This window comes from Beijerinckiaceae bacterium (genome assembly GCA_004564215.1).
GTDB lineage: Bacteria > Pseudomonadota > Alphaproteobacteria > Rhizobiales > Beijerinckiaceae > Methylocapsa.
On the sequence record CP024846.1, the window covers coordinates 2291744 to 2518113 of the forward strand.

A 226370-nucleotide genomic window follows, 5' to 3' on the forward strand; every position below is an offset into this window, starting at 1 on the left:
CGGTTCTGTCATGTACATCGCGCGAAATCCTGTCGATGATCGACGATTTCCAGATCGATGCCGGGCTGACCTATCTCGACAATGAGCCGCTTGGCGAACTCCACACGGTGCCGCTCTATCGCGAGCAGTACCGGCTGCTCACCTCGGTTGAGAGCCCTCTCGGGGACCGCGCGAGCGTGACTTGGGCGGAAGTCGGCCAGATTCCGCTCTGTCTATTGACCCCGGACATGCAGAACCGCCGCATCATCGACCGCCTGCTGGCCAAATCCGGCGGGCCACCCCCGCCGCTCGAATCCAACTCGATGCTGGTGTTGTTTTCCCATGTCCGGACCGGCCGATGGGCGTGTATCGTGCCGGAAAAGCTCGCCAATCTGCTTGGCATTGACGAACCTTTGCGGTCGATCCCGATCCTTGAGCCACGGGAATTTCACACGATGGGCCTCGTCACGCCGCACCGGGAGCCGGTTCCGCCGCTCACGCGCGCTCTCGTCGCTGAAGCCAGCAGACTTGCGATGCCTATTTTTGATATGGAATTATAACGCTCAATTGCCCGCTGCGGCGCTTTGATAGATAGTTTCTATGAGTTTACGAGACTGGTTTATTGATCTTCGGGCGGCGAAGCCTCATAATTAAGAAGAAATATAAATAACAAATGGGGAACGCATGCCTGAGGCCTCCGCCTGGAATGCCGCGCGCGCCAGGGAGATAATTGCCGAACATGCCTTGCTCGAAGGCCCCATGCTCCCGATCCTTCATGCTTTGCAGGAGGAATTTGGGCATGTTAGCGCTGACGCTGTGCCGCTCGTGGCCGACGCGCTGAATCTTTCGCGGGCCGAAGTTCATGGCGTCGTCTCTTTTTATCATGATTTTCGCGCCCATCCCTGTGGTTCCCATGTCTTGAAGCTCTGCCGCGGCGAGGCCTGCCAGAGCATGGGCAGCGAGGCTTTGGCGGAATCAGCGCTCGCAAAGCTGGGGGTCGGTTGGCATGGAACGACGCGGGACGGCGAATTGACGGTCGAGCCCGTCTACTGCCTTGGCCTGTGCGCGACGTCCCCATCCGCACTTTTGGATGGCGAGCCGATCGGGCGCCTGGATGAGGCAAAGCTGGCCGAGGCCATCGAAGAGGTACGCGGCCGATGACCCGGATTTTCGTTCCCAAAGACGTTACGGCCCTGGCGCTTGGCGCCAACAAGCTTGTGGCAAAATTCGAGGCCGAGGCGCGCGCGCGCGGTCTTTCGATCGAAATCATCCGCACCGGCTCGCGCGGCATGTTCTTTTTGGAACCCTTGATCGAGGTCGAGACGGGCGAGGGCCGCATCGGCTATGGCCCGGTATCCTCCTCCGACGTGGTTTCTCTCTTCGACGCCGGCTTCTTGGCGGGAGGACCCCATGCCCTGCGGATCGGACGGCCGGAAGAGCATCCTTTTCTGGCCCGCCAGACACGGCTTACCTTCGCCCGCTGCGGCATTATCGATCCGCTTTCCCTCACCGATTATGCGGAGCATGACGGCTGGCGCGGCCTCGCCCGGGCCATCGAGATCGGTCCGGCGACAATTGTCGCCGAGGTCACGAAGTCCGGGTTGCGCGGCCGTGGCGGCGCGGGGTTTCCGACCGGCATCAAATGGAAGACCGTTGCCGATACGGTGGCCGACCGCCGCTATGTCGTCTGCAACGCCGATGAGGGCGACAGCGGCACATTCGCCGATCGCATGATCATGGAAGGCGATCCCTTCGCGCTGATCGAAGGGATGACCATCTGCGCCATCGGGGTCGGCGCGACCAAGGGCTATATCTACTGCCGTTCGGAATATCCGCATGCAGGAAAGACCTTTGCCGAGGCGATTCGGATTGCGCGCGAGGCTGGCTATCTCGGCCCTAACATAAAGGGCTCTCCCTATAGCTTCGAACTCGAAGTGCGGATGGGCGCCGGCGCCTATGTTTGCGGTGAAGAGACCGCCTTGCTTGAAAGCCTGGAAGGCAAGCGCGGAATCGTGCGGGCCAAGCCGCCGCTACCGGCGCATAAGGGTCTGTTTGCCCGGCCGACCGTCGTCAACAATGTGTTGTCGCTCGTGGCGGTGCCGACCGTGCTCGACAAGGGCGCGGATTTCTATGCCGGCTTCGGTTTCGGACGTTCGCGCGGCACGATGCCCCTCCAGATCGCGGGCAATGTCCGCTATGGCGGACTTTTCGAGACCGCGTTTGGGCTGTCGCTCGGCGAGATCGTGGATTCAATCGGCGGCGGCACGCTCAGCGGGCGCCCGGTGCGGGCCGTGCAATGCGGCGGACCGCTCGGGGCTTATTTTCCCCGCACACTGTTCGACACGCCCTATGATTACGAAGCGTTTGCGGCACGCGACGGCTTGATCGGCCACGGCGGTATCGTGATTTTCGACGATACGGTCGACATGGCGAAAATGGCCCGTTTCGCAATGGAGTTCTGCGCCATCGAGAGTTGCGGCAAGTGCACCCCCTGCCGGATCGGCTCGACCCGGGGTGTCGAGGTCGTCGATCATGTGCTCAACGGTGTCAAGCCGGCGGAGAACATCGCGCTCCTCGAAGACCTTTGCAACACGATGAAATTCGGTTCACTCTGCGCGCTCGGAGGGTTCGCTCCCTATCCTGTGACGAGCGCTATTCGGCATTTCAGGGAAGATTTCGCGCCGCGCGTCCTCGCCGCCGCTGAATAAGGAAGACTGCCATGGCACTTGTCACCGAGATCGATTACGGAACTCCCGCGGCGCGGTCGGAAAAAACCGTCACGCTGAGCATCGACGGCATCGAGGTGAGTGTGCCCGAAGGCACTTCCATCATGCGCGCGGCGATGGAAGTAGGCACGAAGATCCCGAAGCTCTGTGCGACCGACATGCTTGAGGCATTCGGCTCCTGCCGCCTCTGTCTGGTCGAAATCCAAGGCCGCGCCGGGACGCCCGCCTCCTGCACGACGCCGGTTGCGCCTGGCATGGTCGTGCGCACCCAGACCGAGCGCCTGAAGTCTCTGCGCAAAGGCGTGATGGAACTTTACATTTCCGATCATCCGCTCGACTGCCTCACCTGCGCCGCCAACGGCAATTGCGAATTGCAAACCGAGGCGGGGGCGGTTGGGCTTCGCGACGTCCGTTATGGATATGAAGGCGCCAATCATCTCGCCGACAAAAAGGACGAATCCAACCCTTACTTCACCTATGATGCGTCAAAGTGCATTGTCTGTAATCGCTGCGTCCGTGCCTGCGAGGAAGTGCAGGGGACTTTTGCGCTGACAATCGATGGCCGCGGCTTCGAGAGCCGGGTCTCGCCGGGTCAGGCGGAGCCTTTCTTGGAATCGGAATGCGTCTCGTGCGGCGCCTGCGTTCAGGCCTGCCCGACCGCGACACTGATCGAAAAATCGGTGATCGATATCGGCCAAGCCGAACATTCGCGCGTGACCACATGCGCTTATTGCGGCGTTGGCTGCACCTTCAAGGCGGAAATGCGCGGCGAGGAACTTGTCCGCATGGTTCCCTATAAGGACGGCAAGGCCAACCACGGCCATTCCTGCGTCAAGGGCCGTTTTGCCTGGGGCTATGCCACCCATCGGGACCGGATTCTAAAGCCCATGATCCGCGCCAAGGTCAGCGATCCTTGGAAGGAAGTGTCCTGGGATGAGGCCTTTGCCCATGCGGCTTCCGAATTCAAGCGCATCCAGGCGACCTACGGCAAGCAGTCCGTCGGCGGAATTACCTCCTCACGCTGCACCAATGAAGAGACTTATCTGATCCAGAAGCTGATCCGTGCCGGCTTCGGCAACAACAATGTCGATACTTGCGCGCGGGTCTGCCATTCCCCCACCGGCTATGGGCTGAAGACCGCCTTCGGGACCTCCGCCGGAACCCAGGATTTCGATTCGGTCGATGACTCCGATGTGATCCTGATCATCGGCGCCAATCCGACCGATGGCCATCCGGTCTTTGCGTCCCGGATGAAAAAGCGACTGCGCGAAGGGGCAAAGCTGATCATTGTCGATCCCCGCCGCATCGATCTTGTCCGCACCCCGCATATTCAGGCCGATTATCATCTGCCTCTGCAACCTGGCACCAATGTCGCGGTCTTGACCGCGCTGGCCCATGTCATTGTGACCGAGGGGCTGGTCAATGAGGCGTTCGTGCGCGAGCGCTGCGATTGGTCGGAATTCCAGGATTGGGCGGAATTCGTTTCGGAACCGCGCCACAGCCCCGAGGCGGTCGAGAAATTCACCGGCGTTTCGGCGGATCTCATCCGCAAGGCCGCGCGGCTCTATGCGACCGGCGGCAATGCGGCGATCTATTACGGGCTCGGCGTCACCGAGCACAGCCAGGGTTCGACGACGGTGCTTGCCATCGCCAATCTCGCGCTCGCGACCGGAAATCTCGGCCGGCGCGGCGTCGGCGTCAATCCGCTGCGCGGCCAGAACAATGTGCAGGGCGCCTGCGACATGGGTTCGTTCCCGCATGAATTCGCCGGATATCGGCATGTGTCCGACGATGTGGCGCGTTCGATCTATGAAAAACTTTGGGGCGTCCCGCTCGACAAGGAGCCGGGCCTGCGCATTCCCAACATGCTCGACGCCGCGGTCGAGGGCACATTCAAGGGCATTTATATTCAGGGCGAGGATATCCTCCAATCCGACCCCGACACCCATCATGTCGCCGCCGGTCTTGCCGCGATGGAATGCGTCATCGTCCAGGATCTCTTCCTCAACGAGACCGCGAACTACGCCCATATCTTCCTGCCCGGATCGACCTTCCTCGAAAAGGATGGAACGTTCACCAACGCCGAACGGCGCATCCAGCTTGTTCGCAAGGTGATGAGCCCGAAGAACGGCTATGCCGATTGGGAAATCACGGTGAAGCTCGCCCAAGCCATGGGCGTGCCGATGAATTACAGCCATCCGAGCGAGATCATGGCCGAAATCGCGGCCACCACACCGAGCTTCGCGGGGGTCTCTTTTGCAAAGCTCGAAGAAGTCGGTTCCGTGCAATGGCCCTGCAATGAGGCGGCCCCTTCGGGAACACCGATCATGCATATCGGCGGGTTTGCGTCCGGCAAGGGCAAGTTCGTCGTGACCGAATATGTGCCGACCGACGAGCGGACCGGCCCACGCTATCCGCTGTTGCTCACGACGGGCCGCATCCTCAGTCATTATAATGTCGGAGCGCAGACACGCCGCACCGCGAATGTGGCTTGGCATGCCGAGGATCGCCTGGAGATTCATCCGCATGATGCCGAGCAACGCGGCGTGAAAGACGGCGATTGGGTCAAACTGTCGAGCCGCGCCGGGGAGACCACGCTGCGCGCATTGGTGACCGATCGGGTTGCGCCGGGCGTCGTCTACACGACCTTTCACCATCCCGATACGCAGGCCAATGTTGTAACGACGGAGTTCTCCGATTGGGCGACCAATTGCCCGGAATTCAAGGTTACGGCCGTGCAAATTTCGCCGTCCAATGGACCGACCGACTGGCAGGAACGCTACCGCGAACAGGCCGAGCAGAGCCGGCGGATTGCTGAGACCATCGAAGCCGCTGAATGACAGAAGACCTCGTCGGCGAAAATCAGCCGCCGCCATCCGTCGATGTCTCCTGCCTCGCTTGGTGCGGCGGCGGGATGACAGCCTCGGTTCGCGCGGTGCCGGAAGAGTGGGCGATCGCCTTTACCGTTAACGGCACGACGCATGCTGTCATGATGGCAACGCCTGCCGATCTCGATGATTTCGCCGTAGGCTTCGCCATGACCGAGGGTTTGATCGACGCGCCCGATGAGATTGCGAGCGTCGAAATTGTCCCGACGCCCATCGGGATCGAGGTTAGACTCTGGCTGCCGGAGAATCGCGCAAAATCCTATGCCGCGCGCCGCCGCAGCATGGCGGGGCCGACCGGTTGTGGATTATGTGGCATCGAAAGTCTTGAAGAAGCCACCCGCCCGGCGCCGATGGTGACAAATGCGAGCCGCTTTAGCTCCGAGGCCATTGTGGAGGCGATGGGTTCGCTTTCTTCGGCGCAAGAGCTCAATAAGCGGACCCATGCCGTTCACGCGGCGGGCTTTTGGACCCAAGCGCGGGGCCTGCTCGCGCTACGAGAGGATGTCGGACGGCATAATGCGCTCGATAAGCTCATCGGTGCGCTCGCCCGCGCCGGTCTTCCAGCAGCGCATGGTCTCGTGCTTTTGACCAGCCGGGTCTCGATCGAACTCATTCAAAAGGCGGCACGGCTCGGAGCGCCGGTCGTCGCCGCCGTTTCGGCTCCAACCGCCGCCGGCGTCCGCTTGGCGGAAGCGTGTGGCATTACCCTTGTCGCCGTGGCCCGTGGCCAGGATTTCGAAGTTTTCACCCATCATGAACGCATTATTGATCGAGCCCAGCATCATGTCGCATGAAACATCGCCCAAGAAGCTTGTCTATATGGCCAATCAGATTGGGAAATTCTTCGCGCCCCAGGAACATGGCAAGGCGGTGGCCGGGATCGCAAATCATATTTCCCATTTCTGGGCGCCCGCCATGCGCAAGAAGATCTACGATCACCTGACTCACGGCGGCGAGGGGCTCGATCCCCTGGCCAAGGAAGCCCTCGAAAAATTGCGCCGCGAAGAGGCCAATCCAGCCGAATATTCCGCTTAAGCCGGACTCATCCGCATAGAATCAGCGGAAACGGGCCGTGATTCATCAATCCGGCTCGTCCTGACCGTTCGGATCATCGGATTCATCTCCCGGAGGATTATTATAGGGAGCGGTGTCCCGGTTTTCCGACGCCGGCCCGACGGCCTTGTCCGAGCCGCGACCCGATTCGCCCGGATCTTGGGCGAAAGCGGCGGGCGCGATCAGGAGCATGGCCGCGGCAAGAGCGATGACGAGTTTCATGAAAAGCTCCTCTTTCGGGTTGGTTTTGAGCGGCGTACTGAATCATGAGATGGGAAGCCTCGGACTTTGTCGCGAGGTCCCTTCCTAACGGGCGACCCGGGAAAAGGTTCGTGCTTCTCTGAGGAGCAAGTCAAATCTCAATTCCGTGCATAGCTGGCCGCAGAACAGAAACGGAACTTGATTTGGCCTTAGGGCTTCGCTACGCGTCCAGTCATGGGAAAACACATCACGCCGCCGCCTCCGACCGGGGGCACTGAACAGGTCAACCTCCGCGACGCACTCGAGGAGCGCTATCTCGCCTACGCGCTCTCGACCATCATGGGCCGGGCCTTGCCCGACGCCCGCGACGGCCTGAAGCCGGTGCACCGGCGCATCCTTTACGGGATGCATATTTTAAGGCTCGACCCCGGCTCCGCGTTTAAGAAATGCGCGAAAATCGTCGGCGATGTGATGGGCTCGTTCCATCCGCATGGCGATCAAGCGATCTATGACGCCTTGGTGCGTCTCGCCCAGGATTTTTCGTCGCGCTATCCGCTGATCGACGGGCAGGGCAATTTCGGCAACATCGATGGCGATAGTGCCGCCGCCTATCGCTACACCGAAGCCCGCATGACCGATGTCGCGCGGCTGCTGCTTGAGGGGATCGACGAGGACGCGATCGATTTTCGCGATAATTATTCGGGCGACCAAAAAGAGCCGATCGTTCTTCCGGCCGCTTTGCCGAACCTGCTCGCCAATGGCGCGCAAGGCATTGCCGTCGGTATGGCGACTTCGATCCCCCCGCATAATCTTGCCGAACTCTGCGATGCGGCGCTGCATCTCATCGCCCATAAGAACGCGACGATCGATCAATTGCTGGCCTTCGTACCGGGGCCGGATTTCCCCACCGGCGGGATTCTGGTCGAGCCGAAGGCGGCGATTGCGGAAGCCTATCGGACCGGGCGCGGTTCGTTCCGCTTGCGGGCCCGCTGGTCGAAGGAGGAGGGCAGCCGTGGCGTCTGGGCCGTGGTTGTCACCGAAATCCCGTACATGGTGCAGAAGTCGAAGCTCATCGAAAAGATCGCCGAGCTTTTGAACGACAAGAAGCTGCCGCTCGTCGGCGACGTACGCGATGAATCCGCCGAGGATGTAAGGGTCGTCATTGAGCCACGTGCCCGCGCTGTCGATCCTGAAATGATGATGGAGCAGCTCTTCAAGCTCACCGAGCTGGAGAGCCGGTTCCCCATGAATATGAATCTGCTGGTCGATGGCGTGGTGCCGCGGGTTGTCTCTCTTAAGGAGGCCTTGCAGCAATGGCTCGACCATCGGCGCCAGGTTCTTCTGCGCCGCTCGCGCCACCGGCAAGCCGAGATCGAGTATCGCCTCGAAGTCGTCGCCGGCATGCTGATCGTTTTCCTCAATCTGGATGCGGTGATCCAGATCGTTCGCGAAGCGGAAGATCCGAAGCTGGAATTGAAGGCGGCCTTCGAGCTTTCTGATGTGCAGGCAAACTATATCCTCGATACGCGGCTGCGCAGCCTGCGCAGGCTCGAGGAGCTGCAGTTGCGCCGCGAGCACGACGAACTCGGCAAGGAAAAACGCGAGATCGAACGATTGCTTGGGGATGAGGCCAAGCAATGGAAGACCATCGCCGCGCAAATTCGCGAGCTCAAGAAAAAATATGGTTTGGACACAAAGCTCGGGGCAAGGCGTACAAGCTTCGGGCAGGCGCCGGAGATCGCAATTGCCGATTTCGCCGGAGCGATGATCGAGCGCGAGCCAGTCACTATCGTGGTGTCCGAAAAGGGCTGGATCCGTGCTCTTAAGGGCAATGTTGAAGATCTCTCAAGCTTGCAATTCAAAGGCGACGACCGGCTGGCCGTGTCTTTCTTCGCCGAGACCATCTCAAAAATTCTGGTCCTCGCCAGCGATGGAAAAATATTCACCCTCGAGGCGAGCAAGCTCCCCGGCGGGCGCAGCCAGGGGGAGCCGATCCGGCTGATGGCCGACATCGCCGAAGGCGAGACGATTGCCGCGGTCCTTCCCTATGCGGAAGGGATGAAAATGCTGGTTGCGTCGAGCGACGGGCGTGGCTTCCTTGTGAGCCAGGATGAAATGGTGGGCGGCACGCGCAAAGGCAAACAGCTGCTCAATGTGGATAAGCCCGCGACGGCCGCGGTCATCGTTCCCGCCGTCGGAGATCATGTCGCGGTGATCGGAGATAATCGCAAGCTGCTCGTCTTTCCGCTGGTGCAGCTGCCGGAAATGGCGCGCGGCAAAGGCGTGCGGCTTCAAAAATACAGGGATGGCGGCATTGTTGATGCCAAGGTCTTTCGTATGGCCGAAGGCTTGAGCTGGAAGGATTCGGCGGGCCGGACATTTACTGTCGCGCGTGGCGATTTACGCGATTGGATTGGCAACCGCGCCGACGCCGGGCGCCTGCCGCCGAAAGGCTTTCCCAAAAACAATCGGTTTGGGTGAGCCTTGGCGGCGAGGCGAACAGCCCATCAGCAACCTCTCCGCTGCTCCCACATTTTAAGTTCGCCCACACGATCTTTTTCCCAGCCGTGCAATGCGCCATAGGGAGGGAAACACCCCTTGCCGAACGTTGCTTGCGCGCGGGCTGTTTGGAAGCAATAGCCATTTCGAGCGTAGATTTCGTTGCGTGCGTACCAGAGTTGCCCACAGGACATGGATGAGGCGTCCTGCGCTCTTGCGGACGATAAAGACCACGTCATGAGGAGTCCGCTCGCAACCGCTGCCGCCGCTAAGAATCTTGCAATCGTCTCACGCGTTTTCATTTCTTCAGCCTCCGAGCTTGAGCTGACAATTTAGATTACCCTAATTTTAGCGAAATGACTCGTGTCAATATTGATCAAATTTAATCCCGGAGAAGTTCCGGCCTGTATTCGAAATGCATCGTATCGAAATGGCCCCATTTTCCGCCCCAGATGAACCCATGCCTTTCAAATATCGCGACGATTTCGAAGGGAATGCGGTTGCGATACGCATCTTTGCTCCACAGCCAGTAATCGGCGAATTTTGTATTCAGGTCGATCGCCGCCCCATAGGCGTGCATGCTGCGCTTGCCGGTGTCTTTCACCGTCCGGCAATTAAAGGTTCCGGCGCTGGGATATGCAAAACGCTTAATCTCAGGGGGCAGCCGCTCGATCTCTTCCGCGACAGCCCTCAGTTTATCAGCAACGCCGTTTACGGTTGTGACTTGAACGAGCTTACCGCCGGTGGCCGGCAGCCATTTGACGCCTGTCAAATGGCTGCGCGTTTCACCCTTCTCGCAATTCCCATACATCTTGTCGAAGAACGCGGAATTGCGGAACCGGCCGGGATCATCCTGGGGGCCGGGGGGCGCTTTCAAGGGCCCTTTCGGATAGGGCAGGCTCAGCTGATCGAGGAGCGAAGCATTGCGCAGCTTCTCGTCAAAGCTCTTTTCGCCTTTGCCGTCGGAAATCTTCTGGCGCGTTCCATCGCGCCAGATCAGATCGGTTTGGTCGTGGCCCGCCAGCTGATCCGGATAGGCTTCCACGAGCGCGTCGATCGATGCCGCGCGGATTGGCGCCGCAGTTGCTGCCAATAAGACGGCCAAGGACGCAATTGCGATGATCCGTGCCATCATCCCGCTTTCCCTCAGGCGCATGGCGGTCCAACAACGCCGCTCCGTGCTTTATAATCTATTATCAGCGAGCTCGCCATCGCCTCGAGCACCGGCCTACCAACTTTGGCTGCGGCAGCGCATGAGGCCTCAAGTTCAGCCATCGGTGCTGTCCCGTCGGCTCGCGTCGTGCAAGCGGTAACGATATTCGGCATGGGAGGAGGGGAGGGCTGTGCCGATTAAGAAGCAGAGTCGCCTAAAGTGTCCTTGGGCCAGGCCGGGAGGATGAGGAAAAAGGTTGTCCCCTCGCCCGGCGCGGACTTCACCGAAATCTGCCATTCGTGCCGGTCGGCGATCGCCTTGCAGATCGCCAGTCCGATTCCGCAGCCGGGATATTCCGCCTTTGAATGGAGCCGCTTGAACGGCTCGAAAATGGCTTGCGCGTATTTCCCCTCGAAACCTATGCCGTCATCGGCAATCGCCAGGCATATCGACATGCCGTCGACCGCCGCCGCGGTGATGTCTATCGTCGCCCCTCGACCCGGTGTGTGATATTTGACTGCATTCGAGAGGATGTTCAGCATCAAACGCACGAATTGCGATTGGTCAGCGTGGATCGCAAGCTTCGGCAGATTGATATTGATCTTGGCATTTGTCTCGATGATCGATTCCGACAGGGTCGACAGCGAGAATTCGATGGCCTCGCGCAAGTCGAGCAGTCTTAATTGCTGTTCGCTATTGATCGTGCGGGCCAGGGTCAAGAGATCATCGACGAGTTCACGCGCATATAAAGCCGCAGTTCGTATCACCGTGTTGGCACGGACGAGTTCTTCCTGATTTGAATTTGCGATCGCGTCATCGATAATGTTCGAAAAGGCCGCGATTTTGCGCAGTGGCTCCTGCAGATCGTGCGAAGCCACATAGGCAAATTGCTCCAGGCGTTCATTGGCGCGTTCCAACTCGGCGGCCCGTCGCGCCAGAGCATTTTCAGTTTGCCTTCGCGCGGTGATATCGACGACAATGGCGAAGACGATGAGTTCAGTGCCGGAGTGGATCGGCGTCAGCCCGATTTCGAGCGGGAATTCGCTGCCGTCGCGGCGCACCCCCTTGAGGTCGCGACCCGCGCCCATCGACCTGTTACTTGGATTGGCCAAGAAGCCGCGGCGTAAAGAGGCGTGCGCCTGACGCAAATTGGCGGGAACCAGGAGATCGATCGATTTGCCGGTGAGTTCATCTCGGGTGTAGCCGAACATACGTTCGGACTCGGCGTTGGCAAACCTAATGATGCCTTCACGGTCCGTCATGATCATGGCTGCGGGAGAAGACTCTACCGCCAAGCGAAAACGATCGTCTTCTATCCCGGCAGATTTCATCGCGCTCTCCATGTCACGCTGCGCATGCGGTCAACCGTCCAGGGCGTGCCGGCTTTGATCGGGACCGCTGCCGCAATGTAACCATTCCAAAGGAAGACAAAATCCTCTATACTTTAAAATCTTGGCCGCCAAGCGAAAGCAGCACGTCAAGTGGCGTGAGAATGGGAAAAAGATGTTGACTGCAGAGACCAAGCAAACAGCGTGCAGGCTCTTGGTCGTCGAGGATGATCCAGACGATTTCTTCCTTTTCAAGAGAGCGGCGCAACACGCGCAGCTGTCCTTGAACCGCGAGATCAAATGCGAGTATGTGAGCAATGGGCTCGATGCGGTCCTTTTGGTTTCACAAAAGGACATCATCGACAAACTTCCGGACGCGTTGGTTCTGGACCTCAATATGCCGCGCCTGAATGGGATCAAATTCCTGCGATCTCTCCGAAACTCTCTGGCCTTGAAGGCTCTGCCCGTTTTCGTGCTGACCACCTCGACCGAAGCTGCCGTCCACGCAGAAGCCATTCAGGCGGGTGCCAACAAAGTATTCGTCAAGCCGAATAATTCGGAGTCCTTGGTGAAGATCGCTACCGAAATCGTCACCGCCGCGGAGTAAGAGGCGCTTAGGCTCGGCACCAGAGGTCATTGGCGGCTTCACGGGGTGATGGACTCGATCCGTTCCCAACCGTTCATTCCAAGCCGCTCCTGCGGCAGGAAGCGCGCCTTATAGGCCATTTTCCGCGAGCCCGCGACCCAGTAGCCGAGATAGACATGGGGCACGCCGAGGCGCTTCGCGCGCTCGATATGGTCAAGGATCATATAGGTGCCAAAAGAACGGCGCTGCTCGTCCGGCACGTAGAAGGAGTAGACCATGGATAGCCCGTCCGCCAGAAGGTCGGTCAGGCAGGCGGCCACCAGCGGCCCTTCGCTTTGGCCTTCCTTGTCGGGCGCCAGACGATATTCGACCAGCCTTGATTCGACATGGCTGTCCTCGATCATGGTCGTATAGTCCACGACGGTCATGTCGGCCATGCCTCCGTCGCCGTGCCGCGCATCGAGATAACGGCGGAACAGCGCATATTGCTCGGAGGTCGGTTCTGCGCGCGCCACCGTCCCCACAAGATCGTGATTGATTTCGACAATACGTCGGAAATTGCGGGAGGGCTTGAATTCCTCGACCTTGATCCGGACCGACACGCAGGCGCGGCAATGTTCGCAAGCCGGACGATAGGCAATTGTCTGCGACCGCCGGAACCCCGATTGGGTCAGTTGGTCGTTGAGCGCAACGGCACGCCGGCCAATCAAATGGGTGAACACCTTGCGCTCTTGCCGATCCGGCAAATAGGGGCAAGCCGAAGGTGCCGTCAGATAAAACTGGGGTGCGTCACGCGGCTCTCGCGTCAATCTGGGCTGCCCCCTTGTTTCCCTGTTTGCGGCGGGCCTTCAAAGCGAAAGCTTTCCCGAGCTCTCCGAAACCTCGGCGGATGATCTCGTCATCCGATCCGCCGGATGACGATTACGTCTGCAAGCATATCATGCAAACATCTTTTGTTCGCGCTTAAAAGCGAGACCAGAAAAATCGGCGGGAACATCGTGCTCACATAAAAGAGCACGGCATGCACCGCGGCATTGAGAAAGGGCACGGGCGCGCCATCGGTCAGGCGCATTTCCAGATCCATGGCGCGCATGCCCGGCGTCGCCATTCTCCAACCCGACACGGTGAGCCCATTGTAGAAAAACGCGACCAGTGGAAACAGGGGCGGCAGGATCAGGAGGGAAAGCCCGAGCGTCAGGACGGTGAGCCCAATCCACAGGATGCAGGACAGGATCGAGACGAGGATCAGGTCCAGAAGGAGCGCCACGATCCGACGCGTGCGCACGCCTGCAAAAGCTTCCGCCGGAAGCTGGACGAACACCGGAACCGGGAAGCCCGACCGCTCATAACCGCTTCTGTCGCTCATGTTCACACTCCACCTACGCCCGGCGGACCCACATGTTCCAACTGAAACACTGCCTACACATCCGTCGCTTAGCCGAGCAACATGTGGTCCCGGCAGGACAGCAAGACAAGAGCCACAGCCATAGCGGCGCCCCTTCACGGGGGAGCAGCTTTGGTAAACACCATGTTACGCGCAAATTCGCGAAAGGGAACAAGTGCTATTGAACGAAAATCAATTTTTTCTGATGCTCATGCAAATTTGCTGCAAAGCTTATGCGAATGGGCAATAGTTAGGATCGGACTGCGAGTATCCAAGCCGTTTCAAAGGAGTGTTGCGTGCGCGAAGGCCGGTTTGCCGCGATCTCGCTGGTGACAATGTGGTCCATGTGCGGGACCGAAATCGCCACCGCCAAGGAGCCGCCAAGGAATTTCGTCCAGCTTTCGGATGTCGCACCCACGATCCGGCAGGATATCCGCTATGCGGGCAGCCAGAATTTTACCGGGCGGCCGGTGCCGGGCTATTCGGCGCCGCAGTGTTGGCTGCGCCAGGAAACAGCGGAAGCGCTTGCGGCCGCGCAACGAGAAGCCGCCGCCTCTGGCCTAAGCCTCGTCGTTTATGATTGTTATCGGCCGTTGCGGGCGACCGAGGCTTTCGTGGCCTGGGCGGGTGACGCCTCCGATCAGGCCATGAAGGCCGCCTATTATCCAAGGGTCGACAAGAGCCTGCTTTTCGAACGCGGCTATATTTCCAAGGTCTCGATGCATTCGACGGGGGTCGCGGTTGATCTTGCCCTGATTGGCCTCGATTTTGGGACGACTTTCGATTTTTTCGACGAGGTTTCGGCGACCGATTATCCGAGCCTCGGTGCCGAGCCGACGCGGAACCGTGCCATGCTGGTCGTATTGATGCAACGGCACGGCTTTGAGAATTACCCCGGCGAATGGTGGCATTTTTCACTCAAAAGCGTCACAGACGCCGCGCCTTGCGATTTCGATCTCAAATAAGTGGATCAAGCGCGTACGCCCGCGCGATGTCCTGACGCCACCTATGATCGAGCCGACGAGAGATGCGCCAAGCGCTTCATAGCCTCCATATCCAGACCCGTCGCAAGGGCCTTGTCGAGATCACCGGAGACGTGGCCGGCTGGCTCAGCGCGCAAAAAATCGCGACCGGCCTGCTGACGATCTTTTGCCGTCACACCTCGGCATCCCTGCTCATTCAAGAAAATGCCGACCCGGATGTGCGTGCCGATCTTGAGAGTTTTTTCGAAGCGATCGCACCGGAGGATCGCAACCGCTACATCCATCAAACGGAAGGCCTCGACGATATGCCGGCCCACATCAGAACCGCTTTATCGCAAACGCAGCTTTCGATTCCGGTGGCGTCGGGCAGGATGGTGCTGGGGACTTGGCAGGGCATCTATTTGTTTGAGCACCGCCGGGCGCCCCACCGCCGTGAGATCGTGCTACACCTCTTGGGAGAATAGCTGAGGTTCTTAACGAAAAGCCATTTCAATTTGTCCGTCGATTGAGCCGAAACTTAAAGTTTGTTTATTCATCCTCAAGGAATGGAAATGCCAGAATCATTGTCCCCGGTGGTTGTCGCGTCGATCATCTTCGCCTGTACCTTCGCCGCGGCCCTTTTCGGCATGGTCCTGCACCGGAAATTGCCGGATCATCATTTGAACGACGAATCAAAGGAGGTCGAGAAGCTCGTCATGGGGCTGATCGCAACCCTGGCGGCCTTGGTGCTTGGTTTGCTGGTCGCCTCGGCGAAGAGTTCCTTCGATAGGCAAAGTGCTGAATTGCGGCAGGTGTCAGCCACGGTTCTCGAGCTTGACGGCCTTCTGGCGCATTTTGGACCGGGCGCTAGCGAGGCGCGCCAGAGGTTCCATTCGGCGGTTTCAGTGGCCACTGCAAAAATCTGGTCGAACGATAACGTCCGGCTCGGTCTAGCCAACCATGTCGAGGCCAACGCTTTCTATGACAGCATCCAAAATCTTTCGCCCAACACGGAAGCGCAACGCTTCATTCAGAAGAGGGCGCTTGAAATAAGCGCGGCCCTCCGCCAGACAAGCGCGCTCATGATCGAACGGGTCGGCAGTTCGATCCCCTGGCCGTTCCTGACTATCCTCGTATTTTGGCTTTCGGTTTTGTTCTTGGGATTTGGCCTTTTCGCAAGCGTCAACGCGACCGTCTTGGTTGCCCTCTTGATAGGAGCGCTCTCGGTCTCAAGTGGGATTTTCCTGATCTTGGAATTGGACCAGCCCTACCAGGGATTGATACGGGTCTCCGACGCGCCCCTGCGCAACGCCCTGGCTCAAATCAACCAATGAACATGCGCAGAGGAACTGCGTCGGTCAGAAACCGTGCGATAAACCGATCCGGCTCAAGCGGCTGGGGGGGTGGCCTGGCTTACGCCGGCCAGCGCGGCGCGCAGCGCGTCTTCCTTGGTGTGGTCGAAGGAGGTCCGTAAAACCGTCCCGCCGACGCCCTTGAGATCCTCCAGCACCTTGTCGGTGGTCAATTTGCGGATCAACAAAAACAAAGCCGCATTGCCTGATTGCAAGGTTTGCCCGATCTCTTTCATGAATGCGTCGTTGACGCCAACATCGGAGAGCGCGCCGCCGATTGCGCCGGAGGCAGCCCCAAGCGCGGCGCCGGCGAGCGGCATGAGGAAGATCAAACCGATCAACGTCCCCCAGAAGGTGCCGGAAACCGCTCCAAGCGCGGTCGTATTCACCAGCTGGTTGAGCTTGACGCTGCCGTTGGGCTCCTTGACGGCGATGGCCGCGTCGCCAAGTTCGATCAGATATTCCTTCTGCAAGTCCAATATCTTTTGCCGGACTTCCTCGGCCTTGGCTTCGGAAGGAAATGCGATAACGACAAGGTCGCTCATAGTCTGCCTTTCTTTCTTTGCGGCGTCTCTATCATACTGATCGCGCCCCCGGCCCATCCTTGCGCCACGGCCCCGAGGCGGGCGAACAAATGCGACAATCGCAAGCAGTTGCGCAACTAATGTGAAGCAATATCATAAATTTGAACGTCGTTAGGTCAAAACTTTCGACCCGCGCCGGGGACTTGGCTAAAGCCCCTCGAAAAGCACGCCCGCGAGCAATACCCCATAGGCTGCCCCCAACACCCAAAAGCGATGCACCGCTACATAATGCCCGACGACGGGAATATGCGTGTAGAGCGAAGCGACCGCGAGAACCGCAAGCACGAGGGAGACGAGGAAAACAAGCAGTGTAGGCGGGGTCAGGTTGAAGCGCATGGCAAAGTCCCGAATCAGTGGTTCCTAAGCCCAAGCTTTTACAGCGAACCCCAGGTCGGCTGGCAAATTTAATCGACTCTCCCGCGAACTCCTTCGCGCCCTTGCCGTTCGAGGGGTGCATGCCCTCACTCGCGCGTGCGGCGCCCTCGCCGTGAAGGTCGAGGCGATCCCTTCAAACCCTTCGCTCCTCACGAAAACGATCCTCTCTCAGAAGGATTCTTGCGATGTTCTCACACGTCAAGGAAACCATTCAGCCGGTTACGGTCAACACGCCGGATCCGCGATTTGGACAGTATCTTCTCGAACAATTCGGCGGCGCCACCGGGGAATTGACAGCCGCGCTGCAATATTGGGTGCAATCGTTCCATGTCGAGGATGCCAGCATCCGGGATATGTTGCAGGATATTGCCCTGGAAGAATTCAGCCATCTGGAGATGGTCGGCAAGCTGATTGCGCAGCACACGCGAAATATCGATCAGAGCGATGTCTATGCAGCGCCGCTGTTTGCCGTAAAAGGCATGGGACCCCATTTCCTCGACAGTCAGGGAGCGGCCTGGACGGCCTCCTACATCAACGAGGGCGGCAATGTGGTGCGCGACCTCCGCGCCGATATCGCCGCCGAAGCTGGGGCTCGGCAGACCTACGAAGCGCTGATCAAGCATTGCACCGACGAAGGCACGAAAAAGGTGCTCGTCCATTTGCTGACCCGCGAGATTACCCACGCGCAAATGTTCATGAAGGCATTGGATGCGATGGGCAAATTGACCGATCCCTTCTTCGGCAATGTGCAGCCGGACGACACCGTGGATGTGGTTTTCAATCTATCTCACGGCGAAGACTATCGGGGACCCTGGAACGAAGGTCAGTTCCGCTATGTGGCGGATCCGAAACCGCAAGGCGGATTTCCGCCCGCTCCCGTCAATCCCGACGACGAGAAGCTCGACCGTCGCGCCGCCGAATAAGGCGCGGCTGATGCCCGAAGCATCGTCAAAAAAAAATTGGGGCCGCGTGGTTGGCGCGGCCCCTTTTTTACGGACTCCCCCGAGGGCCCAAGGGAGGGCGTAAATCGATTTGCGAGGTCAGCCCCTGATCCCGAATATGGTTTTCGGGAAGCCGAGCTGTCCGGTTTTAATGTTCGTCGATTTTTCGACGGTGGTCGGTCGGTCGAATTGCACCAACACACCGAGGGCGCCGGCCGCCAAGGCCAGAACGACGATCAGAATAAGGGAAACTCTAAACTGTCTGCGGGCCGAGCGCGCGTCATAGGCGCGGACAAAACCGGCATCGGCCTTATGGTCAGAATGGTCCGTAATCGACATGCCGCCACTCCGAGACAGTGGATTCAAGCTATGTATTTCCATTAACGCGCGGATCCCGCCGCGCCTGTGCGGCGACGCACGACTCCGCGAGCGCCCTCGATACCGATCGTGCGGTCTCGTTAAGGCGACCCTGCGACCAAAGCCTGGCTCGGCAGAGTTCTCGCCTGATTAAGGTCTTTCGCGCCCCCGCGCATGTTTAAAATGATTTTAGTGTTAATGCGCCGTCAACATGGTTTTCGGCCGCGAGCCCGCTCCTGCGGCCGCCCCTGGTGGTTTCTTGTTGCGTTGCGGGAGCTTGATACCTAAGGTCCCCGCCGCACGAGGGGTACGCCCTCATTTCCGCAGCGGAGCCTGTCTAATGTCCTTTATCGCCGATGCCCTTTTGCGTGTAAAACCATCCGCGACGATTGCGGTCACACAAAAGGCACGCGATCTCAAAGCCGCCGGGCGCGACATCATTTCGCTGTCAACCGGTGAGCCGGATTTCGACACGCCGGACAACATCAAAAAAGCGGCGATTGCCGCAATCGAGCGCGGCGAGACCAAATATACGCCGGTCTCTGGCATCCCGCCTTTGCGTGAGGCGATTGCGCAAAAATTCAAACGCGAAAACGGCCTCGACTATAAAGCTTCGCAGACCATCGTCGGCACCGGCGGAAAGCATATTTTGTTCAATGCGCTTCTCGCCACCATCAATCGCGGCGATGAAGTCATCATTCCGGCGCCCTATTGGGTGAGCTATCCCGATATGGTTTTGATCGCGGGCGGTACCCCGGTCGCGGTCGAAACCCGCATGGAGCATGGCTTCAAGCTGCAGGCCGAGGCGCTCGACAAGGCGATCACGCCGAAAACCAAATGGCTGATCCTGAACTCGCCGTCGAACCCGTCGGGCGCCGCCTATACGCGCGCGGAATTGAAAGCGCTTACCGATGTCCTGCTGCGCCATCCGCACGTGTGGACCCTGACCGACGACATTTATGAGCATCTGACCTATGGCGACTTCACCTTCACGACGCTGGCGCAGGTCGAGCCGAATCTCCTTGACCGCACGCTGACCATGAACGGCGTGTCGAAATCCTACGCCATGACCGGCTGGCGGATCGGCTATGCCGCCGGCCCGGACTTTTTGATCAAGGCGATGGACATGCTGCAGGGCCAGCAGACCTCGGGCGCCTGCTCAATCGCGCAATGGGCGTCGGTCGAGGCGCTCACCGGTCCGCAGGATTTCATTCCCGAGCGGCGAAAGATTTTCGAGGGACGGCGCGACCTCGTCGTCTCGATGCTCAACCAGGCGAAATATTTGAACTGCCCGACCCCGGAAGGCGCGTTCTATGTCTATCCGTCTTGTGCGGAGGCGATCGGAAAAAAGACGCCTGAGGGCAAAGCGATCGGCAATGACGAGGATTTCGTCGCGGCTCTGCTTGAGGCCGAAGGTGTCGCGGTGGTTCAGGGCTCGGCCTTTGGCCTTGGCCCGAATTTCCGGATTTCCTATGCGACCTCGACGTCGGTGCTGGAAGATGCCTGCGCGAAAATCCAGCGGTTTTGCGCGTCGCTCGTGTAATCGCACCAAAATGTTTCACGTGAAACATTTTGGTGCGATCGGCGCGGCATCAGGCAGCAAACTCATCTAAATCAATATTGCAGAAAATAGGGTTTCTGGCCACGCTTTGTTCAACAAAGCATGGGCGGGTCTGTTTGAACCTTAAATTGTCCACGCCCTTCGCCCGAAGTGCGATGAACTAGAGCGCATATCGGCCTCTTACGAGATGCGCGCGAGCTGGCGTCAACTGTTAGTCGCGCCAAAGCCTGGATCAAAATGATACAGTCTTGCGCAAGGCTACCGGCTTTAAAATCATCTAAGCCAGTTGAGGCAAGCAATGCGGGGCGGAAACGAAAGGGCTAAAGGTGCGGGTTGCAAAGTAGCCGATGAAAGTAAGTTTGAGCAATTTATTCAACTATTTATCGCACATGTTTATGCCATGGTTATGTTGCATCAATAGCGCGATCAAAGAATTTTTTAACAATTAGCCTATCTGCAGGATGGACAAAAGATTTGGCGAATCTATATACTCTCCTCTGGCAGGTCGCGTTCAGAAGTTTTTTGATTTGTCAAGCCGCAAGCTAAAAGGCCCTGGAGATTTCAATGCAAACATTGCAAAGCGTCCGTGTTGTCATCCTTAATGATGGCGGCCAATGGATTGCGCAGTGCCTTGAACATGACATTTGCGCAATGGCTAACAATTTAGATACTTTGCAGTCCCGTCTCGAAGTTGCAATCGAGGCGGAGCTAGAGCTTTGTAAGTCGGAAGGTCGTGACCTGAGTTCTTTACCTCAAGCACCGGCACATTTTTTTACCCTATGGGATAAGCGTTCTAACTTTGATAAGAGCGAGATGATAGACGGCGTTGGATACCAAATGGCTCTTTGCGCATAGGGAAAATTCGTGGCCTCGCCCTTTGGCGGACACCCGACATTAGCTCAATATATGCAATGGATCAGAGAATGTGGCGGTCATTGTCAATGCGGATACCGCAATGACAAACAGGGCCAACCAGTTTCGCTGGTGAAGATTGTTGCCGATAATGGAAAGTCAGTAATCATCTCTGGCCTAGATCAGGCTGAACATATGGTGCCAACATATGTGGCTTATCTTGATCGAAGACTTGGGGTAAATTCTCCCTGGTTTAAGTTGCCGGAATAACCAAATATTTTTTGGCCCATATCCTTTCCAATGGTGCGAAACTTGATGCTGTGCTGGAGGGAGCCAGGATTCAATTGTTTTCGCCGATTCAAGCGCCGCCATCGAGATTTCCTTTACGAAATCGACAGATCAGCATACATAAAATAGGTGGAGGCGGGGGGTGTCGAACCCCAAGGGGAGACGCTGCAAATCGTTCCTTGGCACCGGCCTATAACCGCCCCCACACAGGAAACCCGGTCGGGTATGCGTCCGGGTTTTCTGGTTTAGGCGGTTGTATAGATACCCTTTTTGCCCTCAATTGATCTGATAAGCCCTTGCTTGTTCAGCCGATAGAGCCTGTTTGAAATGATATTGCGAGCCCCGATTTCTTTGTATTTCCGAAAGAGATCAATCAGAATTTCGTCGAGGGTGGCCGTTCCACCACGGTCATTAATAATCAGGACGAGCTGATCGGTTTGTCCTTTTTTTGCACGGTCGCTCAACTGCGCCAGCAATTCGTCGGGAAGGTCTGAAAGGTCATCTTCTTCGACGGAAGGCGGTTCGACTAGTTTTTGCTGGGGCGTCCCCTTCTCCGGGCGATTTTCTTGATTTTCAAGATATTTGAGAAGATCTTCGTGCTGATCGAGCAATCGTCTATACATTTCGACCTGACCAGGCCGATAGTTTGGGTGATTCGGAGGGAACCGATCTAGTAGGCTCTCGTAATGAGCAACTTGGCCCTTGACTAATGCTATGTGTTTATCTAACATAATAAAGCCCTTACACGGCAAACGGGCGGCGTTCGCGCTCATTGGCCCGTTTCGATTTGGATGACGGAGTCGGTTTTCCTTCCACGGGGACCGGCTCCGTTTTCATATCTGGCATAGTCTTAATCATATCACAAGCAATTTTTCGCGATTTCGTCGATTCCGCGCCATTTTTTTGAGTCGCAGTCCCTGTTTCCACCATCGCATCACGCCATTTTGCCTTGAATGCGCGATTTTTAGCTTATAAAAGCAATATAAAAGCAACAGCACATCATAATCTCTGCCAATTTCTGTTCTCGAAAACAAAATGCACAAGAATGCATATTTTTGTGCGCAAGAATGCATATTTTTGATATGTCTATCGCCAGATATTAATATATAGATATCTTTATGTGAATGTGGCGACCGAGCCCCCTCTCGGCGATCACCCTCGCGTCCAATCTTTTAGCACCGAGACGACGGCACTTGTGAGACGCGCGAGATCGTCTTCCCCAATCGTGAAGGCCGGGGTGAGATAGACGATCCTGCCGAAGGGGCGCACGAACACACCGGCCTCGATGAACCGTCGTTTCAATTCGCCCATATTGTCGATGCGATCGAGTTCGACCACGCCGATCGCGCCCTTGACCCGCACATCGCGGACATGTGGAAGACTTCGCGCGGGTTCAAAACCCCGCGCGAGTGCCGCTTCTATGGCCGCCACTTGCGCCAGACGCGGCTCGCTCGCGAAGAGATCGAGCGAGGCATTGGCCGCGGCGCAGGCGAGCGGATTGGCCATGAAGGTCGGTCCATGCATCAGCGCGTGGCGCGGCTCCTCGGACAGAAACGCATCGAATATTTTTGCCGTGGCGATGGTCGCGGCGAGCGCCATCGTGCCGCCGGTCAACGCCTTCGAGAGCGTTATAATGTCCGGCGTGACGCCCGCCGCCTCGCAGGCAAACATGGTTCCGGTCCGGCCGAGGCCGGTAAAGATTTCGTCAAAAATCAGCAGAAGACCATGCCGATCTGCTGTGCGTCTTACGTGCTGCAAAGTGGCCGCATCGTGAAACAACATGCCGCCGGCGCCCTGCACCAAGGGCTCGACCAGAATGCCGGCAATCTCATCTGCGTGGGCCTCAAGCAATGTGTCGAAAGCTTTGGCCCGAATGCCATCAGTAGGAAGCTCGGCGATGATCTGCTGCGGCAGGACCTTGGCGAAGAGGGTATGCATCCCTTCCTCGGGATCGCAGACCGACATGGTTGCGAATGTGTCGCCATGATAGCCGCCCTTGAACGCGACAAAGCGGCTGCGCTGGTTTTGTCCCTGGTTCAGCCAGAATTGCACCGCCATCTTCATGGCGACCTCGACGGCGACCGAGCCGCTGTCGGAGAAAAACACCCGATCGAGTTCGCCGGGAAGCAGCGCCGTCAATCGCCGCGCCAAATTGAGCGCGGGCTCGTGCACGAGACCTCCGAACATGATGTGAGGCATAAGGCCCAGCTGATCCAGGACGGCCGCGCTGATCTTTGGGTGGTTATAGCCGTGGCAGCCGGTCCACCAGCTCGCGATCCCGTCGATGAGTTCGCGGCCATCGGCGAGAAAAATGCGGCTTCCCTCGGTGCGAACCACGGGAAGCGGCGGCGCCGTCGTCTTCATCTGGGTGTAAGGCAGCCAGATATGCTCCATCCCGCGCGTAAACCACTCCGGCGGTGCAGTTTTCATTCGTTTTTGCCTCCGGCCTCGCCGATTTGTCCCTTCCAGCCGCGCTTCCACCGGTCGGGGCTACCCAAACGGTTCGGGCTCGCCTATGTTGCCCGCGTTTTCCACCCACCTGGGACATTATCATGGCCGCGCATAGCATTCCGCATTTCCACAATCAGCCGGGCGTCCCGGTGGTGCGCGTCGGCGCCAGGGAATTCATGTGTGTTGGCGCTCTGCCGCCCTTGGATCATCCGCATATCTTTATCGACATGGGCGAGAGCCTCGACGCCATCTGCCCCTATTGCTCGACGCATTATGTCTATGACGACCGGCTGCATGGCACCTGCGAACCGCCCGAATGCATGTTCAAGCCTGAGGCCGAGTCCCTGACGGAATCGTCGATTGAGCACGCCTGATCTCCGATGAAAGGGCCTCATGCACTAATAGCTGGCGCCGGGATCGGCGGTCTTTGCGCGGCCTTGTGCCTGGCGCGCGCGGGCTGGCGGGTCACCGTCTACGACAAAGCCAAGGTTCTCGAAGAAGTCGGCGCGGGCCTTCAGCTCTCGCCCAATGCCAGTGTCGTTTTGGGCCGGCTCGATGTCATTCAGCGCCTAAAACCCTTCAGCCTTTCCCCGCGCGCCATCAAGATTCGCCGCAGCCGGGATGGCGCCGTACTCGCGGAGATGTCGCTCGAAAACGCCGAACAACGCTGGGGGGCGCCTTACCTTGTCGCGCACCGCGGCGATCTCCAGCGTGTTCTGCTTGAGGCGATCGCAGGCGAGGGCCGCATAAGTCTCCATACCGGGGCGGCCGTCGTCGGATTTACCTCTTGCGTCAACCGGGTTGAAGTTGTTGTCGAGCACGGCGACTACCGGGTGACAACGACGGGGGATTGTCTGATCGGAGCGGATGGATCGCGCTCGCTCATTCGCGAGCGGATGGTCCGCGAACGAGAGGGGCCGCCCGGAACAGCTCATGCGCAGATTGTGCATCCGACCGATCGGCCAATATATTCCGGTCGTACCGCCTGGCGCACCCTTGTCGATGCAGGCAAGGTCCCTGACGACCTGCGCAAGGAAGAGACCACGCTCTGGCTCGGGCGCAGAGCCCATCTCGTTCATTATCCCTTGCGCAAGGGGACGATCGTCAACGTCGTGGCGATCGTGGATGAGGATTTCCGCGTCGCGGATGAAGCGGAATTCTGGTCCAGCATAGGTGCGCCGAAGGATCTCGAAGCGCGGTTTGCGGACTGGCACGCAAGCGCTAAAGATTTGCTGCGCGCGGCTCCGCAGTGGCGCAAATGGCCGCTCTTCGATCGCGAACCGATCGCCAGCTGGACAGCCGGCCGGGTGGCGCTATTGGGCGATGCGGCGCATCCCATGCTGCCGTTCCTCGCGCAAGGCGCGGCGCAGGCGATCGAGGATGCAAGCGCGCTTGGCGAAGCCTTGGCGGGTCATCGCAATGTCGAAGAAGGCCTCCTTGCTTACCAGGTGGCGCGGCATGCCCGCGCGACGCGGGTGCAGTGGGAATCGCGACGGCAGGCCCAGATCTATCATTTCGGCGGTCCCGCGGCCTTGGTTCGCGACTTTGCGCTTCGCGGCCTTGGCGGCGAGAAGATGCTCTCCCGCTACGATTGGCTTTACGACGCGCATACGCCGCGAGCCTGATCGAAGTTCAGCCCGTAACGGTTTCCGGTTGAACCTTGGTGTCCGAAAGGGCGATCATGCGGCGCAGTTCAGGCAGGCAGGATCCGCAATTCGTGCCGGCGTTGAGCCGCGCGCCGATCGCTTCGGTAGAACACGCGCCCGCGGCGATGGCCCGTTCGATCGCGCCCGCCTTGACGCCGAAACAGGCGCAGATCGTTGGGCTGGCATCGAAGTCGGCGGCGGCGCTTCGGCCAGCCAGCAGGAAGCGGCGTGCGGGTCCCTCAAGGCGCTCCAGCCGCCAGATTTCGGAAAGGGCGCTCCAAGCGGGGATTTCGCCATCGCGCCCCATGAAGATCACGGCATCGAGCCTTCCAGCCGTGATCAGCGCGGCCCGGAAAATGCCCCTTGCCCGATCGTGAAACTTGGCCTGCTCGGCCTTGCCGGCGGCGTTGCAGACCGCCTCGAATAGGGGTTGAAAAGCCTCGTTCGTCGCAAATCGCGCCGCATAGCCGTCCTCGATGGCGGTCCATGCCCAGACGCTGTCTCCCGGGAGCCTGAAACGACGGCGCGACAGCACAAACCCCTGCGCCGAGAATTCGACGGGGGCGAGCGCCGCTGGAATGGCCTTGGCATCCGGCTGCCCGGAATAGGGGTCGACGATGCTATGGACCAGCGCGCCCGTGCGGGCACCTCCGGCGGTCTCGTCGCTCCAATGGATCGGGACGAAGATCCGGCCGGCAATTTGGGCATCTGTCACGACAACGCGCAGCACGGCGCTGCCATGTGCCGTGTTCACGCGCGCAAATCCGCCCTCGGCTACGCGCAATCTTCGGGCATCCTGCGGGTTCACCTCGACGAAGGGCTCGGGAATATGGCTGGCGAGTCTTGGCGAGAGGCCGGTTCGCGTCATCGTGTGCCATTGGTCGCGCACGCGTCCGGTGTTGAGAAGAAATGGATATTGCCCATCCGGCGCCTCCGCGAGCGCGGGTTCGGCAATGGCACTAAAGCGCGCGCGGCCCGAGGGCGTGAAAAAACGCCCGTCCGCAAACATTCGTTGGGTCCCGCGCGGCGCATTTTCGGAAGCCGGCCATTGCACCGGTGAAAGCGCGGCATAGGCGGCGTCGCTGATCCCGGCTAGCGCACCGAGATCGAAATCGCGCGCGCCATGGTTTTCGAAGGCCGACAGGGCCGCGTGTTCCCGGAAAATAGCGGCTGGATGCTGATAGTCGAAGGCGGCGCTGAAGCCCATGCGCTTGGCGACCTGCGAGACGCTCCACCAATCGGGTTTCGCTTCGCCAGCGCAGGGCATGAATGCACGCTGCCGCGAAATCCGCCGCTCCGAATTGGTCACGGTCCCGTCTTTTTCGCCCCAGGCGGCGGCGGGCAGCAGCACATGCGCGCCGGCACCGATCGTGTCTGTCGAGCACACATTGTCCGAGATGACCAGAAGGTCGAGTTCAGCCATCGCCGCGCGGAAATGATCGGCGCGCGGCAGGCTGACGGCCGGGTTGGTGCCCATGATCCAGAGGGCCTTGATTTGGCCTCGCGCGATGGCGTCGAACATCGCGACCGCCTTGAGGCCCTCGCCCGAGGCCATGTGCGGCGCGTCCCAGAAGCGGGCGACCCGGTCCATGTCGGGCGGCGAAAAGTCCATATGCGCGGCAAGCTGATTGGCGAGACCGCCGACTTCCCGCCCGCCCATGGCATTCGGCTGCCCGGTCAAGGAGAATGGTCCCGTCCCCGGCTTTCCAATACGCCCGGTGGCGAGATGGCAATTGATGATCGCAGCGACCTTGTCGGTTCCCTGCCAGGACTGGTTGACCCCTTGGCTGTAGAGTGTGACGACGCGGCTTGTCGCCGACCAGAGATCGAAGAACGCCATGATTTCTTGCGTCGAAATCCCGCATTTGGCGGCAATCGTTGCCAGATCCGGTGCGATCTGGCGCGCTTGCGCGAGTGCGGTCTCGAAATCTTCCGTGTGCACGGCGATGTAGGCGTGATCGATATGCTCGTGCTCGGCGAGGTGAACGAGAAGGCCGCAGAATAACACCCCGTCCATGCCGGGCTTGATCGTCAAGGCGAGATCGGCACTTTCCGTCGTGGCGGTGCCCCGGACGTCGATGCTGACGATGCGCGCGCCGCGCTGTTCGCGTGCCCGCACCATCCGCTGGTAGAGGATCGGATGGCACCAGGCGGCATTCGATCCCACCAGCACAAGAAGGTCGGCCTCATCGAGGTCTTCATAGCAGCACGGCACCGTATCCGAGCCGAAGGCCCGGCGATGGCCGGACACGGAGGAGGACATGCAGAGGCGCGAATTGGTATCGACATTGGCGGAGCCAATGAAGCCCTTCATCAATTTATTGGCAACGTAATAGTCTTCCGTGAGCAATTGCCCGGAAAGATAAAATGCCACCGCCTCAGGGCCATAAGTCTCGATTGTGCGCGAAAACCCGTCGGCGATGCGATCGAGGGCCGCATCCCATGTCGCGCGCTCGCCATCGACCATCGGATGCAAGAGCCGCGTCTCGGATGCCAAGGTCTCGCCGAGCGCCGAGCCTTTGGAACAAAGCCGGCCCAAATTGGCGGGGTGGCTCGCATCACCGGCGATCGCTGCGCCTCCTGCGCCGTCCGGCGTTGCGACAACTCCGCAGCCAACGCCGCAATAGGGACAGGTCGTACGAACGCTTAAGGCTGCCGCATGGGCATTCATCAGTAAACGTCCGTCTGATACCGGTGTTGTCCGCGAAGGTCTTTCAGGAACACCTTCGCGGCGGCGACGTCCATCTTCCCATGCTCCCTGCAGACATCGACGAGCGCCGCCTCGACATCGACGGCCATGCTTTTGGCATCGCCGCAGACGTAAAAATGGGCGCCCTTGCTAAGCCATGACCAAAGTTCGGCAGCTTCCTCTCGCAATTTGTCTTGGACATAGACCTTGCGTTCGCTTTCGCGTGACCATGCAAGCGACAGCTTGGTGAGCGTCCCAGCGGCGGCAAATCCCGACAGCTCCTCCTCGTAGAAAAAATCCGTCTCACGCCGCTGATGGCCGAAAAAGAGCCAGGCCGGTCCTTGGGCCTTGGCCGCCATGCGTTCCTGCAGAAACGCCCGGAAGGGTGCGATGCCGGTTCCGGGGCCGACCATGATGATCGGCGTGTCGCCATCGGCCGGCAACGCGAAGTCATGGGCGCGCTGAATATAGACTTTTACCTTGTCGCCGGGCTGCAAGCCCGTGCCTGCGAATGTCGAGGCGACGCCGAAGCGCTCGCGCCCGCCTATTGCATAGCGGACATGATCGATGGTGAGAGACACCCGTCCTTTGCCTGCGCGGTGCGAGGAGGCGATCGAATAGAGTCGGGGCTGCAAGGGTTCGAGGGCCTCGACGAAAGCTTCCGGATCGGGCCGCAACCGGGGGAATTTTTCAAGCGCCGCCAGAACATCGAGTGTCGCGGCATCGCCGTCGGGGTCACCCCCCTTGGCCAAGGCTTTTGCCTTCGCGCGGGATGTGCCGCCCGTGATGTAAGAAATCAGCTCGAACAGAACGTCGGGCGCCAATCCCAATGAGACGTCTTCCCGAAGGATCTGACGCAGGGTCTTGTCGGCAATCGGGAAATCGTGGGGCGCATCGATCGCCGCGATGACCGCATCGACCAGCCGCTCGTCATTGACCGGAAAAATGCCAAAGCTGTCGCCGGGCTCATAGTCGAGGCCGGCTTCCGAAATATCGAAGTCGACATGATAAGTCGCCTTTGCGCTGCCCTCGCGATTCAGTCTTTTGCGCCCCAGAAAGGTCGCTTCGGCGGGCGTGTTTCTTGAACGGCCGGGACGGGTGTCGGCGTCCCTAGCCTTGCCAATCGCGGCGGCTTCGGCTTTGGCCTTGGCTTCGTCCGGATCGCTCGCGCCGCCTCCCATTTCCTCGATCAGAATTTTCAGCGTGCGCGCGGTTTCCTTGGCGCCCGGCACGCAGAGGTTCAAGCGCTCCTCGGCCTGGGTCGCGATGGCCGTTGCATAGTCCTCGCAATTGTAGCCGCATTGCCCGCAGTCTTGTTGGGCCATTGCCGCCATCATGCGGCGGGCGAGCGGACGGCCTTCGGCGAGCTTCATCCGCTCGCCGAGCGGCAAGGTCTGATCATGCCAAGGCGCGCCATCATCTGCGATATCGAGCGTAACGGCTTGTGGGCCGGACAGGGCGGCATAGACCGCGAGGTCCTGCGGGGGGAGGGCGACGCCGGATTGCGGCTCCGGCGCGAGAAGCCCTGCGAAAAAGCCGTTGAGCCATGCACGCTGCTCGGGGGAGAAGGGCGCGGTCTCCGGAATGATCGGTGCCGGCGCCGGTGGGCGGTGAAAAGCGTTCATCCGTCTTGTCCTTCGGCGAAATTCTTAAGCGCGGCATTCTCATGCCGCGTCGTAAAGGCCTGAAAGCTTTCCGAAGGCGCGGCGCGATGTGCGAGATAGGCCTTGAGCAGGTTCTCCACCCGCAAGGGCGCATCCTCGGCTTTCACATCGCGCAAAATCTCCCGCCCGATCGCGCCTGTGGGTCCAAAGCCGCCACCGGCAACGATGTGGTAGCCATCGGTTGTATCGCCCTCGGCATTGAGCGCGACTCGGGCGGCGATGAGACCGATGTCGCCAATGTAATGCTGCGCGCAGGAATGATGACAGCCGGTGAGATGGATGTTGACCGGCTGATCGAGATTGACGCGCGGTTCGCACCAGTTGGCGATCTGCTCGGCGTGGGCTTTGGTATCGGCGGCGGAAAACCGGCACCCGCGCGAGCCCGTGCAGGCGACGAGGCCGGCGCGGATGGAGGAGGCCCGCCAATCGAGTCCGGCCGTTTCCACCGCCGCCTTGGCATCTGCGAGACGGGCTTCGGGGATCCCCGAAATCAAAAGATTCTGCCAGACCGTGAGGCGCAAGTCTCCGTCGCCGAAGTCCCGCGCGATCGCGGCAAGCGCGCGCATTTGCGCACAATCCATTTTCCCGACCGGCAGAACAACACCAAGATAGAAGAGACCTTCCTGCTTTTGCGGATGCGCGCCGATATGCGCTTGGCGATCCTGCATTGGCCGGGAGAGAATATGCCTCTCGTCGACGCGGGAAATTTTTCGCCCGAGCTGCTCTTCGACCTTGGCAAGAAAACCGTCGAGACCCCGGCCCTCGGCGACGTAACGGTCGAGCACATATTTCAGCCGTGCCTTCGCCCGGTTGGTGCGGTCGCCTTCGGCAATGAAAACCCGCACGATGGCATCCGCGACGTCCGTTGCCTCAGTGGGCCGGACAATGGCGCCCGTCTCCCGCGCAAGGTCCCGATGCCCGGTAATGCCGCCGACGATCAGTTTGAACCACACGCCGGGATCAACGCCCGCACCTTCAGCGATTTCGACGGCTTGAAAGCCGATGTCATTGGTATCCTCAAGCGTCGGAACCGAACCGCCTCCATCGAAGGCAACATTGAATTTGCGGGGCAGCCCGGAAAGCGTGCGCTGGTTGAGAATGTGAAAGTGCCACGCGCGGGCAAACGGCCGCGTGTCGATAAGTTCATTCACGCCGATCCCGGCGGTGGCGTCGCCCGTTACGTTTCGGATGTTATCGGCGCCGGCACCGCGCGAGGTCAGGCCCAAATCCTGCAGCCCTTCCACGACATTCAGGGAGTCGTGCGCGGCGATTTCGCGGATTTGCAGATTGGCGCGGGTCGTCACATGGGCATAGCCGCCAGCGAATTTTTCGGCGAGATCGGCGACGCCGGCAAATTGCCAATGCGAGAGAATGCCGTTGGGGATGCGCAGCCGGCACATATAGCTGTCCTGGGCCGGCGCGACATAAAAGAGACCATAATAACGCCAGCGGAAATTATCGGCGGCTTTCGGATATTCCTTGCGGTCGGCCTGGTCGCGCAGCCGATGATAGGCATCGAAGGGGTGTTCTTCGCGTTTCCATTTCTCCTGGTCGGCAAGTTTTTTGCCGCCTCTGATGAACTCGTCCTGGGCCAGCAGATGCGGGGCGTCGGGACCCGATGGCTTCGGCTCCAAAGCCGTCGGGGCGGGGCTGGCTGGAGGCAATAAACCTTTGCCCCCGCGCGCCTGGATGCCGGAGACAAATCCTTCGAGATAGCGTTTTTGTTCGGGAGTAAAATCGCCTGACATCGACAGCCTCACGCGGCTTGAGGCAGCGCGAGCGCCGGCCCGAAGGCAAGCAGATCGCGCATTTGGGAGACGTCGGCATGCGAGCGGATCAGATCGAGGTACCAGAGCCCGTCGGCGCTATCGCCAAACAGTACAACGCCCTTCAGCCGGTGGTCTTCGATGACGAACTTTTTATAAAAGCCTGCGCCATCATCCTCGATCATGACGACTTCGCTCGTCGGGCCTTCCATGAAGTCCCCGGCGGAAAACAGATTGACACCCGATACTTTTAGATTGGTTGCGAGTGTCGAGCCGGCATAGGTGGCGGTGGTCTCCCCGGCGAGGCGGCGGGCCAGGATTTTTGCCTGTTCATAGGCCGGCTCAACGAGGCCATAGACGTTGCTGCGATGCTCCGCGCATTCGCCAAGCGCGAAGATGTTGGCATCGCTAGTGGCGAGACCATCGTCAACGACGATGCCGCGACCAACCGCGAGCCCGGCCCGGCGCGCGAGCTCCACATGAGGCTTTATGCCGACCGCGCAGACCACGAAATCAGCGGGGAGAATACGCCCATCGGACAATTCGAGCGCCTTCGCACGGGCCTCTCCGACAACCCTCGCCGTGTCGGCCCCGAGCAGAACCTCGACCCCCTTGGCCTCGATCGCGCTTTTCAAAAGGGCGGCCGCATGGGGATCAAGCTGACGCTCCATCAGGCGGTCCATCAAATGCACGAGTGTCACCTCGACCCCGGCCTTGGCGAGGCCATAGGCCGCCTCTATGCCGAGCAAGCCGCCGCCGATCACAGCCGCGCGGGCGCCCGGCCGCATCAGGGCGCGCATCGCGCCAACGTCGGCGAGATCGCGGAACGTCAAGACATTTTCCAGATCCATGCCGGGCTTCGGCAGCTTGATCGGTTGCGAGCCGGTCGCCAGCACGAGCTTGGAATAGGAAAAGCATTGGCCGCTCGCCAGATTGACCGTTCGGCGATCCCGGTCGATTGAGGCAACTGCCTGTCCATCGAGGGTCGTCACGCCGCGCCCGCTCCACCAGTGCCGCGGCTTGAGTTCGAGCGAACCTTCGTCGACCTCTCCGGCGAGCAACGACGACAACAAAACGCGATTGTAGGAGAGCCGGGGTTCGGCGCCGATCACGATCACGCTGTAGCGGCCGAGAGCACGCCGAGTCAGCTCGTCGACGAAGCGGGTGGCAGCCATGCCGTTGCCGACAACAACCAATGGTTCGCTCATGGCTATCTCACGCCGCCTCGACATAGCTGTGTCGTTCATAGAGGAATTTCAGCACCCTTTCGCGCAGGTGGATGTAGGTCTCGTCGACGGCGAGTTCGAGCCGCTGGCGCGGTCGCGCGAGCGGCACGTCGAGCACTTCGCCGATGCGCGCGGAGGGGCCATTCGTCATCATCACGATGCGGTCCGAGAGAAGCACCGCCTCGTCGACATCATGGGTGATCATGATGACCGTGTTGTTGAGCGTCGAATGGATGCGCATGACGCTGTCTTGCAAATGGGCACGGGTCAGCGCATCGAGCGCGCCGAAGGGCTCGTCGAGAAGGAGCACTTTTGGCTCCATGGCGAGGGCGCGGGCGATTCCGACGCGCTGTTTCATCCCGCCGGAGATTTCCGAGACATGCTTGTCCTTGGCATGCGTCATCTGCACGAGATCGAGGTTATGCAGGCACCATTGATGCCGCTCGGCCCGCGATTTGACGCCCCCGAAAACCTTGTCGACGGCGAGCTTCACATTTCCATAGACCGTGAGCCAGGGCAGAAGACTGTGGTTTTGGAAGACGATCGCCCGATCGGGGCCGGGACTGTCGACTTGGCGGTCCTCCAGAAGGATCGCTCCGGTCGTCACGTCGGTCAGGCCCGCCAGAAGATTGAGGACAGTCGACTTGCCGCATCCGGAATGGCCAATGATGGAGACAAATTGGCCTCTTTCGATCGAGAGGTCGATGTCCTTCAACACTTCTGTCGTCGAGTTGCCGCGTGAAAAACTTTTCGTGACATGATCAATTCTGAGATAGGGACGAGCCATGGGGGCACCCTTAATTTGCAACTGTGCCACGGGTGACGAACGCGCCGATCGCGCCGACTAGGCGGTCAAGCACGAAGCCGGTGAGGCCAATGTAGCCGAGAGCAACGATGATGTCGGGCAGGCGCGAGGAATTCCAGGCATCCCAGATGAAGAACCCGATGCCGACGCCGCCGGTCAGCATTTCCGCCGCGACAATGGCGAGCCACGCAAGGCCGATGCCGATCCGCAAGCCGGTGAAGATGTAGGGCGCCGCGGATGGGACCATGATCTTGGTAAAAAATTCAAAGGGATTGAGCCGGAGGACCCGCGCGACGTTACGATAATCATTCGGGATATTGCGAATGCCGACGGCGGTGTTGATGATGATCGGCCAAATGCTCGTGATGAAAATCACAAAGATTGCCGAGGGATTGCTGTCGCGGAAAGCCGCGAGCGCAAGCGGCAGCCAGGCAAGCGGTGGCACGGTGCGCAGCACCTGGAAGATCGGGTCGAGCCCGCGCATCGCCCAAACCGATTGGCCGACCAGCGTTCCCAAAAGAATTCCGACGATGGACGCGAGACCGAAACCGACCATGACGCGCTCGACGGAAACCAGGACACGAAAGCCAAGGCCGATGTCCTGCGGTCCATTGTTGAAGAAAGGATGCCGGATGAGATCGCCCGCTTCCGCCCAAACGACGGAAGGGGATGGCAGAGTGGCGCCCGACCGTGAACAAAGAATCTGCCAGATGAACAGGATGACGGCGAGCATCACCAGCGGCGGCAGAAGGTTCCCCATCACGCCCCGCGCCAGCGCCCGAGCGCCAAGGCCGGCGCTCTTCAGCAGCGAAACTTTGCGGGGCATCGAGGATAGCGGTTTTCGCTTTGGCGCAAGTCCATCCTGCGCGGCCGCAGTTTCTTGCTGCAAGGCGGAAAGGGACATCAAAATCTCCGTCTGTGGGGGACGCTCGCTTGAAGCGTGTCGGGTCATGCGATGCGCTTGATCGCTAGGCTTTTGAGATAGGCGGATGTGTTCGCGGGATCGAAGACCTTGCCGTCGAAGAAGGTTTCCTTGCCGCGTGAAGAGGATTTCGGCACGTCGGCCGCGGCAACGCCAAGCGTTTTGGCGGCCTCGCGCCACAGATCCTCGCGGTTGACCTTGTCAACCAGCGCGGTGATGTCGGTTGAAGGATCGAACTTGCCCCAGCGAATATCTTCGGCCACGAACCAAGCATCATGGCTCTTGAACGGATAGGATACGCCGCCGGCCCAGAATTTCATCGCGAGATCGGTGCCGTTGGCGACGCGTCCATTGCCGTAGTTGATGTCCCCCTTCAGCCGGCCGAGCACGTCGGCAACGGGCACGTTGAACCACTGCCGCTTGCCGAGAATGGCCGCCATCTCTTCTTTATTCTCGGGCTTGTCGCACCATTGCTGGGCCTCCATCACAGCCATCAGCAGCGCCTTCGCGGCCTTTGGATTTTTGTCGACCCATGCCGCGCGCAGACCCAGCGCTTTTTCGGGATGCCGCTTCCAGATTTCGCCGGTCGTGCAGGCCGTAAATCCGATCCCCTGGTTGACGAGTTGCTCGTTCCAGGGCTCGCCGACGCAGAAGGCGTCCATATTGCCGACCTTCATATTGGCGACCATTTGGGGCGGCGGCACAACGATGGTCGAAACATCCTTGTCCGGGTCGATTCCGCCGGCGGCCAGCCAGTAGCGGATCCACAGATCATGGGTGCCGCCCGGAAAGGTCATCGCAATCTTGACGTCCTTGCCGTCGGCTTTCTTCTTGGCGAAGATTTCCTTCAGCGGCGTGGAATCGAGCCCGACTTTCGACTCCTTATATTCGTTCGAGACCGAGATCCCCTGGCTGTCGTAATTGAGCCGCGCGAGGAGATAGATCGGCACCGGGACATTGTTTTGGGTGACCTTGCCGGTCGAGATCAGATAGGGCATTGGCGAAAGCATATGCGCGCCGTCTATGCCGTTCGATTCGGAACCGAGCACGAGATTGTCGCGCGTCGCGCCCCAGGACGCCTGCTTGGCGACCGACACGTCGGTCAGCCCGTATTTATCGAAGAGGCTTTTTTCCTTGGCGATGATGAGTGGCGCCGCATCGGTCAGTGCGATGAAGCCGAGCACCAGTTTTGTCACCTCCGGTCCCGCGGTCTCCGCGAATACGCCGGCCGGAAAGGCGCTCTGCGCGGCGGCCATCAGCGCGGTGGTCCCGGCAAGGCTCGCGCTCGACGCGAGGAGCGACCGGCGTGTCAATCCGCCTGAGCCGCGCGAAGTTTTGGATTGCATGTAGAGCTCCATCACGAACAAAAAAAAGCCGCTGGCAGACCGCAGCACGAATGCGATGGTCAGTCAGCGGCGTTGCTGGTTGTCGGGCCCGCCATTGGACCCGGCAGGGATCGTAGGGAGCCGATCCGCAATGCACGTCGCAAGTCTTATGCCAGCCCGAACGATGCGGGGTTTCTCCTCTGCACGACCGCAGGCGAGTCTCAGCTCTTTGATGGGACCGATGGGCGTTGGTGCGGCATTCCGCACTTATGCTGCACATGCTGCGTACTTACTGTGCAACGCACCTTTGTTTGATCAGTCGTTGGTCAGGATCCGCCCTCGGCCTTCAGGGCAGCAAGGTAGGCAGGAATGTCGTCCGGCGAAAATGCCGGGCCGTCAAACGCAACCGGCATTTCCGTGGCGCCGGTCATCGAAGGCCCCAAACCCGGCGCATAGACGGCCGCGGCGGTCTTGGCGTTCGTCTCCGAATAGGCGGTTTGCCCGGCCGCCACCATCTGGGCGTAAAGCCAAAGCGCGCGCGCCGGATCCGCTTTGATCGCCCCCTCGTCGAGCCGCAGCCCGGTGGCGACCCGCGCGGGGCCGGAGGCAGGCGCATCGGCGCCGAGCACTTGATCAATGGTCTCGGCGCTCACGCCGGGCTCGGTCATGTTTGTCAGCAGGGTCACCAGGGCGCTCCGGTTGCTGGCGCTTCCCGCCCAGCGCGAGGCCTCGGCGATGGACTGCGCCAGCGAACGGACCTCTTCGGGGTGCGTCTGTGCCCAGTCCGCCCGGAGCGCCAGCACTTTTTCCGGACAGTCGCGGACAATGTCCGTCCCGGAATGGAGGATGATCCCGACGCCCGCCGAGACCGCCAGCGCGTTCCATGGCGCGCCGACACAAAAGCCGTCCAACTGCCCCTTGCGCAGCGTTTCGACCATGAACGGCGGCGGCACGACGACGAGCCTTACATCCTGGTCGGGGTCGAGATTGCCCGCCCGCAACCACAGCCGCAATTGATAATGATGGCTGGAGAAAGGGAAGACATGGCCGAACGTGAGCGGCGGCTCCCCTTTCGCGAGGCGCGCCGCGGCGATCCGGGCGAGCGCCTTGGCGGTGACTCGCGGGTCCCTCATGTCGCCCTGCGCTTCCTGGCGCAAAGCCTCGAACAAAACCTTCGAAACCGTAAACGCATTGCCGTTGAGCCCGAGTGCGACCGGCGCGACAAGCGGCATTTGCAGCTGGCCGATGCCGAGCGTGACGGCGATGGCGGCTGGCGCCAGCATATGGGCGGCCTCAAAATGACCGGCGACCAGTCGGTCGCGAATATTTGCCCATGAGGTTTCGCGCACGAGCTCGATGTCGAGGCCCCCGGCGCGCGCGAAGTCCCGCGCTTTCGCGACGTGGAGCAAGGCCGCATCGGTCAGCGGCACATATCCGATACGGAGCCGTGTCGTCATCGCAAAAGCTCCGCAGCGGTGATGATGGATCGGGCAATGTCGGCGATTTTCTTGTTTTCGTTCATCGCCGTCTGACGCATGAGGGCATAGGCTTGCTCTTCGGGTATGGACTTGGCCCGCATGATCAAGGCTTTCGCCCGGTCGATCGCCTTGCGGTCCTCGATCTGCGACTTCGCCTGTTCGAGTTCGCCCTTGAGCTTGGCGAAAACATTGAAGCGGCTGATTGTCGTGTCGAGAATGGGCTTCACGCGGTCCTTGCGAAGACCATCGACGATATAGGCCGAAACGCCGGCGTCCATCGCCGCATTGATCATCGCGGTATCGGAATGATCGACGAACATCGCCACGGGCCGCGCCACGGAGCGGCTCACGACGAACATTTGTTCGAGAACGTCGCGGCTCGGGCTTTCGAGATCGATCAGAATGACGTCCGGGTCGATTACCCGCAGGCGATCGAGCAACTCGGCGGTGTCGTCGATGCGCACCACGCTCATGTGTCCAGCCTCGCGCAAGCCTTCTTCGAGAACGGCCGCCCGCAACGGGTTTTTGTCGATGACGGCGATGCGCAGGTCCCGTTTCAAAGAAACTCCATGAGCTTGCAAAAGCGCTCTATAGCATGCGGCACGCCATGCCGGGTTTTCCGCCGAAGCCGGGTGGGGGCCGGCGTTTTGGCCGGATTCCTCCGAATTGACTTGCTTCGCGGGTTGCCTCTATAAGAAGCCCGATTTTCGGTCCTGATGAAAACGTGCCTTTCCCCGTGAAGGGAGGGCGGTTTTTTGATGGGCTGCGTCGCCGCTAGGTGATAACACGCGCGTGCCGGCTGGACCTGAGGAATTCGGGTTTTGCCGCAGGGGCGGGTATTGCTTTTTTGTGACGGAATTTGGAGCGGAACGGTGAAGCGGACGTATCAACCAAGTAAGCTTGTGCGCAAGCGGCGGCACGGGTTTAGGGCAAGGATGGCAACAGTCGGTGGCCGCAAGGTCATCGCGGCGCGGCGCGCGCGCGGTCGGAAGCGGCTGTCGGCGTGATTTCTTTGCGCAGTTTTTTCTCTCGCGGGGCGGGGATTTTATCGTCTCGCTTCGGCTGGATTCAACTCGATGCGAAAGCCTCGCGCCAAGCGCGGCGTGCAAGACCTGAGTGCCCAATCAACTGAGCGCTCCGAAGAAGCGAGGAACGCCCAGCATGGATGTGCTTTGGGGGCGCCCGAACGTCTAAGGCGGAGAGCGGATTTTTTGAATGCCGCGAAGGGGAAGCGTTTTCATGCGCGCGGCTTGACTTTACAGGTAGCGCCGCGCCGGACCAGCCCGGTGCCCACCGCTTTGCAAGCGGGTTTGCCGGCTAACTCTGCCGCGTCCGACATTTCCATGATGGCGCCGAGCGGGCAAGGCGAAAGGCTGGGCGATGTCCCGGCCACGCCGCCGCGTTTCGGCTTCACTGTAACCAAAAAATGCGGGGGCGCGGTTCAGCGCAACCGGATCCGCCGCCGCTTAAAGGAAGCGGTGCGGCTCCTACAACCTCTTCCGGGCCGGCCGGCCAATGATTATGTAATCCTCGCTCGACCCGAAGCGCTCGGCATGTCTTTCCTGGCTTTGCAGGCGGAAATTTCTCGCGCCCTCGGTAAAATCGATACCCGAAAAAACCTCCCGCCAACCCGCCACGACCGTGATCCCTAAGGATCTCGCCGGCGGTTCCCAACGATGCGTGGCAAAGAGACAAATAGGCAGGACACCCAAGGGATGACCAAGGAAACCAAGAACCTCTTTTTGGCGATCGGCCTGTCGATGCTCGTCGTCTTGGGCTGGGAGGCATATTACGAAAAAGACCGCCAGATCCAAGCCCAGAAGCAAGCCCAGCTCGCGCAAACCCCTGGGGCGCAGACCCCTGGGTCTCCGGCATCCACCTCGCAAGCCAACCCGCCGGTTGCAGGCAGCTCCCTGACGAAGCCGGCGGAAACGCAAAAGACCCGTGCCGAGGTTTTGGCGGAGACTCCGAGAGTGAAGCTCGACACCCCGGCGCTCTATGGATCCATCTCGCTGAAGGGCGCCCGCCTCGACGATGTATCGTTCAAGGCCTATCGGGAAACCACCGATCCCAACAGCCCGCACATCATTTTGCTATCGCCGGCCGGCGCGCCGGGGGCCTATTACGCCGAGGCCGGTTTCCTCGCCGACCCGGGCGAAACAGTGGTGCTCCCCGGAGCCGATACCGTCTGGCAGGCCGATCGTGACACATTGACCGAAACGTCGCCGGTGACGCTCAGCTATGACAATGGGCAGGGTATTGTCTTTCACCGCCAGATAGCGGTCGACGATCACTACATGTTCACCCTGACCGACAGCGTCGAGAATAAATCCGCCCACGCCGTGTCGCTGCATCCCTATGCCCGCGTCGCGCGGCACGGGAAGCCGGTCTCCGCGAACTACTCGATTTTGCATGAAGGCTTCGTCGGCGTCATCGGCGACTCCGGCGTTCAGCAGATCAAATATGACAAAATCGAAAAGGAAGATCGGGCCACCAAGGTCTTCAAGGGCACCGGCGGCTGGCTGGGCCTGACCGACAAATATTGGGGCACCACGGTCATTCCGGACCAGTCAGTCCCTGTCGTGGCGAGTTTTAACCAGCCCCCCGGTCCGACCAGCGTTTATCAATCTGGTTTTGTCGACGAAAATCCGAAAACTCTCGCGCCGGGCGCTTCGAGCGTCGTCACCACGCGGGTTTTCGCCGGTGCCAAGGAGACGGACACCCTCGAAAAATACCAGGCCAATTTGGGGATCGAGAAATTCGATCTGTTGATCGACTGGGGCTGGTTCTATTTCATCACCAAGCCGATGTTCTGGCTGATCGATCTGATTTACAAATTTGTCGGCAATTTCGGCGTCGCGATCTTGTTCATCACCGTTCTGGTCAAGGCAGTCTTCTTTCCGCTCGCCAATAAAAGCTATGTCGCGATGGCAAAGATGAAGGCGGTGCAGCCGCAGATCACCTCAATCCGCGATCGCTTCCCCGATGACAAGCATAAGCAGCAAATGGAAATCATGGCGCTTTACAAGCGCGAGAAGGTCAACCCCGTGTCGGGCTGCCTTCCGGTGTTGATCCAGCTTCCGGTCTTCTTTGCCCTCTACAAGGTGCTGGTCATCACCATCGAAATGCGGCAGGCGCCGTTTTTCGGGTGGATCAAGGACCTGTCGGCGCCCGATCCGACCAATCTCTTCAATTTGTTCGGCCTGCTGCCCTTCGATCCGACCCAGATCCCCGTGTTTGGTCCCTATCTCGCGATTGGCGTCTGGCCTTTGATCATGGGCATCACCATGTTCATTCAGATGAAGGTGAACCCTGAGCCGGCCGATCCGATGCAAAAGCAGGTGTTTACCTGGATGCCGGTCCTTTTCACGTTCACCCTCGGGAGCTTTGCTTCGGGTCTGGTGATCTACTGGAGTTGGAACAATACTTTGTCGGTCATCCAGCAGACGATGATCATGAAGCGCGCCGGCGTCAAGGTTGAGCTTTGGGACAATCTCGTGGGCATGTTCCGCAAAAAGGCGACAACTTAAGTTGGCCGCTCGGCGAGGCAGGCCGTGACCGAATCGTTGCAGGCCAAGCCCGATTTTGTCGAATTGGGCCGGAAGCTTTTTGCGGGAGAGTGCACGTTCATCTGGGGGGCGGTCGACGCCGCCCAACTGCCGCCGCCGGGGCCGTCCGAAATCGCTTTCGCGGGGCGTTCCAACGTGGGGAAATCCTCGCTTCTGAACGCGCTGACCCATCGCAAAACATTGGCCCGGACCTCGCACACGCCGGGCCGGACGCGGGAGCTCAATTTTTTCGCGCTGGGCGGCGAGGCGGACAATGCCAAGCTTCGCTTGGTCGATATGCCCGGCTATGGCTATGCGGCAGCCTCAAAGGAAAAGATCGCATCCTGGACGCGCCTGATGCAGGATTTCTTGCGAGGTCGCGCGCCCCTGCTGCGGGTGTTTGTCCTGGTTGACGGCCGCCACGGTGTTAAGCCGATCGACATCGAAATGATGGATCTGCTCGATAAATCCGCGATGTCCTATCAAATCGTTTTGACAAAGCAGGACGAGGTGGCGCCAGCCGAGCGGGACGCCCGCGTTTCCGCGACGCTGGCCTTGATCGACAAACGTCCGGCCGCCTTTCCGGACGTGATTTTCACCTCGTCGGAGACCGGCGACGGAATTGCCGATCTTCGCGCGGCCGTCGCCAAATTATTGGCCGAGCGCGGGTTTTGACGAGGCGTCTTGCATTTACTGAAAGTTCCGGCCGCGTTGAGCTTGTCACAACAAGCGGTTAAGAACAGATTCGGTGTACGGAACGAGGCCTTATGAACGACGCGACCAAAGCCAACCAGCAAGATCAGGGGCAGGCCGAGGCTCAAAAACAGGCCTCCATCTTAATGCAGGCCCTGCCGCACATGTTGCGCTACGACGACGCGATCGTCGTGGTCAAATATGGCGGTCATGCCATGGGTGACGATAAGGTGGCGCGGGATTTCGCGCGCGACATGGTGTTGCTGGAGCAGTCCGGGGTCAATCCGGTCGTCGTTCACGGCGGCGGACCGCAAATCGGCGCGATGCTGGCCAAGCTTGGCCTTAAATCGGCATTCTCCGACGGTCTGAGGGTGACCGACCGGGCGACCGTGGAAATCGTCGAGATGGTGCTGGCCGGCTCGATCAATAAGCAGATCGTCGGTTTCATCAATGCCGAGGGAGGCCGAGCGATCGGCCTTTGCGGCAAGGACGGCAATATGGTGATCGCCAACAAGGCCCCCAATACCAGCGAGGAAGTCGACCTCGGTTTTGTCGGGGAACCGGCGAAGGTGGATAAAACCGTGCTCGACCAGGTGCTCGGGCGCGAACTCATTCCGGTCCTGGCCCCGATCGCGCAAGGCACCGACGGCGAGACCTATAATGTGAACGCCGACACGTTTGCCGGGGCCATCGCCGGCGCTCTCAAGGCGAAGCGGCTGCTCTTATTGACCGACGTACCGGGGGTGCTCGACCGCAACAAGCAACTGATCAAGCAATTGCGCGTTGACGACATCCATGCCCTCATAGCCGACGGCACGATCACCGGCGGCATGATCCCGAAGGTGGAAACCTGCATCTATGCGCTTGAGCAAGGTGTCGAAGGTGTCGTGATACTTGATGGAAAAATGCCTCATGCCGTCCTGATCGAATTATTGACCGATCACGGCGCTGGAACTTTGATTAAACGGTGAATGATACGAAACATGTTCTGAACGATTCCTCCGAGATCCTGCAGGCCGCAGCCGATGGCGTGGTCGCGCCCGATGCGGAGAAAATCGATGGTGCGGGCTTCGGCGCCTTAACCAGAATCGATACCTGGGTCTTCGATCTCGACAATACGCTCTATCCGGCCGATTGCGATCTATGGCCCAAGATCGACGCGCGGATCACCCTGTTCATGGCGGATCTTTTCGGACTCGACGGCATGTCGTCGCGGGCTTTGCAAAAATATTACTATCAGCGCTATGGCACGACCTTGCGCGGGCTGATGGAAGAGCACGACATCGGCCCCGAGGATTTTCTCAAATTCACGCATGACATCGACCGATCTTCGCTGCTTCCCAATCTTTCTCTCGCGACGGCCATCACGGCCTTGCCCGGGCGCAAGCTGATTTTGACGAACGGCTCGCGCGATCATGCGCAGCGCACCGCCGCGGCGCTTGGTCTCGACGCGATGTTTGAAGATATTTTCGATATTGTGGCCGCCGATTTTGTGCCGAAGCCCGCAGCGGCAGCCTATGAGCGTTTCTTCGACCGGCACGCTGTCGATCCGACGCGGGCGGTCATGTTCGAGGATCTCGCGCGAAATCTCATCGTTCCGCACGAGCGCGGCATGGCGACCGTGCTTGTCGTGCCCAAGCCGGGACAAATGGACCATCGCGATGCTTTCGAGATCACCAGCGAAGAAGCGCCGCCCCATATCGATTTCGTGACCAGCGATCTCGAGCGATTTCTGATCGATCTGGTCCTCGACGCGCCATCGTCAAGTTAATCGGGGCGCGGCCGTAAAGACGCGGTTTTTCCCGATTTCGGCGCTGTCCGGCCGGCTCCCACCCAAAAATCAGTCCTTTCCAGTCGGCGGCCCTGCGCAAACGGCCGGGTATGCGTCTTGCAAAGAGTTTCACTCTCACTCGCATTTAGAGAGAGGATGTATGATAGACGACACTCTCCGCCCGGTCATCGTGGCTAAGAAGACCGATGAGGCCCATAATATGGTCTCGTTTGAATTGGTCGATCCGAACGGTGCGGACCTTCCCGCATTCTCCGCGGGGTCTCATATCGATGTGACGATTCCCGGCGGGTTGGTGCGCCAATACTCTTTGTGCAACAGCTCCTTCGAACGCAATCGCTATGTGATTGGCGTGTGGAACGATCCCAATAGCCGGGGTGGGTCCAAGGCGCTGTATGGACAGGTGCAGGTGGGCGACACCTTGCAAGTCGGCTTGCCGCGCAACCGCTTCCGGGTTCCCCGGAGTACAAAGCGGGCCATTTTGTTGGCGCGGGGCATCGGTGTGACGCCGATTTTGAGCATCGCCGACTATTTGAAATCCCAAAATATTCCCTTCGATCTCCATTATGTTTACGCCATGATGTCCCCCGGATCGTTTCAAGGGATGATCAAGGACTCGAACTTCGCCGAAAACACAAAGTTCTATTATGAGGCGAGCGAACTGAATCAATTGCTGGACCCAAAGAGTATTCTCACGGATCAGCCGGAAGACATGCAGCTTTTCATCTGCGGTGTCGATTGGTGGCAAGATCCGATCATCAATACGGCCAAGCAAAAGGGCTGGGCCGAAGAACGCATCCATGTCGAACGTTTCACGGCCAAGGTGCCTGCGGCCATCCTCGACAAAGTCTTCGACGTGAAGATCGCAAGCACCGGGATTGTTTATAAAATCCCTGGCGATAAGACCGTGACGGCATTCCTGGAAGAAAAGGGTGTGAAAATTCCGACATCTTGCGAACAAGGCATGTGTGGGACGTGTCAGATCAAGGTTCTTGAAGGTGAAGTGGATCACCGCGACAAACGTCTAAGTCCGCAACAGAAGGAAGAGGGATTCTTTATCGCATGCGTCTCTCGCGCCAAAAGTGACCTTCTGGTGCTGGATTTGTAGGACGCCGCAAATCCTGCGCCATTTGCGTCAGCGGAAAATCCTAATAGAGCGCTGCATTTTGCTTGAGGGGTATCAATTATTCCGCTGGCGGGCAGGTGATTTCCTTCACGACTGCGGCGGCGAAGGCTTTGACGCCCGTATTGATGCGCAATGAAAGCTTTTTGGCATCCGTGGTCCAGCTTTTATAAGTCACGATGCCGCGATTTATATCGACGACCGTATATTTTTCCTTGCTGCGCGTCACATAGCATTTTCCTGCGTGGATCTCGCTTACGTCCATAGGCATGTAACGCTCCTTCTCCATTCGACCCCGTCCGCCCTAACTGTTCCTCGATGCTCGCTCGAAGGGGTCGGTCGCACGGTGGTGATTGAACACGTCAGCAAAACCCATGCCGTCTTTGCCTCTTGCGGGCGCCGTTAAGCTGATATGATTGCGGACTTGAAGTGCGATTTTCCGGGCATCGGCGCCGTTGCGCGAGCCGGTCTTCGGCGGCACGGCATTGACATCGGCGCGCGGTCCATCAAAACCTCTGGCGCACTGCCAATTTTTCTGACCTGCCGGAGATTCTGTACAAATGCGTGAGCCCGACCTGGAAAAGATCGTCGTGGCGGCCTTCGAGAACCGCGCCAATATCGATGCGAAGACACAAGGCGAGGTGAGGGAAGCCGTCGAAGCGGTCCTGGCCCTGCTTGATACGGGAAAACTCCGCGTTGCGGAAAAGATCGAAGGTGCCACAGGACCTGCCTCCTGGAAGGTCAATCAATGGCTGAAGAAAGCGGTGCTTTTGTCGTTTCGCCTGAACGACATGACGGCGATCGCGGGCGGCCCCGGCGGTTCGAGCTGGTGGGATAAGGTTCCTTCCAAATTCGCCGGCTGGGGCCCGGAACACCATGCGGCAGCCGGGTTTCGCTCGGTCCCCAATTGCGTGGTGCGGCGCTCCGCCTATATTGCGCCGGGCGTCGTCCTCATGCCCTCGTTTGTCAATCTCGGTGCCTATGTCGATAGCGGCACCATGGTCGACACGTGGTCGACTGTCGGTTCCTGCGCGCAAATCGGCAAGAATGTGCATCTTTCGGGCGGGGTCGGCATCGGCGGTGTGCTCGAACCATTGCAGGCCAATCCGACGATCATCGAGGACGATTGCTTTATCGGCGCCCGCTCGGAAATCGTGGAAGGGGTGATCGTCGGCGAGGGGTCGGTCATCTCGATGGGGACGTTCATTTCTGCTTCGACGAAGATTGTCGACCGCACGACCGGCGAGGTCCATCTCGGCTTTGTACCTCCCTATTCGGTCGTGGTCTCCGGCAATTTGCCCGGAAAGCCTTTGCCCGACGGCTCGCCTGGTCCTTCCCTCTATTGCGCCGTGATCGTGAAAACCGTCGATGCTCGGACCCGCTCCAAGACCTCCATCAATGAATTATTGAGGGATTGATGGCGACGGCGTCACTCTCGGAGCTTGTCGCGGGGTTCGGGTTTCGCACCGATCAAGGCCGGATCGACGCGAAAACCTGGTGGCAGGGCACCGCGCTTCTGGGCGCGCTGCTGGTCATCCTCACCGGAGGCTGGTTCCTGCTCGCGCCCTTTGCGCACCGTGACCTTGCCAACACACCCTTTCTGGCCTGGGCCACGCTCGCCGCTTTCGTCTATCTGCTTTTCTATGCGTTTGCGGTCCTGCTCATCGCGATCAGCCATTACAATCTCAGCGCCAAGCGGTGGCGCGACCGGGGCTGGCCGGGTTCGCTTGCCGGTCTTTTGCCCCTGACCGCGCTGATCAGCGGCGCGGCTCACTGGCTGCAGCCGCGCGTCGCCGAGGTCTTGCCCTTCGCCTATGTGGCCATGGCGGACGCCGTTTTGCTGGCGGTCATCGCCTGGAACATTGTCGAATTGGGCTTTTTGAAAGGCCGAAGCCGTTGAGCCTGGGCTGATTTAGCCGCGGGAGTGATCGACAGGGTGAAGATCCGAGCCCAGACTTGACCTTGAGTGGATGAGTGGTCAACAAGGTCGCATTGGGAAGGCGAGGGGCATGGCGGAAAAAACTTCGGGCCAGTTTGTCGGTACCGCGCTTTTGCTGACAATTGGGGTCGCCGCGGGCTATATTTATTTCGTCCATGATTGGTATTGGAATCACGCCGCCCTTATTTGCACGCCCGACCTAAAGCTTACAGCACAGCCATCGGACTATTGTTACGTTGCTGATCCCCCGCCGGAGCATTATGAAACCTATGCTGGGGCCCATAGCTTCTGGGGCGATGACATAATCAGCAATTTCTTTGCAAATATATTCCAACTCATCCTACGATGGACCAATGAAACAATAGTCCCAAGCTTTTACGATTACATCGCGCCCCTTTGGAACACCTATGCCGCGGACGAGAACCACCGCAAAGCCCTTGCGGCAATCATTGGAATTCTTTACGCAGCGGGCGCAACCAAGGTTGTTTCGCTCGCGGTCGAGTGGGCGCATGAGAAAGCCGTCGGCGGCGGTTCGAAAACCTGATCATTGTGGCGGACTTTTATTCGCGCGCCTGTGTGCGAATTCAATCGGTGAATGCCAAACCGGGAAACACCACGAACCGATGCGAAAATGATGGATCCATCTTGCCTTGAGACTCTCGCCGATCTCAGAATCGAAATCGATCGCATCGACGCGTCGCTGCATCGGCTGTTGATCGAGCGCGGCGAGATCATTCACAGGCTGATCGAAGCCAAGGCGCAGCAAGGCGGGGGCTCGGCGTTCCGGCCGGGACGCGAGGCCGATATGATGCGCCGCCTCGTGTCCCGCCATCAGGGGCTGTTGCCGCTCGACACGGTCGAAAGTATCTGGCGGATCATCATCTCGACCTTCACCTTCGTCCAGGCCAACTACAGCGTGCATGCGGATATTTCCGGGGGCGATGCCCCGATGCGCGATTGCTGTCGGTTCCATTTCGGTTTCACGGTTCCCTATGTGGTGCATAAAGACGCGGCGGGGGTGATCGAGGCGGTCGCGAAGTCGAGCGGCGATCTCGGGATGGTGCCGGTCGAGGCCCCTCCCACGGCCGGTCCCTGGTGGCGCGCTCTCGTTGAGCCGCAGTCCCCCAAGATCATCGCGCGGCTGCCGTTCGTGGAACGTCCGGATCATCCGGCCGGAATGCCGCTGTTCGTCATCGCCCAGCCGCTTGTCGAGGCGGCGGTGCGCGATGTCGTCCTCTATGCGGTCGCGCTCGAGCAGGCCCATGATCATCCAGCCGTTGGCTTGCCGGGTGTCGAGGTTCTCGGCCGTTTTTCCGATCGATCCGAGGTCTCGCTGATGATTGCGGCAACCGGGGCCTGCAGCGGGGAAGACGTGCGTGAAAGCCTTCTGCGGGCCGGCGCGAAAAAGCTGCGGATCGCGGAAATCGGCAGCCACGCGGCACGGTTCGATCTGGCCGGGATCCAAAACGAGGCGGCGCAATGATTTCGGAGTGCCTTGGATGATTAAAATAGCCACGGCCGATGTCGAGGCTGGTCCTCGCCCGCGCCCTTCGGTGCTCGCGATCGACCCTTATGTTCCGGGCAAGAGCTCGGCGCCCGGGGCGGCCAAAATTTTCAAGCTCTCCGCCAACGAGACTCCGCTGGGACCGTCCCCCCGTGCCAAGGAAGCCATTCGCGCCTTCGCGGATCGTCTCGAAGACTATCCCGACGGAAACGCCACGCTCCTGCGCGAGGCGATCGGAGCCCGCCATGGGATCGATCCGGCCACGATCGTTTGCGGCACCGGCTCGGATGAAATCATCCACCTCCTCGCGTCCGCCTATATGGGACCGGGCGACGAAGGAATTTTCACCGAGCATGGCTTTCTCGTCTATCGCATTGCGATTCTCGCGGCAGGTGGGGTCCCTATTGTCGCGCCCGAAACAAGGCTTACCGCGGACGTCGATGCCATTTTGGCCAGGGTCGGCCCTAAAACCAAAATGGTTTTTCTCGCCAATCCGAACAATCCGACTGGAACCTATCTGCCCATCGCCGAGGTCGAGCGGCTGGCCGCGGCCTTGCCGTCCAGCGTCCTCCTTGTGCTCGATGCCGCCTATGCGGAATATGTGACGCGCGCCGATTATTCGGCCGGACTTGAACTTGTTTCAGTGGCCCGGAACGTGGTGATGACGCGCACCTTCTCCAAAATTTACGGTCTTGCCGGGATCAGGCTTGGATGGTGTCACGCGCCGGCCGAGGTATGCGATGCGATCAATCGCATTCGCGGTCCTTTCAATACCAATGGCGCGGCCATTGCGGCAGGGGTCGCGGCGATCGCCGATCGCGACCATGTCGGCAAAGCCGTTGCGCATAATGCGACATGGCTGCCTTGGCTCGCGCAGGAGATTGGCGAACTTGGGATCGAGGTGACGCCGAGCGTCGGCAATTTCCTGCTTTTGCATTTCATCGATGAGCTGCAGGCACGTTCGGCGGATCGCTTCTTGTCGAGCCGAGGCTTGATCCTGCGCGCGGTCGGCGCCTATGGCTTGCCGCGCTGCCTGCGCCTCACGGTCGGAACCGACGAAGCAAACCGCCTTGTCGTTGCAAACCTCAAGGAATTTCTGACGTTTGAGAGACGCGCGCGTGCCTGATGGTCTCGGGGCTCCGTTGCGCGAGCCTTTGTTTCAGCGCCTCGCCTTGATTGGAATGGGTCTGATTGGCTCTTCACTGGCACGAGTTGCGAGGCGGAAGGGCCTCGTTCAGAGCATCGCGGCCGCGGACAGTTCCGCGGAAGTCCGCGAAACGCTCGGCGAACTGGGGATCGTCGATGACATCTTCGAGACAGCCAAGGCTGCCGTCGAGGGCGCCGACCTGGTCATTCTTTGCGTGCCGGTCGGTGCGATGGGCAACGTCGCGCAGGCGATTGCGCCCAATCTCGCACCGGGCACGATTTTGTCCGATGTCGGTTCGGTCAAATCCTCGATTATCGCCGCCGTCGTGCCGCATCTGCCGGCGGGCGTGCATTTCATTCCGGGGCACCCCGTCGCGGGCACCGAGCAATCGGGTCCGACGGCGGGATTTGCGACGCTTTTCCTCAACCGCTGGAACATTCTGACGCCGCCGGAGGACGCCGATCCGAAGGCCATCGCACAACTGACGGCGTTTTGGACAGCGGCCGGCGCCAATGTCGAAACCATGGCTCCCGCCCATCATGATCTGGTACTCGCGATCACCAGCCATGTTCCGCATCTGATCGCCTACAATATCGTCGGCACCGCCGCCGATCTGGAAGAAGTGACCCAATCCGAGGTCATCAAATTTTCGGCCGGAGGGTTCCGCGATTTTACCCGCATTGCCGCCTCGGATCCGACCATGTGGCGGGATGTTTTTCTCAACAACAAGGAAGCGGTTTTGGAGATGCTTGGCCGTTTCAACGAGGATTTGACCGCGCTTCAGCGCATGATCCGCCGCGACGACGGCCAGGGCCTATTCGAGCTTTTTACCCGCACCAGGGCGATCCGGCGCGGCATCATCGATCAAGGCCAGGAAACGGCCGCGCCTGACTTCGGCCGTCGGGCACTCGAAGGTTGAGATCACGCTCGAAATCGAATGCCGGACCGAGACGATTCGCTGCAGCGGTTGTCCAATGGACCCAAATCTGCTTTGATAATAAGCGCAAATTTCGACGGACGCAGAATGAACCTGCGGCCAAGATTCCAACAATGGGAAGCTCATGGCTGCGCCTCTTTTTGCGGATTACCTTGCCGAGCGCCGACTTCTGAGGCGCAAACTGTCGTTTTGGCGGATTGCGGCTTTCGCTGTGTTTGTTCTCGCTGTCACCGCCGCGGGTTTGCGCATGCTCGGCTCCGATACGCCGTCGGAATTCACGCCGCATATTGCTCGGCTCGCCATCGAGGGTGTGATTACCGGCGATCGGGAAACCTTGAAGCTCATAAAAAAGATCGAGGATTCCAAAACCGCCCAGGCGGTTCTGATTTCCATCGAAAGTCCCGGCGGCACAACCTCCGGGGCGGAGCGGCTTTACGATGCGATCCGTCGCTTGTCGGCCAAGAAACCGACGGTCGCCGTGGTCGGCTCGATGGCGGCCTCGGGCGGCTATGTAGCCGCCCTTGGGGCCGATAAGATCGTCGCGCTTGGCAATGCTCTGGTCGGCTCGATCGGTGTCCTGGTGCAATATCCGAATTTCGGCAAATTGCTCGAGACGGTCGGCGTGAAGATCGAGGACGTCAAATCCTCGCCGCTCAAGGCCGTCCCCAACGGATATGAACCGACGACTCCGGAAGCGCGTGCCGCACTGGCTTCGCTGGTCGGCGATAGCTTCACCTGGTTCAAATCGCTGGTGAAGGAACGTCGCGGGATGTCCGACGATCAGCTTCAGCTTGTCGCTGACGGCCGGGTCTTCACGGGCCGGCAGGGAATGGAGCTGCGTCTCGTCGACCGCCTGGGTGGCGAGCGCGAGGCGGTCGATTGGCTTGAGCAGGAAAAGAATATTTCTAAAGATTTACCTGTCCGGGATTGGAAACGGTCACGTACCCTTGAGCGTTTAGGTATTTTAAGCATGTCCGCGCGGGCCGCGGAGTTTTTGGGGCTTGGTGGATTGAGTGTCTTGCTCGATCGTGCCGCAAACGTCGCCGAGGAGCGAATGCTTGACGGTCTAGTGTCGATTTGGCAGGTTGACGGCTAGCTGAAGCGCGGCGGGGCGCCAAGTCATTGTTTGGAAAGAAGAAATTTTGGGGGGTCAATGATTAAATCTGAGCTCGTCCAGCGGATCGCGAACCGCAACCCACACCTCTACGTTCGCGATGTAGAAAAGATCGTCAATGCCATCCTAGATGAAATCACCGCAGCGTTGTCTCGAGGCGATCGGGTCGAATTGCGTGGCTTCGGGGCTTTTTCCGTCAAGCATCGCGATGCGCGGGTTGGCCGCAACCCTCGGACGGGAGCGCATGTTCCGGTGAGCGAAAAGACGGTTCCTTTTTTCAAGACCGGCAAGGAAATGCGCGAACGCTTGAACGAAGAAAATAGCGTCTGACGCCATTCGATTGCCATCACCTAGATATGATCTAAGGCGGTTGCCGGGCGTCTAAATCGGCCGCACATGGCGCCGCGCGTCCCCATAAACTTGAATCGGGCCTCAAACCTTTCAATTTGCTGGGATCCGGCCACGAAACCCTGTTCCCCTTTTGCGGTTCATGTTCTAGAAGCGCGGTGTCGGGCGCAAATCATCGGCGGGCGCAATGAAACGATTTCTGGGACTGCTTTTCTTAATTCCGCTCGCGCTTGTCGCCGTCGCGTTGGCGGTCGCCAATCGGCATGAGGTGACCATCTTCCTCGACCCCTTTGCCGGCCCGGCGCCGGAGGGCACGCAAATCGACGTTCCGCTGTTTGTCGTCATGTTTGTCGCGGTCATGGTGGGCGTTGTGGCCGGCAGCGTTGCAACTTGGTTCGAACTCGGCAAACACCGTCGTGCGGCTCGAAGGGCCAGGGCCGAAGCCGCCTCGTTGCGGGCCGAAAATGCGCGCCTCGCCGTGTCGAGGCCTGCCGAAACCAGGAAACCCACCTGACCCTTTCGGCTCCTTCGGCGTCGCCGCAGGGCCGAGGTTGGCCGAAGAGCTCCTGAATGCCCGGAAGGGCATGGTATAAGCAAAACCATGAGCGTCATTGTCAAAATCTGCGGCCTTGCCACCCAAGCCGCGCTCGATGCCGCGCTGGCCGGCGGCGCGGACATGGTCGGCTTCGTGTTCTTCGATAAGAGTCCACGGCACGTGTCCTTGGCGATGGCCGCGAATCTGGGCGCCCGCGTCGAAGGACGTGCGCAAAAGGTCCTGTTGACGGTCGATGCCGATGACGCCTCGCTGGCAGCCGCCATTGCCGCGCTCGACCCCGCCTTGCTTCAACTGCATGGAAGCGAAACCCCCGAACGTGTCGCCTCTGTGCGCGCCCGGTTTGGGCTTCCGGTCATGAAGGCGATTGCGGTGGAGACGGCCTCTGACCTAGTGGCCGTGCCAGGCTTCGACGCAGCGGCAGATTTTCTCCTGTTCGATGCAAAGCCGCGCCCGACCGATGCGCGCCCCGGCGGCAATGGATTGGCCTTTGACTGGAGCCTGCTCAGCACGCTCGAAACCAAGAAGCCCTGGCTGCTAGCGGGGGGCCTTCATGCTGGCAATGTCGCGGATGCGCTGGCTCGTACCGGCGCACGCGGGGTCGATGTATCGTCCGGGGTGGAAAGCGCGACCGGCGTCAAGGACAACGCAAAGATCGCGGCTTTCATTGCAGAGGTTCGTGCATTGCATGAAAATCCCGGCGGGACATCCACTGTCGCGGCGAAGCCCGGAAAATTTCGCCCCGCGCGCAGAAGCTGATAACGATGAGCCAGAAAGGTAGATGCGGTGCCACTAGCCCTCAATTCGTTTCGCACCGGCCCTGACGAACGCGGCCACTTCGGCCTGTTCGGCGGGAGGTTTGTCGCCGAAACCTTGATGCCGCTGATCCTCGATCTCGAAAAACATTATATGGCGGCCAAAGAGGATCCGGCCTTCAAGGCCGAACTCGACGGACTGCTGACCCATTATGTGGGGCGGCCAAGTCCGCTTTATTACGCCGAGCGTCTCACCGAATATTGCCGTCAAATGGCGGGTTCCGCCAACGGTGCTAAAATCTATTTCAAACGCGAAGAGCTGAACCATACCGGCGCGCATAAGATCAACAATGTGCTGGGCCAAATCCTGCTGGCTCGCCGCATGGGCAAGACTAGGATCATCGCCGAGACTGGAGCCGGGCAGCATGGCGTCGCGACCGCGACGGCCTGCGCGAGGTTTGGGCTCGAATGCATCGTCTATATGGGCTCGGTCGATGTCGAACGGCAAAAGCCAAATGTCTTTCGCATGAATTTGCTGGGTGCCAAGGTGGTGCCGGTCGAGTCGGGCGCGAAGACCCTGAAGGATGCAATGAACGAGGCCTTGCGCGATTGGGTCACCAATGTCGCCGACACGTTTTATTGCATCGGCACTGCGGCCGGCCCGCATCCCTATCCGGCGATGGTGCGGGATTTCCAATGCGTGATCGGCGAGGAAACCAGGGTGCAGATGCAGGCCGCCGAGGGGCGACTTCCCGACTCGCTGTTTGCCTGTATCGGCGGCGGCTCCAACGCCATCGGATTGTTTCATCCGTTTCTCGACGAGCCTTCGGTGGAAATCTATGGCGTCGAGGCGGCGGGCTTCGGCCTCGACAAAAAACACGCGGCTTCGCTCGCAGGTGGCCGCCCCGGCGTGCTGCATGGCAACCGCACCTATCTTTTGATGGATGCCGACGGGCAGATCGAGGAGGGTCACTCGATCTCGGCCGGCCTCGACTATCCCGGCATCGGCCCGGAACATGCGTGGCTCAAGGAGAATGGGCGCGTGACCTATCTCTCCGCGACTGACGACGAGGCGCTCAACGCATTCCAGCTCTGTGCGCAACTGGAGGGCATCATACCGGCGCTCGAGCCGGCGCATGCGCTTGCGAAGGTCTTGGACATCGCGCCGACGAAGCCCAAGGATCATTTATTGGTGGTGAATATTTCCGGGCGCGGCGACAAGGATATTTTTACGGTCGCCGATCATTTGGGCGGCATGGCTGCGCCGCGCCAGCAATGAACCGGACGAGACGAGGCCCGGATTGAAAATCGCGCATGTGTATGCTATTGTCATACACATGACAAACCCATCACCCACGACCTCGGTTCTGAGTGTTCGAGTCAGCCCCGACGAGCGGGCCATCCTCGAAGCGGCGGCGGAACAGGCCCACACCAGTCTCAGCGACTTCGTGCGCCGCAAGGCCCTGGAATCCGCCGAGGCCGAAGTGCTCAACCGAACCATCGTCCCCATTCCGGCCAAGGACTGGGAAGCCTTCGAAGCTTGGATCAATCGCCCTCCCGAAGCGATCCTCGCGCTCGCCGAACTCGCACGCCGAATCCCGTCTTGGGAAAAGTGACATGGCGGCGGTGACGCCGCCGCGTCCGCTCGCCGAGGAGGACGACCGGACTCTTTTTGATTGCGGGCGCGAGTCGCTCAACATCTGGTTCCGACGGCACGCTTGGGCCAACCAGACAAGCGGGGCCTCGCGCGTCAACGTCATCACCGACGCCGAGTCGGGACGGATTGTCGGATACGTCACTTTGAGCGCCGCGCAAATCGAGCGCGCGTTTCTCCCCAAGCCGCAGCAACGCAATCGTCCTGATTTCGTGCCCGTCACGCTCCTCGGTCAACTCGCGGTGGACAAGGCCTATCAGGGTCAAGGGCACGCCGTGTCGCTCCTGCTGTTCGCGCTCAAAACGGCGTTACGCGCAGCCGAAAGCATCGGCAGCATGGGCGTCGTCACGCATCCGCTCGACGACAACATCCGCCGCTTCTACGCGAGATGGGGATTCCAAGATCTACCGTTCGACCCGCGCCGCGCCATGATCGTGCGCATGATCGATGTGCAGCAAAGTTTCGGAAGGGGGATCGAACCAAATCGCGTCCGGTCGCGCGACGTTGAACGCTGATTGGCCGCGTCCTTGTGGGATGCTTTTGCATTCGGCAAAGGCAAGCGGCCTGGTTGCATAAAATACTCAGAGCCCAGAATCGTACCAAAACGTTTCACGTGAAACATTTCTATCCGATTGGCCGCGGTAATAGGACACTTCGCCTGGATCATTTGGCTGATGCGGCATGCCGGCGAGTTGAGCGGCGCGCTCATCTGCCCTCGAAAGTGATCCGATAGAGCGCGCCGGCAAAATCATCCGAGACCAGCACCGATCCATCTTGAAGTTCGGCCACATCGACAGGCCGGCCGTCATAGGTGCCCTTGGCGTTGAGCCAGCCTTCGGCGAAGACTTGGGTCTTGTCGGCCGTGCCATCCGGTTTTAGCGATGTGAACATGACCCGCGCGCCAATCGGCACGCTGCGGTTCCATGATCCGTGTTGCGCCGAAAAAATCCCGCCTCGGTAGTCCGCTGGAAATTGGGTGCCCGTATAAAAAGTCATGCCGAGATCGGCGGCATGGGCGACCATTTCAATCTCTGGAAACACGAGGCCCTCGGGCGGCGTCTCGTATTTATATTCAACGGTACGGGTATGGCCGCCGCCATACCATGGGAAACCGAAATTAAGGCCGGCTTTGGTGGCGCGGTTCAATTCGCCGGGCGGGATATCGTCGCCCATCCCATCGACCTGATTATCGGTGAACCACAGCGTCCCGTCGCGCGGATTGAAATCCATCCCGACGGAATTGCGCAGTCCGCGCGCAAAGACCTCTCGGCCGGAACCATCGGGATTCAGTCTGATCAGGCCGCCGATCCCCCATTTATCGAATTCGGCCATCTTGCTTTTGGGCGGCACATTGTAGGGCTGGCCGAGCGCGACATAGAGCTTCTCATCCGGTCCAATGCGGCAGACCCTCGCATTATGAGCTGTGCCCTCGTCCCGCGGCGGGATTAGCTCGCCTTGCCCCACAATAATCTTCGGCTTGATTGCAGGATGTTTATAATCGGCCTCGGCCTTCGCGAACGACAAAATGCGATTGTTTTCGGCGACGTAGAGCGTGCCGTGCTTGTCGAAGCAAACCCCATTCGGAACTTGCATTCCGGTTGCAGCGGCAAATTCCGAGACTTCGCTGGCCGTTCCCGTGTGCGGATCGTAAGCGACCGCGTAAACCCTCGTTTCCTGCGTGCCAACAAAAACCACCCCGCCTTGCGCACCGACCGCCATGTGCCGCGCGCCAGGAACGAGCGCAAATAGGGAGATTTTAAATCCCGGAGGCAGCTTGATCCGCGCGAGCGTTCGCATGATCGCTTCGGCCTTGGGCCCCGCTTGCGCCGCTTGCGCGACGCCGCGTTCCGTCTGGCGGGGCCAAGCGTTCGCGCCACTCAGGGCCGAACTGGCCAAAACCAAAATTGCTATTTTGGCTAGCCGCATGTCCTCTCCCCGAAATTGTTCCTATGACGATTCGGAATGAACCGACGTTGCCCCGCGTTGCGGCGCGGCGAGCGCGGCAAACAACGCATCGTCCTCGTTCTCGGAGGCATTCGGCGTTGTCAGCAGCGCTTCTCCATAGAAGATCGAATTCGCGCCGGCCACCATGCACAAGATCTGCGCCTCGCGGCTCAGCACCGAGCGCCCGGCTGAGAGGCGGACCCTGGATGCCGGCAGAACGATCCGCGTGGTCGCGATCATCCGCACGAAATCGAGCGGATCGATTCTGGCGCTGTTCTCCAGCGGCGTTCCGGCCACCGGCACAAGCGCATTGATCGGCACGCTTTCGGGATGCGGATCGAACTGCGTCAAAACCTGCAGCATGGAGGCGCGGTCTCTGACCGTTTCACCCATGCCGATGATGCCGCCGCAGCACATTTCGATGCCGGCGGCGCGGACCGCCCGTAAGGTCGCCAGCCGGTCGTCATAGCTCCGTGTCGTAATGATGTTCGGATAGAAATCGCGGCTGGTGTCGAGATTGTGATTATAGGCGGTCAGTCCCGCCTCTTTGAGTCGCTGCGCTTGAACTTCGTTCAGCATGCCGAGCGTGACGCAGGCCTCCATCCCGAGCGCGCGGACTCCGCGGACCATCTCGATGACCGCGTCGAACTGGGCACCGTCGCGTACATTGCGCCAGGCCGCGCCCATGCAGAAACGGTCTGCCCCCGCGGATTTGGCGCGCGCGGCGAGCGTGAGCACGGCCTCGCTGCCCATCATGTCGATCTTGTCGAGATGAACCTCGCGATGATGCGCGGATTGCGGACAATAGGCGCAATCTTCGGGGCAGGCGCCGGTCTTGATGCTGAGCAGGCTTGCCTTTTGAACATCGTCCACATCGTGAAATTGGCGATGGACGCGATTTGCCCACGCAATCAGATCCAGCAAAGGCAGATCGTGGATGGCGACGATCTCGTCTGTGGTCCAATCATGCCGGAGAAGCCGGTCGCCGTCTGAATCTTTCATTTGTCCGCTCTCGAGGGTTCGGATGCGCTTATATTATTGTTTTGCCGTTCGTTTTGTAAAATCTCAGTTCATTTTGACCGATCCTGCCCTTATGTCCAATTCATGAACCCTGGCTTGGCTTTTTGCAATCGCCCCTGGTCTCGTTAGAGGCCGCGTTTCGGGGGAGGTTGTTGTCTCGGCAAAATTAACCTGTCAAAATGGCGGGATAATATGGCTGCAGGAAGTGATGACATGCGTCTCTTGATCGCGATTTTCTTGCCTTGGCTGCTGTTCTTTACGATCGGGAGGCCGATTGCGGGGATCATATGTTTGATCCTGCAGATCACGCTGATCGGTTGGATTCCAGCCGCGCTCTGGTCGGTCTATGCCTTGAGCCAATACACGACCGACCAAAAGATCAGGGAAGAGTATCGGCGGTAGCGGCGCCTCAGCCAAGCTACTCCGACCTTACGACCCCCATCGGAAAAGGATTCTGGCATGTTCGATGCCGCGCTCGCTGCTGCGAGCCAAATATTTTCGCCGCCGTTTCGGAAGGTTCTTTGGAAGACACTCGCGCTGACGCTGGCCTTGCTGGCCCTAACGTGGATCGGCCTCCACCAGCTGATCGTGGCGGCGCTCGTGCTTCCCTATCCTTGGCTGACGACGGTTTTATCCTATGTGAGCGGGGCAGGGCTCGTCGTCGGCCTTGCGTTTCTGGTGACGCCCGTCTCATTTCTCGTCGCGGGCTTTTTCTTCGACGAACTCGCCGACGTGGTCGAGCGGGACGTCGCGCCGGGCGAACCTCCGGGGCGCGCCCTTTCGCTGAACGATGCGATATGGGTCGGGCTGAAATTTTCCGCGGTCGCGCTTATCGTGAATTTGATCGCGCTGTTGCTGTTGCTTGTGCCTGGGGTGAATGCCGTCGCGTTTTTCGGCGCCAACGCCTATCTGTTCGGGCGCGGCTATTTCGAACTTGCGGCGCTGCGATATCTTCCGCTGGCCGAAGTCGATAAATTGCGCAGCATGAATGAGCTGCGGATTTTCCTCGCCGGCCTCGTCGTCGCGGGGATGCTGGCGGTTCCGTTTCTCAATCTGCTAACGCCGCTGTTTGCGACCGCCTTTCTGGTGCGTGTCGCGCGCCCCATCCTGCGCACGTTCCAGGCGCCGGGACCGTATCCGAGAAAGCCGATCTCTCGCTAAGGATCGCGCCTCAGTCCAAATGATGCTCGTCCGCAAATTGCCCGGTCTTTCGGTAGCGATAGAGGTAGGTCGGCGCGATGGTCTCGAAGGGTTCGGGCGCGATGCCGAGACCCTGCAAAGTCCGCCCTTCGTCGATCGCCGCCTTCGAGACGACGTTGTCGTGGCGTAACAGTTCGACCTGGTCGGAGGTGATGGCAAGGATCTCCGGGAAAAGACCGAGCGACAATTTGCGCGCCGTTTCGATCACAAGGGCGAGGCTTTTGGCGCGGCTGAAGGAGACCGGCACGAGCCAGCGCTTGCGTTCGGTGACCTTCAGCACGAACTCGATGATCTGCCGGAGGGTTGCGATCTCGGGACCGCCCAATTCATAGGTGGTGCCGGGCTTGGCCTGACCCGCGGCGGCCAACGCGATGGCCGTTCCGACATCCCCGACGAACACAGGTTGCAGCTTGGTTTCGCCGCCGCCAATCAAGGGAAGTGCCGGCATGAAGCGGGCCATGGTGGCAAAGCGATTGAAGAATTGATCCTCCGGGCCGAATACGACGGACGGCCGCATGATCACCGATTCGGGTTGAAAGATTCGGACCGCCTGCTCACCGAAAGCCTTGGTGTTCGCATAAAGGGATGCGCTCGCCGCGTCAGCTCCGATCGCGGACATTTGCACCAAAGTTCGGATGCCTGCTTCCGCGGCCGCCTTGGCGACATTCTGGGCCCCCAAATTATGCACGACTTCGAATTTCTGGGCGCCGGATTCTTCCAGAATGCCGACAAGATTGATGACGGCCTCCGCATCTCGCAAGGCGCGGGCGATCGAGTCCGGATAGCGCACATTCGCCTGCACAGCATGGATTTGGCCAACCTTGCCGAGCGGCTGCAGATGAAAGGCAAGGTCGGGACGGCGGACGGCGACGCGAATTCGCCAGCCGCGCTGCGCCAAAGCGCGCACCACATGCCGGCCGACAAAGCCCGAACCGCCGAACACTGTTACGATTCGGCCCGTCTTTACCAATTCGTCCGCCATAGTGCTGATCCCGGTTGCAAAGCTGCGTCGTTTTAGAGGGGTTTGGCCCGAATTGGAATCTCGAAAGCAGGGGCCGGATTGATTTTGTGCCTGGGGGCCGGGGAGGGGGGCCGAACGAGCGGCAAAAACTCATTCTTTGCTTTGACGTTGACAAAGGCGAGAACCGGCCTCTATCAGAGCATCGTTGCCCAGGTGGCGGAATTGGTAGACGCGCTGGTTTCAGGTACCAGTGGTGAAAGCCGTGGAGGTTCGAGTCCTCTCCTGGGCACCAAAAGTTTTCGGGCGGATCATCCAATCAAAACAGTCATTTAGGGCCGGTCTCGCTTTGATCGGGTCAAGCCGTTCGTTGGGGCTGGCATCAAAACAAGATATATCCATTGGGCGACCACGCGGCTGGCCTATGGTTTGACGGTAAACGAAACACGCCTTTCGGCGTTTATTCTCCGGTCAGGACGAGCCGCGAGATTTTTCGGGGCCTTGGAGTTTGGAAATCGCGCTGCCCGCGCGAGCGAGACGGCAGCATAAGGAAGGAAGCAGCATGTTCCGTATCAAGATGGCGTCCGCGGCGTCCCTTGGGGGCCTTCTCGCAATGCTGACAATGGCCGGATCGGTCGTGCAAGCCGCGGATTATGGGCCGGTGGTCAGGCCGTCCAGGGCCTATTTCATCGCCTCTCCGATGATCGGCCCGCCGGAATATTATCCCTATCCTTGGCGCGCCCCAATGTATGGCGAGGTCGAGCCTTATGCCTATGGTTCTTACGATCCCTACGGCCCTTATGTGCCGCCAGAGACACCCTATGGCTACGTCCCTGCGTTCCCGCGTTAGGCCGCATTGCAGGGCGATGCCACAAGTTTAGGCGGCATTGCCCCAGAGGTCTTCAATAAGGATCGGGCGATGTTTCGCCGAATTTCTAATTGCCGACCGGCGCACCGCGCTATTGACTGGTGAAATCCAACAACGCCTATGCAATGCATCCGACACCGCAATTTTCTGGGTCGGCCATAAAGTTGTGAGGTTGCCCAAAGGGAGAGTTGAATGAAGATACTTCCGCTTATTTTCGTCACCTGCGTCCTATGGACGGCGCCAGCGGTGTCGGGCGAAATTCTGGATTTGAACACAGTGAAATGCAAGGAGTGGATCGATAGCGGCTCTGAAAACATCAAATACACGATGGCTTGGCTGGACGGATATTATATGGACGAAGATGCGTCCCCGATCATCAACTTCGACACAATGAAGGAAAAAGCCGAAAAGCTCGGGGGCTATTGCGCCGCCAATCCGAACGTTGGGCTGGGGACCGCGGCCGAAGAATTGTTTGGCAAATAAATAATCAAAAAGGAATGCAAACGCCGGAAACTGTCGCCGCGTCGCGGGGCGGTTGTTGGCCGGCGCGGCAGGACTCGAACCTGCAACCTGCCGAGTCGAAGTCGGCTGATCTATCCATTGATCTACGCGCCGGAACAAAGTCCGCGAATTTTTCCCTATAAATCAAAAATGGAATTCATGCCCACATCTTTTTGGTGCGGCCCTCACCGTCGGCGTTTGTAAAGATGGGTTTGAAGTTCGTCCCGGATCCGCCGGTTGTAGGAAAACAACCAGCTCGGATCGAGAGGCATGCGGTCGACGATGTGATTGCGTCCAAATTCGACGAGTTCCGGCCGCCAGCCATAGCGCGCCGCCGTGACCATCAGCGATCGTCCGGCATCGAGGTAGCGATGCCTGTCCAGAAGCATTTGCGTGATCAGGCTGAAATAATGCTCGAAGCGCACCGGAATGCGTGAGTCATAGGCGTCGATGGCGGCCGAGATCCCATCGGTGCACGCGGCCGCGATGCAGGCGGCGATTCGGCCCGGATCCTCAACGGTCAATTCCAGAATCTGGCGATCCTTGATTTTGAAATAGTCGAAGTCATGCGCGAAGGAGGCGAAGACCGAAGTTGAGGCCGACAAAAGCTGGACCATCGGCAAGGGCTTCGCGGCGGTAGAAGAGGCCACGACGCTTCCGCCGCTTCCCGCGCCCACGAAGAGGTGGCAATAATGGGTGAGGTGCGCCACCTCACGCAAGGAGACCGGCCCTGCGAAAACGGAATGCTTGTCCTCGATCTCCATCGGCAGATGGGTCGAAAAGAGGACCCGCGCTTGGGGAAGTATCTCGTAAAGATGGCGGGCGACTTCGACGGCGAGATCCGGCGTCACGAAGGATTGGCCACTCTTCGAAGAACATTCGAACAGAATATTGGGGCCGGACTCCTTCAAACGGTGCTTTCGGACAAAGGTTTCGACCCGCCCGATTTCTTCCTGCGTCAGATCGATGACGTTCTCGATCGGGACGGTGATCGGCCGGCCATAGCTGCGCAAAATGCTTGGCCTTACCGTGCCATCGAAATTGCGGAAGTTGTTCGGCCAAATCTGTGACAAGAGCATGTGATCGAATTCGCGCCTGACGTAGCGAGCCAAGGCTTCCCGCTCGAACACGCGCCACATCGTCTCGTGGTGATCCCAGCCCAGGATGGGGATCGTCCAAACCTCGTCGACATAGGGATTATTAGCAAGCAGCCCGGCACATTGGCTGGAGATCGCCCAGACGATGCAGGCGCCCGGGTGGTCCTTCCGCAATTGCCGCGCAAGAATGGTCGCATAGAGGCAGTCGCCGTTGGCTCCCAATTGGCCGAGCAGGATCCGCTCCACGATCGCTCCCTAATGCCGGCCGGCGGCCAGCGTGTGGCCGGCGATCGCCTCAATCATTTGATCGACCATTTCGCCCAGCTGCTGTTTGGGCCGCCGCCCCGTAGCCTTGATAAGACATCCGATATCGACGTGGAACTCGGGCCCAGGATCCGACCGCGGGAGCATTTCAACGATATGCGCGCGAAAATCGAGATCGTGTCGGGCGAACAATTCCTCGATGGCGCTTCTGCCGTACCAGGTCTTGCCGGAGGCAAGGATGACCTCCGCGAGATTGCAGCGCTCGGCGACGTCGACCACGATATCCATAACTTCCTCGGCGGCACTCCAGTCAATCCAAAAATCAAGTGTCTTCAAGCTTGAGCGAAAGGATGGATCGGATTTTGCCGAATGAATTGTTTTCGCCACCGTCGGCAAAAAAAAGGCCGGCGAGCGGCGTATCGACTCGTGATTGAACAGCACCAGATTGGTTGCCGCAACAGAATGCTTCGCGCGATACTGGAAGATAAGATCGCGGCTTGCCATCTTGCCGATGCCGTAGAGGCAGGTCGCCCGCGCCGGTGTCGTTTCATCGATCCTGCCGATCAGAGGCGGCGGATAGATTTTCATGGATCCGGCATAAAGGACGCGCATCACCGGAGCTTTGAGTCGTGCATGCTCAAGAAGAACATGGAGCGACAAGACGTTTACGGTCATCATATCGCGCCAGAGGGCTTCATATTCGAAGCCGGCGGCGCCATGGACGGCGGCAAAGTGAAAAGCCGTATCCGGCTCCCAGCGGTTCAGCAATGCAGACAGGGACTCGAGATCGCGAAGGTCGAGCTTTTCATAGGTAAAGGCCGCCGTTGGCTTGACATAGCGGCTGGCGTCTCCGCGTCCGCAGCCAATCACCTCATGGCCGCGTTTCAGAAGCGCTTCCGCAAGGTAGCTTCCATCCTGCCCGTTGACGCCAATCACCAGCGATCGCGGCATCGGCCGAACCTAAGCGAACAGCTGATCGGCTATATTTTGATGGGTCGCCGCCAGACTGGAATCGTAATTGTCCTTCGAGACCACTTTGATTTCGGGGAGTGGAAAGATCATCTTGGTCCCCGCGAAAATCGTCTCGCGTTCACGCTCAAGGAACTCCCTTTTGAAGTGCCAGGGGAGAACGAGATAATAATCCGGCTTGGCCTTGCGGGAGTCTTCCTCGGAAATGATCGGAATGTCGGTGCCAAGCGTTTTCGATCCGACTTTTTGCGGGTTCCGGTCTGCGGCGCAATCGACCAAAACGCGGTTGATGGCATACCATTGCAGCAACACATTGCCCTTGGTCGATGCGCCATAGATGTGAATCCGTTCGCCGCGCGCGCGTATCTTGAAAAGCAGGCTATTCAATTCTTCCTTCAGGCGATCGATGCGGGTCTGAAACTCCTTATAGGGCCGGTCGGTGTCCAGCTCCATTTCAAACTCGCGAATGCGCAGGCGATGCATCAAGGCGCGGTCGGCCGGGCTGCCATATTCATTGTTTGAGGCGTGACAGGCGTAGCAGCGTATGCTGCCGCCGTTGATGTCATTGATTTCGACCTTGAAGATACGCATATCGGCGCGCATTGCGATCGATTCCAGCACCGCGAGGCTATAATATTCGAGGTGCTCGTGACAAATCGTGTCGAATGAATTCTGCAACAGCATCAGCGGCAGATAGGAAATTTCAAAGATCCAGATGCCGTTCTTGTTCAGCAGCCGGGCGACATTGGCCGCGAAATCGACGGGCGACTCCAAATCATAGAACATGGCGATCGAGGTCACGACATCGAGCTTTCCCGCCGGGAGAACCGCCAAGGCGCGCTCGGAGGGGAAAACCGTATTGATCACCGTCGCCTTGTTGCCGATCTCCAACGCAATGTCAGAGGGATCCACGCCATAGAGCGTCGACCCCGGCGGATAAAACGACAGCAGAGTGCCGTCATTGCATCCGATATCCAAAGCCGTTGGCGAGGTGGTCGGCAGAAGTTTCATGGTATTCTCGACGATGCCGCGGAGATGGTCGCGCATGGTCGCATTGGTGCCGGACCTATACCAATAGTTCGCATAAAGGATTTCCGGCGGAAAAGTATGGGCAAGCTGAAGCAAGCCGCAGCCATTCTCGTCGCGGGCAACATCGCATCTGACCAATTCGGTCGGCAATTTGCGCATCGGCGGCATGATGACGTCCGGCTTTACAAACGAGCCCTGCAAATATTGCGCGCCAAGATCAATCACGGGGGTCAAGGCGGAAGACCCGCAAATGCGGCAAGTCTGACGGTAGCGTGGATGCATTGAGACTTACCTCGATAAGGAATTATACTGCCATAAACTGCTTTTCGGCATCGCCGAGGGGATACGGCAAACTTTTGCTCAATTGACTAGACATTTTCGTCAAGCGTGACGATAAAATGCCGAACGCCAGTCAAATATCTTGTTTACACACCTAGCACAAGCTGAGCAAGGAGCGTAAACCAACCCTAAATTTCGGTTTGTCGGTCCTTACTAAATGTGCCGATGTGTGGAAGCGTGATTTACAGCAACCAGGCGAATGTGACAGTTCGCCGCGGACATTCCATAGCTTACAAAGGCTTTGATTTTGCACCGCAATGAAGCATTTCTTCAACAATTTAAAATTCGATCGATCGAGAACTGCGACGCCGCGGAGGTTCGCATTCCGCTCGATTTTTTGCGGCGGGCCAAGACGATCTGTGCCGAGGAAATCGGGCTGATCGACGTCGAAATTGCAGCGCGTAATATCCCTTTCCCGAAAGCTATTCCAAAGACACGCCAAGCCGTTTGTTTCACCGCGGAGCTGTTGCAGTGTGCCGACGCTGTCCCCGCACCGGGCGCCCAGAAAAACTGTTCGTTGACGGGGCGGATTGCTGGGAAAGACAAAGACAGCGCGCGTGGCTGGCAACGCCTCTTTCCCCGAAAATTATTGATATTTCTTGCCCGGATACGCCTCTCCAAGCTCGCTCAAAAGGTTTTGGAGCAAGCTCGTTTCGGGTCGATCATGATTGTCGGTCAAGGACTCTATCCCTGCGCCCTGGCCGAAAATCTCCGCCGGCTCGGAAGAGACGCGGTGGTTCTATCGGGAGGGAGCGGCGCGGGGGCGATGATTTCGCCTGGCTATCTGATGCGCCCTGAAAAAGGTTCGCTGATCGATTGGATTTTGGCGGATCCGGCGAGTCTTGAGACGGCGGGCGCAATCGTTTTCCTTGGCGAGGAAGATTTCACCTTGGAGATTGATGCCTTGCGCGCTGCCGCCAACAAGCCGCCGGTTGTTTTCGCAAGCGGCCAGCGGCTGTGGTGGCACGAGCTTGTGTCGGTCCATCCGGGAGGCTTGCCGGGAGAGGATGCTGTTGCAGACGGCAAGAAGTGGCCTTGCATCTCGATCGTGATCGTCAGCTTCAACCAAGCGGCTTTTCTTGAAGCCACCATCCGTTCGGTGATCGATCAGGCCTACCCTAATCTTGATTTGATTATCGTCGATGGCGGGTCCACCGATGGTTCAGTGGCAATTATTGAGCGGTATCGAGCTCATTTTGCCCATGTGGTCATCGGGCCCGACAAAGGACAATCCGATGCCCTCAACAAGGGCTTTGCGCTGGCCAAGGGCGAGGTGTTGAACTGGCTGTGCAGCGATGACTTGCTCGAACCGGATGCCCTGCGCCATATTGCGGACGCCTATGCTTCCACGGGGGCGGATTTGATTGTTGGTGGCTGTGTCCGTTTCGGAGAGACCCGATCAGATGAACTTTATCGGCATCACACGGCTCTCGTCATTGGCCGCAAAATGCCATTCGATGCCGAGGACGTTTTAAATTACACGCGCTCATGGCTCAAGGCGAATTACTTCTTTCAGCCGGAAGTCTTCTTTTCACGGAGGATCTGGAATGCCTCCGGCGGGCATATCAAGCGGCATCTCTACTATCTTATGGATTATGACTTGTGGCTGCGCATGGCTTTGGCTGGAGCCAGCATTTACCATGTGCCCGTGTTTCTCGGATGCAGTCGCGTCCATGCCGAACAGAAAACCATGAATCTCATCGAGGTGCATCAAGCGCGACAGATCATGGCGGAATATCAAGACTTCTTTTGCGCTCTTGAAACGGCCTCCGCGCTCGCGAAAGAGACAACATGAAGCGGAATGCCCAAGGATAGAGAGTCGATGCAAAAGCAAGAAGAAGCAGAGGTTCGGAATGGGAGTGTCGAAAAGACTCCCTCCGAACACCGCGCCGCAAACGATGGACGCAAGATTGGCTGGACTCGCATTTTGCGGCATCTTTTCCCTCACAAAGTTCGGCGGCTTTTAGCGGAGCATGATGCGTTGGAAGAAATTTGGTCCGCCCTCCGGGGGGCCATGGTCGACCCTTCAGCGATGGAAGAAATACGCTCCGGGCTCCAAGGGCTTCTGACCAGGCAGGAGGCAATAGAAGAAATTCGGTCCGGGCCTCAACGGCCCCTGGTCGAGCCTCAGGCGTTGGAAGAACTGCTCACCTGGCTTCGGCTGCATCAGGCGGACCGTGATGTGCTGAATGAAATGCGCGCTGGCATTCAGCGGATTTGCGCTCAGGGCGACATAGTGGCCAAGGCCGCTTGGCTCCAATCGGGTTTCATGGAACGCGCGCTTCTCTTGCAGGGACAGCTCGCTACCCACACGATTTCGAAAACCGCGACGCTCGGCAATCTGGCCGACACCGAATTTCGGGTGTTCTCGCAATGGGGCGAGGATGGCATCGTCGAATGGCTGGTCTCGCACGTCGCCGTTCCAAACCATCGTTTCGTCGAATTCGGCGTCGGAAATTTTATCGAGTCGAACTGCCGATTCCTGATGCAAAACCGCAATTGGAAGGGCCTCGTTTTCGATGGCAACGAAGAATATATGAGCGGGTTGCGCGACGATCGCATGTTTTGGATGTATGATCTGACGGCCAAAGCAGCTTTCATCACGGTTGAAAATATTAACGAACTGATCGAGGAGGCAGGCTTCGGCGGCCCGCTCGGTATCCTCTCGATCGATATTGACGGCAATGATTATTGGGTCTGGGAGGCGATCCATGTGGTCGATCCCGCGATCGTCATTTGCGAGTACAATCCCATTCTCGGCGACCAGCATGCCGTGACGGTGCCCTACGATCCGCAGTTTCACAGATTTAAAGGTCACCACAGCGGCCTCTATTTCGGAGCCTCCATCGCCGCGCTGAAACATCTTGCCGAACAAAAGGGCTATGTCTTCGTTGGAACGAATTCGAACGGCATCAACGCGTTCTTTGTCCGGAGAGACCTCGCGGGTCCTGTTCTGTCGCAACTCAAGGACCTGCGCGCATTTTGTTCACGCCATCGCGATAGCCGGGACGAGAACCAGGCGCTGTCCTTTGTCGGAGGCCGGGCGCGGTTCGAGCTCATCCAGAATTGTCCGGTCGTCGATGTTAAAACCGGGGTGACGCTTCCCCTCGGTGAAATGGGCGAGCCTTACTCACCGGCTTGGGCCAGCGAAATAGATTGATGATTCAGATACTCGGCGCCCGCTCATGACATCGCATCGTCAGCCTCTCAGTTTCTTCGACAAACTCAAGGCGCTTTTTCAGAAGGACAACAGCGACGAGCCCTCGGCCGTCGATGTCGCGCTGGCGGCTTGTAACGTCGAAACGGAAAAGCTTTCGGGGTTGTATGCGTCTCTCGCCCTGCGAGTGGCCAATCTGGAGGCCGAGCTCCGGACGCAAGCGCAGCAAGCTGCAAATCCTCCCGGGGAGCGAGGCGAATCCATGGCTGGGATCGAGAGTGAGCTGCCAAATCCGCTGACTTCGCGTCCCGGCAGCGATTGGTTCCGGATTCTGCGCCATATGCTGCCATATAAGGTCAGGCGGCTCCTGTTCGAGCACGATCGTAGGGAGCAGATTCAGTCGGAGGTCCGTGGCCTGCGGGATCAACTGGTTCGCGAACGGCTGCGGGAGAATGGCCTAGTTGCTGCGGGACAAGCCGTGCTTGCTCAGGATACGCCAGCGTTTCCGAAGGCGGTTTTCGAGCCAACAGAGACTTCGAAAATCGCAATCGTCGACGTGGGGGCGCAGGACCTCGTCTCGGAAGAACACATGTACACGCCGCTGCAGCGCGCGGGGGCAACATCCGTCGTCGGTTTTGAACCTCTGCCGGATACGGGCTCCGTTCCTCGTCGCCGGGATCCGAACGTTGCCATGCTGAACCATTTTGTGGGAGCGGGTGGCCCGGCCGTCTTTCACGTCACCCGGTTCGACCCCGCATCGTCTCTTTTCAAGCCGAACATGGAGCTTGTCTCGCAATTCATGAGCTTGCCAGACATGTACGAGACCGTTTCAACGCAGGAAGTCCAGACCATCCGTCTTGATGATGTGCGGGAAATCGGCGATTGCGATTATCTGAAAATCGACGTTCAAGGTGGCGAACTGGATGTGCTGAAAGGAGCCACGCGCCTGCTGGATAAAATTATTGCCATCCACTGCGAAGTCGAGTTCGCTCCGGTTTACCGGAATCAGCCGCTCTTTGCCGAAATCGATACGTTTCTGCGATCGGCCGGCTTCGATCTGATCGATCTCGTGAACGCTGGCTATAATCGCTACTGGGCGCTCCCCGGCTTTGCCACAAGCGGTTCGCGGTTGTTATGGGCGGAAGCGATCTATTTCAAATCGCCGCCCGCGTTGGCGAAGCAGGGCGCGGAAAAACTGTTGAAAGCGGCTTACATCGCTCACGTCAACCACGCCATGTACGATGTTGCCGCCCATTATCTGGCCGAACACGACAAATTGACGGGGGCCTCCACGCTGCCCCAATATTCGGCCGAATATACGGGATGGATCGAGCGCACCTTTAATTGAGCCAAATTGTTTTTTCGGAGATTACGAAAATTCCCATCATGATCGAGATCGGGCCGGGTGAATTGATCGATCGGATCACCATCCTGGAGATTAAGCTCGAGAATATTCGAGACCAAGCAAAGCTGGTCAATATTCGCCACGAGTATGAACTTTCACTTGCCACTTTTCGCAAAGAAATTGCGGAAACCGCGGAGCTGATGAGACTTACTGCCGAGCTTAAGGCCGTCAACGCCGAGCTTTGGCGGATCGAGGATGAGATTCGCGCGCAAGAGCGGGCCGGTGCGTTCGGGGAAACATTCGTGGCGATTGCTCGATCCGTCTATCGCACCAACGATCGGCGGGCTAAGATCAAAAGGAAGATCAATGATCTTTTCGAAGCCAAGATAGTCGAAGAAAAGAGCTACGAAGCCTATTGAAGGGTATGATCACATCGTGAACGTGCGCGCCTTAACCGCGCTCCGCGAAACTGGCGACCCCGGGTCCCGCCGCGTTTCGGTTCGCTGATGGGCGCCCCGACATCGCCTTCGCGCACCCCTCGGGCCATGGGAGAGGCAGGGGGCGAGGGGAGCAAGGCCGTCACTACGGCAATTCCGAATTTCTTCTGCATCGTCCAGACTCCAACCATCCTGCGCGCCTAATCCCCGGCGCTTCAGGATGTTCCCAAGCGGGACGGTGAGAGCCCCCCGGCCCGGTCTGCACTGTTGACGACCTGTCCAGCGCGGAGGGGAATGCTTGCTTAGTTTCCCAGGGAATGATAGGCGCGCCGCATGGCTTGGCTCGACTTTCGTTCTCCCGACTGCCCGAACGCTGTGGCGACCCGCATGGGTTCGGCGCGATGACCATCCGCGTTCATAAGGGCGATCTGCCTGACAATGCCGATTTCGGCAATTGCGTCGCGATCGACACGGAAACCCTGGGTCTTGTCCCACAACGCGACCGGCTCTGTGTCGTGCAATTGTCGCGCGGCGACGGGTCAGCGGATATCGTCCAGATTGCGGCCGGGCAGACACGGGCGAAAAACATCGAACGGCTTTTGGCCGACCCCGGCATTACCAAGCTGTTTCATTTTGCCAGGTTCGATGTCGCGATTTTGTTTAAGACCTTCGGCGTCATGGCAGAACCGATTTATTGCACCAAGATTGCCTCGAAGCTTGCCCGGACCTACACCGATCGGCATGGGCTAAAGGATTTGGCCCGCGAACTGCTCGGGATTGAACTGTCGAAGCAACAGCAATCCTCGGATTGGGGTGTTGAGACGCTTTCCGAAGCACAGCTTGCGTATGCGGCGTCCGACGTCCTCTATCTGCATGCCTTGCGCGATCGGCTGAACATCATGCTCAAGCGCGAGAATCGTTTCGAAATTGCTGAAAACTGCTTCGGTTTCGTGCCGGCTCGGGCGCGCCTTGATCTTATGGGCTGGGCCGACACGGATATTTTCTCTCACCAATAGGCTGGCGCCCCAGGACCCCCGCCATGACTTCGCCTTGCTTCCTTGCTGTTTGAAAGGGGAGGGCGGAGGCGCGCCTCCGCCGCGGTAGGTTTGCCGGAGCCTAGCCTAATCCAGATTGTGGCCAGTCCGTCAGATTATTAAGAAATTTGCAGGATTTTAGCTCGTCCGACCACGGATGAGGGGTGAAAACCCCGCAAAGCCCGGAGCTCAGTCGACTTGTCCCAATATGAAGCTTTCGAAACCGAAGCCGTCCCAACGCTAAAAAGCCGCGTGCGCCTGCCCCTAAGCAGCCAAAGCGCTGCCGGCACAGGCGACTTCGAGACGCGTTCCGGACCGCAGGCGCGGCGGAATTCCGACGCGACCAGTTTCAACATGTCACCAGCTCCCTGGCGCGGGGGCTTTAAGGCGGCGAATCGGCATACCGCTCGGGTCCGGTGGCTTCGACGGGGCGCGATCGCCTTTTCGATTCTCGCCACCGCCTTGATCTCCGGGGTGGCCCTCTATCATCCTTTCAAGCACTTGCCAGGGGACATCTCGATCGGCCGGGTCGGCATTGAGGGGACGAAGATCACACTGGGCTCCCCCAAGATTTCAGGGCTCCAAAAAGATGGCCGGCCCTATGAGGTCAAAGCGCAAACCGGCATCCAGGATATTGCGACACCGAATGTGATCGAGCTCCTTGGGATCGATTCGACCATCGGGACAGCGAATGACGCGACAACTTGGGTGAGTGCCGCGCACGGCGTCTACGATAGTTTGCATGATCAAATGACGCTGGAAGGCAATGTTCAAATCAAGAACAGCGGCGGCTACGACGTCCGGATGAAAACCGCCCAAATCGATTTCAAAACCGGCGGTTTGAATTCGGATGAGCCGGTGAAGGTCATCATCAACGGCGGGACGATCTCGGCAAACCAAATGAATGTCAGCGACAATGGCCACAAGGTCTCGTTCGATGGCCAGGTCGCATCAACGTTACAGCCCGACGCGAATGAACCCGTTGTGGGTGCCGCGCTCCTGGAGAACGGGAAATGATCGCCGGACACTGGCGTCCGATCGTTCTTGCCCTTCTTGTTTCGGGTTTCGCGGTTTTTCCGGTACTGGCAGAAAAATCGAGTTCCGGAGCCATCCTGCCCGGCGGCAATTCGAAAGAGCCGATCAATATCGATGCCGCAAAACTGGATTATTTCGACAAGGAACAAAAACTTGTCTACACCGGCGGCGTCATTGCGACACAGGGCGAGAGCAAGCTCAAGTCAACTACGCTGGTTATTTTTCTGACCCCGAAAGATTCGGCGGCAACGGGAGTTCCCTCTTCATCGAGCCAAGTCCGGCGGATGGAAGCGGCGGGCCCTGTCACGCTGACTTCAAAGGATCAAATCGGCACGGGGGACAACGGAATCTATGAAAAATCGGAAAATAAGGTCTATTTAATCGGCAATGTCACGTTAACCCAAGGTCCAAATGTGACAAAAGGCGACAAGTTGATCTATGATTTGACCACAAAACAGGCTGTGGTGACCGGCCGGGTCAGGAGCATGTTCCTGCCGAGCAGCTCCAACGAGGATTCCAAGAAGCCGTCGCAAGCTGAGAGCGCCACGAAGGCAGATTCAGCCAAATGATCATCGGATTTCGCCACCCGGGGGCGGTGTGGTATGACGCGGACGGGCAACAGGCTTGACCAAGGATTGTTTCGCTTTGCGCCTGCATTCTGCCCTTTCTCCTTCTGCGGCCATTTCCTGGCTGCGCGGCTTGATCCGGTCGAATCCTGAATCAGGACCGGCGGTCCCGGCCGTCGACGGTGATTGGACGGTGGCCGCGAGCCAGGAGGTTGTGGAGCGCACAGTCGTTGCCTCTGCGTTTGCCTACCGGCGCATCGAGACCTCCCAAGAAACCCGCGGCGGGGTCCACCCCGATGGCGCGTCACCGGTGGGCGGAGAAGGCGTTCTCGCCATTCATCATTTGCGCAAATACTACAAGGCCCGCAAGGTCGTCGAAGATGTGAGCATGATGGTGCGGCGGGGCGAGATCGTCGGACTGCTCGGTCCGAACGGCGCCGGCAAAACCACGCTGTTCTACATGATCAGCGGCCTGATCCGGCCAGATCGCGGGCTGATCGAACTCGACGGGCATGACGTAACCCGTTTGCCGATGTACCGGCGCGCGCGGCTCGGGATCGGCTATCTTCCCCAGGAGGCCTCCATTTTTCGCGGTCTCAGCGTCGAGGATAATATTCGCGCCGTCCTGGAAATCGTTGAGCCCAACAAGAAGACCCGCGCCGCCGAACTTGAAGCCTTGCTCGAAGAGTTTGACATCAAGCGGCTCCGCAAAACACCCTCCGTCGCGCTGTCCGGCGGGGAACGCCGCCGCTGCGAAATCGCGCGCGCCTTGGCGGGGCGCCCTTCCTTCATGCTCCTCGATGAACCCTTCGCCGGAATCGATCCCATCGCGGTCGGCGATATCCAATATCTCGTTCATCATCTCAAACGCCGGGGGATCGGCGTTCTCATCACCGATCACAACGTCCGCGAAACGCTCGGGCTGATCGACCGCGCCTATATCGTTCATGCCGGCCGGGTCCTGGTCGAGGGGACTCCCGCCGAGATCGTCGAAGACCCGAATGTGCGCCAATTCTACCTTGGCGAAGGGTTTCGGCTCTAAAAGGCACAACTCGGAGTGCCGCCAGTTTTTCCAGCGATTTCAAAGATAACCGCGAAAAAAAAACCACTGGTTATGTGCACAGCGGGTTTTTTGTGCTATACGCATAGCTTCGGATGCAAGAAACGGGCCGATTAAAATGTCGGTCTTGTTACAGCAATCCCCGATCTGCGTGGAGTGTTCTCGGAGATATGGCGCTTTCTACCAAGCTTGTTATGCGGCAGGGCCAGTCGCTGGTGATGACGCCGCAGTTGCTGCAAGCGATCAAGCTTCTGCAATTTTCCAACCAGGAATTGGTCGCGTTTGTCGAGGAGGAGCTGGAGCGCAATCCTTTGCTCGAGCGGGCCGAAGATGCCACGGACCCGACCCCGACCCCCAGTGCCGAAGGTCACGGCGAGGCCGAGCTTTCGGAAACGCGGGATTTCAATGAAGCCAGCGAGGCGGAGTGGAGCACCGAGTCTTTCGAGACCGATCGAGGGGCCTTGGAGGCGAGCCTCGGAACCGAATTGTCGAACAGCTTTGATGACGACCGGCCGCAGACCCCAGGGCAAACAAGCTTGGAGCCGGAAGGTCTGGGTCTTTCTGCAACGTCCTGGTCCGGTTCATCGGGTGGGGGCGGCGACGGAGAGGCAGCAAATCTCGAGGCGTATGTCGCTGCGCCGACCAATCTCAAGGATCATTTGGAAGCGCAATTGGCGCTGACGACAGCCGATGCGGCGGATCGGCTGATCGGCCAAGTCTTGATCGACTCGATTGATGATGCCGGTTACTTCACGGGGTCGCTCGACGAGATCGCTCTTCGTTTGGAGATCCCGGTGCAGCGGCTGGAAAGTGTTTTGACGCTGATCCAGGGCTTCGACCCCTCGGGAGTCGGCGCCCGTAATCTCGCTGAATGTCTTGCCATACAGCTGCGGGAGCGCGATCGCTTCGACCCGGCGATGCAAGCGCTTGTGGCCCATCTCAACCTCTTGGCCAAACGCGATTTTGCCGCGTTGCGTAAAATTTGCGGCGTCGATGAAGAAGACATTCTGGATATGCTGGGCGAGATTCGGCGTCTCGATCCCAAGCCCGGACGTTCGTTCGGCGGCGGTCTTATCGAGCCTGCCTTGCCAGATGTCATTGTCCGGCCCTTGCCTGACGGTTCGTGGCAGGTCGAACTGAATACCGAAGTGCTCCCGCGTATTCTCGTCAATCAGTCCTATGTGGCGCGGGTCGGCAAAGGGAAGGGCAAGGAGGCCGACCGGAATTTCATCTCCGCGTGCCGGCAAACCGCCAATTGGCTAACCAAAAGTCTCGAACAGCGGGCGCGCACAATTTTGAAGGTGTCGAGCGAAATCGTGCGGCAGCAAGATGCATTTCTCGTACATGGTGTCGAATATTTGCGTCCGCTCGATCTCAAAACAATCGCGGAAGCGATCGGCGTCCATGAATCAACCGTGTCGCGGGTCACTTCCAATAAATATATGGCGACGCCGCGCGGCCTATTCGAACTCAAGTATTTTTTCACCGCCTCGATTGCCGCGCATGACGGCGGAGACGCGCATTCGGCCGAATCTGTGCGGTTCAGGATCCGGCAGATGATCGATCAGGAAAATCCGGGCCAAATACTTTCCGACGATGCGATCGTCGCCAAATTGAAGGACGTCAATATCGATATCGCCCGGCGGACCGTGGCTAAATATCGCGAAAGCCTGAAGATTCCATGTTCGGTGGAACGCCGCCGCGAGAAGGCGATGAGCTGAACCTCTGGAAACTCCAAGGGGCCAAAAATTTATCCGTGGCCACCCCTAAAAGGGCTTGCGAAGCGCCAATTTTTCAGGATCCCTTAGAGGTTGCAAGGAACTGCGGCCAACCTAAGCAAATCGGGCGGTTGGCGCGCAGGATCAGCGAAGCGTTGACACACGATCGAGCCCTTAACCCCTTGTATCATCGCACGGAAAAATGCGCCGGCCGGAATGCGACCCGGCTGGAAGCGGAGGATGGGCAATGACTTTGCGCGTCTCGGGCAAGAATTTGGACATCGGCGAAGCGTTTCGAGATCACATCGAGGCACGAATCAAGTCGACCGTAGAGAAATATCATGCCGGGCTCACGGCCGGTCACGTCACGATCGAGCCGGAGGGCTCGCAGTTTCGCGCCGATTGTGCCTTGCACCTCAAATCGGGCGTCACCCTGCAAGCCGATGCCAAGGCCCGCGAGCCCTATGCAAGTTTTAATCGTGCTGCCGACCTTATCGAGAAGCAGCTGAAGCGCCATAGAAAGCGGCTGTTGGATCATCACGCGGATCCCAAGACCCGTCCCGATCAACGGCCCGGCGAGCCGGGAACTGCCCAGCAGCAAGCGACGATAAACCCGGGAAAAGCTGAGGATCTGCATCCTGCCGTCATCGCAGAGCCATCTCCCAAGTTCAAAGAGATGACCGTTTCCGGAGCGGCCATGGAGCTGGATTTGACAAATGCGCAGGTTGTTGTCTTTCGTCACGCCTCCGACGGACGAACCAATGTCGTTTACCGTCGTTCTGATGGCAATATCGGCTGGATAGATCCGGGCCGTGTATGAAAAAACTGAACTGGGCGAGGAAAAGGCGGCGCTCTGCCGTGCCTTGAATGTTCCAAACATTGTCCGTGAGCGGACCGGATTGCTTCAAGCTATGCATTTGAACCAGTTGATCACCCCCGAAGCGATTATCCCCTCGCTCAAGGTGAATACAAAGAAGCACGTTCTCCAGGAAATGAGCGACCGTGCCGGCCTGATCTCCGGACTGGCGCCGCGCGAGGTTTTCGATGCATTGCTGCAGCGCGAACGTCTCGGGTCGACGGGCGTGGGAGAAGGGATCGCAATCCCGCACGGAAAACTCGCCAAGGCGAAATCGATTTTTGGTGTTTTCGCCCGGCTGGTTCGTCCCATCGATTTTGATTCTCTCGACGGTGCGCCGGTTGATCTCATTTGTCTCTTGATCGCTCCTGAAACCGCCGGGGCCGATCATCTGAAGGCCCTGGCCCGCATGGCAAGGCTGCTCCGCGATCCAACGGTTACGTCAAAGCTTCGTGCGGCCCGCGACATTTCGGCAATCTATTCGGTATTGACCGGGGAAGCCGCGTCTCACGCCGCCTAGAGCGCTTCCCAATCGGATGGAATCATCTGATCGAAAAGGAATCGCTCAAGTTCAACGAGTTGGAGCAAGTTCTGATCGAAAAAGTCGGTCAACTTTTTCGGAACATGCTCTAGGCGATGGATCGGCAAGCTTTGCACGGGTTCTTGACTTCGTCGGCCAAAATGGCGAGTTTCCGCGCTCTCAATGGACCGGCAAGAAATGCCGAAGCATTTCGACGTCTGTTCAATTCGGTAAATTACCGTTCCCCCGCGCAGCGATTATTCGCGTGACGCAAAGGTTGAGTCGGTCAACCTTGGCATAACCTTCTTGGCGGCAATGCGAAGCTATCTCGATTTTGAAAAACCGGTGGCTGAACTCGAAGCCAAGGTTGAAGAACTGCGTGAGCTGGCCGCCAAGGGCGACGCCGTCGCCATCGGCGAGGAACTGACCCGGCTTGAGGGCAAGGCGGAAAAGGCGCTTGCCGATCTCTACGCCAGTCTCACACCCTGGCAAAAGACCCAGGTTGCGCGGCATCCGCAGCGCCCGCATTTCAGCGATTACGTCAAAGCGCTGGTCACCGATTTCACCCCGCTTTCGGGGGACCGGCAATTCGGCGAGGATGCAGCGATCGTCGGCGGGTTCGGCTGGTTTCGGGGCCGCTCAATCTGCGTGCTTGGCCAGGAAAAGGGCTCTGGCACGGAAGAGCGAATCCGCCACAACTTTGGAATGGCGCGTCCCGAGGGCTACCGGAAGGCCGTGCGTTTGATGCAGCTCGCCGATCGGTTCGGTCTTCCCGTCGTGTCCCTTGTCGATACCGCCGGCGCCTTCCCCGGCGTTGACGCCGAAGAGCGCGGCCAGGCCGAAGCCATCGCCCGGGCAACCGACATGTCGCTGTCGCTGGGAGTGCCGAGCATCGCCGTCATCCTCGGTGAAGGCGGCTCCGGCGGCGCCATAGCGATCGCCGCTTGCAACCGCGTGGTGATGCTCGAACACGCGATCTACACCGTCGCGTCCCCGGAGGCTTCGGCCTCGATTCTTTGGCGTGACTCCGCTAGAGCCGAAGACGCCGCGACCAATATGAAGATCACCGCGCAGGATTTGCTCAAATTCGGGATCATCGATTCCATCATCACCGAGCCGGTGGGCGGGGCACATCGAGACCCGGCGGCCGCGGTGGCTGCGACCGGGAAGGCCATTGCGGAAGCCTTGGGCGAGTTCTCGAGCATGTCGCCAAACGAGCTGAGAGCGGCACGAACCGCAAAATACCTGAATATCGGGCGCAAGCTTTAAGCCGGACTGAAAAGACACACCCCGCTCTAAACCTTCTGTTTGCCAAGTTTGCTTCTTTTTTTAGCCACGAACGACGCTTTAGAATGAACCGGAACGGGTCAAGGTTTCGGTAACCTTCGCATAAGGATACCGGCTGTAAGCTGGTCAGTGGTGACGCGAAGTCCATTCAGCTCAGCGGGCGAAATCGATGCAATGTAAATCTTTTCTGAGCCGGCTCCCTGCCTTCGCCTTGGTCGCATCCGTGGCCGGGTTTTTGGCCGGCTGCGAGGAAAGCGGCCTTTCGCCGTTGAGCCGTTCTTACTCTCCGATTCCGCCGCAGACGCTCGCCTTGATGGAGGCCAACGGGACTTCTAAAAATTCTCCCGTGCTGATCCGCGCCTATAAAAAGGAAGCCGAGCTCGAAATCTGGAAGATGGGAGCAGACGGGCGGTATACCTATCTGAAGACATTCCCCATGTGCCGCTGGTCGGGCCAGCTCGGGCCCAAGGTCCGAGAGGGTGACCGCCAAGTGCCGGAAGGCTTTTATTCGATCACGCCGGCGCGCATGAACCCGAATTCCGCCTATTACCTCTCGTTCGACGTTGGCTATCCCAATACCTATGATCGGGCTCTCGGCCGCACGGGCGGGTCGATCATGGTCCACGGCATCTGTTCCTCGGCCGGCTGTTTTTCGATGACCAACGAACAGATCGCCGAAATCTATGCCATCGCGCGGGAAGGATTTGCCGGGGGCCAGCGGGCCATCCAGATGCAATCCTATCCGTTCCGCATGACCGCAGAGAACCTCGCCAAATACCGGCTCGATCCGAATATTTCCTTCTGGAACCAACTGAAGGAAGGAGCCGATAATTTCGAGGTCACCAAGAAGGACGTTGAAGTCGGGGTCTGCGAGAAGCGGTACATCTTCAATGCCGTTCCAGCCGATGGGTCGCGTTTTGACTCCACCGGCCGGTGCCCGTCCTTGCAACGCAATGAGGAAACCCAGGGCGAAGTCACGGCCCGGCAGAAGCGCGATGAGGCGAAAATCGCCGAATATGTCGCCCAAGGCATTCGCCCGGTGCACACCGTCTATGTCGATGGCGGCCAGCATCCCAATTTCGCGTCGTTGGCGAGTACGGCGAGCCGGCCTGAAGCTTTGGCCCAGGCGCCGGTCGATCTCGCGCTCGATGAAGCAAAGACAAAGAACAGCCGCGTGGCATCAGCCGCGAAGACAGGTGCGAAGACAGGTGCGAAGACTGCCGCTGGGCCGATGTCCGGCACGCCCGGAAAGTCACGCGAGGCGTCTTTGCTCACCCGCTTCATGAATGGGGGCGTGGCCGAAGCGAAGGCAGCGACACCGCCATCCGGTCAAGCCGCCAAGGCGACAAAGCATGAAGCGTCGGCGATCAATGGCAAGCCGCGCGACCCGAACACCAAGCCGCGGGATGTTAAGGCGCAGGACGCTGTCGCGGCCCCGGCCCCGATCAAGCCGCAAGCGGCGGCGTCGCCGGGCACCGAACCCGTCGCCCAAGCGGTTGCTTTCCTGAAAGCCGGGTTCTCCGCAGTCGCGCCGACCGGTCAGTAGAAGCTGATCCTGTCGGAGGGATCCCGCCCCTTTGGGCGATGCTTTCGACTGAAAGTCAGCAAGGGTCTGCGCGGTGGGCGAAACCGTTCCAGGTTGATCGAGAGCGCCCGATCTCCAATGGCTCTGTGAGGTCGCCATTGCGCAATTTCTGAACCCGCCAAGGAACAGGGCGCTCCCTATTGCGTTGAAGATGCCCGAGTCGAAAAGGCTTTTGTGCCTTGACGACTCATTTGATGAGCCAAATTGCGATTGCGGCCATGAGCAAAGCCTTCACCAGGGAACTTGAGCCGGAAGACGATTTCGAAGATGAAATCGCGCCTCTCCCCCCGGGAACAAAGAACTACATCACGCCAGAAGGCCTTCACCGGCTTCAGGATGAGTTCGCGCATCTGCAACAGGTCGAGCGTCCGAAAACCGTCGACGTCGTCTCTTGGGCCGCGGGCAATGGCGACCGGTCCGAGAACGGCGACTACATCTACGGAAAGCGCCGTTTACGCGAAATCGACCGGCGGATGCGCTATCTTCGCCAACGCATGGAAATTGCCGAAGTGGTCGATCCCGCGTTGCAAAAAAACAGGGATCGAGTTTATTTCGGCGCGCGCGTCGCCTATCGCAACGAACGCAACGAAGAAAAGACCATCCGCATCGTCGGGACCGACGAAGCGCGCTCGGAGCGCGATGAGGTGAGCTGGATTTCGCCGATCGCCCGAGCGCTCTTGAAAGCCGAGGAAGGCGACGTCGTCGAGGTCCGGGCGCCTAAGGGAATCGAACGTATCGAGGTTTTGAAGATCGCCTATTGATCTGCAAAGCTGGCGGCGGGCGCCCGGCTCATCACCCCAAATTCAGCTCCTTGAAGAAATCATTGCCCTTGTCGTCAATGACGATAAAGGCGGGAATATTCTCGACCTCGATCCGCCAGATCGCCTCCATGCCATATTCCGAATAGGCCACGACCTCGACCTTCTTGATGCAGTCCTGCGCCAGCCGCGCCGCCGCGCCGCCGATCGAGCCGAGATAAAATCCCCCATGTCGTTTGCAGGCTTCGCGAACCTCGGGCGAGCGATTGCCCTTGGCGAGCATGATCATGGATCCACCCGCGGCCTGGAATTGGTCGACATAGGAATCCATGCGGCCCGCCGTCGTCGGGCCGAAGGAGCCGGAGGGTAGTCCTGCTGGCGTCTTGGCCGGGCCGGCATAATAGATCGGGTGGTGTTTGAAATAATCGGGCATGGGCTCGCCATGTTCGAGCCGCTCGCGAATCTTGGCATGCGAAAGATCGCGCGCGACGATCAACGGGCCGGTGAGCGACAGCCTGGTCTTGATCGGATATTTCGACAGCTGCGCGAGAATTTCCGGCATCGGCCGGTTCAAATCAATGTCGATTGCGTCGCCGATCAGCGCGGCTTCGTCGATGTCGGGAAGATATTTCGCCGGATCATGTTCCAGCTCTTCGAGAAATACGCCCTCGCGCGTGATCTTACCAAGAGCCTGACGGTCGGCGGAACAGGAAACCCCGATCCCGATCGGCAGCGAGGCGCCGTGACGCGGCAAACGCACCACCCGCACGTCGTGGCAGAAATATTTGCCGCCGAATTGCGCGCCGACACCCAAGTCCTGAGTCATTTTAAAAATTTCCGCTTCAAGGACAAGATCCCGAAACGCATGGCCGTCCTCGCCGCCGGCGAAAGGCAGATCGTCGAGATAATGGGTCGAAGCGAGCTTGACCGTCTTTAAATTCAATTCCGCGGATGTCCCGCCGATGACGATGGCCAGATGGTAGGGGGGGCAGGCCGACGTCCCGAGGGTCAGGATTTTCTCTTTCAAAAATCCCAACAGACGGTCATGGGTCAAAAGCGAAGGTGTCCCCTGGAAAAGATAGGTCTTGTTGGCGGAGCCTCCGCCCTTGGCGATGAACAAGAACTTGTACGCGTCCTCGCCCTCGGCATAAATTTCGATCTGCGCGGGCAGATTGGTCTTGGTGTTCATTTCCTCGAACATGGTCAGGGGCGCAAGCTGCGAATAGCGCAGATTTTTCTTTTCGTAGGCGTCTTTTATGCCCTGCGCGAGCGCGCTTTCGTCGTCGCCGTCGGTGAAAACCAGCCGCCCTTTTTTGCCCATGACGATCGCCGTGCCGGTATCCTGGCACATCGGCAAAAGGCCGCCGGCCGCTATATTGGCGTTCTTCAAGAGATCGAAAGCCACGAATTTGTCGTTTCCCGTTGCCTCCGGATCGGCGAGAATTTTGGCAAGTTGGCTAAGATGCGCCGGGCGCAGCAGATGGTTAATGTCGCCCAAAGCCTGTTCCGCGAGGAGCCGCAGCGCCTTTGGCTCGACGCGGAGGAACTCATGGGGCCCGAATTTTTCGACGCTTACGCCCTCGGCGGTCAGCTTTCGATAGGGCGTCTTGTCCTTGCCGAGAGAAAAAAGCGGGTGGTAATGAAAGGCCATCTTTAAGTCCTGAGGTCTCGATATTCTGGCGTTTCCTGCATGGGCGGCAAAAACGGTGCTTCGGCGATGCTCATGCGCATGGAGCCTTGGTCCTATATGGGAAAATCCGAGGTTGGGCGAGGCCGGTGTAGACTGTCTCGCCGCTCCGTCCAACTTTGCAGACAATGAGGGATAAACGGCGTGAAATTCCCCTTTCCGCTCCTTCTTTGCGATATTGGCGGCACCAATGCTCGATTCGCCTCCGTGTCCGCCCCAGGGGCGCCGTTGAAGATCGGGCTGCATCTCAAGACCAAGGATTACCGGGATTTTGAAACGGCGCTCGCCTCGGCCTTGGCTGGGGTCCAGGCGAAGCCGCGTTCGCTGATCGTTTGCGCGGCCGGCCCGGTGAGCGGACGCAGCATCAAGCTGACCAATGCGGCGTGGACGATCGATGGTCCCAAGGTCGCGGCGAGCGCTGGTCTTGAGCAAGGTCTGCTTCTCAATGATTTCGAGGCGCAGGCCTTCAGCCTGCCAGTTCTCCAACCGGCTTGGATTTTGCCGATCGGCACGGGCTACGAAAAAAGACCTGGGGTCGAACTGATCATGGGGTTAGGCACGGGCCTCGGCGCGGCGGCTCTGGTGGAATTGGAGAACCGCCATTTTGTCTTGTCCAGCGAGGCGGGACATATGAATTTCGGTCCGCTCGGTGCTCAGGATGCCCCGCTGTGGCGGCACCTTGAGACGATCGCCGAGGGCGCGGTCGTGGCGGAGACCATATTGTCGGGGGCCGGCCTCATGCGTTTGCACAAGGCGCGCTGTGCGGCAGCCGGCAAGGTGCCGGCCGAGTCCGATGAGATCGCATTGGTCGAAACCGCGCATCTTCACAAAGACAGCGAAGAAGCGCAGACGCTGCGGCTTTGCTGGACCCTCGCCGCGCGCTTTGCGGGCGATCTCGCTTTGGCCTTTCTCGCCAAGGGGGGCGTGACGTTTTCAGGCGGCATTTTGCCGAAGATCGTCGATTTTCTGGAGCCCGAAACCTTTCGTTCGGTGTTCGAAAACAAGCCGCCCTATGCCGAATTGATGCGAGGCATTGGAACGCGCTTGGTCACGACGGACGATGCGGTTCTTGCCGGCATGGCGGCGATCGCGGCGGCGCCGCAAAATTACGCTATCGATTATTCTGAGCGCGCCTGGCGTTAATTGGCTACGCCGAGGCTTCCGGAGCGGCGCCGGCAAGGCGCGGGAAGAAGCGGCGCCATTGCCGGTTCGCCCACAGCCGGGCGCTATCTAGATAAAGATAGACCAGGGGGGTCGTGTAGAGCGTCAAAATCTGACTGACGATCAAACCGCCGACGATGGCAATTCCGAGAGGGCGCCGAATCTCGCCGCCGTCGCCAAAGCTCAGCGCCAAAGGAATCGCGCCGAAGATCGCGGCCAAAGTCGTCATCAGGATCGGGCGAAACCGCAGCACGCAGGCGCGAAAAATCGCATCCCGTGGCGACAGCCCTTCCGAGCGTTCGATCTCAAGGGCGAAGTCGATCATCATGATCGCGTTCTTTTTCACGATCCCAATGAGCAGAATCACGCCGATCAGGGAAATAATGCTGAACTCGGTATTGAACAATAAAAGTGCGAGGACCGCGCCGACGCCAGCCGACGGCAGGGTGGAGAGGATGGTGATCGGATGAATGAAGCTTTCGTAGAGAATTCCAAGGACAATATAGACCGTCGCCAGCGCCGCCATGATCAGGATCTTTTCGTTCGCCAGCGATTCCTGGAACGCGCGAGCGGTCCCCTGCATGCTGCCCTGAATCCTGGCGGGCGTGCCGATGGCTTTCATCGTTTTCGTGATTTCTTCCGCGGCGTCGCTCAGCGAGGCGCCGGGCCGCAAATTATATGAAATGGTGCTCGCGACAAACAGGCCCTGATGGTTGACGTTCAGTGCCGTGTGCCCCGGCCCAAAATGGCTGAAGGCGGCGAGCGGTATGTTGATTTCTTTGCTGGTGCTCACCGCAGACCCCGCGGAGGTGCTGCCCCTGCCGGTGTTGGCGAGCGCATTGGTGGCCGCGTTCCTCGCCGAGTTCGAGCCGGCATTGATGGGTTTTTCCTGAGCGGTGTTCGAGGGCTCCGGCGCGAGCGTGGCCGCCCCGCGCGTGACCGTCCCCGCCAGGGCATTGCTGGTGGCGGTACCGCTCGGACTCGCGCCCGATGTGCTTACATAGAGATCTTTGAGAATGGATGGATCTTGCCAATAGCGCGGATCGACTTCCATCACGACGTGATACTGATTGACCGCGCTGTAAATGACCGAGACTTGGCGCTGCCCAAAGGCATCGTAAAGCGTGTTGTCGATCTGACTCATGACGAGGCCAAGGCGCGATGCCGTATCGCGATCGATCACAATATTCGTCTCGAGGCCGGTCTGCTGCTGATCGGAATTGACGTCCGTCAGCACGGAGCTGCGCTGCAAGGCCTCGACGAGACGCGGCACATAGGCATAGAGTTCGTTGACGTCGTCGCCCTGCAAGGTGAATTGATATTGAGCGTTGCTCGCCCGGCCGCCCATGCGGATGTCTTGCACCGATTGCAGAAACAGACGTGCGCCTGGCACCTGGACGAGCTGGCGACGGAGGCGAGCGATGACTTCGTCTGCGGTCTCGCTCCGCTCGGATTTTGGCTTCAGATCGATGAAGACGAGCCCCGAATTGGTTTGACCCGCGCCAGTGCCGGTATAGCCCTTCACGCTTGCGATTGCGGGGTCGTTCTGCACGATCGCCTGAAGCAATCCGAGTTTGTCCCGCATCGCCTGGAAGGAGATGCTTTGATCGGCTTGAATCGTCCCGATCAAACGGCCGGTGTCCTGCTGCGGGAAGAAGCCCTTCGGTATGATCGCAAACAGATAGACGTTGAGGCAGATGGTTGCGAGAAGCGCGATCATCACCAAGATGCCGTGGCGCAAGGCCCAGCCAAGGCTTCTCTCATAACCTCTGCGGACCGTGGCCACCGGATCGAAGCGGCGCGCCCCGTCGGGCGCGGTCGGGCGCGGCCGGAGAAATATCGCGCACATCATCGGCGTCGTGGTCAAGGATAAGACCAGCGACACCAGGATCGCGAGCGAGAGCGTGAGAGCAAATTCCCGAAACAGGCGGCCGACGATTCCTCCCATCAGAAGAATCGGAATGAACACGGCGATCAGCGAGAGACTCATTGAGACGACGGTAAATCCCACTTCTCGCGCGCCGGAAAGCGCCGCTTCGATCCTGCCCTGGCCGGCTTCAATGTGACGCGCGATGTTTTCCTGAACCACGATCGCATCGTCGACCACGAAACCCGTGGCGATGGTCAAGGCCATGAGCGACAAATTGTTCAGGCTGAAGTTCATGAGATACATCGCGCCGAAGGTCCCGACGATCGAGACGGTAACCGCAACGCTTGGAATGATCGTCGCGCGCGCATCGCGCAGGAACAGAAATACGATGAGGGTGACCAAACCGACCGCGATCACCAAGGTCCATTCGGTGTCGTGCAACGAGGCGCGGATCGTGTTGCTGCGGTCGGAGGCGCGGGTGATGTCGATGTCGCTCGGCATCGCCGCCTGAAGATGCGGCAGTTCAGCCTTCACGCGCTCGACCGCGTCGATGATGTTGGCCCCAGGCTGCCGAAAAATAATCACGAAAACGGCGGGCTGGCCGTTGTCCAGGCCCTCGTTGCGGAGGTCCTCGACGGAATCCACCACCTCCGCAACATCGGACAAAAGAACCGGAGCACCGTTGCGGTAAGCAACCACGAGCGGGGCATAGTCCGCAGCATGGGTCGCTTGATCGTTGGTGTAGATCTGAAAATGCTTTTCGCCGTCTTCGATCGCGCCCTTAGGGCTGTTGGCGTTGGCGGAGGCGAGCGCGGCACGCACGTCCTCCAGGCCGATGCCATATTTGAACAAAGCATAAGGATTGAGCTCGACGCGCACCCCTGGAAGGGCGGCGCCGCCAATCACGACTTGGCCTATCCCTTCGAGCTGCGAGAGCCTCTGTTGGAGAATATTGCTGGCCAGATCATACATCTGACCGCGCGTCCGCGTCTTCGACACCAGCGTGAGGATAAGGATCGGCGCGTCGGCGGGATTGATCTTGCGATAGGTCGGATTGGTCGGCATGTTTGTCGGCAGGTCGGCGCGGGCCGCATTGATGGCCGCCTGCACGTCGCGCCCCGCTCCGTCGATATCGCGATCGATATCGAATTGCAGCACGATCCGGGTGGTGCCGAGACTGCTGGCCGAGGTCATTTCTGTGACGTGGGCGATCTGGCCGAGGTGGCGTTCAAGCGGGCTCGCTAAGCTTGACGCAACGGTTTCCGGGCTGGCGCCGGGCAGCGACGCTTGCACAAGAATCGTCGGGAAATCGACTTGCGGCAAGGGCGAGACTGGCAGCTTCAGGAAAGCCAGGCATCCAGCCAAGGCGATCCCAATGGTGATAAGCGTGGTTCCCACCGGACGGGCGATGAAGAGGGCGGAAATATTCATCCTTAGACCTCGTCGGCCGCGAGCGAATCTCCGGAGCGCCGCCCCGACAGCCGTGTCGCAAGGCGATCGAAATAAAGATAGATGACCGGGGTCGTGAAGAGGGTCAGAACCTGGCTGACGATAAGGCCGCCGACGATGGCGATGCCCAGCGGATTGCGGAGCTCCGAGCCGGTCCCGCTCCCCAGCATCAAGGGCAGGGCGCCGAGAAGCGCGGCGAAAGTCGTCATGAGAATGGGACGAAACCGCAGGAGGCAGGCCTGGAAGATGGCATCGTGCGGCGACAGTCCTTCGGAACGCTCGGCCTCGAGAGCGAAGTCGATCATCATGATCGCATTCTTTTTTACGATGCCGATCAAAAGGATGATGCCGATGATCGCGATGACATCGAGTTCGTGTCCAGATACCATCAGCGCGAGCAGCGCGCCGACGCCGGCCGACGGCAGAGTCGACAAAATGGTAATCGGGTGGATGAAACTCTCATAGAGCACGCCCAGCACGATATACATTGTGATCACCGCCGCGATGATCAGAAACAGTTCATTGGTCGTCGATGCGCGGAAGGCCGCGGCGGCGCCCTGGAAGGAGGTGACAAAACTTTCCGGAAGAGCGATGTCTTTTTCGGCCTTGTCGATCGCCGCCACGGCAGCGCCGAGCGAGGCGCCCGGCGCGACATTGAACGAAATATTGGTCGCGGCGAACTGGCCGAGATGGGTAATCAACAAGGGGCCTAGGCGCTCCTCGACCCGGATGATCGCGGAGAGGGGAACTTGCCCATTGGTCGCCGAAGACGATGACGGAAGATAGAATGAGGACAGGCTGGCCAGCTTGCGCTGCAGCGCGGGATCGGCTTCCAGGATGACGCGGTACTGGTTGGATTGCGTGTAGATTGTCGAGATGATCCGCTGGCCGAACGCGTCATAGAGCGCATTGTCCACGCTCGCCGGGGTAATTCCGAATCGCGCCGCTGTCGCGCGGTCAATGACAAGATTCACCGCCAGTCCCTGGCTCTGCGTGTCGCTCGCCACATCGGTGAGTTCCGGCAGCTTAGTCAGCCGGTCCATCAGCTTCGGCACCCAGATCTTGAACGCGTCGGGGTCCGCGTTTTGCAAGATAAAGTGATATTGGGCGCGGCTGACGCTGGAGTCGATCGTCAGATCCTGAACGGGTTGCATATAAAGCGAGACGCCGACCACGCCGGAAGCCTCTTTCTGCAATCGGCGAACGACTTCATCCGCAGAAACCTTTCGCTCGTGCTGCGGCTTGAGATTGATCAAAAATCGGCCGCTATTCAAAGTCGGATTGTCGCCGTCGATGCCAATGAACGAACTCACACTAGCGACGGCGGGATCGCGCAGAATCGCTTCCGAGAGTTGCCGCTGCAGGCGTGCCATGGCTTCGAAAGAGGCGCTTTGCGAGGCTTCGGATATGGCCTGGATCATCCCGGTATCCTGAACCGGGAAAAAACCCTTCGGGATGACGATATAGAGTCCGATGGTGAGAACCAGCGTGGCGATCGCAACGAAAAGAGTCAGCGGCTGGTGCCGGAGAACGACTTCCAGGGCCCGCCCATATTGCGCGACCAAAGCGTTAAAGCTGCGTTCCGCGACAAGATCGAAGCGGGATCTTTGGGACGGCGGATGATGCCGGATCAGCCGCGCGCAGAGCATCGGCACAAGGGTGAGCGAGACAATTGCCGAAAGAATGATCGTGACCGCGAGGGTGATCGCGAATTCATGGAACAGCCGGCCGACCACATCCCCCATGAAGAGCAGGGGAATCAGAACCGCCAGCAGGGAGACGGTGAGCGAAATAATGGTGAAGCCGATCTGCTCGGAGCCTTTCAGCGCCGCTTGCAAGGGCGGATCGCCGGCCTCGACGTAGCGGGTAATGTTTTCGATCATCACGATCGCATCGTCGACGACAAAGCCCGTCGAAATCGTCAGCGCCATCAGCGAAAGATTGTCGAGGCTGAAACCCAAAAGATACATGGCGACAAAGGTGCCGACCAAGGACAAAGGCACGGAAAGGCTGGGGATGATGGTCGCGGGCAGATTCCGCAGGAACAAGAAGATGACCACCACGACGAGCCCCACCGCGAGGGCCAGCTCAAATTCCACATCGGCGACGGAGGCGCGAATGGTTGTCGTGCGGTCGCTCAGCACATCGACATTCACGGCGGGCGGCAAATTCGTCAGGATCGTTGGCAGCAACGTCTTGATCGTATCTACGACCTGAATGACATTGGCTCCGGGCTGACGGCGGACGTTGAGAATGATCGCAGGTGCAAGGTCGGCCAAAGCCCCAAGTTTCTCATTTTCAGGGCCGGAGACGGTGGTCGCGACGTCCGAGAGCCGAACCGGGCTGCCGTTTCGATAAGCGATGATAAGCTGGCTGTAGTCGCTGGGCTTGGCGATCTGATCATTGGCGTTGATCGTCGAAGCCTGCGTGGGCCCGTCAAAACTCCCCTTCGGCGCATTGACATTGGCATTGCCGATCGTGGTGCGAAGATCGTCGATGTTGAGACCATAGGCGGCGAGCGCGGCCGGGTTGAATTTGATGCGCACCGCCGGCCTTTGACCGCCGCTGATGCTGACCAATCCGACACCAGGCTGCTGCGAAATTTTTTGGGCAAGCCGCGTCTCGCTGATGTCCTCGAGATCGATCAATGGCAAGGTCTTGGACGTCACCGCCAGCGTCATGATCGGCGCATCCGCGGGGTTGACCTTGGCATAGATGGGGGGCGTCGGCAGGCCGCTTGGTAGCAAATTATTGGCCGCATTGATCGCCGCTTGAACTTCCTGCTCGGCGACATCGAGGCTAAGGTTCAAGCTGAATTGCAGCGTGATGACCGATGCTCCCGCCGAACTCGACGATGTCATCTGGTTCAGGCCGGGCATCTGCCCGAGTTGTCGCTCGAGAGGCGCCGTCACCGAGGAGGTCATGACCTCCGGACTGGCGCCTGGCAGAAAGGTCCGGACCTGAATGGTTGGGTAATCGACTTCGGGAAGCGCCGAAAGCGGGAGAAAACTATAGGCGACGCCGCCCGCGAGCATAATCGCGGCCATCAGCAGCGAAGTCGCAACCGGCCGAAGTATGAAAAGCCGCGATGGGTTCATCTGCCTATTGCGGCGCTTGCCGCCGCCTCATTTCGGGTTGGTCTGCTGGCCAGAGCGGCCCTTGTTCGGAAGCTTGGTCGGCGCCTCGATTTTCGCCGGCGGCTCGGCCTTGGTCGGGGCGGGCGGCGGGGCTGCACCATGATCGGTCGAATTGCCAGAGGCGATCAACACCTTGGCCCCATCCCGCAAGCGATCGGCACCGTCGACAACGACCCGGTCCCCGGGCGACAGTCCTGCATTGACAGCATACATTGCGCCGTCCAAGGCTCCGAGTTCAACGGTCCTTACCGACACTTTGTTGTCGCTTCCAACCAGGTAAACGTAAGCGCCGGGCGCGCCGCGCTGAATTGCGGTGGCAGGCACTGTCACGACGCCGCGCAGGGATTTAAGCAACAGCCTCGCATTGACGAACTGATTGGGAAAAAGCTTGTCGTCGAGATTGTCGAAATCGGCCCGCAACTTTACTGTTCCCGTTGTGGTGTCGATCTGATTGTCGAGCGTGGCGACTTTACCGACCGCGAGCAGATTGACATTGGCGCGGTCATAAGCGGCCACTTGCAATGTCTTGCCGGCGTGGACAGCCTCGAGGATCGGTGGAATGTCGTCCTCTGGCACAATGAAAATCACCGAGATCGGACTCAATTGGGTGAGCACCGCCAGTCCGGTGTCGGTCGTCTGTATATAATTGCCGGCATCGACGAGGCGTAGCCCCACACGCCCATCGATCGGCGAAACGATGTGTGCATAGATGAGGTTCAGCTTTTGCGTATCGATCTGAGCCTGATCGGTTTTCACCGAACCTTCATATTGCGTGACGAGAAAAACTTGGTCCTCGGCCTGCTGCCGGGCAATCGATTCCTGTTTCAGGAGCGTCTGAAAGCGCACCAAATTCTTGCGGGCCTGGTCAAGTAGTCCTTGATCGTGGATGAGTTGTCCTTCGGCTTGGGATTGCGCCAACTGAAATGGGCGAGGGTCGATCTGCGCCAGGAAATCGCCCTTCTTGACGATTTGGCCTTCCTTGTAAGCGACCTCGAGCAGCTGACCGCTGACTTGGGCCTTCACTGTTACGGTTGCGATTGGCGTCACGGTGCCGAGCGCATTCACGATGACGTTGATGTCGCCCGTACCGATGGTGGCAACGGCAACCGGCGCCGTTTCCTCGGCCCGAACGGACTCCGTGGGCGCCCGACCGGAGGTAGCAAACCGGTAGAGTCCAAAGCCCAACAGAATCGCGACGCCGAGGACCAAGAAAGGCCGCAACCGCGATCTTAGCTTTACCTTCGTGTCGGGCAGTTTGACGGTCGTGTCGCGAAAAGCGGCATCGCCGTCGCGCAGAAACACGTCGTTCGGGGCCCCTGTCTGAGACTCATGGGCTCGATCATCCATGGCTTAGCGTCCAGTGCCTTCGCGAATCATGCTGCTGCATCATGTGAACCCGCCGGGACATTCTTGCAATGCGCCTTACGGGGCTTGTTCCGCTGAATGAACATTTAGTAATGTCGGCGTGCCGCCAGTCGATTGATTTATAGCGTCCCCGTCGGCACGGCTCCAATCACCATTAATCTATAAGAACGCATGACGTGCCGTTCGAACGATGACTTTGCTTTCGACATGGCCTGGCCACGTTTTTAAAGACGCGGGATGATTGGATTGACATGCTTCAAGGCATCGGCTGTCGGCAATAGGCCGGTATCCCAGCCCCCGCCCAGTGCTTCGATCAAGGCAACAGCGGCAAGGAACCGGTTTTGCCGCACCGCCAGCGCGGACTGCTCATTGTTGAGCAAAGTTGCCTGCGCAACGACGACCGCGGTGAATGCTACGGTGCCGGCCCGATATTGATTAAGAAGAATGTCGAGTTCCTCTTGCGCGGCCCGGACCGCGGCGTCGGCGACCTTCTGCTGGCGCGCAAATATACGCACGGCGGCAAGTTGGTCTTCCACCTGCTGGAAGGCGGTCAGCACAGTCTGCCGGTATATTGCGACGCTTTGATCATAGACCGCGATGGCCGCTTCGACTTGAGCGTCACGCAAGCCGGCGTCGAAGACGACCTGCGCCGCCGCAGCACCGACCGTCCAGACTTCGTTGGCCAGCGAGAGTGCCAAAGCTCCGGTTCCGGTGAAACCGAACAGGGCGCTCAGGCTCACGTCGGGATAGTAAAGCGCTATGGCGGCGCCAATCAGGGCGTTCTGTTGCTGCATCTGCCGTTCGGCCGTGGCGATATCGGGCCGTCGTTCCAGCAGGGCTGACGGTACGCTCACCGGAATATTCGGCAGATTGTAACCGAGTGGCGAAAATGGGACTGACAAATCCGAAGGGGGCCGACCCATCAGGGCCGCAATCGCGTGTTCGAACTGCGCTCGGGAAACGCCGACCCCGATCGCCTGAGCCTCCGTATTGAGAACCTGAGCGAGAGCCGTAGCGACGTCGGCCTTCGAAACAGTGCCTGCATCATATTGATGTTGCGTAATCTCAAGCGTCCGCCGGAAGGCTTTGACGGTGCGATTCAGCAAATCCTCCAGCGCGTCCGCCGCGCGGAGATTGAAATAGGCAATCGCCAATAAGGCTTGGGTCGAGAGCTTGGCATTGGCGAGGTCGGCGGCCGTCACCTGCGCGCCCGCGACGTTGCTCTCCACGCTGCGGCGGATTTTCCCCCATAGATCGAGGTCCCAACTCGCATTGGTGGCTAAGGTCGAAGATACGGATGTGCTCGAAACCCCGCCCGTGCCTCCGAGAACAGCCGCGCCGGCATGTGAGCCTGTCACATTGTAATTGGCGGAAATGGTCGGAAACAGCCCGGCCTGCACTTCCTTGATGACCGCAAGGGATTGCCGATAGGCGGCCTCGGCGCCGGCGACGGTTTGGTTGAAAATCTCGACCTGCGGCTCGTACGCATTGAGTCGGGCATCGCGGAAGATCGTCCACCAGGGACCGCGGTCCACGTCATCGCGCGGCGTCGCGCGTTTCCACCCCTTCAACTCCTTATAGGCCGCAGCTTCCGGCGCAGGGGCGCGCTGATAATCGGGTCCGACGGTGCAGGCAGCCAGGGTCAAACCAAGGATCGCAGCCCCAAAGCCAAGCCCTATTTTCGGGGGGCAATTGCTCATGGGACCCATTGGGTGCGTTCGCTCCGGGCACGCCCGCTTGGAGGTCAAGCGGACGCGAAACGCGACGGTTGGCCACTTTCTCATCGCAAACGGGTTCCGGGGAACGCTAAAAAGGCAATGCGGCCAGAGCAAGCCAAACCGAAACCTCCAGGGAAAGGCAATGCAATGCCGCGTTCCAGCAACACTTACGATCGCTTCCGACAAAGCCTAGATCACGATGATTTTGGATTGACTCAATCTAAAATCATGAACGTGATCGATTCCAAAAGCTTGGAGCGGGATGCGGGCGGAAAACCGGCTTCCACTTTTCCTCATCCCGCTCTAGTCAGGCAAACAATGGCATAAAGACAATCAAGCTCGAGCTAATCTTTTGAGGGAGTTGGCGTCAACCGTGACCGATACGCTGCAGGCTTTGCCTTAGCTTGCCTCCCAAGCCAATCGAAAAATGCGCCGAGAATGCGTCTGCCTTCGTCCCGGGGGTCTCACGAATTCTTGAACCCAAGTTTCCGGTCGGTTGGGAAAACCCGCCCTTGCGTAGCCGTATGATAGGCACTGTTTAAGGGGTTTGGGTGTCGCCGCGCCAAATGTTCTAAACGCTGGTTACGCAATGGGTGTCATCGAGTGGGTTTTCGGAGTTCCTCTATGAGGCCATGGACCGACCGGACGGGGCGCTTTTCCGCTTTAAGATCCGTAGTGTTCATCGGCGTGCTGACTCCGGCCCTGTGGATTGCGGCCGAAGCGATGTTGGGTGGGCTCGGGGAGCGGCCGGTGACCGAGGCTATTCACCAGACCGGATTGTGGGCCATTCGGCTTCTGGCGATATCGCTGGCGGTGACGCCGCTTCGGGAGGCACTGCGGTGGCCGAAACTTGCCTCCGTCCGGCGAATGCTCGGCCTCGCGGTTCTGGCCTATGCACTCCTCCATTTCGGCCTTTACATTCTTAACCAGCATTTCGACGTCGCCCACATCGCGTCCGAAATCGCGCTGCGGTTCTACCTTGCGCTTGGCTTTATCGCCCTTTGTGGATTTTGCGTTCTTGGCGTCACCTCGACGGATACCATGATTGCCCGGCTCGGTTCCGCGAGATGGAACCGTTTGCATCGCTTCATTTATGTTGGGGCGGTCTTGGCGACGGTGCATTTTTTCCTGCAATCGAAGCTCGACGTCAGCCAAGCAATCCTTATGGCGGGGATTTTTTCGCTTTTGGCGGCTTACCGAATCGCAAAGGGTCGGTTGGGCGATCTTACGGCGTCGCAACTTGCGGGGCTGGCCATTTTCTTGACCTTCTCGACCGCATTTGGCGAAGCGCTCTGGTACGCTTGGTCGGTTGGCGCGCCCTTGATCCTGGTTCTTGGGGCCAATTTCGATTTTTCCTACAGGGTGCGGCCATGCTGGTACGCGCTGGGGGCAGGGCTTATCCTCTGGGCCGCACGCCTGCTGCGGCCATGGATTGAGAGAACGAAGTTCCCTCCCGATGCGCGAATAACCGCGCCTCAGGTGCAGGCAAGGTCGGTTTAAGGACGTCTCGAATTGCGCTAGCCGAATCTGCCCTTGTGAACGCGGGGGTGATCGGCGAGCTGATGCCGGCGCGGCATGCTCCCGTGTTTCATCAGCATCCGGGCCATGCGCTCGGCCGCGAGCGGATCGGGAAAGCGCTGGCCTTCCATGGCATTGAACGTCCGGGCCGCGGAAAAAAAGTTGAAGCTATGATTGCGCGAATCTCGGGCGACAATTCCAGCCGTAAGGCCGGAAACTTCGATGATATAGGCGTCGGGCATAAAGTCCCCCTGAACGAGTGCCGCCGGATAGTACACTAAAAAGATATACTAACTCAAATTAACTCAAAAGCAACTCTGCGACCTTGCTTGTTTAAACGCCTAAATGATGACTGATACGACAGCCTCGTCATTTTTCAGCCGGCGGTGCGCATTAGCCACACTCTTCTGGGCGTGATCCAGTGTGTGTTAGCATTTCCTATGCCGGCTTAGTCGAAGAGGCTGGAGACGCTTTCTTCCTTGGCCGTCCGAGCGATCGCTTCGCCAATCAGCGGGGCGATCGAGACAATCCGGATATTGTTGGAGACCCGGATCGCTTCGGTGGCCTGAATCGTGTCGGTGAGGACCAGTTCCTTGAGGCGAGAGGCGGCGATGCGCGCGACGGCTCCGCCCGAAAGAACGCCATGGGTGATGTAGGCATAGACGTCCTGGGCCCCCTCGCTCAGCAACGCATCGGCCGCGTTGCACAGGGTTCCCCCGGAATCGACGATGTCATCGACCAGAATGCAGGTCTTACCGGCAACGTCCCCGATGATATTCATGACTTCCGAATCGCCGGCCCGTTCCCGGCGTTTGTCGACGATCGCGAGCGGCGCGTCGATGCGCTTCGCCAGGGCCCGGGCGCGGATGACGCCGCCCACGTCCGGTGAAACGACCATAACGTTGTCCAGCGGCAACCGCTCCTTGATGTCGCGGACCAGAGTCGGCGCGGAATACAGATTGTCGGTCGGTATATCGAAGAAGCCCTGGATTTGGCCGGCGTGAAGATCGACCGTAAGAACTCGGTCGGCGCCCGCCCTTGTGATGAGATTGGCCACGAGCTTGGCCGAGATCGGCGTGCGGGGGCCGGGCTTTCGATCCTGCCGGGCATAGCCGAAATAGGGGATCACGGCGGTAATCCGGCGGGCCGAGGCGCGCCGCAGCGCGTCGGTCATGATCAGGACTTCCATCAGATGATCGTTCGCGGGATAGGAGGTCGATTGGACAACGAAGGCATCCTGCCCGCGGACGTTCTCCTGAATCTCGACGAATACTTCCATGTCGGCGAACCGGCGCACCTGGCATTTGGTCAATGGCACCCCGAGATAGGCCGCTATCGCCTCGGTGAGCGCTCGGTTGGAATTGCCCGCAAGGATCTTCATCGCGCTCGCCACTCATTCGCCAGTAAAATCGCCCGGACGCCTCTTAACAGCGCTGCGGCGGCGAAACAATGTTTTGTCATAATTGTTACCGCAAAACGCGGACCGCCTTTTCGGACCCGCATATTCCGGGGCTATCGGCGGCCCCACCCGCCGACGCAATCGGCTTGCCGAAGCCATGCCCGCGGGCATCAGCGCGAACAAGGACGGGATGAACAGGCGCTGCATAGGGTCTCCAGGCACGGAGCCGATCAACAGGCTCGCGAACTTGCGGGCACCATAATGGCGCGGGACTGGATGTCGAGCCGCCGAACGGATTAAAGTTTGGGTGTGGCGCCGGGAGCGCGGGTCAGCGCAGCGCTGCTTGGGTCGTTCGATCCCGGGCGGCGGAGCTGGTGGTCAAATCGGGGCCGCGGCCGCGATCCCCCGCTGCCTCTGGCGCCGTGGCAAGGAAGTTTGCGATGGCGGCGGCGCTTTTCGCCGCGACTTGCCGAATGGCGTTCTCATCGAGAAGGGACGGGGAGCCGGTTGCACCTTGGACGACAATGGCTTCATCGAGCCGTTGCGCCCTTCTCTTTTTCGAGTCGAAAATATCGAACACGAGCTCAATGGCGGTTCCGGTTGGGGTCGGATGGGGATTAAGATAGCCGCGGACGAGATAATTGGCCGACGCACTTTCGGTGATGGCGATTTGGTGCTGAACGGCATTTTGCACGAAGGCGCTCTTGAATTGGTCGCCGACCGTTTCCGAAACTCCGGTGACGCTCACCAATGCCACGCTGGCCCGACTCGGGCTCGCACTCGGCTGGCCGGGGGAGGCTTGGCGGGCCTCGGCTTGCGGCGGGCTCGCCGCGGTGTTTTCGACGCAGCCGGTCAGCAGGCCCGCCCAAAGGCAGGACAGTGCTGCGTAACCCACACGTCGGGAAAACAATCGGGGTATCCGGTGTTGAAGAGGCGAGCTGTCGAAGTTTCCGTCCCCTGACAAGCCGTCGTTTTGTCCTCTGCATGCCGGCGCATGAACGCGCTCCGGCCAAAACCTCACAGCGGTTCGCACGAGCCTTTGACCTTCCCTAGGGCGAGCAATGGGCGAGACCGTTTTGCCTCAACACGATTGAATTGGCCAAGAGTATTTCGCTCGAACGCAGAGCTAAACCGAATCTTAATCGCGGTCTAGAGCGTTCAGCGATCACCTCGGCTGCGCGGTTCGTGATGGCGCTGGATGAGGCAGAGTTGTCCAGGTTTTGCGCAGGCCTTGCGCCAAGGCAGGCAGATTGGTCGAAACGAGTCCGGTGACATAGCCGACTTCAAGACTCGTGATCAACAAAATCGTTTGCAACAAACCTTCCAGCAATGTGTGCCCGACTAAAGTGCAATTTATCGCAATCAAAATAATTGCGAGCAAGCCAGCAGGAAGAAGAATTAGAACTTTGAACACGCGACCTAAAACAGTCCCAAAAAGGACTCCCCCGATAACAAGGATTTCCATTTTCGATGCCTCCCGACAATCGCCAAATTACGGCTTCTTTTTCTTACTTGGCGCTTTTAATTTTGTTCACATGTTCTCCCAAAAGCCTGTTTTCGTAAAGTCTCATTTTTGCACACATTCGCTGCTAAGAGTTTGGAGTGCCTTCGGAAGCCCCGACAATAGGATCGCTCCATCGAATGTTGCATCGCCGTCGTTAACCCTAATCTCCAATTCACTCTCGGTATGCCATCTTCCTGCCAGCAGTCTAGTTGCATCATCGGGCAATCGAATTCCTGCTCCCGTCGGTATGATAGTGCCGACAAAGTTGGCTTCTTTTTGTCCCTCGGTGCGCAGGACGATTTGCGGATGGGCACGCGGCGGAAAAGGTTCGACCACCACGATGATCGATTCGATATCTCGTCCGACGCAGCGAAACATGAGGCCGGCCAAACGGGAATTGGAACGTTCGAATTCTGCGGTATGCAGAATGGCTGCGGATTCGACTCCATCGGGCGCGGAGCTCCGAACCAGCCGCCAAGCGCCAAGCGACTCCGGATCTTCAGATTTTGTTTGGGGACTTAGGGTTAACTCGCCGGCAATAGGCTGAAGGCCGAAAGGACTGAACGAGATTGCAACGATAAAGGGCAAGATGAGCAATTTGCTACGCATGAGTTCAATTCACTCGCATAAGTTTTGATTCTAACTCAGCTGTGCCATTTCGTACTGAAGGGAGCCTTGCCGAATGTCGTAGTTGGTAAAGATAGTGCATAGTTTTCTGTCGGAATGCGCTGCAACAGACAAGCTGAGCTTGAGATTCTTGACGTTTGATGCTACGAAAAAGTTGGAATTTATCACCGTGAGTTTCCTAAAGATGTTCCTAAGCCGCCGCATGAGCGATAATACGGAACGGAGCGCCGGGCCGAGGGCGTGGATCTCGCCTCTCTTTAAAATTTCATATCAAAACATAGAAATTTCTGCGGTTCTGATAGATATTTTGCTGATTGTTTTTGCCAGTGTGGCCGGCGCAGCAATTTATCAATACACTTGGCTTGATGAGATCGTCGGTGCCAATGTCTTCCTGGGGATTGGTGTTACCAGCAGCTTCATCTGCATCTATGTGATGCATGCCCGCGGTCTCTATCGCTTTCCGGTCCTTCTCAATCCGGTTCCCTATTTAGCCGCGATATTCACGGTTCTCACCCTGGTCGGGTTGTCTGTGACCGCTGCCCTTCTCTTTATGGGCGGCGATGACGACTATCTGTTAAAGCCCATGGTGGCGATCGTCCTGTTGCAGATCGCCCTTTTATTCTCGGCGCGCTGGCTCATGGGCAATGTGATGCACGCCTTGGTGTCGACGGATAGTCTGGTCGGGCGGCGTGTCGTGACGATCGGTGAGCCGTCGGAACTGCTCAGACTGAGCGCAACCTTTTTGCTCCGATATTTCGGGCTGACGGAAGTCTCCCGCGTCGCCGTCGCGGCAAATCGCGGATGCCGCTCCGCCGACGTCCTGGTCAGCCTGGACCACGCGCTGGCGGCCGCCCGTGAACAAGGGGCGGAAGAATTCCTGGTGGCTTTCCGCTGGTCCAGTCAGGAACTGCTTGAAACCGTCCGCGAGCGGCTTCGTGCGTCTCCGCTTCCGGTCCGGCTCTTGCCGGATCACACCGTCAGAACGGTATTGGGGCAGCATGCCTCGTCGATCGGCACTGACGAGATGCAGCCCGTGCAGGTGCAGCGGGCGCCGCTTTCTCCCTATGAAAGGGCGATCAAGCGGACGTTGGACATTGCGTTCGCGCTGGTTGCAATCGGAATGCTCTCACCGCTATTGGCGATCGTCGCGATCGCAATCAAGCTTGATAGCGAAGGACCGACCATCTTCCGCCAGCGGCGCAATGGATTTGGCGGGAATGAATTCACCATCTTCAAGTTTCGCACGATGCGCGTTCTCGAAGACGGACCGACGGTGACTCAGGCGTGCCGCGGCGACTTGCGTGTGACTCGGGTCGGGCAGTTCCTGCGCCGGTCGAGCATCGACGAATTACCGCAGCTCTTTAATGTTCTGAACGGCGATATGTCTTTGGTTGGGCCGCGCCCGCATGCCCTGGCGCATGACAATGAATATAAATATCACATCGCCAATTATGCATTTCGCCATCACGTCAAGCCAGGAATAACCGGATGGGCGCAGGTCAATGGTTTGCGCGGCGAAACCGGCCGTATTGAGCAAATGGCCGAACGCGTGAAACACGACCTTTGGTACATCAACAATTGGTCGCTCAGATTTGACATAAATATTCTGTTGCGGACCTGTTTCGAGGTTTTGCGCAGCCGCGCCTATTGAACGCTCGTTCTAACCTCGCCCACAAGCCTGGATCGATACGCTTTTCGTTTAAACAGCTATAACCGTGGCGCCCTTCGCGAAAATTGCCCATGAGGCTTCCCTCTGGCGAGACAGCGCGGCCTCCGATCCCAATATCTCTCCCTTTGCTGCAAGTCCGAACGGCTCGGCGGTGACCTCCCGGCAGCCTAGGTCACGATGATTTTGGATTGATTCAATCCAAAATCATGAACGTGATCGATTCCAAAAGTTCAGAGCGGGATGCGGGCGGAAAACCGGTTTCCACTTTTCCTCATCCCGCTCTAAATATCCGACGAGCCTTGCGCCTGCCTGACTTGATTGGCTTCCCCTACTTGCCGACTTGCCAAAAACGGCGCCGACGATAGGATCGCGAGCGAGATCGTCACGCTGGCGGTCAGGTTCAATAAGGGAGACGAGAGCAATGTCGGAGCCGATTGCGCAACCAGTCGGTACCGAGGGCCGCGGAGCTTTGCTGCCGGAGCGTCTGGTCAGCGGATACGAAGCCTTTCTCAGCGGCCGGTTCAAACGCGAGCAAGACCGTTTTCATGCATTGGCCGAAGCCGGGCAAAAGCCGCGCATCATGCTGATCGGCTGCTGCGACTCGCGCGTGTCGCCCGAAGTTATCTTCGATGCGGCCCCGGGCGAATTGTTCGTTGTACGAAATATTGCCAATCTTGTGCCGCCTTATGCGCCAAATGACGATTTGCACGGCACATCGGCGGCGCTCGAATTCGGCGTCATGGGATTGGGCGTCGAACATATCGTCCTGATGGGCCATGCAAGCTGTGGCGGTGTCGGCGCGTTTGCACGCGGCACAACTCATCAACCTCATGTACCGCTCTCGCCCGGCGATTTCATCGGCAAATGGATCAGCTTGATGGGGGCTGCGGCTGAGCGAGTTGGACCGGCCACCCAACCTCTCGAGGATTACATCGAACGTCTGGCGCTCGCCTCGATCATCCAGGGCCTGGCCAATCTTCGCAGTTTCCCGTGGATTGCCGCGCGCGAACGCAGTGGCGAACTTGGCCTGCACGGCGCCTATTTCGGCATCCAGCACGGCACTTTGCTTGCGCTCAACGAAGGCACCGGGCAATTCGAGCCCGTTGCAATCGATAAGCATCGCGCAGCCTTTGCCGCGCATCGGGAGACTGTGGGTTCCTAAGAGGTTGGTCTCGTGGAAGACCGCTTGGCGGAATTATTATTGCTCTACCCGGTCCGGGCGCCGGTTGCTGTGGGAAGAATGGCCACCCTTGCGTCCCGCTTCGGACGCCAGCTGGTGATTCTGCGAAAAGCTGCGTTTTTCGTTCGGCACGCTTCGGCCGCCCTTTCGAGCGATCTCTCTTTGCTTTTCGGCGTCCATGGAAGCAAAGCCCCGGTTGGAGGTCGAGGGCTTAACATCTTTCGTCATTGTCAATCCTCCTCCGTCGGGGTTCGTCGCGCTAACCGTTTCGTTCGCCAACGGTTCCAGCCACGCCAGAGGGCCGAGTTAAAATATTTGCAAGAATTTCGACAATGATCGGGAACGCGGATGAGTATGATCGACGAGCTTTTCTCTGAGGCGGCTGCTGCGCGCGCCCGCGCCTATGCCCCATACTCCGGCTTTGCGGTCGGGGCTGCGCTGCGCTCCGAGTCGGGCAAGGTTTTTTCGGGCGCCAATGTCGAGAATGCGGCTTACCCGGTCGGAACCTGCGCGGAGGCCGGGGCGATTGCCGCAATGGTCGCAGCCGGGGAAAGGCGCATTCGCGAATTCCTCGTTTTGGGAGAGGGCGAGGCTTTGGTGACCCCTTGCGGCGCGTGCCGCCAGAGAATCCGGGAATTTGCTAGCGAAGATGTGCTAGTTCATGTCGCCGGACCGGATGGCGTGCGGGCAAGCTTCACCCTGGGGGCCCTGCTTCCCGAGGCATTCGGTCCGGGCCTGAAAGCGTTGCCGGGTGATTGCTAAAGCCTAGGTTTGTTCGCCAGCTGGGAGGCGTGGCCCGCGCTTCCTGAATATTTTGCAGCGCCGGCAAGAATAATAGTTCAGCTCATTTCGGACTGGCGCCGCTCAGCCATGCACACATTGCTTCCGCAAGAAATCATCGCCAAAAAGCGCGCCGGTGAAAGGCTGCGCCACGAAGAGATCGAGGCTTTCATCCTCGGCTATACGCGGGGACACATCAGCGACGCTCAGGCGGCCGCGCTTGCGATGGCAATTTGTTTTCAGGGTCTCGACGTTAGCGAATGCGCCACGCTGACGCGCGCCATGGCGGATTCAGGCACAAGGCTCGCTTGGCGCCACGCCGATCTTCCCGGGCCGATCGTCGACAAGCATTCGACCGGCGGGGTCGGCGATGTGGTGAGCCTCATTCTGGCTCCGGCGGCGGCGGCTTGCGGCGTTTATGTTCCGATGATCGCGGGACGCGGCCTCGGACACACCGGCGGCACGATCGACAAGCTGGAGGCTATTCCCGGCTATCAGACCACGCCGGGCAAGGATCGCTTCATGGAGGTGGTGCGGCGCTGCGGTTGTGCCATCATCGGGCAGACCGAGGACCTCGCGCCCGCCGACAAGAAGCTTTACGCGGTCCGCGACGTGACCGGAACCGTCGAGTCGATTCCTTTGATCACAGCCTCGATCCTGGCCAAGAAACTCGCGGCCGGGCTCGAAGCGCTGGTCATGGATATCAAAGTAGGGTCCGGCGCGTTTCTACCGTCCCTGGCGGAAGCGCATGCGTTGGCGCGTTCTATTGCGACGGTCGGGGCCGAAGCGGGCTTGCCGGTCCATGCGTTGATCACCGATATGGACGAGCCCTTGGCCTCGGCGGCAGGGAACGCCCTGGAAGTAAGAATTGCCATCGATTTTTTGACGGGGACGAAAGTCGATCCGCGCCTCAGGGAAGTCGTCCTGCGCCTCGGTGGGGAAATGCTGATCATGGGCGGCCTCGCCCAAACCTTAGGCGAGGCCTCGCGGCGGTTCGACGAAGCGCTGGCGAGCGGGGCGGCCGCCGAACATTTTGCCCGGATGGTTGCAGCGCTCGGCGGCCCTGCGGATCTCCTGGAGAAACCGCATCACCATCTCGCTTCCGCCGATTTCGTCCGGCCGGTCCATCCGTCTCGGAGCGGCTATGTTGGAAAAATCGACACGCGCGCCCTTGGGCTGTGTGTCGTGCGGCTGGGCGGTGGGCGGCACCGGCCCGGTTCACCGATTGATCCGAGGGTTGGCTTGAGCTCGATTGCCGGGGTCGGCGCCTATACTGATGACGAGGCCCCGCTTTGCATGGTTCACGCCCGCGATACGGATGCCGCCGAGATGGCGGCGAAGACTGTGATTGCTGCCTATCATATCATGGACGAAGCCCCGCTCGTGCCGCGTCCTTGTATCGTCGGTCACGTCGGCCCGACAGAAAAATGAGCGAAAAAAAGCCCCGGCGGTGATGCCAGGGCTCTTGTACCGCAATAGGTTTGCCGTCAGGCGGCGCGCAGATTACCTGCTGCCGACTTGCCGGTTCGCTTATCGGCGATAACCTCGTAATTTATTTTCTGGCCTTCCTGAAGATTGCGCAGGCCGGATTGCTCCACGGCGCTGATGTGAACGAACACGTCTTTGCCGCCGTCGTCTGGCTGTATGAAGCCGTATCCTTTGTCCGGATTAAACCACTTCACAGTTCCCGTAGTCATGTAGGCTATCCTTAGAGTCGTAGAAAGAACTAGGCGCCGCTCCATGAGGCGCCGACGTAGCGTATCGATGTTTTGAGGAGGAGGTCGTCAGCAGACGCAAAAATGCGAGGCCAAGCCGTCGGCAAAAACACGACACCTGAGGATATATGGGCAGGTTGATAGTAAAACAAGAGGGGCAATTCAAGATTTGAGGCCAGGCTTCAATAAACACTTTTTCGCAGTGCAAAATAAGTCTGGCGGTTCGTCTACAACTTCTTGATCCGGGCGAATGTAAACAGCCCGAGAGGCGGCAAGACCCTTCGTTCCAACAGACAAACGCCTGGGTTGGAGTCGATCCAATCGCCTAAAACGGACCAAGCAAATTTAGGACGCCAGCCAAGTTCCGCGCTGCATTTGGAAAGGGCGGACTCGATCCAGGCCATGGGGCCTTTGCTCGCGCCCACATGATTGACCAGAATGATTTCGCCGCCGGATCTGACGACGCGGATCAATTCGTCGAGGCTGGCGTGCGGATTGGGAACGACGGTCAGGAAATAAGGGGCCACGACCGCATCGAAATAGGAGTCAGGGAAGGCGAGGCGGGTCGCGTCCATGGCGATCAGCCCATCGACATTCTTCAAGGCCTCGGCACGGACGCGCCGCTGGGCGCGCCGGAGCATGGGCTCGGAGAGATCGACCCCGATGAGCCGGGTCTTTCGGTCGAACATCGGCAATTCGAGGCCAGTGCCGACACCGACATCGAGCACACGGCCTCCCAGACGGTCAGCGGCGGCCGCGGCGGCTTTCCGTCCCGGCCGCAGCAGCAACTCGAAGACAAGATCATAGACCGGCGCCCAGCGCGCATAGGACTTCTTGACATGCTTATTGTCGAGGATCGCGGGATCGGCGTAAGATATTGATGTTGCGTCCAAAGTCGGAGCATCGCCGGGGAAGGTTTCCTCTTGCACGAGCGCTTTCCCTCTAAGTGTCGGCTAGAATGAAGCCTGTTTTTTAGGAATTCTGGAATTTTTCTGAGGTTTTTGTTTTGATCTGGCTCAAAATTGAGCCGAGATCAAGGGTGGCATTAAAAGGGCAGATGCGCGACCTGCGCGTGCTGGGAAATCTCAGCAACGGCCGGACATGAAGATTCCGTGGACCCGATCACGCCCCCGCCGAGAACCCGCGCGCGCGGCTTATCCGAGTCGTAAAACACACAGGCCTGTCCCGGCGAGACGGCATCTTCGCCGGCAGCAAATTCGACAATCGGCTCTCGATCATTGACAGTCAGGACGCCAAGGACCGGCGGCCGGGACGAACGAACCTGCACGAAAACCTCCCGTCGCTCGCCGGCATGTTCATCGACCGTGCCGGGCCCAATCCAGTTCAACGAGCGCAACCGCGCAAGCCGGGTCGTCAGCGCCTCGCGCGGACCAACAACAACACGTGCCCGCGCCGCGTCCAGCCGGACGACAAACAAGGGTTCACCCGTAGCAAATCCGCCAAGCCCCAAACCGCGCCGCTGTCCAATGGTGTAATGGATGACGCCGGGGTGGGTTCCTAACACGCGACCATCGACGTGAACGATGTCGCCAGGGATCGCCGCACCCGGCATCAAGCGTTCGATAACATCACTGTATTTGCCGGCCGGCACGAAACAAATATCCTGGCTGTCCGCCTTGTCGGCGACCAGGAGACCGTAACGATGCGCGAGGGCACGAACGTCGGCCTTTTCCATTTCTCCAAGGGGGAAGCGGAGGAATTCCAGCTGGGCTTTGGTTGTTGCAAAGAGGAAATAGCTTTGATCGCGGGCGCCGTCATGAGCGCGGTGAAGAGCCCGCTTGCCGAACGCGTCCAATCGCGAAGATACGTAATGGCCAGTCGCCAAGACATCGGCGCCGAGGTCTCGCGCCGTTTCAAGCAAGTCGGCGAATTTGATTTCACTGTTGCAAGCAACGCAAGGTATCGGGGTTTCTCCGGTCGCATAACTTTGCGCGAAGGGAGAAATCACCTTGTCCGCAAACCGCTCTTCGTAATCCAGCACATAATGCGGAATGCCGAGCCGGGCGGCGGTGAGCCGAGCGTCATGAATGTCCTGGCCCGCGCAGCATGACCCTTTGCGGTGAACCGCTGCCCCATGGTCGTAAAGCTGCAACGTCACGCCGATAACGTCGTACCCCTGTTCCTTCAGCAGCGCTGCCACCACCGAGGAATCGACGCCGCCGGACATCGCGACCACAACGCGGGTTTGCGCCGGAGGCTTGTTCAGACCGAGACTATTGGGACCTTCTGTCCCTCCCGGCGCGGGATTTTCGTTCATGGACGTCGCCGATCGCTCGATCATTTGGTCAGCCGGAGGCAGGCTCCATGCCATACCTATGAACAGCAGGGCCCGCGCGGGACACCGCTTTCCGCCGCTGCCATCGGTTACTGGAACTCCCTCATTTAATACCTCCCCCGGCCCGAATGCAAATCCGGGCGGAGTAAGCGCCGACCACGCTTTATTGCTAAATTGCTAAGAGCGAAGGCGGGAATGCAATTTTGGAAAGGCCTCGGCTCCTTTTCTTAACGTTATACAAATGGAGCGTCCCAATTAGAAACATAAAGTATCCGGCGCCACTCCCGTGGCAAATAATGAATGGCTTTACGAGTTCTTTGCAATGAAAATTGATAGCAAAAGCGTCGCCTGAGTTTAGTCAAATCTTAAAACAACGCTCCTATTTTTGGGACAACAAGGTCAGTCTTGTGCGTGAGTTTTGAACATGGCCGAACCGAGCCGTCTTAGGACAAAATATGTTATCGGGCCCGATGGGAGCCCGTTGACTGTTGCCGATTTGCCGGCGCCCACCACTAAGCGCTGGGTGATCCGGCGCAAGGCGGAAGTGGTGGCCGCGGTGCGTGGCGGTTTATTGTCGCTGGACGAAGCGTGCAGCCGCTATACCTTGACCGTCGACGAATTTTTGTCCTGGCAAATGTCCATCGATCAGTACGGTCTAGCCGGACTGCGCACAACCCGTATTCAACAATATCGGGTCTGAGTGCGGTCCAGCGGGGCCGGGCGAGCGCGGCAAATTTGTTCTCAATAATGATCCGGTGCACTTTCCGCCTCGTCTTCGGGGAGCTGATGCCGGACCACCAGCGGGACTTGAGCCAGCGAGAACAAGAAAATCAAAATGAAAATTCCGGGGAATTTAAAGGCCACCCAAACATCGTTCGATTGAGTCCGCCAGACGATTTCATTTAAGATCGCAAGGACGAAAAAGAAAAAGCCCCACCGCCAGGTCAATAATTGCCAGCCGCGCTCCGTCAGAGCCAAGGCATTGTCGAACACGATCGGCAAGATCGACTTCTTGAACAGCAAGCCACCGATAAGGGCGACCCCGAAGCAGGCGTAAAGCACCGTCGGCTTCATTTTGATGAAGGTCGCATTCTGCAAATACAGTGTCAGGGCGCCGAAGACGAGCACCAGAGCCGCTGTCAGGAGGGGGATCATCGGAAGCCGCCTCAACTGCCAGAACGAAACTGCAAGCGCGGCGATCACGGCTGCCATCAAGACCAGAGTGGCGGTGAAAAGCCCCGCGTTGGGGCCGTTCAAGATCGCCGGCGGCAGGAAAGGCTCGACGGCTGGCTCGAACAGCTTAGGACGCGCATTGGCGAAAAAAAACAGGATGAGCGGTCCCGTTTCCACCCAGAATTTGAACCAGGGCGATGGCCGTGGCTTTGCCACTGCGGTTCGGGACACCTCGTTCATACAAACTCGCCTTTCTTTTTGGGCTGCAATGTCGACCGCAATTCAGCGGCCTATTTCAAAACGCCTCACCGACCAACGGTCTACAATCGTTGCCGCGTTATTTCTATTCGCGCGAAGGGTGCCGGAGGGGGCTTACGAGTCCATGCCGGCGATCGCGCGTGCAAAATCGCGCGCCTCGAAAGCTTCGAGGTCGGCTGCGGTTTCGCCAACTCCAATGAAGTGAATCGGAAGCTGAAATTTTTCCGCGATCGCAACCAGAATGCCTCCACGCGCGGTTCCATCGAGTTTGGTCATGACGAGGCCGGTCACGCCGGCAACTCGTCCGAAAATCTCGACCTGGCTCATCGCGTTCTGTCCGACCGTTGCATCGAGCACGAGGAGCACCGCGTGCGGCGCCTCGGGATCGACCTTCTTCATGACTCGAATGATTTTCTCGAGTTCGCCCATCAGCTCGGCCCGGTTTTGCAGGCGCCCCGCGGTATCCATCAGCACCAGGCTGTCGCCGCGTTCCCGCGCCACCTTGATCGCGTCGAACGCGAGCGCCGAGGCATCGGCTCCCTGTTCCCGGGAGATGACCGGACAACCCAGACGCTCTCCCCATATCTTCAACTGCTCGATCGCGGCGGCGCGAAACGTATCGCCGGCGGCGAGCAGGATGGAGTGGCCGTTGGCTGAGAATTGCGCGGCAAGCTTGCCGATGGTGGTCGTTTTACCCGATCCGTTGACGCCGACCACGAGAATCACGAAGGGCTTCTTCGAGGGGTCGATTTCCAGCGGCTTCGCATAAGGGGCAAGCACACGTTCGACCTCGGCGGCGAGCACCGCCTTGACCTCCTCGACATCAACATCCTTGTCGTAGCGATCCCGCCCGATCGCCTTGGTGATTCTTGCTGCCGTGGTGATCCCGAGATCGGCGCGGATCAGGACTTCTTCCAAATCCTCCAGCATTTCCGCGTCGAGTTTGCGCTTGGTGAAGATCGCGGCGAGGCCGGCGCCGATCGAACCCGACGAGCGGGCAAGCCCATCGCGCAGCCGGACCCACCAGCTTCGCTTGGGGGCGCCGCCATCTGACAGGGCAACTTCTTCCGCCTTGGATTTGGAGTCGACGGCGATGTCTGGGGCTTCGGTGGGCTGATCCGCGGCCGTGGAAATACCCTGACTGCCAAATACCCGTTTGAACAGGCCGAGTTTGGGCTTTGGTTCGGCGCCCTTGGCTTCGTTGTCCTTGCTCACCATCAAATCCTAGCTATGTCCGGTCGGCGGGCGATTGCGAAATCCACCGCTCCAGGCCCGCGCCCGCTCCTATATACCAAACGACGGCCCCGCGAAGGATTTCCCCGTTCGGGCTGCTACCCCAGCCCCTGCGTGACCATTCCCGGCGTCACCTTCAACATCAGCGCGCGTTTTTCGAGCGCCGAGAAGGTCGCGGGGTCTGCCCCCGTCATCCAAATCTGCCCGCCGAGCGTCTCGAGAACGTCAAATAAAGCGTTGCGCCGGAGCGGATCGAAATGAGCCGCGATCTCGTCGAGGAGCACGAGCGGGGCTATTTTGCACATGGCCGCGACAAGTCGGGCGTGGGCGAGAACCATCCCGGTCAGCAGAGCTTTTTGTTCGCCGGTCGAGGCTTGCGCCGCCGCAATTTGCTTGGGACCGTGCCGCACCCCGAGATCGCTGGCCTGCGGGCCGATCAAGGTCCGCCCCGCCGCCGCATCGCGGGCGCGATTGTTGCGCAACATGGTGCGATAAATATCCTCCGCCTCCAGCGCCGGATGCTGGCCGACCAGGCTTTCGACATCGCCCTGCAAGTCAAGTTCGGCCCATGGGAAAGGCGAAGCAGCATTCTGCGTCGCCTGGATGAGGGCGGACAGCCGCGACACGGTTTCGAGCCGGGCGGCGGCAATGGCAACGGCAAGTTCGGTGGCTTCCCGCTCGATCGCGTCGAGCCAGCCAGGGTCCGGCCTCGATCCTTGTTCCAGCAAGCGATTGCGGCCACGCAGCGCGCGCTCGAAACCGTTCACCCGCGTGCCATGCTCGGAATCGATGGACAGCACCAAGCGATCGAGGAATCGTCGCCGGTCGCCCGCGGGACCCGCGAAGAGACCGTCCATGGAGGGCGTAAGCCATACCACCCGGACGTGATCGCAGAAGCCGCGGATCGAAGCGGCGGGTTCCCGGTCGATCCTGTATTTGCGTTGCGGGGATGAAAGGCCTGGTGGCTCGATCCCGGTCCCGAGCTGAACATTGCCGGCCTTTGTTGCCAGTTCAACCGAGACCGCGAAGCCGCCGCCACCGCCCGTGCGGGCGCATTCGACCAACTCGGCGCGGCGTAGTCCGCGCCCGGGCGCAAGCAGCGACAAGGCTTCGAGAAGATTGGTCTTGCCCGCGCCATTCTCTCCCGTCAGCACGATGAGGGACGCGTTTGCTGCAAGATCGAGCGCAGCATAGGAGCGGAAATCGGTGAGTTTGAGACGTTGCACGCCCGCTTTGGTCGAAGCTTTTGGGGCTTCGTCCTGCACGGGCGTCTGCAAGGACAATTCATTCATGATCGAAACGACTCTTCCGGACGATCGAGATCGTCCATTGACCCATTGAAGCATCGAATTTGGATTTTGCCAGCCAATTGGCGAGGGCCTAAAATTTTGTGCGCCGGCAAATCCTCCGGCCGGCGCGCGTTTCAGCATTACACATCGCGCGCCTTATCAGCGTATGTTGGCCTCAAGTGTCAATCGTACCAAGATGTTTCCCATGAAACATCCAAGCAATGGACAAGCTCAGCTTGGCTCTCAGCCCTTCCCCCCTCCCGCACCCGCAACTGAGCCTGCGGCTTAGAACCGACGCCGATTTGGCTGCGATTGCCGATCTCTGGGTCGCGACTTGGCAGGAAGTCATGCCGGAGATTGATTTTTCGGCGCGGCTTCCCTGGTTTCGGGATCATCTTTTGGCACTCGAAACGGCGGGAGCCGTCACCGTCTGCGCTTTTGACCCGCTTGGCCGGTTACTGGGCTTTTTCACGCTGGCTGTCGCCACCGGCTATCTCGATCAGCTTGCGGTCGCGTCCGAGGCGAAGGGCACGGGCGCCGCCCATCTGCTGTTGGACGAGGCGCGCCGGCGCTCACCCAATGGTCTCGTTCTCGATGTCAATCAGGACAATCCCCGCGCCGTCGCTTTTTATGAACGCGAGGGCTTTGCGAGGGTAGCAGAGGGCGTCAATGGGCGCTCAGGGCGGAAAACATGGCGGCTGCAATGGCCGCACCCAGCCTGATTTCGCGCATTCTTATTCTGCGGCCGCGGTCTCGCCGTTTCTGAGCGCCGCCGCGCCGGTTTCGAACTGAAGCTTGGCGAGGCGCGCGTAAAGCCCATCCTTGGCGACAAGGGTCTGATGGGTGCCTTCCTCGATCAGCCGGCCATTGTCGAGGACCAGAATACGGTCGGCTTCGAGGACCGTGGCGAGGCGATGCGCGATGACCAGCGTCGTTCGCTCCGACATCACTTTTTCCAGCGCGGCCTGGACCATAACTTCATTTTCCGAATCGAGCGCCGAGGTCGCTTCGTCGAGAAGCAGCACCGGCGCCTCCTGCAAAATCGCCCGTGCGATGGCAATCCGCTGGCGCTGCCCGCCCGACAAGGTCACGCCGCGCTCGCCGGCGCGGGTCTCATATCCCTCCGGCAAGGCTTGGATGAATTCGTCGGCGGCGGCACGCTTGGCGGCGTGGCGCACCGCTTCGTCGCTCGCCTCGGGCGCGCCATAGCGGATATTGTCGGCGATCGAGGCCGCGAAAATCACCGCATCCTGCGGCACGCTCTTGATCCGCCGCCGCAATTCCACCGGGTCCACGGTTTTGATGTCCACGCCGTCGAGCAGAATGCGGCCGGCCGTGGGATCGTAGAACCGCGACAGAAGCTGGAACAAAGTGGTCTTTCCGGCGCCCGAAGGCCCGACGATGGCGACGGTTTCGCCGGCGGCAATCTTGAATGAAAGATTGTGGAGGGCGGGATCTCCCGGCCTGCTCTCATACGCGAAATCGACGTTCTCGAACGCGATCTCGCCCCGCGCGGGCACGGGAAGGGCTGCGGCCGGGACCGGCGCCACGATTTTCGGCTGCAGCGCGAGAATTTCAGCAAGCCGGCCGGCCGCGCCGCCCGCCGCGGAAACTTCACCCCATACTTGGCTCAATTCGCTCAAGGCGCTCGCGGCCAAAATTGCGTAAAGCACGAATTGCGACAAGAGACCGCCCGTCATGCGGCCGGCGAGAACGTCTTGGGCGCCAAACCAAAGCACGCCGACAATGCTCGCGACCACAAGAAAGATGACCACGATCGTGAGCCGTGCGCGCGCGGCCGACGCATTCCGGGCGGCGCGATAGGCTTCTTCCACGGCGGCACCGAACCGACGGCCGGTCGCGGGCTCGGCGCCAAACGCCTGCATGACGCGGACCGCGCCGAGGCTTTCGGCGGCATAGGAGCTGGCCTCTGCGAGCGTATCCTGCGCGGTGCGGGACCTTTTGCGAACCAGCCGGCCGGAGGCGACCAGCGGCAGGACGATAATCGGAATGGCGATGAGCACCGCAGCGGACAGTTTTGGGCTCGTGTACACCATCAGACCGATCGCGCCGGCAAACAGGAAGAAATTGCGCAGCGCGAGGGCGGCCGTAGCGCCGAAGGCGGATTTCATCTGGGTTGTGTCGGCGGTGAGACGGGACAAAAGCTCACCGGTTTGCGCGGTATCGTAAAACTCCGCGTCGAGCCGGCAAAGATGCCGGAAGACATCCGTCCGGAGGTCGGCCACGACTCGCTCGCCGAGCGTCGTCACGAAATAAAACCGCGACCCCGAAGCCAAAGCGAGAACGGCGGCAACCGCGATGAGACCGAGAAAGTAGGTGTTGATTAATCCTGCGCTCCCGGCATCGAAGCCGAAGTCGATCATGCGTCTTATGGCCAGCGGGACCGCCAAGGTCGCCGCCGCCGCCAGAGTCACGGCGAGCAGGGCTCCCGCGATCCGCGGCTTATAACGCAACACATAAGGGATGAGCTGCAACAGGGCGCGCGGCGAAGGCTTTTGCTTTGCTTCGAGAGTTTGGGTCGCGGGGGCAGGTTCTGTCATTACATACGATACGAAAATCTCGCGCTATAAGCGGATCGGGTTACGGAAGCTGCGGTCGAGTTGGACTTCACATGTCGAGATTGTAGAAAATGCGCATGGAAACCCGAATTCTGCCCTCTCGGCTCGCCGATGATGGCTCCACATGCACCGAGACCTCCTCCAGGCGCAATTAAAAAATGTCCGAGTCGGCGGATTGCTGAAAAACAACAATAAGTGATATTCCCCGCCTGTCGCGGCAATGTGGGTCGCACCGAGCAAGCAAGGGCGCAATAGAGTGGCGGAAGACAAGGTTTTGGTCACGGGCGCTTCGGGATTCGTTGGGTCCGCCGTGGCCCATGCGCTGGTCAAATCCGGCTATTCGGTCCGGGCGCTCCTGCGGCCAACCAGCAATCGTACCAATCTCGCCGATCTCGATATCGCCATCGCCGAAGGCGATATGTGCGAGCCGGCCTCTGTGGCGCGGGCGATGAAGGGCGTGCGTTTTTTGTTCCATGTCGCCGCCGATTATCGCCTCTGGGCGCGCAATCCGCACGAAATCTTGCGGAACAATCAAGAAGGGACGCGGCTTTTGATGCAGGCGGCGCTGGCGGCCGGCGTCGAACGGATCGTCTACACCAGCAGCGTGGCGACCATCGCCTGCGCAAAAGATGGCGGGATTGCCGATGAAACCACGCCGCTTGGCGAATCGAAGGCGATCGGGGCCTATAAGCGCAGCAAGGTCGTCGCCGAGCAGATCGTCGAGTCGATGATCGCCAAGGATCGCTTGCCGGCGGTGATCGTCCATCCCGCGGCGCCGATCGGTCCGCGCGACATCAAGCCGACGCCGACCGGCCGGATTATCGTCGAGGCCGCGTCAGGCCGGATCCCGGCCTATGTCGATACCGGTCTCAATCTTGTCCATGTCGACGATGTCGCGAGCGGCCATCTGGCCGCCTTGCAGCGAGGTAAAACCGGCGAACATTATATTTTGGGGGGCCAAAACGTCGCACTTGCCGAATTTTTGAGCCAGATCGCATTGATGTGCGGGCGTAATCCGCCCAAACTTCGTCTCTCGCGCGCCGTGGTGTATCCAATTGCTTTCGCGGCGGAAGCCATGGCACATGTGACCCGGCGCGAGCCTTTCGTGACCATTGATGGATTACGGATGTCGAAGCAGCGCATGTTTTTCAGTTCGGCGAAAGCCGAACGCGATCTGGGTTACAAGGCGAGACCCTATCCCGAAGCGCTCAGCGAGGCTTTGGAGTGGTTCCGTCATCATGGCCATTTGCGATGACAATGGGCTTGCCGGACCAACCATCCAAGACCCACCGGGGCGAGAACTTTCCGGTCGCCTCGATGCTGATTGCGCAAAAGCATCGGGCCATCATCCTTGCCTATTATCAATTCGCGCGGGGCGCCGATGATGTTGCGGACAATGTTTCGCTCGCGCCTGACGCCAAACTTGCCGGGCTCGACCTTTTCGAGGCCACGCTGACCGGCCGCAGCGACGCCGTGAGCGCCGCCCTGCCGCTCCGCGCGGCGCTCGCCGAGCGAGGGCTTTCACCGCGTCATGCGCTCGATCTTCTGCGAGCCTTTCGGATGGACGCAATCAAGCACCGCTATGCGAGTTGGGCCGAACTGATGGATTATTGCGCCTATTCGGCGGCTCCCGTCGGCCGGTTCGTCCTCGACGTCCATGGCGAAAGCGAAGCGACCTGGCCGGCCTCCGACGCGCTTTGCGCGGCCCTTCAGGTCATTAACCATTTGCAAGATTGCGCCGCCGACTATCGCAGGCTCGATCGGGTTTATATCCCGCAGGATGTGCTTGCCGCTCAAGGCATTGGCGTCGCGGAGCTCGACGCGGCAAAGGCCTCGCCGGCCTTGCGCGCGGCCCTGCATGCCGTCGCCGTGCGCAATGCGTCGCTGATCGAACTGGGTCAATGCCTGCCGAGCCAGGTTCGCGATTTCCGCCTTTGTCTGGAGACTGCCGTCATCGCGCGACTGGCGCGCAGACTCAATTCTTTGTTGCTGGAGCGCGATCCCCTCAGTGAGCGGGTCCATTTGAACAAGGCCGGCTTTCTCGGCTGGTCCGGTCTCGGCGTTCTCGAGGGATTGCTGGCCTTCATGGGCTCCGCACGAGCCCCGGTGACAAACAGCGGTGGCGCATGAACGGCGCGGCCGACGCGTCGGTAAGCGCGCGGGGCAGCTCGTTCAATGCCGCCATGCGCATTCTTCCCCGTCCGCGCCGGGAAGCGATGTTCGAGATCTATTCCTTTTGCCGTGCCGTCGACGATATCGCCGACGAGGCCGGCCCGCGCCAGGCCCGCAAGGCGGCGCTGGCCAAATGGCGCAGCGATATCGACGCGCTCTATGCCGGCCAACCCGCGCCCGAACAAGCACCAGCAAGCCTGCGCGGTCTCGCCCGCGCGATCCACGCCTTCGGCCTGCGCCGCGAGGATTTTCACGCCATCATCGATGGGATGGAGATGGATGTCGAGGAGGACATACAGGCGCCTGACTTGGCGACCCTCGACCTTTATTGCGACCGCGTGGCGAGCGCGGTCGGGCGTCTTTCGGTGAAAGTTTTCGGTCTGCCGCAGCCGGAAGGACACCTCCTCGCGCATCATCTTGGCCGCGCGCTCCAGCTGACCAACATCTTGCGCGATCTCGACGAAGACGCGGTCATCGGTCGGCTCTATCTGCCGCGTGAGGATTTGTCGGCGGCCGGCATCGGCGTGAGGGAGCCGCGCGCGGTCATGGCTCATCCGGCGTTGGGCCAAGCCTGCGCGCCGACCATTGCGCGGGCGCAGGGCCATTTCGGTGCGGCGCGCAGCATTATGGCGCGATGTTCGCGCCAGAGCGTTCGCGCACCCCGAATCATGGGCGAAGTCTATCAGGCCATTCTCATTCGCCTGATCGAACGCGGCTTCGAGCCGCCACGCCAACGGATCCGGACGCCGCGCCATCGCGTTTTCCTGGCGTTGGTGCGCTATGGCCTGTTCTGATGCGTAACCCGGTGGTGCACGTCATCGGTGCCGGGCTTGCCGGGCTTGCCGCGGCCGTTCGCCTTGCGGGGGGAACGCACGAAATCGTGCTGCACGAGGCCGCGCGGCAGGCGGGTGGGCGCTGCCGTTCCTATTTCGATCCGGCCCTTGGGATGATGATCGACAATGGCAATCATTTGCTGTTGTCCGGCAATCATGATGCGCGGAGCTTTCTGGCCGCCATCGGCAGCGAAGACCAGTTGGTTGGGCCGCCCGAAGCTGATTTCGAGTTTATCGATCTCAAATCCAAATTGCGCTGGCGGGTGCGGCCGAACGCCGGCCCGCTTGCCTGGTGGATTTTTTCCAACCGGCGACGGGTACCGGACACCGGCTGGCTTGATTATCTGGCTCTCCTGCGCCTCTTGGTCCCCGGCAAGGACAGCCCGATCAGCGCGGTCATGCGCTGCGATGGACCGCTCTATGAACGGTTGTGGCGGCCGTTTCTTCTTGCCGCCTTGAACACTGAGCCTTCCGAAGGATCTTCGCATCTTGCCGCCGCGGTGGTGCGCGAAACTCTCGCCAAGGGAGGAAATGCCTGCCGTCCGCTCGTCGCCGCGCAAGGGCTCGGTGCAGCCTTTATCGAGCCGGCGCTGAATTTTCTTGTCGAGCGCGGCGCCAAGATTTGCCTTGACCATCGGCTGCGGCGGATCGATTTCGCCGCCGGCCGCGCCACTAGCCTCGATTTCGGCGAAAGCTCGTTGCGGCTCGACCCCGGAGATCAGGTGATTCTCGCGGTTCCCCCTTATGTTGCACGGGAGCTCGTGCCGGGTTTGAACGCGCCTGATGCTTATCGGGCCATCGTCAATGCTCATTTCAAAATCAGCCCGCCGGATGGTTTTCCCGCAATTCTCGGAGTTGTGAACGGGAGCATCGAATGGGTTTTCGCCTTCCCGGATCGCCTCTCGGTCACAATTAGCGGCGCCGACCGGCTTCTCGACGTCGCGCGCGAAAAACTCGCCGAGGACATATGGGCGGAAGTGGCAGAAGTGACACAGATTGAAAAGCCGCTGCCGCCATGGCAGATCATCAAGGAAAAGCGGGCGACCTTTGCGGCAACCGTTCACGAAAACGCGAAGCGCCCCGAAGCGGAAACGGCCTATACTAATCTGGTGCTTGCCGGCGATTGGACCGCGACGGGACTGCCGGCGACGATCGAAGGTGCGATCCGTTCCGGCCATCGCGCGGCCAAGCATATCAGGGATCGCAGGAAGTAAAGGAACGGATTAGGTGGAAGATGGGGTTGCCTTGAAGGGTGTGACGGACGGTGGTGCCACGGCAGACCTCGATCTCGCGGACGTCGAACGGGGAATCGCCCGGGCGAAACAAGCGCTGTTGGCCGTGCAGCGACCGGATGGGCATTTCGTCTTCGAGCTGGAAGCGGATGTTTCCATTCCCGCCGAATATATTCTTTTCAAGCATTTGTTGGGCGAGCCGGTCGACGCTCTACTCGAAGCCAAGTTCGCGGTCTATCTGCGTCGCCACCAAGCCGCTCATGACGGCTGGCCGCTGTTCACCGATGGGGCCTATAATCTCAGCAGCAGCGTAAAGGCCTATTTTGCGCTGAAGACCATCGGCGATTCACCCGACGCCGACCACATGCGGCGGGCGCGAGCTGCCATCCTGGCCCATGGCGGGGCCGCCAACACCAATGTCTTCACGCGGTCCTTGCTGGCCATATTCGGCGCGGTGCCCTGGCGCAGCGTGCCGGTGATGCCCGTCGAAATCATGCTGTTGCCGCGCTGGTTCCCGTTTCACGTGACCAAAATCTCCTATTGGGGCCGCACGGTTCTGATCCCTCTGATGGTCGTGAATGCCCTGAAACCGCGGGCGGTCAATCCGCGGAACCTCTCGATTGACGAGCTCTTCGTCGAACCGCCGGACCAGGTTCGCCACTGGCCGGGCGCGCCCCACCAGAAATTTCCCTGGACGTCCCTGTTTGCTGGCATCGACAAAGTTTTGCGGGTGGCCGAGCCTTACTTCCCAAAAAAATTACGCGGGCGGGCCATTGATAAGGCGGTTGCCTTTGTCGAGGAACGGTTGAACGGAGAAAACGGGCTTGGCGCGATCTATCCCGCCATGGCTTACTCCGTCCTGATGTATTGGGTGCTAGGGATCCCCAAAACCGACCCGAGGATCGTCCAGGTTCTGAACGCAATCGACAAACTCCGCGTCGTCGGCGACGAAGAGGCTTATTGCCAGCCTTGCGTTTCGCCAGTCTGGGATACGGGGCTTGCCTGCCATGCGTTGATGGAAGCGGGCGGGGAGGAAACGGCCCCGCGCGTTCGCGCCGCGCTCGACTGGCTCAAGCCTCTGCAAGTGACGGACATTGCCGGCGATTGGTCGGTGCAACGGCCTCATGTCCGGCCGGGCGGATGGGCGTTTCAATATGCCAATGCCTATTATCCGGACCTCGATGACACCGCGGTTGTCGCAATGGCGATGGACCGCGCCGGTGGCGAGGGAGCGGCTTACCAGGGGTCGATTGCCCGGGCGCGCGAATGGATCGAAGGCCTGCAGAGCGCCAATGGCGGCTGGGGCGCGTTCGACTCCGAAAACGACCGGGAATATCTGAATTACATCCCCTTTGCCGATCATGGCGCCTTGCTCGATCCGCCGACCGAAGATGTGACTGCACGCTGCCTTTCCATGCTGGGCCAACTCGGCGAAACGGCCGTTTCGAGCCCGGCGGTGGCGCGCGGGATCGATTATCTTCTTCGAACACAGCGATCCGACGGGAGCTGGTTCGGCCGCTGGGGCATGAACTACATCTACGGAACCTGGTCCGTTCTTTGCGCCCTGAATGCCGTCAAGTTCGATTTGCGCAGCGAACCGGTTCAGAAAGCCGTCGCCTGGCTCAAAAAGATCCAGAATGAAGATGGCGGGTGGGGCGAAGGGGGCGAGAGTTATGCAATGGACTACGCCGGCTATCGTCCCGCTCCGAGCACCTCGTCGCAGACGGCATGGGCTTTGCTTGGCCTGATGGCCGCCGGCATAGTGGATGATTTGGCGCTTACAGCTGGGACCCGCTACCTTGCGCGTTCTCAAGCGGAGGATGGGTTTTGGAACGAAGAACGTTTCACCGCGACCGGGTTTCCCAGGGTCTTTTTCCTACGCTATCACGGCTACTCGAAATTCTTTCCGCTGTGGGCGATGGCACGCTACCGCAATCTCAAGAAGGGCAACCGGCATCCGGTGCTGGTGGGAATGTAGGCAGATCTCCCGTTATTGCGGTCACCGGCCTCAAGACCGAAGCAAGACTGATTGCGGGACCGCAGATTCGCGCCGTTTCGGGGGGCGGCGATGCCACTGGGCTTGCCCGCGCTTTGGAAGCGGCGGTTGCGAACAAGGCCTCGGCCATCATCAGTTTTGGGGTCGCGGGCGGGTTGAAGCCCGGCCTTGCGCCGGGCTCGAAACTCGTGGCACGCTCGATCGTCACGGAAGATGGCGACCTTTATCATGGCGATCCGTTGTGGTCGCAGCGGCTCGCCATGATGCTCGGCGGCGCAACGATCGCCGATATAGCGGGGATCGACGCTCCGGTGGTGGGTCATGCCGATAAGCACGCCCTGCATCTCAAGACCGGCGCTCATGCCGCCGATATGGAGTCTCATATCGCAGCCCGGATCGCGGCCGCCCACAAGCTGCCCTTCGCCGCTTTTCGCGTGGTGGCCGACCCAGCGCATCGGCAATTGCCTCACGCCGCGCTGATTGCGATACGGCCGGATGGATCGCTTGCCTTCGGCGCGATCCTCGGATCGATCCTTCGCGATCCGCTTCAGGTTCCTCAATTGATGCGGACCGCGCGTGACGCCGCCGCGGCATTCAGGACTTTATTCCGCAGCCGAAAGCTGCTTGCTGGCTCGCTCGGTTTCCACGATTTCGGCGAGCTTTTGCTCGACCTGCCGCCCGAAGACATACTCAGCGGGCCGCTGCAAGTGTAACGGAATGTCGGGCGTCATGGGGCCTTCGGTCCGAATGCCGCCCAAGGAGACCCCAAGCGCTCGCAACGGGTGCTTGAAAGCATCCTCGACCGCGGTCGCCTCGAACCCGCAATGGACCATGCAATCGGCGCATTTTTCGTAATTGCCGGTGCCATAGGAGTCCCAGTCGGTGTCCTCCATCAGCTCCTTGAAGCTGTCCACATAGCCTTCGCCGAGCAGATAGCAGGGCCGCTGCCAGCCGAACACGGTTCGGGTGGGATTGCCCCAAGGGGTGCATTGATAGGTTTGATTGCCGGCCAGAAAATCGAGGAACAGCTTCGACTGAAAGAACGGCCACGCCTTGCCGCCGTTGCCCCGCGAAAAAATTTGCCGAAACAGGGTCTTGGTCTTCTCGCGATTGAGGAAATGCTGCTGGTCCGGCGCGCGTTCGTAGGCATAGCCCGGCGAGACCGTGATCCCCTCAATGCCGAGCGCCGAGACGCTATCGAAAAACGCGGCGACACGGTCGGGATCGGCGGAATTGAAAAGCGTGCAGTTGATGGTAACCCGAAACCCCCGTTGTTTGGCGAGTTTCAAGGCGTCGAGGGCGCGCTCGAAAACCCCCGCCTGGCAGACCGAGTGATCGTGCATTTCGGCATCGCCATCGAGGTGAATCGACCAGTTGAAATAGCGGTTCGGGGTGTAGCGATCGATGTGTTTCGCAAGCAGAAGGGCGTTGGTGCAGACAGTGACGAATTTCCGCTTGGCGATGGCGCCGGCCACAATCTCGGGAAGATCCTTGTGGAGCAGGGGTTCGCCGCCGGCGACGACAACGACGGGGGCGCCGCATTCATCCATCGCCGCCAGGCAATCGGCGAGCGGCAAACGCTGGTTGAGAATTTTGTCGGGATAATCGATCTTGCCGCAGCCGGCGCACGCAAGGTTGCATCGGAACAAAGGTTCGAGCATGAGGACGAGCGGAAAGCGCTTGCGGCCGGCCAAACGTTGACGAACCACATAGGCGCCGATCTGTGCCATCTGCAGAATCGGTATTCCCAATGCTTGCTCCTTAAGGTTTTGACGCCAACGAGCCTTCACTCAATCATTGAGTTCGGCGGGAAGCTTGAATTCTATATCTTCCCTGACACCGGGCAACGTTGTCAATTCAACAGGGCCAAGACTGCTCAAGGCGTTGATCACATCCTCGACCAGAACTTCCGGGGCGGAAGCGCCCGCGGTGAGACCAATGGTTTTGACTCCCCGCAGGAACTCAAGATCGAGTTCGGTTCTATCGGCGATCAGAAAAGCCGGTATGTTGGATTCCGCCCCGATCTCGCGTAGCCGATTCGAATTGGAGCTGTTTTTCGCGCCCACAACCAGCATGACGTCAACCAGTTTGCTGAGTTCGCGCACCGCGCTTTGCCGATTTTGGGTCGCGTAGCAAATATCCTTGGTTTCCGGGCCGACGATGTCTTTGAAACGGCGTTTCAGCGCGGCGATGATGCTCTTTGTATCATCGACGCTCAAAGTAGTTTGCGAGACATAGGCGATCGGCGTGTCTGGAGCAAGGTCGAGTTTTTGCACGTCGGCTTCCGATTGTACGAGATGCACCCGGGCCGGAATACGCCCCACCGTGCCTTCGACTTCCGGATGGCCGGCATGGCCGATCAGCACGATGGCGCGGCCATGCTGGACATAGCGTTCGCCCTGGCTGTGAACTTTCGCCACCAGGGGACAGGTCGCGTCGAGAACCGGCAATCCGAGGGCGGCGGCCTGTTCCTCGACCGAGCGGGCGACGCCATGCGCGCTGAAAATCGTTCGCGCGCCGTGGGGTATTTCATCCAGCCGCTCGACGAACTGGGCTCCCTTCGCCTTGAGGCTTTCGACGACATACCCATTGTGGACAATTTCATGCCGTACATAGATGGGAGGGCCATATTTCTCGAGCGCACGTTCCACAATTTCAATCGCGCGGACGACGCCAGCACAAAATCCGCGTGGCTGCGCCAAAATGACTTTCATGAAATTTGCCTAGCGTCGGATGGATTGTGCCTTTAAAGGCAGTGCCATGGAAAACAGGCGCGACTCGTTGATTCTGGACTGAGTTTGTAGCTATAACAATGCCATTGTCAAACAAATGACATTGTCAAACATTCGCCATTCCGACGGCCAAAGCGCCATCGCGGCCCATCAATACCCGAAATTGCCATCTTTACGGCTTTTGGATTGTCTCCCAGTACCGCGACTATTTTCTAAGCATAGCCTTAGCAGGCGTTTTTTTCGATCGGCGACAGCAAAGCATGACAAAATTTAAAGGACCTTCGGGAAAAAAACCATTCTTGCCACTAGTTGCGTCAGATCCAATCGCGCGGTCTATTGTGGCGATCGTGACAAGTTGCAGTCGGTTCACTTGGATTGTGCTTGCCCTGTCAATCGTGCTGACGGGACTTGCCGGTTATTACGCCGCTAATCATTTTGCGATCAATACGAATACCAACGATTTTATTTCCGAAAAGCTGCCCTGGCGGCAAAATCTTATCGCCTTGGATAAGGCCTTCCCACAGCGCGCGGACCAAATTGTGGTCGTGATCGATGGGGCGACCCCAGAGCTTGCCGAAGCCGCGGCGCAATCGCTGACCGACAAATTGAAGACGCGCCCGGATCTTTACAAATCCGTCGTGCGGCCGGAAGGCGGAGCCTATTTCAATCAAAATGGTCTCCTGTTCATGCCGGCCGCTGAACTCCAGAGCACCATGAAGGGAATTGCCCACGCCCGGCCATTCTTGGTGGCCCTGGCCTCGGATCCGAGCCTGCGCGGAATCGCCAACGCATTTTCCTATATCCCCCGCGGGGTTCAGGCGCAGGCCGGCACTTTGGATGATTTCGATCGACCGATGGCGGTCCTTGGCGACGCCCTGGACGGTGTGCTGGACGGCCGGCCGACTTTTTTCTCCTGGCGCGGCTTGTTGAACGAACAGGCGCCTGATTCTCGCGAATTGCGCCGTTTCATCGAGGTGAAGCCGGTTCTGGACTATGCCGCCCTCATGCCGGGCGAAAAGGCGTCGCAATTTATCCGCCAGAGCGCCATCGATCTCGGCCTTTCCAGCGCATCCGGGGTCAAAATCAGGCTGACCGGCATAGTGCCGATGGCCGACGAGGAATTCTCGACGATTGCGGACGGTGCCGGCCTCAACGCTTTGGCCACGGCCCTGATCGTTCTTTTCATCATCTGGCGCGCGCTGAAATCCACCCGCATCGTCCTTGCGGTGACCCTCACCGTCATTGTCGGTCTCGCGGTCACAGCGGCCGTCGGGATCATGATGGTCGGGGCGCTCAATCTTATCTCGGTCGCCTTTGCGGTCCTGTTTGTGGGCATCGGGGTGGATTTCGGCATTCAGTTCAGTGTCCGTTACCGCGCCGAGCGCCACAAGCAGGCGGATTTCGATCTCGCCCTGCAGCAGGCGGCAGCCAAGGCCGGACGGCCTCTCTCGCTAGCCGCGGCCGCGACCGCCGCCGGATTTTACTCGTTTCTTCCGACCGATTATCGCGGCGTGTCGGAACTCGGCCTCATCGCCGGGACCGGAATGTTCATCGCGTTCTTTGCCGCGATCACGGTGCTGCCCGCCTTGCTGACTTTGCTGCGGCCGCCGCCGGAGGCGGAGCCGGTCGGCTATCTCTTTCTGGCCCCGGTCGATAAATTCATGGCCAGACATCGCTATGCGATCATCATTGGGACATTGGCTGTGGCTTTGGCAGGAACGCCTCTGCTCTTCTATGTCCACTTCGATTTCAATCCGCTCAATTTGCGTAGCGACAAGGTGGAATCCGTTTCCACAATATTGGATCTTCAGAAGGATCCGAATACCGACACTAATACGATCAGCGTTCTCGCGCCCTCGCTCGCCGATGCTCCGGCGCTTATGGCGCGCCTGAAGCAATTGCCCGAAGTTGCCCGGGTGACCAGCCTGGAGAGTTTGATTCCCGAGGATCAGGACCAAAAGCTCGCGATCATTGCGCCGATTGCGAGCTCTTTGCTTCCCTTGCTCGATCCTGCCCGCGAACACGAGCCTCCGACGGACGCCGAAAATGTCGCCGCCTTGGAGCGGGCGGCGGCGACTTTCAATTCGACCGCCGGAGATGGGACGGGAAAAGGCGCCGACGACGCGCGCCGTCTCGCCGCGGCATTCCAAAAGCTGGCGACCGGGTCGCTGGAGCAGCGCGAGGCCGCGCGTCGAGCCTTGGTCCCAAGCCTGGATACGATGCTTGATCTGCTGCGCGCTTCTCTCAGCGCACGAAAAGTGACCGTTGCATCGATTCCGCCTGACTTGGCGCGCAACTGGGTGAGCGCCGATGGCCGCGCCCGGATCGAGGTCGCGCCTGCGGGGGATCCAAACGATAATGCGACGCTGATCAAATTTGCAAAAGCCGTGCGGACGATCGACCCCAACGCCATGGGCGAGCCCATCGCGGTTCAGGAATCCGGCGACACGGTCGTCAAAGCCTTCATCGAGGCGGGGGGATGGGCGCTGCTTTCGATCAGCCTGCTTCTGTTCTTCGTGTTGCGGCGGATCACCGATGTCCTTTTGACATTGGTCCCTTTGCTGCTTGCCGGGGTCGTGACGCTGGAAATCACCGTCCTCATTGGATTGCCGCTGAACTTTGCGAATATTATCGCGTTGCCGCTGCTGCTCGGACTGGGCGTTGCCTTCAAGATCTATTTCGTCATGGCGTGGCGGGCCGGGACGACAAATCTTTTACAATCGAGTCTGACGCGTGCCGTCTTTTTCAGTGCGATGACGACGGCGACCGCCTTCGGCAGTCTGTGGCTATCCAATCATCCGGGAACATCCAGCATGGGTAAGCTGCTGGCGTTGTCGCTCGTCTGTACTTTGGCGGCGGCGATTTTATTCCAGCCGGCGTTGATGGGGCCGCCCCGAAAGGTGGATATGACTGGCGAGGACGCCTAGCGGTTTTAAGGGTCCTCTTTGGCGGTTAAATTGAATCGATCCGTTTTTGGTCCGAAGCCCATGATGAGCTCTTGGGATTGATAGGAATGGATGCGAGCGGAATTGCAATCGAACGAGCCCTTATAGCAAATCCGAACTTTGATCATCCTTGGACATTTGTTGTTGATCGCGACGACGTAGTCGTAAACTTCCTGATTGACGAGATGCGCCCGGGACGAGGGCACCATTTCGAGGCATGGCTTGCCCAAGGGGCTGGCGTGACGAACGCCCAGGAACACGATCTCATGTGAATCCGCCCCCGGAGCCGGCCGTGGTGCGGGCGTTTCCGCGGGGCGATAGGGCTCTTCGGCGCGGGCATCATTCGATCCCGCGAGGAGGAGCGGCAGGCAAATCAAGATATAGACTTGGGACACTCTCATTTCATAATCCCGGCCTGGATTTGTCACTCTTCAAAAACTTGGCCCGGCAAATCTCGCCCGCCGCCATGCCGAGACAAAGTTGAGCGCATTGGCGCTTGTCTTCCGACCGTGGGGCCTTGTCAAACCGGGCTCCGGCCGTTCGGCAATGGCCCCGTTGCTGTTGGTGATCCCCCATGCTACCTGCGGCCATGCTCGAAGGCCTGCCCCCCAATTCGGCCGCACATGTCATGCGCCTCACCTGTGACGAGGCCATGGCGCGCATGATCGCCGATATTATCGTTGAGACCTTCGACCCTGCCGAGACGGCGGCTGCAGCGTTCGAGAAGACGCCGAGCACGAAGGACTGGAATAAGGGGCCTTGGATCGTCGAAGTCTATTTTGGCAGTGCACCCGACGAAGCCAATGTGCGCGCGCTCGTTGCCGCCGCGGCCGGGAGCGAAGCTGCAGAGGCGGTCGTGTTCGATCGCGTGCGGCAGCGCGATTGGGTTGCCTCTTCCCTCGAAGGGCTTGAGCCGGTCCGGGTCCGCCGCTTTGTCGTTCATGGCGCGCATGGCCGCGACGCGGTCCGACCCAATGAGCTTTCGATCGAGATCGAAGCGGCCCTGGCGTTCGGGACCGGCCATCATGGTTCGACGCGCGGATGCCTGCTCATGCTCGATCTTATCGCGCGCAAGCGGCGCCCAAGTTCAATCCTTGATCTTGGTACGGGCTCGGGTGTCCTCGCCATGGCGGCGGCAAAATTGTTAAAACAAAAAATTCACGCCGGAGACATCGACCCGCTCAGCGTAACGGCGGCGGCTGCCAACGCCAGGTTCAACGGTGTTGCAAGCTTTGTGCGGCCGGTCCGGGCAAAAGGGCTTTCGCATCCGGCCCTGCGCGGCGGGGCGCCTTATGACCTCGTCATGGCGAATATTCTTGCCCGGCCGCTGCGCGATCTCGCGCCGGGAATGGCGCGATTGCTGGCGCCCCGCGCCGACGTTATTCTTTCGGGCCTGATCGCGCGGGATGTTGCAGGTGTCATCAGCGCCTATCGGGCGCAAGGGCTGGCCCTCACGCGCAGGACCGACATCGACGGCTGGGCGACCCTATTAATGCAGCGCGGCGGCAAGGATCGCCAGACCATTTCTGCTTGAACCGTCGCAGCTTTAAAGCGCTTTCATCCGCGCCCCAGCCAGGCGAAGCCGCGCGAGCAGCATGCCGCGCAACCCGGCGAGATCCAACCCTAATACAATGGCAGCGTAGACGGCAATACCGGTTGCGACCTGTTCGGCAAGCGTTGCAAAGCCAGGCTGTTGATCGCGCATCGGCAAAATCATGACCGACATCACGGCATTGGCAAACATCGTGATCGCTAGATCGCGCGGGCGCGGCCATTCCCGCTTTGCCGCACTCGCATAAGCGATCAGCACGGCGAGCGCCACGACCATGGCCCCGGCCTGGGCGATCGCAAGGCTCGATCCATTCGCGTCGCGCGGCAAACTCAAAATCAGGATGGGATCGACTGCGCAAGCGGCCAAAGCCGCGACAATCAAAGGGGCGGTTTTCTTCTCGATGAGAAAAATGGGATTGATGCAATATTGAATCACGGCCATGCAGAAAAGGCCTGTCATCATCAACGGCAGCAATAAGTCAAAATGGCTGCGGAACTCCGCCGGCACCACCAATTGGGCGATCGAGGGCAGAGTCAGCCAAAGTCCCGTGCAGGCAGGCAGAACCATGGCGATGACGATGGTCATGTTGCGGGCGACCTGCTGCCGCGCCTGCATCGGCCCATGCAGCTCGTGGGCCGCCACCGCGATTTGGAACAAGACGATGTCGAGGGCGGAGCCAATCGCCTGGATCGCCTTGGTGCCAAAATCATAGGCCAAAGAAAATTGCCCGGTCTCGGAAAACCCATAGACGATGGCCAGAATGGAGCGATTGGCTAGTGGGATCGAAAGATAGAGCAGATTGGCGCCCACGATGGGCAGGCTGTAGGCCATCAGCGACCGTGCGATCGAAAATCTCGCGAGCGCGGGTTTGGAGCCGGGATCGCGCAAGGCCGCCCGCGCCGTGACGATGGATCCGCCGAGGCTGATAATCGTCCCGATCAGGGTCATCTTGGCGGAGCCGAATATAAAGGCTCCTCCGCCCATCAGTGCGAAGGCGAAAAGATTCTTGACGAGAACGAGCCGGGTGAAGAGCCGGTCGTCAAAGCACGCGCGCACCAGCGCGGTATGATAATCGAAAAGCCCGTTGGTGACCGCGACGCAAAGGGCGAGTGCGATCAAGCCGTTTGACAAAGTGAAGGTGACACCGGTGAACAAAAGCAGGCTGGCACCCGCGGCAAGCCCCAATGTGATGAAGATAAAGCCGAGATCGAGGGTCGCGCGCACGGCCGGCTCTGCTTCCCTGGTGCGCTGGGAATAGAACCTTGTCGCTCCGAGCCGGATCCAATCGAAAAACCCGGTTTGCACAAAGATCGCGGTTGCATGGGCGAGCGCGAAACGGCCAAACTCAGCCGGGCCGAGAAAGGTCGCGATGAGAAGTCCAATCGCGAAATTGAACAGGAGGTTGCAGAAAAAGACGAAAAAAACCGTCATCGATGAGGCGTACCAGGGTGGCTTAGGGTCGCGCGGGAGTGCGGTTCCGAGCAAGCCCATGCAGGATCGGGGCGGACAAGGCGAAAAATGATTTTCTCGTTCATCAACAGGGAACCAACCATGTCCACCATGAATATCGGGTGAAGGAAATCACAGACTTATCATCTCATTATACCAGTCTCACGCTTATTTTACGAGATTGCGGTCGGCCAGGGCCTGCGCAATTACCTTGCCACTTTTCTGTTCCCGAGGAACCCGCTAGAAGGGCGCATGACGCATGATGTTACCCTCCCTGCTGCCGCGCTTGCGGGGCTTTTGTCTTTTCTCAGCCCTTGCGTGCTGCCGCTGGTGCCGCCCTATCTGACCTTTATCGCCGGAACAACCATAGAAGAGGTTGCCACGCGGCGCGAGGCCCGGGCACGGCGCGATATTTTCCTCGCCTCCCTGCTTTTCATCCTCGGCTTTTCGACGGTGTTCGTAGGTCTCGGCGCGACGGCCTCGGCCTTTGGTCAGGTCTTGCACGAATATTTCGCGCGTCTTTCGCTCCTGGCCGGGGTCGCAATCATCGTGATGGGATTGCATTTTCTGGGCGTTTTTAAGTTTGCCTTGCTCTATCGCGAGGCACGGGTCGACGTCCAAAAGCCGGTGGGGATTTGGGGCGCCTTTGTCATGGGGCTGGCTTTCGGTTTCGGCTGGACGCCGTGCATCGGTCCCATTCTTGCCGCGATTCTTGCAGTGGCCGCTTCGCAGGATACGATCGGCAAAGGCATAGCATTGCTGGCCGCTTATTCGAGCGGGCTTGGCCTGCCATTTTTGTTGGCCGCGTTGGCGATCGAACCCTTCATCCGGGTCATCAAACGGTTCCGGCCCTACTTCGGGGCCCTGGAACGGGTCATTGGCGTCCTCCTCGTGGCCACGGGGATCGCCTTCCTGACCGGATCGGTCCAGGATCTCTCGGCCTGGCTGTTGCAGACCTTTCCAGGCCTTGCCAATTTGGGTTAGGCCACCGCCTCGCAGGCCTAATTGGCGAGCTCGTAATAGCTGATCCTTCCGTCGGGGCCTTTTTTCCAAACATAGACGACATAGTCGGTCCGCATGACGTCGCCCTTTTTGTCATAGCTGAGTTCGCCGATCACGGTCTTAAAGATCATGCCGGAATGCATCGTCTTCGCCATCTCCAAGGGATCGATGGATTTCGCCGCCTCGGCGGCTTGTTTCATGATTTCGACGGCGGCATAGGAATAGAGCGTGTAGGTTTCCGGATTGAAATTCTTGGCCTGGAATTCCTGGACCACCCGCGCCGCATCCGGCCGGTTGCGAGGGTCGGGCGGAAACGTCATGAAGGTCCCTTCGACTCCCGGGCCGCCTATGGCGGCGAATTCATCCGAGGCGATTCCATCGCCAGCCATCATGACTGTGTCGACGCCCTGATCGCGCATTTGGCGCACAAGCAGTCCCGCCTCGGTATGGACACCGCCCCAATACACAATGTCGGCCTGCGATTCTTTGATCTTCGAGACGATGGCGGAATAATCCTTCTCGCCCTTGTTGAGGCCCTCGTAGAGAGCCACTTTGATGCCCATTGCATCGAGATTCTTGCGGGTTTCATCGGCCAGGCCTTTTCCGTACGTGCTCTTGTCGTGAATGATCGCGATTGCCTTTGGTTTTCGGCTGGCGAGAAAACCTGCGGCGACGATCCCTTGCTGATCGTCCCGCCCGCAGGTTCTGAAAACCGTTTCGAGTCCGCGTTCGGTGATGAGCGGATTGGTCGAGCCGGGCGTAATATTCAGAATATTATTTTCGGCATAGATCGTCGAAGTGGGCATGGTGACGCTGGAATTGAAGTGCCCGACAACGAGGCTGACTTCCTCGCCTACGAATTTATTGGCAACGGATACGCCTTGCTTGGGGTCGGCCGCATCGTCGCCGATCGAGAGGATCAATTGCTGGCCGAGAACGCCTCCCGACTCATTGATGTCCTCGACCGCCTGCTCGACGCCTCGACTCAATTGTCCGCCGAATGTCGCGTCGGGGCCGGTGATCGGCCCGCCGACGCCGACCCTGATCTGCGCATGGGCAGCCGGCACGCAGCCCATGCCGATCGTGTAGGCGAGCGCTACAAAGACGGCGCGTGACCCCTTCATGCAAATCGTCTCTTTGCAGGTTTGCTCAAAGGCGCGCCTCCGAATGTTCACAGCGGGGTCCGCTCGGGCAATTGAACGGGCGTCTGCATTGTTGCTCCTTGAGAGGACGGTGCTCCGGTCGACAACGGCAAACCTATCTTTTTCTCTGCGGCAGCCAGCCGTACTGACAGCGCATCTGCATTTTCCGTGTAAGTGTAAAACCGAGAAACGCCGATGCGAGAGCCACGACATAATCCGCGACGAAATCCGGCCAGGACAGAAGCGTTTCATCGAAGAGCGCATAATGCAGGAAACGGACGCCGGCGGCGATAGGAACCATAGGCAGAAGCAGGTAATAAAGCGGCCGCCAATGCTTAGCGAGGGCGCGTCCGGCCGCAAAGGCGGCGGCGCCGCCGAGCGCAACGCTGAGGCCAAGAAAGACAAGGAGAGCTTTGACGCCGGCTGCGAGGAAAAACATACCGCTCAATGGCCCCCCTCGAGATAGGCGGACCGGATTTCGGGCCGCGCGAGAAGCTCGCCGCCGCTGCCCGAGAGAGAGATAAGCCCGTTGACCATCACATAGCCGCGATGGGCGAGCCTTAGCGCATGATAGGCGTTCTGTTCGACGAGGAAAACGGTAAGCCCTTCCTGTCGGTTCAGATCGGCAATCACGCTGAATATCTGCTTGACCATCAAGGGGGCCAATCCGAGCGAAGGTTCGTCGAGCATGAGAAGACGGGGCCGGCTCATCAGGGCACGGCCGATCGCGAGCATCTGTTGCTCACCGCCAGACAATGTGCCGCCGCTTTGGCTGACCCGGTCCTTCAAGTGCGGAAAGATCGAGAAAATCCGTTCGAGGTCCGACGCGAAATGGGTGCGTGGCTGCATCGCGGCCCCCATTTGCAAATTCTCATAGACCGTCATGCGCGGAAAAATTCTTCGGCCTTCGGGTGCCAGCGCCAAACCGAGCCGGGCGATCGCATGGGTTGGCATCTGCGTAATGTCGTGCCCGTCGAACAGGATGCGGCCTTCTCGGGCGCGCGGATTGCCGAAGATCGTCATCATCAAAGTTGTCTTGCCGGCGCCATTGGCGCCGATCAGGGTCACGATCTCGCCTTCATGGATTTCGACGTCGACGCCTTTCAGGGCGATGATATTGCCATAAAAAGCCTTGAGCCCGCGTGCCGACAGCAAGACTCCTGCGGAGGCGTTGTTCATGGTGTCGATCCGCCAACCGGGAAAATCTCGGCTTCAGCGTCCACGCCGAGATAGGCTTTGATCACCCGATCATCTTCGCGAACAGCGTTCGGCGTGCCGTCCGCGATCTTCACACCGTGATCAAGGACGACGACATGATCTGAGATTTCCATGACCACCGACATATCGTGCTCGATGAGAAGGATAGAGGTGGCGTGCTCGTCTCGAATTTCCAGAAGCAGTCGCTTGAGTTCGGCCGATTCGCGTGGGTTCAGTCCCGCCGCCGGTTCATCGAGGCAGAGAAGGGTCGGCGCGGTACACATCGCCCGCCCGATCTCGAGGCGCCGTTGGGCGCCGTAGGGAAGCTCTCCAGCCGGATCGTCGGCGCGGGAAAGGAGATCAAGCTTTTCGAGCCAATAGCGCGCCGTTTGAAGCGCTTGCGCTGTTCTCCTTCGGTCGGTGCCAAAGCCTGGCATGGTGAGCAGAAAATTATGCTGCGCGACGATGAGATTTTCGATCAGGGTCATGCCGGCAAACAGCCGGATGTTCTGAAAACTGCGTGCGACGCCGGCATGGCGCGCAATCTCGAAATCGGCCATGCGTTCGAGAAGGAACACTGCGCCTTGGTTGGTTTTGCTGAAGCGCTTGCCGCTGCGCGTCAAGGCCAGCACAGCCTCCGGCGTGACAGAGTCCCCGCGGGCTAGGACGAGGCGCCCGCTCGTTGGCTTGTAGAAGCCAGTGACGCAATTGAACACGGTCGTCTTGCCGGCGCCATTCGGGCCGATCAAGGCCGTGATGTCGCCGCGCCCGACGGAAAGCGAGAGATCCTCGACGGCGGTGACGCCGCCGAAATGCATGGTCAAATGGTCGATTGAAAGTAGCGGCGGATCAGCCAAGCGCATTAGCCGTGACCTTCCCCCGCAAGTGGTCCGGTCACGGGTTTTTCCTTGGTGAGAAAGATTGAGGGTGTGCGGAAAGCGACCAGACCGCGCGGCTTCCAGTTCATCATGACGACCATGGCCATACCGACGATGAGCATCCGATATTGCGCCGGATCGAAAGCATTGCCGAAGAGGTGCCTAAGGCTGCCCATTTCCCGCAAGAGCTCCGTGCCGCCGATAATGCCGAAGGCGGCCAGGGCGACGCCAAGCTGAGAGCCCTGGCCGCCCAGTACGACAATAGCGAGGATCGTTGCCGATTCGATAAAGGTAAAACTTGAGGGAGAGACGAAATTCTGCCGGGCCACGAAGAGGGCTCCGGCAATGCCGGCAATAAAGGCTCCGAGCGCAAAGGCGGTGAGCTTTGTCGTCACAGTGTTGATGCCGAGCGAACGGCAGGCTATTTCATCCTCCCTCAAGGCCTCCCAAGCGCGCCCGATGGGATGACGGCGCAGGCGCGAGGTCAATGCATTGGTCAAGAGAGCCAGGGCGAGAATCAGAAAATAGAGAAAGACGACACGGTGGATCGGCAAATATTTGAGGTGGAAGAGTGCCGCAAAGCCATCGGGTCCGGGGATGAAAGGCCAGCCGAAAAAGTCTATCCGCGGAATCGATCCGATACCGGCATCGCCATTGGTCAAGGCGGTCCAATTGACGAGAACGATGCGGATGATTTCGCCAAAGGCCAGCGTGACGACAGCCAGATAATCGCCGCGCAGCCGCAGCACGGGAAAGCCGAGCAAAGTCCCCCAAATCGCGGCGAGACCACCGGCGACGGGTAGGCAGAGCCAGAACGACCATCCCCATGTTGTGGAGAGGAGTGCGTAGGAATAGGCACCCACCGCATAGAAGGCCACATAGCCAAGATCGAGAAGACCGGCGAGCCCCACGACGATGTTCAAGCCCCAGCCGAGCATGACATAGAGCAGGATTTGGATGCCGTAATTATCGATCCATTTGAGCGAACCCGCCGGTCCCGCCAGATAAAGCGAGACAAAGGGGAAAGCGATAAGAGCAGCGACACCCGCGCTTGTAGCAAAACGGGAAAGTCCCGACAACGCGGAAATGATGTGTTGGGAGGACTTGCGGATTGCCTGGGGGACGGCGATGCGGCGCGCAAACATAAGGCCGAGAAAACGCAAGATAAAGGTCGCCGCAACGGCTATGAAGACGGCAAACCAGCGCTCCTTTAGAACGAGCTGGTGAGAAAAATCCGCTTCCGCCCGATAGGCGAGGATTGGAAAAGACAGCCCGAACATCAGGAGGGCGGCCTTTGAGGCGCCCTTCAAAGCTTCCCAGGCCTTGGCGTTGGGCTGGTTCGCAGACTCGTCGGAATATCGACTCATATTTTCTCGACATCCGGCCGGCCAAACAGGCCCGAAGGCATAAAGATCAATGTCACCGCGAGGATCGAGAAGGCCGCAACGTCTTTGTAGTCGCTTGAGAAATATGCAGACCAGAAGGTTTCGACGAGGCCGATCAAAAGGCCACCAAGAACCGCTCCTGGGAGGGAGCCGATCCCGCCAAGGACCGCCGCCGTGAAAGCCTTGATGCCGGGGACGAAACCATCGCCCGAGTTGATCACGCCGTAATACAAGAGATAGAGCACGCCGGCGACCGCCGCGAGCGCCGCGCCAATGACGAACGTCAAGGAAATCGTTCGATCGACATCTATGCCCAGAAGCGCCGCCATGTTTCTATCTTGCTCGCAGGCGCGCTGGGCCCGCCCCAGCGGCGTTTTTTGCACCAGAAACCAAAAGCCGGCGAGGAGCAGCGCGGTCAACACCACGATGAGGATTTGCTTGAACGAGAGAGTGACCGCGTAGGGGCCACCTTGAGTTAGCCGCATGACCTCGTTCAGCATTGGGGGGAGAGATTTGTTGCGCGGTCCTTGAACAAGATAAACGAAGTTCGACAGAAAAATCGACATTCCGATCGCCGAGATCAGCGGAGCCAGCCGAAACGATCCACGGAGGCGGCGATAAGCCAAGCGTTCGATCATATAGCTCCACAGCGAGGTCAGCGCCATGGCGGCGAAGAGGACTACGATAAAGCTCAATGCGAGAGAGTCGAAACCCAATATCTGCGTCAATGCCAGGTAGATAATCAGCGCGATGAAGGCCGACAGCATGAAAACATCGCCGTGAGCGAAATTCACCATTCCGATGATGCCGAAAACCATCGTGTAGCCGATGGCGATCAAACCATAGATTGAGCCCAGCGTAATGCCGTTGATCAATTGCTGCAGGAATATCTCCATAAAAATCCCTCACAATCGCAAATGTGAAGCTAGAGCATTTTTAAATCCCGGTAAAACAGCTTTGGCTGGTGTTTGGATAGAGGAACTCTTTGTTTATGATGCGGCGTTTGCTACCTGAGCCTCTGACCTGCTTACGCCGGCTGTTTTGAGACTTGATGTAAAATGGAGCTTGTTGACGGCATGGACGAATCGAAAAACAGCCGCAAGGAAATAAATGGCCAGCCCGGCCATGGCGTTGATTCCGCGCGGTTTCGGGAGGCGATGAGCCATGTTGCCGCCTCGGTGCATATTGTCACCACCGATGGGCCGGCCGGACCAGCGGGAATCACCGCGACGTCCGTCGCCTCGATCGCCGTCGAGCCGCCCATGATGTTGTTCTGCATCAACCGAAACTCGCCGTCGGCGGTCAGAATCGTCGAAAATGGGGTGTTTTGTATCAACACGTTGTCTCCCTCGGATGAGGCGCTGGCCGATATTTTTGCCGGTCGGACCCAACATCATCTGGAACAGCGATTTACGAGCGGCGAATGGACCAAGCTCGCGACCGGCGCTCCGGTCTTGACCAGCGCGGTCGCGGTATTCGATTGCCGGCTTGTCGAGGTTAAGGATGTCGCCACCCATTCCATCGTGATTGGTATAGTCGAGGCCGTCGAATTCGGGCCGGAATTGACCAACCTTACTTATGCCCACCGCAAATATAGGGCGATCTGAAGCAGGCGGGCGCTGCGAAAACGCAGTCACCGGCGCCGGGCCTTGTCCAGAGCCTTTTGGAGTGCGAGCCATCCCTAGGATTCGCGTTCGAGGATGAGACCAAGCTGCAACACGGGCGAAATTTCGTATTCCGGCACGCGGCTTGCCTAACTCTCAATCGCAACTCTGTATTAATATGACGCGTTGTTGAATGAGACATGGGCACCGCTGGCGGCCTCCGGGCGCCTGAGCGATGCGGCGAAATCTGCCTGCGGGCGTTACGAGCGCGGAGGTTAAAATGATCGATACCAAACGGATTGAGACACGCGAGCCATCCCCGGATTTTATCAAGCAGCTTGCCGGCTATGGCCTCACCACCGCGCAAATTCTCTACCATTTGCCTGATCATCCGCGCCTGCTGCAGGCCTATATTTGGCAAGACTACGACGTCGCGCCGGATTTCCCGACCCTGATCAAATTTCTGACATTCTGGAAGGAAAAGCTCGACGGTCCGCTGCACAGCGTGGTGGTTGGGCACGCAAAGCTCATCAAGCCGGCCGAAATCAAGACGCTGGATGGAGAGTTCCGGCTGCATTAGAGCGGGATGAGGAAAAGTGGAAGCCGGTTTTCCGCCCGCATCCCGCTCTAAACTTTTGGAATCGATCACTTGGGTTTGCAAGCGCGCGGGCCTTCGCGCACAGGCGATCCGGCGTCCCGAAAGCAAAGAACACGCTTTGCACGCAAGGTGGCACACAAAAACTGCTTTGGCCGACAGGCGCGCGCCTGCCTAGATGAGCCGCAATCCCTTCAGGCTCGCATGGCCGTGCCTGCCGATGATCAGATGGTCATGCACCACGATATTCAACGGCTTGCCGACGGCGATGATCTGATGTGTCAGATGGATGTCGTCGGTTGACGGCTGCGGATCGCCTGATGGATGATTATGGACCAGGATGATTGCCGACGCGCTGAGTTCGAGCGCGCGCCGCATGATCTCCCTTGGGTAGACCGGGGCATGGTCGACGGTGCCGATGCCCTGGACCTCATCGGCGATCAGAAAATTTTTCTTGTCGAGAAAGAGCACGCGAAACTCCTCCCGGTCTAGGTAGGCCATTGCTGTTCGGCAATAATCGACGACCGCGCTGAAGCTCGACATCGACGGCCGCTTTTCGATCGAGGATTTGGCGAAGCGTTTTGCCGCCGCCTCGACGATCTTCAGCTCGATAATCGCGGCGTCGCCGAGACCATCGATTTCCCGTAACCGCTCCGGCCGCGCCGCTACGACTTCGGCAAAGGATCCAAATCGCGCGATCAGTGTTTTCGCGAGTGGTTTGACATCCCGCCGCGGCATGGCGCGAAACAGAATCAGTTCGAGCAGTTCATAATCGCCCAAGGCATCGGCGCCGCCCTTGCGGAACCTTTCCCGCAAACGCTCCCGATGCCCCAAATAATGCGGCGGGTCGGACTCTGCCTCCTCCGCCTGCGTCTTTGTCATGCTGGCGGGGCCGAGGAAGAGGGCAGATGGCGCAAATTTTTCGGCGACAAGCGAACGCCTCCACGCGAGGGTTGATCAATTCGGCGTCAACTTAATCTATTGTTGCATTGAAACAAAGATCGCCCGCGCGCTCTCCGTCCTGTCGGTCCGGGCTTAAGCTCCTTTGGTTTCGAGCGATCCGGCGAGCTGCGCGCGAAGGCTTTGGTTTTCCGTTTCCAACTGCGCCAGACGGGCGTGCAGAGGCGCCATCGCGACTTCGACCTCCGCTGTTGTGAAACGCGGCGTAATATGTTGGGGGCAGTTCCAGTCGAACGCGTCGAGATGGAGCAGGATGGCGCGCTCCGGCCGGCCCTTGTAACCAGGGAGTGCCAATCTCTGCGCCAGGTCGGGGCTTTCGTGGATGTCGCGGATCTCGATATGCGCCAGGATCTTGAGGCGTCGGCGGTTGGGATAATCGATCAGGAACAGTGCCGCTCGGTCATTGGCGGCTGCATTGCCGACGCTGATGTATTGGCGGTTGCCGCGGAAGTCGGCGAAACCGAGAGTTCGCTCGTCCAGAACTTTCAGGAATCCCGGCGAGCCGCCCCGGTGTTGGATGTAGGGCCACCCCGTTTCAGAAACCGTCGCCATGTAAAAACTGTCGCGCGCGGCAATAAAGCCGGTTTCCGGCTCGGTGAATCTATTGAAACTGCGCTGGCCGTCGAGTGATTCCCACATCTCGCGGCTGCCATTCTGGGCCTGGACGGCCTTGACGCTCGGTGTCGCTGTCAGATCGAGGAAGCGGCTGACCATCGGAATATATCCCTCTGTGAGGTGGATCTCGGCGGCCGGGGCCGCGCCAGCAGATCTAGGCCATCGCCTGCTGCGCGATAATTGCCCTATCCAGCAAGTCTTTATTGTGGAATATGCAATAATATGGATCGTCTCGAGGCCATGCGCGCATTCACCGCCGTCGCCACGCTGGGGAGCTTCGCCGAGGCGGCCCGGCAGTTGCGGATTTCGCCTTCCGCGACGACACGCTTGGTCGCCGATCTTGAGGAGAGGCTGGGACTGGTTCTGCTCAATCGCACCACGCGTTCGGTGCGGCTCACCGAGGGCGGCGAACTCTATCTCGAGCGTTGCAGGCGGGTCCTCGAGGATGTCGACGATGCGGAGCGGGCGGCGCGGGGGCAAGGCGCCGAACCTCGCGGCGTTCTCAAAATCACCGCGCCCGTCCTGTTTGGTCGCCTCTATGTGATGCCGATCGTCAATCAGGTTCTGGCCGAGCACCGCCAGCTTTCCATCCGCCTCGTCCTCTCCGACCGCAACATGCACCTCATCGAGGAGGACTTGGATGTCGCCATTCGAATCGGCGATTTGGCCGACAGCAGTTTAATCGCTGTCAGACTCGGCGGCGTCAGTCGGCTTCTTGTGGCAAGCCCTGACTATTTGATGTGGAGATCCGCGCCCCGAGGGCCTGCCGACCTGACCGCGCATGACGTCATTGCTTTCGAGGGCATCGACGCGACCAACGAATGGCGGTTCGAGCCGTCCGGGAAAATCGTGCGGGTCCAGCCTCGGCTGATGGTCAATTGCGCGGAGTCCGCAATTGCCGCGGCGGAGGCCGGATTGGGCATTACCCGGGCTCTTTCCTATCAGGTCAAGGCAGGGATAGCCGCCGGCCGCCTCGTTCCGGTCTTGCCGCAGCATACCCGCGAAATCCTGCCTGTCAGTGCTGTCTATCCGGCGCGCCGCATCGCGTCGGCAAACCGGGCGGCCTTCTTGAGCGCCGCGAAGGCCTATCTCAAAACTCACAGCGTGACGCCGTTCGATGAATGGGCCCCAGCGGCAACGGCCGGGTAGCCGCCATTGCGCATGGCCGTCGGCGACCGCCTCGCGATTTCGCCCTGCCTACGCGGCCGAATAGGGCGGATGGTGCAAAGCTTTCGGCGACAAGGTGAACGCCTCATAGCCGGTTTCAGTGACACCGATCGAATGTTCAAATTGCGCTGAGAGCGAGCGGTCGCGGGTCACCGCCGTCCAGCCATCGGCAAGAATCTTGACGTGCGGCCGGCCGAGATTGATCATCGGCTCAATGGTAAAGAACATGCCGGCCTTCAGCACGACGCCTTCGCCGCGCCGGCCATAGTGAAGGATATTGGGCTCGTCGTGGAACAGGCGCCCAAGCCCATGGCCGCAGAAGTCTCTCACGACGGAACAGCGCTCGGCTTCGGCGAAGTCTTGGATGGCCGCGCCTATGTCGCCCGTCGTGGCGCCCGGGCGTACAACCGCCATGCCGCGCATCAGCGCCTCATAAGTGACTTCGACAAGACGCTGCGCCCGGCGGGGCACTTCTCCGACTAGAAACATGCGGCTAGAATCGCCGTGCCAGCCATCCAGGATTAACGTCACGTCGATGTTGACAATGTCGCCGTCCTTGAGCGGCTTGCGGTCAGGCATTCCATGGCACACCACATGATTGATCGATGTGCAGATCGATTTCCGATAGCCGCGATAGTCGAGGGGCGCGGGATAGGCATCGTTCGCCATCGCGAAATCGAACACGATCTTGTCAAGCGTTTCGGTGGTGACGCCCGGCCGCACATATTCCGTCATGAGGTCGAGCGCCTCGGCCGCTAACTGTCCGGCCCGGCGCATTCCGGCGAAATCCGCCGCATCGTGCAATTTGATGTGTCCGGCTTTCCGTCCCGGTACCTCGACAGCATGAACAAAAGTCATCGGTGTTTCCGTGTTCCGCGCGCGTTCACGCTGGGTTGAGCAATCTGGGGTCAATTTAATCAATTGTTGCACTGAAACAAGGCCGTCGGCGCGGACCTCCTCATCCGGGGCCGCCCCCGCGCGGTCTTGCTCCTTCGGGCAAAATCGGGCAGAACCCGGCCTGCCCCTTTTTGGTCTATTCCCATCGGTTTTTTCGCGGACATTGCATTTATGGCGCCTCCCCTGCGCATCGGTATTGCCGGTCTCGGCACGGTCGGAGCCGCGGTCATCAAATTGCTCGATCGGCAGGCCGAAGCTCTGCAGCGGCGCACTGGCCGCCGGATCGTGGTAACCGGAGTCTCGGCCGCTCAACGTGCCAAAGAGCGCGGAATTGATCTTGCCCGCTTCGCTTGGTTCGACGATTGCGTCGCCCTCGCAAAGGCCGAAGAGATTGATTTATTTGTAGAATTGATCGGGGGAGAGGAGGGCATCGCGCTCGCCGCGGCCGAAGCCGCGCTTGGCTCGGGCAAATCCTTCGTGACCGCCAATAAGGCGCTTTTGGCCAAACATGGCATGCATTTGGCCCATTTGGCGGAAGACAGTGGCGTCGCGCTTGCTTTCGAGGCGTCGGTCGCCGGCGGCATTCCGATCGTCAAAACCCTCCGCGAGGGCTTGGCTGGCAATTCCATCGAGCGCGTCTACGGCATCCTGAACGGCACCTGCAATTACATCCTGAGCCGGATGGAATTGGAGGCGCTCTCCTTCGCGGACTGCCTGAGCGAGGCCCAAAAGCTCGGCTATGCGGAGGCGGACCCAAGCTTCGATATTGGCGGGTTCGACACCGCGCATAAGCTCGCGATCCTGACATCGCTAGCCTTTGGAACCGCGATTGATCCGGCGGCCATCGCGGTCGAGGGCATCGAGGCGATTACCCTGGCCGATCTCGAAGCGGCGGCCGAACTCGGCTACCGCGTCAAGCTTCTGGGTGTTGCGCAGCGCACGCCGTTTGGCATCGAGCAGCGCGTCCATCCGACCATGGTACCGAAATCCTCGGCGATTGCGCAGGTCATGGGCGTCACCAATGCGGTCACGATCGATGCGGATGCGGTCCATGAGCTGACGCTCGTCGGCCCCGGAGCGGGCGGCGAGGCCACGGCCTCGGCGATTGTCGCCGATATCGCCGATATAGCGCGGGGCGTCCGCTCGTCGCCCTTCGGATGGCCGGCCGCTTCGCTGACACCGGCACGGCATGCGCCCATGCAGCTGCACGAAGGCGGCTATTATATCAGGCTTTCGGTGTTCGACCGGCCAGGTGCCGCGGCGGCGATTGCAACCCGCATGGCCGAGCGCGATATTTCCTTGGAAAGCATCGTCCAGCGCCGCCGTCCGGGGACGCAGGCGAGCGTCAACAGTGCGGTGCCGGTGGTTTTGATCACCCATGCAACCCATGAAAAAACCGTCCGCCAGGCGCTCGAAGCGGTGGTCGCCGACGGTTTCTTGTCCGAGAAGCCGCAAGTTATTCGGATCGAGCGGGAGTGATCGACCAAGTCGGTCACTCAAGAAATTGCGCGAAATAGGGCGTGGTGAAGCGGGGCTTCGCCAATTTGCGCGGGATCCTCACGTCTCCTTTCTTGAGCCATTGAGTTTGGATCGGCGAGACGTTGGCCCCGAGCCGATGAATGGCCAGTTCGTTATATTCGCGCGAGAACTGCTGCCATAGAGGCTCCGCGGGGTTCGAACAGAGCGGGTCGAATGAAAAGGATAGTCCGGGGCCGCCCGAATAGAGCCCAAACGGCTTTTTCTCCTTCGTCGGACGCCGCACAAAATAGGTCGCCCAGCCGCTTGGCGAAAAGCCCGTTTTTTCGTGAAACGTTTGAGCGAAGGCGTAGCTCTCGGTCACGACCTTTTCGACCTGCGAGATGTCATGCTCGTAATATTGGAAGTCGAGCCGTGCTTCATTCTTGCTGGGGCGCCAATATTCATTGACGAAATCGGCCCGCGAATAGACGAGCCCCTTGGGCTGCGGGACTTCGACGCCGTCGAAGCCGTGCTGGATCGCGAGACGCTTGGCGACACGAAAAGCGTCGCATTCGAGCCTGAATTCGGGTGGCGTGGACGTGCCGGGACCGGCCTTGAAACGCTGATCGAAAAAGCTTGCGAGCTGGTGCAGAAAGACGATGGCGAGGAGCGCGTCGCATTGTGCTTGCTTCGCAAGCAAGGCGGCGGCAAGTTCGGCCGGAGTTGCAAAGGCCCCCATCGAAATGTCCGACCTGCAGAGTGTTGCCGGGCGCGTCTCGACGAGACATTCGACGATGATTCCGGCAAGGCCGAAGGAACATTTGAATTCGTGAAATGTGGCACCGTCCTGATGGTCCGAAAGAGTGCATAAAGCTCCGTTTTCGTCGACATAGGTGATCCCGACGACATGGGCCGAGAAATATCCGGGGCCATCGAGGGAAGACTCCTTGGTGTCGCCGGCCGCCACGGATCCGACGCTGGCTTCGCCGATTTCGGCCTGGAATGGAATCTCCAGTCCGTGCGCCTGCAACCACATATTGAGCTTTTTGAGACGGCATCCGGCTTGCACGCGCACCACGTCTCTTCCCGCGGCATCGCGTTCGACATCGATCACTTCGTCGAGCTTGCGCAGGCAGATCATGGTCCCGCCATCGTTCACGAAAGTGGATGAGACCGACATCATCGAGCCGACCGGATTGACCGGTGTCGGGAATCGCACGCTGTCGCGCACCAGGGTCTGCACGTCGGCGTAACTGATGGGTTCGGCAAAGACCGCCGGTTTTGTCGTGCGGTGCAAGCCCCAATTGCTGTAGCTGCGTCCCTCGGCCTGGATCAATCCTTGGAAAACGAGGGGCTCCGTCGTGGATGACCCGGAGAAAGGTTTATGTTCCATGTAATTGGCCTCCGCAGATCGAATTAAAAAACGACGAAAGGCGCCGGGGCGGCCGACGCCTCCTCGGTTCACGCGGCGATTGCGTCGACAATGGCCGCCGTGTCGTAGAATTCCTGGAAACGCTCGATCTTGCCGCCTTTGACGGTGAATACATGTGCCCATTCGCTGTCGAATTTCTTGCCGGTGTGCTTGACCCGCGCGAGGGTGCGACCAATGACTGTCACAGTGTCGTCGGCAGCGAAGAACTGGCGCGGCTCGAAGGCTTCGAAATCGAGGGTGTCGGTCAGCGCCTTGAAGAAAGAGGCCGCGCCCTCAATTCCGCTGTGCTTGCCGCGCCAGGGGATCGTTTTGGCGGCGGTTGAGGAAATCCAGTCGATCGAGGGGTCAAGGCGATCAAGGATGGTCTTCAGATCGCCGCGTCCAAAGGCTTCATAAAGCGAATGAATCAATGCGGAATTGCCAGTCATGTTTACCTCTTGCCGGCTGTGTGAATGTAGATCTCGGCAAAGGCGTTACAGCTGGCGCGGGAATTTAGATGCACGGCCTGCGTAATTTTTTCTGCTTTTCAGTTGGAGGGGCGGTAATCATTGTCGAAAAGTCGGTGCTCCGATGCCGACTGCATTTGCGCGCCGACAGGCCCTTTGATCCGCACCCGATTCGGCCCATATTGGGGGCATGCCGAAAGCTCCCAAAACCCCTGGCGGAAAGAGACCCGCCCGCTCCAAAGCGGCGCGGCCCGAGGTCACGCCGCTCGGCGAACATCTGGCGGCGCTTCTCAATCCGGCGCTGAACCAGCGCCAGCTTGGCGTTTCCGAGGGGCCGCAAGCCGAGTTTGAGGTCTCGACGGCCTCCCGCATCGACGCGAGGCTGCTCGGGCTCGAAACAAACGACGGGCAGGCTCCCTCCGCGCCCTTGTACCACCCTGTGGGGATGACCGGCGTCGCGGCGACTGTCGAATCGCTGAAGGATCTGCTCGAGCGCGGCGATCCGAACATCAGGGAAAAAAAGCCGTGGATGCCGCACCGTCCGTCGCGTCCGGAGAAATCGGAAGGCGGTCAGAGATTTCGCGTGGTCTCCGAATATGAGCCAAAGGGCGACCAGCCGGTCGCCATAGAAGAACTTGTGAAGGGCATCGAAGCCAAGGAGCGCGATCAGGTGCTTTTGGGCGTCACCGGCTCGGGTAAGACCTTCACCATGGCGCAGGTCATCGCGAGCACCAATCGTCCGGCTCTCGTTCTGGCGCCGAACAAGACTTTGGCGGCGCAGCTTTATGGCGAGTTCAAGAGTTTCTTTCCGGACAATGCGGTCGAATATTTCGTTTCCTACTACGACTATTATCAGCCGGAAGCCTATGTGCCGCGGTCCGATACCTATATCGAGAAGGAAAGCTCGATCAACGAGCAGATCGACCGGATGCGCCACGCCGCGACGCGCGCGCTGCTTGAACGTGACGACGTCATCATCGTCGCTTCGGTTTCCTGCATCTATGGCATCGGTTCGGTCGAAACCTATACGGCGATGACCTTCACCGTAAAGCAGGGCGAGAAGATCGATCAGCGCCAGCTCATCGCGGATCTCGTCGCCTTGCAATACAAGCGATCGGCCGGCGATTTTTCGCGCGGCGTGTTTCGTGTGCGCGGCGATACGATCGAGCTTTTCCCGGCCCACTACGAAGACCGCGCCTGGCGCATCGGCTTCTTTGGCGATTCGATCGAATCCATTGCCGAATTCGATCCGTTGACCGGCAAAAAGACCCAGGATCTCGAATTCGTTAAGGTCTATGCGAATTCGCATTACGTCACGCCGCGCCCAACCCTTCTTCAGTCGATCAAGGGCATCAAGATCGAACTCAAGCAGCGTCTTAACGAACTCAATGCCGCCGGCCGCTTGCTCGAAGCGCAAAGACTCGAGCAACGTACCATGTTCGACCTCGAAATGCTGGAAGCGACTGGATCCTGCGCGGGAATCGAAAATTACTCCCGCTATCTCACTGGGCGGCGTCCCGGCGAGCCGCCGCCGACCCTGTTTGAATATTTGCCCGATAATGCGCTTGTCTTCGCCGATGAATCGCACGTCACCATCCCACAAATCGGCGCCATGTATCGGGGCGACTTCCGGCGCAAGGCGACGCTCGCCGAATATGGGTTTCGCCTGCCGTCCTGCCTCGACAACAGGCCTCTGCGTTTCGAGGAATGGGACGCGATGCGGCCGCAATCGGTCCATGTGTCGGCGACGCCCGGCTCCTGGGAAATGGAGCGCACGGGCGGCGTCTTCGTCGAGCAGGTCATCCGCCCGACCGGGCTCATCGATCCGCCTGTGGAGATCAGGCCGGCCCGCGCGCAGGTCGACGATCTTTTGGGCGAAGTCCGCGAGGTGGCGTTAAAAGGCTACCGCAGCCTCGTCACCGTTTTGACCAAGCGCATGGCGGAGGATTTGACCGAATATTTGCACGAGCACGGCATCCGAGTGCGCTACATGCATTCCGATATCGATACGATCGAGCGGATCGAGATCATCCGCGACTTGCGGCTCGGCGCCTTCGATGTGCTCGTCGGCATCAATCTGTTGCGGGAGGGGCTGGATATTCCAGAATGCGCCCTCGTTGCCATTCTCGATGCCGACAAGGAAGGCTTTCTGCGCAGCGAGACGTCCTTGGTTCAGACCATCGGCCGCGCGGCGCGCAATATCGACGGCAAGGTCATTCTTTACGCCGATCATGAGACGGGCTCCATGATCCGCGCGATCGCCGAGACCGACCGTAGGCGTGAAAAGCAGCAGGCCTATAATGCCGCCCATGGGATTACGCCAGCCTCGATCAAACGCGGAATCGCGGATATTTTGGGCTCGGTCTATGAGCAAGATCATGTCACGGTCGATGCCGGTCTCGCCGTGCCGGAAATGCTCGCAGGACATAATTTCAAGGCGACCATCGCCGATCTCGAAAAGCGCATGCGGGAAGCCGCCGCCAATCTCGATTTCGAGGAAGCCGCGCGCTATCGCGACGAATTGAAGCGTCTTCAGCAAGTGGAACTCGCCATTGCCGATGACCCGCTGGCCAGTCAGCGGGATGTGGAAGCGCAGGCCGGGGCTTTTGGCGGCACGCGGAAATATGGAAGCGCCGCCAATCTGCCCGCGAGCCGGCCGCATAAGCCGACCGACGCTGAAATGGGGCCGCATAATTTTGGCGGCGGGGAGGCCAAGCCCCGCTCATCGGCCGGCAAAGGCGGGACGCGGGCTTGGAAAGGCAAGCGGCGGTGAGCCCTGCGCGATGCCGATGCGGCGCGACGGCATTGCTTGCGGGCCTGTGCCTTTCAACCTTGCCCTCCGCGGCCGGCCAGCAGTTGATCCCGACGCCCTTTCCGGAGCAGCTTGGCCCGAACGGACAAATCGGCGAGGGTGCGCGTGAACCGCGTTGGCATCAGCATTTGATCCCCGATCCGGTTCCGCAGTCGCTTGGGCCCAATGCGCTCGGCAATCCGCGCCCCTGGCATCGCCACCGCCATCAACATCTTTTGCCTTCACCCTATTGGCGGCAATATCATCATTGGCGCTGAGCGCAACTCTCGAGGCCGACACATGCCATTGAAGATCGAGGATTATGCGTTGATCGGAGACTGCGAGACGGCGGCCCTCGTCGGGCGTGACCTCTCCATCGACTGGCTCTGCTGGCCGCGTTTCGATTCGTCGGCTTGTTTCGCCGGTCTCCTTGGCAGCAAGGACAATGGGCGATGGATGATCGAGCCGGTCGATCCAGCCGCCAAAGTGACCCGAACTTATCGCGGCAATTCCTTGATCCTCGAAACCACGATCGAAACCACGGAAGGCATTGCCGTGGTCGTGGACTTCATGCCGACGCGCACCCGCGGCTCGCATCTCATTCGTCTCGTGCAAGGCAAAAAGGGCAGCGTCAAATTTAGGACCGAACTCATCATCCGGTTCGATTACGGCTCGGTCGTGCCATGGGTACGCCGCTGCGACGATGGGAGCCTGCAGGCTGTCGCGGGGCCTGACCGCCTTGTCCTTCGCGCGCCCATCAGGCTTCGTCCCAAAGGCCGCACCCATGTCGGCGAATTCACCGCCGTGGCCGGTGAAACGACGGATTTTACTTTGAGCTACGGCGTATCCTATCTGGAGACTCCAAGGGCGATCGATCCCATTCAAGCGCTTGAGAAAACCGAGAAGACGTGGAGTGCCTGGTCCAAACCGTTCGAGGGAGCAGGCCCATGGTCGGCTGCGGTCGTCCGTTCGCTGGTCACGTTGCGGGCGCTGATCTTTCAGGAAAGCGGCGGTATCGTCGCAGCTCCAACCACCTCACTCCCGGAGCAATTGGGTGGCTCCCGTAACTGGGACTACCGGTTTTGTTGGCTGCGCGACGCGACCTTCACTTTGCTCGCCCTGATGAATGCGGGCTACGCGGATGAGGCCAAGCGGTGGCGCGCATGGCTGATCCGCGCTGTGGGCGGCGAACCGTCGCTGGTGCAAATTCTTTATGGGATCGGCGGCGAGCGGTTCTTGCCGGAACGGACTCTTCCCTGGCTTTCCGGCTACGACGGCGCAAAACCGGTCCGCGTCGGCAACGCGGCGGCGGCTCAATTGCAGCTCGATATTTATGGCGAGGTGCTCGACGCCCTGTATCAAAGCCGCAATCGTGGGTTGGTTTCGGATGCGTCGGATTGGATGCTGCAAATCGAACTCTTGAAGCATCTTGAAAAAATCTGGGAATTTCCCGACGAAGGAATTTGGGAGGTGCGTGGGCCGCGCCGCCATTTCACCCATTCGAAAGTCATGGCCTGGGTCGCCTTCGACCGAGGGGTCAAGAGCATCGAGCAATTTGGCTTTGTGGGGCCGCTCGATCATTGGCGGCAGCTGCGCCAGCGCATTCACGACGAGGTTTGCGAGAAAGGGTTCGACGCGGAACTCGGGACCTTCACACAGAGCTATGGCGTGAAGCAGCTCGACGCCAGCCTTCTGATGATCGTGCTCGTGGGCTTTTTGCCGCCCGAGGACAAGCGGGTGCGCGGCACGGTCGAGGCAATCGAACGGCGCTTGGTGGTGGATGGCTTCGTGCGCCGCTACGATACGCTGACCGCGGAGGATGGTTTGCCGGCGGGCGAAGGAGCATTCCTCGCCTGCAGCTGCTGGCTCGTCGATAATCTCGTGCTCTTGGGGAGGTTGGACGATGCCCGGCAATTGTTCCAGCGGCTTCTCGCCGTGCGCAATGATCTCGGATTGTTATCCGAGGAATATGATCCCGCCGCAAAACGACTCGTCGGCAATTTTCCGCAGGCCTTTTCGCATATCGCCTTGATCAACTCGGCCTATAATCTCAATCGGGCGGCAAAGCCCGCGGAACAGCGCTCCGGTGCCAAAGCCCCGGAGACGGATGACGATCCATCGGCTTTGTTTTAGTCTGGAAAATTCACTCGTTGCCGGCGAGCTTCGAGGCGAAATAGGCGATGGTCCGCGAATAGACGTCAGCCTTGTTCCATTCCTTGATGACGGCGAAATTGGCCGATCCCGGCGTCCAGTCACCGCCACGCTGCCAGCCGTAACCCTTGAGGTAATTCGCGGTCGAGGCGAGCACATCGGGGATGCTATGGATGAGGTCGACCCGCCCATCGCCGTCGAAATCAATACCGTATTTGAGATAGGACGATGGCATGAATTGGGTCTGGCCGAGTTCGCCGGCCCAAGCGCCCCGCATTGCCCCCGGGGCCAAATCCCCGCGCTGAACAAGGCGCAAGGCATCGAGGAGCTCGGCCTGAAATCTATCGGTGCGGCGGCAATCGAAAGCAAGAGTGGCTAGGGCCCGTAAAGTTGGCGTATTGCCATTGACCGCGCCGAAATCTGTTTCGAGACCCCAGATCGCAACAATCACGGGAGCTGGTACGCCATAGGTCTGCTCAATCCGGGAAAAGGTCGGTCCATATTGCTTGATAAGCGCGGCGCCCTTGTGGAGTCGGTAGGAGTTGACCATTCGGCCCGCGAATTGTTCGAAGCTTTGATGAAAAACATGCTGGCCGTGATCCTTCGAAACGATGGAGGGATCATAGCTGACACCATCGAGGGCACTAATTGCCGATTGGGAAATGCCTTGCGCCGCAGCTTCCCGCTTGAAACCGGCAAGCCATGCCTCGAAACCGGCTGGATCGCGGCAGGTCGCAGCTTCAACCGGAGCCAGCCAAAGGAGGCAAATGAGCAACGCCGAAAAGCGGATCATCGATCGCATAAAAACGGCTCCAGCTGAAATGCAAGGAAGGTGGTTGATCGGGCGCTTGTTGCAACTTGTAGTTGGGGTTTCGAAGCGGCGGGATATAGGTGGGCGCAGAACCTCCCGCAAGGCGGGCGAACGAAAACGCGGCGAGCTGTTTACATTGCACGTGAGCGAGCCAGAATCGTTAGCATGCATAACGCATTATTCAAACAGGCCAATTGCCGATTCCCCAAACTTTGATTCGGGACCGTTCGTCCGAATTGGCGAGACAGCTGCGGGCGGACCAAGCCCGGGCCGCGAGGCGCCAAGAGAACCGGGTCGAGGGCCCGCATTGAAAAAATAATCAACGCTCATTGAGGGGACGCAAAAGAACGTCGATCTGCTCTTTGAGATCGGCTCGCCGCTCATGGGTCAGAAAAATCTGTCTTGCCACTCCAACGAAGCCGGCCCCGAAATCGCTTTGCGCTTCGTGCTTCCTAAACGTCTCCTCAAGCGTAATCAGTAGGCGATGCACGGCCTTGAGTTCGGCCTCGAGTTGAGCGGATCGCGCGCCCCCCGCGTTGCAGTCCACCTGGAGCTTCCGTAACCCAGCCAGCGCGTGCCGGATATCGCCGAGTTCGGCGGGGTCGGCAACGGAAGCTTCCTTAATCTCCAAAATCGCAATCTTGTCGATGAGCTCGCTAAACGGACCGGGGATATCGATTGTTCTTGGCCGGCCTCCACCCTCTGTCCGCTGTCTGGCCATGCAGGTCCGAACGCTCTCTGCGATCTGCTGGAACACGGCCTCCCAGCCGCCTTTTTCCGTCTGCCGAAACAGACGCATGGTCGGGTACCACGGACAATCTTCACGGTGCATCAACCAACGCCAGTCGGGCACATGTTTGAGGGCCAGAAAAACCGGCCGTCCCAAAGCCCCCGCGAGATGCGCGATTGAAGTATCGGAAGTCACGATGAGGTCGAGGTTTTCCATGACCGCGGCCGAATCGACAAAGGCATCCGAACCCGCATCGAATGCGCTGCCCAGGCTCTCGATATTGAACCGGCGATCGCCTGCAACCACCTCGATAGGGCCTTGCTCCTTCACCAGACTGATCAAACGCACATTGTCGATCGCCGCGATCGCTCCAAAACAGGCCAGGGGAAACGACCGTTGGAGGTTGATGAATTTATTGCCGTGCCAGCAGACGCCGATTTTGAAACCGTTGCGGCCGATCCGCTCGGCCCATTCGACGACGAGGGCCGGCTCCGGATGCAAATAGGGGATTGGTGCTGGAATAGTCCCGAGCGTCGTGCGGAAAACGCGGGGGAGGCTCATCAGCGCGATCTGGTAAGCAAAACGGTTTGTGGAATCGAGCGCTTCGACAAGACGAATGGGCTTCGGTAGTGTGCGCAGAAGCCGGTGCATGTTTTTTCGGCACAGCAAGGTGACCTCGGCCCCGGCATCGACGAGATCAAGCAAGTAGCGCGAAAATTGGATGAGGTCGCCGAGACCTTGTTCATCAAAGACCACGATGGACTTACCCGCGATGTTTTCGCCGTTCCAAGCGGGCAGCCCCGAGACAAAAGTCTTGGATGGCGCATTCGAGCGCTCCCAGCGAGATTCGAAATCCTCGAAGCCGGCTTCTAAATCTCCGGCGAGGAGGAGCGCGCCCGCGCGGTTATTGCGGGCATCTGGATAGTCGGGCTTGTGCTTCAGAGCTTGGTCGAAATAAAATAGCGCTTTATCGATTTCTCCGGCGTCCTTTAAGGCGACTCCGAGACTGGAGAGGGCTTCGGGGTAGTCAGGCTTTGCGGCCAGAGCTTCGTCATAACAGGCGATGGCTTGGGAATGCCTTCCAAGTTCCTGCAGGACATTGCCGCGATTGAGCCAAGCGTCGGGGGGCGCGGGCGCAAACTGAACGACCGCATCGAGAGCGGCCAGCGCGTCTTCCAATCGTCCAAGTTTGTGAAGGGCCGCGCCACGGATACCGAGAGCCTTCGGTTGTTTTGGATCACGCCGCAGGATCTCGTCGCAGGATTCGATGGCCTCCTCGGCGCGGCCCAATTGCAGCAAGACATTGGCGCGGTTGATCAAGGCCGGCAAGAATCCTGGCCGGATTTTTAGCGTATCCCTGTAGGCGGCCAGCGCGTCTTCGAGCCGGCCGAGTTCGTGCAGGACATTGCCGCGATTGCAACTCGCCTCGCAATAGAAGGGATCAAGCGTCAGGGCCGCATCATAGGCCGCCAGCGCGTCGGTGACGCGGCCGATGCCCTGCAGTGCGATGCCCTTGTTGTACAGGGCCTGAGGATAACCCTGACGATATTGGGAAGACAAATCATAGCAGATCAGCGATTCCTCGACACGGCCGAGTCTTTGAAGAACGTTGCCTCGGTTGAGTTCGGTTTCGGCGTCGGGTGGACCGAGCCGCGCGGCTTCCTCAAAAGCCGCCAGCGCGTCTTCGAGCCGGCCAAGTTTTTGTAAGACGGATCCCTTGTTGAATAAATTTGCGCTATCGTTGGGTCGGATCGCCGCGACCTTCTCGAAACAGTCGAGGGCTTCTTCAAAACGTCCGAACCGATCCAGCAAGGCTCCGCGGTTCGTCAGCGCCTCGCAATGAGACGGGTTCGACCGCAGCGCCTTCTCATATGCGGCGAGCGCTTCGCTCATACGTCCGAGACTTTGCAGAATGGCGCCGATACTGAATAGGGTCTCGGCATCGTTTGGTTGAAGAACCAGGATTGCCTCGAAAGATTTGAGGGCGTCTTCCGGCTGACCAAGCCGTTGCAAGACCACCGCGCGGGCGCAAAGGGACTCCAAATAGCCGGGTTGCAAGGCAAGCGCGCGATCAAACCATGCGAGCGCCCGAGGCAAGTCGTCGGCGTTGAAATAAATTAACCCGAAAATATGGCATCCCACATGGCTGCGCGCGGCGAGTTCGTCATATTGCCGGATGTGGGCGATCGCTTCTTCTGGCGCGCCGGAATTGAGAAAGCCAAGGGCTTCGGTCACCGCAACTTGCAGGAGGGCCCGGATACGAAATTCATCTTGGCTTGACGGGGAGCGATCCAATAGTTCGGACTGGGGGGCGGTCATTCGGCTGCGCTCGTCACGAAGGGGAGCGGGACATCGAACCAGTAGCGCATGCCATTACAACTCGGCCGGTGCTAGAAAGCGAAAGGGCACCGCGTGCCGCGTTTTTTGATGCGGCGTCGGTGGGGCGTGTCGAAGTGATTGAAGCCAAAAAACCTTTCGCGGACCTGACTCGCAGCGTGACCGTGGATTTGGCTGTCATGACGCAGGCCGTTCGGCTCTCGACATTTTTACTGACGCGGAGCTCCCCGGCATCATTAAAAATGTGTTAAATTTGCGGAACCATGTCTTGGCAATAGCGGTTTGTAACAAAGGTACTCAGTCAGGGGTGGGTCCGTGTTGAATAAAAACGAATTTCGGGTCCTCGTCGTTGAAGACGAAGCGATAATCGGAATGATGATCGAAGACATGCTGTTGGAAATCGGTTGCAAAGCTGTCGATGCAACGGCGTCGGTTGAAGGTGCGCTGGATTTCCTGGCGGAGACGTCTCCCGATTTCGCCATCTTGGACATTAATCTTAACGGTGCGCGAAGCGATAAGGTGGCCTCGGCACTGAAGCTACGCGGGGTTCCTTTCGTGTTCGTCTCCGGCTATGACGCGCAGGGGGTCGATCCTGAGTTCTCGGAGACCAAAATTCTGCAAAAGCCGTTCCGTATCAGCGACCTTAACGCAGCCGTCGACGAAGCCTTCGCGAATGGGAATATGGTACGCCAAATTGTGTGAGTTTTTAAAACCGAGGGACAGGGGCATCGCGCCCCGCGCTCGCTTGCTTGCATCTTTGGCCATTGACGGCCATGCTAACCGACATGGCAATTCCCTTGGACCGTTCAACCGATCCCGCCCGTCTTGATGGCAATAATCTAGCGCGTCTGAACGACCGCTCGCGGGAAATTTTCCGACTGCTCGTCGATTCCTACTTGGCGCATGGCGAGGCCGTGGGGTCACGGCACCTTGCCCGGCTTTTGCCCGTGCCCCTCTCTCCGGCGTCGGTCCGCAATGTGATGCAGGACCTTGAAGAGATTGGCTTGATCTATGCTCCGCACACCAGCGCAGGGCGGCTTCCGACTGAGCTTGGCCTTCGCTTTTTTGTCGATGCCCTGCTGGAGTTGGGTGACATCGGTCAAGGCGAACGCGAGCAGATCGAGGCGCAGGTCAAAGCGGCCTCCCAGGAGCAGACCCTTGAGGGACTGCTTGGGGACGCGATGATGATGTTGTCGGGCCTGACCCGCGGCGCCGGGGTCGTGGTGACGACTAAGGAAAATGCGCGGCTGAAACATGTCGAGTTCGTCCGGATCGAGCCGGAGCGTGCGCTCGCGGTGCTCGTCGCCGAGGATGGATCGGTCGAAAATCGCATTCTTCAAATCCCGGCGGGATTGCCGCCCTCCGCCCTTAGCGAAGCGGGCAACTATCTCAACGCGCGGATCAGGGGCCGCACATTGCCGGAGGTGAAGAGCGAAATCGTCGCCTCCCACAAATTGGCCGAGGCGGAACTTGGCGAATTGACCACGCGGCTGGTCGATGCTGGCTTGGCAAGCTGGGCGGGGTCGGCGGGGCAGGGACCGCAGCTTATCGTGAGAGGTCAGGCCAATCTGCTTCAAGACCTGACGGCGATCGAGGATCTCGAACGAATCCGTCTGCTGTTCGCCGATCTCGAAACGAAAAAGGATGTGATCGACCTGTTGAGCCGGGCCGAAGGCGGCGATGGCGTTCGCATCTTCATCGGATCGGAAAATAAACTCTTCTCCCTATCCGGGTCCTCGATGATTGCCGCGCCGTTCCACGACCGGCAGCAACGCATCGTCGGCGTGCTCGGGGTGATCGGTCCGACAAGGCTGAACTATGCGCGGATCGTGCCCATGGTGGATTATACGTCCAAGGCCGTCGAGCGCCTCCTGCAAGCGCGATAAAGCTCCGCCATGCTCCCTCTCTTTCCGGTTCTTGTTCCGCCCTTGAGCGCGCAACCGTGATCGGCCGGACCGCAACGATGGTTTTGCTGGCGGCCACGGGTTTTTCCTGGCTTGCCATCACGCCGCGGCTTTCCGCCAACTCTCAAGGGGGCCCCAGCCGTGGGATCAGGCTGCTCGACCCGGGAGATGACATGATCCCGATGGCACCTTTTCGAGAACCGAAAACCGGATCCGGAAATGAACGTGCGCCACCGCTCGATACGATACGCGTGGCTGTCGCCGATGGCAGCACCAATCGCCTGGCCGGCGTGCTGCCACGCGTGGCGCGATTCGAGACCGTCGCTTTGGCCGCCGACCCCGATCTCGTTTGGGATGCCGCGTCGCGCACCGCCACGACCGGCGACGGAATCGTCGCCTATGACATTGACGCGGCAGACCTGCCCGCCGTCATTGACCGCGTGGCCGTGGCGCGGGGCCTTTGCAAAATCGCCGCGTCGAAACCCCAGCCGATCAAGGCCCCGACGGGAACGAAATTGAAGCGCAAGGGCGAAAGGGTTGAAATTGAAGTTACCGACGTGGCGCGCCGGGCCCTCATTCTTTTTGACATTGCGGGGGATGGGACCGTACAGGCGCTCTATCCTTTCGGTGCCGATGAGCGGGTTGTTCAAGCCCCGACATTTCGTTTTAGTCTGCAAACGCGCGCCCCCTTCGGCGCGGATCTTATTGTCGCGATCAGCGCCGCGGCGCCGATGGAGGCGCTGGAACAAGGCCTGAGAGCGTTAAGCCGCTATCGCAGCTCTGGCGAGGTCCTGAATTTGATCGCGGAAACCGCGCCGACCGATGCAAGATTCGGCTGCGTCGCGCTTTGGAGCGCGCCCTAGATCACGATGATAAAAGCTTTTTCGTGGCGGCTTTCATCGTGTGGCAGCGCCGGCGCGACAAGCCTTCATTTTGCCGAGGCCTTAAAAAAACACGCCGCCGTAAAGTCCGCGCGGCTCGTTTTCGCTTTGTGGGAGGCCGTCATCGCTTTCCATTTGGCGGTACAGGTTTTCAAAGTATTTTTGCTCTGGCTGGCCACCGCTAGATTCGCGCGTACCGTTCTTGCCTGCCCGGGGCACGGTCCGCAGGTAACGCGACCCTTGGTATCGACATAAGCGCAAAGATTGCGCGCAAGGCACGAGTCCGTCGTGATATTTGCACGCGCCAGCGCCTCCGAGTTGACAAAGATGGCAACGCACGCTGCCATGGCTATCAGAGGAAGATTTGACATAAGAGTTCTCCTCGAACGATCTTTGGTCGACTTCGCGGCACGTCTGCCCGCGGGCTGCCGACATTCTCCCACTTAACGAGAAGTCTGCCGCACAGTTCCTCCAGGGTCCCCCAGAGGCGAGTTTCAACACCGGCTGCGATGGCAATGCGTCGGCGGTCAAAATCTACTCGTGGCCCGCGATAGGGCGCGGCCGGTAGGGGGCTTCGAGCCGGGACATTTCCTCGTTCGTCAAGGCCAGCGATAGGCTCGCCACCGCATCGTCAAGATGCCGCGGTTTCGACGCGCCGATGATCGGCGCCGTAATTCCGGGCCGGCTCATAAGCCAGGCGAGTGCAATTTGAGCTGGCGGCACGCCCCGGCCAGCGGCGATTTGTTCGACGGCGGCCACGATCGCGTCCTCCTCGGCATGGTGGTCGTACCATTGCTGGGCCGGGCGATCGGTGGTCGCTCTAATCGTCTTCGCTTTGCGGGATCCCGCCAGAAGGCCGCGCGCGAGCGGCGACCAGGGCGTGACGGCAATGCCGAGTTCGCGGCAGAGCGGCAACATCTCCCGCTCCTCTTCGCGATAGATCAAATTGTAATGGTTCTGCATCGAGACGAACTGGGCAAGCCCGTGCTGCTCCTGGAGGCCCAGCATCCTCATGAACTGCCAGGCGTTCATGGAGGAGGCGCCGATGTAGCGGGCCTTCCCGGAGCGCACGACGATGTCCAGGGCTTCGATGGTTTCCTCGATGGGGGCCTCCGGATCGAAACGATGGATGATGTAGAGATCGACATAGTCGGTGCCTAACCGCCGCAGGGAGGCATCGATGCTTGCAAGGATATGTTTACGGGACAGACCCTGGTCGTTCGGCTTGTCGCTCATCTTCTGGAAGACTTTGGTTGCGATGACGACGTCATCGCGCGCCGAAAAATCACGGATGGCCCGGCCGAGAATCTCTTCACTGTCGCCAAGCGAATACATGTCGGCCGTGTCGAAGAAATTGACTCCGAGATCCAGCGCCTTGCGAATGAAGGGCCGGCTCGCAGCCTCATCCAAAACCCACTCCCGCCATTGCGGGGAGCCGTAGGTCATACAACCGAGGCACAGCCGAGAAACCTTCAGGCCGGTTGAACCAAGACGCACATAGTCCATGAGGAAGATCCTTTGACCGAGGAGAAAACGGACCGAGATCGGCTTCAGTAGGGACCTTCAATTGCGGAAGACGGCTTCGAACGCGGTTATCGGGCCGATAGGCGCGATTTCGCGCTCCCAAACCTTTGCCGACCCGAGCAAGGCGCCCAAAAAACTACTTTGCGGCGTTCCTGATATGAATGCATAGCATAGAATTAGAATAGCTAAAAAACATAGTTGTTGTATTGATGTATTTACGAAATTATATTTGCGTCTCCATAGCAATGGAGCGTTCTCATGTGCGATATTATGAAGGAAAGAACTAGAATAAATAAAATATTGGCTCATACTATAAGCCTGCGATTGGATACTCGGCCCACGAATTTAGACGAGCTGACGCGCCTGTGCGTTATTGCCCTTCAAATCTTTTACGACGGGGCATGCCCGGACGAATGCGTCGCCGACAAGGCCCGTAATTTCGCCGTCTGGCATCTTGCCCACCTCGGCCAGGACGATCGGCCATCCCGCAAATCCGTCCATCTTCTCCCAGAACGTTGATCCGCTTTTCCGACCAAGGAGGCCGTCATGATCCAGCATGATACCGCACATCCCCAAATCACTGCCGTTCATGCAGATGCGCCTGCGGAAAGATTGTTCTTCGCTCAATACCGCTTGTGGATGGCCGGATATTGCGCCCGGGATGAGCTTTATTGGGATTGCGCGTTCGACGTATTGCTGCGGTTCGTCGCCCGCGAATCGGCGCGGGTTCTCCATGCCCAGTTTCATCTGTTCACGCGAACCTTGAACGAACAGGCTCGAAAGGAAATTGTCTGGCGCTCTTCGGTTTGCCGGTGCCTTTGCCGGGACGAATATCTGGTATTGAGGCTTGTCGCGGCGTCGCAAAGACAAGACGAGGAAACCGAATATCGTGCCGCGATGGATCTTTTGGGAAGCGAAGATATCCGGCCTGTATTGATGGCCAGCCGATCCCTGGCCAAGGCGCTTCAATATCGAAGTTTTGTGCTGGCGCCTGTCGAGCACGTGTCGGTCGCCGCCAACATGCAAGAATTGCCTCCCGGCGCCCGCCTGCATTAGTTGGGTGCCTTACGGTTCCCGCGCCAAGAAGGTGGAATTTTGGAAAAATCATCTTCAAGGGCAGACCAGCCAGTAACGGCAGGCCCGCCGACGACGTTATGGGGCCGCAAGCCTTCAGGGCTTGCCGGCGCAGATGGCCTGCACGTTCGCTTTTGGAGCGCTGTGGGTCCACACGCATTGCCAAGTGTTGGCTTCGAGATTCACTCCCATGCTATGCAACGCCGCTGAACCACCCCCTGGGAGAAGGCAGCTTCCCGAAATGACCGTTGTCCCAACCGGACAGTTCGACACCCATTCCATATCCTTATTGCTCCCTACGCCCGCAGAGCCTGACACAAACTGCTGCGCCGTAGCTGGAATAGCTCCGAGCAAAAAAGCAGCAAACACCGTTCCTATCTGAGCGATCCTCATCGATTTGCCTCCCTAGAATGACGGCCCGGATTGGATGATGGCGGGTCCGCTTCGCAGGCTGTCCAGCATCTAGATGGGCAGCCATCGGCGCGGCCCATGATCACCATAATCTGAGCCTTTCTAAATAACTGTGAAAGCTTAACACTAGTTCCTCGGCCGCCAGCAGATTCTGATTATTTTGGCGGTCGAAAGAACGTCGGGGATGAACCCTGCGCTAAGAGCTAGTCGGGGGCGGCGAGCCGATCTTCCAATCTCCGTCTTTGTTGCCTTTTGCCCGCTGGATGGCCGCGTTCAATTCGCCGCCGAAGATGAAAATCGAAGCGATCATGTAGAGGAAGACGAGGGCGATCATCACCGACGCCAGGCCCGCGTAGGTGGTGACGTAATTGCGTGCGAACTGGGCGAGGTAGGACCCGAACGCGATACCCGCCGCGATCCAAAGCGTGAAAGTCAGCAAAATCCCCGGGGCAATCTCGCGCAAAGATCGCCGTCCCTGGGGCAGGAATTCATGCGCAAGGATGAGCGCGAGCAAAAGCACTAAACTTGCAATTGCGAAGCGCCCGACCGTGAACAGATGATGGAGGGGCTCAAGCCTGGGCGCGAAATGCAGTACCGCCGTCCAGATCAGCGGAGCCAAGACGACCAGGAAAGCCAGGGTCAGGAGCGAGAAGGCGCCGACGAAAACATAGGCGATGGATTCGAGCCGCAACAGCCACCAGGACCGCGAATCCCGGACACCATAGGCGCGATTGAGCCCGATCCGGAGCGCTTCGACTCCGCTTGAAGAGAAATAAATGGAAAGAATGACGCCGATCGTGAGGATCCCGCTTCGGGCTTGCGTCAAGACACTATGGATTTCATTCGCGATCGGCGCGGCGACCTGCTGCGGCCAGGTCTGAAACAGAATGGTTATCCCTTCATCGGAAAGATTCTTCGAGCCCAGAAAAGCCGCCAGCGCCGTCACGAAGATCAGGAACGGGAAAAGCGACGTCAGGATCGACAAAGCAATGTGACTGGCAATGGCCCAGCCATCGTCCTGCACGAATCGCCAATAGGCGTCGTAAAGAACCCGATAGATAAAGCGCATCCGTTGCCTCATTGCCGACCATGACTTCATCAAAACCCCGCCCGCGCCCGTCCGTTGCACACTTCGACTGATAGCACGCGGATTTTCCTTTATTTTTGTGACGGCCTGATTTGCGTTCTTAATTCGTTCCCAGCGCACGCCGAATCAGTTAAAGACAAGCGGATGGAACGGGTCCTGTTTGTTCTGAACGGTACACCGGTCGCGATCGCCGATCTTGTCCTCGGCGGGGCGGCCCTTGGCTTGCTGCTGTTTGCGGTCCTGGTGTGGAACCTTGGGAGCGGCGCCCGTGCCCGCAGTTTGGAAGCGTTTTCCGCCGCGGAACGCCAGCGCGAAATGCTGCGCGCAATGGAAGAAATCTCCCGCCAGAATGCCGGTCTGACCGGCTGGGTCCGCAGCGTGGCGGAGGTTCTTGGGTCGCGCCAGACCGAGCTTGCGCGGCTCGTCACCGACCGACTCGACGTGGTCGGAACCCGGGTCGGCGCCGGTCTTGAAGCCTCGGGCAAGACCGCCGGCGAGCATCTCGGCCGGTTGCACGAAAGGCTTGCGGTGATCGACGCGGCGCAAGCCCGCCTCACCGCGCTGACCCAGGAAGTGGTCAGTCTTAAGGACATTCTCGGCAATAAGCAGGCGCGTGGCGCCTTTGGCCAGGGCCGGCTCGAAGCGATCATCCGCGATGGCCTGCCGGCTTCCTCCTTTGAGTTTCAATATACGTTGTCGAACAATACAAGGCCGGACTGCGTGATCCGGCTGCCGGGCGATCCAAGGCTCATGGTGGTCGACGCGAAATTTCCGCTCGAAGCTTTTACCGCGCTCAAGGAGGCAAGAAGCGACGAGGCGCGCAAACAAGCGGCGGCAAGAGTGCGCGGCGACGTCTCGAAACATGTCCGCGATATCGCCGAGCGTTATTTTCTGCCGCAGGAAACCCAGGAAATCGCGATTCTGTTCGTGCCGTCGGAATCGCTTTACGCCGATCTCCATGAGCATTTCGAGGATGTTATCCAAAAGACGCATAAGAGCCGCATCATCATCGTCTCGCCGTCCTTGATGATGATGGCCGTCCAAGTCATGCAAGCCATCGTGCGCGATGCGCGCGTGCATGAGGAAGCCCATGTCATCCAAGCCGAGGTGCGCCGTCTCGTTGAGGAAGTTGTGCGTTTGCAGACACGCGTTGCAAAACTCGACACGCATTTCAAAACCGCGCAAGAGGATGTGGCGCAAATCATGACGTCGGCGGAAAAGATCGCCCGGCGCGGCACGCGGATCGACCGGATGGATTTTGCCACGCCGATGAGCGAGGTTTCCGCCGAGCTCTTCGACAAAGCGGCGGAATGATGCGCCACGGATGCCCGGCGAAGTCAGCCGCCGTTGAGCATCGCATTCAGAATATAAAGGCCCACGTCCCCGACGGGATTGCCCCCGGTATTGACGAGAATGACCAGGCCGATTTGCGACGCCGGCACAAGCCCGACCCAGCTCGAAAAACCCACATGACCTCCGTCCTTGAAGACAATCCCTTTGGGCGTCACGACCCAGCCAAAACCCATTTTATTGCCATCGGGAGCGCTGAAGCTGGTGGGTTGAATGGCCGCTTGCATGCCGGCAGTTAGAGCGGGAGGCACGGAAATGCCGCCGATCTGCGTGACCCCCAGATAGGCTTGGACATAGATCATCATGTCCTCGGCCGAAGATCGAAGCGCCCCCGCCGCGCCCCAGGGCGCCCAAGGAAACGGCGGATGCGGCGTATAAACACCATTGCCATAGCTGTAGCCGATGGCCATTTCCGAACCCGCGGCGGATGTCGACGTGCTGGACATTTGCAGTTGCTTCGGCCCGGTGATGTTCGCGCTATACCAGTCATCGAGCATTGGCGTGCCTTGCCCGAATTGTTTGATATCATAGCCCTGCAATCCCATGAGCACCTGGCCCAGGAAACCGAAGCTATCGTTCGAATAGGCGTAGGGGGCGGGAAGTTGCGACGGTGATAGGGCGTTCACATAGGCGACAAAATTGTCCTGAGTCGGCGGGTTGACAGGATTGTTCTGCGTATCATCGGGAAACCCGCCGGAAAATGTGGCGAGTTCCTCGAAGGTGATTTGCTGTCCCATCGCCGTGAGCGAATAATCGCTGCTGATTTTATTCAGCGACTGTGAAACCGCGGCTGAAAACAGCGCGGGCTGTTCTCCGAGCAAGGCCGCGGTGAATGTCTTGGTGACGGAAGCAAGCTCAAACCTCGTCGCTTGCGTGACAGCCGCGCCGCCGAGGGACTGGAGCCCAAAGGGAAGATAACCGACGGTGCCCCCGGCATAGACCCCCAGAATTCCGCCCACTGTGTTGACGACGGGGGTTGTGCTTCCAGCGCCACGATCCGGCATAAACGTTTTGAGACTTCGTTCCAGGATCGCCTGGTAATTTGATGGCGCGCTCATCGTCCCCCCTCGTTTTTGGTAACATGAACCGCAGCTGCACCGGTGAAAGGGTCAACCGCGGATCAGCGGTCCTCGGTTACTTTGCCTTGGGTTGCCACAGACCAATGGCCGCGCCGGTCGGATCGAGGATGACCGAGAACGAACCTGCGTCCGGGACTTCCGTGACATCCTTCATCACGGTCGCGCCAAGCGATTTTGCTTTCGCGGTCGAAGCAACAACGTCATCGACCAGCACATAAGGCAGCCAAGCCGTTGGAACGCCGGGGGCCGGCGTCTTCATCATGCCGCCGCCGGTGCCTTCGCCGACATTGACCATTGTGTAGGTCATGTCGGGACCGAACTCCACGTCCACCAAATTCCAGCCGAACAGCGAGCCGTAGAAAGACTTCGCCTTTGGGACATCCCCGGTGGTGAGCTCGACGTGGACAAATGGGTTAGCCATGATCGCTCCTTGTGTTTCGCTGCTGGATTCTTGTTTTGGATTTGTGCACAGCTCATTGCTCGCGCACGCGGATATTTTGGGCGCACAGCCGCCAAGTAAAGCTCCGTCATGAAGGTCTCGTGATACCCAGCCGCCGATTCAACGCGCTCAAAATGTCAAAATGCGGTCCGGCTGCGGATTGCGGCGGCGAGCGTTCCCTCGTCGAGGTAATCGAGTTCGCCGCCGATGGGAACGCCATGTGCCAGCCGCGTGATCTTGACCTGCAAGGGCGCCAAAAGATCCGTGATGTAATGCGCCGTGGTCTGCCCATCGACGGTCGCGTTCACCGCCAGGATCACTTCCTTGACGTGATCGCGCGCGACTCTGTCGACCAGGCTTTCGAGATTCAAATCCTTCGGCCCTATGCCATCGAGCGGTGACAGGGTTCCCCCTAACACGTGATAGCGGGCGGTGAGGATGGCGGCGCGTTCGAGAGCCCAGAGATCGGCAACGGTCTCCACGACGACCAGCGTGCTGCGATCGCGCCGCTCGTCGACGCAGAGCGTGCAAGGATCGCAGGTATCGACATTGCCGCAGATCGAGCAGGTCACAATCTTTTCGCGGGCGACCTGCAATGCATCAGCAAGCGGTGCCAGAAGCTCCTCCCGCTTGCGGATCAAATGCAGCGCCGCGCGCCGCGCCGAGCGCGGTCCAAGTCCCGGCAGCCGCGCCAGCAGTTGAATGAGCCGCTCGATTTCGGCGCCGGCGACGCGGTCAGCCATCGGACCGAAGCCCTAACACGCAACCATCAGAACGGCAGCTTCATACCGGGCGGCAGCGCAAGGCCGGCAGTGACGCCTTTCATTTTTTCTTCGACCAGACGTTCAGCTTTCTTGCGGGCATCCTCATGTGCGACGACAATCAGATCTTCGAGGATCACTTTTTCGTCGACCTTGAGAAGCTGATCGTCGATGGAGAGCCCCTTCATCTGGCCTTTGGCGGTCAGGGTCACGCGGACCATGCCTCCGCCGGCTTGCCCCTCGACTTCGATCCGCTCCATTTCGGCCTGCATCTCCTGCATTTTTTCCTGCATGGCCTGGGCTTGCTTCATCAAACCGAACATGTCGCGCATTGAAATTTCCTTGCTCATTGCTGTCTGGATCGCCAATAGACCGAACTCCCGCGTTTTCCGCTCAGAGTTCGTCGTCCATATAGATATCGTCTCCAAAGCGGATTTCATCACCCGCTTGGTTCTCCGGCCCGGGGGCGGGCGCGTTCGGGCTCACGGACTCGGGCACCCGGACGCCAACAATCTCCGCGCCCGGAAAAGCAGCGAGCACGCTTTGGACAAGCGGCTCGGCGCGTACGTCGGAAACGGCTTCGGCTGCCTTTGCGTCTTGCTGTTCCTTCAGGCTTGGTGCGCCTGGCAAGCTCGAAATCGCAACCATCCAGCGCTCGCCGGTCCATTCCTGCAGGCGGCGCGAAAGCGTTTGCGCAAGTTGCGGCGACGCGCCGGAGACCGCTGAAAACTCGATGCGGCCTTGCTCGAAGCAAACCAGCCGCACGTCGCGTTCCAGCGCAATCTTCAATTGAATGTCGCGATGGCGTCCCGCGAGCGCCACGACATCCTCGAACCCGGCAAGCGAGATCGAAGGCCGCGGCGCCTCTTGTTGGGGCGCCCGCGAAACGGCTGCGAGCGGCGCACGCGCCGCAACGGCCATCGGTCCGCGTCCGGGCGGACTGGGGTTCCGCGCGTGAGCTTCGTCTTCGCCGGCGCCACTCGCCATCGTAAGCTGTCGCAGAGCCTCGTCGGGGGTTGGCAGATCGGCCGCAAAGCCGAGCCTGACCAAAACCATGTCGGCCGCAGCGAGGGGGCGCGGCGAGTCCTTGACTTCGCGTAAGCCCTTCAACAGCAATTGCCATGCCCGAGTCAGGACCGGCATGGACAGCGCGTCGGCAAAATGCCGGCCTCGCGTGCGTTCATCGGGGGTCAAGGATGCGTCTTGCGCCGCCTCCGGCACGAGCTTCAGACGGGTGACGAGATGGACGAACTCGGCAAGCGCCAGGAGGATCTCGGAAGGGTCCGCGCCGAAATTATGCAGGTCCTTCAAGATGGCGAGCGATTCTCCCATTCGGCCTTGCATCAGGACTTCGAAAAGATCGATGATGCGGCCCCGGTCGGCAAGCCCGAGCATGGTCCGCAAGGCGTCCGCGTCGATCTTGGCCATCCCTTCGCCGACGCCATGCGCGATCGCCTGGTCGAGGAGGGACAGCGCATCGCGCACCGAGCCCTCGGCCGCGCGTGCGATCAGGGCAAGCGCCTTGTCCTCGATCGCGACGGCCTCCTGGGAACAGATCGAAGCGAGATAGTCGGTCAGCACCCCGGCCTCGACGCGGCGCAGATCGAATCTCTGGCAGCGCGAGCGGACGGTGACCGGAACTTTTTCGATCTCGGTGGTCGCGAAGATGAATTTAACGTGGTCAGGAGGCTCTTCCAAAGTTTTCAGAAGGCCGTTGAAGGCCGGTTTGGAGAGCATGTGCACTTCGTCGATGATATAGACCTTGGTGCGCGCCATGACCGGCCGGTAGCGCGCACTCTCGATGATCTCGCGGACATCGTCGATCCCGGTGTGGGAGGCGGCGTCCATTTCCACGACGTCGACATGGCGCGATTCGATGATCGCCTGGCAATGAATCCCGAGTTCGGGCATGTGGATGGTCGGGGCGGTCACCGCTTGGCGATCGCCGGATGCCGGCAGTTCATAATTGAAGGCACGGGCGAGGATCCGCGCGGTCGTGGTTTTGCCGACCCCGCGCACGCCGGTCAAAATATAGGCTTGATGAATTCGCGCGAGGTCGAAGGCATTCGACAACGTCCGGACCATGGCCTCCTGGCCGATCAGGTCCTCGAAACGGGCGGGGCGATATTTGCGGGCAAGGACGCGGTAGGGACTTGGCGGCGCGGCGTTCACGGCGTCCAATCCGAGACCTGGGGCGGTTTCCTCCGGGGCAGTCGAGCCTCGTTCCATGCGGTCGTCCGGCATCGCGCGGGCCACTCGGGGGTTTTAGAGAATATTTGACCCGGCCGATGAGCCAATCCTGACCAAATCGCGCCGGAGAAAGCCAAATTATAGCAAAGCTTAAGCTGCTAGGCTAAGGTGGGAGGCTGGACAGAGACCCGCCCGGTCTCGTTAGGGCTGCTTCCTTCCGGACCTGACCCGGTTGGCGAGTGGTGCGTCCACCGCCAACCTCCCAGCCCCTATTTGGACCATGCGTGGCAAATTCGCAAGCTTCGGGAAGTTTTTTGGCAGCGCCCCAGATTGAATTTCTGCAAAGGGTGGAAAGGGTGGTGAGCGGTCATTTGTCCACGCCGACGCTCAGGCCGCTATCTCCCCCAACTGAGTTTTAGCCTGCTTCCGCTTCTCGTCTACAATGCGAACAGCTTCTTCTGCTGCTTGAATATCAACATGCGGTTTCAACGCGTTGAGTTTTTTTGCACGTTCAATCGCCGGATCACGAGGATTTTTCCTGGTGATATAATATGCAGTCGCAACCTTTTCCAAGTGCCTCACGTCGCTCGCTGCGAACCACTCGGACAAAAAGCTTATTATTGGAACATACTCTTGGATGTTCTTCTCATGGACCTTGAAAACACGCTCTCCGAAAGATGTTGGTGCAATGCTCGGACCATAGCCTTCTCTGGGAAATTGAAATTCGAGGATGTTTGCAGCCCGCATCGCCGTCAATTCATTATTGACTTCAAAAGAGTACGGCCCGTGTTTGTAGATTACAAACTTATAGCCGAAGTTTGATTTAGAGAGGTCCTGCAAGATGTAAAGAGCTTTCTGCAGGTGAGTCTCTCCACACCAACTGCCTCGGCTACGTAGCCGCGTGGCTAGCGCGACGACGAGTGCACATCGAGAACTGTAAGAGAGACGCTCCATAATCTGTTCCTATTCAAGACTTAGCAGGGAATTTCTTTTAAGATTTCGCCACGCAATCGCTTCCGTCAGAATGGACTTGTCGCAGTAGACGTTATCGACGCCAATTTCAGGCATACGCTTGAGTACCTGGGAACGCTGCAGGGACGACTCGATCTTTCCATCGAATATCAGCACTGGAAATATAGGAGCCGCCGTCTTGGGGGGAATGTGGTCGTATCGAATTCGATCCGAACCAAACTCCGCTTCTGCCGCTTCGGCTATAACTTTTCCTGGGATCAATTTTCCACCTTGCGTGTCGGATGGCGCAGCCTCGTAGAAAAGTCGGAAATGCTCCCGACACTGAATCCGACGCGCTAGTACGTGCTGAGAGGATTGCTTATTTTCATAGGCCCTACGAATGGCCACGAGAACCTCAACATCCGAGATATTCATATGTTTGTTGAGGTCCGTGGAAAATTTTCCCCCTTTGAGCCATTTCGTCAGGAAGTCTTTCAGATGGATATCGTATACACGTCGGATGTGATGAAGGTAAACCTGCTTGTACATGAAGTGTCGGGCGATCATCAGCCCTTCTGACGACTCTAGCCCACCTGCTTCAAGGCCCAGCGCCGGTTCGTCCGACTCTTGATACTCAGCCGGTAAAATACGAAGCGTGTTGATCAGGCGATGACGGTCGAATGTGCCGTAGGCCACTCCTGCGTGATAAGAATCTCGCAGCAAATAGTCCATTCTGTCTGCCCCAAGCGCATCCCCGATGATGATTTCGGCTAACACCGTTTCCCAAGTATTCAATTCGAGCGGTGCGGCTTTTTTCGGTCCGACCGCCAGCTTCACGATATCATCTGATCTTAGCGGCGGCGTCATTCCCTTCCATATCTCTTCCATCTCCCCGCTGTAGATAATGTCTTTAGTGAGTTGTTCATGGTCATAATCTTTGGGCAAAAGCTCCTTCTCAGCGGCGTGGGAGAAGGGCAAGTGTCCGACATCATGACACAAGGCCGCCATGCGCAGTACAGACTTCCAATAATAGCGTGCTTGCTCATCAGGAATAATGTTGCGAACGCTGTCGTGATGCACATTCTCCGGTGCGGTCACGATATCGAAAATCCGTGAGGCGATGTCCATCACGCCTAGCGAGTGCTCGAATCGCTTGTGAGTAGCGCCAGGGTAAACAAGATACGACAGAGCAAGCTGATGAATGTGGCGCAGCCGCTGAAACGGCCGAGAATCAATCACCTTACGCTCGTCGGTTCTTACCGAGATGAAGGTGTGTATTGGGTCGCGAAACTCGTGACTGTGCTTCATAGCCAAGTGAATCCGAATCAGGTGGCATGATAGTGGCCCTCAGCAATCTTGCACAAAATGCCATATGAACAAAAAGAGAACATACATGCGCAGAGGTAAACAGTCCATTTCCATTTTTGGTACTGTTGCTGGGACGTCCTGCTCCTCGTGGCCGCTGAGCCAAGGGCGCAGCGCGTTGATATTTATCGGCGAATCCCAAGGGGTGGGAAAGAACGGCAAGAGGCCGGCGCGAACGGCAAAGTTCTAGATAAGAAACTTTTGAACGCTTCCTTGCCTTCTAAACCGCTATCCCGTGCAAGTCATAGGCATCGGCCCGCTCGATCTTCACGGTGACTATCTCGCCTTGCCGCAAGGGCCGGCGGGCGGCGATGTGAACCTTGCCGTCGATCTCGGGCGCATCGCCCTTGGAGCGTCCCACGGCGCCGCGCGGGCCGGCCTCATCGACAATCGCTGAAATATGCTTGCCGACCTTTTCCTTGAGCTTGCGGGCGCTGATCTTTTGGCAATGTTCCATGAAGCGTCGGTAGCGGGTGTCTTGAACCTCCGGCGGCACCGCGGGCAGGCCGAGGTCGTTGGCGGCCGCACCTTCGACCGGCTCATATTTGAACGCGCCGACCCGGTCGAGTTTCGCCTCGGTGAGCCATTCCAAAAGCAAAGTGAAATCCTCCTCCGTCTCGCCGGGAAAGCCGACGATGAAGGTCGAGCGCAACGCCAGATCGGGGCAGGTCGCCCGCCATCGGCCGATTCGCTCCAGCGTCCTTTCCTGATCGCCAGGGCGTTTCATCGCCCGCAGGACATTTTTGCTGGCGTGCTGAAATGGGATGTCGAGATAGGGCAAGATTTTGCCCGTGGCCATCAGGTCGATCACCTCGTCGACATGGGGATAGGGATAGACATAATGCAGCCTGACCCAGACCCCCAACTCCCCGAGTTCCCGCGCGAGATCGATAAACTTTGCCCGGACCGGCCGATCGTGAAAAAGGCTTTCCGAATATTTCAGGTCCAAGCCATAGGCGCTTGTATCCTGCGAAATGACGAGAAGTTCCCTGACGCCCGCCGCGACGAGCTTTTCGGCTTCGCGTAATATATCCGCCGCCGGGCGGGAGACCAGATCGCCGCGCAATTTCGGAATGATGCAGAAGGAGCAACGATTGTTGCAGCCTTCCGAGATCTTCACATAGGCATAATGGCGTGGCGTGAGCTTGATGCCTTGCGGCGGCAAGAGATCGACAAAGGGATCGTGCGGCGGTGCAATGACCTCATGCACCGCCTGCATGACCGAGTCGAAATCTTGCGGTCCGGTAATGCAATGAAGGTCGGGGAATTTGGCCAAAATGGCCTGCGGCTCCGCGCCCATGCAGCCGGTGACGATGATCTTTTTGTTTTCCGCGGCGGCCGCGCTGATTGCGGCAAGCGATTCGGCCTTGGCGCTGTCAAGGAAGCCGCAGGTGTTGACGATCACCGCCGCCGCGCCCTCATGCGCCTTGGTGAGCTCATAGCCTTCGGCGCGCAGCCGGCCGATAATCTGCTCGCTGTCGACAAGCGCCTTGGGGCAGCCCAGCGACACGAAGGAGATTTTAGGCGCGGGCGCGGCTCGGCTTTGCGCCGCAGGAGGTGCGGAAACAGCGTGGGTTTGATCGGGCATGCGTCTGCTTGGCATGGGGGAGGCGTCCAAGCAAGCGAATCGCCCTCGCCTGACGCGCTCCTAGATCACGATGATTTTGGATTGATTCAATCCAAAATCATGAACGTGATCGATTCCAAAAGTTTAGAGCGGGATGCGGGCGGAAAACCGGTTTCCCCTTTTCCTCATCCCGCTCTAAAGAAAAACCCGGCCGAGGGGCCGGGTTTTGCCGTTTGTGGAGAAGCCGCAGTGTGAAGGCTGAGCTTAGTATTTTGCGACGACGGGTGCGGGCGGCGGCAAAAAATCGAATTTGTAGCTGAAGCCGACTTGCACCTGGTTTTGGGTCAGATGATGCCGCGAGGAGAAGAAGGTCGCGGGCGGGGCCGCAGCGATGGCTGCGAAGGGGTGATCCGTGACGTGGCCGAAATCCGAATAACGGTATTCCGCCCGAACCGACCAATTGTTGGTGATCGCATATTCGAGACCGGCGCCGACCGTCCAACCGACCTTTGTGGTCGCAAAGCTGTTCGAGAGCGGGAACGGCCCAAAGAACAGCGGGGCTGAATAGGTGTTGGTGATGCCGCCGAACACTGCACCGCCGGTGGCGTAGACCAAGACGCGATCGAACGCCCAGCCGATGCGGCCGCGAATCGAACCTTGCACCTCGGAGCGGGTGGTTTCGTTAACTCCGAAGAACGGAAGGAACACGGTTTTTTTCAGGCTGGTCCCATCGACGGTGCCTTCGATGCCGACGACCCATTGGTTGATCTGCAGATTATAGCCGACATGGCCGCCACCGATGACGCCTTGCGGGGCGGTGCCGAAGGTTTGGCCAAAGGCAACGAAGGGCGCGCCCGGCACCGCGATCGAGAGATCAGCGTGATCATTGCCCCAGGCGTAGCCGACCTGCGCACCGATATAAACGCCGGTCCAGGTGAAAATCGGAATGGGCGGCGGTGGCGGAGCCACCGGAAGGTCGGCCGCAAGGGCCGGTCCGATCAGCGCCATGGCGCCGGCCGATGCTAAGAGAATACGACGTAACATGATATGCCCCCTTGAGACGCGAATTTGAACGCCCCAAAGTTACGCAGATTTGGCTAAGCTTCAACGATTCTTAGACTATGCATAGGGTTATTTAAGTTGCTGTGGCTATAGGGCAACGAATAGTCATTAAACTGTAACAATACTGGCTCTTGCCCAACAAAAAACCCGGCCGCGAGGCCGGGTTTGTTTTCGTATGAAAGTGCAGTGGTCTCAGTATTTCGCGACGACCGGGACCGGAGCGAAAGTGTCGAACTTGTAGCTGAAGCCGACCTGCACCTGGTTCTGCGTGAAGTGATGGTGCCCTGTGAAACCACCCCCGAACGGCGCGAACACGGTGGAGAAGGGCGCATAAGTCGTCCGGCCGAAGTCCGTATAACGATATTCGGCGCGCACCGACCAGTTGTTGGTGACGGCGTATTCGATGCCGCCGCCGACCGTCCAGCCAACGCGTGTCGTCGAGAAGCTGCTCGTACCACCAAGCGCAAAGAAGGGGCTGAAGAAGGTGTAGCTGGTGTTGAAGCCGCCGAAGGCAACACCACCGGTGGCATAGATCAGAGCCCGGTCCCAGGCCACGCCAATGCGGCCGCGGATCGAACCCTGGATGTCGGCGCGGGTCGTCGCTGTCACACCGGAGCCGAAGAAGCCGACCGGAGCAAAGAAAGCAGCGCCGGGAGCGAAGAGAACGGTCTTCTTCATGCTGGTGCCATCAACCGAGCCTTCGAGACCGAGGACCCACTGGTTGATCTGATAGTTGTAACCGACATGGGCGCCGCCGATCACGCCGTTCGGATTCTGGCCGAACGAATCATCGGCGAAGACCGCGATGCCTGGAAACGCCGTGACGAAATGATTGTGGGTCTGGCCCCACGCATAGCCGACCTGGCCACCGACATAGATGCCGGTCCAAGTGAAGATCGGCACCGGCGGTACATAGATTGGCGGGGGAGCACGGGAGGGAAGATCGGCGGCCAAAGCTGCCGAGCTGGTGAGAGCAAAGGCACCAACCGATGCCAGCAGGAATTTACGTAACATGATTTGTCTCCTTTTGATCAAATAAATTTATCGCTCTATCAGGGTACGCAATTTCAAATGAGCTTCAACCATAGTTGGATGTCGCGCGGCATTATTCGAACCGCTGTGGCCATGGCGCAACAAGGTCATCCCCGCGAAATCGCCTGCGCAAAGTTAAAAAAACCCGGCCAAGAGGCCGGGTTTTATCTTCATGTCGTGGTGCCGCAATGGTCTCAGTATTTGGCGACGACCGGGGCCGGAGCCAAAGTGTCGAACTTGTAGCTGAAGCCGACCTGCACCTGGTTCTGCGTCAAATGATGGCGCACGGAGAAGAGGCCCCCCACGGGCGCAAACAAAGCTGCGAACGGATAGTCCGTGGTGCTGCCAAAATCGGAGTAGCGGTATTCCGCTCGGACCGACCAATTGTTGGTGACCGCATATTCGAGACCGGCGCCGACCGTCCATCCGGCGCGTGTTTTCGAAATGCTTTCGTTGAGGAACAATGGCCCGGCAAAGCCGAACGAATAGGTGTTCTTGATGCCGGTGAAAGCAGCACCGCCGGTTGCGTACAACAGGACCCGATCAAAGGCGACACCGGCGCGGGCGCGGATCGAACCCTGAACTTGCTCGCGGTTTGTCGCCGTGACACCGAAGGGCGCCACGAAGACGGTCTTGCTCATGCTGGTTCCGTCGACCGTGCCTTCAAGACCAATCACCCATTGGTTGATCTGCAGATTATATCCGAGATGGGCGCCGCCGATGACCCCTTGTGGGCTAGTATTGTATGGGCTGGTGAAGAAAAACGCCGGGATCGGAAGGATGCCGGGGGCCCCGGGAGCGAATACGTCGGCTCTGGCGCGATCATTGCCCCAGGCATAACCGACCTGGCCACCGACGTAGATGCCGGTCCAGGAGAATGGCGGGGGCACATAAACCGGCGGGGGGGCGCGCATGGGAAGATCGGCCGCCAGTGCCGCCGATCCGGAGAGGGCAACGGCACCCACCGATGCCAAAAGGAATTTACGGAACATGAGCTTTTCTCCCTAGAGCGATATAACTCTAAGCAAGTTACGCCGTTTCAGCCGAGCCACAACAATTGTTCGGCTGTCCATCGCGTTATTCAAGCCAGTGTGGCGGGAACGCAACGCAAACCGGTGGACCCAACAAAAAACCCGGCCGCAAGGCCGGGTCTCTTTGTTTCATTGGTCGAGCAAGAAGCTCGGCTCAGTATTTCGCGACGACCGGGATCGGAGCGAAAGTGTCGAACTTGTAGCTGAAGCCGACCTGCACCTGGTTCTGCGTGAAGTGATGGCGTCCTGTGAAACCACCACCGAACGGCGCGAACGCAGTGGAGAAGGGCGTGTTCGTCGCACGGCCGAAGTCCGTGTAACGATATTCGGCGCGCACCGACCAGTTGTTGGTGACGGCGTATTCGATGCCGCCGCCGACCGTCCAGCCAACCCGTGTCGTCGAGAAGCTGCTCGAGCCACCCGTTGCGAAGAAGGGGCTGAAGAAGGTGTAGCTGGTGTTGAAGCCGCCGAAGGCAACGCCGCCTGTGCCATAGATCAAAGCCCGGTCCCAAGCCACGCCGATGCGGCCACGGATCGAACCCTGGATGTCGGCGCGGGTTGTCGCCGTCACGCCCGTCCCAAAGAAGCCAACGGGTGCAGCAAAGGCGCCCGGAGCGAAGAGAACGGTCTTCTTCATGCTGGTGCCGTCAACCGAGCCTTCGAGACCGAGGACCCATTGGTTGATCTGGTAGTTGTAACCGACATGAGCGCCGCCGATCACGCCATTCGGATTCTGGCCGATCGAATCGTCAGCGAAAACCCCGATGCCAGGGAACGAGGTGACGAAACGATTGCGGTCATTGCCCCATGCGTAGCCGACTTGGCCACCGACATAGATGCCGGTCCAAGAGAAGATCGGAATCGGCGCCACATAGACTGGCGGGGGAGCGCGGGACGGAAGATCGGCGGCGAAGGCTGCCGAACTTGTAAGAGCAAAGGCACCAACCGATGCCAGAAGGAATTTACGGATCATGAGCTTTTTCCTTTCAGGAGAATGAAGCTTCCCTAAATTACGCCATTTCGATTGCCGAAGGCATGAAATCAGCAAAAACTAGTTTGAATTTGGACCGTTGTGGCTTCTGCGCAACAGGGTCGAGGGATAAAAAACCCGGCCCTATTTTGGCCGGGTTCGTTTGTGTGGAGGCGAGCCGAACTCGCCTGACTTAGATCAATATTTGGCGACGATGGGGGCTGGAGCCCATGCGTCGAACTTGTAGCTGAATCCGACTTGCACGCGATTCTGAATGAAGTGCTGGCGCACGCCAATGAACGGAGCGAGCGAGGCGGCGGGGAAGTCCGTGAACTTGCCGAAATCGGTGAAGCGATATTCGCCGCGCACGGACCAATTATTGGTGATGGCGTATTCGATGCCGCCGCCGACCGTCCAACCGACGCGATTACGCGAAAAGCTGTCGAAGCCGCCAAAGCCGGCAAAACCGAACGGGCTCGCATAGCTGGTCTTGATGTTGCCGAAAGCAACACCGCCAGTAGCATAAAGCAAGGCACGGTCCCACGCGATACCCACGCGGCCACGAATCGATCCTTCGATATCCTGGCGAACTCTGAAAAAAGTATCGAAGAAGATCGGGTCCGGTCCGGACGTCCTGCTGTAGCTCGTGCCGTCAACATCGCCCTCGAGTCCGACGACCCATTGGTTGATTTGCAGATTGTAGCCGACATGCGCGCCGCCAATGACGCCATTAGGATTGGAATTCAGGGAAGTCGCCACCGGCACCACGAAGGGGTCAACAAGACGCGTGCTATTCCGGCCCCAGGCGTAGCCGATCTGACCGCCGAGATAGATGCCGGTCCAAGTGAAGATCGGGATGGGAGGCGGCGTTACGGGCATGTCCGCGGCGACTGCCGATCCGACGATCGCGATCGTGCTGACCGTGGCCAAAAGAATTCGACGTAGCATGGCGGTTCTCCTAACGGAAACTGAAGCTACGTTCAGCCTACGCGCTTTTGAATGCGCAACAACAGCGGACGCGGCTAAATGGGCCGCGCGCGTTCGCTATTCGGACCATTGTGACATGCGCGCAACGATCCGGACGCCGGGCTTGCTCGTCTTTGCTCAAGCGTTGTCTTTGTTGCCCAAGGCCTAGGCAATCGCAGTCCGCGCATCTTCAATATTTGGCCGCGATTGGCAGACCAAACGAATCGAACTTGTAACTAAAGCCGGCGCGGACGGCGTTTTCAGTCTCATGATGGTTCACCAGCGATCCGAAGCCGAACACGGGGACGTTAAAATTGCTGATGTGGCCAAAATCCGTGTAGCGGTATTCGGCCCGCACCGACCAATTATTGGTAACCGCATATTCGAGACCGCCGCCAATGGTCCAACCAGCGCGCGTTTCCGAGAACTGGGTGAAGGCCGGAAAGCCTGCATAGCTGTTTTCAAAACCGGCGAATTCCACGCCGCCCGTTGCGTAAAGCAGCACGCGATCGAACGCTACGCCGAGGCGGGCGCGAATCGATCCCTGCATCGGGACCTTGGTTCGGTAGGCCACCCCACCGGGACTGAAGGACCTGTTGATGCCGGACCCTTCGACGTCTCCTTCTAGACCGGCAACAAATTGATTGAGTTGCACATTGTAGCCGACATGCGCGCCGCCCACCACGCCGTTCGGCATATAGTTGGTGCCGAAGCCGAATGGGTAAACAGTCAGTTTGTCGGTTCCCCAGGCGTAGCCGATCTGGCCGCCGAGATAGAGCCCCGTCCAGGTAAACAGAGGGACGGTGGGGGCGTAGACGGGCGGGGCCTCGCGGTAGGGGATGTCGGCCGCGACGGCCGGACCGGCGATCGTGGCCAAAGTAGCTACGGACAGGACAAACCTGCGTTTCATGCTTAGATGCCTTTCAATGGGCTAATTATCCAGCGAGCCCCGAAATTTCTGGACTAAAGCCCCGAAAATCAGGCCAAATTTGGAAATAGAAGCCATTGCGAGGTAAAATATTTTTGTTTATGCCTTTTTCTGCGGTCCGCTTTATTGCTTAGTTAATTTCTTATTAACTTTAGAATTCTAAATCAGCTTTACGCTTAACAAAGGTTAAGGTTATCTTAGAATTTATACTTAATAATTTACGGACGGGAGGCGCGCTGACAATCGAGTCTACCAGAAAAAACACCCTCCAATACTCTTGCCCAGAAACGGCCCGAAAGTTAGTAACTGTCTCGCTTTTGATCCCCCGCGCGACTCTTTACGATTGGCATTCAGAGGCGGTACGCACATCGCGGCTTGCCCAAATCCAGGAACCCAAACATGGCCGCTGCCTGCACCCAAGGGCTCGATACCGGCTTTGTCACACTCGGCTACTTCAAAGTCGGCCTTCTCGGTGTGGTGCAAGGCGTCACCGAACTTTTGCCGATTTCATCGACGGCGCATATGCGCGTTGTTCCAGCTTTGCTCGGCTGGCAAGATCCCGGATCGGCATTTTCGGCGGCGATGCAGGTTGCAGCCCTTGCCGCCGTCGTCAGCTATTTCTGGTCCGATGTTCGCGGGCTCGTGTTCGGCTCCATTGATGCCGCCCGGCGTCGCGATTTCGGGGACTGGAATTTTCGGTTCGCGGTGTGGATCGTTTTAGCCACCGTCCCGATCGTGGTCGCCGGCCATTTCCTCAAGCCGGTCCTCAACGCCTGCGGTTCGCCGTTGCGGACTTTGGTTGTGATCGGGATTGCCTGCATCGTCATGTCCGCGCTCCTCGCCCTTGCCGAAATCTATTCCCGGCACAAACGGACCCTCGACCATGCGACGCTGAGGGATGCGATGATCATCGGTCTTGCGCAGATCGGCGCGCTGATCCCTGGCGTTTCGCGGTCGGGCTCGACGCTGACCGCCGCTCTTTCGCTCGATTTCAGACGGGATGAAGCCGCGCGTTTTTCTTTCCTTTTGGGAATGCCCGCGATTGCAGGCGCCGGTCTCCTTGAACTCTGGGAGCTGCATAAGGCGAATCTCGACGCCTATAGCTGGTCGGTCTTGAGCTTCGGTCTGCTCATTGCCTCAATATCGGCTTTTGCGGCGATTTGGGGCCTGATGCGGATTCTTGAACGATTTTCTGCGTGGCCCTTCGTCATCTACCGGGGCCTGATGGGTCTTTTTCTCCTGGTTGGCGTTTACCTGGGGTGGCTTTCGAACTGAGTCATTCGTTCGGCGCCAGCATGGCTTCGGGACGAACCAAGCCGTCGAACTCTTCGGCGCTGACGAGACCGCTCGCCAGGGCCTCTTCCCGCAAGCTGGTCCCATGCGCATGCGCGGCCTTGGCGATCTTCGCCGCGTTGTCGTAGCCGATCCTCGGCGCAAGCGCCGTGACGAGCATCAGCGAGCGTTGCATCAGTTCGGCGATCCGCTCGCGATTCGGGCGTAGCCCTTCGACACAATGAACACGAAAGCTGTTTGCGGCATCGGTAAGCAGGTCGAGACTTTCGAGGAAAACGAAGGCAAGGACAGGCTTATAGACATTGAGCTCGAAATGGCCTTGCGACCCGGCAAAAGTGATCGTTGTCTGATTGCCGAAAACACGGGTGCAGACCATGGTCAGCGCCTCGGCCTGGGTCGGATTGACCTTGCCGGGCATGATCGATGAACCCGGCTCGTTTTCTGGCAGGATCAGTTCGCCGATGCCGCAGCGAGGGCCGCTCCCGGCCACTCTGATATCGTTGGCGATCTTAAAGAGGCTTGCGGCAATCGTCGCCAAGGCGCCATGCGAAAAAATGACGGCGTCATGGGCTGCCAGGGCCTCGAATTTATTCGGCGCCGACACAAAAGGGAGCGACGTATAGGCCGCGATCCGCGCGGCAAATCGTTCGGCAAAACCTCGTTTGGTATTGAGACCGGTGCCGACCGCCGTGCCGCCCTGGGCAAGTCGGTAAAGACCCGCAAGCGTCTCGTCGAGCCGTTGCAGGCCGAATTCGATTTGGATCGCATAGGCTGAGAATTCCTGTCCGAGCGTGACGGGCGTTGCGTCCTGAAAATGGGTGCGGCCCGTCTTGATGATCGCAGCGAAAGCTGCCGATTTGGCGGCCAGAGCCATCGCAAGCGCGCGCAGAACAGGTTCCAGTCTTCGCTTGATGTGAAGAACCGCAGCAATATGCATCGCGGTTGGAAAACAATCGTTCGAGGACTGGCCGAGATTGACGTGGTCGTTGGGGTGGATCGGGACTTTTGCCCCGCGCGGCGCGCCCAAAATCTCGTTGGCGCGATTGGCGATGACCTCGTTGACATTCATATTGGTTTGCGTGCCCGACCCGGTTTGCCAGACGCCAAGAGGAAATTCCGAATCGAAACGGCCAGCTTCGATTTCGCTGGCCGCGGTGACGATCGCGTCCGACAGGGGCTTGGGCAAAAGTCCGAGGTCGCGATTGACCTCGGCGGCGGCGCGCTTGACCATGGCCAAGGCATGAATGAGCGCTGGCGGCATCTTTTGCGAGCCGATTGCGAAATGCTCGCACGAGCGTTGGGTCTGCGCGCCCCAATAGTGATTCGCGGGAACCTCGACCGGCCCGAAACTATCGGCTTCGATCCGTGTCTGGTCTTTCTCACCCATGCGACAGTCGGCCCTTCTTCGCGGGACGATTGAAAGGGTTGCGGGAGGAGCTAACCACCGAAATCCGGGTTACTCACCCTCGCCACGCGAAAAACGCTGTCCGGCGATGATCGGATCGATGGCCTGCCATTCGCCCTCATGTCCGAATTCGATTCCGGACGTGATCGCCAACATTTCAGCGAGTCGGCTCCGCGCCCGGTTCACCCGGCTTTTCATGGTTCCAATGGCGCAGCCGCAAACCCCCGCCGCTTCTTCATAGGAGAGTCCGGAAGCGCCGATCAGGATCAAGGCCTCGCGCTGATCGCTCGGCAAGTGCTGGAGGGCGGCGCGAAAATCGAGAAGATCCATGTGCCCACCTTGGGCGGGGGCCGTGGCGAGTTTGGATGCGAACGCCCCATCGGGATCGGCGACTTCACGCCGCCGTTTCCGATATTCCGAATAATAGATATTCCGCAGGATCGTAAACAGCCACGCTCTGAGATTGGTCCCCTCGACGAACGAGTCGATGTTGCTCCAGGCCTTCACCAAGGTTTCCTGAACGAGATCGTCGGCTCGGTCCAGGTTTCCACACAAGGAGACGGCAAATGCGCGTAAATTGGGGATTACCGAAAGCAGGTCCGTGGTGATCTGCAAATTTGCCGCGCGCCCCGGCGCGGCCTCGATGGCCGTCTCACCTTCCGCATTTTCCTTTTGCACGGCTTTCACATGGCGTCCTTGTTTAATCGAGCTTCCGACGCGCTTTCAAGCTGCCGTAAAAGCTCAAGAAAACGCCCCGGCACCGGTTGCGCAAGAACGTCGTCGTAGACACTGCGTAAATGCAGGCCGATCTGATCGGCTATCTCCGACTTAGATGGTGCTTTTTTTAAACATGACACCCCACCCGGAGCGTTTGCCGCAGGTTCGCAGTCCTCAGCTTCAGAGCTTTTCGCCGATTTGTGAATGTCTCCCGCCTGAATCGATGGTTTGCTTGTCTTTGTTGATTTAATCACTGCCCCACCCTCTTGATGGTACTTATCATTCGTCATTCCCCGTTCGTGCGTTCAAAAACAACGTAACATTGATTGGCTCCGCGCTTTTCTGAAGCCAACGCTGCCGCAACAATAAAACCTCTTGAATCGACGTCACTTTTTGTGACGTCCGCCGGATGCTAGGCTTCCGGTGCACTACCGGATATAACCAGCGCCGTTAAACGTTTGGGTGGCCGGCATAGTTCCACCGGCGGGAACTTTTATGGCAATCTTGAATTATCTGCGCAGCCGATGCGAACGCTGAAATTCGAGCGCCAAGGGCTATTTAACGCGCTGATCAACCAATATAAGGCTGATAGCGTAATGTCAGAGGGTATTTGTCTATGGCGATTTCTCAAGCGATCTCTTCGCATATCCCCTATCTGCGCCGTTTTGCACGGGCTTTAACGGGGACCCAAGCCGGAGGAGATGCTTATGTGCTGGCCACGTTGGAGGCGATCGTCGCGGATCCGGGAGCCTTCGCGAGTAGCGCCGATCCGAAAACCGAGCTTTATCGTGTTTTCCTGAAGGTCTGGGGCACGGTGCCTGTCAATAAGCACGTCGATCAGGTTGGATTTTCGGGCGATGAGGCAGGTGCGCACCGAAACCTCGAAGCGATTACTCTGCGACCACGTATCGCGTTTCTTTTAAGTTCGCTCGAAGGTTTCAATACGGCGGAAGTCGCGCATGCACTCGACTGCTCGGTGGAAGATGCCGCTTCCCTGATTGACGCCGCGGGTAAGGAGATTGCCGACCAAATTCGCACCGATGTTCTGATTATCGAGGACGAGCCCTTTATCGCACTCGATCTGCAAACGCTCGTCGAAGAGCAAGGGCACCGGGTGGTCGATGTGGCGCGCACGCATCGCGAGGCGATCGACGCCGTCAACCGCGAGCAGCCAGGTCTCATCCTTGCCGACATTCAACTCGCCGACGGGAGTTCGGGGCTCGAAGCGGTCAATCAGATCCTTGAAAGCTTTTCCGTGCCGGTGATTTTTATCACCGCCTATCCCGAGCGTTTTTTGACGGGCACCCCGCCGGAACCCGCCTTTCTGATTACCAAGCCGTTCAGCGTCGACAGTCTGAAGGCCGTCATCAGCCAAGCGCTGTTCTTTGACCGCAAATCGCATCGCAAGGAAGAAAACAGCAGCAGCCTTGTCTGAGCGCCGTTTACGCCAGCGGGTTGCGTTGCTTTAAAATGCGGCCGAAGATAAAGCCTGCCACGATAGCGAAAGCGACCAGCGAAAACGGCTGAAGCTGTTTGGCGATTTCCGTCCCGGCCTGGAGCGCGAGACGTTCCCGCTCCAAGCCAGCCTCCTGCAAAATATCGAGAATGGGCGCGACGCTCTCGTCGATATTCTCGCTGAACACAAGCTTCTGACGGGGTGGCTTTTCCGGGCTTTCCCTCCGTGGGGCTGTGGCGGCGGCCGCGACCGAGGGACTCGCGGGGGATTTGTCGCGCAATGCCACGAGCAGGCAGATCAGGGCCGCGGCCAGAAAAACCCCGCCGACGCTGAGGGCCGCAATCGCGCTTCCGAGCCATGCCTGAAGAAAGACAAAGAGAGCGATCGTCAGAAAGACAACGCTGAAAAACAAGAAGCCCATCGCCAAAAAAAAGAGCGCGGCCTTTTTGAAAAGGCGCGCGCTCATTTCGCCGATAGGGGCGGTCGCATCGCTGATAAGCTGACTGATTACACGGTTCATTTCCGAGAGCGGCTTAACATTCCAACCAAAACACCCGCGATCATTGCAATGAGGACCGCCATCAGCGGATTGCGCTCTATGGTCGCTTCAAGATCCGAACTCGCTCCAGCGACCCGGTCCTGAGCCTTGCTGGCCGTATCGGAGATCTTCTGCCGTGCGGTGTCAACGGCATCGAACACCGTATCGGCGGTGGTGGCCGATTGGCTGCGGACGAATTGGGAAATTGTTGAACTCAATTTGGCGACATCGTCCCGAAGGGCGGCCAAATCCTCAGAAAAATCCTGGGCAACGTCTTCCACTGGCTTGATGCTTGCCATTTTTCGTCTCCGACTGAGAGGGTTGCGTGTCTTGAGGGCTACGGCTGGTGCGGCGGCTTTGCCTTTGTGGCAGCCCCTGAACGACTAGTATCCCATTATAACGCTGAACTTGGCGATCGGTTGCTCAGTGGAGGGTGTGCGGCCCGATCCGCCGTCTTTTCGAAGCGGCCGCCGCGCGCACCGGCGGATTGGCGGGGACGGGATCCTCCGGGGTGACGACGTCCGGGTCTGTAATAGGGGGCAAAGGAATGTCTCCGGGATTTTCGATGGGCGGCGGTGTTGGATCTGGCACCGGGATGTCCGGCGGCGGTTGTTGGCCGGGCGGTTCGGGCTCCGGCCCCGGAGGCTTAGGCGGCTGCTGCGCAATATTGCCCTGAAGCTTTTGCAAAACCAATATCCTTCTGTCTCACCTGCGAACCCGCAAACGTTATCTTCAGCGAAGGGTTCCGAAGGCTTCGGGAACCAGGAAAGCCGAGCCCGCGTTAGCGCAGATCGATGGGTCCTCGCGTAGCGTTCAGGGGAATGTCATGCCGCCAAGGGCGAATTGGAAGGGTTACCTCAAGCTTTCGCTGGTTTCTTGCAAGGTGGCTTTGTTCCCGGCCGCGAGCAACCAGGAAAAGGTCTCGTTTCACCTGCTTAATTCCGCGACCGGCAATCGGCTCAAGCAGCAATACATTGATGCCGAGACTGGTGAGATTGTCGATCGGGAAGATCGCATCAAGGGATATGAAATCGGCAAAGGGGATTATGTTACGCTGACCGACGAGGAGCTGGCCGCGATCGAGATCGAGAGCAGCCATACGATCGAAATCGAAAGTTTTGTGCCAAGCTCCGAAGTCGACCCGATCTATTTCGACAATCGCTACTACATTGCCCCCGATGATCAGGTCGGACAGGAGGCCTTCGCGGTCATCCGCGAGGCCATGCGCCAACGTAAGGTCGCCGGCATCGCGCGCATCGTGCTTTACGGTCGCGAGCGGATGATCCTGCTTGAACCCAGATCGACAGGGATCATGGGCACGACCCTGCACCACAATTATGAGGTGCGTGACGAGAAGGCTTATTTCGAGGAAATTCCCAAACTCGAAATCGGCAAGGATTTGCTCGATCTCGCTTCTCACATCCTCGAAACGAAGAAGGCGAAATTCGACCCGGCAAAATTCAAGGATCATTATCAAGATGCCGTGGTCGATCTTATTCGTTCGAAGCGTGCTGGAAAGCCGCCCCAGATCGTGCATGCGCCACGTCCGAACAATGTGATCAATTTGATGGACGCGTTGCGTCGAAGCCTTGGAACAGGCAATGCGGACCAGACTGAGGTCAAGAAAGCGCGCACAGGCCCGAGCAAGGCCAAGCCGGCGCGCCGGGCGTCGGGGTCGGCCCGACGACCTAAGGGTGCGACCAGCAGAGGCCGCATCAAAAAGGTGAGCTGATGGCTCGCTCGGCGGCGCTCGAAGCCTATTGGCGTAAACGCGATTTCTCGAAAACGCATGAGCCTTCCGGCGGAGCGAGAGCTGGCGGCAAGGCAAAGTCCAGCGCTCTGCACTTCGTGATTCAGAAACACGCCGCGCGCCGGCTCCATTATGATTTCCGTCTCGAACTCGATGGCGTCTTGAAGAGCTGGGCTGTCACCAAAGGGCCGAGCCTCAATCCGCATGACAAGCGCCTTGCGGTCCATGTCGAGGATCATCCCATCGAATACGGCGGATTCGAAGGCGTGATACCACCCGGGCAGTATGGTGCGGGATCGGTGATCATCTGGGACCGCGGCGAATGGGTGCCGGAGGGCGATCCCCACAAGGCTTATGCCAAAGGCCACCTCAAATTCACCCTCCACGGTGAGAAACTTCATGGAGAATGGAATCTTGTGCGCATGCGCGCCAGGCCGGACGATCGCGGCGACAATTGGCTCCTGATCAAGGTCGACGACGCTGCCGCGCGCGACGAGAAAGACGATATTCTGGACAAGATGCCGGGATCGGTGGTCAGCGGCAAGGGCGTCGAAAAAATCGCCAACGATCCCAAGGTTCGGAAATGGACGAGCGGCCAGCTTGCTAAACATGTCGGACCGACGGTCGAGGCTTTGACTCCGCGCCAGCGCGCTCGTGAGCCTTTGCCTGGCAAGCCGCAACGCGGGAACGGACCAAAAACGGACTCAAAAAAAGCCAAGCCGCCGAAGATCGTTTTTCCGAAGGCGGCGCGGAAGGCAAGCATCGGCGAATTTGTACCGTTCTGCCTGGCAACCGCGGTCGAAGTCCCGCCTTCCGGTGCTGGCTTCGTGCATGAAATCAAATTCGATGGCTATCGCTTGCAGCCCCTCGTCGAAAAAGGCGAGGTCCGAATCCAGACTCGCCGCGGGCTTGATTGGACCGAAAAATTTCCTTCGATTGCGGAGGCGATCGCCAGTTTGCCGATTGAAAACGGCGTCTTCGATGGTGAGGCGGTTGTCGAAGACAAAAATGGGATTGCCGATTTCGCCGCTCTCCAGGAGGCGTTGAAATCGGGGCATGGCGAGAGCATCACTTTTTATGTTTTCGATCTCCTCCACCTCAATGGCCATGATTTGAAGCCGCTGCGATTGCTTCAGCGCAAAGCAATTTTGAAGCAGGTTCTCGAGGCCGCAAGCGAGTCCGGCCCGCTGCATTACAGCGAAGAGTTTGCCGGCAATGGGGAGGAACTCATCAAACACATCTGCCGTCTGGGCGGCGAGGGGATTGTTTCGAAGCAGACCGCGAAGCCCTACCGGTCCGGCCGCAACGGGGATTGGCTCAAGGTCAAATGCGCCAATCGGCAGGAATTTGTCGTGATCGGCTACGTGCCCTCGACGAGCACGCCAAAGGCTGTGGGATCGCTCGTCCTTGGCTATTATGACAACAAGAAACTTCTGCACGCCGGGCGCGCGGGGACAGGTTACACTGCGCGAACCGCCAAGGAGCTCTTCGTCGCGCTTGAAAAGATCAGGTGCGAGCGTCCGCCCGCCGAAGGGCCGCTCCCTGCGGAAGCAAAACGCAATGTCCGGTGGGTCGAGCCTTCGCTCGTTGCGGAAATCGAATTTCGCGGCTGGACCGGAAGCAACATGTTGCGCCAGGCCGCGTTCAAGGGGCTTCGGGAAGATAAGGTTCCGTCAGAAATCATACGGGAAGCCGTCGTGCCAGATGCTCGCCACGCCCGTCCAAAACCCTCGCCTCGCTTGAGCGTACCGCTCACCCACCCGGACCGGCTGTTATGGCCGCAGGCTGGTGTGACAAAACAAGCGTTGGCCGATTATTACGTGTCCGTTTGGGACCTCATCGCGCCGCAAATCGTGGGGCGGCCGCTGTCGCTGGTGCGCTGTCCGACCGGCGTCGGCCACGGTTGCTTCTTTCAAAGACACGAATGGGAGGGCGTGGATAAGCATATCGTTGCCATCGAAGATCCCGAAGAGGAAAAGCCGCTCATCAGCATCAAGGATGTTGATGGTTTGATTGCTCTCGTGCAAGCGAGCGCGCTCGAAATTCATCCTTGGGGATGCAAGGCTAAGAGCCTGGAATCGCCCGACCGCCTCATCTTCGATTTCGATCCAGGCGATGATGTGGGCTGGACCGATCTGGTTGCGGTCGCCGAGGAGGCGCGCGCCCGGCTGCGCAAGGATGGCATCGAGAGTTTCGTTAAGACCTCCGGCGGCAAGGGCCTGCATGTCGTCGCGCCGATCATGCCGCGGTCAGGCTGGGACCAAGTGAAGGACTATTGCCGTTCCATTGCGGAAGCCATGGCCACCGACAGCCCGGATCGGCTCACCGCGACGATGGCGAAACACGCGCGCGCCGGGCGGATCTATGTCGATTATTTGCGAAACGGCAGGGGTGCGACAGCTGTCGCCGCCTATTCCACCCGGGCTCGGCCGGAGGCCGGAGTCTCTATGCCGCTGGACTGGGGGGAACTCGCGGCGATCGGCAGCGCTGCCCACTTCACCTTGGCCAATGCCGGGAGGCGGCTCAATGGCACGGGTGTCGATCCGTGGCAGGGGATGGATAAGCTCAGGCAGAGGTTGCCTGCCAAGAAAGGCCCGGCACCGCGCAAGTCCAAGTGAACCTTTACGCCGGAACTTCCTTTTAGCCTTTGCGTTCGGGCGGTGTCCCCGTCACTAGAACGCCATACCTACAACATGGAGTCACCGCGATGCCGGTTAAATCTATGAATGATCTCTTCATGCACACCTTGAAGGACATCTATTACGCCGAGAAGCAAATCTATAAGAACCTGCCCAAGATGGTGAAAAGCGCGGGTTCAACCGAGCTCAAACAAGCCTTCGAAAAGCACCGCGAAGAAACCGACCATCAAATCGAACGCCTGGAAAAAATATTCGATCAGTGCGGCGCTTCCCCGCGCGCTATCCGTTGCGACGCCATGGATGGCATTCTGGCGGAAGCCAAGGAAGTCATGGAAGAAATCGAGGACGGTCAAGTTCACGACGCCGGGATCCTGGCGGCGGCTCAGACTGTCGAACATTATGAAATCGCCCGCTACGGCACTTTGATTGCGTGGGCGGATCGGCTCGGCATGAAAGAAGCCAGCAAGCTCCTGCGCGAAACCCTCGAAGAGGAAAAGAAAACCGACCAGCTGCTGACCAAGCTCGCAGAGACCAACATCAATCGACAAGCTGCCTGAGTGAAGTTCTGAAGTCGGGGCTCAGCGATGCAACGGAAACCGCCGACCGTATTGACCCCCACGGAGGCGAGACAGGCCACCACGGGCCATAATGTGCGCTATGTCTTAGCTGCCAGCCTTTTATTAGCTTTGCTGACCTTTGCCTGCGTCTATTTGTTCGTCATGTAGGCTCAATGATGCCTCGGCCACCCGACGTGGCGGCCGAGGTATTTCTTGTCGCTCCCGCCAATCAAGTCTTGAGTTGCGCGATGCGCAAAGGTACCGGCGGATGCGAATAATAAAATAGCGCGTAGAGGCTATCTGGAGTCAGCGTCGAAAGATTGTCGCGGGTCAGCCGCGTGAGCGCGTTGATCATGGGCTGCTCGCCGACGATGCTCTTGGCAAAATTATCGGCCTGAAATTCGGCCCGCCGAGAGAGCCAGCTCGTCAGCGGCGAAAGCAGATGCAAAATAGGTCCGATCGCAGTCAAAATAATAATCAGCACCACACCAGGATCTTCGGCCAGACCGAAGGCGCTGGCAAGACCGCCGGCCCCGAAGGCCCAGCCAAGGATCGCAAAAGCGACAAAGGCGAGCACCGCTGACTGAGCAATCCGTTGCCCGATATGACCCAATTTATAGTGCCCGAGCTCATGCGCGAGAATGGACAGGATCTCCTCGGAACTATGCTTTTCCAGCAAGGTATCGAAAAACACAATGCGCTTGGCTTTTCCGAAGCCGGTGAAATAGGCGTTGCCATGCGTCGAACGCTTGGACGCGTCCATGACATAAAGCCCATTCGATTCAAAACCGCATTTGGCCAGCAAGGCCTCGATGCTGGCTTTCATCGATCCGTCCGCGAGAGGCGTGAACTTGTTGAACAAGGGTGCGATGAAAGCCGGGTAAATCAGGATCATGGCGATCATCATCGCCATCAAGGCCGCCCACCCCACAAGCCACCAGAGGTGCGGCATCGTTTGCAGCAGCCAGAACAGGCCATAGAGAGCCGGGATCCCGATTATGGCCTGCAGCGTCAACCCCTTGATTCGGTCGAGCATAAACATCGCAGGAGTAACGCGGTTGAAACCGAATCTTGCCTCTAAAGCGAAGGTGCTGAAAATTGAAAACGGGAGATTTACGACGCGCAAGATCAGTCCAAAAATCGCGACAATGGCAACGCTTCGGGACAGGCCTGGGGATAAAAATCGCGCCGCCCATTCATAGACCGGGCCCAACAACACGGTAAGCCAAAGCACTGCGAAGACGGTATCGAAGGCCGTTTCGGCCATCTCCAAGCGGGTCCGGGCCAGCGTGTAGTCGGCGGCCCGCCGATGTTCTTCCAGGCTCACTTGGCCGGCAAAGTCGGGCGGAACCTGATCACGGTGAGCTACAACGGCGGCGGCCTGACGGTACATCAGATAGATGCCAAGCAAGCCGGAAAGAACGACGGCTGTGATGATCGCGGGGGCTAGGGGACTCAAATTGACAAGTTCCTTTCATGCTGCACCGCTTATATGGTTCCGGAAATGCGCATGTCGAGTCGCGTACGGAAACGCATTTCATTCGTTTGCCCCAAAGGGAGAGTGATAAATGGATTTACAGCGCACCGCAGCCATCTGGTCTCCTCGGCTCCTCAGCGTGCTGCGGATCATCGCGGCTCTCTTGCTTCTCCAGCACGCAACGGCGAAGCTGTTCAGCTTTCCGCATGTTGCCAGTTTCGACAATCTCCAGCTTCTGTCGCTCCTAGGGATCGCTGGCATTTTGGAATTTATTGGCGGGATCCTATTGCTTCTGGGTGTGTTTACCCGTCCGGTCGCCTTCATCCTGTCCGGCGAGATGGCCGTCGCCTATTTTCTCGGCCACGCCCATCGCGGCTTCATCCCGCTCGAAAACGGAGGTGAGCTTGCCGCCCTTTATTGCTTTGTTTTTCTCTATCTCGCCGTCGCCGGCGGGGGCGAATGGAGCATGTTCAGCAAGCGCAGGGATTGGTGGGCATAGCGAGGCCAGCCCGTGAAATCTTGCTACGCGGTTTTCCATTTGATCGAGCAGCCGATCGAGGGATTTTGATCTGCCAGCGCCGAGCCGGTTGCGGCGATCGCGCGCATCGCTTCGACCAGCTCTCGCCGCGCCCCGGCCGGAGGTGGACCTGTGCGACCTTCGTCGAGGCGACCGCGATATTTGAGTTTGCGCTCGGTATCATAGCCGAAGTAGTCGGGCGTACAGACGGCCCCATAGGCGCGGGCCACGGCTTGCGTTTCGTCGTGGAGATAGGGGAACGGCAAATCATAGGCCTTGGCAAAGCGTTGCATATTGTCGAAGGAATCCTCCGGATAGGCCGTTGCATCGTTCGAGCAAATCGCGGCAAAGCCGACGCCTTCGGCCATCAACACGCGCGCATCAGCGACGAGCCGCTGGATCACGGCTTTGACATAGGGACAATGATTGCAGATGAAGACGATCACGGTCGCTTTCTTGCCCGCGACATCCTCAAGCGTGTAGCTGCGCCCATCCGTGCCGGGAAGCGTAAACTCCGGAGCCGGCGTGTCGAGAATTACGGGTGTCGGAACTGCGGCCATGGTCGTGTCTCTGCGCGCCGCTTAGAGCTCGTGGCCCTTCTTTTTCATTTCCGCGCGCACACGGGTCATCATATCCGTTGAAATCTTGCCTTGCCAGCCCTGCATCGCGGTCATGACCTCGGTCAAAAAGGCGGGCTGGGTCTCGACGTATTTTTTCCCGGCCGGGCTTTGGAAGAAGGCGACCGCCGCCCTCAAATCCTGTTCACTCATCTGCTTGGCATAAATCTGCGCGGCGATCCCGACCATTTCGTCCGCCTGCTTGTCGAACTCCGGCTTGAGCTGGATCAGGACGGCATTCAGATCGGGGTTAAGTTCCGGCCGCGTCTGCAACAAGGACGAGCCGATCTGTTCCATGAATTGTGGAATGATGATGCTGAAGGAGCGCGATATTCCGCTTTCCACGATGAGCGCACGGGCCGCGGCCAAATGCGAGGGGCTGGTCGGGGTCGCTGCGGCCGGGGCAGGGGCTGTTTGCTGCGCGCGGAGCTCGCTCGTCGCAACAAGCGGCCCAAGCAAAAGGGCGAGACAGACACTCACTTTCAGGGCGTGTTTTTCAAGAGCTGTGCGCAAGCGGAAACCTCCAAACGGGGCAGCTGCCCAACAATGATGCGAGAGCCACACGGCCTCCGCGCGTTTAATCGAGCGTCCCAAAAATTTCTATGCCGGCGGGACCGGCACTGATCACGGCGTTGGCCACGCCGATGAAGAGACCATGTTCGACGACGCCCGGTATAGCAGAAAGACGCTCGGCCAAGTGGTCCGGGTCAGGAATCGCGCCAAAAAAGCAATCCACAATGTAGTTCCCATTGTCGGTAACGAAAGCTTGGCCGCCTGGGTATCGGCGCAACTGGATCTCGCCATGGCAGCCGGTGGCTTTCGCCGTCGCCGCCATCATCCGCTTTGTGACTTCGACGCCGAAGACGGTGATTTCCACCGACAGGGGGAATTTGCCGAGTATTCCGACCAATTTGGACGAATCGGTGATGACGATCATGCGCCGCGAGGCAATGGCGACGATTTTCTCGCGCAGAAGCGCGCCGCCGCCGCCCTTGATCAAACGCAGTTGCGGATCGAACTCGTCGGCGCCGTCAACCGTCAAATCGAGTTCGGGCATTTCATCGATCGACGCCAAAGGGATCGAATAAGCCTCGGCCAGGGTGCGGGTACGCTCGGAGGTCGGTACGCAGATCACATCCAGCCCTTCGGCCACCCGCGCGCCCAAAAGCTCGACGAAATGGGCCGCCGTCGTCCCGGTGCCGAGGCCAAGGCGCATACCGGGGGTGACAAGCTCCAATGCCTGCGCGGCGGCAAGTCGTTTGGCATCATCGGGGGTCAGAGCTGACATGGGGGAACTCTTGGCAGGATTTGCCTTGAAAGCATGATCGCGAAACTTTGCATAGGTTTCGGACCAGATCATGGTGCAAAGACGGGTTAGTCTCTCACGGGCGGCGGCGTCAAGGTTGCGGCGGGCAGGAAACTCGAGTGAGACTTGGCAATATCTCCGCAAAAGGACAATATTCGCGTACCGATTAAGACCAATTCATTTTCAGGGCCAATGGAGGATCCTGTGCCAGACCCGACCCCCAGCACGGAAGCGATTACGATCGAGGCGGCGTATCAAGATGAAGTGAAGGCATTGTTCCATGTATTGATTATGAACTTAGCCAGCGGATCTGTTAGCCGCGAGAACGATCAGCACCACGCCGAAAGGTTTGCCGCCGGCCTCAACATTGCGAAACGAGCCAAGGAGCTGGCCCTGAAAGCCCTGGTCAATGCGCTGGTGGCGGAGGTGCCGGCAGCGGAAAGGGCGGCAGGGAGCAAAAAAATCAAAAAAGCATAGCGACGTTGCTCGCGTTGGCAACGCGCCGCCAATTTCATTTTTGCAGGCGAGGCTGCCACGACAGATCGTCCGACAACACATAGATGGTGATGGCCAGCAGCATCATGAAAAGCCCAACCCAAAACAGTTTTGAATGATGCAAATGCCGCCAGTCGGGGCGTGGGCGATCCTGCGCCGCTCCATGATGATGCTCATGCTTATTCACGCTCATATCCGCTCCCTGTTCATCTTAAATCTCACAATCACCTTGGCGGGGCCCTCTTTCGGTAAGCCCCGCTGACCCTTTCCAAAGCGGCACCGGACAAAAGAACCGGCCCAAAAGATGAGCGCCGCGCTTGGCGAACATATATGCGTCTCGGCCCTCAATCGTACCAAAATGTTTCGCGTGAAACATTTTCTGGAGCAAAACCTCCGAAACCTGTATCCAGTCGCTGGAAATGCCTCAGAGGGTGCCTATGAAAAATCTTGTCCTAACCGCCTGCGTTTCCGCGGTCCTAATGGCGGCAAGCGCTGCCCCGTCATTCGCGGCCGACGCCTGCCAGACCTATTGCAAGGCGACAGCGAATTCCTGCCGGGAGCAATGCTCCGATCCCCAGGAGCAGGAACAGTGCATCTTCGAGTGCAGTCGCTCGGAGTGCAAGGCGAACTGCAACCGCATTGAGGAAGCCTGTACGCAGCACTGTCCGAAATCCTGAGGTTAGCTGCAGCGATTGGCTCACTTGGGAAAGAGCGCCATCGCCTCGGTGGCAAGGACCCCACCCGTGATTGCGATTGTCTCAAAGGGGGTGGCGTTGGCCACCGCTTGGCCGGTTAGCATGATCTGACCGATCTTGGTGGCCAGCTGCTCAATCGAGGCGGCGAAGACCACCCGGCCGATGCCGCACCAGACGATCGCGCTCATGCACATGGGGCAGGGTTCGCCAGAGGTGTAAAGCGTCGTGCCCTTGAGTTCATCGGCCGGCCGGACGGCGACGAAGCGGCGAATCGCCACCATTTCTCCATGCGCGGTTGGGTCGTTGGTAGTCTTGCCGAGATTGCGGCCGGTCGAAACGACCGCGTCCTCGCGCACGATCACGGCGCCGAATGGGAAGTCTCCGCGGGCGGCCTCGGCGAGGGCCATTCGCATGAAGCGCTCGTCGCCGGGAAGCGGCGCCATCTCCTTCGCCGCGGCATTGGCCCGGCCCGGAACCGCGAGCGCCGCGCCCGCAAGGCCGGTGCCCAGCAGGCCCGCCAAGGCTTGACGCCGGTCGGGGCCAGGGGGGTGGTTTGGATCGCCGCAGCGCCTGCTCATTGCATCTCCCAAAAGGCTAGGTCAGTTCCTCGTCTCTCAAAGAGACGAAAACCAGCACGCCGAGCATCGTCATAAGAATGCGGAAGGCACTCTGCACGGCGTCGAAATCGCGGGCCTGCCACATGCCGAACCATTCGCCACCAATTGCGACGAAGCCGCCTTCATAGAGGAGGAAACCGAGGGTCAGTCCGGCGACCGCCAGGTTCTTGGCCTGCTGGAAGGACTGCGCCTTGCCCCGAAGCTGCCGCGCCATCGCCAGCGTGCCGAGAGCGCACAGCACCGAGGTGATGACTTCGGTCGCGATGATCAGGATATAGCTGGCATGGTGAAGGATGGGCGAGGTTATCGCGCGCCAGCGGATGTCGGACGCCGCCGGAATCTCGTCCATGTCGAGGATGTGGGTGACAAAGGTGAAGTTGGTCCAATAGTCCGTGATATTGCCGAAAGCGACAAGCGCCACGTAGAAGGCGATGGCGGCGACGCAGGCAATCTTGGCGAGGCGGATGGCAAGCATGATTTTTTCCTCCCCGCGCTGCGCTTGTGCGTGTGGCGTTCAGATGACCGAATCATTCATATCATAGCAACGACTTTTCCGCGCGGGCAGGGCGAGCCGAAGACGGCTCCGCATGTTGCTGACGATAGTCTCGCGGCGCGAGGCAGAAGCTTTGTTTGAAGGAGCGGCTGAAGTGCGACAAATCATTAAAGCCCCAGCGAAAAGCAATGTCGGAAATACGATCGCCCGCATGGCTATGAGCCAACAATTCCCTGCGGCAATTTTCAAGCCGACGCTTCCAAACATAACGCATCAAGGATGTGTCGTCATCGTTGATGATGTGATTGATATAGCGTGGAGACATTCCCACGCCACGCGCCACCATCGCGGTGTTCAGCTCCGGATCCTGAAGATTTTCTTCCACGAAGTTTTTGATTCTATTCATCGCGATGACGCGGTGCCGCGAGGCACTCCCATCCATAGGGCGCGGCGAGCCCAGCGCCAAGGTCAGCAAATCAATGCAATGTTCAGCCAGGTTGGAAAATTCGCGCGCAGGCAATTCGGCGGCATGATGAGCCGACGACCGTATGAAGTTTGCCGCGATCGAGCCCATTCCCGCATCGCCCGGAACACGCAGCGCAAGATAGTCCTCAATTTTAGCGGCCCTCTCTCTCAGCATCGGCCGGGGGATGGAGACAATCAGTTTCTCGAATTTCTCCGGACAGTCGATGCGATGCGGTCTGGTTGCGTCATATATCGTCATGTCTCCGGGGTTCAGAAAAACCTCGCGTCCGTTTTGTTCCAGCCGATAGGCGCCCGAGAGCAGAATAACTGCGAAGAAGGAATCGTGGCTGTTCTGCAGCGGTTCGCAGGGGAGGCGTTCGAGGGTGATGGCATTCGATCTGATCGAAGAAAGGCGAAGCTCTTTCCATGGATAGATCGTCATCTCGTTGAACAGGCGACCGTCGGTGGGCGGCGTGATCTCGACATTCGCATATTCCCGGCCGATCACCTCGCGCAGCCAGTCGCGTCGCTGATGGGGCGGAAGATCGTCTGTCGAGAGTTTCAGGCTTTCGGCCATCCTTGTCCTTCCCGTTGTCTTGCCCCCCGAGCTCCGCAAGGCGTCGTATAAAATAGCCGTTTCAGTCAAGTTTTTGCGCCGTCGCATGCATGTTTAGCATGACATGAGGGGCCTATGCTCCCCCTCTCTTGTTGAACCGGTTTGAGCACCGGCGGACCCCGACGAACCGAGGATGGATATGAAACAGCAGCCTCCCGATCCGACCAATATAGTTTTGCTGAGAGGAGCGGCCCTGTGGCTGTTGCTGGCGTTGGTGTTGGCATGGTGTCTGGTCGGGCTCAAACTTGGCTCTCCCTTCCTGCAGGCAATTTTTGCCGGAAAGTCGACCCGGCTGCTTCAGTCGCATATCGACTTCCTGCTGATGAGCGCCCTGATCTTGGGGTTCTACGCGGCCAAGGTTCCATTGCATTGGACGATCCGCTGGGCGATGGTCATCGGCGCCTTCACCAATTCGAGCCTGTTTCTGCTGCAGTCCCTGTTTCCCGTGCTGGATTCGCCGGTGCCCGTGGAAGGTCTGTTCCCGACAATTTTTCGGGGCTATTTGATGAGCAGCCTGTCATTGACCACTTACGGGTTCGGCGCGGCGGCGATCACGGTCCTGCGGGCGACGTTTCGGGGCGCGTTCCCTCAATCCGTTCTCGATAAGCGAGACTGAGGGTCGGCGCTCATTTGGCTTGCGGCGTGCAGACGACCGAATCGTTCAGGACATAACAGATCGACATCATGCCGGTGCGCAGATCGACCCTGAAGACGCCGCCTTCGCGTTCATGGCGCGAGGCGACGAGGGAATATTCGCTTGGCGCCTGGGGTCCCGCGCCTTCGCCGGAGGGGTAGCAGAGGGTTATGCCAACCGCGCCGGCCTTCAGGCCATATTGGCAGGCGCCGATCTCGCCGGTTGCCCGATCGAGCCGATAGACCCGATTTAGATCGGTTTCCGGGGCCGCCAGAAATTCATAATTAGCGGCCATCGCGGCAGGCGCGGCGACAAAGAAGGCCATTCCAGCAAAGAGGCCAAGCCTCTTGCGCGGCGAGCAGAAAGGCAAAAACCACATCGTCCGAGCTCCCAAACCTCATCCCGAGGGCGATTCGCAGCCCGTTAGCTTTATACGCGAGCGGAGAATTGCGCGAGAGGGCACGGGGCAGCGGCGCGATTCCCTTTTGAGGGACGGCAGGTCTCGACGGCCCGCTTTTCGCCGCCGACAGCGCCTCTGATTGCTAGATCTCAACAAATCAATGACTTGAACAAAACTCAGGAAAGCTCTGGCATTTTTTGCAACTCTGCCCTAGAGCGGGATCTAGAGCGGGATGAGGAAAAGTGGAAACCGGTTTTCCGCCCACATCCCGCTCTAAACTTTTGGAATCGATCACGTTCATGATTTTGGATTGTTTCAATCCAAAATCATCGTGATCTAAGGCCCGAGGATGACACACGCCGCGACCCTTCAGCCCCTGATTGTCTTCGATCTCGACGGCACGCTCGCCGATACAGCGGGCGATTTGGTGGCCACCCTGAACCTCATTCTCGACCGAGAGGGCTTGGCCGCACTCCCGCTGGCCGTCGCTCGCCCGCTAGTTGGCGGAGGAGCGAAGGCGTTGATCCAACGTGGGCTTTCGGTCCACGGCATCCAAGTGAGCCCGGCCCGCCTCGACGCGATGTTGGCGGATTTCCTTGCTCATTACGAGGCGCACATCGCGGACAGGACGGTCCTCTTTCCGGGCGTCCCCGAGGCTCTCGACCGCTTCGAGGACGCCGGCTTTGCGTTTGCGGTCTGCACCAACAAGGTAGAACAGCCTTCGGTCCTGCTGTTAACCGCGCTGGGTGTTGCAAGCCGTTTCCGGGCCATTTGCGGCAAGGACACATTTGCGGTCTCGAAGCCCAATGGCGAAGCGCTTTTGCAAACCATCGCGCGGGCAGGGGGCGACCGGCGCCGCGCAATCATGGTCGGCGATTCCAAGACCGATATCGACACCGCGCGCAATGCCGACGTTCCAGTCGTGGCGGTCAATTTCGGCTATACGATCGAGCCCGTCGACAGTTTCAAGCCGGACCGGGTCATCGGCCATTTCGATGAATTATGGGCCGCTGTCGAAGCGTTGGGGGTGGCGTAGGGGGCGGGATACGAAAGATTCGCATCCCCTTTGGCCCGCACGACGACCGCGAAACCGGTTTCCATTTTCGCGGATCCTGGGCTAGAAACACATCCGCCTTGACTTGGAGCGGCGGCGTTTCATAAAGGGCAGACCCTTGGCGTTGAAACGCCCGGAGGGCGCGTAGCTCAGCGGGAGAGCACTCCCTTCACACGGGAGGGGTCACAGGTTCAATCCCTGTCGCGCCCACCATTAAAACCCCAAAGATGTTCGCGCACTCGACGCGAAGGTTCGCGCTCTACTCACCGAGGTAGCGGATAAAATCTGACGCTTGGAACTTGCTTTTATGCGCGACATCTGGCCGACATGGTAGGCAGGTCAACGCCCGCCGATGTTAGAGATATTCTGCTGCCGTAGCGGCTATGAATTTCGCAGCGATGTCTACAACAACAGCCCCTACTACGCCCAATGCGCCTTTAATAAGGTGAAACCGATTTTCCCTTGTACTCTTCGTAATTTCGATTTCATCTCCCCGATTGAATTTTATGTACGAGAGTTCGGTCCATTTATCGACTGCCCGTTCAGCGTAACTCGCAGACCATCCAGCCAATGTGTATGCCACGTATACCCCAAGCCCAGAAAATAAAAAAAATCGGCTAAATTGAAGGAAATTGCTTCCGCTTCCGCCTATAAAATGCGGAAGGATATCAATGACAAGAATGACTACGATAATGGCAGTAGCAAATTGGCTGAGTTTAGGTATCCAATGGCTATAAGCTTGTAGCCATTTCATAAATTTATTTTCGGGAGAGCGAGGTATTGTATGTAGCCATTCATCTATCGCTGCCATAAATGCCCTGGCGACTGAATAATCAACATATGTGATCTCCACCGACGCGGTATGCTGCGACATCATCTGAATGAAGCGCGGCAGGGCTATGATGGAGCTTTCCCGCATTCGCCGTTCTACTGCAAGGCGCGAGATCAAGCGAACAGAAATGCTATAGGTTTGCGGTTTGGAGACGTTTGGTAAAATCACGAGAAGTTCGTATTTTAGGAGCACGCTTTCTACTGGCTCGGCACCGCCAGAAATTTGAAACTTCAATCGCTCAAAAGAGTTAAATCGATCCTTGGTATTTCTGAGATAGTAAATGGTGAAACAGACCGTTGATGATACTACTTGATACTGTTCCCATGTTTGCATAAGGCGATGATGTAATTGATCAATATCGTCGATGCTAAGGTGTATTGGATCATCGTAATACTTACTTGTGGTTTCTGATTTACCAGTAAGTTCAGTATAGATCTGTTGTAGTTGTTGCATTGTTATCGTTGTGCCGGCGACCACAACACTACTATGCGAGGGGCCGGTGTCCGAGCCTGCGGAATGGTTTGAAGTAGGCATATCGAAACCTAATGTAAATTAATGAATTTAACGTGCGCCGGAGCTTCTATATTTAGTAGTATGCGCCTTTCAGCGCGTCGCTGTCAAAATCTCGTAAGCATCAATCTGGAACGGGGCGATGGTTGACGTTCTTAAATAAATGGGGCGCAGCGCTCCTGGCGCTCCTTCCACCGCCCGTCTTTTCCAGGCCCGTCAGCAAGGATAGGCCCCCGTCGTCTTGCCCGGGGGCCTCTGCGCGGTCCCTGGACCCACGCGCCTTTCATTTTTATCAAAGGGAGATTGCCGACGCCATCGGCGCCCCTGAAATCGAGCGCTAACGTTGCAAAAAAGCCACGCGCATTGGCTTCAGCGCTTTGCTTGCGGCGCGCGCCCTCAGCCCCCCGCGCTTTTCTTCTCGCTGTCCAAATGAGCGAGCTGGGCTGCGTCATAGCGTTCGCCCGCGGCCGAGTCCGCGGGGATCGCTTCGGCGAGCGCGGCAAGATCGGCTGATGACAGGCGGAGATCCAGCGCGCCCAAAGCCTCGGTGAGCCGGTCCCGCCGCCGCGCTCCGACAAGAGGGACGATATCGGGCCCCTGCGCGAGAACCCAGGCGATGGCGACTTGAGCGACAGTTCCACCCAAATCGCTGGCGATGGATCGCAGCCGCTCCACCAGGGCGAGGTTCTTCTCAAGATTTTCCCCGCGGAAACGCGGACTGATGCTGCGGAAGTCAGCCTCTCCGCTCCGGTTGTGCGACCAGTGTCCGCTGATCAGGCCGCGCGACAGCACGCCATAGGCCGTGATGCCAATCCCGAGCTCGCGGCAGACCGGAAGGATCTCGTTTTCGATCCCCCGCGAGATCAGCGAATATTCGATCTGCAGGTCGCTGACGGGATGCACCGCATGGGCGCGGCGGATCGTATCGGCGCCCACTTCGGAGAGGCCGATATGGCCGACGTAGCCGGCCTTGATCAGATCGGCAATGGCGCCGACCGTGTCCTCGATCGGCACCGCCGGATCGAGGCGGGAGGGGCGGTAGATATCGATGCGATCGGTCCCGAGGCGCCGCAGCGAATAGGCGGCAAAATTTTTCACGGCCAGCGGCCGGGCATCCACCCCGGTCCAGCGTCCGGCGGGGTCGCGTAAGGAGCCGAACTTAACGCTGATCCGCACATTGTCGCGATTGCGGCCGCTCAGCGCTTCTCTAATGAGCATTTCATTATGGCCCATGCCGTAGAAGTCGCCCGTATCGAGCAGCGTAATCCCGGCTTCCAGGGCGGCATGAAGGGTGGCGACGCTTTCGGTGCGGTCAGCGGGGCCGTAAAGATCGGACATGCCCATGCAGCCAAGTCCGATGGCGGAGACCGTCGGTCCGGTCTTCCCGAGCTTGCGTTCCAACATGATTGTCTCTCCATGATTCTTGCGAATCTTGCAGGCTACTCTTGCAGACTACGCTTTGGGGCTCATCTCTTTTCTCGGCACACCAATTTGACGATCTCATCTGGAGTGGTGTCCGACCTGACGGCAGCAGACTTCATGTTCAATTAGGGCATGCTTATGCTGCCCGTGAGATAGGACGATCAAGAATATAGGCGGGTGTTTAGCGGCGCGCCCGCGTATTCCAGGATAGGGCGGACGAAAATGCGATCCGGAAACATCTTTGCCAATGTCCCCGAAAAGCTCGACGATGAACAACTCCTCACTTTGTTTTCCTCGCCGCACGTGAAGATCGAACGGATCGTGTCGACAGGACACTCGAGTCCGACGGGGTTTTGGTTCGATCAAGACTGGACGGAATGGGTGATCGTCTTGTCTGGATCGGCCGGCCTCCGTATCGAAGGCGAGGGCGCAACGAGAACGCTCCGGCCCGGAGACTATGTCGAGCTTCCGGCCCATACCAAACATCGCGTCGATTGGACGGACAAAGGTCGGCCGACCATTTGGCTGGCGGTGCATCTCGTCAGCTCTTGATCTCAACACCTCACCCTGTAGCAAAGCGATCTCGTCGAGACGTTACTGCAATCAGATAGGTCATCAAGGTCACCGCATGAAACCTGGCGGTGTCGGCGCTTGGAACGAGCCACAGCTATTGAGCACCGCATCATTGTTAAACATGCCGGACATAGCCGCGACCATGCCAGTCGCAACTGGCACCGAGTGCATTGCGCGCGGGTCTCAGTCTGCTCGCCGTCGTTGCTGCGTGGTGAGACACGATATTGGTAGCTGAGTCGCTACACATGTGATCACTATTCCGTGAAAAGCGGGCCAGCGTGCAAACGCCGAAAGCGACATAACCATTTTTGATTCATTGATTAAATCAAACGATTTCCCGGGTGCTCCTTCCGCGCGTAATTTCCGCAAACACCGCTGGCGGAAAGGGCACGAGAAACTCTCAAGCTCAACCAACGAGCGGCAACTTTCCAGAGAGGCTAATGACATGAGCTTGGTAACTGGAACAACACGCGCCGGTGAGGCTGCCGCCGTCACCGAAACGCCGGTATTCGACGGAAAGCCGGTCTTGATCGGCACTGCCGTAATCTGCGTTTTCTATCTCTGCGTGCGTATCTATGAGCAGTATTTCGGCTGGTACGCGGGACTCGACTCGTTCGCTCCCGAGTTCACAACCTACTGGATGACCATCCTCTATATCGAGGAACCGGTCGAATTGATCTCCTTCCTCGCGCTGATCGGCTGGATGTGGAAGACCCGCGACAAAGACATCGCGAGCGTCCAACCGCGCGAAGAACTGCGGAGAACATTCTATCTACTGAGTTGGCTCGTCGTCTACGGTGTCGCGATCTACTGGGGCGCCAGCTTCTTCACGGAGCAGGACGGCACCTGGCATATGACGGTTATCCGCGATACCGACTTCACGCCTAGCCATATCATCGAGTTCTATATGAGCTACCCGATGTATATCGTCATGGGCGTGGGCGGCTTCATGTATGCACGGACGCGGCTTCCGATCTTCGCCCTCAAGGGGTGGTCGATTGCCTATGTTCTCCTGTTCGTCGGCCCGTTCATGATCTTCCCGAACGTTGGTCTCAATGAATGGGGTCACACCTTCTGGTTCATGGAGGAACTGTTCGTTGCTCCGCTGCACTGGATGTTCGTCTTCTTCGGCTGGTTCACCCTCGCCGTCTTCGGCGTGTCGCTGCAGATCTTCGGCCGGATCCAAGAGCTTTGCTCTGGCTATGAAGATGTGCTCGGTCTCGAACCGGCTGAATAAATAAGCGCTGGCGGGACAGTTCCAGGACCGTTTCCGCCGACGTCTCGGCCCATGGAACGGCAGTTCCGGAAGGCGTATTCTCTTAGCTGTTGGGATTAGGACCAAACCAGATATGCTCAAGTAATCCGGCGCCGGTTTTCCGGAAATCATGTTCGGCGGAGCAACGTTGAGACAGGAGCGTCTCCCTGTGACTAACTGAAACGGAATTTCCCCCGCCGCATGAACAGCGGCGGGGAAAATTATTTGGGAGGTTGACACAATGACGATACGAGGAATGGCCGCATGGCTTCTTGCCATGGTTCTGCTTACCTCGGCCGCGCATGCACATGGGGGGGTGAGCATGCAGTATAAGAGATGCATTTTGCGGATTGGCCCGGATCTTATGTTCTACACCGGCTACCAGCCGCAAAATTCCCGGGAAGAGTTTTGTGACGATATTCCAAGTACAGGGCACACAGTTGTCGCGCTCGACATGCAGGACACGGAACTCCGGGATATGACCACGGAAATCCGGATCATCAAGGATTTGGGAACCCATACGCGGATGAACGGCCTGCCGGTCCTGACCGATGCGGAATTGGCGAGTCCCGAAATTTTGGATCCTGTTACCATCGCCTATGTAGCGCCGAAGAAATATCCTACCGGCACGCTCACTTTTGAACACACCTTTCCCGAATATGGGGAGTTCATAGGTATCGTGACGGTGAAGAACAGTCACGGCCAGACCTATGTGTCTCAGTTCCCGTTTTCGGTGGGGCAAAGCGTGCGCAAAAGCCTGCTTTTCTATGGCCTGATGGTTTTAGCGGCCGTCGGTGGCGTTTTTGGCTTTTGGTATTACAGCCGCGGTCATAAGGCCGCCCCGACAAAAAAGGCAGTGTAACCGTCGGTGGGGGTATTCATTTTTGCAGGTGCCCATGACCGGCGTCGTGCGTCAAAGTCCCGGCCCTGAGCCGGGTAGATTGGACCGCAAACGCGGGCGTGAGTGCGGCCGTGAAGACTTCGGCATCGAGCTGACCCTGATCGATTGAACGCGGTCGCCTCTCACTTTTAAGTGATAGGGCTGCGTGCTCGTTGAGGCGTGTGCATAACCGGAAGATATAAGAGCCACTGAACGCTTTGCACGGCAAATTTGATGTTCTGGCTGCCGCAAGGGAATATAATTGTTTTGGAAGGACGCGGTACAACACGTGCTTTCTCTATTGCCTTCACCCCCTCTGACGTTGGCGTATGGTCAAACGGAGACAGAGCTATGATGCTCGTTTCCATTGGGCCGGCCAATAAACACTGAGTATGGAACTCTATCAGATCATGCATTTCATCGCGGTCGTCGAGACCGGCAGCTTCACGAAGGGCGCGGACCGCGCGGCCGTTTCGCAGCCGGCTATCTCGGCCAGTATCGCGAGACTTGAAGCGGAATTCGATGTCCAACTGTTGGACCGGCGGCGCTCCCCGATAGCTCCAACCATTGCGGGAGAGCGTTTGTTCGAAGCGGGCAAAGCTATTCTGCACGTATGCAATGCGGTGAAAGGCGATCTCGCGGCGATCGCCAGACCCAAGCTCCTGAGAATAGGCATCCTCCAATCCCTCTCCAGCCGTCAGGTCTCCAGGCTGCTCGGTTCTTTCAAGCGCACCTATCCGCAGGTGGCGATCGAAATGTTCGACGGCGTTTGTGACCAGCTGATCGGAATGCTGGCGGATCGACAGGTCGATACAATCCTGACCATCTTTGACGAATATGCCGCGAAGTTCCCTAGCCGCGTTCTCTTCGAGGAACCCTATTCTTTGGCCGTTCCGGAAGGTCATCGTTACGCCCTGCGAAAGAGCGTGAAACTTGCCGATTTGAACGACGAACCTCTCATCGTGCGGACCCGCTGCGATAGATACCAGGAGGTGACCGATCTCCTTGTCGCTCGTGGCGTGAAGCTCCGAGTTGTGTATCAAACGGATCAAGACGATAGGGCGCTGGCTCTCGTCGCCGCCGGAGTAGGCATAGCACTTGTTCCCGCCCATTTCGAGGTGCCAAGCGTCAAGCAGGTGCCGGTGTCGGACTTGGGCCTTTCTAGAGCGATCGGACTTCTTTGGTCGCGTGAACGAGAAAACGATTTGAAGGAATTCATTAAGTTCGCCGAATGCCATTGCTGGACCCAATAGGATCGGTCATTCAACGTTTAGCCGGTTGTCCGGGTGGGATCATGCTCTAGGCGGCAAGGTCGGCGACAACCGAGTCAAGAACCGGAAAGCCTTCGGCGCTGACCCGGATGCGGCCTTGCGGCGTATACTCGACCATGCCGTCGGCAAGGAGCGAAGCGACGCGGCGAGGGTCGAGGCGGCGGCCTGACATCGTCTGAAATTCGAGCGGCGCGATTCCTTCCGAGAGGCGCAAGCCCATGAGCAGAAATTCATCGCCCTGAGCCTCGGCGGACAAATATTCATCCTCCACCAAGGCATGGCCGTCGTCCTCGACCAAACTCATCCAGCTTTCAGGATGACGTTCGGTCGCTTGGGCGCGGCGGCCGTTTGCCGACAGGATCCGACCATGCGCGCCGGGCCCGACCCCGACATATTCGCCGTACCGCCAATAGATGAGATTATGCCGGCTCTCCGCGCCGGGGCGGGCATGATTGGAGATTTCATAAGCGGGAAGTCCGGCCTTCGCCGTGACCTCCTGCGTCACGTCCCATAAGGCGCGGCCGCAATCATTGTCGGGGGGAACGAGTTTGCCGGCATCGCGCAAGCGCTCGAACATTGTCCCTTCCTCGATCGTCAGTTGATAGAGCGAGAGATGGTCCCTCGAACGCAAGACCGCCGCTTGCAGTTCATCGCGCCACGCGGCCGGAGTTTGGCCCGGCCGAGCATAGATCAGATCGAAGGAATAGCGTTCAAAGATGGAGGCGGCGAGATCCACCGCGCTCATCGCTTCAGCCACGGAATGGGTTCGACCCAGGGCTTTAAGGTCGGAATCGTTCAACGCCTGCACGCCCAGAGAAACACGGTTCACGCCGGCGGCGCGGAAACCCCGAAATCGTTCGGCCTCAACACTGGTCGGATTGGCTTCGAGCGTGATTTCGGCATCCGGCGCGAGGGTCCAATGGCCGGCAATCGCATCGAGAATTGCGGCGACGGTTCCGGCCTTCATCAGAGAGGGTGTGCCGCCGCCGAAGAAAATCGAAGCCACGGAACGCCCCTGCGTTAATGCTGCACGGTGAGTGAGCTCCGCCTTGTAAGCTTCGATGAAGCGGTCCTCGTCGATTGGTTTCGCGCGCACATGGCTGTTGAAATCGCAATAGGGACATTTGCTGAGGCAGAATGGCCAATGCACATAGATCCCGAAACCGGGATCGGCGGCAATCTTGGCTTGCGCGGGCATCTTCATCTTGGGTCATGCCCTCTTTGAACGATCACTTTGGTCCTGCGCATCCTATGGATCCACGTCTGGTCAAAGTCGCGCCACATTCAGGGGCAAACTCGCCAGCTGCGCGACCGTTTGCGGTTTGGACGTCAAATCCGCCGCCTGAAATCCAGATTCGGCGCGATTTCTTAAGAATGGGTTCACCACGTTTGCTTAGCTTGGATTTGCACAGCTTGGAAAGGCATCGAATTGGTGCGGGCGTATATGAGTACAGGTGATCATTGAGTTATCTTGAACCGCCGCCAATGCCGGCCCCTGTCATCGTCATGAAGGATGTCGGCGGTTTTGTCACGGATTACCAGAACCGCACTGCACTCTATCGCGCGTCCGACCGGGAGGTCAGATTGCATGAGTGCCGCTCAGCTTGCACCCTGGCGCTCAGCCTGCCCAATGTTTGCGTCTATCCAAATAGCACGCTCAAATTTCATCTGGCCTACGATCCCCGCAATCATGAGCCCAATGCCGAGGTTTCCCGGCAGCTGTTCGAGTCCTACCCGCCCGCGGTCCAGGCACGGCTTGGAACCTTGACGCGGAACTATAAGGTCTTGACCGGCAGCGAGTTGATCAAGCTTGGCATTCGGGATTGCAGCGAGCCGCGCACCATGGTCGCATCGGCGCCCGCGCGGAAATCTCCCGAACCGGCGATGGTTGCCTCGCGCGAGTCGGCTCCGCAGTCGCCGGTGTTCGCCGGTCTGATGACCAAGATGCTGTCCGTGTTCGGAGCCGGCGGGGAAGTCGGGAGCACGGTGCGCGAGCGGGCTTTGCCGCCACGCGTAGTGGCGAAAGTTCCCGCAAGCGAACCGACCGAGATTCCGCTGCCTCTGGAAAGGCCGGCCGAGTTCAAGCAAAGCAACGACGCAATCCTGGCGGAAGCTGCGCCACAGCCGAAGGCGGACACGACCGCTCAATCCCCGGTCACGCCAGCGCCGGAAGAGATCGCCGCAGCCGTCGATATTCCGGTGCCGCAGCCCCGGCCTATGAATTTGGCGCTTTCGTTTGCGCATAAGCCCGTCAAATACACTTTGCCGAAGATCATTACCGGGGGTCAGCCGATCCTGCCCCCAGGCTTCAGGGCCTATGCGGAATTCGGCCGCTAGAGCATGTTCCGAAAAAGTTGACCGACTTTTTCGATCAGAACATGCTCCCACTCGTTGAACTTGAGCGATTCCTTTTCGATCAGATGATTCCATCTGATCGGGAAGCGCTCTAGCGCGCGATCTTCTAGGGGCTCCAAGACAAGGCGTCCGCTTTTATCGCGTTGCGGGCTTCCAATTCCGTGGACCATCCTGCAAGGGGGCGGCCTCGGGCCGCTTGGGCGCTCCCGCCCGAAGGAGCCCGGTTCCACCGGGGGCGCGCCGACTCGGCTTGGTTTCGACAATCACCGTCCTTTTAGCCCCTTCGCGGCCGCTGGAGGTCACGATCTGCGCGCTGTTGCGGGAGGGAGCCATTTTCAAAAGTTCGGCACGGACCTGTTCCACCGGCAGATCCATCAGCGATGCGGCGATTTCGGCTTGCTGTTGCAGCTCGTCCGTCAAGCCCTGCGCGGCGATGATCGCCTCCTTGAGGGTCGGCGGATCGTAGCGCACCCGGCGCGAACCGTATTTTGTGTTCCAGACGGCAGCCATGACAGACTTTCCCAGAGCGGCGCCCACGCTATGTTGCATCGCAATAGAGTATTTTGCAAAGCACTAGAAATCAAGCCTGCGCTCGACCAAATAAGCGTGACCCAATAAAGACGTTCGGCGAGGTGTGGATCCGCCTTTCGTTCGGACGGGTCCTCGTATATCGGGCTCGCGCGGGTCGAGGGCTGCGCGCCGGCGTTATGCATCGCTCACGAAATCCTTTCCGAAGATCAGAATCCTCGGCGGCTGCTGTGGAACTGATCATCGGCACGTCGCCGATCTCCCGCGCTCTCGCGGGAGATCGGCGACGTGCAGACAGGCTCTCGTTGCGAGCCTGCCGCTCCGCTACACCGAACCCTATGACGCCAGGGCGCCGCCGAAATCTTCCGGTCAGAGATGCGCCAGATAATCGGCAAGGCGCTCGAGGGTTTGGGTCCAACCCACCTCGAATCCCATCTTTATCGCCGCCTCGCGATCGGCGTGAGTTTCGAGGCGGGTGTCGATCGTCAGCTTGGTCTTTCGCTCTTGCTCGGCGAAGCTGAATGTCACAAGCGCGCGCGGGGGCAGCCCGCCGCCGCAGGGATGGCTGTCGTCCGCCGTGCCTTTGTAGACGATCCGCTCGGGCACGATGATTTCCTGATAGGTGCCCTTGCAGGGATAGATGACGCCGTCGGGTCCGCGCATGTGAAGCAGGAAAGCACCGCCGACCCGGAGGTCGACCTCACAGCTGGGACAGGTGAATCCCTTGGGGCCCCACCACTGCATCAGATGCTTCGGATCGGCGAACATCTTGAAGACAAGCTCACGCGGCGCATCGAAAATCCGCGTGAAGACGATGGCAGGCGCGTCGGACATGGATCCGGCTGTTGTTGCTACCATGACCTCACCCTTTCAAAGCAAACGTCTCACGGCGCGACATAGACCATCCAGGAGAGGCCAAAGCGGTCAGCCACCATGCCGAAGTTTGAGGAAAAGAAGGTCTTGGCCAACGGCATCTGAACCTCCCCGCCATCCGCCAGAGCATCAAACCGCTTCTTGGCTTCGGCGTCGGTAGGCACGGTGAGACTAAGCGAAATGCCTTGAAAGTTCGGCTCCCCTGTGGCCCTTCCATCGGAAGCCAACAACGTCGTGTCGCCGATGCGGAAGCTCATATGCATCACCTTGTCTTCTGCTGTGGGCGCGCACATGGCAGCCTGGGGTTCAGGGTTGTCCTTGAAGCGCATGAGCATCGTGACTTCGGCGCCGAGCGCATTTTGGTAGAATTCGACCGCCTCGTCGCAGCGGCCGTTGAAGTTCAGGTAAGGTTGGATTTGCATTGTTTGTCCTCTTCAACGGTTTGGGGCAAAGCCCCGTTTAGGATGGCTGTTAATTTCGTTTCGCCAAACATTCTTCCAGGCGCTCCAGGCTTTGCGTCCAGCCGGCCTCCATCCCCGCAAGATAGGCGGCCGCATAGGCGACCAGGGCGACAGCGCGCGTTTCCAGAGTGAGTTTTGTCCCGCCACCGTGCTCCGCGAAAGTGACGATGGTAAATCCATCGAGGATCGGCGTCCCGTCGTTGTCCGTCGCAATATTCGTGAATGCCAGGCGCTCGGGTTCTACGATCTCCCGGTACACGCCGCCGCATGGATATTCGAGCCCGTCGGGCGAGCGCATGACGATACGCCAGGCGCCTCCGACCCGCGGGTCCAGCTCACAAACGGGGTTTGTGAAACACTTCGGACCCCACCACTGGGCCATTTGCTTGGGATCGGTCCAAGCCCTGAAGACGAGCTCGCGCGGGGCATCGAATATGTGCGTGATGGTGACGAGAGCTTCAGACGGATTGCTGTCAGTTGTCATGGAATCATCCTTCGTTTGCCCGCGCGCGCTCGTTATCAGTGGGACTGTTCGGCGACGGATTTCAGATTCGCGAGGCCCGTTTCAAACTGGCCGCCGACCATCTTGTCGCAGTTCATGAAGAGCCCCATGGCCTTGGACATGAAATTATTCCGCCCGGCCATGCTCCACGCGATTGCGGTTTGATTGCCTTCGGGTTTGAAGGTGAACTCTGTGGTGTTTGTCGCTTTGAACGGCCGCATGAATTCAAGCTTGATCCGGATGAGGTCGCTCGGACGGCTCTCGGTAATCGTCATGCGTCCTTCGCCGACCTTGCCGTTGCCTGACCAAGCGAAGATGGATCCGGTCCCCGCGGATTTTCCCTCGAAACTATTTTTGGCCGCCGGATCGAGCTTCGCCCATGGGGACCATGCTTCCCATTTGTGGAAATCATTGATCTGATCGAACACGATGGCTGGCGCGGCCGAGACGCGGGCCGTCCGGATGACGCGGAACTCCGCCGGCTGAAGCGAGATGAGGACAAGCAAGCCGATCAGAATCAGCGCCAAAACGATAAGAAAAATTGTAAGCATAACTCTTGTCTCCTCAGGATTGCGAAGGATGGGCATGCCCTTCCTTCGGTTAGGTTTCGCCAAGGTAATCGGCCAGCCGATCGAAGGTGCTCGTCCAGCCGCCTTGATGCCCGTCGCGTTCTTCGATCGACTGGAAAGGTGCGTGATGGAAAGTCATCTGCGTCTTCCCATTCTGGTCGGAGAAAGTCACCGTCACCAGAGTTTCAAGGCCGCGCTCGCCCTCTTCGTCCCAGGCGAAGGTGAAGACGAGGCGCTCGGGCGGCGAGATTTCATGGAACACGCCTCTGTGCCAAAGCTCCTTGCCGGTTTCAATCGAGCGCAGGCAACCGCGCCAAGCGCCCTTGGGACGAACGTCCATCTCCAACTCGATGGCGGGGTGGTCCTTGGGTCCCCACCATTTCTTCGCCTGGCTCGGGTCTGTCCAGGCTTTGAAGACGACTTCCCGCGGTGCCTCGAAGATGCGGGTGATGACGAGTTCGCGTTCGGCAGGCTTGGCGAAGAGTCTCGGCATTTTATCTCTCCATCTTCCGGCGCGTTCCGTTCATTTCTCAGCGAGAATCTTCAGATTATTCAGGCCGTCCTCGAAATCCTTGCCGACCATGCGGTCCATATCGATAAAGAGACCAATCACTTTACCGATCAACGGACTTGGGCCGTGCATGTCCCAGGTGACGTTTGTGGAACCGCCCTGAGGTTTCAATTTGAAGTCAACCATGTTGTGGCCTTCGAGGGGGCGCATGAAATCCAATTTGATTGTGACCTTCGAAGGGACGGAGGTATCGGTGATTTCCATCCGGCCCTTGCCGACGTTGCTGTCGCCGTCCCATTCATAGGCGGCGCCCTTGCCGCTTGCCGCGCCGCTGTATGTTCTTCTCATCGCGGGATCTTTTTGCTCATAGGGGGACCAGGCGACCCAGGCGTGCAAATCATTGATGAGTGCAAAAATCTTCTCCGGCTCGGCTTTGATGCTCGCCGTGCGCTGGACCCGGAAAACATCGGGCTTGGTCGCGGCAACAGCGAGAAGACCGGCGAGCATGGCACTCAACAGAACGACGATAGCGACGATAATCTTGAGCATTGATTCCCCGTGTTTGATGCGGCGGCGGTCGATTGAGACCTCATGCCTTTGCGAGATATTCGGAAAGCTGATCCCAAGTTCCGCTGAAACCTTGCTTCATGCTTTCGAATCCGGCGACAAAGGTCTTGAGTTCTTCCTCTGTCGCGTTGATCGGGCTTCCCTGCAGGGTCAAGGTTGTCCTGTTGTCGTGCTCGGACAAGGTCAGCGTATTGACAACTTCCAAAGGCCAGGTCGGGCTAAAGGGACAGCGGATCAGACGGCCATCCGCATCCGCAAAGGAATTGACGAAGACGATCCGCTCAGGGGCCGCCATTTCACGATAGACAAATTTGCCCCACATCTCATGCTGGTCAGGGGTGCGCATGCTGTAGTGAAAGACGCCGTCCGGGCGCAGATCGAAATTGATGACGCCCATGGCAAAGCCTTTTGGGCCCCACCATTGGCCAAGGCGTTCCGCCTCCGTCCATGCCTTCCAAACCTGCTCGTGGGGAGCATCGAAAATCCGGGTGATCACGAACTTCTCTTTTGCGATGGTCTCGGCCTCGTGGGCTCGCGCATTGATTTCCGTCATGATGAGTCTCCCAGTTATGCCGCTCTTAAGGCGTCGCTTGGCCCATGGTGATCAAATGCTCCGCAAGACGTGCCAGGTGTTGGACCGCGCCTTTGTCGGCGCCATATTTTTCGATCACTCGGTCGCGTTCGGTAGCTGAAGGGAAAACCGCGCGCATGGTGAGCTTGGTCTTGCCGCCCAGATCCTCGAAGGTCACTGTCACGTGAAACCGCACGGGTTCGACGTCTTCATCCCCACCATGGCGGTAGACCAGCCGTTCGGGTTTGACGATCTCGTCATAGGTGATCTGATTTTCGTAATCGACGCCATCAGGACCGTGCATGACGAAGCGCCAAATCCCGCCCGGCTTTACATCGATGGCACGTGTCGTGGTCGTGAAGCCGTTCGGCCCCCACCATTGCGCCAAATGCTGGAGATCAGTCCATGCTTCAAAGACCAGCTCGCGCGGTGCGTCGAACACGCGGGTCGTAATGATGGATTGCGGATCCTGCTCGATGTCGATGCTATTTCTTTCGGCCACGCTTCTTCTCCTTGGCTTGTAATGTCCGCAGGTAATCGTCCAAACGATCGAAACTTTCGTTCCAGAAGCGGCGATATTCCTCGAGCCAATCGTCGACGTCCTTGAGGGCATACGGTTCGATCCGGCAGGGACGCCACTGCGCCTCGCGGCCCCGCGTGATGAGCCCCGCATGCTCCAGCACCTTGAGATGTTTGGAGACCGCCGGCAGGCTCATGTCGAAGGGCTCGGCCAATTCAGTCACCGTGGTTTCGCCCAAGGCGAGCCGCGCCAGGATCGCGCGCCGAGTCGGATCGGCAAGAGCCGCGAACTTGGTGCTGAGGCGATCAGGGGACATTGCGTATTAAACCTTATAGTTAAATAACCTTTCGGTTTAATACTGCGCCGAAGTCTCCGCGTCAAGCGTGCTTTTCGCATCCCGAACTCATCCGGGCGGGGTGACAGGCTGTGAGGATTGTGCGACAGATGGATGTCGATCTTCTTGATTGGACCGGGCGCGATGGAAAACGGTCTTGTCACCAGTCTTCTCGCGGTAGTTCTGGCGCGGGCGACCGAGCGGATTTTGCTCATTCCGGTCGGCGCACTGGCAATCTACCTCGGCTATTGCCTGTTCAGGCTGATTCCCACCGCCGCCGAATCCGAGGGCAAGCTTCAACTTCCTGGTGGGATATCGATTTTTCTGACGCGGATCGGGCCCGGCGTCTTCTTCGCTCTCTTCGGGGCCGGGCTGATCGGTTATTCCGCGACGCGGCCGGTCGAATTTTCGATTCCCGCCGTGATCTCCGCCGTTTCGCCAAGTCTGCCGGGTCCGGAAAAGACTCCACACCAGGCAGCGAGCCAGGTTGGCGGCGTCAGATATTCCGGCGCCATGGAGCTGCCGGAGAGGCCATCGCCGGACTCGCTTAAACCGGAAGAAGTCGTCGCCAAGCTCAACGGCTATACCGAAGATGCCCGCGCTCGGCTCGATAAAGCCGCGGCCGAAGAGCTTGCCGAGGCGATCAAGGCCGCAAAACTTGCCGTCATGATCTCCAACTGGAATTCCGAGTGGGGCGACCGCGTCGCGTTTGAGCATTGGGTAAGGGAGGGCGCGGCGTCCGAGCCGCCGATCGCGGAGGCGCCAGGCGCGGTCATGGTGTTTCGGACGGTCCTGAAATGAGCCGTGTTGGGCTTCGTCTGGTATTGGCCGCTATGGTCCTTTGGATCTGGCCGGCGAGGGGCGAAAACCTCTATGCCGAACTCTACGATCCGCAGGAACTCACGCGGCTGCAAGCCATCTACAGTCGCGGCTGGCTCGACAATTTCAATCATGTTTTTCTGCCCGCCATGACGCCCGAAGAGCGCGCCGGTGTCGAGGCGGCTGGGTTGCGCATGGAGCTTTCGCTGCCGGAGTGGGAACCCTTTGGCTTCTATTCTGACGGAAGGTCGGTAACGGTGTCCGTCGCGTCGCTCAAATTTCTGGACGATCTTTCCGTTGCGACGGCGTGGCTCGACCTGAATAATTACACGCTGCAAACCGTTTCCGACTATCTATTGATGCTGCGGACGCGTCATTTGCGGGGCGACCTATCGCCTCCGCCAAAGCCGCTTGCGGCGCTCTGCATTCCCGATGACGCTCTTTCCAATGCCCGCGTCAATGAGCGGGCCAACCGTATTTTCGATAGCCTCGTCGTGTTCGTGCTTCTGCATGAATATGGACATGTTTTTTATCGCCATCCCGGCAATCGTGCGGTCGCTCCCGAAGACTCGCGAGCTCATGAGGAAGCCGCCGATCGCTTCGCCCTCGACCTCCTCGCCCGCGTCGGCGAGGTTCCGCTCGGCGTCACGGTATTCTTCTCGGTCGCGGCGCAGCTCACTGAGAATCGCGCGGACTTTGCGACCGATGCGGCGTTCGAGCGCGCCTTGGCGCGGCGGACCCATCCGCTCTCGCCGGCGCGCCTGCAAAGCTTTGCCCGGCATTTGACGGCCGCGGCGAAGTCCTACGCCAAGGGCTTTCGTGTCGAGGGTCAACTTGAGGCGATGTCCGTTTCGCTCCAAATATCGCAATTCGCGCTGCTGCTGGCGGATCCGGGGATTCAGCGTCTTTCGGCCAAGATCGGCCAATCGGTGGAAACCGTCGATCTTGCCCCCCGACGTTCGGGACAAAGCCTCGCGCCCCCGTGCAACAGCCGCCCTCCCAACGGCTTGCCGTTCGATGGTTTTTTCCACGGAACGGTCGTGAGCGGGACGATCCCGTTCGATCTCGACGTAGTCTTGACCCAAGACGGCGATCAGGTCAGCGGCGTCTATAGTTTTGGAGCCGGCTTTGCCCGGATCGAAGACGGCAAGGTTACGGGCGACCGGCTCGTTTTTCGATGGCTGCTGGCGCCCGACAACGGCCAGGGCGTCATCGTGATCGAGAACGGGGTCTACAAAGGCACTTGGGGCTCGGGCGGGGCCACGGGCGGGGGAGGGGATTTCTCGCTCGCGCGGTCCGCTTCGCCGTGATTGCGGCGGGCGGACCTGTCGGCATTGCTCCGCCTTTCCACTGTGGCTGCCTCCGAAAGCGAGGCCAGCCGAAGCGGTCGCTTGACACGCATAGCCGCCGCTGCCATATCGCGAGCGCTTCGAACGCTGCTATTGCGTCGACCGGGGCGGAGTAGCTCAGCCGGCTAGAGCAGAGGAATCATAATCCTTGTGTCGGGGGTTCGAGTCCCTCCTCCGCTACCATCGTTAACCCTGTCCAGCCCCCGGACAGATAGGTCACAGAACGTACCATAAGACATGGCTGACACCTCGGGCTGAAGGGCTTGACGATTGCTATTGCGACCAATTCCCAAATTTTCTCCGTCGCCTCTTCTTGAAAGCAATGGACGGGAATCCTTCCGTGGTCGGGTCCTTCCTCGACAGGTTTGCCGCCCCTGGGATATTTGCCCATACGCCGCCGGGATCAAATCCGAAGCCATCGCGGGAGAGTCGATCTAAACACCGGCCCACGACATAAGCGCGTCAGGGAGTGCGGCTGAATGGATCCTCGATCGTCGGCAATTCGGGTTATTGCAAAACTGGTCATGGCGGGCGGAATTGCCTTTGGCGTCGCGCTTTGCACCAACGCGGGGTACGCAGAGACTAGACCGCCGATCAAGCTTGCGGTCTTCGATATCGAACTGGACGACTTCAGCGCTGGTGGGCCCATCGCCGGGGAAAGCGCGGCCGAGACAGAGAGGCTGCATCGCATGACGTTGCTAGCGCGCCAATTGCTCGCGCAATCCGGTCTGTTCGAAATTGTCGATGTGAGTCCGGCGACAAATGAGTTGGTCAAAACGCATTGGCTGCGAAAGTGCAACGGATGCGACGCGGCCATCGCGCGCGATCTTGGCGCCGAAATGTCTTTTGTCGCCTATTTTCGGAAGATCAGCGTCATGGAGCAGTTTCTCGAGTTTCAAATTCGAGACACGAAGACGGGTCAACTGGTCAATCTCTCGCATACCGATCTCCGTGGTGAAACCGATGAGTCCTGGCGCCGTGCGATCACATGGCTGATCAGATACCGGCTGGTGGAGCCCGAACTGGCGCGTCGGGCTTCTTTCAAGTGATGGAAGGGGGCGCTTAGGCGGGCCGCTCCGCACCCCAAATCTGCATCAAGGTTGCCACGAACGTCAGCGCAAATCTTTCTCGAGGCCGCTGATTCCATCCGACAAGGCTTGTTTGAGAAGGAGCACGAGTTGCTCGCGTGCTTCTTCCGCGACGTCGATCTGCAGCGTCCACGACAGCTCCGACTCCGAGCCCGTTTTATCCTTCACTTCCACCGTGCCGAGGTATTTGCTCACCGGAAACGGGGAATGCGTTCGCTCATAGCGAAAACGCTTGGCGGCGGGATCGATTTCCAGCACGCGATCGCGCATTTCCGCTCCGTCGGTCAAGGTCAGGATTCTGATCGCACCGACGCCCGCGCCTTCGACGCGGCAGTCGGAGATGATCGGAAACCAGCGGTCGAGCCCGCCGATCGAAGCAATCGCCTGCCAGGCCTTCTCGCTCGCGACCGAAATTGATTTCGTGACGTTCAGTGTTTCCAACATGTTGGGCCTCCAAACCGGGCAGCGCCGAAACCGCACCGTCTCGGCTCGGAGACTGCCTTCGGAGCTCTAGGTTTTGGAGGGCGCCTCGCCCGCCGTTCATTGGGCAATTTGCCCGATCTAGCGGTTGCCAAGCTAGAATCAACCGGACTGCAGGTAGATTACGTTGGCGAGGGCCGAGAAACGGGTAAAATCGGCGCTCTGTCCATGGGCCGGGAGCGGCAAAAATGCAGTTGATGTTGCATCTCATTTCGCGTCTCGTCGGTGTGACGCTCCTCTGCCTCATCGTCACGATTGGTTGGGTCATGGTGGACGCGCATCGCGCCATCGAGGCGGAAGCGGCGGCCTCAGCCGATCGCGTAGCGCGCGATCTGGAAAATCTTTACTGGCGAGAAATTCTTTGGCGCGGAAGCATGCGCAAGGACAAGGTCCTTCCCATGCCCAATTGGGAATCGCTCAATACGCTCAGAGTTATTTCGCCAGGCGTCTGCATCACGGTCGCCCCAGGAAACCTAGAGCCGCGCATCATGTGCAGCCAGGTGGAAGGCGTGGGGACGCCCGCGCCGGAATGGTTCGCGACGGTCTACAACGCCTTTTTCGGACAGCATGTGTCGATCACGCGATTTTTGACCAAGCGGCAGCCGGAAGCGGGCGTCGTCACGGTTGAAGCCGACCCCGCTGCCGCCGTGCGGCAGGCGTGGCGACAGGTAACGATCGTTCTCGGCGTTGCCGCTTCGATGGCGATCGGCATTTGTCTTTTGGCCGTGATTGCCATCGTGCATGCCTTGGCGCCGGCGCGAACTATTACCGCAGGGCTCCGGCGTCTCGAAAAAGGCGATTACGCCTATCGACTTCCCGCCTATGGGACGACGGAATTCGGACATATCGCCCATGCGGTGAACGACCTCACCGACCGCCTCGCGCAGACGACCGCCGAGCGGATCGCGCTGACAAAGCGGCTGTTTGAAGTGCAAGAGGAGGAACGCCGGGCGCTTGCGCGCGATCTCCACGATGAATTTGGCCAATGCCTGACCGCAACCCTGGCTTTCGCCGCCGCGATCGAAGCCGGCGCGAGGGTGGACCGCGCCGATCTTGCCGATGATGCACGCTCGATTACGCGCGTTGCCAAGCGGATGATGACCACCTTGCGCGAGGCCCTCGCGCGTCTGCGATCGCAAGATCTCGACGAACTGGGATTGGAGGCGAGCCTCGCCCAACTGGTGGCGGGCTGGAATGCGCAAACCGCGCCGAAGGCGGTGTTCCATCTCGATTTGTCGGGCGACCTCGCCGGCGTGCCGCGGGCGATCGCCATGAGCGTCTATCGCATCGCGCAAGAATGCCTCACCAACGCGGCGCGTCACGGCAAGCCGAGCGATGTTTATCTGCGCGTGGAGCGGACGACATCGGCGGGCGGAGCGGTGGCGTTGACCGTGGAGGACAATGGCGGCGGCGACCCCTCGCGCATCAGCGTGGCGACCGGCCACGGCATCCTCGGCATCCGCGAGCGGATTACCGCTTCCGGCGGCAGCCTCGTCATCGGACAGGCGGCGCGGGGCGTCCGCGTCGTGGCGACAATCCCCTTATTGGCAAATGGATTGGCGCCCGCCATGACGGCGGGACTGGCATGACCGGGATTTCCATTCTCCTTGTCGACGACCATCCTGTCGTCCGCGAAGGTTATCGTCGCCTGCTGGAGCGGCAGAATGGATACAAGGTCGTCGCGGAGGCGGACAACGCCGCCGACGCCTATCGGCTCTATCGTCAGGCGACGCCCGACATCGTCGTTATGGATATTTCCTTGCCGGGTGTCGGCGGACTCGAGGCCGTGCGGCATATCCGGCAATGGGACCGGCGCGCGCGCATCCTCGTCTTCACGATGCACAATGGCGCCGCCTTCGCACTAAAGGCATTCGAGGCCGGCGCCGCCGGATATGTCACGAAAAGCAGCGATGCCGCCGAACTCATTCGCGCGGTCACGATCGTCGCGCAGGGCGGACGCGCTCTCAGCAGCGACATCGCCCGCGAGATCGCCGTGGAGCGGCTGGCCAATCAAAAGAACCTTGTTGACGACCTCGGACCGCGCGAAACCGAAATCCTTAGATTGGTAGCTTCCGGTCTCACAACCGACGAGATTGCCAATTCGTTGAACCTGAGCGTCAAGACGGTCCAGAACTATCACTATCAAATCAAATCGAAGATTGGCGCGCGCACGGACGCCCATCTCGTGTGGCTGGCAATCGGCGCGGGATTGGTCGGCGCAGATCGGATCGTCTAGAGCGTAGTTACGATTTCGGGCGGTGGGGGATTCTCGCCGGGCATTTTCCGTGATTCAAGACTGATTTTTGGAGATCGGCTTGATGATTCGGGATGTCGATGCGCCGCGTGACGATCAATGGGAGCGGCTTCGGGACCTCGTGCCGGGCGGGAGAGCCGGTCAGCGCGGTCCGCGCTGCGACAACCGGCGCTTCGTCGACGCGCTCTTGTGGATGGCCCGCTCGGGCGGGCGGTGGCGCGACCTGCCCGGACGGTTTGGCGATCATCAGGCGGTGAAGCGCCGCTACTATCGATGGATCGAGCGAGGCGCGTTAGACAGATTTCTCGACGCGCTCACCACCGAGGCTGATCTGGAATGGCTGATGATCGATTCAACGATCGTGCGCGCTCACCAGCACGCCGCCGGCGCGCGGATCGCCAAAGGGGGGCGGATGCCCAAGGTCTGGGCCGATCTCGGGGCGGACTGAGCACGAAGATCCACGCCGCCACCGACGCGCTCGGCAATCCCGTCCGGCTTCTTCTCGGGCCAGGGCAGCGCAACGACATCACAAAGGCGCATGACCTCATCGAAGGTTTCGAGGCTGAAGCCGTCATCGCCGACAAGGGTTATGACGCGGATCACTTGCGCGAGGCTGTCCTTGCGCGTGAGGCCGAGCCGGTCATCCCGTCCAAATCCAATCGCCGCGCGCCGCTCCCCTACGACAAGGCGCTTTACAAAGAACGCAATCTCGTCGAGCGGTTCTTCAACAAGCTGAAGCAGTTCCGCCGCGTCGCCACCCGCTATGACAAGCTCCTGACCAATTATCGAGGCTTCGTCCTCCTCGCCGCCATCGCCATAATTCTCAAATAATTCGTCACTACGGCCTAGGAACGTATGGGAAAGTCATTGACGGCTTTGACGCCACCGAATCCTTTCCGATTCCAAGACGAACTGGCGTATTGGCTGCAATGGTGAACATGACGTCGGGAGCATTGTCCGTGAGAGAGCGGCCGTTCCACTCTGCGAAGCCGAATATAGCTGGAGTGCCGACCTCGTAAGGGAGGATGTTGGGGAAGAACCGGTGTGCAACTTTTTCTCCGTACGCCGTGGGGTCTTCGGCGGTTCCATTTGCGGACACGACGCCGGCGACCGCCTTGGCGACGACCTCTCCGTAAGTCGCAAAGTCATCAGCGGGCCGGCCTGCGTTGAGGCAGTTGCCGAGGTCTTCGTTGAACTGCGTGAACAATGGGTGGATCATCGGAAGACCTACACGATTGATCGAACGCCAGCCGCCGGAGTCGGTGGCAAGCGTCGCCACTGCCCACACGCCGATCCGCCGCTTGTCGCTAGAGCCCACGAGCAGTTCGCCATCTGGCACTTCGAGCACGATCGAATATACTGTGTGGCCGGCGAATAGATTCTTCGCCTGATTTGGATCCCATCCAGATAGGTCGACGACCGTGCCGTCCTGAAACGCGTGCCCAACCGCGTGCAGGACATCAGGTTCAATCCAAAACGGGTCGCCGGCTTTGCCGGCCCAAATGCGCAGACCGGTCGCCGTAGCGACGACCTCACCGGTTGTTCCCTGAGCGACGACTGTGCCTTCCGCATTCGGATCTACCGCGTCTGCGCCCCTGATATGCTGTACAACGTAACGCTGCGCGCCTTGCTCGTCACGTTTGTCGAATGTAATACGATAGGTAACATCCTCAACGGCGTCGCCATTGAGGTCCACCTTGAATTCGTACATGCCTTCCGGATGATAGCCAGGCACAGGAATCGCGCCGGCGATTGAGTGGCAAACGTTGATCACGAATACAGTGCCGGACTCGCCGCGGAATAGATAGAGGTCCGTGATGTCGAGGCGGATGTCCTGCCGAGCGATCGGTGAATCGAGGTGATGGGACATGGTGTTTGCCCTTCTCCATTTACTAGACGGAATGGACTGTATCGTAGGCTTAAGCGCTATCGCCGTCGACCGGGATTCATAGGCCTGGGAAGATGAAACGAGGTCCAGACGTAAAGCGGCCCCGCTTTGTATCCAACGCAGCCGATCGCGTAGCGCGCGATCTGGAAAATCTTTACTGGCGAGAAATTCTTTGGCGCGGAAGCATGCGCAAGGACAAGGTCCTTCCCATGCCCAATGGGGAATCGCTCAATACGCTCAGAGTTATTTCGCCAGGCGTCTGCATCACGGTCGCCCCAGGAAACCTAGAGCCGCGCATCATGTGCAGCCAGGTGGAAGGCGTGGGGACGCCCGCGCCGGAATGGTTCGCGACAGTCTACAACGCCTTTTTCGGACAGCATGTGTCGATCACTCCCGCAATATGCGTTCGATGGCTTGGCCGGCGGTCGGCTCCTCCGCAGGCGCTTGCATCATCAGGCGGCCACCATGGCCAATCTTTTTTAGGATCGTGTGGTTTCGCCCGCCGGACCAATCTCACGAGGCGTCGCGCGCGCGGAAAATCCTGGCGATTGGAAAAGAATTTGCTTAACGCCCAAGCGAAAATGTCCAGGGGCCTGAGCGAATTTGTCGCGGCCTGCCGGCATGCTCAACGGGCTTGTGAAACTCGAAATGGCGCCCACGTTGAGATGAGTAAGTTAAGCGAGACGATATCAAATCAAAACGCTGGCCGAATGCGCCGGCAATAGCATGGAGGAGAAACGGCGATGCTACCGCTAGAGACGTCTTCAGATCCAAAAATTGCGACGAAGAAAGAACCTACCGATCGTACCGCCGACATGCTGTGGCGGCTTATGCTTGCCATGCGCGTCGTCCTTCCGGGGGCTATGATCTTTCTGTTCTGCAAAGCCTATTTTGGTTGGTAAATCCTAAGGGCAAGCGGGCGCTGGAGGCTCTTGAAAGAGCCTCCTCCTGGCCGTCTTAAGAAGCCGCTGCCGCGAGCAGTCCTTTGCCAGGCGATGAGGGTTGTGATCCCCACCCTCATCTCGGCGAGAGCCAAAGGATCGGCCTAGCCAATCTATTTCGGGCCAGGAATTTTTGAGCCGGCAGGGCAGTAGGTCACCACATAGCCACGGCTCGCATTGACCGGGCATGTCACCTGCTTATCGTCGGTCGGGTGCTGATAGGCATCCGGACAGTTTACCCCGAAACATTTTCCACCCTTGACCTTGATGCCTTTCGTGGTGAAAGAGCAATCGAGGTTGGTTGTCCACGCAATGGGCACGTTGTAAAATATGTTGGCTGCTTTCGTTACGCAGTCGGTGGGGGAAACTCCCGGCCCGCATAGTTTGGGCGGAGAGTGAGGACCCGAGCCATAGTTCGTGCTCAGATTGACGAAGTCGTTTGTGGGCATGCCCTTGGGGGTGAACTCAAAATGGGTCCCAAAGGTCCCATCCTGGACCATTTGGGTGCCGCAGCAATTGTGCTGCTGCGCGCATATGCTGCGCCCGCTGAGATTGGGATTGCAGTAGGCCGCATATTTCGCGTCTTTGCCTTCCCACATCCAACCTTCGCGTTGTTTGGTGCCTGGGACGCCACCGAGGTCGGTCCATCCGTCGCAATTGGGGCACTGGTTGTCGGTCAGGTTCGGGTACGCCATGATGACATTCTGGCCACCTGGATTGAAGGACGAAATGGCCAATGATGTTTGGCCGCCGGCGCCCAATGGACCGATTTGCGGACCCGTTGATTTAAGGGTGAGGCCGAATTTGCACGCGTTCACAAATTTGATCTGCCCCGCGTCTTGGCCAACGCAAACCCATGGGAAGGCAAAAATTGCGAGGCCCGCGACCACGAGCCCAAGGGCGAACTTCCGGTTCGCAAACCGATTTTGTAACGTTAGTTTTTCTCTGCCCATGATTTCTCTCTCGAAGAACTGCCTTAGCCGTCTCGGCGACGATCGTCGCTGGATGCGATCGAGAGAAGATAAACTACAGGTGTGGTGTAGAGTGTTAACATTTGGCACGGCTGGAAGCCGCCGATGACCCGTACGACCGAGCGGCCGGCGAATCTCAGCGCCATCGCTGATGCGGAGGTGGCGGCAAAAGGATATCGCCTATAAGGAAAATGGTTTTCGAGACCGGAATAATTTTGGCGGAATGCTTCTCCCCCAAATGTAGGAGGCCAGGATGACAACGAACTGGCATGAAGCTGCCTCATACTTGCTTCCATGAGATGGGAATCGTCGACTACGACGCGTGACAATTGCGCAACATTGCAGCGCCTTCGTTTGGAACGCATATCTGATAGCGCCGAACCCAAATTGGGACTGGGGCGTAGGTGATTGGCATAAAAAGGGGGGAGCGGATGAACCGGATCTTAGTTGCGGCAGGGGTTTTTGCGATATCGCTATGCCTCGATAGGGCAGCAGCGGACGTGCCTTTAACTGGTTTTTTTATCGCACGAGAAGCCTGCCCGGCCCTCCAATCAATCCGAAAGGAGACAAATCCCGGTGCCGTTCAAACCGAGCCGAACCGATCTTATCCGCTGCTTTCGAAAAACAAGCCCGCGGCATCGCATTACATGATTGAAATCGCCGGTGCCGAGCCGTCGCGTCGCTGGGTGGCCGTGACCTGTGGAGAACATGTGGTTTCGGCCGATGGCTCGACCCCTCCGCCCAAAACCAGCGAGGAAGAAGGGGGCGGCGGGCTCCCCTCATCGAAACAGCCGGCCTATGTCCTTTCCGTGAGCTGGCAGCCGGCCTTCTGCGAAGGCAAGAGCGACAAGACCGAATGCAAGACCCAGTCGGCGGGTCGGTTCGATGCCACGCATTTCACCTTGCACGGCCTGTGGCCGCAGCCGGGAAGCAATATTTTCTGTCACGTTTCGCCCGATCTCGTTGCCGCTGACAAAAACAAGGAATGGGACAAGCTTCCGGCTCCGAAACTCGAGGCTGCGACGCGCAAGAGCCTGGAAGAGGTCATGCCGGGAACAGCGTCGAATTTGGAGCGCCATGAGTGGATCAAGCACGGCAGTTGTTTTCAGGGCGAATCCGCGGACGCCTATTTCTCACGGGCTCTCGCGCTCATGGCTCAATTGAACGGATCAAAAGCTCGGGAGCTTTTCGCAAGTCACATTGGTTCCGAAATCACGAACGCAGCGATCAAGGACGCCTTCGACGAAAGTTTTGGTGCCGGCTCTGGCGACCGTGTGCGGGTTTCCTGTAAGCGGGATGGGTCGCGCAACCTGATTGTCGAACTGACCATCGGGCTCGTTGGCGAGATCGATGACGAACCGTCTTTTGCTGAGTTGGTTGCAGCCTCCAGCCCCACGGATCCCGGCTGTCCGCGAGGGATCGTTGACCCGGTCGGCTTGCAATAAAATCCTCGGGGATGAAGAGCAATTTGTCGGATCCTAGGGAGACGATGCCATGGAAGCTTTAGGGATTGAATCGAAAGTTTTGGCTCGGCTGGTTCTTGCGTCCGCTCTTGTGGTTTCCCCAAGCTTCGCGGCCACAGCGGATCGGGGCGGCTGGAAAACACACGACAAAATCCAGGGAATGAAAGACGAGAACGGAGAAGCCAAGAAATCCAAAAATATCAGCGGAATTGCTTGCATTGAGGCAGTGGGGTTCCCAAGGCGATGCTTGGTCATCGACGATGAATTGCAGGATGCCCAATTCGTCACCCTTACCAAGGGTGTGATCGATGCGGGAAATTCCGTTCATCTGATTGACGGCGAATATCACGATGAACCGCTCTCGCTCGATGGCGAGGGTGTCGCCTATGCCGACGGCTTCTTCTATGTGATGGGATCGCACGGCCATCCCCGTGATCCCGATCATAAGCTTAATCCCGAACGCGACAAAGACAAGATAGATGCAAAGATCGCTGCGAGCAGCCAGATCATCCGCATCGATGCATCCGCGGATGCGAACGCGATCGTCTCGACCGGGAAGCTCAAGGATATTCTTAAGAGCCAAACCGAACTGGCCAAATCTATCGACCAGCGCCTCGATGAAAATGGTCTGACGGTCGAGGGCATCGCGGTTCAGGGCGACCGGCTGTTCGCGGGATTGCGCGCGCCCTCGCTGCAAGGAGGCTTAGCAGCTGTAGTTTCCGTGAAGCTGGGAGCCCTTTTCAACGGAGCGGCTCCAGACCCGAAATTATTCCGCCTCCCGCTCGGCCAAAATCGCGGCGTGCGCGACCTTGCACGTTACGGCGAGGGCTTCCTCGTGCTGGCGGGCCCGGCTGCCGGGGTTGAAGGCCCCGCGGCGGTCTTTGCTTGGGATGGGAAAGGCGAGAAGGTGACGCTGCTCGCGGATCTTCCACGCGAGGAGCAAAAAGGCGAACAGATCAAGGCCGAGGCGCTGCTGCCGTTAGATTTAAAAGCCAAGGGCTTGCGTGTCCTGGTCCTTTATGACGGCGGCAAGGAGGGGGCGCCTCGCTCATTCCTAGTCGGCAAGCCGCCATTCTGAAAAAACATCCAGAGAAAATTTGCGCGTAAAGCGGTTCCAACTCTTTGCTAAAGATGCAATGCGAGCGCAACGCCAGGCGATATTCAGGGTCAGATTAGAAGCGTTTTAAATAATTGATATTACACGATTATTCCTTTTAATTGGAGCCGGCCGATGGCATGGTAATTGGATGCATCCTCCAATGAGGCCCAATGGGAGCGTCCGAAATGTCATCTCTCCGCAATGCTGTGCATTTTGTCGGTTTGCGTGCAACTGAGGGCGCAAGCGTCCGCTGATGAGGCTGGCCTTTGTTCTCATCCATCGCTTTGTGGGCCTCGCAATAGCGGCTTTTCTCTTCGTTGCGGGGCTGACGGGTTCTGTGATTTCATGGGACCGTGAAATAGATCGCTGGCTGAACCCTCAACTTTTCAATGCCGCGAGTCAGAGCGAGCCTTTAGCGCCGCTAGACCTCGCCGGGCGGGTTGAGGCCTCCGACCCGCGCGGCTTCGTCACCTATCTGCCGCTTCACACAAAGCCGGGAGACTCGGTCTCGATGCTGGTCGATGCACGAGCGGACCCCGCGACCGGAAAACTATTCGACCTCGGCTATGACCAAGTCTTTATCGATCCCGTGACAGGGGTGATCCTGGGCAAGCGTGAATGGGGCGTCATTGGGCTCGATCGACAACATCTCATCCCTTTCCTTTACAAGCTCCATTACAGCCTTTGCATTCCGGAACTATGGGGCATCGATACGTGGGGCGTTTGGCTCATGGGAGGGATCGCGCTCCTCTGGATCGTCGATTGTTTCGTTGGATTCTATTTGACGTTGCCGATGCGGCGCCGTGCGGTGAAGGATTCCCGCAGGGCAAATTGGTGGGGCCGTTGGAAGCCCGCTTGGCGGATCAAATGGGGAGGGTCCGGCTTCCGCATGAACTTTGATATCCATCGTGCTCTTGGCCTTTGGACCTGGATTCTTTTGTTTATTCTCGCGGTCACCGCCGCCTCTTTGAATCTTTATAAAGAAGTGGCGCAGCCGGTCGTCGCCTTTTTCTCGACATTCACACCGACCCCGAGCGACCTGCGCACGCCCGCGCCGAAAAACGCACCCATCATGCCGCAGCTCTCCACGTCGGAAATTCTCGTCCGCGCGCGTGCCGAGGCCGGGCGCCGGCAGTGGCAAGAGCCGCCGGGTGCAATCGGCTACATCCAGCAAATCGGCGTTTACAGCGTGCGTTTTTTTGAACGCGGCGACGATCATGGTGCGGCCGGCGTTGGGCCGGCGGAGCTCTATTTCGACGGCGAAGATGGACGCTATCTCGGGGATCGTCTGCCCTGGCATGGCACCGCGGGCGATCTCTTCCTGCAAATTCAGTTTCCGCTGCACTCCGGCCGTATCGCCGGCATTGGGGGGCGGATTTTCATTTCTTTCATGGGCCTCGTCGTGGCCACGCTCTCGATTACCGGTGTCGTCGTTTGGTGGAAGAAATACCGTGCCCGCGTCAGCCAGGCGCGTAAGCAGAATGTGACAATTTCGTCACGCCTTGCAGAATTAAATTCTGGATCAAGCCGGATGACCAAGTAAACTAAGCCATTTACAAGGGAAAGTCGCCCTTTGGAGAGTAGTAGAATTAAAATAATTCCAAAACATTTGCATTGTCCACTCATAAGAAACGGCTAAAATCAGGTCTTGGAACTCAGTCTATTAGAAAGACTGGGGTGAATGCTAGGAATGTAAGGTGTTCAGCGTGAGGAAGATAAGCTCGCGCGCAACGATCTCAGGCGCCGGAAGCTCATGACGATGTGGTCGAACACCCTCAGCAGGCTCTTCACTGCTCACCGGATGAAGCTCATAGCGATCGTCGCCAAGCGTGTGCGTGACCGTGAAGCCGCAGCTGATATTGTCCAAGATGTCTTCATGAGGGTATTCGAAGCGGGCAGCACGGGGTCGGCTGAAACGGACCAGCGGCTGATTTATGCGGCGGCACGCAACGCGGCGATTGATCTCGGCATGATGAACTCGCGCCGGGCGCGATTAATGAAGGGCGTCCTGTTCGAGCAGATTACTCCGATCGTGGTCCCCGGCGGCGGTTCGAAGCTCGAGGCCAAACAGGCCATTGCGGCATTGGACGAGGCGCTGGCCGAACTTAGCCCCCGCGCTCGCGAAATCTTTCTAGCGCACCGTGTGCATGGTGAACCCACGGCCAAAATTGCAGCGCGTTTGGGCATTTCCGTGAGCGCCGTCGAAAAACATCTTGTCCGCGTCCTGCGGCATTGTCAGAGCCGGCTGGCCCCGCATCTCGACCGCACCTGAAATTCTTTTTCTTTTTTGATGCGGATTTTTCCGCCCCATTCGTTTATTAGAATGGATGTAAATTATCTTGCCGAGCCGAATGCGGCAAAATCATTGAAGAGAATAAGGGGAACCGCGATGGCGGCAAGCGTGGAGCCAAGCGAAAAACAGCGCGACGATGCAGCGCTTTGGCTGGTCCGCCGAACCAACCGGTCCATTTCTCCGGCGGAAGAAATCGAGTTCTCGGAATGGCTTGACGCCGATCCGCGGCATCGGGTCGCCTATGCTGAAATTCAGGATCTCTGGGTTTGCTTGGAGGAGCCCGCGCAACGGCTTGCCGAACGGGCGCTCCCTTCGCCGCGGCCGAGTGTTGCTTCGCGGTTACGCAAAGTTGGGCTGTTCGCGCCGGTGATCGCCATTGTGGCGCTGCTTTTCATCTGGTTCATCGATCCCTGGATTGTCCAGAAATGGTAAGCCCACGCGTGGCGTGACGCGCAAAAACGCTCGCATTTGTCGGATGATCCGACGCCCCGCGCGGCTCGCGCCTTTCCCTCATCCCTCCCTAAGCTCGTGGCTCCGCGTAAGGGAGCCGCGACGCCCAGTTGCACTGCAGCAGTTTTTTCCCGCTGCCAGGTGCGGGTTTGCATCCCCCATTCGTCATTAGTGATGACAGGTGGTGCTTAGCTCGGGGGCAGTGGGATGCGAGGACGCGGCAGACACGGACAATTTCGGCTGAGAGCCGGCCTCATTGCGGCCTCGGCATTTTTGGCGCCGCCCGTTCTTGCCGAGCCGCAAACGCAGGGTCGAGGCCCTACCGTTCCCGACTCGGGAACCATCGCCCTCGATGCCGTCAATGTCCAGGCTATCGGCAATGGCAGCGGCGAGAACGAAGGCTATGTCGCGGAAACCACATCCGTCGCGACCAAGACCAACACCCCCATCGTCGAGATACCGCAATCGATCTCGGTCATTACGCGCCAGCAGCTCGACGAGCGCAATGTGCAAACGCTTTCCGAGGCCTTGACCTATACTTCCGGCGTTGAAATCGGCGTCTTCGGCTTCGATCCGCGTTTCGATTCCTTTTATGTGCGCGGCTTCGATATGACCTACACCGGAATCTACCGGGACGGACTGCGTCAGCCGGCCGGACCCTTCTCCATTTTCAAGACGGAGCCCTACGGGCTGCAGAGCATCACGGTCATCAAAGGCCCGAGCTCGGCGCTTTACGGGATCGGCTCGCCCGGTGGCCTGATCGACTTGACCAGCAAGCGTCCGCCGGTCGCCCCCTTGCATGAAGTTCAGCTCCAATTCGGAAATTATCAACGCGTCCAGGGCAACTTCGACCTTGGCGGCCCCATCGATCCCGCCGGGGAATATTCCTATCGTTTGACCGGACTCATTCGCGACAGTGATACCCAGCTCATTGGTGTGAAGGACAATCGCGATTTCATTGCCCCCGCATTCACCTGGCGGCCCGATGAGGCGACGTCGTTAACCATCCTGTCGGAGTTCCAACATAGCCTGACCACCGGCAACCCAGGCTTCTTCCAATTGGCCGAAGGGCAATTGTCCACGCTCTACTCCGGCGACCCGGCCTTTGGCGATTTCAATCAGAACCAGGCCCGCATCGGTTACGCCTTTGAGCATAAATTCAACGACACATTCACGGTGCGGCAAAACCTGCGTTATGCCTATGTTTTTGCCGACGCGAAATACACCCAGATCGATGCGATCGACTACACAACCCTGAGCGCACTGCGCTCAACCGGGCGCGTCGTCAATCATCTGAGCACCCTCAGTCTCGACAATCAGCTTCTCACCAGATTTGACACCGGACCCGTCGGTCATCTCGTTTTGCTGGGTACGGACTACACGCAGGCTGGTTTCAACGACAAGGTCGGCTTCGGCTTGGCCCCTAATCTTCTCGTCGCCACGCCGTATCCGCCCTATGGCGGGCTTTTCATCCCGAGCCCCGCTTACACCAGCAATATCGATCAGTTTCAGCAGGATGTGGGACTCTATCTTCAGGACCAAGCAAAATGGGGTCCATGGTCACTGACCCTCAGCGGTCGCAGCGATTGGGTTTCAACAAAGACGAATGACGAATTCGCCCTGACGGAAGTGGTTCAGAACGATAGGGCCTTCACCGGACGCACCGGTTTGAGCTACCTGACGCCCATCGGCATTGCGCCCTACATCAACTATGCGACGGCCTTCGCGCCGACCATTGGCACCGGTGCGAACGGCCAGCCTTTCGTCCCTATCACCGGCGACCAAAAAGAGGTTGGGGTCAAGTATCAGGTCCCGGGCCTCAATACGCTGATCACCGCATCTTTGTTCGAAGTGACCCAATATAATTCGCTTAGCCCGGATCCAGCGAACATTGCGTTCAGCATTCAAACCGGAAAGATCCGCTCGCGCGGTTTCGAACTGGAAGGCGTTGCCAATCCGGCTCCGGGGCTGAATGTGATCTTGGCCTATACGGCGCTCCAACAGCGGATCCTGGACGGCCAATTCGATACCATCGGCAAGGCGCCTTCTGGAATCCCGGCCCAGTCATTCGCGCTGTGGGGAGATTACACGCTTCAGTCGGATACACCTTTCCCTGGGCTTGGGGCTGGCCTTGGCATGCGTTTCATCGGCGAAAGCTTCGGCAACGATCAAAACACGTTCGTAAACAATCAAACGACCTTGTTCGATGCGGCCCTGCATTATGATTTCGAAAAACTGGATCCTCATCTAGCCGGTCTGCGGTTCCAGCTGAATGCAACAAATTTGTTCAACCGCGCCTACACAACCTCGCAGGCCGGATTTGGCTATTGGGGCCAGCTTCGGACCGTGATCGCCTCATTGCGTTACCGTTGGTGAGGCGCATCGCGTTCTTAGCGACGCCGGCGAATATTCTTTTAGCTGTTTGTTTCCCGACCGAGACCTCAGGAAATCGTGGCCTCCAGGAAATCCATTCATATGTCGAAACCCAAGACCTTTGAGGGTAAAGATGCTCTCCTGAACGTCGTTATTTGCCAAAGGCGGCAGCTTCTTTCCATTGCGCGGCGAATTCTGCACTGCTCTTTTCTCGCCGAGGATGTGATTCAAGACGCGGCGGTGAAAGTGAGCCACATGCAATATGAGCGGAGCATTCATTGCCCCGTGCAATTCGCAAAAAGCATGGTCCGCAACCTCGCGATCGACCAGGCCCGCAGGCGGAAGCTCGAAAATAATTACGCGGCTCTGGAGACGGAGGGCGAGAATTTGCACGTGCCTTGCTCCGATCCTTGCGCGCGGCTGGAGGTCTGCGAGGCCATCAACGCGGTTTCAGCCGCGCTTGACGAACTGCCAGATCGAACGCGCCGTGTCTTCGAGCGCGTCCGCATCGAGGGCATTTCGCAAAAAGCCATCGCGGCGGAACTCGGCGTGTCACCGACCCTTGTCAACTTCATGGTTCAGGAAGCCCATCGGCATTGTCTTGCGCGACTTCAAAAACATGAGGAAGGTCCGGAGGAAGGTTTGCGGAAGGCTTTGCCACCTCCCGCCCAAGCAGGGGCTTTCGACTCCGGCCGCCCTCAATCGGTGGGACCCGGGAAACGGGGACCTCGTCCCCGGAAGAAAACGCTTTGCGGCGACAAGCGCGCTGCGCCCAATCTGCGCGAGGCGGCTGTTCGCTGACGCGCTGGCATGTTGCCCTTGAACATGCCTTCAGCGGCGGGCGCACGCCAACGCCTGCTGCAGATCCGCCCAGAGCATATCGGGATCTTCAAGGCCAATATGTAACCGGATAAGACGCGGGCTGACGCCAAAGCGGGCGAAACAATTCGCCTTGGCCAATTGCAACGGCGCGAGCGCGGGAACGACAAGGCTCTCCGGACCGCCCCAGCTTACACCCAGGCGGAACAGTCGCAACGCATCGACAAAGGATGGGACGTCGATCGCCTCGGTGACCTCAAACGAGAATAAGCCGGTGTAGCCTTTGAGACTGGCCTTGCCGGGATGGTTCGAATAGACCGGGTGCAGGACCCGCTCGACATCCGCGTGGTTTTTAAGCTGTTCGGCGATCGCAAGCCCGCTTTTCATGTGCTGTGGCAGCCGCAACGGCAGCGTTCGCAAGCCGCGCAAAAGCAGCCATGCTTCCAAGGGCGATAGTTTGGCGCCGAGATAGGGATAGGTCTGGGAATTGATCGCGCCAATATGTTCCGCCGATCCCGACACGACTCCGGCCACCGTGTCGCTATGGCCGCCGAGATATTTCGAGGCTGCATGAATGACGAGATCAACGCCGTGGACGATCGGCCTTTGATAAAGGGGCGTTGCCCAGGAATTATCCAAGACACTGACGATCCCTTGCGCGCGCGCCAGCTTCGCCAGTGCCGCAATGTCCTGCAGTTCGAAGACCATCGAGGATGGGCTTTCGAGATAAAGCAGTTTCGCGCCGGGCAGCGCCGCGGCGATCGCCTCTGGATTGGAGCCATCGACATAATCGACGGAAACCCCAAATCTCGACAGGATCAGCTCGAACATGCGATAGGCGTCGCTATAGACGTGCCGTATCGTGAGGATCCGATCCCCCGCCGAGACGAAGGCGAGAACGGTGGCGGCAATTGCGCCCATGCCGCTTGAAAAGGCGCGGGCCTTTTCAGCGCCATCGAGCGCGGCCATGATCCGCTCGAATTCCATGACGGTGGGGTTGTCGCCCCGCGAGTAAATAAGCTGATGGGAGCGGCCGGCATAAACATCGGCCATGTCCGCATAATTGTCGAACGTGAACAGCGACGTTTGAAAGATCGGCGGCACCGCCGCGCTCGCGGGATGGGTGTCAGCGGCAAATAGCGCGGCCATCGACGCAACGGGGTCGTGATCGGAGGGGGGGAGGGGTCTGTTCATTGTGCCGACCCGCGGAATTTAGGGTTTTGAAGTGGCAAAGTTTGCGCTCCTAATGTCTGGTTGCAGGCGCGAGTTGCTAGAGGGGCCCGGAGCAGGATCGCGCGGGTGTGTCAGAAGAAAGCGCGCCGCGGAGGGCAAACCGTTTCAGTGCCTCCGTCTCGCGCCAGAGAAATAGGCCGGCGATAACGACGGTAAGGGCAATGGCCACCGCAGGGGCCATGATGACGCCGTCAA

At 59.0% G+C, this 226370-nt stretch carries 226 protein-coding genes, 4 tRNA genes, 1 other RNA gene and 6 pseudogenes (2 of these 237 running past the window's edge); 120 read left to right on the forward strand and 117 right to left on the reverse strand.

Annotated elements, in window-relative coordinates:
- From CU048_10750 to CU048_10775, 6 genes are all read left to right on the forward strand, one after another.
- Positions 1 to 539, forward strand: the 3' portion of a protein-coding gene (locus CU048_10750; protein ID QBR71680.1) for a LysR family transcriptional regulator. The gene continues 361 nt to the left of window position 1, outside the view; 539 of the gene's 900 nt are visible here — the last part of the coding sequence; its start codon lies beyond the left edge, outside the window; its stop codon occupies positions 537 to 539.
- Between the two features lie 124 nt (positions 540 to 663).
- Positions 664 to 1140, forward strand: coding sequence for a formate dehydrogenase subunit gamma (locus tag CU048_10755; protein QBR71681.1), 477 nt, complete (start codon positions 664 to 666; stop codon positions 1138 to 1140).
- Entirely contained in the window at positions 1137 to 2687 is a 1551-nt protein-coding gene (locus tag CU048_10760) for a formate dehydrogenase (protein QBR71682.1), read from the forward strand. The genes CU048_10755 and CU048_10760 overlap by 4 nt, the downstream gene beginning before the upstream one ends.
- A gap of 11 nt (positions 2688 to 2698) precedes the next feature.
- Positions 2699 to 5545, forward strand: a complete 2847-nt coding sequence (locus CU048_10765; protein QBR71683.1) for a formate dehydrogenase subunit alpha — start codon at positions 2699 to 2701, stop codon at positions 5543 to 5545.
- Positions 5542 to 6387, forward strand: coding sequence for a sulfurtransferase FdhD (locus CU048_10770; GenBank protein ID QBR71684.1), 846 nt, complete (start codon positions 5542 to 5544; stop codon positions 6385 to 6387). The genes CU048_10765 and CU048_10770 overlap by 4 nt, the downstream gene beginning before the upstream one ends.
- Positions 6377 to 6628 (forward strand): formate dehydrogenase, encoded by a 252-nt coding sequence (locus CU048_10775; protein QBR71685.1) that lies wholly within the window; start codon positions 6377 to 6379, stop codon positions 6626 to 6628. Before CU048_10770 ends, CU048_10775 begins: the two co-directional genes overlap by 11 nt.
- A gap of 45 nt (positions 6629 to 6673) precedes the next feature.
- Here the strand turns inward: CU048_10775 and CU048_10780 are convergent, their stop codons facing one another.
- Positions 6674 to 6868: a hypothetical protein gene (locus CU048_10780; protein ID QBR71686.1), complete on the reverse strand. Its 195-nt coding sequence runs from the start codon at positions 6866 to 6868 to the stop codon at positions 6674 to 6676.
- Between the two features lie 213 nt (positions 6869 to 7081).
- Between CU048_10780 and parC the strand changes: the two genes are divergently transcribed.
- Positions 7082 to 9328 (forward strand): DNA topoisomerase IV subunit A, encoded by a 2247-nt coding sequence (gene parC / locus CU048_10785; GenBank protein ID QBR71687.1) that lies wholly within the window; start codon positions 7082 to 7084, stop codon positions 9326 to 9328.
- A gap of 26 nt (positions 9329 to 9354) precedes the next feature.
- On the opposite strand, the gene CU048_10790 is transcribed toward parC, so the two are convergent.
- The 3 genes from CU048_10790 to CU048_10800 all read right to left on the reverse strand — a co-directional run bounded on the left by CU048_10790 (position 9355) and on the right by CU048_10800 (position 11830).
- The gene (locus CU048_10790) at positions 9355 to 9648 is read right to left on the reverse strand and encodes a YARHG domain-containing protein (GenBank protein QBR71688.1); all 294 of its coding nucleotides are present in this window, start codon (positions 9646 to 9648) and stop codon (positions 9355 to 9357) included.
- 80 nt (positions 9649 to 9728) lie between these two features.
- On the reverse strand, positions 9729 to 10478 hold the full coding sequence (locus tag CU048_10795) for a hypothetical protein (GenBank protein ID QBR72849.1): 750 nt from the start codon (positions 10476 to 10478) through the stop codon (positions 9729 to 9731).
- Between the two features lie 218 nt (positions 10479 to 10696).
- Positions 10697 to 11830: a PAS domain-containing sensor histidine kinase gene (locus CU048_10800; GenBank protein ID QBR72850.1), complete on the reverse strand. Its 1134-nt coding sequence runs from the start codon at positions 11828 to 11830 to the stop codon at positions 10697 to 10699.
- Between the two features lie 172 nt (positions 11831 to 12002).
- Between CU048_10800 and CU048_10805 the strand changes: the two genes are divergently transcribed.
- A complete protein-coding gene (locus CU048_10805; protein QBR72851.1) occupies positions 12003 to 12434 on the forward strand; it encodes a response regulator in 432 nt (143 codons plus the stop codon).
- Positions 12435 to 12472: 38 nt separating this feature from the next.
- Here CU048_10805 and CU048_10810 read toward each other — a convergent pair whose 3' ends face one another.
- Both CU048_10810 and CU048_10815 read right to left on the reverse strand, forming a co-directional pair.
- Positions 12473 to 13222, reverse strand: coding sequence for an arginyltransferase (locus CU048_10810; GenBank protein QBR71689.1), 750 nt, complete (start codon positions 13220 to 13222; stop codon positions 12473 to 12475).
- Between the two features lie 89 nt (positions 13223 to 13311).
- A complete protein-coding gene (locus tag CU048_10815; protein QBR72852.1) occupies positions 13312 to 13779 on the reverse strand; it encodes a transporter in 468 nt (155 codons plus the stop codon).
- Between the two features lie 353 nt (positions 13780 to 14132).
- Between CU048_10815 and CU048_10820 the strand changes: the two genes are divergently transcribed.
- The 3 genes from CU048_10820 (at position 14133) to CU048_10830 (ending at position 16093) form a co-directional block, all read left to right on the forward strand.
- Positions 14133 to 14762, forward strand: a complete 630-nt coding sequence (locus tag CU048_10820) for a peptidase M15 (protein ID QBR72853.1) — start codon at positions 14133 to 14135, stop codon at positions 14760 to 14762.
- A 62-nt stretch (positions 14763 to 14824) separates the two neighbouring features.
- Positions 14825 to 15244, forward strand: coding sequence for a hypothetical protein (locus CU048_10825; GenBank protein QBR71690.1), 420 nt, complete (start codon positions 14825 to 14827; stop codon positions 15242 to 15244).
- 81 nt (positions 15245 to 15325) lie between these two features.
- Positions 15326 to 16093, forward strand: a complete 768-nt coding sequence (locus CU048_10830) for a hypothetical protein (protein ID QBR71691.1) — start codon at positions 15326 to 15328, stop codon at positions 16091 to 16093.
- Between the two features lie 53 nt (positions 16094 to 16146).
- Here CU048_10830 and CU048_10835 read toward each other — a convergent pair whose 3' ends face one another.
- Together CU048_10835 and CU048_10840 are read right to left on the reverse strand one after the other, a co-directional pair.
- Entirely contained in the window at positions 16147 to 16656 is a 510-nt protein-coding gene (locus tag CU048_10835) for a hypothetical protein (protein QBR72854.1), read from the reverse strand.
- A gap of 186 nt (positions 16657 to 16842) precedes the next feature.
- A complete protein-coding gene (locus CU048_10840) occupies positions 16843 to 17031 on the reverse strand; it encodes a hypothetical protein (protein ID QBR71692.1) in 189 nt (62 codons plus the stop codon).
- 224 nt (positions 17032 to 17255) lie between these two features.
- Here CU048_10840 and CU048_10845 point away from each other — a divergent pair, with 224 nt between their 5' ends.
- Positions 17256 to 17993, forward strand: coding sequence for a catalase (locus CU048_10845; GenBank protein ID QBR71693.1), 738 nt, complete (start codon positions 17256 to 17258; stop codon positions 17991 to 17993).
- 117 nt (positions 17994 to 18110) lie between these two features.
- Here CU048_10845 and CU048_10850 read toward each other — a convergent pair whose 3' ends face one another.
- Positions 18111 to 18350 carry a hypothetical protein gene (locus CU048_10850; protein QBR71694.1) on the reverse strand — a complete coding sequence of 80 codons (240 nt, stop codon included), beginning with the start codon at positions 18348 to 18350 and terminating at the stop codon, positions 18111 to 18113.
- 358 nt (positions 18351 to 18708) lie between these two features.
- On the opposite strand from CU048_10850, the gene CU048_10855 reads away from it, so the two are divergent.
- Positions 18709 to 19911 (forward strand): aspartate aminotransferase, encoded by a 1203-nt coding sequence (locus CU048_10855; protein ID QBR71695.1) that lies wholly within the window; start codon positions 18709 to 18711, stop codon positions 19909 to 19911.
- A gap of 582 nt (positions 19912 to 20493) precedes the next feature.
- The gene (locus CU048_10860; protein ID QBR71696.1) at positions 20494 to 20784 is read left to right on the forward strand and encodes a hypothetical protein; all 291 of its coding nucleotides are present in this window, start codon (positions 20494 to 20496) and stop codon (positions 20782 to 20784) included.
- Positions 20785 to 21314: 530 nt separating this feature from the next.
- On the opposite strand, the gene CU048_10865 is transcribed toward CU048_10860, so the two are convergent.
- From CU048_10865 to CU048_10875, 3 genes are all read right to left on the reverse strand, one after another.
- Positions 21315 to 21692 (reverse strand): hypothetical protein, encoded by a 378-nt coding sequence (locus tag CU048_10865; protein ID QBR71697.1) that lies wholly within the window; start codon positions 21690 to 21692, stop codon positions 21315 to 21317.
- Positions 21693 to 21923: 231 nt separating this feature from the next.
- Positions 21924 to 22142 (reverse strand): hypothetical protein, encoded by a 219-nt coding sequence (locus CU048_10870; protein QBR71698.1) that lies wholly within the window; start codon positions 22140 to 22142, stop codon positions 21924 to 21926.
- A gap of 79 nt (positions 22143 to 22221) precedes the next feature.
- Complete coding sequence (locus CU048_10875) at positions 22222 to 23499, reverse strand: adenosylmethionine--8-amino-7-oxononanoate transaminase (protein QBR71699.1); 1278 nt, start codon at positions 23497 to 23499, stop codon at positions 22222 to 22224.
- Between the two features lie 122 nt (positions 23500 to 23621).
- On the opposite strand from CU048_10875, the gene CU048_10880 reads away from it, so the two are divergent.
- Both CU048_10880 and CU048_10885 read left to right on the forward strand, forming a co-directional pair.
- On the forward strand, positions 23622 to 23894 hold the full coding sequence (locus CU048_10880; GenBank protein QBR71700.1) for a zinc-finger domain-containing protein: 273 nt from the start codon (positions 23622 to 23624) through the stop codon (positions 23892 to 23894).
- Positions 23895 to 23900: 6 nt separating this feature from the next.
- The gene (locus tag CU048_10885; GenBank protein ID QBR71701.1) at positions 23901 to 25145 is read left to right on the forward strand and encodes a monooxygenase; all 1245 of its coding nucleotides are present in this window, start codon (positions 23901 to 23903) and stop codon (positions 25143 to 25145) included.
- A gap of 7 nt (positions 25146 to 25152) precedes the next feature.
- Here CU048_10885 and CU048_10890 read toward each other — a convergent pair whose 3' ends face one another.
- From CU048_10890 to CU048_10930, 9 genes are all read right to left on the reverse strand, one after another.
- Positions 25153 to 27837 (reverse strand): nitrate reductase, encoded by a 2685-nt coding sequence (locus CU048_10890; GenBank protein QBR71702.1) that lies wholly within the window; start codon positions 27835 to 27837, stop codon positions 25153 to 25155.
- Positions 27837 to 29480 (reverse strand): sulfite reductase subunit alpha, encoded by a 1644-nt coding sequence (locus CU048_10895; protein ID QBR71703.1) that lies wholly within the window; start codon positions 29478 to 29480, stop codon positions 27837 to 27839. Before CU048_10895 ends, CU048_10890 begins: the two co-directional genes overlap by 1 nt.
- Positions 29477 to 31267: a ferredoxin--nitrite reductase gene (nirA, locus tag CU048_10900; protein QBR72855.1), complete on the reverse strand. Its 1791-nt coding sequence runs from the start codon at positions 31265 to 31267 to the stop codon at positions 29477 to 29479. The genes CU048_10895 and nirA overlap by 4 nt, the downstream gene beginning before the upstream one ends.
- Positions 31268 to 31275: 8 nt before the next feature.
- Positions 31276 to 32493, reverse strand: coding sequence for an assimilatory nitrite reductase large subunit (locus tag CU048_10905; GenBank protein ID QBR72856.1), 1218 nt, complete (start codon positions 32491 to 32493; stop codon positions 31276 to 31278).
- Positions 32494 to 32500: 7 nt separating this feature from the next.
- On the reverse strand, positions 32501 to 33298 hold the full coding sequence (locus CU048_10910; protein ID QBR71704.1) for a nitrate ABC transporter ATP-binding protein: 798 nt from the start codon (positions 33296 to 33298) through the stop codon (positions 32501 to 32503).
- Between the two features lie 10 nt (positions 33299 to 33308).
- Positions 33309 to 34142 (reverse strand): nitrate ABC transporter, permease protein, encoded by an 834-nt coding sequence (gene ntrB, locus CU048_10915; GenBank protein ID QBR72857.1) that lies wholly within the window; start codon positions 34140 to 34142, stop codon positions 33309 to 33311.
- A 122-nt stretch (positions 34143 to 34264) separates the two neighbouring features.
- Positions 34265 to 35584 carry a bicarbonate-binding protein gene (locus CU048_10920; GenBank protein QBR72858.1) on the reverse strand — a complete coding sequence of 440 codons (1320 nt, stop codon included), beginning with the start codon at positions 35582 to 35584 and terminating at the stop codon, positions 34265 to 34267.
- 305 nt (positions 35585 to 35889) lie between these two features.
- Positions 35890 to 37020: a nitrate transporter gene (locus tag CU048_10925; GenBank protein ID QBR71705.1), complete on the reverse strand. Its 1131-nt coding sequence runs from the start codon at positions 37018 to 37020 to the stop codon at positions 35890 to 35892.
- Positions 37017 to 37601, reverse strand: coding sequence for a two-component system response regulator (locus tag CU048_10930; GenBank protein QBR71706.1), 585 nt, complete (start codon positions 37599 to 37601; stop codon positions 37017 to 37019). The genes CU048_10925 and CU048_10930 overlap by 4 nt, the downstream gene beginning before the upstream one ends.
- 312 nt (positions 37602 to 37913) lie before the next feature.
- Between CU048_10930 and CU048_10935 the strand changes: the two genes are divergently transcribed.
- The 7 genes from CU048_10935 (at position 37914) to CU048_10965 (ending at position 44179) form a co-directional block, all read left to right on the forward strand.
- The gene (locus CU048_10935; protein ID QBR72859.1) at positions 37914 to 38048 is read left to right on the forward strand and encodes a 50S ribosomal protein L34; all 135 of its coding nucleotides are present in this window, start codon (positions 37914 to 37916) and stop codon (positions 38046 to 38048) included.
- 69 nt (positions 38049 to 38117) lie between these two features.
- Entirely contained in the window at positions 38118 to 38693 is a 576-nt protein-coding gene (gene rnpA / locus CU048_10940; protein ID QBR71707.1) for a ribonuclease P protein component, read from the forward strand.
- A gap of 63 nt (positions 38694 to 38756) precedes the next feature.
- Positions 38757 to 40571, forward strand: coding sequence for a membrane protein insertase YidC (locus CU048_10945; protein QBR72860.1), 1815 nt, complete (start codon positions 38757 to 38759; stop codon positions 40569 to 40571).
- A gap of 36 nt (positions 40572 to 40607) precedes the next feature.
- Positions 40608 to 41264, forward strand: coding sequence for a YihA family ribosome biogenesis GTP-binding protein (locus tag CU048_10950; GenBank protein QBR72861.1), 657 nt, complete (start codon positions 40608 to 40610; stop codon positions 41262 to 41264).
- Positions 41265 to 41356: 92 nt separating this feature from the next.
- Positions 41357 to 42253, forward strand: a complete 897-nt coding sequence (gene argB, locus CU048_10955) for an acetylglutamate kinase (protein ID QBR71708.1) — start codon at positions 41357 to 41359, stop codon at positions 42251 to 42253.
- 59 nt (positions 42254 to 42312) lie between these two features.
- Positions 42313 to 43053, forward strand: a complete 741-nt coding sequence (locus CU048_10960; protein QBR72862.1) for a pyrimidine 5'-nucleotidase — start codon at positions 42313 to 42315, stop codon at positions 43051 to 43053.
- Positions 43054 to 43213: 160 nt separating this feature from the next.
- On the forward strand, positions 43214 to 44179 hold the full coding sequence (locus tag CU048_10965; protein ID QBR71709.1) for an oxidoreductase: 966 nt from the start codon (positions 43214 to 43216) through the stop codon (positions 44177 to 44179).
- 76 nt (positions 44180 to 44255) lie between these two features.
- On the opposite strand, the gene CU048_10970 is transcribed toward CU048_10965, so the two are convergent.
- On the reverse strand, positions 44256 to 44465 hold the full coding sequence (locus CU048_10970; GenBank protein QBR72863.1) for a hypothetical protein: 210 nt from the start codon (positions 44463 to 44465) through the stop codon (positions 44256 to 44258).
- Between the two features lie 289 nt (positions 44466 to 44754).
- On the opposite strand from CU048_10970, the gene dapD reads away from it, so the two are divergent.
- The 13 genes from dapD to CU048_11035 all read left to right on the forward strand — a co-directional run bounded on the left by dapD (position 44755) and on the right by CU048_11035 (position 54660).
- Positions 44755 to 45612: a 2,3,4,5-tetrahydropyridine-2,6-dicarboxylate N-succinyltransferase gene (gene dapD / locus CU048_10975; GenBank protein ID QBR71710.1), complete on the forward strand. Its 858-nt coding sequence runs from the start codon at positions 44755 to 44757 to the stop codon at positions 45610 to 45612.
- Complete coding sequence (locus CU048_10980) at positions 45612 to 46094, forward strand: hypothetical protein (GenBank protein ID QBR71711.1); 483 nt, start codon at positions 45612 to 45614, stop codon at positions 46092 to 46094. Before dapD ends, CU048_10980 begins: the two co-directional genes overlap by 1 nt.
- 109 nt (positions 46095 to 46203) lie before the next feature.
- The gene (locus tag CU048_10985) at positions 46204 to 46677 is read left to right on the forward strand and encodes a hypothetical protein (GenBank protein ID QBR71712.1); all 474 of its coding nucleotides are present in this window, start codon (positions 46204 to 46206) and stop codon (positions 46675 to 46677) included.
- Between the two features lie 87 nt (positions 46678 to 46764).
- Entirely contained in the window at positions 46765 to 47616 is an 852-nt protein-coding gene (locus tag CU048_10990; GenBank protein ID QBR72864.1) for a hypothetical protein, read from the forward strand.
- 16 nt (positions 47617 to 47632) lie between these two features.
- Entirely contained in the window at positions 47633 to 48763 is a 1131-nt protein-coding gene (locus tag CU048_10995) for a histidinol-phosphate transaminase (GenBank protein ID QBR71713.1), read from the forward strand.
- Positions 48756 to 49703, forward strand: a complete 948-nt coding sequence (locus CU048_11000) for a cyclohexadienyl dehydrogenase (GenBank protein QBR71714.1) — start codon at positions 48756 to 48758, stop codon at positions 49701 to 49703. Before CU048_10995 ends, CU048_11000 begins: the two co-directional genes overlap by 8 nt.
- Before the next feature lie 142 nt (positions 49704 to 49845).
- Positions 49846 to 50817 (forward strand): signal peptide peptidase SppA, encoded by a 972-nt coding sequence (gene sppA / locus CU048_11005; protein QBR71715.1) that lies wholly within the window; start codon positions 49846 to 49848, stop codon positions 50815 to 50817.
- Positions 50818 to 50874: 57 nt separating this feature from the next.
- Complete coding sequence (locus CU048_11010; protein ID QBR71716.1) at positions 50875 to 51165, forward strand: integration host factor subunit beta; 291 nt, start codon at positions 50875 to 50877, stop codon at positions 51163 to 51165.
- 205 nt (positions 51166 to 51370) lie between these two features.
- Entirely contained in the window at positions 51371 to 51697 is a 327-nt protein-coding gene (locus tag CU048_11015) for a DUF1049 domain-containing protein (protein QBR71717.1), read from the forward strand.
- A gap of 87 nt (positions 51698 to 51784) precedes the next feature.
- Positions 51785 to 52495: a phosphoribosylanthranilate isomerase gene (locus CU048_11020; protein QBR71718.1), complete on the forward strand. Its 711-nt coding sequence runs from the start codon at positions 51785 to 51787 to the stop codon at positions 52493 to 52495.
- Positions 52496 to 52522: 27 nt separating this feature from the next.
- On the forward strand, positions 52523 to 53770 hold the full coding sequence (gene trpB / locus CU048_11025; protein ID QBR71719.1) for a tryptophan synthase subunit beta: 1248 nt from the start codon (positions 52523 to 52525) through the stop codon (positions 53768 to 53770).
- A 58-nt stretch (positions 53771 to 53828) separates the two neighbouring features.
- Positions 53829 to 54107 (forward strand): DUF1778 domain-containing protein, encoded by a 279-nt coding sequence (locus CU048_11030; protein ID QBR71720.1) that lies wholly within the window; start codon positions 53829 to 53831, stop codon positions 54105 to 54107.
- Position 54108: 1 nt separating this feature from the next.
- On the forward strand, positions 54109 to 54660 hold the full coding sequence (locus tag CU048_11035) for a GNAT family N-acetyltransferase (protein QBR71721.1): 552 nt from the start codon (positions 54109 to 54111) through the stop codon (positions 54658 to 54660).
- A gap of 190 nt (positions 54661 to 54850) precedes the next feature.
- On the opposite strand, the gene CU048_11040 is transcribed toward CU048_11035, so the two are convergent.
- Both CU048_11040 and bioB read right to left on the reverse strand, forming a co-directional pair.
- A complete protein-coding gene (locus CU048_11040) occupies positions 54851 to 56071 on the reverse strand; it encodes a sorbosone dehydrogenase (protein QBR71722.1) in 1221 nt (406 codons plus the stop codon).
- 21 nt (positions 56072 to 56092) lie between these two features.
- On the reverse strand, positions 56093 to 57091 hold the full coding sequence (gene bioB, locus CU048_11045; protein ID QBR71723.1) for a biotin synthase BioB: 999 nt from the start codon (positions 57089 to 57091) through the stop codon (positions 56093 to 56095).
- Between the two features lie 231 nt (positions 57092 to 57322).
- Here bioB and CU048_11050 point away from each other — a divergent pair, with 231 nt between their 5' ends.
- Together CU048_11050 and CU048_11055 are read left to right on the forward strand one after the other, a co-directional pair.
- On the forward strand, positions 57323 to 57511 hold the full coding sequence (locus tag CU048_11050) for a YqaE/Pmp3 family membrane protein (GenBank protein ID QBR71724.1): 189 nt from the start codon (positions 57323 to 57325) through the stop codon (positions 57509 to 57511).
- A gap of 57 nt (positions 57512 to 57568) precedes the next feature.
- On the forward strand, positions 57569 to 58270 hold the full coding sequence (locus tag CU048_11055; protein ID QBR71725.1) for a cysteine biosynthesis protein CysZ: 702 nt from the start codon (positions 57569 to 57571) through the stop codon (positions 58268 to 58270).
- A 10-nt stretch (positions 58271 to 58280) separates the two neighbouring features.
- On the opposite strand, the gene CU048_11060 is transcribed toward CU048_11055, so the two are convergent.
- Positions 58281 to 59291 (reverse strand): complex I NDUFA9 subunit family protein, encoded by a 1011-nt coding sequence (locus CU048_11060; GenBank protein ID QBR71726.1) that lies wholly within the window; start codon positions 59289 to 59291, stop codon positions 58281 to 58283.
- Positions 59292 to 59477: 186 nt separating this feature from the next.
- Here CU048_11060 and CU048_11065 point away from each other — a divergent pair.
- The 3 genes from CU048_11065 (at position 59478) to CU048_11075 (ending at position 60618) form a co-directional block, all read left to right on the forward strand.
- A tRNA-Leu gene (locus CU048_11065) sits at positions 59478 to 59562 on the forward strand.
- Positions 59563 to 59775: 213 nt separating this feature from the next.
- Positions 59776 to 60117: a hypothetical protein gene (locus tag CU048_11070; protein QBR71727.1), complete on the forward strand. Its 342-nt coding sequence runs from the start codon at positions 59776 to 59778 to the stop codon at positions 60115 to 60117.
- A 210-nt stretch (positions 60118 to 60327) separates the two neighbouring features.
- Entirely contained in the window at positions 60328 to 60618 is a 291-nt protein-coding gene (locus CU048_11075; GenBank protein QBR71728.1) for a hypothetical protein, read from the forward strand.
- Between the two features lie 56 nt (positions 60619 to 60674).
- On the opposite strand, the gene CU048_11080 is transcribed toward CU048_11075, so the two are convergent.
- From CU048_11080 to CU048_11095, 4 genes are all read right to left on the reverse strand, one after another.
- Positions 60675 to 60750 (reverse strand) — tRNA-Arg (locus CU048_11080).
- Positions 60751 to 60821: 71 nt separating this feature from the next.
- The gene (locus tag CU048_11085) at positions 60822 to 61979 is read right to left on the reverse strand and encodes a hypothetical protein (protein ID QBR71729.1); all 1158 of its coding nucleotides are present in this window, start codon (positions 61977 to 61979) and stop codon (positions 60822 to 60824) included.
- 9 nt (positions 61980 to 61988) lie between these two features.
- Positions 61989 to 62948 (reverse strand): hypothetical protein, encoded by a 960-nt coding sequence (locus tag CU048_11090; GenBank protein QBR71730.1) that lies wholly within the window; start codon positions 62946 to 62948, stop codon positions 61989 to 61991.
- Between the two features lie 9 nt (positions 62949 to 62957).
- Positions 62958 to 64277, reverse strand: coding sequence for a class I SAM-dependent methyltransferase (locus tag CU048_11095; GenBank protein QBR71731.1), 1320 nt, complete (start codon positions 64275 to 64277; stop codon positions 62958 to 62960).
- Between the two features lie 298 nt (positions 64278 to 64575).
- Here CU048_11095 and CU048_11100 point away from each other — a divergent pair, with 298 nt between their 5' ends.
- The 14 genes from CU048_11100 to CU048_11165 all read left to right on the forward strand — a co-directional run bounded on the left by CU048_11100 (position 64576) and on the right by CU048_11165 (position 79695).
- On the forward strand, positions 64576 to 66129 hold the full coding sequence (locus CU048_11100; protein ID QBR71732.1) for a hypothetical protein: 1554 nt from the start codon (positions 64576 to 64578) through the stop codon (positions 66127 to 66129).
- A 27-nt stretch (positions 66130 to 66156) separates the two neighbouring features.
- Positions 66157 to 67494: a hypothetical protein gene (locus CU048_11105; GenBank protein QBR71733.1), complete on the forward strand. Its 1338-nt coding sequence runs from the start codon at positions 66157 to 66159 to the stop codon at positions 67492 to 67494.
- 25 nt (positions 67495 to 67519) lie between these two features.
- Positions 67520 to 68839, forward strand: a complete 1320-nt coding sequence (locus CU048_11110; GenBank protein ID QBR71734.1) for a hypothetical protein — start codon at positions 67520 to 67522, stop codon at positions 68837 to 68839.
- 38 nt (positions 68840 to 68877) lie between these two features.
- Positions 68878 to 69255, forward strand: a complete 378-nt coding sequence (locus tag CU048_11115; protein QBR72865.1) for a hypothetical protein — start codon at positions 68878 to 68880, stop codon at positions 69253 to 69255.
- A gap of 419 nt (positions 69256 to 69674) precedes the next feature.
- Positions 69675 to 70289, forward strand: coding sequence for a ribonuclease D (locus tag CU048_11120; GenBank protein ID QBR72866.1), 615 nt, complete (start codon positions 69675 to 69677; stop codon positions 70287 to 70289).
- 216 nt (positions 70290 to 70505) lie between these two features.
- Positions 70506 to 71324, forward strand: a complete 819-nt coding sequence (locus CU048_11125; protein ID QBR71735.1) for a hypothetical protein — start codon at positions 70506 to 70508, stop codon at positions 71322 to 71324.
- Positions 71321 to 71911: an organic solvent tolerance protein OstA gene (locus CU048_11130; protein ID QBR71736.1), complete on the forward strand. Its 591-nt coding sequence runs from the start codon at positions 71321 to 71323 to the stop codon at positions 71909 to 71911. Before CU048_11125 ends, CU048_11130 begins: the two co-directional genes overlap by 4 nt.
- A 253-nt stretch (positions 71912 to 72164) precedes the next feature.
- The gene (lptB, locus tag CU048_11135) at positions 72165 to 72950 is read left to right on the forward strand and encodes an LPS export ABC transporter ATP-binding protein (GenBank protein QBR72867.1); all 786 of its coding nucleotides are present in this window, start codon (positions 72165 to 72167) and stop codon (positions 72948 to 72950) included.
- Between the two features lie 188 nt (positions 72951 to 73138).
- On the forward strand, positions 73139 to 74689 hold the full coding sequence (rpoN, locus tag CU048_11140; GenBank protein QBR71737.1) for an RNA polymerase sigma-54 factor: 1551 nt from the start codon (positions 73139 to 73141) through the stop codon (positions 74687 to 74689).
- Positions 74690 to 74933: 244 nt separating this feature from the next.
- A complete protein-coding gene (gene raiA, locus CU048_11145) occupies positions 74934 to 75506 on the forward strand; it encodes a ribosomal subunit interface protein (GenBank protein ID QBR72868.1) in 573 nt (190 codons plus the stop codon).
- A 91-nt stretch (positions 75507 to 75597) separates the two neighbouring features.
- The gene (gene ptsN / locus CU048_11150) at positions 75598 to 76062 is read left to right on the forward strand and encodes a PTS IIA-like nitrogen-regulatory protein PtsN (protein QBR72869.1); all 465 of its coding nucleotides are present in this window, start codon (positions 75598 to 75600) and stop codon (positions 76060 to 76062) included.
- 315 nt (positions 76063 to 76377) lie between these two features.
- Positions 76378 to 77331, forward strand: coding sequence for an acetyl-CoA carboxylase carboxyl transferase subunit alpha (locus tag CU048_11155; protein QBR71738.1), 954 nt, complete (start codon positions 76378 to 76380; stop codon positions 77329 to 77331).
- Between the two features lie 187 nt (positions 77332 to 77518).
- Positions 77519 to 78895, forward strand: a complete 1377-nt coding sequence (locus tag CU048_11160) for a hypothetical protein (GenBank protein ID QBR71739.1) — start codon at positions 77519 to 77521, stop codon at positions 78893 to 78895.
- A 257-nt stretch (positions 78896 to 79152) separates the two neighbouring features.
- Positions 79153 to 79695: a transcription elongation factor GreB gene (locus tag CU048_11165; protein ID QBR72870.1), complete on the forward strand. Its 543-nt coding sequence runs from the start codon at positions 79153 to 79155 to the stop codon at positions 79693 to 79695.
- A 31-nt stretch (positions 79696 to 79726) separates the two neighbouring features.
- Here the strand turns inward: CU048_11165 and CU048_11170 are convergent, their stop codons facing one another.
- Positions 79727 to 81343, reverse strand: coding sequence for a fumarate hydratase (locus CU048_11170; GenBank protein ID QBR71740.1), 1617 nt, complete (start codon positions 81341 to 81343; stop codon positions 79727 to 79729).
- A gap of 171 nt (positions 81344 to 81514) precedes the next feature.
- Between CU048_11170 and CU048_11175 the strand changes: the two genes are divergently transcribed.
- Positions 81515 to 82522, forward strand: coding sequence for a glucokinase (locus CU048_11175; GenBank protein QBR71741.1), 1008 nt, complete (start codon positions 81515 to 81517; stop codon positions 82520 to 82522).
- A 4-nt stretch (positions 82523 to 82526) separates the two neighbouring features.
- Here the strand turns inward: CU048_11175 and CU048_11180 are convergent, their stop codons facing one another.
- From CU048_11180 to CU048_11195, 4 genes are all read right to left on the reverse strand, one after another.
- Entirely contained in the window at positions 82527 to 85841 is a 3315-nt protein-coding gene (locus CU048_11180) for a nodulation protein (GenBank protein QBR71742.1), read from the reverse strand.
- 2 nt (positions 85842 to 85843) lie between these two features.
- Entirely contained in the window at positions 85844 to 88957 is a 3114-nt protein-coding gene (locus CU048_11185) for a multidrug transporter subunit MdtB (GenBank protein ID QBR71743.1), read from the reverse strand.
- Positions 88958 to 88984: 27 nt separating this feature from the next.
- Positions 88985 to 90343 (reverse strand): efflux transporter periplasmic adaptor subunit, encoded by a 1359-nt coding sequence (locus CU048_11190; GenBank protein QBR71744.1) that lies wholly within the window; start codon positions 90341 to 90343, stop codon positions 88985 to 88987.
- A gap of 242 nt (positions 90344 to 90585) precedes the next feature.
- Positions 90586 to 92061, reverse strand: a complete 1476-nt coding sequence (locus CU048_11195; GenBank protein ID QBR72871.1) for a transporter — start codon at positions 92059 to 92061, stop codon at positions 90586 to 90588.
- Positions 92062 to 92265: 204 nt separating this feature from the next.
- Between CU048_11195 and CU048_11200 the strand changes: the two are divergent.
- Positions 92266 to 92388 (forward strand): annotated as a pseudogene (locus CU048_11200) (SAM-dependent methyltransferase).
- A gap of 315 nt (positions 92389 to 92703) precedes the next feature.
- Positions 92704 to 93579, forward strand: coding sequence for a sulfoxide reductase heme-binding subunit YedZ (locus tag CU048_11205; protein ID QBR71745.1), 876 nt, complete (start codon positions 92704 to 92706; stop codon positions 93577 to 93579).
- 17 nt (positions 93580 to 93596) lie between these two features.
- Here CU048_11205 and CU048_11210 read toward each other — a convergent pair whose 3' ends face one another.
- The 6 genes from CU048_11210 to CU048_11235 all read right to left on the reverse strand — a co-directional run bounded on the left by CU048_11210 (position 93597) and on the right by CU048_11235 (position 97109).
- A complete protein-coding gene (locus CU048_11210) occupies positions 93597 to 93839 on the reverse strand; it encodes a hypothetical protein (protein ID QBR72872.1) in 243 nt (80 codons plus the stop codon).
- A 206-nt stretch (positions 93840 to 94045) separates the two neighbouring features.
- Positions 94046 to 94978, reverse strand: a complete 933-nt coding sequence (locus tag CU048_11215; GenBank protein QBR72873.1) for a phosphoribosylpyrophosphate synthetase — start codon at positions 94976 to 94978, stop codon at positions 94046 to 94048.
- A 12-nt stretch (positions 94979 to 94990) separates the two neighbouring features.
- Positions 94991 to 95203, reverse strand: a complete 213-nt coding sequence (locus CU048_11220; GenBank protein ID QBR71746.1) for a hypothetical protein — start codon at positions 95201 to 95203, stop codon at positions 94991 to 94993.
- A gap of 121 nt (positions 95204 to 95324) precedes the next feature.
- Positions 95325 to 95891, reverse strand: coding sequence for a hypothetical protein (locus CU048_11225; protein ID QBR71747.1), 567 nt, complete (start codon positions 95889 to 95891; stop codon positions 95325 to 95327).
- Positions 95892 to 96161: 270 nt separating this feature from the next.
- On the reverse strand, positions 96162 to 96461 hold the full coding sequence (locus tag CU048_11230) for a hypothetical protein (protein ID QBR71748.1): 300 nt from the start codon (positions 96459 to 96461) through the stop codon (positions 96162 to 96164).
- Between the two features lie 102 nt (positions 96462 to 96563).
- A complete protein-coding gene (locus CU048_11235) occupies positions 96564 to 97109 on the reverse strand; it encodes a hypothetical protein (protein QBR71749.1) in 546 nt (181 codons plus the stop codon).
- 202 nt (positions 97110 to 97311) lie between these two features.
- Here CU048_11235 and CU048_11240 point away from each other — a divergent pair, with 202 nt between their 5' ends.
- The 3 genes and pseudogenes from CU048_11240 to CU048_11250 all read left to right on the forward strand — a co-directional run bounded on the left by CU048_11240 (position 97312) and on the right by CU048_11250 (position 99958).
- Entirely contained in the window at positions 97312 to 98778 is a 1467-nt protein-coding gene (locus CU048_11240) for an undecaprenyl-phosphate glucose phosphotransferase (protein ID QBR71750.1), read from the forward strand.
- Between the two features lie 176 nt (positions 98779 to 98954).
- Positions 98955 to 99080: pseudogene (locus CU048_11245) on the forward strand (SAM-dependent methyltransferase).
- A 137-nt stretch (positions 99081 to 99217) separates the two neighbouring features.
- Complete coding sequence (locus CU048_11250) at positions 99218 to 99958, forward strand: carbonate dehydratase (GenBank protein QBR71751.1); 741 nt, start codon at positions 99218 to 99220, stop codon at positions 99956 to 99958.
- A 36-nt stretch (positions 99959 to 99994) separates the two neighbouring features.
- On the opposite strand, the gene CU048_11255 is transcribed toward CU048_11250, so the two are convergent.
- Entirely contained in the window at positions 99995 to 100204 is a 210-nt protein-coding gene (locus CU048_11255; GenBank protein QBR71752.1) for a stress-induced protein, read from the reverse strand.
- 120 nt (positions 100205 to 100324) lie between these two features.
- On the opposite strand from CU048_11255, the gene CU048_11260 reads away from it, so the two are divergent.
- Positions 100325 to 100738, forward strand: coding sequence for a cytidine deaminase (locus CU048_11260; GenBank protein QBR71753.1), 414 nt, complete (start codon positions 100325 to 100327; stop codon positions 100736 to 100738).
- Positions 100739 to 100846: 108 nt separating this feature from the next.
- Positions 100847 to 102187 carry a thymidine phosphorylase gene (gene deoA / locus CU048_11265; protein QBR71754.1) on the forward strand — a complete coding sequence of 447 codons (1341 nt, stop codon included), beginning with the start codon at positions 100847 to 100849 and terminating at the stop codon, positions 102185 to 102187.
- A 56-nt stretch (positions 102188 to 102243) separates the two neighbouring features.
- On the opposite strand, the gene CU048_11270 is transcribed toward deoA, so the two are convergent.
- From CU048_11270 to CU048_11280, 3 genes are all read right to left on the reverse strand, one after another.
- Positions 102244 to 102453, reverse strand: coding sequence for a cold-shock protein (locus CU048_11270; GenBank protein QBR71755.1), 210 nt, complete (start codon positions 102451 to 102453; stop codon positions 102244 to 102246).
- A 245-nt stretch (positions 102454 to 102698) separates the two neighbouring features.
- Positions 102699 to 103364, reverse strand: coding sequence for an SAM-dependent methyltransferase (locus tag CU048_11275; protein ID QBR72874.1), 666 nt, complete (start codon positions 103362 to 103364; stop codon positions 102699 to 102701).
- A gap of 152 nt (positions 103365 to 103516) precedes the next feature.
- Positions 103517 to 104749 (reverse strand): tRNA 2-thiouridine(34) synthase MnmA, encoded by a 1233-nt coding sequence (locus CU048_11280; GenBank protein ID QBR72875.1) that lies wholly within the window; start codon positions 104747 to 104749, stop codon positions 103517 to 103519.
- Positions 104750 to 105191: 442 nt separating this feature from the next.
- Between CU048_11280 and CU048_11285 the strand changes: the two genes are divergently transcribed.
- Entirely contained in the window at positions 105192 to 105467 is a 276-nt protein-coding gene (locus tag CU048_11285; GenBank protein QBR71756.1) for a DUF1153 domain-containing protein, read from the forward strand.
- 41 nt (positions 105468 to 105508) lie between these two features.
- Here CU048_11285 and CU048_11290 read toward each other — a convergent pair whose 3' ends face one another.
- The 3 genes from CU048_11290 to CU048_11300 all read right to left on the reverse strand — a co-directional run bounded on the left by CU048_11290 (position 105509) and on the right by CU048_11300 (position 108723).
- Positions 105509 to 106180 (reverse strand): septation protein A, encoded by a 672-nt coding sequence (locus CU048_11290; protein QBR71757.1) that lies wholly within the window; start codon positions 106178 to 106180, stop codon positions 105509 to 105511.
- Positions 106181 to 106312: 132 nt separating this feature from the next.
- On the reverse strand, positions 106313 to 107416 hold the full coding sequence (locus CU048_11295) for a signal recognition particle-docking protein FtsY (GenBank protein ID QBR71758.1): 1104 nt from the start codon (positions 107414 to 107416) through the stop codon (positions 106313 to 106315).
- Between the two features lie 113 nt (positions 107417 to 107529).
- Positions 107530 to 108723 (reverse strand): DNA replication/repair protein RecF, encoded by a 1194-nt coding sequence (locus tag CU048_11300; GenBank protein QBR72876.1) that lies wholly within the window; start codon positions 108721 to 108723, stop codon positions 107530 to 107532.
- A 218-nt stretch (positions 108724 to 108941) separates the two neighbouring features.
- Here CU048_11300 and CU048_11305 point away from each other — a divergent pair, with 218 nt between their 5' ends.
- Positions 108942 to 109442 (forward strand): GNAT family N-acetyltransferase, encoded by a 501-nt coding sequence (locus CU048_11305; GenBank protein QBR71759.1) that lies wholly within the window; start codon positions 108942 to 108944, stop codon positions 109440 to 109442.
- A 12-nt stretch (positions 109443 to 109454) separates the two neighbouring features.
- On the opposite strand, the gene CU048_11310 is transcribed toward CU048_11305, so the two are convergent.
- Positions 109455 to 111281, reverse strand: a complete 1827-nt coding sequence (locus CU048_11310; protein QBR71760.1) for an ABC transporter — start codon at positions 111279 to 111281, stop codon at positions 109455 to 109457.
- A 238-nt stretch (positions 111282 to 111519) separates the two neighbouring features.
- On the opposite strand from CU048_11310, the gene CU048_11315 reads away from it, so the two are divergent.
- The 6 genes from CU048_11315 to CU048_11340 are packed head-to-tail and all read left to right on the forward strand — an operon-like array spanning position 111520 to position 118245.
- The gene (locus CU048_11315; GenBank protein QBR71761.1) at positions 111520 to 112554 is read left to right on the forward strand and encodes an NAD-dependent dehydratase; all 1035 of its coding nucleotides are present in this window, start codon (positions 111520 to 111522) and stop codon (positions 112552 to 112554) included.
- Between the two features lie 2 nt (positions 112555 to 112556).
- On the forward strand, positions 112557 to 113429 hold the full coding sequence (gene hpnC, locus CU048_11320; GenBank protein ID QBR71762.1) for a squalene synthase HpnC: 873 nt from the start codon (positions 112557 to 112559) through the stop codon (positions 113427 to 113429).
- Positions 113426 to 114265, forward strand: a complete 840-nt coding sequence (hpnD, locus tag CU048_11325) for a squalene synthase HpnD (GenBank protein ID QBR71763.1) — start codon at positions 113426 to 113428, stop codon at positions 114263 to 114265. The genes hpnC and hpnD overlap by 4 nt, the downstream gene beginning before the upstream one ends.
- Entirely contained in the window at positions 114265 to 115518 is a 1254-nt protein-coding gene (locus CU048_11330) for a hypothetical protein (protein ID QBR71764.1), read from the forward strand. Before hpnD ends, CU048_11330 begins: the two co-directional genes overlap by 1 nt.
- A 31-nt stretch (positions 115519 to 115549) precedes the next feature.
- Positions 115550 to 117514: a squalene--hopene cyclase gene (shc, locus tag CU048_11335; protein ID QBR72877.1), complete on the forward strand. Its 1965-nt coding sequence runs from the start codon at positions 115550 to 115552 to the stop codon at positions 117512 to 117514.
- Positions 117448 to 118245 carry a phosphorylase gene (locus CU048_11340; GenBank protein QBR71765.1) on the forward strand — a complete coding sequence of 266 codons (798 nt, stop codon included), beginning with the start codon at positions 117448 to 117450 and terminating at the stop codon, positions 118243 to 118245. Before shc ends, CU048_11340 begins: the two co-directional genes overlap by 67 nt.
- Here the strand turns inward: CU048_11340 and hpnH are convergent.
- Both hpnH and CU048_11350 read right to left on the reverse strand, forming a co-directional pair.
- Positions 118135 to 119283 carry a hopanoid biosynthesis associated radical SAM protein HpnH gene (gene hpnH, locus CU048_11345; GenBank protein QBR72878.1) on the reverse strand — a complete coding sequence of 383 codons (1149 nt, stop codon included), beginning with the start codon at positions 119281 to 119283 and terminating at the stop codon, positions 118135 to 118137. The genes CU048_11340 and hpnH overlap by 111 nt on opposite strands.
- A 39-nt stretch (positions 119284 to 119322) precedes the next feature.
- On the reverse strand, positions 119323 to 120246 hold the full coding sequence (locus tag CU048_11350; protein QBR71766.1) for a 4-hydroxy-3-methylbut-2-enyl diphosphate reductase: 924 nt from the start codon (positions 120244 to 120246) through the stop codon (positions 119323 to 119325).
- A 278-nt stretch (positions 120247 to 120524) separates the two neighbouring features.
- Between CU048_11350 and CU048_11355 the strand changes: the two genes are divergently transcribed.
- A complete protein-coding gene (locus CU048_11355; GenBank protein ID QBR71767.1) occupies positions 120525 to 123191 on the forward strand; it encodes a hopanoid biosynthesis-associated RND transporter HpnN in 2667 nt (888 codons plus the stop codon).
- Between the two features lie 5 nt (positions 123192 to 123196).
- Here the strand turns inward: CU048_11355 and CU048_11360 are convergent, their stop codons facing one another.
- Both CU048_11360 and CU048_11365 read right to left on the reverse strand, forming a co-directional pair.
- On the reverse strand, positions 123197 to 123610 hold the full coding sequence (locus CU048_11360; protein QBR71768.1) for a hypothetical protein: 414 nt from the start codon (positions 123608 to 123610) through the stop codon (positions 123197 to 123199).
- Between the two features lies 1 nt (position 123611).
- Positions 123612 to 123800, reverse strand: a complete 189-nt coding sequence (locus CU048_11365; GenBank protein QBR71769.1) for a hypothetical protein — start codon at positions 123798 to 123800, stop codon at positions 123612 to 123614.
- On the opposite strand from CU048_11365, the gene CU048_11370 reads away from it, so the two are divergent.
- Positions 123799 to 124743, forward strand: coding sequence for a 50S ribosomal protein L11 methyltransferase (locus tag CU048_11370; protein ID QBR71770.1), 945 nt, complete (start codon positions 123799 to 123801; stop codon positions 124741 to 124743). The genes CU048_11365 and CU048_11370 overlap by 2 nt on opposite strands.
- A 12-nt stretch (positions 124744 to 124755) precedes the next feature.
- Here the strand turns inward: CU048_11370 and CU048_11375 are convergent, their stop codons facing one another.
- Positions 124756 to 126192 (reverse strand): teichoic acid transporter, encoded by a 1437-nt coding sequence (locus CU048_11375; GenBank protein ID QBR72879.1) that lies wholly within the window; start codon positions 126190 to 126192, stop codon positions 124756 to 124758.
- Positions 126193 to 126462: 270 nt separating this feature from the next.
- Here CU048_11375 and CU048_11380 point away from each other — a divergent pair, with 270 nt between their 5' ends.
- Positions 126463 to 127194, forward strand: coding sequence for a cytochrome C biogenesis protein (locus tag CU048_11380; GenBank protein ID QBR71771.1), 732 nt, complete (start codon positions 126463 to 126465; stop codon positions 127192 to 127194).
- Between the two features lie 17 nt (positions 127195 to 127211).
- On the opposite strand, the gene CU048_11385 is transcribed toward CU048_11380, so the two are convergent.
- The 6 genes from CU048_11385 to CU048_11410 all read right to left on the reverse strand — a co-directional run bounded on the left by CU048_11385 (position 127212) and on the right by CU048_11410 (position 132710).
- Positions 127212 to 128336, reverse strand: a complete 1125-nt coding sequence (locus tag CU048_11385; GenBank protein QBR71772.1) for a branched chain amino acid ABC transporter substrate-binding protein — start codon at positions 128334 to 128336, stop codon at positions 127212 to 127214.
- A 133-nt stretch (positions 128337 to 128469) separates the two neighbouring features.
- Positions 128470 to 128793 (reverse strand): hypothetical protein, encoded by a 324-nt coding sequence (locus CU048_11390; GenBank protein QBR71773.1) that lies wholly within the window; start codon positions 128791 to 128793, stop codon positions 128470 to 128472.
- A gap of 5 nt (positions 128794 to 128798) precedes the next feature.
- Positions 128799 to 129533, reverse strand: coding sequence for an ABC transporter ATP-binding protein (locus CU048_11395; GenBank protein ID QBR71774.1), 735 nt, complete (start codon positions 129531 to 129533; stop codon positions 128799 to 128801).
- Positions 129530 to 130414, reverse strand: a complete 885-nt coding sequence (locus CU048_11400; GenBank protein QBR71775.1) for an ABC transporter ATP-binding protein — start codon at positions 130412 to 130414, stop codon at positions 129530 to 129532. The genes CU048_11395 and CU048_11400 overlap by 4 nt, the downstream gene beginning before the upstream one ends.
- A complete protein-coding gene (locus CU048_11405) occupies positions 130414 to 131796 on the reverse strand; it encodes a branched-chain amino acid ABC transporter permease (GenBank protein QBR71776.1) in 1383 nt (460 codons plus the stop codon). Before CU048_11405 ends, CU048_11400 begins: the two co-directional genes overlap by 1 nt.
- Complete coding sequence (locus CU048_11410) at positions 131793 to 132710, reverse strand: branched-chain amino acid ABC transporter permease LivH (GenBank protein QBR71777.1); 918 nt, start codon at positions 132708 to 132710, stop codon at positions 131793 to 131795. Before CU048_11410 ends, CU048_11405 begins: the two co-directional genes overlap by 4 nt.
- A 180-nt stretch (positions 132711 to 132890) precedes the next feature.
- Here CU048_11410 and CU048_11415 point away from each other — a divergent pair, with 180 nt between their 5' ends.
- The gene (locus tag CU048_11415; GenBank protein QBR72880.1) at positions 132891 to 133421 is read left to right on the forward strand and encodes a 4-hydroxyphenylacetate 3-monooxygenase; all 531 of its coding nucleotides are present in this window, start codon (positions 132891 to 132893) and stop codon (positions 133419 to 133421) included.
- Positions 133422 to 133698: 277 nt separating this feature from the next.
- Positions 133699 to 133998 carry a protein usg gene (locus CU048_11420; protein ID QBR71778.1) on the forward strand — a complete coding sequence of 100 codons (300 nt, stop codon included), beginning with the start codon at positions 133699 to 133701 and terminating at the stop codon, positions 133996 to 133998.
- 189 nt (positions 133999 to 134187) lie between these two features.
- On the opposite strand, the gene CU048_11425 is transcribed toward CU048_11420, so the two are convergent.
- Together CU048_11425 and CU048_11430 are read right to left on the reverse strand one after the other, a co-directional pair.
- Complete coding sequence (locus tag CU048_11425; GenBank protein QBR71779.1) at positions 134188 to 134895, reverse strand: hypothetical protein; 708 nt, start codon at positions 134893 to 134895, stop codon at positions 134188 to 134190.
- Between the two features lie 153 nt (positions 134896 to 135048).
- The gene (locus tag CU048_11430) at positions 135049 to 135687 is read right to left on the reverse strand and encodes a pyridoxamine 5-phosphate oxidase (GenBank protein ID QBR71780.1); all 639 of its coding nucleotides are present in this window, start codon (positions 135685 to 135687) and stop codon (positions 135049 to 135051) included.
- A gap of 123 nt (positions 135688 to 135810) precedes the next feature.
- Here CU048_11430 and CU048_11435 point away from each other — a divergent pair, with 123 nt between their 5' ends.
- A complete protein-coding gene (locus CU048_11435; protein QBR71781.1) occupies positions 135811 to 136737 on the forward strand; it encodes a LysR family transcriptional regulator in 927 nt (308 codons plus the stop codon).
- 48 nt (positions 136738 to 136785) lie between these two features.
- On the opposite strand, the gene map is transcribed toward CU048_11435, so the two are convergent.
- Positions 136786 to 137613 (reverse strand): type I methionyl aminopeptidase, encoded by an 828-nt coding sequence (map, locus tag CU048_11440; GenBank protein ID QBR72881.1) that lies wholly within the window; start codon positions 137611 to 137613, stop codon positions 136786 to 136788.
- Positions 137614 to 137823: 210 nt separating this feature from the next.
- Between map and CU048_11445 the strand changes: the two genes are divergently transcribed.
- The gene (locus CU048_11445) at positions 137824 to 139131 is read left to right on the forward strand and encodes a homoserine dehydrogenase (protein ID QBR71782.1); all 1308 of its coding nucleotides are present in this window, start codon (positions 137824 to 137826) and stop codon (positions 139129 to 139131) included.
- A gap of 13 nt (positions 139132 to 139144) precedes the next feature.
- Here CU048_11445 and CU048_11450 read toward each other — a convergent pair whose 3' ends face one another.
- A complete protein-coding gene (locus CU048_11450) occupies positions 139145 to 140665 on the reverse strand; it encodes a hypothetical protein (GenBank protein QBR71783.1) in 1521 nt (506 codons plus the stop codon).
- Positions 140572 to 140970 carry a hypothetical protein gene (locus CU048_11455; protein QBR71784.1) on the reverse strand — a complete coding sequence of 133 codons (399 nt, stop codon included), beginning with the start codon at positions 140968 to 140970 and terminating at the stop codon, positions 140572 to 140574. Before CU048_11455 ends, CU048_11450 begins: the two co-directional genes overlap by 94 nt.
- Positions 140971 to 141178: 208 nt before the next feature.
- Between CU048_11455 and CU048_11460 the strand changes: the two genes are divergently transcribed.
- From CU048_11460 to CU048_11470, 3 genes are read left to right on the forward strand one after another with little or no spacing between them, the layout of a single operon-like run.
- Complete coding sequence (locus CU048_11460) at positions 141179 to 143761, forward strand: excinuclease ABC subunit UvrB (protein QBR71785.1); 2583 nt, start codon at positions 141179 to 141181, stop codon at positions 143759 to 143761.
- Complete coding sequence (locus tag CU048_11465) at positions 143758 to 144057, forward strand: hypothetical protein (protein QBR71786.1); 300 nt, start codon at positions 143758 to 143760, stop codon at positions 144055 to 144057. The genes CU048_11460 and CU048_11465 overlap by 4 nt, the downstream gene beginning before the upstream one ends.
- A 22-nt stretch (positions 144058 to 144079) precedes the next feature.
- Positions 144080 to 145912 carry a glucoamylase gene (locus tag CU048_11470; protein ID QBR71787.1) on the forward strand — a complete coding sequence of 611 codons (1833 nt, stop codon included), beginning with the start codon at positions 144080 to 144082 and terminating at the stop codon, positions 145910 to 145912.
- A gap of 10 nt (positions 145913 to 145922) precedes the next feature.
- Here CU048_11470 and CU048_11475 read toward each other — a convergent pair whose 3' ends face one another.
- Both CU048_11475 and CU048_11480 read right to left on the reverse strand, forming a co-directional pair.
- Positions 145923 to 146732, reverse strand: coding sequence for a lytic transglycosylase (locus tag CU048_11475; GenBank protein QBR71788.1), 810 nt, complete (start codon positions 146730 to 146732; stop codon positions 145923 to 145925).
- A 328-nt stretch (positions 146733 to 147060) separates the two neighbouring features.
- Positions 147061 to 149790: a glycosyltransferase gene (locus tag CU048_11480; protein ID QBR71789.1), complete on the reverse strand. Its 2730-nt coding sequence runs from the start codon at positions 149788 to 149790 to the stop codon at positions 147061 to 147063.
- A 333-nt stretch (positions 149791 to 150123) separates the two neighbouring features.
- Between CU048_11480 and CU048_11485 the strand changes: the two genes are divergently transcribed.
- The 3 genes from CU048_11485 to CU048_11495 all read left to right on the forward strand — a co-directional run bounded on the left by CU048_11485 (position 150124) and on the right by CU048_11495 (position 152575).
- A complete protein-coding gene (locus CU048_11485) occupies positions 150124 to 150510 on the forward strand; it encodes a hypothetical protein (protein ID QBR71790.1) in 387 nt (128 codons plus the stop codon).
- A gap of 83 nt (positions 150511 to 150593) precedes the next feature.
- Positions 150594 to 151694: a heat-inducible transcriptional repressor HrcA gene (gene hrcA / locus CU048_11490; GenBank protein ID QBR71791.1), complete on the forward strand. Its 1101-nt coding sequence runs from the start codon at positions 150594 to 150596 to the stop codon at positions 151692 to 151694.
- 56 nt (positions 151695 to 151750) lie between these two features.
- Positions 151751 to 152575, forward strand: a complete 825-nt coding sequence (locus tag CU048_11495) for a hypothetical protein (GenBank protein ID QBR71792.1) — start codon at positions 151751 to 151753, stop codon at positions 152573 to 152575.
- A gap of 65 nt (positions 152576 to 152640) precedes the next feature.
- Here CU048_11495 and CU048_11500 read toward each other — a convergent pair whose 3' ends face one another.
- From CU048_11500 to CU048_11510, 3 genes are all read right to left on the reverse strand, one after another.
- Complete coding sequence (locus CU048_11500; GenBank protein QBR71793.1) at positions 152641 to 152964, reverse strand: hypothetical protein; 324 nt, start codon at positions 152962 to 152964, stop codon at positions 152641 to 152643.
- 163 nt (positions 152965 to 153127) lie between these two features.
- Positions 153128 to 154099: an aldo/keto reductase gene (locus CU048_11505; protein ID QBR71794.1), complete on the reverse strand. Its 972-nt coding sequence runs from the start codon at positions 154097 to 154099 to the stop codon at positions 153128 to 153130.
- A 363-nt stretch (positions 154100 to 154462) separates the two neighbouring features.
- Positions 154463 to 154675 (reverse strand): hypothetical protein, encoded by a 213-nt coding sequence (locus CU048_11510; GenBank protein QBR71795.1) that lies wholly within the window; start codon positions 154673 to 154675, stop codon positions 154463 to 154465.
- On the opposite strand from CU048_11510, the gene CU048_11515 reads away from it, so the two are divergent.
- Positions 154664 to 155173, forward strand: a complete 510-nt coding sequence (locus CU048_11515) for a hypothetical protein (protein ID QBR71796.1) — start codon at positions 154664 to 154666, stop codon at positions 155171 to 155173. The genes CU048_11510 and CU048_11515 overlap by 12 nt on opposite strands.
- 625 nt (positions 155174 to 155798) lie before the next feature.
- On the opposite strand, the gene CU048_11520 is transcribed toward CU048_11515, so the two are convergent.
- Positions 155799 to 156671, reverse strand: coding sequence for a hypothetical protein (locus tag CU048_11520; GenBank protein QBR71797.1), 873 nt, complete (start codon positions 156669 to 156671; stop codon positions 155799 to 155801).
- A 162-nt stretch (positions 156672 to 156833) separates the two neighbouring features.
- Between CU048_11520 and CU048_11525 the strand changes: the two genes are divergently transcribed.
- A complete protein-coding gene (locus tag CU048_11525) occupies positions 156834 to 158003 on the forward strand; it encodes a DNA recombination protein RmuC (protein QBR71798.1) in 1170 nt (389 codons plus the stop codon).
- A gap of 23 nt (positions 158004 to 158026) precedes the next feature.
- Here the strand turns inward: CU048_11525 and CU048_11530 are convergent, their stop codons facing one another.
- The 14 genes from CU048_11530 to CU048_11595 form a co-directional block, all read right to left on the reverse strand.
- The gene (locus tag CU048_11530; protein QBR71799.1) at positions 158027 to 159097 is read right to left on the reverse strand and encodes a hypothetical protein; all 1071 of its coding nucleotides are present in this window, start codon (positions 159095 to 159097) and stop codon (positions 158027 to 158029) included.
- A 76-nt stretch (positions 159098 to 159173) separates the two neighbouring features.
- Positions 159174 to 159539, reverse strand: coding sequence for a VOC family protein (locus CU048_11535; protein QBR71800.1), 366 nt, complete (start codon positions 159537 to 159539; stop codon positions 159174 to 159176).
- Between the two features lie 155 nt (positions 159540 to 159694).
- On the reverse strand, positions 159695 to 160300 hold the full coding sequence (locus CU048_11540) for a recombination protein RecR (protein QBR71801.1): 606 nt from the start codon (positions 160298 to 160300) through the stop codon (positions 159695 to 159697).
- Between the two features lie 26 nt (positions 160301 to 160326).
- Positions 160327 to 160650 carry a YbaB/EbfC family nucleoid-associated protein gene (locus CU048_11545; protein ID QBR72882.1) on the reverse strand — a complete coding sequence of 108 codons (324 nt, stop codon included), beginning with the start codon at positions 160648 to 160650 and terminating at the stop codon, positions 160327 to 160329.
- Positions 160651 to 160711: 61 nt separating this feature from the next.
- The gene (locus CU048_11550; GenBank protein ID QBR71802.1) at positions 160712 to 162562 is read right to left on the reverse strand and encodes a DNA polymerase III subunit gamma/tau; all 1851 of its coding nucleotides are present in this window, start codon (positions 162560 to 162562) and stop codon (positions 160712 to 160714) included.
- A gap of 113 nt (positions 162563 to 162675) precedes the next feature.
- An RNA gene (ffs, locus tag CU048_11555) (signal recognition particle sRNA small type) lies at positions 162676 to 162772 on the reverse strand.
- 123 nt (positions 162773 to 162895) lie between these two features.
- The gene (locus CU048_11560; protein QBR71803.1) at positions 162896 to 163462 is read right to left on the reverse strand and encodes a hypothetical protein; all 567 of its coding nucleotides are present in this window, start codon (positions 163460 to 163462) and stop codon (positions 162896 to 162898) included.
- Positions 163463 to 163471: 9 nt separating this feature from the next.
- Positions 163472 to 164767 carry a phosphohydrolase gene (locus CU048_11565; protein QBR71804.1) on the reverse strand — a complete coding sequence of 432 codons (1296 nt, stop codon included), beginning with the start codon at positions 164765 to 164767 and terminating at the stop codon, positions 163472 to 163474.
- A gap of 277 nt (positions 164768 to 165044) precedes the next feature.
- Complete coding sequence (locus tag CU048_11570) at positions 165045 to 166412, reverse strand: 30S ribosomal protein S12 methylthiotransferase RimO (protein ID QBR71805.1); 1368 nt, start codon at positions 166410 to 166412, stop codon at positions 165045 to 165047.
- A 243-nt stretch (positions 166413 to 166655) separates the two neighbouring features.
- Entirely contained in the window at positions 166656 to 167435 is a 780-nt protein-coding gene (locus tag CU048_11575; protein QBR71806.1) for a porin family protein, read from the reverse strand.
- Positions 167436 to 167645: 210 nt separating this feature from the next.
- Positions 167646 to 168467: a porin family protein gene (locus CU048_11580; GenBank protein QBR71807.1), complete on the reverse strand. Its 822-nt coding sequence runs from the start codon at positions 168465 to 168467 to the stop codon at positions 167646 to 167648.
- A 212-nt stretch (positions 168468 to 168679) separates the two neighbouring features.
- Positions 168680 to 169477 carry a porin family protein gene (locus CU048_11585; protein QBR71808.1) on the reverse strand — a complete coding sequence of 266 codons (798 nt, stop codon included), beginning with the start codon at positions 169475 to 169477 and terminating at the stop codon, positions 168680 to 168682.
- A gap of 193 nt (positions 169478 to 169670) precedes the next feature.
- The gene (locus tag CU048_11590; GenBank protein QBR71809.1) at positions 169671 to 170489 is read right to left on the reverse strand and encodes a porin family protein; all 819 of its coding nucleotides are present in this window, start codon (positions 170487 to 170489) and stop codon (positions 169671 to 169673) included.
- Positions 170490 to 170684: 195 nt separating this feature from the next.
- A complete protein-coding gene (locus CU048_11595; GenBank protein ID QBR71810.1) occupies positions 170685 to 171434 on the reverse strand; it encodes a porin family protein in 750 nt (249 codons plus the stop codon).
- Between CU048_11595 and CU048_11600 the strand changes: the two genes are divergently transcribed.
- The gene (locus CU048_11600) at positions 171433 to 171621 is read left to right on the forward strand and encodes a hypothetical protein (protein ID QBR71811.1); all 189 of its coding nucleotides are present in this window, start codon (positions 171433 to 171435) and stop codon (positions 171619 to 171621) included. The genes CU048_11595 and CU048_11600 overlap by 2 nt on opposite strands.
- A gap of 21 nt (positions 171622 to 171642) precedes the next feature.
- Here CU048_11600 and CU048_11605 read toward each other — a convergent pair whose 3' ends face one another.
- Positions 171643 to 172362, reverse strand: a complete 720-nt coding sequence (locus tag CU048_11605; protein ID QBR71812.1) for a porin family protein — start codon at positions 172360 to 172362, stop codon at positions 171643 to 171645.
- Between the two features lie 417 nt (positions 172363 to 172779).
- Here CU048_11605 and CU048_11610 point away from each other — a divergent pair, with 417 nt between their 5' ends.
- Positions 172780 to 173655, forward strand: a complete 876-nt coding sequence (locus CU048_11610) for an undecaprenyl-diphosphatase (protein QBR71813.1) — start codon at positions 172780 to 172782, stop codon at positions 173653 to 173655.
- Between the two features lies 1 nt (position 173656).
- Here CU048_11610 and fumC read toward each other — a convergent pair whose 3' ends face one another.
- The 3 genes from fumC to CU048_11625 all read right to left on the reverse strand — a co-directional run bounded on the left by fumC (position 173657) and on the right by CU048_11625 (position 176085).
- Positions 173657 to 175060 (reverse strand): class II fumarate hydratase, encoded by a 1404-nt coding sequence (fumC, locus tag CU048_11615; GenBank protein ID QBR71814.1) that lies wholly within the window; start codon positions 175058 to 175060, stop codon positions 173657 to 173659.
- A 69-nt stretch (positions 175061 to 175129) separates the two neighbouring features.
- Positions 175130 to 175687: an RNA polymerase subunit sigma gene (locus CU048_11620; protein QBR72883.1), complete on the reverse strand. Its 558-nt coding sequence runs from the start codon at positions 175685 to 175687 to the stop codon at positions 175130 to 175132.
- Positions 175688 to 175761: 74 nt separating this feature from the next.
- A complete protein-coding gene (locus CU048_11625) occupies positions 175762 to 176085 on the reverse strand; it encodes a hypothetical protein (protein QBR71815.1) in 324 nt (107 codons plus the stop codon).
- A 326-nt stretch (positions 176086 to 176411) separates the two neighbouring features.
- Here CU048_11625 and CU048_11630 point away from each other — a divergent pair, with 326 nt between their 5' ends.
- Positions 176412 to 177230 carry a response regulator gene (locus tag CU048_11630; protein ID QBR71816.1) on the forward strand — a complete coding sequence of 273 codons (819 nt, stop codon included), beginning with the start codon at positions 176412 to 176414 and terminating at the stop codon, positions 177228 to 177230.
- A 7-nt stretch (positions 177231 to 177237) separates the two neighbouring features.
- Here CU048_11630 and CU048_11635 read toward each other — a convergent pair whose 3' ends face one another.
- Both CU048_11635 and CU048_11640 read right to left on the reverse strand, forming a co-directional pair.
- Positions 177238 to 177771 carry a hypothetical protein gene (locus CU048_11635; GenBank protein QBR71817.1) on the reverse strand — a complete coding sequence of 178 codons (534 nt, stop codon included), beginning with the start codon at positions 177769 to 177771 and terminating at the stop codon, positions 177238 to 177240.
- Entirely contained in the window at positions 177768 to 178088 is a 321-nt protein-coding gene (locus tag CU048_11640; GenBank protein QBR71818.1) for a hypothetical protein, read from the reverse strand. Before CU048_11640 ends, CU048_11635 begins: the two co-directional genes overlap by 4 nt.
- A 269-nt stretch (positions 178089 to 178357) precedes the next feature.
- Here CU048_11640 and CU048_11645 point away from each other — a divergent pair.
- The 4 genes and pseudogenes from CU048_11645 to CU048_11660 all read left to right on the forward strand — a co-directional run bounded on the left by CU048_11645 (position 178358) and on the right by CU048_11660 (position 182735).
- A pseudogene (locus tag CU048_11645) lies at positions 178358 to 178444 on the forward strand (dicarboxylate/amino acid:cation symporter).
- 171 nt (positions 178445 to 178615) lie between these two features.
- Positions 178616 to 179521: a Ku protein gene (locus tag CU048_11650; protein QBR71819.1), complete on the forward strand. Its 906-nt coding sequence runs from the start codon at positions 178616 to 178618 to the stop codon at positions 179519 to 179521.
- Complete coding sequence (gene ligD, locus CU048_11655; GenBank protein QBR71820.1) at positions 179521 to 182157, forward strand: DNA ligase D; 2637 nt, start codon at positions 179521 to 179523, stop codon at positions 182155 to 182157. The genes CU048_11650 and ligD overlap by 1 nt, the downstream gene beginning before the upstream one ends.
- 89 nt (positions 182158 to 182246) lie before the next feature.
- The gene (locus tag CU048_11660) at positions 182247 to 182735 is read left to right on the forward strand and encodes a hypothetical protein (GenBank protein QBR71821.1); all 489 of its coding nucleotides are present in this window, start codon (positions 182247 to 182249) and stop codon (positions 182733 to 182735) included.
- Positions 182736 to 182964: 229 nt separating this feature from the next.
- On the opposite strand, the gene CU048_11665 is transcribed toward CU048_11660, so the two are convergent.
- Positions 182965 to 184128 carry a peptidase M48 gene (locus tag CU048_11665; protein ID QBR72884.1) on the reverse strand — a complete coding sequence of 388 codons (1164 nt, stop codon included), beginning with the start codon at positions 184126 to 184128 and terminating at the stop codon, positions 182965 to 182967.
- Positions 184129 to 184303: 175 nt separating this feature from the next.
- On the opposite strand from CU048_11665, the gene CU048_11670 reads away from it, so the two are divergent.
- Positions 184304 to 184711: a DoxX family protein gene (locus CU048_11670; protein QBR71822.1), complete on the forward strand. Its 408-nt coding sequence runs from the start codon at positions 184304 to 184306 to the stop codon at positions 184709 to 184711.
- 23 nt (positions 184712 to 184734) lie between these two features.
- Here CU048_11670 and CU048_11675 read toward each other — a convergent pair whose 3' ends face one another.
- From CU048_11675 to CU048_11685, 3 genes are all read right to left on the reverse strand, one after another.
- Complete coding sequence (locus CU048_11675; GenBank protein QBR71823.1) at positions 184735 to 185289, reverse strand: thioredoxin family protein; 555 nt, start codon at positions 185287 to 185289, stop codon at positions 184735 to 184737.
- A gap of 21 nt (positions 185290 to 185310) precedes the next feature.
- Entirely contained in the window at positions 185311 to 185832 is a 522-nt protein-coding gene (locus CU048_11680) for a hypothetical protein (protein QBR72885.1), read from the reverse strand.
- 91 nt (positions 185833 to 185923) lie between these two features.
- Complete coding sequence (locus CU048_11685) at positions 185924 to 186634, reverse strand: ribose 5-phosphate isomerase A (GenBank protein QBR72886.1); 711 nt, start codon at positions 186632 to 186634, stop codon at positions 185924 to 185926.
- Positions 186635 to 186844: 210 nt separating this feature from the next.
- Between CU048_11685 and CU048_11690 the strand changes: the two genes are divergently transcribed.
- Positions 186845 to 187129, forward strand: a complete 285-nt coding sequence (locus tag CU048_11690; GenBank protein ID QBR71824.1) for a hypothetical protein — start codon at positions 186845 to 186847, stop codon at positions 187127 to 187129.
- Between the two features lie 322 nt (positions 187130 to 187451).
- On the forward strand, positions 187452 to 187790 hold the full coding sequence (locus CU048_11695; protein ID QBR71825.1) for a hypothetical protein: 339 nt from the start codon (positions 187452 to 187454) through the stop codon (positions 187788 to 187790).
- A gap of 54 nt (positions 187791 to 187844) precedes the next feature.
- On the opposite strand, the gene CU048_11700 is transcribed toward CU048_11695, so the two are convergent.
- The 3 genes from CU048_11700 to CU048_11710 form a co-directional block, all read right to left on the reverse strand.
- The gene (locus CU048_11700; GenBank protein ID QBR72887.1) at positions 187845 to 188255 is read right to left on the reverse strand and encodes a nucleoside deaminase; all 411 of its coding nucleotides are present in this window, start codon (positions 188253 to 188255) and stop codon (positions 187845 to 187847) included.
- 181 nt (positions 188256 to 188436) lie between these two features.
- Positions 188437 to 188934: a hypothetical protein gene (locus CU048_11705; GenBank protein ID QBR71826.1), complete on the reverse strand. Its 498-nt coding sequence runs from the start codon at positions 188932 to 188934 to the stop codon at positions 188437 to 188439.
- A 61-nt stretch (positions 188935 to 188995) separates the two neighbouring features.
- Positions 188996 to 189994 carry an AraC family transcriptional regulator gene (locus CU048_11710; GenBank protein QBR71827.1) on the reverse strand — a complete coding sequence of 333 codons (999 nt, stop codon included), beginning with the start codon at positions 189992 to 189994 and terminating at the stop codon, positions 188996 to 188998.
- Between the two features lie 178 nt (positions 189995 to 190172).
- Between CU048_11710 and CU048_11715 the strand changes: the two genes are divergently transcribed.
- Positions 190173 to 190649 (forward strand): hypothetical protein, encoded by a 477-nt coding sequence (locus CU048_11715; protein QBR72888.1) that lies wholly within the window; start codon positions 190173 to 190175, stop codon positions 190647 to 190649.
- Positions 190650 to 190659: 10 nt separating this feature from the next.
- On the opposite strand, the gene CU048_11720 is transcribed toward CU048_11715, so the two are convergent.
- Positions 190660 to 190992, reverse strand: coding sequence for a hypothetical protein (locus CU048_11720; protein ID QBR72889.1), 333 nt, complete (start codon positions 190990 to 190992; stop codon positions 190660 to 190662).
- 298 nt (positions 190993 to 191290) lie between these two features.
- A pseudogene (locus CU048_11725) lies at positions 191291 to 191416 on the reverse strand (SAM-dependent methyltransferase).
- Between CU048_11725 and CU048_11730 the strand changes: the two are divergent.
- Entirely contained in the window at positions 191417 to 192103 is a 687-nt protein-coding gene (locus CU048_11730; protein QBR71828.1) for a phosphoglycolate phosphatase, read from the forward strand. It abuts the pseudogene before it with no gap.
- A gap of 156 nt (positions 192104 to 192259) precedes the next feature.
- Positions 192260 to 192334: transfer RNA gene (locus CU048_11735), tRNA-Val, on the forward strand.
- 142 nt (positions 192335 to 192476) lie between these two features.
- On the opposite strand, the gene CU048_11740 is transcribed toward CU048_11735, so the two are convergent.
- Entirely contained in the window at positions 192477 to 193406 is a 930-nt protein-coding gene (locus CU048_11740) for a hypothetical protein (GenBank protein ID QBR71829.1), read from the reverse strand.
- A 453-nt stretch (positions 193407 to 193859) separates the two neighbouring features.
- A complete protein-coding gene (locus CU048_11745) occupies positions 193860 to 194867 on the reverse strand; it encodes an aldo/keto reductase (GenBank protein ID QBR71830.1) in 1008 nt (335 codons plus the stop codon).
- A 240-nt stretch (positions 194868 to 195107) separates the two neighbouring features.
- Between CU048_11745 and CU048_11750 the strand changes: the two genes are divergently transcribed.
- From CU048_11750 to CU048_11765, 4 genes are all read left to right on the forward strand, one after another.
- A complete protein-coding gene (locus CU048_11750; GenBank protein QBR71831.1) occupies positions 195108 to 195437 on the forward strand; it encodes a cupin in 330 nt (109 codons plus the stop codon).
- A 466-nt stretch (positions 195438 to 195903) separates the two neighbouring features.
- Positions 195904 to 196695 carry a methane monooxygenase/ammonia monooxygenase subunit C gene (locus tag CU048_11755; protein QBR71832.1) on the forward strand — a complete coding sequence of 264 codons (792 nt, stop codon included), beginning with the start codon at positions 195904 to 195906 and terminating at the stop codon, positions 196693 to 196695.
- A 259-nt stretch (positions 196696 to 196954) separates the two neighbouring features.
- Positions 196955 to 197575 (forward strand): hypothetical protein, encoded by a 621-nt coding sequence (locus CU048_11760; GenBank protein QBR71833.1) that lies wholly within the window; start codon positions 196955 to 196957, stop codon positions 197573 to 197575.
- A 410-nt stretch (positions 197576 to 197985) separates the two neighbouring features.
- The gene (locus tag CU048_11765) at positions 197986 to 198846 is read left to right on the forward strand and encodes a LysR family transcriptional regulator (GenBank protein ID QBR71834.1); all 861 of its coding nucleotides are present in this window, start codon (positions 197986 to 197988) and stop codon (positions 198844 to 198846) included.
- A gap of 46 nt (positions 198847 to 198892) precedes the next feature.
- Here CU048_11765 and CU048_11770 read toward each other — a convergent pair whose 3' ends face one another.
- Entirely contained in the window at positions 198893 to 200062 is a 1170-nt protein-coding gene (locus CU048_11770; GenBank protein ID QBR72890.1) for a coproporphyrinogen III oxidase, read from the reverse strand.
- A gap of 263 nt (positions 200063 to 200325) precedes the next feature.
- On the opposite strand from CU048_11770, the pseudogene CU048_11775 reads away from it, so the two are divergent.
- Positions 200326 to 201084 (forward strand): annotated as a pseudogene (locus tag CU048_11775) (hypothetical protein).
- A 372-nt stretch (positions 201085 to 201456) separates the two neighbouring features.
- On the opposite strand, the pseudogene CU048_11780 reads toward CU048_11775, so the two are convergent.
- Positions 201457 to 201729 (reverse strand): annotated as a pseudogene (locus CU048_11780) (hypothetical protein).
- Between the two features lie 124 nt (positions 201730 to 201853).
- Between CU048_11780 and CU048_11785 the strand changes: the two are divergent.
- Positions 201854 to 202135, forward strand: a complete 282-nt coding sequence (locus CU048_11785; GenBank protein QBR71835.1) for a hypothetical protein — start codon at positions 201854 to 201856, stop codon at positions 202133 to 202135.
- Here the strand turns inward: CU048_11785 and CU048_11790 are convergent.
- From CU048_11790 to CU048_11830, 9 genes are read right to left on the reverse strand one after another with little or no spacing between them, the layout of a single operon-like run.
- Positions 202117 to 202605 carry a hypothetical protein gene (locus CU048_11790; GenBank protein QBR71836.1) on the reverse strand — a complete coding sequence of 163 codons (489 nt, stop codon included), beginning with the start codon at positions 202603 to 202605 and terminating at the stop codon, positions 202117 to 202119. The genes CU048_11785 and CU048_11790 overlap by 19 nt on opposite strands.
- Positions 202606 to 202631: 26 nt before the next feature.
- On the reverse strand, positions 202632 to 203042 hold the full coding sequence (locus CU048_11795) for a VOC family protein (GenBank protein ID QBR71837.1): 411 nt from the start codon (positions 203040 to 203042) through the stop codon (positions 202632 to 202634).
- A gap of 49 nt (positions 203043 to 203091) precedes the next feature.
- Entirely contained in the window at positions 203092 to 203565 is a 474-nt protein-coding gene (locus tag CU048_11800) for an SRPBCC domain-containing protein (GenBank protein ID QBR71838.1), read from the reverse strand.
- Between the two features lie 35 nt (positions 203566 to 203600).
- Complete coding sequence (locus tag CU048_11805) at positions 203601 to 204134, reverse strand: polyketide cyclase (GenBank protein QBR71839.1); 534 nt, start codon at positions 204132 to 204134, stop codon at positions 203601 to 203603.
- A gap of 49 nt (positions 204135 to 204183) precedes the next feature.
- Positions 204184 to 204645 (reverse strand): polyketide cyclase, encoded by a 462-nt coding sequence (locus CU048_11810; protein ID QBR71840.1) that lies wholly within the window; start codon positions 204643 to 204645, stop codon positions 204184 to 204186.
- A gap of 30 nt (positions 204646 to 204675) precedes the next feature.
- Positions 204676 to 205212, reverse strand: coding sequence for a polyketide cyclase (locus tag CU048_11815; GenBank protein ID QBR71841.1), 537 nt, complete (start codon positions 205210 to 205212; stop codon positions 204676 to 204678).
- A gap of 40 nt (positions 205213 to 205252) precedes the next feature.
- Entirely contained in the window at positions 205253 to 205783 is a 531-nt protein-coding gene (locus CU048_11820) for a polyketide cyclase (protein QBR71842.1), read from the reverse strand.
- Positions 205784 to 205808: 25 nt separating this feature from the next.
- Positions 205809 to 206285 (reverse strand): ATPase, encoded by a 477-nt coding sequence (locus tag CU048_11825; GenBank protein QBR72891.1) that lies wholly within the window; start codon positions 206283 to 206285, stop codon positions 205809 to 205811.
- A gap of 1 nt (position 206286) precedes the next feature.
- On the reverse strand, positions 206287 to 206637 hold the full coding sequence (locus tag CU048_11830) for a transcriptional regulator (GenBank protein QBR71843.1): 351 nt from the start codon (positions 206635 to 206637) through the stop codon (positions 206287 to 206289).
- Between the two features lie 132 nt (positions 206638 to 206769).
- On the opposite strand from CU048_11830, the gene CU048_11835 reads away from it, so the two are divergent.
- The 4 genes from CU048_11835 (at position 206770) to CU048_11850 (ending at position 209872) form a co-directional block, all read left to right on the forward strand.
- Entirely contained in the window at positions 206770 to 207456 is a 687-nt protein-coding gene (locus tag CU048_11835; GenBank protein QBR71844.1) for a hypothetical protein, read from the forward strand.
- A gap of 32 nt (positions 207457 to 207488) precedes the next feature.
- Positions 207489 to 208784, forward strand: coding sequence for a hypothetical protein (locus CU048_11840; protein ID QBR71845.1), 1296 nt, complete (start codon positions 207489 to 207491; stop codon positions 208782 to 208784).
- A 145-nt stretch (positions 208785 to 208929) separates the two neighbouring features.
- Positions 208930 to 209006 (forward strand) — tRNA-Met (locus CU048_11845).
- A gap of 341 nt (positions 209007 to 209347) precedes the next feature.
- Positions 209348 to 209872 (forward strand): hypothetical protein, encoded by a 525-nt coding sequence (locus CU048_11850; GenBank protein ID QBR71846.1) that lies wholly within the window; start codon positions 209348 to 209350, stop codon positions 209870 to 209872.
- A gap of 63 nt (positions 209873 to 209935) precedes the next feature.
- On the opposite strand, the gene CU048_11855 is transcribed toward CU048_11850, so the two are convergent.
- A complete protein-coding gene (locus CU048_11855) occupies positions 209936 to 210355 on the reverse strand; it encodes a polyketide cyclase (protein QBR71847.1) in 420 nt (139 codons plus the stop codon).
- A 224-nt stretch (positions 210356 to 210579) separates the two neighbouring features.
- Here CU048_11855 and CU048_11860 point away from each other — a divergent pair, with 224 nt between their 5' ends.
- From CU048_11860 to CU048_11870, 3 genes are all read left to right on the forward strand, one after another.
- Complete coding sequence (locus CU048_11860; GenBank protein QBR71848.1) at positions 210580 to 211980, forward strand: sensor histidine kinase; 1401 nt, start codon at positions 210580 to 210582, stop codon at positions 211978 to 211980.
- Entirely contained in the window at positions 211977 to 212627 is a 651-nt protein-coding gene (locus CU048_11865) for a DNA-binding response regulator (GenBank protein QBR71849.1), read from the forward strand. Before CU048_11860 ends, CU048_11865 begins: the two co-directional genes overlap by 4 nt.
- Before the next feature lie 82 nt (positions 212628 to 212709).
- A protein-coding gene (locus tag CU048_11870) for an IS5/IS1182 family transposase (protein QBR72892.1) occupies positions 212710 to 213476 on the forward strand; the annotation gives its coding sequence in 2 pieces (ribosomal slippage) (positions 212710 to 213055 and positions 213055 to 213476; 768 coding nt in all).
- Between the two features lie 7 nt (positions 213477 to 213483).
- Here the strand turns inward: CU048_11870 and CU048_11875 are convergent.
- On the reverse strand, positions 213484 to 214515 hold the full coding sequence (locus CU048_11875; protein ID QBR71850.1) for a hypothetical protein: 1032 nt from the start codon (positions 214513 to 214515) through the stop codon (positions 213484 to 213486).
- Positions 214516 to 214607: 92 nt separating this feature from the next.
- Here CU048_11875 and CU048_11880 point away from each other — a divergent pair, with 92 nt between their 5' ends.
- Positions 214608 to 215258 carry a hypothetical protein gene (locus CU048_11880; protein QBR71851.1) on the forward strand — a complete coding sequence of 217 codons (651 nt, stop codon included), beginning with the start codon at positions 214608 to 214610 and terminating at the stop codon, positions 215256 to 215258.
- Positions 215259 to 215587: 329 nt separating this feature from the next.
- Here CU048_11880 and CU048_11885 read toward each other — a convergent pair whose 3' ends face one another.
- Positions 215588 to 216427 (reverse strand): hypothetical protein, encoded by an 840-nt coding sequence (locus tag CU048_11885; GenBank protein ID QBR71852.1) that lies wholly within the window; start codon positions 216425 to 216427, stop codon positions 215588 to 215590.
- Positions 216428 to 216876: 449 nt separating this feature from the next.
- Here CU048_11885 and CU048_11890 point away from each other — a divergent pair, with 449 nt between their 5' ends.
- From CU048_11890 to CU048_11920, 7 genes are all read left to right on the forward strand, one after another.
- A complete protein-coding gene (locus CU048_11890; GenBank protein QBR71853.1) occupies positions 216877 to 217890 on the forward strand; it encodes a ribonuclease T in 1014 nt (337 codons plus the stop codon).
- Positions 217891 to 217939: 49 nt separating this feature from the next.
- Entirely contained in the window at positions 217940 to 218986 is a 1047-nt protein-coding gene (locus tag CU048_11895) for a hypothetical protein (protein QBR71854.1), read from the forward strand.
- Positions 218987 to 219257: 271 nt separating this feature from the next.
- A complete protein-coding gene (locus CU048_11900) occupies positions 219258 to 220550 on the forward strand; it encodes a peptidase (protein QBR71855.1) in 1293 nt (430 codons plus the stop codon).
- Positions 220551 to 220760: 210 nt separating this feature from the next.
- On the forward strand, positions 220761 to 221279 hold the full coding sequence (locus tag CU048_11905) for an RNA polymerase subunit sigma-24 (GenBank protein ID QBR71856.1): 519 nt from the start codon (positions 220761 to 220763) through the stop codon (positions 221277 to 221279).
- 18 nt (positions 221280 to 221297) lie between these two features.
- Positions 221298 to 221732, forward strand: coding sequence for a hypothetical protein (locus CU048_11910; GenBank protein ID QBR71857.1), 435 nt, complete (start codon positions 221298 to 221300; stop codon positions 221730 to 221732).
- Positions 221733 to 221957: 225 nt separating this feature from the next.
- On the forward strand, positions 221958 to 224126 hold the full coding sequence (locus tag CU048_11915) for a TonB-dependent siderophore receptor (protein ID QBR71858.1): 2169 nt from the start codon (positions 221958 to 221960) through the stop codon (positions 224124 to 224126).
- Positions 224127 to 224225: 99 nt separating this feature from the next.
- A complete protein-coding gene (locus CU048_11920; protein QBR71859.1) occupies positions 224226 to 224924 on the forward strand; it encodes an RNA polymerase factor sigma-70 in 699 nt (232 codons plus the stop codon).
- Between the two features lie 30 nt (positions 224925 to 224954).
- On the opposite strand, the gene CU048_11925 is transcribed toward CU048_11920, so the two are convergent.
- Both CU048_11925 and CU048_11930 read right to left on the reverse strand, forming a co-directional pair.
- Positions 224955 to 226136, reverse strand: a complete 1182-nt coding sequence (locus tag CU048_11925) for a hypothetical protein (protein QBR71860.1) — start codon at positions 226134 to 226136, stop codon at positions 224955 to 224957.
- 76 nt (positions 226137 to 226212) lie between these two features.
- Positions 226213 to 226370 carry the 3' portion of an MATE family efflux transporter gene (locus CU048_11930; GenBank protein ID QBR71861.1) on the reverse strand. Its footprint extends 1303 nt past the window's final position, so only the last 158 of its 1461 coding nucleotides appear in the window; its start codon lies beyond the right edge, outside the window — the gene reads right to left on this strand; it ends in the stop codon at positions 226213 to 226215.

Bases quoted from the DNA above. Each gene is read 5' to 3' on its own strand.
- CU048_11795 (QBR71837.1), bottom strand. From the start codon at position 203,042: ATGCAAATCCAACCTTACCTGAACTTCAACGGCCGCTGCGACGAGGCG.
- CU048_11675 (QBR71823.1), bottom strand. From the start codon at position 185,289: ATGGCCGCAGTTCCGACACCCGTAATTCTCGACACGCCGGCTCCGGAG.
- CU048_10905 (QBR72856.1), bottom strand. From the start codon at position 32,493: ATGAGCGAACCATTGGTTGTTGTCGGCAACGGCATGGCTGCCACCCGC.
- CU048_10965 (QBR71709.1), top strand. From the start codon at position 43,214: ATGATAGACGACACTCTCCGCCCGGTCATCGTGGCTAAGAAGACCGAT.
- parC (QBR71687.1), top strand. From the start codon at position 7,082: ATGGGAAAACACATCACGCCGCCGCCTCCGACCGGGGGCACTGAACAG.
- CU048_11260 (QBR71753.1), top strand. From the start codon at position 100,325: ATGAGTATGATCGACGAGCTTTTCTCTGAGGCGGCTGCTGCGCGCGCC.
- CU048_11560 (QBR71803.1), bottom strand. From the start codon at position 163,462: ATGGAGCGTCTCTCTTACAGTTCTCGATGTGCACTCGTCGTCGCGCTA.
- CU048_10980 (QBR71711.1), top strand. From the start codon at position 45,612: ATGGCGACGGCGTCACTCTCGGAGCTTGTCGCGGGGTTCGGGTTTCGC.
- CU048_10885 (QBR71701.1), top strand. From the start codon at position 23,901: ATGAAAGGGCCTCATGCACTAATAGCTGGCGCCGGGATCGGCGGTCTT.
- CU048_10755 (QBR71681.1), top strand. From the start codon at position 664: ATGCCTGAGGCCTCCGCCTGGAATGCCGCGCGCGCCAGGGAGATAATT.
- CU048_11565 (QBR71804.1), bottom strand. From the start codon at position 164,767: ATGAAGCACAGTCACGAGTTTCGCGACCCAATACACACCTTCATCTCG.
- CU048_11330 (QBR71764.1), top strand. From the start codon at position 114,265: ATGCGTAACCCGGTGGTGCACGTCATCGGTGCCGGGCTTGCCGGGCTT.
- CU048_11805 (QBR71839.1), bottom strand. From the start codon at position 204,134: ATGCTTACAATTTTTCTTATCGTTTTGGCGCTGATTCTGATCGGCTTG.
- CU048_11195 (QBR72871.1), bottom strand. From the start codon at position 92,061: ATGAGCAATTGCCCCCCGAAAATAGGGCTTGGCTTTGGGGCTGCGATC.
- CU048_11420 (QBR71778.1), top strand. From the start codon at position 133,699: ATGATCGATACCAAACGGATTGAGACACGCGAGCCATCCCCGGATTTT.
- CU048_11875 (QBR71850.1), bottom strand. From the start codon at position 214,515: ATGTCCCATCACCTCGATTCACCGATCGCTCGGCAGGACATCCGCCTC.
- CU048_11720 (QBR72889.1), bottom strand. From the start codon at position 190,992: ATGGCCTTCTTTGTCGCCGCGCCTGCCGCGATGGCCGCTAATTATGAA.
- CU048_11220 (QBR71746.1), bottom strand. From the start codon at position 95,203: ATGCAGCGCCTGTTCATCCCGTCCTTGTTCGCGCTGATGCCCGCGGGC.
- CU048_11515 (QBR71796.1), top strand. From the start codon at position 154,664: ATGATCCAGCATGATACCGCACATCCCCAAATCACTGCCGTTCATGCA.
- CU048_11505 (QBR71794.1), bottom strand. From the start codon at position 154,099: ATGGACTATGTGCGTCTTGGTTCAACCGGCCTGAAGGTTTCTCGGCTG.
- CU048_11820 (QBR71842.1), bottom strand. From the start codon at position 205,783: ATGACGGAAATCAATGCGCGAGCCCACGAGGCCGAGACCATCGCAAAA.
- CU048_11350 (QBR71766.1), bottom strand. From the start codon at position 120,246: ATGAAAGTCATTTTGGCGCAGCCACGCGGATTTTGTGCTGGCGTCGTC.
- rpoN (QBR71737.1), top strand. From the start codon at position 73,139: ATGGCGCTTTCTACCAAGCTTGTTATGCGGCAGGGCCAGTCGCTGGTG.
- CU048_11430 (QBR71780.1), bottom strand. From the start codon at position 135,687: ATGGTCAGCCGCTTCCTCGATCTGACAGCGACACCGAGCGTCAAGGCC.
- CU048_10910 (QBR71704.1), bottom strand. From the start codon at position 33,298: ATGGCTCGTCCCTATCTCAGAATTGATCATGTCACGAAAAGTTTTTCA.
- CU048_11090 (QBR71730.1), bottom strand. From the start codon at position 62,948: ATGCCGCGATCGCTGGTGATTGGCGTCAACGGGCAGGATGGAAGCTAC.
- CU048_10920 (QBR72858.1), bottom strand. From the start codon at position 35,584: ATGCAATCCAAAACTTCGCGCGGCTCAGGCGGATTGACACGCCGGTCG.
- CU048_11395 (QBR71774.1), bottom strand. From the start codon at position 129,533: ATGAACAACGCCTCCGCAGGAGTCTTGCTGTCGGCACGCGGGCTCAAG.
- CU048_11300 (QBR72876.1), bottom strand. From the start codon at position 108,723: ATGAATGAATTGTCCTTGCAGACGCCCGTGCAGGACGAAGCCCCAAAA.
- CU048_11290 (QBR71757.1), bottom strand. From the start codon at position 106,180: ATGAACGAGGTGTCCCGAACCGCAGTGGCAAAGCCACGGCCATCGCCC.
- CU048_11165 (QBR72870.1), top strand. From the start codon at position 79,153: ATGAGCAAAGCCTTCACCAGGGAACTTGAGCCGGAAGACGATTTCGAA.
- CU048_11230 (QBR71748.1), bottom strand. From the start codon at position 96,461: ATGGAAATCCTTGTTATCGGGGGAGTCCTTTTTGGGACTGTTTTAGGT.
- CU048_11305 (QBR71759.1), top strand. From the start codon at position 108,942: ATGGACAAGCTCAGCTTGGCTCTCAGCCCTTCCCCCCTCCCGCACCCG.
- nirA (QBR72855.1), bottom strand. From the start codon at position 31,267: ATGTCAGGCGATTTTACTCCCGAACAAAAACGCTATCTCGAAGGATTT.
- CU048_11840 (QBR71845.1), top strand. From the start codon at position 207,489: ATGGTCCTTTGGATCTGGCCGGCGAGGGGCGAAAACCTCTATGCCGAA.
- CU048_11370 (QBR71770.1), top strand. From the start codon at position 123,799: ATGCTCGAAGGCCTGCCCCCCAATTCGGCCGCACATGTCATGCGCCTC.
- CU048_11055 (QBR71725.1), top strand. From the start codon at position 57,569: ATGTTCGATGCCGCGCTCGCTGCTGCGAGCCAAATATTTTCGCCGCCG.
- CU048_11280 (QBR72875.1), bottom strand. From the start codon at position 104,749: ATGAACGAAAATCCCGCGCCGGGAGGGACAGAAGGTCCCAATAGTCTC.
- hpnC (QBR71762.1), top strand. From the start codon at position 112,557: ATGGGCTTGCCGGACCAACCATCCAAGACCCACCGGGGCGAGAACTTT.
- CU048_10765 (QBR71683.1), top strand. From the start codon at position 2,699: ATGGCACTTGTCACCGAGATCGATTACGGAACTCCCGCGGCGCGGTCG.
- CU048_10895 (QBR71703.1), bottom strand. From the start codon at position 29,480: ATGAACGCTTTTCACCGCCCACCGGCGCCGGCACCGATCATTCCGGAG.
- argB (QBR71708.1), top strand. From the start codon at position 41,357: ATGAACGACGCGACCAAAGCCAACCAGCAAGATCAGGGGCAGGCCGAG.
- sppA (QBR71715.1), top strand. From the start codon at position 49,846: ATGGCTGCGCCTCTTTTTGCGGATTACCTTGCCGAGCGCCGACTTCTG.
- CU048_11075 (QBR71728.1), top strand. From the start codon at position 60,328: ATGAAGATACTTCCGCTTATTTTCGTCACCTGCGTCCTATGGACGGCG.
- CU048_11050 (QBR71724.1), top strand. From the start codon at position 57,323: ATGCGTCTCTTGATCGCGATTTTCTTGCCTTGGCTGCTGTTCTTTACG.
- CU048_11475 (QBR71788.1), bottom strand. From the start codon at position 146,732: ATGCGATCGATGATCCGCTTTTCGGCGTTGCTCATTTGCCTCCTTTGG.
- CU048_11905 (QBR71856.1), top strand. From the start codon at position 220,761: ATGACGATGTGGTCGAACACCCTCAGCAGGCTCTTCACTGCTCACCGG.
- CU048_11765 (QBR71834.1), top strand. From the start codon at position 197,986: ATGGAACTCTATCAGATCATGCATTTCATCGCGGTCGTCGAGACCGGC.
- CU048_11550 (QBR71802.1), bottom strand. From the start codon at position 162,562: ATGCCGGACGACCGCATGGAACGAGGCTCGACTGCCCCGGAGGAAACC.
- CU048_11235 (QBR71749.1), bottom strand. From the start codon at position 97,109: ATGCGTAGCAAATTGCTCATCTTGCCCTTTATCGTTGCAATCTCGTTC.
- CU048_11850 (QBR71846.1), top strand. From the start codon at position 209,348: ATGGCGGGCGGAATTGCCTTTGGCGTCGCGCTTTGCACCAACGCGGGG.
- CU048_11205 (QBR71745.1), top strand. From the start codon at position 92,704: ATGAGGCCATGGACCGACCGGACGGGGCGCTTTTCCGCTTTAAGATCC.
- CU048_11705 (QBR71826.1), bottom strand. From the start codon at position 188,934: ATGCTTGCCATCCGCCTCGCCAAGATTGCCTGCGTCGCCGCCATCGCC.
- CU048_11405 (QBR71776.1), bottom strand. From the start codon at position 131,796: ATGAGTCGATATTCCGACGAGTCTGCGAACCAGCCCAACGCCAAGGCC.
- CU048_11640 (QBR71818.1), bottom strand. From the start codon at position 178,088: ATGGCAAGCATCAAGCCAGTGGAAGACGTTGCCCAGGATTTTTCTGAG.
- CU048_10865 (QBR71697.1), bottom strand. From the start codon at position 21,692: ATGTATAGACGATTGCTCGATCAGCACGAAGATCTTCTCAAATATCTT.
- CU048_11110 (QBR71734.1), top strand. From the start codon at position 67,520: ATGACATCGCATCGTCAGCCTCTCAGTTTCTTCGACAAACTCAAGGCG.
- CU048_11715 (QBR72888.1), top strand. From the start codon at position 190,173: ATGAAACAGCAGCCTCCCGATCCGACCAATATAGTTTTGCTGAGAGGA.
- CU048_11880 (QBR71851.1), top strand. From the start codon at position 214,608: ATGAAACGAGGTCCAGACGTAAAGCGGCCCCGCTTTGTATCCAACGCA.
- CU048_11925 (QBR71860.1), bottom strand. From the start codon at position 226,136: ATGAACAGACCCCTCCCCCCCTCCGATCACGACCCCGTTGCGTCGATG.
- CU048_11255 (QBR71752.1), bottom strand. From the start codon at position 100,204: ATGACGAAAGATGTTAAGCCCTCGACCTCCAACCGGGGCTTTGCTTCC.
- ligD (QBR71820.1), top strand. From the start codon at position 179,521: ATGGCTCGCTCGGCGGCGCTCGAAGCCTATTGGCGTAAACGCGATTTC.
- CU048_11250 (QBR71751.1), top strand. From the start codon at position 99,218: ATGTCGGAGCCGATTGCGCAACCAGTCGGTACCGAGGGCCGCGGAGCT.
- CU048_11635 (QBR71817.1), bottom strand. From the start codon at position 177,771: ATGAACCGTGTAATCAGTCAGCTTATCAGCGATGCGACCGCCCCTATC.
- CU048_10805 (QBR72851.1), top strand. From the start codon at position 12,003: ATGTTGACTGCAGAGACCAAGCAAACAGCGTGCAGGCTCTTGGTCGTC.
- CU048_11035 (QBR71721.1), top strand. From the start codon at position 54,109: ATGGCGGCGGTGACGCCGCCGCGTCCGCTCGCCGAGGAGGACGACCGG.
- CU048_10990 (QBR72864.1), top strand. From the start codon at position 46,765: ATGATGGATCCATCTTGCCTTGAGACTCTCGCCGATCTCAGAATCGAA.
- CU048_11425 (QBR71779.1), bottom strand. From the start codon at position 134,895: ATGACAAAGACGCAGGCGGAGGAGGCAGAGTCCGACCCGCCGCATTAT.
- CU048_11665 (QBR72884.1), bottom strand. From the start codon at position 184,128: ATGTACCGTCAGGCCGCCGCCGTTGTAGCTCACCGTGATCAGGTTCCG.
- CU048_11865 (QBR71849.1), top strand. From the start codon at position 211,977: ATGACCGGGATTTCCATTCTCCTTGTCGACGACCATCCTGTCGTCCGC.
- CU048_11915 (QBR71858.1), top strand. From the start codon at position 221,958: ATGCGAGGACGCGGCAGACACGGACAATTTCGGCTGAGAGCCGGCCTC.
- CU048_11815 (QBR71841.1), bottom strand. From the start codon at position 205,212: ATGCTCAAGATTATCGTCGCTATCGTCGTTCTGTTGAGTGCCATGCTC.
- ptsN (QBR72869.1), top strand. From the start codon at position 75,598: ATGCATTTGAACCAGTTGATCACCCCCGAAGCGATTATCCCCTCGCTC.
- CU048_10850 (QBR71694.1), bottom strand. From the start codon at position 18,350: ATGTCGATTACGGACCATTCTGACCATAAGGCCGATGCCGGTTTTGTC.
- CU048_11800 (QBR71838.1), bottom strand. From the start codon at position 203,565: ATGACAACTGACAGCAATCCGTCTGAAGCTCTCGTCACCATCACGCAC.
- CU048_10875 (QBR71699.1), bottom strand. From the start codon at position 23,499: ATGAAAACTGCACCGCCGGAGTGGTTTACGCGCGGGATGGAGCATATC.
- CU048_10830 (QBR71691.1), top strand. From the start codon at position 15,326: ATGGAAATGCCAGAATCATTGTCCCCGGTGGTTGTCGCGTCGATCATC.
- CU048_10825 (QBR71690.1), top strand. From the start codon at position 14,825: ATGCGCCAAGCGCTTCATAGCCTCCATATCCAGACCCGTCGCAAGGGC.
- CU048_11170 (QBR71740.1), bottom strand. From the start codon at position 81,343: ATGGCCTTTCATTACCACCCGCTTTTTTCTCTCGGCAAGGACAAGACG.
- dapD (QBR71710.1), top strand. From the start codon at position 44,755: ATGCGTGAGCCCGACCTGGAAAAGATCGTCGTGGCGGCCTTCGAGAAC.
- CU048_11400 (QBR71775.1), bottom strand. From the start codon at position 130,414: ATGCGCTTGGCTGATCCGCCGCTACTTTCAATCGACCATTTGACCATG.
- CU048_11380 (QBR71771.1), top strand. From the start codon at position 126,463: ATGACGCATGATGTTACCCTCCCTGCTGCCGCGCTTGCGGGGCTTTTG.
- ntrB (QBR72857.1), bottom strand. From the start codon at position 34,142: ATGCCCCGCAAAGTTTCGCTGCTGAAGAGCGCCGGCCTTGGCGCTCGG.
- CU048_10860 (QBR71696.1), top strand. From the start codon at position 20,494: ATGCAAACATTGCAAAGCGTCCGTGTTGTCATCCTTAATGATGGCGGC.
- CU048_11685 (QBR72886.1), bottom strand. From the start codon at position 186,634: ATGTCAGCTCTGACCCCCGATGATGCCAAACGACTTGCCGCCGCGCAG.
- CU048_11295 (QBR71758.1), bottom strand. From the start codon at position 107,416: ATGGTGAGCAAGGACAACGAAGCCAAGGGCGCCGAACCAAAGCCCAAA.
- CU048_10770 (QBR71684.1), top strand. From the start codon at position 5,542: ATGACAGAAGACCTCGTCGGCGAAAATCAGCCGCCGCCATCCGTCGAT.
- CU048_11810 (QBR71840.1), bottom strand. From the start codon at position 204,645: ATGCCGAGACTCTTCGCCAAGCCTGCCGAACGCGAACTCGTCATCACC.
- CU048_11215 (QBR72873.1), bottom strand. From the start codon at position 94,978: ATGAAGATCCTTGCGGGCAATTCCAACCGAGCGCTCACCGAGGCGATA.
- CU048_10835 (QBR72854.1), bottom strand. From the start codon at position 16,656: ATGAGCGACCTTGTCGTTATCGCATTTCCTTCCGAAGCCAAGGCCGAG.
- CU048_11410 (QBR71777.1), bottom strand. From the start codon at position 132,710: ATGGAGATATTCCTGCAGCAATTGATCAACGGCATTACGCTGGGCTCA.
- CU048_11755 (QBR71832.1), top strand. From the start codon at position 195,904: ATGAGCTTGGTAACTGGAACAACACGCGCCGGTGAGGCTGCCGCCGTC.
- CU048_10845 (QBR71693.1), top strand. From the start codon at position 17,256: ATGTTCTCACACGTCAAGGAAACCATTCAGCCGGTTACGGTCAACACG.
- CU048_11535 (QBR71800.1), bottom strand. From the start codon at position 159,539: ATGGCTAACCCATTTGTCCACGTCGAGCTCACCACCGGGGATGTCCCA.
- CU048_11690 (QBR71824.1), top strand. From the start codon at position 186,845: ATGGAGGATCCTGTGCCAGACCCGACCCCCAGCACGGAAGCGATTACG.
- CU048_11385 (QBR71772.1), bottom strand. From the start codon at position 128,336: ATGAAGGGGTCACGCGCCGTCTTTGTAGCGCTCGCCTACACGATCGGC.
- CU048_11435 (QBR71781.1), top strand. From the start codon at position 135,811: ATGGATCGTCTCGAGGCCATGCGCGCATTCACCGCCGTCGCCACGCTG.
- CU048_11855 (QBR71847.1), bottom strand. From the start codon at position 210,355: ATGTTGGAAACACTGAACGTCACGAAATCAATTTCGGTCGCGAGCGAG.
- CU048_10775 (QBR71685.1), top strand. From the start codon at position 6,377: ATGTCGCATGAAACATCGCCCAAGAAGCTTGTCTATATGGCCAATCAG.
- CU048_11155 (QBR71738.1), top strand. From the start codon at position 76,378: ATGCGAAGCTATCTCGATTTTGAAAAACCGGTGGCTGAACTCGAAGCC.
- CU048_11670 (QBR71822.1), top strand. From the start codon at position 184,304: ATGGATTTACAGCGCACCGCAGCCATCTGGTCTCCTCGGCTCCTCAGC.
- CU048_11060 (QBR71726.1), bottom strand. From the start codon at position 59,291: ATGGCGGACGAATTGGTAAAGACGGGCCGAATCGTAACAGTGTTCGGC.
- CU048_10995 (QBR71713.1), top strand. From the start codon at position 47,633: ATGATTAAAATAGCCACGGCCGATGTCGAGGCTGGTCCTCGCCCGCGC.
- CU048_11365 (QBR71769.1), bottom strand. From the start codon at position 123,800: ATGGCCGCAGGTAGCATGGGGGATCACCAACAGCAACGGGGCCATTGC.
- CU048_11730 (QBR71828.1), top strand. From the start codon at position 191,417: ATGACACACGCCGCGACCCTTCAGCCCCTGATTGTCTTCGATCTCGAC.
- CU048_11660 (QBR71821.1), top strand. From the start codon at position 182,247: ATGCCGGTTAAATCTATGAATGATCTCTTCATGCACACCTTGAAGGAC.
- raiA (QBR72868.1), top strand. From the start codon at position 74,934: ATGACTTTGCGCGTCTCGGGCAAGAATTTGGACATCGGCGAAGCGTTT.
- CU048_11575 (QBR71806.1), bottom strand. From the start codon at position 167,435: ATGTTACGTCGTATTCTCTTAGCATCGGCCGGCGCCATGGCGCTGATC.
- CU048_11610 (QBR71813.1), top strand. From the start codon at position 172,780: ATGGCCGCTGCCTGCACCCAAGGGCTCGATACCGGCTTTGTCACACTC.
- CU048_11540 (QBR71801.1), bottom strand. From the start codon at position 160,300: ATGGCTGACCGCGTCGCCGGCGCCGAAATCGAGCGGCTCATTCAACTG.
- CU048_11750 (QBR71831.1), top strand. From the start codon at position 195,108: ATGCGATCCGGAAACATCTTTGCCAATGTCCCCGAAAAGCTCGACGAT.
- CU048_11445 (QBR71782.1), top strand. From the start codon at position 137,824: ATGGCGCCTCCCCTGCGCATCGGTATTGCCGGTCTCGGCACGGTCGGA.
- CU048_11530 (QBR71799.1), bottom strand. From the start codon at position 159,097: ATGAGCGCGCCATCAAATTACCAGGCGATCCTGGAACGAAGTCTCAAA.
- CU048_11790 (QBR71836.1), bottom strand. From the start codon at position 202,605: ATGGTAGCAACAACAGCCGGATCCATGTCCGACGCGCCTGCCATCGTC.
- CU048_11860 (QBR71848.1), top strand. From the start codon at position 210,580: ATGCAGTTGATGTTGCATCTCATTTCGCGTCTCGTCGGTGTGACGCTC.
- CU048_11375 (QBR72879.1), bottom strand. From the start codon at position 126,192: ATGACGGTTTTTTTCGTCTTTTTCTGCAACCTCCTGTTCAATTTCGCG.
- CU048_10760 (QBR71682.1), top strand. From the start codon at position 1,137: ATGACCCGGATTTTCGTTCCCAAAGACGTTACGGCCCTGGCGCTTGGC.
- CU048_11105 (QBR71733.1), top strand. From the start codon at position 66,157: ATGCAAAAGCAAGAAGAAGCAGAGGTTCGGAATGGGAGTGTCGAAAAG.
- CU048_11240 (QBR71750.1), top strand. From the start codon at position 97,312: ATGTTCCTAAGCCGCCGCATGAGCGATAATACGGAACGGAGCGCCGGG.
- CU048_11910 (QBR71857.1), top strand. From the start codon at position 221,298: ATGCGGATTTTTCCGCCCCATTCGTTTATTAGAATGGATGTAAATTAT.
- CU048_11040 (QBR71722.1), bottom strand. From the start codon at position 56,071: ATGCGGCTAGCCAAAATAGCAATTTTGGTTTTGGCCAGTTCGGCCCTG.
- CU048_11360 (QBR71768.1), bottom strand. From the start codon at position 123,610: ATGAGAGTGTCCCAAGTCTATATCTTGATTTGCCTGCCGCTCCTCCTC.
- CU048_10795 (QBR72849.1), bottom strand. From the start codon at position 10,478: ATGGCACGGATCATCGCAATTGCGTCCTTGGCCGTCTTATTGGCAGCA.
- CU048_11710 (QBR71827.1), bottom strand. From the start codon at position 189,994: ATGGCCGAAAGCCTGAAACTCTCGACAGACGATCTTCCGCCCCATCAG.
- rnpA (QBR71707.1), top strand. From the start codon at position 38,118: ATGCGAAAGCCTCGCGCCAAGCGCGGCGTGCAAGACCTGAGTGCCCAA.
- map (QBR72881.1), bottom strand. From the start codon at position 137,613: ATGACTTTTGTTCATGCTGTCGAGGTACCGGGACGGAAAGCCGGACAC.
- CU048_11700 (QBR72887.1), bottom strand. From the start codon at position 188,255: ATGCGAATGGCCCTCGCCGAGGCCGCCCGCGGAGACTTCCCATTCGGC.
- CU048_11095 (QBR71731.1), bottom strand. From the start codon at position 64,277: ATGCATCCACGCTACCGTCAGACTTGCCGCATTTGCGGGTCTTCCGCC.
- CU048_11740 (QBR71829.1), bottom strand. From the start codon at position 193,406: ATGCAACAACTACAACAGATCTATACTGAACTTACTGGTAAATCAGAA.
- hpnD (QBR71763.1), top strand. From the start codon at position 113,426: ATGAACGGCGCGGCCGACGCGTCGGTAAGCGCGCGGGGCAGCTCGTTC.
- CU048_11630 (QBR71816.1), top strand. From the start codon at position 176,412: ATGGCGATTTCTCAAGCGATCTCTTCGCATATCCCCTATCTGCGCCGT.
- CU048_11600 (QBR71811.1), top strand. From the start codon at position 171,433: ATGGCGGTTCTCCTAACGGAAACTGAAGCTACGTTCAGCCTACGCGCT.
- CU048_10890 (QBR71702.1), bottom strand. From the start codon at position 27,837: ATGAATGCCCATGCGGCAGCCTTAAGCGTTCGTACGACCTGTCCCTAT.
- CU048_11650 (QBR71819.1), top strand. From the start codon at position 178,616: ATGCCGCCAAGGGCGAATTGGAAGGGTTACCTCAAGCTTTCGCTGGTT.
- CU048_11480 (QBR71789.1), bottom strand. From the start codon at position 149,790: ATGACCGCCCCCCAGTCCGAACTATTGGATCGCTCCCCGTCAAGCCAA.
- CU048_11920 (QBR71859.1), top strand. From the start codon at position 224,226: ATGTCGAAACCCAAGACCTTTGAGGGTAAAGATGCTCTCCTGAACGTC.
- CU048_11130 (QBR71736.1), top strand. From the start codon at position 71,321: ATGATCGCCGGACACTGGCGTCCGATCGTTCTTGCCCTTCTTGTTTCG.
- CU048_10840 (QBR71692.1), bottom strand. From the start codon at position 17,031: ATGCGCTTCAACCTGACCCCGCCTACACTGCTTGTTTTCCTCGTCTCC.
- CU048_10815 (QBR72852.1), bottom strand. From the start codon at position 13,779: ATGAGCGACAGAAGCGGTTATGAGCGGTCGGGCTTCCCGGTTCCGGTG.
- CU048_11890 (QBR71853.1), top strand. From the start codon at position 216,877: ATGAACCGGATCTTAGTTGCGGCAGGGGTTTTTGCGATATCGCTATGC.
- fumC (QBR71814.1), bottom strand. From the start codon at position 175,060: ATGGGTGAGAAAGACCAGACACGGATCGAAGCCGATAGTTTCGGGCCG.
- CU048_10800 (QBR72850.1), bottom strand. From the start codon at position 11,830: ATGAAATCTGCCGGGATAGAAGACGATCGTTTTCGCTTGGCGGTAGAG.
- CU048_11510 (QBR71795.1), bottom strand. From the start codon at position 154,675: ATGCTGGATCATGACGGCCTCCTTGGTCGGAAAAGCGGATCAACGTTC.
- CU048_11695 (QBR71825.1), top strand. From the start codon at position 187,452: ATGAGCGCCGCGCTTGGCGAACATATATGCGTCTCGGCCCTCAATCGT.
- CU048_11115 (QBR72865.1), top strand. From the start codon at position 68,878: ATGATCGAGATCGGGCCGGGTGAATTGATCGATCGGATCACCATCCTG.
- CU048_11315 (QBR71761.1), top strand. From the start codon at position 111,520: ATGTGGGTCGCACCGAGCAAGCAAGGGCGCAATAGAGTGGCGGAAGAC.
- deoA (QBR71754.1), top strand. From the start codon at position 100,847: ATGCACACATTGCTTCCGCAAGAAATCATCGCCAAAAAGCGCGCCGGT.
- CU048_11010 (QBR71716.1), top strand. From the start codon at position 50,875: ATGATTAAATCTGAGCTCGTCCAGCGGATCGCGAACCGCAACCCACAC.
- CU048_10790 (QBR71688.1), bottom strand. From the start codon at position 9,648: ATGAAAACGCGTGAGACGATTGCAAGATTCTTAGCGGCGGCAGCGGTT.
- CU048_11390 (QBR71773.1), bottom strand. From the start codon at position 128,793: ATGTTTTTCCTCGCAGCCGGCGTCAAAGCTCTCCTTGTCTTTCTTGGC.
- CU048_11450 (QBR71783.1), bottom strand. From the start codon at position 140,665: ATGGGCACATGTATTCACCGTCAAAGGCGGCAAGATCGAGCGTTTCCA.
- bioB (QBR71723.1), bottom strand. From the start codon at position 57,091: ATGAAAGATTCAGACGGCGACCGGCTTCTCCGGCATGATTGGACCACA.
- CU048_11545 (QBR72882.1), bottom strand. From the start codon at position 160,650: ATGCGCGACATGTTCGGTTTGATGAAGCAAGCCCAGGCCATGCAGGAA.
- CU048_11570 (QBR71805.1), bottom strand. From the start codon at position 166,412: ATGCCCGATCAAACCCACGCTGTTTCCGCACCTCCTGCGGCGCAAAGC.
- CU048_10925 (QBR71705.1), bottom strand. From the start codon at position 37,020: ATGACGACACGGCTCCGTATCGGATATGTGCCGCTGACCGATGCGGCC.
- hrcA (QBR71791.1), top strand. From the start codon at position 150,594: ATGGCAATTCCCTTGGACCGTTCAACCGATCCCGCCCGTCTTGATGGC.
- CU048_10870 (QBR71698.1), bottom strand. From the start codon at position 22,142: ATGCATTCTTGCGCACAAAAATATGCATTCTTGTGCATTTTGTTTTCG.
- CU048_11590 (QBR71809.1), bottom strand. From the start codon at position 170,489: ATGATCCGTAAATTCCTTCTGGCATCGGTTGGTGCCTTTGCTCTTACA.
- CU048_10945 (QBR72860.1), top strand. From the start codon at position 38,757: ATGACCAAGGAAACCAAGAACCTCTTTTTGGCGATCGGCCTGTCGATG.
- CU048_11415 (QBR72880.1), top strand. From the start codon at position 132,891: ATGGACGAATCGAAAAACAGCCGCAAGGAAATAAATGGCCAGCCCGGC.
- CU048_11885 (QBR71852.1), bottom strand. From the start codon at position 216,427: ATGGGCAGAGAAAAACTAACGTTACAAAATCGGTTTGCGAACCGGAAG.
- CU048_11120 (QBR72866.1), top strand. From the start codon at position 69,675: ATGACCATCCGCGTTCATAAGGGCGATCTGCCTGACAATGCCGATTTC.
- CU048_11455 (QBR71784.1), bottom strand. From the start codon at position 140,970: ATGACTGGCAATTCCGCATTGATTCATTCGCTTTATGAAGCCTTTGGA.
- CU048_11625 (QBR71815.1), bottom strand. From the start codon at position 176,085: ATGACGAATGATAAGTACCATCAAGAGGGTGGGGCAGTGATTAAATCA.
- CU048_11585 (QBR71808.1), bottom strand. From the start codon at position 169,477: ATGTTCCGTAAATTCCTTTTGGCATCGGTGGGTGCCGTTGCCCTCTCC.
- CU048_11185 (QBR71743.1), bottom strand. From the start codon at position 88,957: ATGAACCCATCGCGGCTTTTCATACTTCGGCCGGTTGCGACTTCGCTG.
- CU048_11520 (QBR71797.1), bottom strand. From the start codon at position 156,671: ATGCGCTTTATCTATCGGGTTCTTTACGACGCCTATTGGCGATTCGTG.
- CU048_11270 (QBR71755.1), bottom strand. From the start codon at position 102,453: ATGACTACGGGAACTGTGAAGTGGTTTAATCCGGACAAAGGATACGGC.
- CU048_11470 (QBR71787.1), top strand. From the start codon at position 144,080: ATGCCATTGAAGATCGAGGATTATGCGTTGATCGGAGACTGCGAGACG.
- CU048_10880 (QBR71700.1), top strand. From the start codon at position 23,622: ATGGCCGCGCATAGCATTCCGCATTTCCACAATCAGCCGGGCGTCCCG.
- CU048_11770 (QBR72890.1), bottom strand. From the start codon at position 200,062: ATGCCCGCGCAAGCCAAGATTGCCGCCGATCCCGGTTTCGGGATCTAT.
- CU048_11210 (QBR72872.1), bottom strand. From the start codon at position 93,839: ATGCCCGACGCCTATATCATCGAAGTTTCCGGCCTTACGGCTGGAATT.
- CU048_11015 (QBR71717.1), top strand. From the start codon at position 51,371: ATGAAACGATTTCTGGGACTGCTTTTCTTAATTCCGCTCGCGCTTGTC.
- CU048_11760 (QBR71833.1), top strand. From the start codon at position 196,955: ATGACGATACGAGGAATGGCCGCATGGCTTCTTGCCATGGTTCTGCTT.
- CU048_11835 (QBR71844.1), top strand. From the start codon at position 206,770: ATGTCGATCTTCTTGATTGGACCGGGCGCGATGGAAAACGGTCTTGTC.
- CU048_11525 (QBR71798.1), top strand. From the start codon at position 156,834: ATGGAACGGGTCCTGTTTGTTCTGAACGGTACACCGGTCGCGATCGCC.
- CU048_10820 (QBR72853.1), top strand. From the start codon at position 14,133: ATGTGGTCCATGTGCGGGACCGAAATCGCCACCGCCAAGGAGCCGCCA.
- CU048_11020 (QBR71718.1), top strand. From the start codon at position 51,785: ATGAGCGTCATTGTCAAAATCTGCGGCCTTGCCACCCAAGCCGCGCTC.
- CU048_11830 (QBR71843.1), bottom strand. From the start codon at position 206,637: ATGTCCCCTGATCGCCTCAGCACCAAGTTCGCGGCTCTTGCCGATCCG.
- CU048_11180 (QBR71742.1), bottom strand. From the start codon at position 85,841: ATGAATATTTCCGCCCTCTTCATCGCCCGTCCGGTGGGAACCACGCTT.
- CU048_10780 (QBR71686.1), bottom strand. From the start codon at position 6,868: ATGAAACTCGTCATCGCTCTTGCCGCGGCCATGCTCCTGATCGCGCCC.
- CU048_11580 (QBR71807.1), bottom strand. From the start codon at position 168,467: ATGTTACGTAAATTCCTGCTGGCATCGGTTGGTGCCTTTGCTCTCACC.
- CU048_11500 (QBR71793.1), bottom strand. From the start codon at position 152,964: ATGTCAAATCTTCCTCTGATAGCCATGGCAGCGTGCGTTGCCATCTTT.
- CU048_11190 (QBR71744.1), bottom strand. From the start codon at position 90,343: ATGGATGATCGAGCCCATGAGTCTCAGACAGGGGCCCCGAACGACGTG.
- CU048_10970 (QBR72863.1), bottom strand. From the start codon at position 44,465: ATGCCTATGGACGTAAGCGAGATCCACGCAGGAAAATGCTATGTGACG.
- CU048_11355 (QBR71767.1), top strand. From the start codon at position 120,525: ATGACAAAATTTAAAGGACCTTCGGGAAAAAAACCATTCTTGCCACTA.
- CU048_10985 (QBR71712.1), top strand. From the start codon at position 46,204: ATGGCGGAAAAAACTTCGGGCCAGTTTGTCGGTACCGCGCTTTTGCTG.
- CU048_11310 (QBR71760.1), bottom strand. From the start codon at position 111,281: ATGACAGAACCTGCCCCCGCGACCCAAACTCTCGAAGCAAAGCAAAAG.
- CU048_11285 (QBR71756.1), top strand. From the start codon at position 105,192: ATGGCCGAACCGAGCCGTCTTAGGACAAAATATGTTATCGGGCCCGAT.
- CU048_11595 (QBR71810.1), bottom strand. From the start codon at position 171,434: ATGCTACGTCGAATTCTTTTGGCCACGGTCAGCACGATCGCGATCGTC.
- CU048_11160 (QBR71739.1), top strand. From the start codon at position 77,519: ATGCAATGTAAATCTTTTCTGAGCCGGCTCCCTGCCTTCGCCTTGGTC.
- CU048_11895 (QBR71854.1), top strand. From the start codon at position 217,940: ATGGAAGCTTTAGGGATTGAATCGAAAGTTTTGGCTCGGCTGGTTCTT.
- CU048_11030 (QBR71720.1), top strand. From the start codon at position 53,829: ATGACAAACCCATCACCCACGACCTCGGTTCTGAGTGTTCGAGTCAGC.
- CU048_11605 (QBR71812.1), bottom strand. From the start codon at position 172,362: ATGAAACGCAGGTTTGTCCTGTCCGTAGCTACTTTGGCCACGATCGCC.
- CU048_11745 (QBR71830.1), bottom strand. From the start codon at position 194,867: ATGTTGGAACGCAAGCTCGGGAAGACCGGACCGACGGTCTCCGCCATC.
- CU048_11460 (QBR71785.1), top strand. From the start codon at position 141,179: ATGCCGAAAGCTCCCAAAACCCCTGGCGGAAAGAGACCCGCCCGCTCC.
- CU048_10855 (QBR71695.1), top strand. From the start codon at position 18,709: ATGTCCTTTATCGCCGATGCCCTTTTGCGTGTAAAACCATCCGCGACG.